We start from the raw sequence: 163,899 nt of genomic DNA, 5'->3' as shown, positions 1-163,899 counted from the left end.
AGACCCCGGTCGGAGGAGAGCGGCAGCGCGGGGAGCGCGAGTGTCGCCGTCGTCGCCGAGGCCATGCCGGAGAACCACGCGGCAGGGCCCCGGGCCGCGTCACCCGCCGTCAGTTTGCGGCCAGGGTGGTGGCGGACTCCGGCCGGTCGCCGCGAGCCTGTGCGGCCGCTGACAGCAAGGATTGTGTCCAGGGGTGTTGGGGTGCCGTCAGGAGGTCGCGCACCGGTCCCTGCTCGCAGGTGCGCCCCTCGTGGAGGACGAGCGCACGGTCCGCGGCGGAGGCGAGAACCCCCAGATCGTGGGTGATCAGCACGACACCGAGGCCCAGTTCCCGGCGTAGTCCCGCGAGGAGTTCGAGAATGGCCGCCTGGACCCGTACATCGAGGCTCGACGTCATCTCGTCGCAGATCAGTACCTCGGGGTTCACGGTGAGCGCGCGGGCGATCGACACCCGTTGTCGCTGTCCGCCGGACAGCTCGTGCGGGTAGCGCCCGGCGAGTGCCGGATCGAGTTCCACCTGGGTGAGCAGGCCCGTCATCCGTTCGGTGGCCGCCGACGGCGCCATGCCGAGCTGGCGACGCAGCGGACGAAGGAGCGTACTTCCCACCGTACGGCGGGGGTTGAGCGAACCGCTGGAGTCCTGGGGCACCAGCTGGATACGCCGGCGCAACTCGGGCGAGCGGTCCCGCAGCGCCGTCGGCAGCAGGTCCCCTTCCAGCGACACCGTGCCCGCATCGGGGACGTGGGCGCCGGTGAGGCAGCGTGCGATGGTGCTTTTGCCGCTGCCGGACACCCCGAGCAGCGCCACGGATTCGCCGCGGTGGACCTCGAAGGAGACGCCGGACACCACCTGGCGCCGCTGCTTGCCGCGCCCGTGCCCCGCGCTCAGAGTGGCCACCCGCAGCAGTGGCGTCGGGGATGCCGGGGCAGGGGGTGCGGCCGCCGCACGAGCGCGGGCGGCGCTGTCCGTGGCCGGGGTCGCCCGGATCAGTTCGCGGGTGTAGTCGGCTGCCGGGTGGTCCAGGGTGTCGGGCAGGGGGCCCTGTTCGACGATCCGGCCGCGGCGCATCACGACGAGACGATCTGCGGTACCGGCCACCGACAAGTCATGCGTGATGAGGACGAGCGCCAGGTCGCGCGCGCGGGTCAGATGGTCGATCTGTTCCATGACGGCGCGTTGGGCATGGACGTCGAGCCCCGTGGTCGGTTCGTCGAAGACCAGGACGTCGGGCATCGAGGAGGTACTGCGTGCCAGGGCGAGCCGCTGTTGCTGTCCGCCCGACAGCTGGTGCGGGAACCGGCGTTGGAACGCCGCGTCGCCGGGCAGCGCGACCTCGGCGAGGCGGCGTGACACCTCGGCCGTCGACGCGGTGGCGGACAGCTCGGTGAGCTGTCCGCGCACCCGCAGCGTGGCGGTGAGCGCGGTGGCCGGGTCCTGCGGGAGGTAGGAGACGACCCGGCGGCGGTGCCGGCGCAGGGCGGAGCCGCGCAGGGCGAGCACGTCCTGGCCGTCGACCATGACGCTCCCGGCGGTGACCCGCAGGCCCGGTCGCAGGGCGCCGAGCAGGGCGAGCGCGAGGGTGGTCTTGCCGGATCCGGACTCGCCGACGATGCACACCCGTTCCCCTCGGCGTACGGAGAGGGAGACGGCGTCGAGGACGGGCGGCCCGCCGGGAGCGGCGATGGTGAGCCCGGAGACTTCGATCAGCCCGGAGACCTCGATCGGTCCGGAGACTTCGATCAGTCCGGAGCTGTCGATCGGTCCGGAGCCGTCGGACGGCTCGGTCGGCGGTTCGGTCGGCGGTTCGGCCGACTCGACGGATGGCTCGGCATGCGGCTCGACCGACGGCACGGCGGCCGCTTCGACAGGCGGCACAAGGTGGGGCCGCGTGGTCTTGTTCACTGTCCGATCCTTGCTGAGAGGCGGTCCAGAAGACGGTTGGCAGAGACGGTCAGCACACTCAGGAGCACAGCGGGGGCCAGCACACCCCAGGGGTTGAGCGAGATCCCCTGCATGTTCTGGCTGATCATGGCCCCCCAGTGGGGAGCCGCACTGCCGAACCCGAGAAAGCCCGCCGACGCGGTCAGGGTGATGGCGATCGCGAGACGGGTACCGGCGTCGGCGAGAACGGGTCGCACGATGTTGGGCAGCACATCCCGCAGCAGCACGGACGCGGTGCTCTCGCCGAGCCCGGCGGCCTGTTCGACGTAGGAGTTCTCTCTGACCTGGGCAGTCGAGGCAGCCGCCACCCGGGCCACGAACGGAACGCCGACCACGGCCACGACCGCGATCAGAGTGAGCGGCGAATTGCCCCAGCCATTGAGGAGCACAAGGAGTACGAGAACCGGAGGAAGCGCCAGGAACAGGGCGTTGAGCTGCCCGATCGCCGTATTCAGACGGCCTCCGAGATACCCCGCGAGCATGCCGAGCAGGGTGCCGAGCACAGCGGTGAGCAGGGTCGCGATCACCGGTACGAGGACCAGTTCCCGGCCGCCCGCGAGCAGCCGGGCCGCCACGTCACGGCCGGACTCGTCGGCGCCGAGCAGCAGTCCGGCCCGCGCGGCAGCGTACGGTTCGGCGCTGATCCACTCGGGGTCGGGCCCCACGACCCACGGCCCGACCACCGCCACCAGGCCGACGGCGAGGCCCGGCAGCACGCCGACCGCGCCGAGGATCCGGCGCAGCGGCCTACGGGGAGGCGGAGTTGAGCCGGCGTCGGGTGTACGGGACCGGGTCTCGGGGTTCTCTTCGGGTGTACGGGTTCGTGTCCCGGGGCTGTCGTGCGGGGAAGCCTTCATACCGCGGCCGTCCTCAGTCTCGGAGTGGCGAGCAGAGCGATGACGTCGGCCGTGGCCAGCGCGAGGATGATCACGCAGGCGAGGAGCAGCCCCACCCCTTCGAGCACCGGTGTGTCGTGCTGGCGCACCGCACCCACGAGTACCCCGGAGAGTCCGGGGTACGAGAACACCTGCTCCACCACGGCCGTACCGCCGAACAGGCCGCTGATCAGCCAGGCGAACGCATGGGCGCACGGCGGCACCACCGCCGGCAGCAGATGCCTGCGCAGGACGATGCCCTCCGGCAGCCCGGCCAGGCGCGCCGCTTCCACCGAGGGCAGGGAGTTGGCGTCCATCACGGTCGAGCGCACCAGGCGGGCGGCCCACGCGACAGCGAACGCCGAGAGCGCCGCGACGGGCAGGACCAGGGCTTCGGGGCGGTCCCAGACCCGGCCGCCGATCGGCGGCATCGCCACCGCCGGCAGCAGGCCGAGCATGGAGCTGAAGACCAGGGCGAGCAGGCTGGCGGTGACGAACTGCGGGATGGACACCAACGTCACCGAGGTGCCCGAGAGCATCCGGTCGGTCCGAGAGCCGGGACGGAGCCCGGACAGCGTGCCGAGGACGAGCGCCAGCGGCACGGCCACCGCCGCCGCGAGGAGGACGAGCAGGGCCGTCTCCATGAACGGTTCGGACACCAGGTCGGTGACCGGCTGCCGGCTGAACATGCTGGTACCCAGGTCCCCCTGGACGGCGGCAAGAAGCCACTCGGCCCACCGCAGCGCCCAGGGCCGGTCGAGGCCCCACTCGGCACGCAGGGCCTCGACCTGGTCAGGGGTCGCGTTGGTGCCGAGCGACGCGGCGGCCGCATCGCCCGGCAGCACCTCCGAACCGGCGAAGAGCAGGAACGAGACGGCGAGGAACAACGCGCAGGCCGCGAGCAGCCGCCGCGCCACGAACAGGGCGACGGTCATGAGGACGTGGCGCGGTCGAACATGGTCGCCGACTGGTTGACGTACACACCCTCAATGCCCTTGCGCGCGGCATCCGGCTGCTCCTGGAAGCCCCACAGGACGTCGCCGCCGTTGTCGTAGAACTCCTGCTGCAGAGCGGCGAACGCCTTCGCGCGGGCGTTGTCGTCGATGGTGGTCTGGGCGATCGCGAGCCGGCGCCACCAGTCCTTGCCGGTGCCGGTGACATTGAACGGGGCCTTCTGGTGGGTGACCGTCGCCAGGTGCACCGAGGCGGGCCGGTTGATGTAGTAGAAGGCCTGGAAGGGGTGGGTGGCCAGGGACTTGAGGTCCGCGTAGTACGAGTCGGCCGGCACCTCGTCGAGGGTCAACTTCACGCCTGCCTCGGCGAGCTGCTGGGCGAACAGCCGGCTCGCGCTGAGCATCCCCGGCACGATCTCGGACGTACGCAGCGTCAGTTCGCTCACCCCTGCTGCCTTGAACAGGCGGCGCGCCTGGGCCACATCGCGCTTGCGCGGCGCGAGGCCGGCCGCGTATCCCGGCAGGCCCTTGCCGATGACGTCGTCGGCAGGGGTGCCGAGCCCGAGCAGCGACTTGGCGACCAGCGCCTCACGGTCCACACAGAGCCGCACCGCGCGCCGTACCTGCGGGTCGTCGAAGGGGGCGAGTCGCTGGTTCATGGCGAAGGACAGGCCGTTGGCGTTGGCCACGCCGCTGCGTACGATGCTCAGCGCCTGGTTGGCGCGTTCGGCGCGCGCCGAGGCGGCACCGATGCCCACGGCGTAGTCGACCTGGCCGCTCTTGACCGCGTTGAGCCGGGCCGTGGGGTCGGCGATCCGGGTGATCTCCAGAGTCTGGACGGCGGGCTTCGTGCCCCAGTAGTCCTTGTTGGCGACCAGCCGCACTGTGCGCGCGTCGCTGGTGCCCAGCTTGTACGGGCCCGAGCCGATCGCCTTGGCGAAGTCCTTGGTCCCGTCCGGGAAGACCACCGAGAACACCACGAGCGAGCTCTCCTTGAAGTCGCCACGGGGACGCTTGAGGGGGATCTCCACGGTGTGCTCGCCGAGCACCTTGATGGCGGCGATGTCGACATCGGCGTAGACCGACGCACGGTTGCTCGGCGGGGTGGCGAGGGTCTTGATGCTGTACGCGACGTCGGCGGCCCGTACGGGGCGGCCGTCGTGGAACGTGACGTTCTTGCGCAGCCGTATCGTCCAGCGGGTGGCGTCGCGGTTCGGCTCGGCGGACTCGGCGAGGCCGTAGGCGTAGCGGCCGTCCTTGAGCACCATGAGCGAGTCGTAGACATGGCGCAGGGCTATGAGGCTGGCGCCGATGCTGGTGGTGCGTGGGTCGAGCCCGCTGCTGTTGGTGGCGTCCGCCGCGGCGATGCGCAGCAGGGAGGCGGCCCTCGCGCTGCTGCCCGTCGCGTCGGCCGCCGGGCCGCAGCTCACCAGCGCACCGGTGCCCACGACGGCACCGGCCGCGGCGCCGAACTGCAGGATGCGGCGGCGGTCGAACTCTGGTTTTCTGTTCATGAGTTGAGTTCCTCCGTAGGGGATCGGCGGTCCGTCGGGGCGCCGGCTCAGGCTTGTGGGGTGAACACCACGGGCAGGGCGGTGAGGCCGCGCATGATGCGGGTCGGGCGCCAGCTCAACTCCTCGGTGGCGCAGCCGAGTGCGATGTCCGGCAGCCGGCGCAGCAGAGCGCCCACGGCGACCTGGCCTTCGAGGCGGGCGAGCGGCGCACCGACGCAATGGTGGATGCCGTGGCCGAAGGCCAGGTGGGGGTTGTGGGTGCGTGCCACATCGAGCTCGTCGGGCCGGTCGAACTCCGCGCCGTCACGGTGCGCCGAGGCGATGGCCGCGGTGACCACGGAGCCCGCGGGCACGAGGGTTCCGGCGATCTCGATGTCCTCGACCGCGACGCGCATCGTGGACAGTTCCACCGGCGGGTCGAAGCGCAGGAACTCGTCGACGGCCGTCGCAAGGAGCTCCGGCTTGTTCTTGAGCAGCTCCATCTGATCCGGATGCGTGAACAGGGCGAGCATCCCGTTGTTGATCAGGTTGACGGTGGGCTCCTGGCCGGCGCTGAGCAGCAGCATCGCGGTGGAGATCAGTTCGGTCTCGGAAAGCCGGTCCTCGGCGTCACGGGCCGCGATCAGTCCGCTGAGCACGTCCGGCTGGGCCGCGGCGCCGTCCACATCGCCGAGTGCGGCGCGCTTCTCGGCGAGCAGATCGGTGAAGAACTGCCGCATCAGGGCGTAGCCCTCCTGCGGCCCCATGGTGTTCTCGTCCACCTGGTCGGGTGCGGTCAGCATCGCGGTGGCCCACCTCCGGAAGTCGCTGCGGCGCTCCGGCGGGACCCCGAGCATCTCGCAGATGACCGCGACGGACAGTGGATGGGAGAAGTCCTCCACGAGGTCCGCCTCGCCCCGTGACGCGATGCTGTCGATGAGCCCGTCGGCGATCTCCTCGACCCGCGGCCGCAGTTCCTCCACCCGGCGCATGGTGAAGGCCTTGCCGACCAGACGGCGCAGCCGGGTGTGGTCCGGCGGGTCGGTGTTGAGCAGGTGGTAGAGGTAATCGGCCTTGTCGTCCTTGTCGCTGGTGACGTACCCGGCGCTGCGGAGCTTCTCGTAGGCCCGCTTGGGGTCCTTGGAGAGCCGTTCGTCGTTGAACGCGTCGCGCGCCTGCTCATAGGTGAGGATCAACCAGCGCTCCAGGCCGTTGGGCTCCTTGACCTGCTGCACCACGGTCCGCTCACGCATTTCGGCGTACATCGGATACGGATCGACCCGGGAGCCCGTGGGCAGGACGGGCGGATCTTCGGCGCTCTGCGGGGACTGCGTCATCTGTCTCTCCAATCGGGCGGCAGACCCGTCGGGCCGGTGCACGGGCCGTGCTCGGTGGCGGGCCGGGCGGTGGCGCCGGCCTGCGGCGCACAACCGGTTTCAGGCGCGATGAAAGTTCGAGCGCCGCTCGGCTGCTCGATGGTCCGGGTTTCCACGCGCATGCGTCTGCTCCGAATTGAGCACCGCCCGGCAGTGACGTACGGCAGTGACGCACGGAAGCGGCGTACGGCGGCGGGCGGGGACGTGCGGCTGTGGCGTACGGCGCCGGGCGGGGACGTACGGCAGTGGCGTACGGCGGCGGGCGGGGCGGTCAGGGGCGGATGCGCTGCTCACTTTTGGCTAGGCCGTGGGCCGCACGGCAGGACATGCTCCGCTCGCCCTTGCCCACCGCTCGCCTTCGCCCCACGCGAGGGCCGCGGGTGTCAGAACGGGAGAAGAGACAGCCATGAGCCTTGCGTTCGCCGCCCCACCTCCTCTGAGCTCCCCTCAACTGCTGCTGTTCCTCGTACAGATCACGCTGCTCCTGGCAACCGCACTGGCGCTGGGGCGCCTCGCGCTGCGCTGCGGTCTGCCGACCGTGGTCGGTGAGCTGCTCACCGGTGTCCTGCTCGGCCCCACGGTCCTCGGCGCTCTCGCGCCCTCCGTGGCGGGGGCGCTGCTGCCCGTCGAAGCGGAACAGATGCATCTCCTGGACGCAGTAGGTCAGTTGGGTGTCCTTCTCCTGGTCGCCGTCGCCGGCGCCCACCTGGATACAGGGCTGCTGCGGCGACGCCGGGCCCGTGTCGCGCGCATCGGCCTCACCGGCCTCCTTGTGCCGCTCGGACTCGGCGTGGGCATCGGATTCCTGATGCCGCAGGAACTCCTGACCGGCCGGGTCGACCGTGTCACCTTCGCCCTCTTCGTGGGTGTCGCCCTGTCCGTGAGCGCCATCCCCGTCATCGCGAAGACGCTCTCCGACATGAAGCTGCTCCACCGGGACGTCGGGCAACTCACCCTGGCCTCCGCCGCGTTCGACGACTGCGCCGCCTGGTTCATGCTGTCGGTGGTCTCCGCCATGTCGGTCGGCGGTCTGCGGGCCGGCTCCGTGGCCATTTCCCTCGTCTCCCTCGTCGGTTTCACGCTGGTGCTGCTGACCGTCGGCCGGCCGGTGACCTCCGCGCTGCTGCGCCGCGCCGCACGCTCACCGGAAGCCGCGCCGACCGTGGCCGTGGTGGTCGTCCTCGTCCTGGGGTGTGCCGCGGCCAGCCAGGCGCTCGAACTGGAGCCGCTGCTCGGTGCGTTTCTCGTGGGCGTCCTGATCGGCAGACCCGGCGTGGTGGACCCGGCCCGCCTCGCGCCGCTGCGCACCCTCGTGCTCGGGGTGCTCGCACCGCTCTTCCTCGCCCTCGCCGGACTACGGATCGACCTGACCGCCCTGGTGGACCGGCAGGTGCTCCTTTTCGGCGGGGTGACCCTCTTGGTCGCGGTGGTGGGCAAGTTCGCGGGCGCCTATCTGGGTGCGCGGCTGAGCCGGATGTCGCACTGGGAGGGGTTCGCCATCGGGGCGGGCATGAACGCCCGCGGGGTGGTCGAAGTGGTCGTTGCCACCGCGGGGGTGCGGCTCGGTGTCCTGAGCAACGCCATGTACACGATCGTCGTCCTCATCGCGGTCTGCACCTCGGTCATGGCGCCTCCCCTGCTGCGCTGGTCCATGCGGCGGGTGGAACAGGGGGCCGAGGAGCGTCTGCGTGAGGAACGGCTGATGACCTGGTCCCCGGGGGCCGACGCGGTCGAGGGGATGCCCGCCGCGAACGGCGGGCCGGGCGCGGACCGGCGGGCCGGGGCCGTACAGAAATGAGCAGAAGCGGCAGCCGCCCGCCTTTAGCGTGACCCATTCGAACTCCGAGACTGGGGAGAAGACATGTCCGTATCTCTGGAAACCGAAATACCGGAAAAGGGAGGCCTCCCTCTTGCCTTCCGGCCGCCCCGGGACCAGACCTCCGTTCCGGAGGAGCAACTCCTGAACTCGGCGAACGCGGGGTTCCTGATCCACCGTGTGGGGCAGCTGAAATACGAATTCCGCGACGAGGGCCTCGATTTCTCGTCGGAGCTCGTCGAGCTGATCAACTCCAAGCAGGCCGGCCGCATCTCCATCTTCCACTTCGAGGAGCTCTTCGGCACCCACAACCGCCTGCACTGGCTGCTCCACCTCAAGCGTCCCGACGACTACGCCCGCATGCTCGACATGGTCGACCACAGCGACACCTGGCGCGATGTCTCGCAGCGCAACCGGCTGCCGCGCAAGGGCGGCGGCAACTGGGAGCGGATGTTCGTCGAGGGCAGCATGTCGGAGACGATCATCTGTCCCCAGCACGGACTGAGCGCCCACGACGACGCACCTCACGACGACGCACCTCACGAGGAAGCTCACCACGACGCTCACCACGGCGAAGGCCACGAGCACTCCGGCGACACCTTCCAGCCCGCCGCCCTGCACCAGACGACCCTTCCCCCCGAGCGGCTCCTCCACTCGGTCAACTCCGCACTGACCGTGCACCGCACCTTCCGTGTGCCGTACGCGCTCCGCGAGGAGGCCCGGGTCTTCGCCTTCGAGTGGTGCGGCTATGTCAACCAGGCCCTGGAAGGCCGGCTGACGGCCTTTCTGTACGAGGAGATGTGGGGCCACCAGGACACCCTGCACCTCCTCCTGCACGCCACGTCGCTCGACTCGTACCACCGGCTGCTCGAACTGGAGCGCACCGATGGGGGACTGCGCGCCCTGCGCGACTCGCAGCGGCTGCCGGAGCACTCGGGCGGCGCCGTCTGGCACAGCACCCTCATCGAGGGCAGCCAGCGCGACACCCTGTGGGTGCCGGTGCACCGGACCGCGAAGGCCGAGGGGACCGCGCCGTGAGCGCCGGCATCGAGGCCATCAACATCTACACCGGGCGGGCGGTGCTCGAAGCACGCACGCTGTTCGAGGAACGCGGCCTCGACACCGCCAGATTCGCCAACCTGATGATGCGCCAGAAGTCGGTGAACCTGCCCTGCGAGGACCCTGTCACCAACGCCGTCAACGCGGCCAAACCGCTGGTGGACGCGCTCACACCACAGGAGCGCGACAGCATCGAGGCGGTCGTGGTGGGCACGGAGTCCGGCCTCGACTTCGGCAAGCCGCTCAGCGCGTATGTGCACGACCGGCTCGGCCTGTCCAAGCGCTGCCGGTCCTTCGAGGTCAAGCACGCGTGCTACGGCGGCACCGCGGCCCTGCGCACCGGGCTCGGTCTGCTCGCGTCCTCGGCCGAGCCCGGTGCCAAGGCGCTGGTGATCGCCGCCGACGCAGGTGGCGAGGTCACGGACATGCCGTACTGGGAGCCCTCGCACGGAGCGGGGGCCGTGGCCATGCTCCTGGGTGACGATCCCGCCGTTCTCGCCCTCGACCACGGCGCGGTGGGTCTGCACAGCTTCGAGGTGATGGACACCTGCCGCCCGCGCGCCGATCTCGCCGCCGGCGACTCGGACGTGTCGCTGCTCGCCTATCTGGAGTGCCTGGAGTCGACGTTCGCCGACTACCGGGAGCGGGTCGAGGGCGCGGACCTGCTGACCACCTTCGACTTCCTGGCCTTCCACACCCCGTTCGCGGGCATGGTCAAGGGAGCCCACCGCCAACTCCTGCGCAAGGTCGCGGGGTCGGGTCCGGCCGAGATCGAGGAGGACTTCACACGCCGGCTCGCGCCCTCGCTCGAGTGGTGCGCCCGCATGGGCAACACCTATTCCGCCGGTCTCTACGTCGCGTTGTGCTCGCTCATCGAGAACGGCGACTTCACCGTGCCACGCAGGGTCGGTCTCTTCTCGTACGGTTCCGGCTGCACCTCCGAGTTCTTCAGCGGCGTCGTCACCCACCGGGCGCAGCAGCAGCTCGCCGAGGCGAAGACCGGAGCGGCCCTCGACGCACGGCTGCCGCTCACCTTCGCGCAGTACGAGACCCTCGCCGGCCACACCCGGCTCGCCATGGCGGGGGTCCGCGACCAGGTCTTCGACCACGCCCCGTACCGGGAGGTCTACGACACGGCCCTCGACGGCCAGGGCCTCCTCGTACTCGACCGGATCGAAGGCTTCCACCGCAGCTACCGATGGAGTTGACCATGTCACCGAGCGGTCAGGGCCCGCGGGCCGTCGAATTCCGGGCGCTGCGGCTCTCGCACGAACCGGCGATCCTGCGGGTCGCGCTGCACCGGCCGGAGCGCAGCAACAGCATCGACCCGACGATGATCGCCGAGCTCCACGAGGCGCTCGACATCGCCGAGGCGAGCGACGACTGCCGGCTCGTCGTCATCGAGGGCAGCGGCGGTGTGTTCTCGACCGGGATGGACCTCGTCGACGCAGGCGGCTCCGAACTCCCCGACGAAGCGTCGGCGCGCGAGGGTGCCGAGCGGTTCCTCGGGCTGCTCAAACGGTTCACGACCATCCCGCGGATCGTGGTGGCAAGCGTCGACGGGCAGGCCGCGGGCGGCGGGGTGGGCCTCGTCGCGGCCGCCGACTTCGTCTACGCGACCGAGCGCAGCCGGTTCAGTCTGCCGGAAGCGCTGTGGGGGCTGCTGCCGTGCTGCGTGGCACCGTTCCTCATCCGCAGGACCGGATTCCAGAAGGCGTACTCCATGACGCTGAGCACGCAGCCGGTGGACGCGCGACGTGCGGCCTCCTTCCACCTGGTCGACGAAGTGGCCGACGATCCCAAGGCGTTGGTGCGCCGGCTGGCCTTCCGCGCCTCAAAGCTCGACGGCCGCACGCTCGGCGACCTCAAGCGGTACTACCGGCAGCAGTGGTTCCTCACCGAGGAGCACGAGCGGGTCGCGGTCGGTGAGTTCGCCCGGCTGATCACCTCGGACGGTGTACGCGGCCGCCTCGAGGACTTCGCGCAGCACCAGCGACTGCCCTGGGAGGCCCGGCGATGACCGCAGGACTGCAGGAGGCGGCCGTCACCGGAGTCGTCAGAGCCGACGGCGCGTGGGTGTTCCCGGGCCAGGGCGCACAGCGCAAGGGGATGGGCGCGGAGCTCTTCGAGCGCCATGCGGGACTGCTTGCGGAGGCCGACGAGATCCTGGGCTTCTCCGTACGGGAACTCTGCCTGACCGACCCGCACCGGCAACTGGGCCTCACCCGCTACCTCCAGCCCGCGCTGTACGTGGTCAACGCCCTGGCTTGGCTCGACGCCCGCGAGGCGGGCTCCGCTCCCGGTCATCTCGCGGGGCACAGCCTCGGCGAGTACAACGCCCTGCTCGCCGCGGGCTGTTTCGACTTCGCCACCGGTCTGCGGCTGGTCGCCAGGCGTGGTGAGCTGATGGGCCGGGCCGAGGGCGGTGGCATGAGCGCCGTGGTCGGGCCGGGGGTGGGTGAGGTGCCGCGGCTGCTCGCCGAGGTGGGCGCCGACGACATCGACGTCGCGAACTACAACGGCCCCGAGCAGCTGGTGCTTTCGGGGCCCCTCGATTCGCTGAGCGCCTTCGCGAAGGTCGTGAAGGCGCGCAAGGCCGGCCGGTGCGTGCCGCTCGGTGTCAGCGCCGCCTTCCACTCACGCCATATGGCGCCGGCGGCCGAGGAGTTCGCCCGTTTCCTGCGCGACGTGGACTTCGCCGCACCGGGCATCCCCGTCATCGCCAACGTGACGGCCCGCCCGTACCCCGCCGACGGCGATGCGGTACGCGACCTGCTGTCCGCCCAGATCCGCAGCTCGGTCCGGTGGCGCGAGGTCATGGGATACCTGCGCGCCCACGGAGTGCGGGAGGTGACGGAACTGGGTCCGGGCACGGTCCTCACCGGCCTGTGGACCTCGTCCCGCGACGACCGGGGTGCTTGGCCTGGGGGCGGGGGACAGCTGGCGGCCGCGGGTCCGGGCACGGTGGCCGACTCCGCACCCGCACCCCCGGACGCACCCGCGCCCGCGGACTCGATTCGCACGCGCACGCTCGTACCCCCCACCCCGAATCTCACCCTGCGCATCACCCCTGAGCGGCTCGGATCCGTGGCCTTCAGGGAGGAGTACGGTGTGCGGTTCGCCTACGTCGCCGGCTCCATGTACAAGGGCGTGGGCTCCGCCGAGCTGGTGGCGCGGATGGGCAGGGCAGGGCTGCTCGGCTGCTTCGGGGCAGGCGGGCTGCGGCTCGAGCGGGTGGCCGAGGCGGTGCGGCTGCTGCGGCGCGAGCTCGGGCCCGAGGGCCGGTTCGGTATGAATCTGCTGCACGCGCTGGACGACCCGGCGCTGGAGGACGCGACCGTACGCCTCTACCTCGACCACGACGTCCGCCTCGTGGAGGCCGCCGGATTCACTCAGCTCACCCCCGCGTTGGTGCGCTACCGACTGTCCGGAGCACACCGGGACCGGCAGGGGCGCGCGGTGACCCCGCGACGGCTGATCGCCAAGGTCTCACGTCCCGAGGTGGCCGAGGCGTTCCTGCGCCCCGCGCCCGAGCCTCTGCTCCGCAGACTTGTCGAGGAGGGCGCGCTGACGCCGGCGGAGGCCGAAGTGGGGCGGGACCTTTCGATGGCCGGTGACCTGTGCGTCGAGGCCGACTCGGGCGGCCACACCGACGGCGGGGTCGCCCAGGTGCTGCTGCCCGCGATGCTCAGCCTGCGCCGCACGGTCGCCGCGCGGCACCCGGCCGCCCGGGACGTGCGGGTGGGCGCCGCGGGCGGGCTGGGCAGTCCGGAGAGCGTCGCCGCCGCGTTCGTACTCGGCGCGGACTTCGTGCTCACCGGCTCGGTCAACCAGTGCACCGTCCAGGCGGGCACCTCCGACCTGGTGAAGGACATGCTCGCCGGGGCGGACGTCCAGGATGTCGCCTACGCGCCCGCGGGTGACATGTTCGAGCTGGGTGCGCAGGTTCAAGTACTGCGCAAGGGAACGTTGTTCGCCGCAAGGGGCAACAAACTCCGCAAGCTGTACCGGCAGTTCGAAAGCCTGGACGCGCTCGATCCGGCAGTACGGCGCACCCTCGAGGAGTCCTGCTTCCGGCGCGGCCTCGACGAGGTGTGGGAGCTGACCCGGCGGCACTACCTCGATTCGGGCCGTCCGCATCTGGTCGAACAGGCCGAACGCGGCCCCAAGCAGCGCATGGCGCTGGTCTTCCGCTGGTACTTCGCCCACTCCACGCGAGCCGCCCTGGCCGGCGACGCCGCCGAGCGCGTCAACTTCCAGATCCACACCGGGCCCGCGATCGGCGCCTTCAACCGCTCCGTCAAGGGCACTGCCCTGGAGGACTGGCGCAATCGCGATGTCGACGCCATCGCCGCGTACTTGATGAAGGGCGCCGCCGAAACTTTGAGCGAACGCCTTTCCTTGCTCGCTCAATAGTGAGCTGCTGTCGTGCTCGCGGCGGAGTTGAATCCTGTTTGTCACCAGAGCGCTTATGCAATGCACCCACTGGTGAGTCCTGAGCGGGAATCCTTTACATCGAAAGAGATCGGAGTGCCGTGATGCCTGAATCCCCTGACCCGTTCGTGCTGCCCGTCGCACAACAGCAAACCTCCCTGCCGGGCACGGAAATCCTGCACTCCGGAAACTCCGGACTCATCGTCGAACGCACGGGTCAACTGCGGGCCGAATTCCGCAACGAGGGCCGGCAGTTCGCCCGTGATCTGTCCGAGTACATCAACACGAAGTACGTCGGTATCGCCTCGGTCTTCGTCTACGAGGAAACCTTCGGCACCAAGGACCGGCTGCACTGGCTCCTGCACATGGCCTCCCTCGACGCCTACGAAACCCTCGTCCAGATGGGCACGCAGGACGAGGGCTGGCGCGAAGTCATGTTCCGCAACCGCATCTCCGAGGAGAAGGGCGGCGGCTCCTGGGACCGGATGTTCCTCGACGGCGCCCTGCAGGAGACCGTGCTCATTCCGCAGAGCTTTGGTATGTACGGCACCTCGGACCAGGTGCCCGACACGCTGGTGGAGGGCGGCGAGGGCGAGCTCGCGAGGCTCGCGGTGCCCACCGCTCAGCACCAGGCGCCCGGGGAGACCCTCAACTCGACCACCTGTGGCCTCCTCATGCACCGCACGGGGGAGCTCAAGTACGCATTCCGCGCCGAGGGCAGGCAGTTCGCCCGCGCGCTCACCGAGAACTGGAACCGCACGCTCGGCGAGCACGGCTCGATCTTCCTCTACGAGGAGGCGTTCGGCCTGTCCGACCGCATCCACTGGTTCATCCACCTCAAGTCCCCGGCCTCGTACTACCACCTCATGGGCCTGCGCGCCCGCACGGACGACGCCGCCCGCGAGGTCTTCACCAAGCAGTGGATTCCCGCGGAGAAGGGCGGCGGCGGCTGGGAGCGCATGTTCGTCCAGAGCACCCTCCAGGACTTGGCCCTCACCCCGCAGCACTGGGGGATGTACGCGACCAAGGCCCGCGCCCAGGAAACCGACTGACACCGTCCGCGACCCACCGGTACCCGAGGGAGGCCTCATGCACTCCGGCAGGACTCTGCACGAGATATTCGAAGAGCGGGCGGCCCGGTTCCCCGACCGCACCGCCGTCAGCTGCGGCACCGAGCACCTGGACTACGCGACACTCGACGCCCGCGCCGATCGGCTCGCCCGCCGGATCGCCGGCACCCGGCAGGGTTCCGGCTCACTGATCGGGCTCTGCGCCGACCGCGGCATCGAGCTGATCGTCGGCCTGCTCGCGATCCTCAAGGCCGGGGCGGGCTATGTGCCCCTCGACCCCGGCTACCCCGCCGAGCGCCTCGACCACCTTCTTGCCGACACCCAGGTCGACCTGGTGCTCGCCCTGGACCGTACGGCATCGGCGGTGGCGTCGGCCGACGTCCCCGTGCTCCTGATCGACGGCCCGGACAGCGACACCGCACCGGACACCGCGCAGCCCTCCGTCGGGGCGGAGAGCCTCGCCTACGTCATCCACACCTCAGGCTCCACGGGCCTGCCCAAGGGCACCCTCGTCGAGCACCGCAACGTCGTCGCGCTCATGGAACAGGGCCGCGAGCTCTTCGGGTTCGACGAGAACGACGTGTGGACGCTTCTCCACTCCGTCAGCTTCGACTTCTCCGTCTGGGAGATCTGGGGCGCCCTGCTGCACGGCGGACGGCTTGTCGTGGTCCCCGCCGAGACCGCGCGTTCGCCGCGGCTGCTGCGCGAACTCCTGGTGGACAACGGTGTGACCGTCCTCAACCAGACCCCGTCGGCCTTCCGTGGCCTCGCCGCCGTCGAGGCCGAGCACGGTGGCGCCGAACTGCCGCTGCGTCTGGTCATGTTCGGCGGTGAACGGCTCGACGTGAAGCAACTTGGGCCCTGGCTCGCCGCCTACGGGGACGACCGGCCGCAGCTGGTGAACATGTACGGCATCACCGAGACGACCGTGCACGTCACCCACCGCCGTATCCGCACCGCCGACCTCGACGAACCCGACGCCTCGCCCATCGGGGTCCCGCTGCCCGGCGTACGGATCAAGCTCCTCGACGCGTCGGGCGAGCCGGTGGCGGACGGTGTGCAGGGGGAGATGTGGGTCGGCGGCACCGGCGTCGCCCGCGGCTATCTGCTCCGCCCGGAGCTGACCGAGGAGCGCTTTTGCACCCTGGACGACGGGGAGCGCTGGTACCGCTCGGGCGACCTCGCCAAGCGCACCGCCGACGGCGGGTACTGCTACCTGGGGCGCACGGACGATCAGGTCAAGATCCGCGGCTACCGGATCGAACCGGGAGAGATCGAGCGGCTCCTGAGCACTCACGCCGGCGTGACCACGGCCATCGTCACCCCCGAGGACCACGGTGAGGGCGATGTACGCATCCTCGCCTACCTGGTCCCGCCGCCGGGCACCGAGGTCTCGGCCGAGGCCGCCCGAACGCTGGCCGCGGAGCTGTCCGAGCTGGCCGCCCGCGCGCTGCCCGCGTACATGCACCCCTCCGCGTACCGCCTCGTGCCCGAGGTGCCGCTGACCCCGCAGGGCAAGGCCGACCGCCGCGCCCTCGATCTGCTCCCGTACGCAGAGGCTTTCCCGGCCGGCGGCCGGGGCGGCGAACTCACCGGCACGGGAGTCGAGATCATGCGCCTGGTGACCGAAGTGCTCGGCGGGAGCGACTGCCTGGGAAGCGACGACGACCTGTTCTCGGCCGGAGTCACCTCGCTGGCCTTCACCCGCATCATCGTGCTGGTGAACCGGCGCTACGGACTGACCCTGACCGGGGCCGAGCTGGAAGAAGCGACCGTGAACGGCCTGGCCGACTGCGTCGACGCGCAGACCGCCGGCCGGAAGTAGGAGGAGGACCATGACCACTCAGGACGACGTCAGCACCCGCACCGGCTTCTCGCTGACCCCACAGGAACTGGCCGATTTCCAGGAGCGCGGCTTCCACGGCCCGTTCAAGGTGTACGAGATCGAGGAGATGAAGGCGATATGGCGCCGTGAGCGCCTGCGCCTGATGGACCGCACCCATGCCGTCTACCAGGACGAGGCGGCCACCTCCGGCAACACCAACATCTCCAACTACGACCGCCACCTGGACAACGCCTTCCTGGCCGACCACATCGGCCGGTCCGAGATCACCCAGCGCGTCAACAGCGTGCTCGGACCCGATGTGCTCTGCTGGCGCAGCGAGTTCTTCCCCAAGTACCCCGGCGACGAGGGCACCGACTGGCATCAGGCGGACACTTTCGCCAACGCCTCCGGCAAACCGCAGATCGTCTGGCCCGACGAGGTCAAGGAGTTCGGCGGCACCATCACCGTGTGGACGGCCTTCACCGAGGCCAACGAGGAGACGGGCTGTCTGCAGTTCATCCCCGGCACCCACGAGCGGATGCGCTACGACGAGAACAAGCGCATGGAGTACCGCCCGGAGACCATCAACCAGGAGGCCAAGGAAGGCGTCCGCCGGGGGTTCTTCGGCTATGACTACCGGGAACTGCAGATCGACCCGGACTGGAAGCCGCAGGAGTCGGACGCGGTCTCGATGGTGATGCGTCCGGGCGAGGCGATCATGTTCTGGTCCACGCTCATGCACGCCTCGCTGCCGCATGCGGGACGCACCCAGGAGATGCGGCTCGGCTTCGCGGGCCGCTATGTCCCGACCGCCGTCCAGGTGTACCCCGGCACGGACGTGATCGACGAGTACGGCGGTGCCGTCTCCCTGGAGCGGTACGGGTCCGTGCTGGTGTCCGGTACCGCCGCGCCCCACAACCGCCTGGCCACCGAGACCACGACGGGACATCCCTTCCGTACGCCCTGACCGGCTCTGCCGCCCGCCCGACGAAGAGAGTGAGGACCGCGGGACATGCTCAGTGACGAGGCGCGAAGGGCGGTGACGGACGTCGCCCGCGCGATGCTGTCCGTCCGTCCCCTGGCACAGGCGCGCGGAGCCGTCTCCCGGCTCCCCACCGGACTGGAACCCGGCGAATCCGCAGCATGCGCCGAGGCCGTGCTCACTGCGGTCGCCGCGGAACTGGAGGTACCAGGACTGGAGTTCGGCCCACGCGGCGACGGCGCGGAGCAAAGCGTCTTCGAGCTGGTGATGGCCGAGCACCTCGACCTCGCGGCCCGTCTCGTGGTCCTCGGCCCCCTCACGGCCGGGGACCTGGCGGCCGCGGTGGCCGAGGCCCGCAAGGTGGCGGCGAAGGTGGCGGCCGAGAGCTTCGGCCGCCACCGCCGCCCCACCGACGCCGTCAGCGCCGACGGGGCGCGGCTGCAGGTGTACGAGGCCGGCGAGCCGGGCCGTCCCGCCGTGGTGCTCGCCTCCGCGTGCGGGATGCCCGCGGAACTGTGCGAGCCCTGGATCGAGCTCCTGGCGCGCGACCACCACGTGCTCACGTGGGAGAGCCGTGGACTCTTCGGCGCCGTAACGCAGTTCGACACCCTGGGCCACGACACCGCGGTGCAGGCCGCGGACGTGTTCGCGGTGATGGACCACTGCGGTGTCGAGCGGGCCCACGTGATGGGCTTCTGCGGGGGCAGCGTCATCGCCCTGGCCGCGGCCGCCGCCCGGCCGGAGCGGGTCACCTCGCTCAGCCTCTGGCACGGCGCGTACGAACTGGGCGGGGACTGCCCCAAGGCCGACCACCACCGCAACATGCAGGCGCTGATGGAGATGGCGGCGGGGGACCGGGACACGGCCGCCGGTGTGCAGTCCGTCTTCGTCCAAACGATGCTGGCCGGCCTGCCGCCCGGCACGGCGCACCTCGTGCTCTACCCGTACGCGACACCCGAACTGTTCTACCGCTACTGCCGGGTCAACGGCCCGATCACCGACATCGACGTACGCGGCATGCTCGCCGGTGTCCGTCAGCCCGTGCTCGTGGTCACCAGCGAGGACGACAGCACGGCCGATCCGGCGGGATCCCGCTGGGTCGCGGACCGGCTGCCCGGAGCGGAGCTCAGGGTCGAGCCGCACGGCGACCACATGTCCCTGTTCACCATGAGCGGCGCGGTCGGCGCGCTCGCCGTGGACTTTCTGGCCCGGGTGGAGAGCCCGCTCCAGGCAGCCGGCTGATCCCACGCCCGACAGGATCCGAGCCGCTCCCGTGCGGCCGTTCCCCTCACTTCCCCACCACAGAACAGGTGAAAGGCGATGAGCGAGACCTTGGAACGACCCACGGAGCCGGCCGACCGGATCGACGGCGACACCGGGATGACTCTGCGGCGCATCCTGACGGAGATCGTTCCGGATCTCACCGAGGACAAACTTGCCTCCTCGCTGCGGGACATCGGCTTCGGTTCCCTGCAGACCACCCGCCTCTGGGTCGAGTTGAAGCGCACCTTCGGCGTCGATCTGCCGCCGCGGTGGCTGGGTGGCGCCTCGCTCGGCGAACTCACCGCGCGGGTGACGGCCGAACGGACCGGCGACGCGCCGTCCCGGGCCGCGACCGCGGATCCGGGTGCGGAATCGACCACGACAGCGACCGCGGCCCCCAGCATGAATGCGCCGGCGACCGCGGCCCCCAGCATGAGTGCGTCGGCGACCGCGGCCGCCGAGCGCCATCAGCCGTTCCCGCTGACCCCGCTCCAGCAGGCCTACCTCGTCGCCAAGGACGAGGAGACGTCCGCCGATCCCGGCGGCTGCCACCTGTACCGGGAGCTGGCGGTCGCCGACCTCGACGCCGCACGGCTCGTCGCGGCCTGGCAGCGGCTCGTGGACCACCACGACATGCTGCGCACCGTCATCGACGAGGACGGCACCCAGCGCACACGCCGCGGGAACACACCCTGCGAGGTCGTCGTCCACGAGCTCACCGACGCCGACGAGGCGGCGTACCAGGAGCATGTTCTGGCGGTCCGCGCCCGTATGTCCCACCGCAACCACCTGCCGGGCACCTGGCCCCTGGCCACCGTGGAGGTGACCAGGGGACCGGGCGGTGACGGACTCGTGCACTTCGGCCTCGACACCCTCCTGACCGACGCACACGGCTACGCCCTGCTGCTGCAGCAGTGGCATCAGCTGTACGAGCACCCGGACCGTCCTCTGCCCGAGGCCGCCGCCACGGTCAGCGACTGCGTACGCGAACTCGCGGCCCTGCGTACCGGTTCCGCCCACCGGGCGGACCTCGACCACTGGGGTGCGAAGCTGGCGGAGCTGCCGCCCGGCCCCGCCCTCGTCATCGACCCCGCGACACCTCTTCGCGCGCCGCGCCGCCGCCCGCTGGACGGCAGCATCGACGCCGCCCAGTGGGCGGAACTCACCGCTCTGGCCGGACAGTGGGAGGTGTCGCCCACCTCCCTGGTCCTCGCCGTGTTCACCGAGACGCTGGCCCGGTGCGGGGCGCAGGACCCCTTCTCGTTCGCCGTCACCACCAGCGACCGCCCCCGGCTCGGTGCCGAAGCCGACCTCGTGGTCGGACCCTTCACGTCCACGGCCCTGCTGGTGGCCGACCCCACCACGGGGCAGCCGCTCGACGAGACGGCACAGGATCTGCACGAGCAGCTGTGGGACGCGCTGCGCCACGGCGGGGTCTCGGGCATCGAGGTACTGCGCGAGCTGCGGACCCGCTCGGGTGCACAACCACCCTCCCCGGCCGTGGTGTTCACCAGCCTGCTCGGCGTCGGTCCGGGCGACGGGGTGGCCGGCGGATTCGGCGCGGACATCACGTACGGCGTGAGCCAGACCTCCGGGATCGCTCTCGACCACCAGATGTGGGAGCAGGACGGCGCGCTGCGTTTCCGCTGGGACGTGGTCGACGGCCGGTTCGCGCCCGGCGCCGTGGACACCGCCTTCGCGGCCTTCACCAACCAGCTCGCCGTCTGCGCGACGGAGCCTGCCGGGCGACGGTCCCCGGGCGAGCTGCAGCAGGCCTACATCGTGTCCCGCTACGGTGCGTCGGCCGACCCCGCGACCGCACAGGGCTGTCAGTGCTACCAGAGCTTCCACGTCGACGACCTCGACCCGGACCGGCTCGCCACCGCCCTGCTGCGCCTGGCCGACGGCTACGAGGTGCTGCGTACCGGCATCGGACACGACGGCCTCCTGGAGATACGCGACCGGCTGCCCGCGCGCTGGCACATCCCGGTCATCGACCTGCGCGGGAACCGGGACGCGGAGGCGGTACGGGAGTCGCTGCGCGACGAGATGGCCGGCCGGCCCTTCCCGATCGGCCGCTGGCCGCACTTCGACCTGCGGGTCACCCGCGACACGGACCGCGCCTTCACCGTCCACTGCGCCTTCGACCTGGTGCTCGCCGACGCACCCAGCATCCATCGCCTCTTCCGTGAACTCCTGCGCCTGTACGCCGACCCCGCCGCCACCGCACACCCCGTGGCGGTCCACGCCTACACCGAGGCGGAAACCGCCGCCGCGTCCGCGTACTGGAAGCAGCGCCTCGCGTCCGTCCCCGCGGGTCCCGTGCTGCCGGCGGGGCCCGGCGGCGAGCGGCGCGTGGTACGCCGCTCCGGGACGCTCGGCGGCTGGCGCCGGCTCTCCGCGCTCGCCGCGCGCGAGGGCCTTGACGCCGACCATCTGCTGCTCGCCTGCCTCGACGAGGCGCTGGCCGAGGACTGCCCCGACCCCTACGCGCTGGCCGTCGTGCTCTGGCCGCAGGAGCCGGAGGCGGCGCGGCCCGGAGAGCACTCCCTGCTCAGCTGGCTGCCCGCCGCCGACTCCGCGCTGCCGCGCCTGCGCCGCGCCGTCCACTACCGCGATCTCGCCCGCCGCGACCTCTGCGCGTCAGCGTCCGGAGCCCTGGTCGAGCTGCGCCGCCGAGGGCCCGGGAGCGGCAGCACCGAACTGCCGTACCCGGTCGTCTACACGGGCGCCGTCGACATGACGGCGTACCCGCTGCCCGACGGCGTACGCCGGGGACCCTGGCTGACCAGCACACCGGGCTGCTCCGTCGACTGCATCTCGGTGATCGAGGACGACGAGCTGCGGTACTGCTGGGACGTCGTCACCGCTGATCTCTCCGAGGAACTCCTCGACCGCCTCTTCGGGCGCTTCGAGCGCGCGGTCGCGGCCGTCGCCGAGGACCTCGGGGCCTCTCGTGGTGACGAACTGTCCGCAGAGGAAAGGGAGTTGGTTCTCCGTACGTGGAACGACACCGAGGTTCCGTCGGCCGGGGCCGACCCGCTGCACCTGCTCCTCGAGGATCAGGCGCGCCTCAACCCCCAGGCGGTGGCGCTGCGTTGGAGCGGCGGCACGATGACGTTCGGGGAGCTCGACCGGTACGCGGACAGGATCGCGCACCATGTGCGGGCACACGGGCACGCGGGCCCCGGGAGCGCCGTGGGCGTGCGGATCCGCCGCGGCCCGGACATGGTGGCCGCCGTGTACGGGGTGCTCAAGGCCCGCGCGGCGTATGTGCCCGTGGAGCCCTGGCTGCCCGCCGCACGCGCGTCCGAGATCCTCGGCCTCGCCGGCACGTCGCTCGTGCTGACCACCTCGCACACCGAAGGGTGGGAGGCTCCGGACGGCGTGGCTTTCCTGGAGGTCGACGGGCTCGACGAGTACGACGGGCGCGAAGGCGAGGCCCGGCCGGTGGCTTCCGTGGACGGGGCGGACACCGCGTACGTCCTGTTCACCTCCGGCAGCACCGGAACCCCCAAGGGGGTGGCCGTACCGCACCGGGCCGTACGCAATCTGCTCGCCTGGGCCCACCGCACCTTCGACTTCGGCCCGCACGACGTCGGCCTGGCCGTCACCTCCCTCGGCTTCGACCTCTCCGTGTTCGACCTGTTCGGCGTGCTCGGCCGGGGCGGGAGCCTCTACATCGCCGACGAGGAACAGCAGCGCGACCCCGAGCTGCTCCTGGACGTGCTGCTCGACGAACCGATCACGTTCTGGAACTCCGCACCCACCACCCTCGCCCAGGTCGCCGAGGGCTTCGGCCGATGTCCCGGCCATCCGGGAGCGGGCCGACTGCGACGGGTGTTCCTCAGCGGGGACTTCATCCCGCTCTCGCTGCCCGACCGGGTGCGTACGGCCTTCCCCGGCGCCGAGGTCGTCAGCCTCGGCGGCCCCACCGAAACCACCGTCTGGTCGGTCTGGCACCGCATCGGGGAGGTGGACAAGGACTGGCGCAGCATCCCGTACGGCAAACCCATCGACAACACCCGGCACTACGTCCTGGACGACGCGCTCCAGCCCTGTCCGGTCGGCCGCGAAGGGGAGCTCCATACGGCGGGTGCCTGTCTGGCCAACGGATTTGTGGGCAGCCCCTGGCTGACCGGGGAGCGCTTCCTGCCCGACCCGTTCGCCACGCAACCCGGTGAACGGATGTACCGCACAGGCGACCGGGCCGCCTGGCAGCCGGACGGCACGCTGCGCATCATCGGGCGCACCGACCATCAGGTCAAAGTCCGCGGGTTCCGGGTTGAACTCGGCGAGATCGAGCACCAGTTGCGCGGGCACGAGGGAGTGCGGGACGCAGTGGTGATCGCCCGGCCGGACGGCGACGACCGCAAACTCGTCGCGTACGTCGTGGCGGACCGTGAGCACCCGCCCACCGCCGTCGACCTGCGCCGCCACGCGAGCGAGACCCTGGCGCCGTACATGGTCCCCAACGCCGTCGTCTTCCTCGCGGCGTTCCCGGCCACCTCCCACGGCAAGCTCGACCGCGACGCCCTGCCGTGGCCGCCGCCCGCAGGCTCCGGGGAGCCGCCCGAGACACCCGAGCCGGCGGTCTCCGTGGCTCCTGGGGCGCCCGTCGTGGACGCGGTGGAGATCGCGGGGATCGTGGCCGAAGTGCTCGCTCTCGCGTCTCTCGACCCCGAGGCGGACGTGTGGGACGCCGGCGCGACCTCCTTCACCATGGTGCAGCTGTCGGTCGCGCTCAAGCGGCGCTTCGGGCGGCGGGTCCCGGTCGCCGCGCTGGTCTCGGCACCCACTCCCGCGGGCATCGCCAAGTTCCTCTCCGGTGGTACGGATCAGGCGACTGAGCCACGTCGTGGGAGCAGCGGACCGGACGCCGTCCCCAGCGCCGAGCCGCAGGGCCAGGAGCCGTCCGCCCAAGGGTCCGTTGCCTCCGTACGGACCATGAACACCCCCGGCCCCGTCGACCTGTTCTCTCCGGAAGAACGTGACGCCTTCAAGCAGGGCGCCTGGAACCTGCGTGCGACCGGTCCGGGGGAGCAGACAGTGCCCCTGCCCCGTACCGGGATCGCGCAGGAGTACTACACACGCCGCTCCAGCCGGCGCGAGTTCCTCGACCGCCCGGTCGACCGTGCCTCGCTGTCCCGGCTTCTCGAACTGCTCGCCGAGGCCCACGCCGGAGGCCGCGAGGTGTTCCTGTACCCCTCGGCAGGAGAGACGTACGCCGTCCAGACCTACCTCCACGTCAAGCCAGGGGCCGTGGACGGACTCGCCGAGGGCGTCTACTACTACCAGCCGCGTGAGCACGCCCTGCACCTCGTCAACGCCACGCCGACGATCGACCGATCGATCCACTTCTACTACAACCGCCCGGTGTTCGACCGGGCCGGACTCGGTCTCTACCTGATCGGTCAGCGGCACGGGATCGCCCCGCTCTACGAGGACGTCGCCGATCACTTCCTGACCCTGGAAGCCGGCTACATGGGGCAGTTGCTCCTGACGGGGCAGGCTGCGTCCGGGATCGGCATCTGCCCGATCGGCACCCTCACCTTCGACGACATCCGCGACCAGTTCGGCCTCGACGAGGGGCACGTGTTCCTGCACTCCTTCCTCGCGGGCGCCGTCGCGCCGGTGGCGGAGGGGCCGAACGCGCCCTCGCTGCAGTACGCGTCGCCCGGACCACGTACAGAGGTGCCGGCAGCACCCGACGCCTCGTTCGCCCCCGCGGCCCGGACCACCCAGGACGCTTCACCTGCGCCGGCTGCGACAGGCGCCGCCGTGGTGGGTGTCGGCTGCCGGCTGCCCGGGGCCGAAAGCCCCGAGCAGCTGTGGCACAACCTGCGTGCGGGACACACCGCCATCGGGCCCGTGCCCACGCACCGCGGGGCCGAGCTGGGCGACGCCCCACCCGGTGGCTACCTCGACGACACGACGTCCTTCGACAGCCTCCGTTTCGGGATCTCGCCCGCCGAGGCGGAGCTTCTCGACCCGCAACTGCGGCTACTGCTGCACTCCGTGGCCGACTGCCTCGACGACGCGGGGCACACCCCGCAGTCGCTGCACCGTGAGGCCGGCCGGGTCGGTGTGTTCGTCGGCGTGATGTGGCAGGACCACCAGATCGCCGGCAGCGACGAGTGGTCGGCCGGTGGCGAGGCCCGCATTTCGGCGCTCGCCGCGGACATCCCCAACCGCATCTCCCACGTCTTCGACTTCGACGGCCCCAGCCTGGCCGTCAACACGTCCTGCTCCTCCTCCCTCACGGCACTGCACCTGGCCACCGAGAGCCTGCTGCGGGGCGAGTGCGACGCGGCGGTGGTCGCCGCGGTGAACCTTGTCTCGCACCCGTACCATCTGCGCCTGCTCACCGAAGCCGGACTGCTCGCCGCGGACGGCGACCCGCGGATCCTCGGCGAGGACGCGGCCGGATGGGCGCCCGGTGAGGGTGCGGCCGCGGTCCTGCTGCGGCGTGCGGACGGCGCGCACCGCGACCGGGTCCGCGGTGTGGTGGAGACGACCGCGCTCGGGCACCCGGGCCGCACCCCGCGCTTCGGGACGCCCGACGCCGACCGGCTCGCGGACTCCCTGCGGCGCCTGCTGCACACCGCGGGCCTCCAGGCGGCCGACATCGGGTACGCCGAGTGCGCGAGCGCCGGAGCCGCACTCTCCGACGCGGCCGAACTCGACGCGCTGGGCGCGGTGTTCGCGCACGGCGGGCTGCGGGCCGGCACCGTCAAGCCCAATCTCGGGCACCTGGAGGCGGCCTCCGGGCTGTCCCAGCTCATCAAGGTGCTGCTGCAGCTGGAACACGAGGAGTTCGCTCCCACACGGGTCGCGGCCCGGCGCTCCCCGCTCATCGACTGGGACGACCTGCCCATCGAGTTCGTGGACCGCGCACAGGCCTGGCCCGCCCCCGAGGGGGGAGGGCCGCGCAGGGCCCTGGTCAACGCGGTCGGTGCCGGCGGCTCGTACGCCCATGCGGTGATCCGCGCCGCCGAGCCGGCCCCACCCTGCGGCCGCCCCCACCCCAAGCCCCTTCAGCAGGCGGTGGTCCTCTCCGGTGCGACCAGGCAGGAACTCGCCGATTCCGCGGCCGCGTTGCGTGCGTGCACGGCGCGGTGGGCCACGGGGCAGACACCGCCGCGCCTGGCACACGTGGCGTTCACGCTGCAGACCGGACGCCGCACCCTCGCACACCGGCTGGCCGTGCTGTGCCGCGATTACGGTGAACTCACCGACGCGCTCGACGCGTTCCTCGCGGGGCAGCCGCACCCGGCGCTCACCGTGGGCACGGCGGCGGAGCGCGGCGGCCCCGCCTGTGCACCGCAACCCCTCGACGCCGCCGTCACGTTGTGGACCGCGGGGCACTGTGTGGACTGGCACGAGGCCTGGGGGCCGCAGGCCCGCCGGATCGCTCTGCCGCTTCCCCCGCGTGCGGGACATCCGGTGGCACGCCCCGTCACGTCCGGCCGGCGACCGGCCGCGCCCGACGGGCCTGGTGGGCGGGAGACGCCGTACGGGCCTGCGGGACAGGAGACGCCGGACGGCCGCGCACAGGAGGCCGGCGGGGGCCGACCGGCCGCAGTGGACTATGTCCGCGCCGCCTACGCGGAGGCTTCCGGGATCGCCCGCGCGGACCTGGACGCCCACACGCCGCTGGAACGGTACGGGCTCAGCTCCTACGTGGTGGCACGCCTGAACAGCCGCCTGGAGCAGGACTTCGCCGCCCCTGTGTCACGGACGCTGTGCTACGCGCACGGCGACCTCGCCTCGATCGCGGCCGAACTGGAGAACCGGCCGGACGCCCCCTGGGCGGGCGGCGCGAGGGGCCCGCTCACCGGTACGGGGCCCGCACAGCCGTTGTCGGCCGACGAGGTGACGCAGCCCGTCGGGGAGGATTCCCCCGCCGCCAGCACCCGCCACGCCAGCACCCACCACACAAGCACCCACCACACAAGCACCCACCACACAGGTGACGCCGACGCCATCGCCGTCATCGGAGTCGCGGGACGGTACCCGCAGGCCCGGAACGTCGAGGAGTTCTGGCGGAACCTGGAACAGGGCCGCGACTGCGTGACCGAGCTCCCGGCGGTGCGACGGTTGCCGGGCTGGCCCGACGGGCTGATGTGGGGCGGCTTCCTCGACGACGTCGACCGCTTCGACCCGCTCCTGTTCCGGATCACCCCGCGCGACGCGACCCTGATGGACCCTCAGGAGCGGCAGTTCCTCGAAGTCGCCTGGGAGACCTTGGAGGACGCGGGGTACTCCCGCAGCAGGCTGCAACGTCAACATGACGCCCAGGTAGGCGTGTTCGTCGGCTGCATGTACAACGAATACCCCTATCTGGCGGTGGAGCGCGCGGCGCTCACCGGCGGCACGGACGACGCGGGCGCCTGCCCCGCGGGGATCGCCAACCGGGTCTCGTACGTCTTCGGCCTGCAGGGCCCCAGCATGGCCGTGGACACCATGTGCTCCTCATCCCTGACCGCGGTCCACCTGGCGGTGGAGAGCCTGCGGCGTGAGGAGTGCGAGGTGGCGCTGGCGGGCGGCGTGAACCTTTCCCTGCACCCGCACAAGTACCGCCAGCAGGCCCGCCTGCAGATGGCGTCGAAGGACCACCGCTGCCGCAGCTTCGGTGCGGGGGGCGACGGGTTCGTACCCGGCGAGGGTGTGGGTGCGGTGCTGCTCAAGCCGCTGGCCCGGGCACTCGCCGACGGGGACCGCATCCACGCGGTGATCCGCTCCACAGCCGTCAATCACGGCGGCCGCAGCAACGGCTACATGGTGCCGAGTCCCGTCTCCCAGGGAGATCTTGTCTCGGCCGCGCTGCGCCGCGCGGGTGTGGCGCAGCAGACGATCGGATACCTCGAAGCACACGGTACGGGAACGGAGTTGGGCGACCCGGTAGAGATCGACGGCCTGAGCCGGGCGTTCGGCGACCTGCCGCAGGGCTCCTGCGCCCTGGGAAGTGTGAAGTCCCAGATCGGCCACCTGGAGGGCGCGGCCGGTATCGCGGGCCTGACCAAGGTGCTGCTGCAGCTGAGGCACCGCAGGTTCGCACCCTCGCTGCACGCGGAGCGGCTCAACCCGAATATCGACTGGGCGCGCAGCCCCTTCACCGTGCAGCGCGAGTCGGCAACCTGGCCGGCCCCGCCGGGCGGCGGCCCGCGCCGGGCCGGGATCAGCTCGTTCGGGGCGGGAGGCGCCGGGGCTCATGTGGTCCTGGAGGAGTTCGTGCCCGGGGAAGCCCCGGCGGCCGAGGCCGCAGGCCCACGGCTTGTGGTGCTCTCGGCCCATGACGAGCAGCGGCTGACGGAGCTGGCAGGCCGCCTTGCCGGCCGGCTCACGGACGACGCGGTGCTCGCCGACGTCGCGTACACCCTGCAAGTGGGCCGTGAGGAGCAGCGCGAGCGGTTCGCCGTGGTGGTGTCCACCGTGGGTGAGCTGCGCGCTGTGCTGGCGGACTTCGCCGGGGGGGTACGGGGCCGAGTGCTGAGCGGCCGGGCCTCGGCCGGTGCGGCGGGCCCTGAACTCCCGTTCCCTGGCGGGTCTTCTCTGGAGGAGCTCGGCCGGCACTGGGTGACGGGCGGTCGGGTCGACTGGGACCTGCTCGCCCGCACCTGCCCGGGCCGGCTCACCTCGCTGCCGTCCTATCCGTTCGCGGCGGGCCGCTATTGGCTGCCCACGGGGACGCCCGCTGGTCCTTCCGGGCCCGTCGCACCCGCCCCCGCCAAGCCCGGCGCCGGACCCGTACAGGCACTGGACGCCGGACCCGCGCAGGCCCTGGACGCAGCACCCGCGCAGGCACCGGACGCAGCACCCGCGCAGGCACCGGACGCCGGACCCGCGCAGGCGCCCGGCGCCGGGCCCACCCCCCATGTCGTCCTCCACCACAAGACCTGGGTGCCCGTGCCGGAGCCACAGGAACGGAGCACGGGTGGAGCGATTGTCTGCCTGTACCGGGCCGAAGCCGTGGATGCCGCAAGGGCGTTGGCGGAGCGGCTCGGCGCCGGGAACGTCCACCTCGTACTGGAAGGCGGAGCCCCGGAAGGGCGTACGCCCGGCTTCTACGACGAACAGTCCGCCGCGGAAGTGCTCGACCGGCTCCTCGACCGGCACGAGGACCTGCGCGGCCTGGTCGACCTGTGCGATCTGGCCGCACCGGGCGCGGACCCGGTGCCGTGGCCGGCCCGCATCGTGGCCCTGCAGCGCCTGATCGCCCGGCGTCCGGGCACGGAGCTGCGGATCCTCCTCGCCACCCGCGGCCTCATCGGGCCCACCACCGACGACAGCACCCTCTTCGGAGCCGAACAGGCCGCTTTCGTACGGATGCTGAGTGCCGAGCATCGCAAAGTCCACGCGACCGTCCTCGACCTCCCTCTCGGGGCCGACCGGCCGCGCGCCGCCGCGGACTCGATCGCCAAGGAGTACGCGAGCCAGGACGGCCACACCGAACTCGCCCTGCGCGACGGCGTGCGGCTGCGCCCCCGCCTCGAACCCCTCGCCGCGCCGAGCGACGCACCGCTGCGGCTCGACCCGCGCGGGGTCTACGTGGTCAGCGGAGGCACCGGCGCCATCGGGGCTCTGACGGCCCAGCGCCTGGTGGAGCGCGGTGCGCGCAAACTCGCACTCCTCGGGACCCGTGAGCTTCCCGCGCGCCACCTGTGGACGCGGCGGGACGAGGCAACCGCGGGTCTTGTCGACCAGGTCCGTGCGCTGGAGCGCGCCGGAGCCCAAGTCATGGTGTACGGCGGTTCGTTGACGGATCGTACGGCTCTGGACCGCTTCCTCGATTCCGTACGCAAAGGGCTTGGCGACCTGCGCGGCGTCATCCACTGCGCGGGAGTGCCCTCGGTGGGCCGGCCGCCCTTCGTCCACAAGACCCCCGAGGAGCTGCGTGCGGCCTTCGGGCCCAAGGCGGACGGAGCGCGGGCGCTCGCCGAGGCCTGCGCGCACGACCCGCTCTCCTTCTTCGTTCTGGCGTCCTCGGCGTCCGGCCTCGTACCGCGGCTCGGTGCCGGAGTGAGTGACTACGCGGCCGCCAACGCCTACCTCGATCTCTTTGCCGGGCATCACGTGCGCACCGGGCACACCGGGTTCTGCTCGGTGAACTGGCCCAGTTGGCGCGAGGCGGGCATGGGGGTGCGTCTTGCGGACGCCTGCGCTCCAGCCGGACTCGGCTCCCTGGACAACGCGCAGGCACTGCACGTCCTCGAACAGGTCCTGCTCCTGGCGCAGCGCCCCGGCAACGAGATCGCCCAGGTCGTGCCCGTAGCACCGCTGCCCGGATTCAACCCCGACCACATCTTCGCCCCGGCACAGCACCGGACTCCCCAACAGCCCCCACAGCCCCCACAGCCCCAACGGGCCCAGCCGACCCACGGGTCGAACGCGGCCCAAGTGGCCCGCGGGCCGGAAGCACCAGCCTCCGCAACCAAGGAGAATGAGCCCTTGCACGCCTCGACTTCCGGCCCCTCGCCCTGGCTGATGGGGCTGTTCTCCGCGGAGCTCGGCATTGCGCCCGCCGACCTGGACCCGACCGCCCTCTTCGGCGAACTCGGCGTCGAGTCGGTCATGCTGGGCGAACTGGTGCAGCGCATCGAGCAGGTGACCGGCCGCGATCTGGACCCCTCGTTGCTTCTGCGCCACCCGACGATCGAGCAGTTGGACGCCGAACTCGCCGGGTGGGCTCCGCAGGCCGCGGCGGAGAACGTCCCGCAGCCCACCGAAGGGCCGGCGCCGGCCGAGTCACGCCCGCCCGCGACGGACGGCCGTATCGCCGTCATCGGTCTGGAGTGCGCCTTCCCCGGCGCCCCTGACGCGGCCGCCTTCTGGAGCGCTCTGGCCGCCGGTGACTGCGCGGTCACCGAGGTGCCGCGGTCACGCTGGGACCACCGCGGCCTGTACGACCCGGTGCACCGCCCGGGACGTACCGTCAGCAAGTGGGGTGGCTTCCTCGAAGACATCGAGGACTTCGACGCCACGTACTTCGGGCTCACGGACGAGGAGGCGGACTGCCTCGACCCGGCGGTACGGCTGGTTCTGGAGACCTCGGTGCGCTGCATACGCGACGCCGGATACCAGGACGCCGAACTGCGCGGCCGCGATGTGGGTGTCTTCGTCGGGGCCCGGATGTCGCACTACTCCGCGCGCGCCGGAGTGCGCTCCGGCCCGGCCGGCCTCGGCGGTGACCAGAACTTCGTGGCCGCCCGGGTGGCCCACCACTTCGACTTCCACGGACCCAACGTGGTGCTCGACAGCGCCTGCTCCTCGGCGCTGCTCGCCGTACAGGCGGCCTGCCGCAGCCTGCTCGCGGGCGAGTCGGAGTACGCGCTGGCAGGCGGCGTCGACGTACTGCTCGACGAACAGCCGTACCTCGAGTTCAGCGCGGCCCGCGCTCTGTCGCCCTCCGGCCGGTGCGCCACCTTCGACCACGCCGCCGACGGGTTCGTGCCCGGCGAAGGCTGCGGCCTGATCCTGCTCAAGCCGCTGGCGCGGGCCCTTGCCGACGGCGACCGGATCCGCGCGGTCGTGGACGCGGTCGCCGTGAACAACGACGGCCGCACCATGGGCCTCACCACACCGAACCCCGATGCCCAGTCCCGCGTGATCCGCAGTGCCCTGCGCATGAGCGGACGCACGGCCGACGACATCGGCCTGGTGGAGGCGCACGGCACCGGCACGATGATCGGTGACCCGATGGAACTGCGTGCCCTGACCGACGTGTTCAGGGAGAGCACCGTACGCAGCGGCTACTGCGCCATCGGGAGCGTCAAGACGAACATCGGGCATCTGCTCAGCGCGGCCGGCATCTCGGGGCTCATCAAGGCCGTCCTCGCGATCGAGAACCGAACGATCCCGGCGACCCTGTTCTGCGAACGCCCCAACCCGCGCTTCGACTTCGCCGCTTCCCCCTTCTTCCCCTGCACCGAGGCACGCCCCTGGGAAACGGATGGCCGCCCACGGGTCGCGGGAGTGAGCGCCTTCGGGCTCGGCGGCACCAACGCACACGCCGTCGTCAGCGAACTCGACGCCCGGCTGCGTACGGTGCGGCCGACCCGGGCCCCGCTGCCGCCACCGCAGTTCAGCCGCCGCCGCCACTGGCTGGAACGCACCGCCGGCGAAGGCTCCGACTCCCCGGAACACTCCGCCCCGGCCGCGCGCTCCGTCGTCCCGCAGCCCACGGCGCGCCGTGCCCCTTCCACCTCATTGCTCGCACTCGACTTCCGCCCAGTCCGCTGAACGCAGCGCGCCCGGCCCGCGTACGGAGGAGACGAACCACCGTGAACGAATCAGAGATCGACTGTCGCATCGTCCTGCGGCACGACGACTTCGTCATGCAGAACCATCGGGTCCACGGAACCTCGGTGATGCCCGGGGTCACTTTCCTGGACATCGTCTACCGCATCCTCGCCGACCGGGGTGCGGACATCGAACGGGTGGTCCTGCGCAACATCCTCTTCACCGAGGCCGTCGCCACCGCCGAAGGCCAGGACCGGGAGATCCGCGTCAGGATCGGCGCGGACACGGGCCCCCACCGCCCGGTGACCGCGCACAGCCGACGGCTCTCTGCGGACGGGACCACCGGGGACTGGAAGGAGAACCTGCGCGCAGAGCTTCACTTCGAGGACCTGCCGTGGCCCGCCGCCCTGGATGTGGACGCCGAGCGCCGCGGCGCCCGGGAGCACCGGGACATGGCGGAGATGTACGCACTCACCCGGTCCCGTGACATCCGGCACGGCGCTGCCATGAAGTGCTTCGGCACCCTGCACACCGGTGGCGGCCGGCTGCTCGCCGAACTGGACACCGACCCGGACGACGGCGTCGGCGACGAACCGTTCCACCTCCACCCGGCCAAACTGGACGCGGCCACGATCGTGGCGTACGGCCAGTCCCGAGTGGCGGTCGACCGGCCGTTCATCCCCATGTTCATCGAGAGCTTCCGCGCGCCACGCCCGCTGTCGGGCCGCCTCGTGGTGCATGTGCCAAGGCCGGAGGAGCTCTCGGACTCGGGTGAACTCTTCGACAGCGACCTGGTGTTGTACGACGCCCAGGGCCGCTTCGCGGCGGAGTTCCGCCGGCTCACCTGCAAGCGCATCCGCCACCCCGAGCTGATCCAGCGCCTGGTCTCCGGGGCGGACGCCGTCGCCACGGACGGACTCGGAGCGGGCCCGCTCGCCGAGCCCGGATCCCAGGACAAGGCCGAGACGGCACAAGCGACGGCCCAGGACCATGCCACCGGTCCGCAGGAAGACAGTGCGGCCGGGCTCTACACGGGCTGGCTGCGCACCCGGATCGGCGATCTGCTCGGCCGGCCCGCCGATCGCGTCGCGACGTCAACAGGGTTCTACGAGCTGGGGCTCGACTCCGTATCCCTTCTGAAGGTCGGTCAGGAGCTGGAAGACCTCGTGGGCAGCACGCTGTACCCCACCCTGCTCTTCGAGTACACGGACATCGACAGCGTCGCCCAGTACCTGGCGGCCACCTTCGGGGCGCCCGAACTGCCCGAACAGCCGGCCGGCGCCGAGCCGCAGCGGCCGCCCGCGCCCGCCTCACCCGAAGCCGCGTCCGTCGTGCTGGCCCGCCACCCGGTGTGGGTGCCGTCCGGGCACGGTCAGGGCGCCGCGGTGGCGGACCTGGTGCTGATCGGCGCGGAACCCGACCTGACGCAGGCCGTGCGTGCCGCGGCCGGGGGCCGGCGGGTGGTCACCCTGCCGGACGGCCCGGCGTTCGCCGCCGGCCCGGCGGGCGCGCCCGGGACAGCCCCTGGCCCCGACCCCGACCGGATCGGGCGGGAGCTCGCCGGGCTCGGACTGGGCGAAGGCTCCTTCGTCCTGGTGGACGCCCGCGGCCTGAGGGCCGGTGCCGGAATGGACGACGGCGGCACCAGCCCCGTGGTCGACGTCTGGGCGCTTGCCACCGCACTCGTACAGACCGCGCCCACCCACCCCGTCGCGCTCTTGCGGCTGCACGCCGTACGCGGCGACGCGGCGGTCACGGAGGAGGCGGCCATCGGGGCCTTCGCCCGTACGGTCACCGCCGAGACCCCGGTGGTCCGGGTCCGTGCCGTGGGCATCGGGGCCGAGGACGCACCCGTGTCCATCGCCGCGGCGATCGTCGCCGAAGCAGGCCTCGCCTGCGCCCCCTTGACGCAGAACGGGCCGCGTGCGAGCGCGGCGCCCGACACCGAGGCCGAGGCGCGGTGGATCGCGGGACAGCGCCTCGTACGCCGGTGGACCGCGTCCCCGCAGCGCCCCGCCGGCACCGGATCGCCGTACCGGGAAAGCGGTGTCTACGTGATCACCGGAGGGTCCGGCGGAATCGCCGCCCTGCTCGCCGACCGCCTTGCGACGCAAGCGCGGGCCCGTATCGTGCTCTGCTCGCGCACCCCCGCGGACGCCGCGCTGCGTGCCCGGATGGCCGCATGGCAGGAGACCGGTGCCGAGGTGCACCATGTGGCGGCCGATGTGTCCTCACGCTCCGACACCGAGCGTCTGCTGCGGTTCACCCGTGAGCTCTTCGGCCGTGTCGACGGTGTGCTGCACTGCGCGGGACTCGTACGCGACGGCCTGTACTTCCGCAAGCGGCCCGCGGACTTTGCTTCCGTCCTCGCCCCCAAACTCCTGGGCGCACGCCACCTCGACGAGGCCACCGCCCAGGACGACCTGGACTTCTTCGCGCTCTTCTCCTCGCTGTCGGCGGTCGTCGCCAACCCCGGCCAGAGCGACTACGCGTACGCCAACGCCTGCCTCGACCACTTCGCCGAGTGGCGGGCCGCCCGCGCCGACCGGGCCGGCCGCACCGTCTCGGTGGCCTGGCCGCTGTGGGCGGAGGGCGGAATGCGGATCTCCGAGTCCGCCCTTGACAGGGCCCGGCGCGAGAGCGGCACGATGCCGTTGCCGACGGCGGACGGCATCGCGGCCTTCGAACGGAGCCTTACCGGCGACCGGGTCCGCACGTCGATCGCGTACGGGGACGCGGACCGCCTCGACGCACTGTTCCCGCCCGCCGAGGCGGGGGCCGTGTCCCCCGCACTCCCCTCCGCCGTGCGGGAGACCGCTGCCACAGGGGAGACCGCTGCCACGGGGAAGACCGCTGCCACGGGGGAGACCGCAGCCTTGACCGGGGGCGCCGCCGAGACCCGGCGTACCGCGGCTCCCGCGCCTGTGGCAGAGGACGGCATCGCGATCATCGGTGTCGCCGGGGAGTACCCGGGCGCCGGCGACCTCGACACCTTCTGGCGCAACCTCGCCGAGGGACGGGACTGTGTCACCGAAGTGCCGCGGGAGCGCTGGGACCATGACGCGGTGTACGCCGCCGACCCTGACAACCCCGGTACGACATACGGCCGTTGGGGAGGCTTCCTGGACGGCGCGGACCGCTTCGACCACGCGTTCTTCGGGATCTCGCGGCGCGAGGCCGAACGCATGGACCCCCAGGAACGGCTCTTCCTCAGGACCTGCTGGCGCACCCTTGAAGACTCCGGATACTCCCCGTCCGCACTCTCCAAGCAGACTGTCGGCGTCTTCGCCGGAGTGATGTGGAACCACTACCAGCTGGTACGGGACGCACCGGACGGGGTGGCGCCGACGGCCATGCACGCGGCCGTGGCGAACCGCGTCTCCTACGTCCTGGACCTGCACGGCCCCAGCATGGCCGTCGACACCGCCTGTTCCTCCTCGCTCACCGCAGTCCAGCTCGCGATGGAGAGCCTGCGCCGCGGCGAGTGCGACCTCGCGCTGGCCGGCGGCGTCAACGTCGCGGCCCATCCGCAGAAGTATCTGCAGCTCGCGCAGGGCAGGTTCCTCTCCACCGACGGCCGCTGCCGTAGCTTCGGAGAGGGCGGCGACGGCTATGTGCCGGGCGAAGGCGTGGGAGCCGTACTCCTGAAGCCGCTGTCCCGTGCCCGTGCCGACGGCGACCGCATTCTCGCGGTGCTGCGCGCCGGCTTCCTCAACCACACCGGCCGCACAAGCGGGTTCACCGTCCCCAGCCCCACTGCGCAGGCCGCGGTCGTGCGGGGCGCCCTGGAGCGCGCGGGAGTGCCCCCGCACTCCGTCGGCTATGTCGAGGCGCACGGCACGGGGACCTCGCTCGGCGACCCGATCGAGGTCGAAGGGCTGCGAAGGGTCTTCGCTCCGGACGGACCCGGTGAGCCGGGCAGTTGCCGGATCGGCTCGGTCAAGTCCGGCATCGGACATCTGGAGAGCGCCGCCGGGATTGCCGGGCTGACCAAGGTGGTGCTGCAGCTGCGGTTCCGCACCCTGGTTCCTTCGCTGCACGCCGGGACGACCAACTCCAAGATCGACTTTTCTCGTACGCCGTTCTCCGTACAGCGCGAGCTGGAAGCCTGGCCCGCGCCCGACGGTGGCGGACCGCGAAGGGCCGGCGTGAGCGCCTTCGGCGCGGGCGGCGCGAACGCCCATCTGGTGGTCGAGGAGTGGACCGAGGAGCCGGCCCGAACGCCCGCCGCGGACTGTCCCGAACTCGTGCTGCTCTCCGCACGCGACGCCGACGCGCTGCGGGCGAGCGCCCGCGCATTGCGAGATGCCCTCAAGCCCGCTCGCGCCGCCGCAGGACCGCTGCGCGACGCGCTCCTCAAAGAGGCCGCCGACTGCCTCGGGATTCCGCTCGCGGCCGTCGACCCCACCGAACCGCTCGCCGACCTCGGCTTCGACCGCGCCGATCTGCTGAGCCTGCGGGAGCGGGCGGCGAGCCTGCGCCCCGGCCACCCGGGCGTGGCGGCGGTGACGCCCGAGGACAGCATCGAAGACGTCGTCGCGCGCCTGTCTGCGTCTGCGGACGCGGACGCAGCGGCGGGTGCGGGTGCGGATGGGCATGGGTACGGGGACGGCAGCCCGCCTCGTCTGGACGATGTGGCGCACACCTTGCGGGTCGGACGGTCCGCGATGCCCGAACGGCTGGCCGTGGTGGCCTCATCGGTCCCCGCGCTGTGCGCCGCGCTCGACAGCTACCTCGACGACCGCGGCCTGCCGCACCCGGACATCTTCCTTACGGGTGACGGCATTTCGGCCCCGGCCAAGGGGTGCGCCGCGGCCTTCCGTGCCGGACGGCTGCACGACGCCGCCGCGGCCTGGGCCGCGGGCGAGGACGTGGACTGGCCCGCCCTCGCGACCGCCGGGACGCACCGGCGGATCGCGCTGCCCGGTCACCCGTTCCGTGAGGAGCGGTGCTGGCTCGGCAACTGGCAGGCAGGGAGCGTGAGTCAGCCCCGCGAGGACCACAGCGTGGCCCCTGCTTGCCCGGCGAGCGAGCCTGCGGCCCCCGCCCCCGTCGCCCCGTACACCGGTTCCGAAGTGGACCTGCAGGTGCTCGACCACGGCATCGCCCTGGTCACCATGGCCGCGGCTGATCAGCAGAACATGTTCACCGATGGTCTGATGCACGGCCTCAAGTGGGCCTTCGCGCAGATCGCCGAACGCCCCGACGTCAGCGCGGTCGTGCTTGCCGGATCCGGCAAGGTCTTCAGCATGGGCGGCACGCCCGAAGCGCTCGCCGACCTCTCCGCGCGGCGCACGCGGTTCACCGACACACCGTTCGTGTACGAGGGGTTGCTGCGCTGCGACCGGCCGGTGATCGCGGCGGTCTCGGGCCATGCGTCCGGCGGCGGCCTCGCGTTCGGCCTGTACGCGGACATGGTGGTGATGTCACGGGACGCCGTGTACAGCAGCAACTTCCTCAAGTACGGGTTCACGCCTGGCATGGGCGCGACCTACATCCTCGAACAGCGGCTCGGGAAGTCCCTGGCCACCGAGATGCTTCTGACCGGACGGCCGTACGCCGGTGCCGAGCTGGAACGGCGCGGCGCCACGGTCGTCTTCCGGGACGCGACCGAGGTGCTGCCCGCGGCCCTCGACCTCGCCCGCTCCGTCGCCGACCTCTCGCCGCAGGCCGTGGCCGCGCTCAAGAGCGAGCTGGCCGGGCGGATGCTCCGCGAGCTGCCGGCGGTCATCGAACGTGAGGTGCGGATGCACGAGCAGGTCCTCGGCGAGGGGTCGGCCGCTCTGGTACGGGAGCACTTCGGGAAGGTCGCGGATTACGGCAGGACCGGCCAGGACCGGCCGACGGAGTCGCCCGCCACGCAGTCTCCTGCCGCTGCGGGGCCGCCCGCCGCTCTCGCCCCGCCGGCGTCGGTGCCGGCAACGACGCCGGCCGAGCGTGTGCCCGAGGCCGCGGAGGGGCAGCTCTCCGCAAACGGACCGGACGTGGCGGAAGCGGAAGAGGTCATCGCCACCACGCTGACCGAGGTCCTGTACCTGGACGCCGGTGAACTCGACCGCAGGCTCAGCTTCAACGAGATGGGCGTCGACTCCATTGGCGCCGTGGAACTGGCCAAGGACCTCAACCGCGTCTTCGGCCTGGCCCTCGACTCCGTCGCCGTATACGACTATCCGACGCTGCCGGCCCTGGCCGAGCACGTGACGTCGATCCGCGCGCAGAACCAGTCCCTGCACCGGGCGGCAGCCCGGGAGGTGCAGCCGCCTGCGGGCGCGTCTGCCGCTGCCCCCCTTGCCGCACCTGTCGCCGCACCGGCACCAACTCCCCTACCGGTTCGGGCCGATGAGCACCGGGCCGTATCGCAGGAGTCCGCGGGAGGCGGGCAACCGGCCCCACAGGCGGCGGCTTCCGGGGCCACGGGACGCGTCCGTCTCGCCCCGCTGCCCGGACCCGCCATGCCGTCGGCACCCGTGCCCGCCGCACCCGGGCCACGCCTCGTCGCGCTCTCCACCCCGGATCCGGCGACCACCACGAATCCGGCGACCACCACGGACGCGGAGAGCACCACCGCCTCACCCGCCGCCCACGCGGCTACGGCCGCCTGGACCACCGTCCACGCAGCCGCCCCGGGCCGCCCCGACCTCCAGGAGGCCATCGCCGTCATCGGAGCCGCCGGACGCTTCCCCGGTGCCCCCGACCTCGACACCTTCTGGGAGAACCTCGTCAAAGGCCGCTCCCAGATCCGTGAAGTGCCGCCGGAGCGCTGGCGTGCTGCGGACTTCTACCACCCCGACCGCCGTGTGCCCGGGCGCTCGTACAGCAAATGGGCTGCCCTGATCGACGACGTGGACAAGTTCGACGCACGCTTCTTCCAGGTCTCGCCTCTTGAGGCCGAGGCCATGGACCCGCAGCAGCGCCTGTTCCTCGAAGAGGCGTGGACGGCCCTCGCGGACGCCGGGCTCACCGACGCCGCACGGAAGCAGAAGTGCGGTGTGTTCGTCGGCTGCGGCACAGGCGACTACCAGTCTCTGCTCGAAGAAGCCGGAGCTGCCGAGACCGGCCAGGCCTTCCTCGGCAGCAGCAGCTCGATCCTCGCTGCCCGGATCGCGTATCTGCTCGATCTGACCGGCCCCACCCTCGCGGTGGACACCGCGTGTTCGTCCTCCCTCGTGGCCGTGCATCTGGCCTGCGAGAGCATCCGCAACGGGGACTGCGAGACCGCGGTCGCCGGTGGTGTGGCGCTGATGACGACCCCGCGGATGCATGTGTGGACCAGCAAGACCGGCATGCTCTCGCCGACCGGGCGATCGCTCCCGTTCGACGCGGACGCCGACGGCATCGTGCTCGGAGAAGCCGTGGGCGTGGTCGTCCTCAAGAGTCTGCGCAAGGCGCTGGAGGACGGGGACCGCATCCACGGCGTGATCCGCGGCACCGGAGTCAACGGGGACGGCAGGACCAACGGAATCACCGCACCCAGCGCCCACTCTCAGTCGGAGCTCCTGCGTGCGGTGCATCGCAGGGCCGGCGTCACCGGCGCCGACCTCGGATACCTGGAGGCGCATGGCACCGGCACGCATCTCGGCGACCCCATCGAGGTCAAGGCACTCAACGAGGTGCTGCGCGAGTCGGGCGCCACGGACTGCGTCCTCGGTTCGGTGAAGGCCGCGATCGGTCACACCACCACCGCCGCCGGGATCTCAGGGCTGCTCGCGCTGCTCATGGCCCTGCGCGCCCGCCGGATCCCGCCGGCCGCCCATTTCACCCGGCTCAACCCGGAGATCGACCTGACGGACAGCCCGCTCCGGCTGACCCCGGTCGCCGAGGAGTGGCGCCCCGGGTCCTGCGGGGTCCGGGTGGGGGCGGTCAGCAGCTTCGGCTTCAGTGGTACGAACGCGCATGTGGTGCTCGCCGAGGCCCCGTCCCCGGCCGATCCGGCCATCGCCGCAAGGGAGCACCGGGAGCCCGAGCCCCTGACGGCCCATCCCTTCACCAGGACCCGCCACTGGGTCACGGCGCCGGCGGGCGAGGCCCCCGTATCGGACTCCTCCGTATCGGGCTCCTCCGTGCCGGGCTCCTCCGTGCCGGATGTGGCCGGGCCGCCGCAGGCTCCCGCCGCGTACACGGGCAGCGGCAGCCGCACCGCCCTACTCGCGCGGCCGCCGGCCGATGCCACCATCTGGACCCTGGATCCGCAGCACCGCGTGGTCGCCCACCATCACGTGGCGGGGCGACCGCTCCTGCCGGGCACCGCGACCCTGTCCCTCGCCCTCGACTACGCCCGCGCCGCGGGCGTGAGCGGACCGGTCGTGATCTCAGGGGTGCGCTGGCTGCGCCCCCTGCACGCCGACGAGACACGCCTGGTGCGGGCGGCCACGGTGACAGCGGAAGGGGAGAAGCACGCCCTGGAGTTCACCGCCGACGACGACGAGGCGGCTGCTCCCTTCGCCCGCGCCCAGGTCAGCGCACTGAACGGCGACGTGGACGATCGGATGGACGTCGAGGCCCTTGGCCGGGCGCTCCCCGAACTGCGGACCGGCGCCGCGCTGTACGGCGAGTTCGCGGCCGGAGGGCTCGGCTACGGTCCGGCCTTCCGGCTCATCCAGGAGGTCCGCCACGGCGCCGACGAGGCGCTCGCCGTACTGAGTGCGCCGGCCGCCGAGCACGCTGCGGGCCACTGGCCCGCGAACGGCACCGATGCCGCACTGCTTGACGCGGCGCTGCAGGTCACCGCCGTCCTGCAAGCGGGTTCGGAACAAGGCCCGCTGGTGCCCTTCGCCTTGGAGCGCGCCGAACTTCTCGGCCCCCTGTCCACACCGGCGTACGTCCACGCCGTACGCACCGGAGCACACACCTTCGCCATCCGGCTTGCCGATGAGCAGGGCGGGATCGTCGCCCGCCTGGACGGGCTGATGCTGCGCCCCCTGCCCACCGGCCCGGCAGCCGGCCTCCCGGTGTACGTGCCGGTGTGGCAGGAGGCCGACGCGGTGAGCGCCGGTCCGGTGGAAGCGCCGGGCAGGGTCATGGTGGTCCACGGCCCCGGCGTCAGCGCGCTGGCCGTCGGCCTGACGGAGCTGCACTCCGGTGCCGAGGTGCTCGCGGTGGACTGGGACGAGGCGGCCGAAGCCATTGGCCGAGCTCCTCAACTTCCGGACCGCATCTACCTGTTGGCGGATCCTGCCTGGGTGGACGCGCGTGCCGCGCGCGATGCCGTCACCGCGCTGCACCGTCTGGTCCTGGCCGTCCTTGACCGCGACGGTGCCCACCACGGCCTCGACCTGCGGGCGGTTCTGCCCGGCGCCGTCGATGCCCCGGTCGACGAGGGCGCGGTCCGTGACCGGTCCGCGGACACGGACGTGGACGAGGACGTGGACGACATCGTGCCGGGCGCCGCGGCCCTGCTCGGGTACTGCTCGGCACTCGACGCCGAGTTCCCGCGCTGGACCGTCGGCTGCGTCGACCCGGGTACCGCCGCTGTCGCAGACCGGGCGGTCGAGACGGCCCGGCGCGTCCACGCCGAACGGCCCACCGGCAGCCGCCCGGTGGCGTTGCGCGCGGACCGCCGTCTCGTACGGTCCTTCGCGCCGTGGACCGCTCCGGCGGCCGACGGCTCCGCTTCCCCGTTCCGTACCGGCGGCGTCTATGTCGTGCTCGGCGGTGCGGGAGGCCTCGGCAGCGTGGTCTGCCGCGCACTCGCACGCACCGCGCGGGCCCGCCTCGTCCTTGTCGGCAGGAGTCCGCTCGACGCCAGGATCGAGGCGCTGCTCGCCGACCTCACCAGGCTCGGCGCCACCGCCGAGTACCAGCAGGCCGACGCCGCCGACCCGGAGGCGATGCGCCAGGTCGTCGCGCGGGCCAGGGCGAGGTTCGGCCCGGTCAACGGTGCTGTGCACGCCGCGTTCGTCCTGCACGACAAGACCGTGGCCCAGCTGACCGAATCGGTGTTGGACGAGGTGCTCGGCCCGAAGATGGCGGGCGCCGAGGCGTTCTGCGCGGCCCTGCGGGACGAGCCGCTCGACTTCCTCACCCTGTTCTCGTCCGCGATCTCCTTCGTCGACGCACCCGGCCAGGCCGCCTACGCGGCGGCCAGCACCTTCGAGGACGCCCTGGCGCTGCGTCTGCGACGCCGGTTCGGTATCCCCGCGCAGGTCGTGAACTGGGGCTACTGGGGCAGCGTCGGCGCGGTGTCCGACGCGCGCTACCGGGAGCGGATGGCCGGCTTCGGGGTGGGTTCCATCGAGCCCGCCGAGGGCATGGCCGCGCTGAGCCGCATCCTCACCCACCGGCTGCCCCAGGCACTGGCGATGAAGGCGGACCCGGCCGGGCTCACCCGCTTCGGGATCGAGGGCGCAGCCGAGCGGCCCGTACGGACCGTGCAGTCGGCACGGACCGCAGGCCCGCAGGCCCCGCCCTCCGCAGCCGCCGTACGGGACTACGTCCGGGGCGTCTTCGCGGAAGTACTGAAGTACGAGGCGGCCGAACTCGACGACCGCACCACCTTCGAGCACTACGGCGTGGACTCGCTGGTCGGCCAGAACGTGGTCCAGCGGTTCGAGGAGGACCTGGGCGATCTCCCGGCCACACTGCTCTTCGAAAACCTGACGATCACTCAACTCACGGCGTACTTCCAGGAGAAGTGTGCCGACCGCCTCGCGGCGCTCACCGGCGCGAGTGCCGGTGCGGTGGGGCGTGTGGACACGGAGCCCGCATCCGAGGATTTGGCGACACCGACACCGACACCGACACCGACGCCCGTCGAACCCATGGCCATTGGCCCCGTGGCCATTGACCCCATGGACATCGCCGTCGTGGGCGTCAGCGGACGCTTTCCGCAGTCTCCCGACATCGAGGCGTTCTGGCGCAACCTCTCCGCCGGCACCCACTGCGTCACGGAGGTCCCCGCCGAACGCTGGGACTGGCGCACCCACTTCGACCCCAAGCGGGGCAAGCCGCAGCACAGCTACGGCCGGTGGGGCGGATTCCTCGACGGTATCGACCGGTTCGACCCGGCGTTCTTCGGCATCCTGCCGAAGGAAGCGGCCGACATCGACCCGCAGGAACGTCTCTTCCTGGAGACCTGCTGGGACCTTCTGGAGCAGACGGGCCAGCTCGGCGACCGGACCGATTCGCCGCGCAGCACCGGCGTGTTCGTCGGCGTCATGTACGGCTCGTACGGGCGGCTCGCGGCGGCGCAGTGGGCCGACGGCAGGCTCGCCGGAGCGCACTCGGCGTACTGGTCGGTGGCCAACCGGGTCTCGTACACCTTCGATCTCCAAGGGCCGAGCTTCGCCGTCGACTCGGCCTGCTCCTCATCCCTGACCGCAGTCCATCTGGCGGTGCAGAGCCTGCGCCGCGGCGAGTGCCGCACCGCCATCGCCGGCGGCGTCAACTTGATCCTGCACCCCGCGCACCTGGTGGCGCTCTCCTCCCTGAACATGCTGGCCGCCGACGGCGCCTGCAAGGTGTTCGACGAGCAGGCCGACGGCTACGTGCCCGGCGAAGGCATCGGTGCGGTACTGCTCAAGCCGCTCGCCGACGCGGTCGCCGACGGCGATGACATCTGGGCCGTCATCAAGGGAAGTGCGGTCAACTCCGGGGGCAGGACCGGTGGTTACACCGTTCCTAACCCCCTCGCGCAGGCCCGGCTCGTCGCGGACGTGGTCCGTGACTGCGGTGTCGACCCGCAGACGCTCGGCTACATCGAGGCGCACGGAACCGGGACCGCACTCGGTGACCCCATCGAGATCGCCGGCCTGCGCCGCGCCTTCGGTGACCGTCCGCCGCGCGACTGCGCCATCGGCTCTGTCAAGGCGAACATCGGACATCTGGAAGGCGCCGCCGGGATCGCCGGCCTCACCAAGGTCCTGCTGCAGCTCCGGCACGGCTCGATCGCGCCGTGTGTGAACCTCCAGGAGCTCAACTCCCGTATTGATACGGATGGTTGGTCCTTCAGCATGCCGCGCACGCTCACCCCTTGGATGAGTCCCGTGGATGCCGAGGGGCGGACTCTGCCGCGCAGGGCCGGAGTGAGCTCGTTCGGTGCGGGCGGTGCCAACGCCCATGTCGTATTGGAGGAGTACCTGCCGGACCCGGCCCGCCCGTGGCGCGTCCCCGCGCCGGACGGGGGCGGCGAACAGCTCTTTCTGCTCTCGGCGCGCACCGAGGCGCAACTGCGCGCCCAAGCAGGCCGGATCGCCGATCAATTGGCCGGGGATCCCGCGGATCCCGCGGATCCCGCGGCGACCCTGGCGGAGCTGGCGTTCACCAGCCAGGTCGGCCGTCACGAGCACTCCGTACGCATGGCGGTACATGCCACAAGCGCCGCACAGCTCGAACAGCGGCTGCGTGCCCACTCCCTTGGTGAGAACGGGCCGCACGTGTTCGCCGGCCAGGTCGGCACCCGCCGCCCCGGGAGTGGCGCCGCCCCCGGGGCCGCGCAGGAACCCGTGGAGAAGACGGACCCACAACTGCTCCTCAACAACCGCGACTTGCCTGCTCTTGCCCGGTTGTGGACCGGCGGCACCAGGGTCGAGTGGGCCCGCCTGTGGCCGGCCCCGCGGCCGCGACGCATTCCCCTTCCCTCGTATCCATACGACAAGACCCGGCACTGGCTGCCGGTTGAACCGGAGGTGAAACCGGTGACACCGATCGCATCCGACGGCACGGTGCCCGACGCCGGGCCGTCCGCGGAAGTCCGCTATCTGCGGCCCACCTGGGAACCGGCCGCCCGGCCGGCTGCGGGCAGCGCGCCGCGCACCCTCGCCCTGATGTCCGACGACGTCGGCCTCGGCCGCGCCGTCACGGCCGCCGCGCGGCGCATGGGCAGTAACTGTGTGGTGCTCGGCCACGGCGGTCAGCTGGCCGAGACAGCCGACGGCTGGACCCTCGACCTCACGGACCGCGAGCAGCACCGCCGCCTGGCCGACACCCTCGCCGAGCGAGGGCTGCTGCCCGACGCGGTGCTACGAATCGGCGGTTCTCTCACGGCCTCCAGCACTTCCGCCGCTGCTCCCGCAGTCTGCGACTCTTCCGCCGAACCTCTGTCAATCACCGCGCTGGAAGAGGGAGTTCTGCCCTTCCTGTGGTGTACTGCCGAGCTCCTGTCGCGGCGTGGTGACGGCGCCGTACGTGGTCTGTACACCCATCTGTCACCGTCCGGCGCGACCCAGCCGCAGCACGCGGCGGCCGCGGGCGTCATCCGTACGCTCGCCGTGGAGCATCCCCGTTTCCGCGGCAGCCGGGTGGTCGTCGAGGAGGCCTGGCCGGCCGACGTGCTGGCCGAGCAGCTGCTCGCCGAGCTCGCCTCGGCCGGCGACGAGCCCGCTGAGATCGCCCTGCGGCCCGGCGGCCGCAGGAAGTTGCACCTGACGGAGTTCCAGCCCCGCACCGCGGGCCTGCCGCAGGAGCTGCCACTGCGTCCGGGCGGCACCTATCTGGTGACCGGCGGCACGGGCGCCCTGGGGCTGCGGATCGCCGAGTATCTGGCGGAGCACGGCCGTCCGCTGCACCTCGTTCTCGCGTCGCGCTCCGCACCCGACGCCGCTGTACGCGCCCGGATCGAAGCGATGAGCAAGGACGGCGTGAAGGTGCGCTGGGCGCAGGCCGATGTCTCGCGCGGTGACGACGTCCAGCGGCTCGTCGAGGAGATCCGTGGCAACCACGGTGCCCTGCACGGCATCGTCCACGCGGCGGGTGTCACGCGCGACGGACTCGCCGTCCGCAAGACCCGCGCCGACTTCGACGCGGTGTGGGGGGCCAAGGCCGCGGCCGCGGTTCATCTCGACGCGGCCGTCGGGGACGGCCCGCTCGACTTCTTCGTCCTCTTCTCCTCCCTTGCCGGACGTACGGGCAATCTGGGCCAGGCCGACTATGCCTGCGCCAACGCCTACCTCGACGCGTTCGCCGAACTGCGCGCTGCGCGCGTCCTCGCAGGGGAGCGCTCCGGCATCACGGTCTCGGTCTGCTGGCCCCTGTGGGAGGACGGCGGCATGACCGTGGACGAGTCGACGCGTGCCCGGTTCGCCCGCAGGTGGAACATGGTGCCGCTGAGCACCGAGGCGGGCCTCAGGGCGTTCTGCCGCGCGCTGGCGGGGGAAGGCCCGTGCTTCGCCGTCCTGGAGAGCCCGGCTTCCGCGATGCACGAGAACTCCGCGTCGTACGCGCCAAGTGCGCCTGAAGGCAAGGTAGGTGAACAGATTCTCCCGACGAAGGCCCCCGAGCCGGCCGAGGCCGCCGACGATCTCGCGGCGCAGATCGAGCTGGGGCTGCGCCGCACAGCGTCCGGCTTCCTGCTCGTCGATCCCTCGGAGGTCCCCGTCGACGAGGAACTCCTGGACGTCGGCTTCGACTCCATCACCCTCACGCAACTCGTCAACGAGGTGAACGAGGAGTACGGCATCGACCTGCTGCCGACCGCGCTCTTCGAGGCCCCGACCCTACGGGAGTTCGCACGGCACCTGGAGCGGGAGAACGCGGCGGACGTCCGCCGCGTCCTGACCGCGCGCGCCCGGCAGACGGCAGCGGACACCCGGCCGGTCACCCCTGAGCAGGCCGTGACTCAGCCGGCCGGATCCGACGCCAGGGCCGGATCGGACGCTCACGCCGGATCCCACGCCCAGGCCGGATCCGATGCTCACGCCGGATCCCACGCCCAGGCCGGATCCGATGCTCACGCCGGATCCGACGCCCAGGCCGCGGCCCGACGACCGCAGAGCACCCTCGCACCACAACCCGGCCCGTCCGCACCGCGGACCCGGGCCGAGGACGGCCGTTCACGCCCGATCGCCGTGATCGGCATGGCGGGTCTGCTGCCGGGCTGCGACGACCTGGAGAGCTTCTGGCAGCACCTGGCCGCAGGGGACGATCTCGTACGTCCAGTGCCGGAGGACCGCCCGTTCCTGCTCGGGCACCCTGGCCTGGAGGGCCTTCGCGGCGGATTCCTCGACCGCGTCGCCGACTTCGACGCTCCGTTCTACCGGATCTCCCCGGCCGAGGCCGCTCTGATGGACCCCCAGCAGAGGCTGTTCCTCGAAGTGGTCTGGCAGCTCCTGGAGAACGCCGGCTACCGTCCGGCCGGCCTCGCGGGCACCTCGACGGGGCTGTTCGTCGGCGTCTCCACCTCGGACTACGCGGAACTGATGCGTGCAGCGGGCGGAGAGGTCCAGGCTCATGCGGCCACCGGCCTGGCACACGCGATCATCGCCAACCGGGTCTCCCGCCATCTCGATCTGCGCGGACCGAGCGAGGCTGTGGACACGGCCTGCTCGAGCGCCCTGGTGGCGCTGCACCGTGCCGCGCGCGCCGTGGCCGACGGCGAGTGCGAACTCGCCGTCGCAGGCGGCGTCAACCTGACGCTGAGCCCAGGGCTGTTCAGCGCCTTCACCAAGTCGGGCATGCTCAGCCCGGACGGCCGCTGCAAGACGTTCGACAAGGACGCCGACGGCTACGTACGCGGAGAAGGCGCCGGGGCGGTGCTGCTCAAGCCGCTCGACCGGGCCGAGGCGGACGGTGACCGGGTGCTCGCCGTGCTGCGCGGCAGTGCCGTCAACCACGGTGGCCGCTCCACCTCCCTGACGGCCCCCAACCCCGAGGCGCAGGCCCGCGTCGTGGCGGACGCGTATCGGCGGGCGGGCGTCGACCCGGCCACCGTCAGCTATGTCGAGACCCACGGCACAGGCACCCGCCTCGGCGACCCGGTGGAACTCGAAGGTCTGAAGAAGGCGTTCACCCGGCTGTACGAGGACACGGGACGCCCGCTGCCCACCGAACCGTCGGTGGCCCTCGGGTCGGTCAAGACCAACATCGGTCACCTGGAGTCCGCCGCGGGCATAGCCGGCGTCCTGAAGGTGCTGCTCAGCCTGCAGCACGCGGAGCTGCCGCCGACGCTGCACGTCAACGAGTTGAACCCCTATCTGCGGCTCAAGGACACCCCGTTCTACGTCAACGACCGGGGCCGGCGCTGGGAGGGGGTCCCGGACGAGAGCGGTGCCCTCGTCCGTCGCGCGGGCATCAGCTCCTTCGGCTTCGGCGGTACGAACGCGCATATCGTCCTCGAAGGCCACCGGGCTCCCGCACGGCCGGCCGTGCCGGTACCGCCCGGTGCGCAGGTCGCGGTGGTCTCGGCGCCCGACGGTGAGGCGCTCGCGGACTATGCCCTGCGGCTTGCCGGACATCTCAAGGACGAGCGGGAGGTGGATCTGGCGGCCTTCCTGTGGACTCTGCAGACCGGCCGCGAGGAGTACCCGGAGCGGCTGGCCGTGGTCGGCGTGGACCGCGAGCAGTTGGTGGAGCGTCTGACGGCCGCCGCCGCCGGCGAGTTCGCCATGCCGGGCATCCACCAGGGCACCGCCGGTCCCGCGAAGAGCCACGCATGGAGCACCGACGCCGAGGAGAACGCGCGGGCCTGGGTGGCCGGCGCCCCCGGCACCTGGTCCGCACTGTGGCAGCACGCCCACCCGGTCCGGCTCACGCTCCCTTCGTTCCGCCGCACCGGCACGCCGCACTGGTTCACCACCACCCGGCACACGACGCAGTCAACGACTGCCGCTGCCGCCGCCGCACAGGCGCAGGCACCGGCTGCGGCATCGCCTGAGGCACCGGCTGCGGCACCGGCACAAGTGCCGGCCGCGACGCAGGCGCCGTCCTTCGTCGGGCTCCACCGAGCCCCCGTGACGCGTGGGCGAGGCGCCCCGCTGCGGCTCTCCCCGGTCAACGCGCCACCGAGGCAGGCGCTTTCCGCGCTCACGGCACCACCGCGGGACGAGGCTCCGGTACGGACCGAAGCGGCGGAGGCACACCTCCCCGCACTGTCCCCCGACACCTCGGTGCCGGGGGAGCCGCCGGCCGGTGAACTCCTGGCCGATCGGAGCGCGGTCGCCGAGAGGATCCGTGACTCGCTCGCCGACATCCTCGACGTGCCCGGCCGGCAGATCGCCGACGGTGACTCCTTCACCGACCTCGGCCTCGATTCGATCTTCCGTATGCAGTTGGTCAGGGAGCTCAACGAGGCCTACGGGCTCGACCTGAAGGCTGCCGAGCTCTACGAATGCGACTCCGTCGCGGCGCTCTCCGCCCGTACCTGGGAGGAGATGCTCAACACCGCGGGACCCGGCGCCGACTGCGTCTCCGAGCCCCAGCCCCAGCCCCAGCCTCAGCCCGAGCCCGAGCCCGAGCCCGAGCCGCAGACGGCACGGTTCTCGCAGCAGGCTCCGCAGCCGGCTCCGCACCCGACCTCCACACCTGCGGACCCAGCCGCCCTCACCACCGACGCCTCCGCGCTCCTCACCACCGTCATCACCCGTCTCGTCGGCCGAGCCCCGAGCGCCGGGGAGAGCTTCACCGAGGCGGGATTCACCTCCTTCGACATGCTGCGCACCATCAGTGCCCTGGAGCGCAGATTCGGCGCCCTGCGGAAGACCTTGATGTTCGACCGCCCGACGACGGCCGCGCTCACCGAGCAGCTGATCGCCGACCACGGCCCGCGCGTCATCACCCTGCTGTCCGAGACCGCCACGGCCCTCGACGAAGCCCCGCAGACCTCCGCCCCGGCCACCGGTCACCCGGCCCCCGAACCGACCGCATCCGTCGAAGGACCGCTCATCGTCCGTAAGCGAAACCTCCCCCAACTCCCGGAGCTGGCAGCCGTATTCACCGAGCTTGACCGCAGCTACGCGAAGGAGGGCGGACTCGCAGGCCGTGACATCGCCCCGCTCGCCTTCCTGGGCAAGGACCGTGCCGGCTACTTCAACTTCTCGCGGCGCGACACTGTCCTCTTCGCCTGGAGCTACGTCGGCTCGGCCGAATACCTCCCCATCCTCGCGGCCGAGTACCTGGCCTATGCCGAACGGGAAAGCCTGAAGCCCAACTTCCTGTCGGTGCTGCGCCTGGACGAGGTCGCGGGGCGCCGGCTCACGGCCACCCCGTTCGGCGCGATCCAGCGCCTGGAGAACCTGGACACGTTCACAGTGTCCGGTGGACGGATGCAACGACTGCGCTACCTCATCGGCAAGTTCACCAAGAACAGCACCTGCCGCACCGAGGAGTACGAGGTCGGCTCGGACCAGGCCACCGACGCGGGCATCGTCGACCTCATCGACCAGTGGGCCTCCGTCAAGCAGATGACCAACCCGTATGTCGACGTGGTCCGCCGCGAACTGGGCGCGGGCCGCCTCGACGGGCGGCACCGGATGTTCCTGACGTACCGCGACGACGTACTCGCCAACGCGGTGATCGTCACCAAGCTGCCCTCCGAGCCCACCTACCTGCTCGACCTCGAGTTCTACGCGAAGGGCCTGCCGCCGGGCGGCATCGAGCACGCGATCGTGCAGATCGTGCAGACCCTGCGCACCGAAGGCATCAGCTGCTTCAGCTTCGGCGCCAGTTTCGGTGTCCGCCTCGGCGACTCGCCCAATGCCTCGGCCGAGGTGGCCGACGGCATGGAGGAGCTGCGGTCGGTCGGCATCTTCAACGAGGGCAACTACCAGTTCAAGAACAAGTTCCGGCCCGTCAACACCCCCGTCTACCTCTGCCAGCCGGACGACGCGAGCCGCACCGGGGTCTCCGACGTGATCCTCATGATCGCCAACCCGGACCTCGACGCCACGGCCCCCGGCGAACTCACCCCCACAAGCCGCACACCACAGCCGGCCCCGAAGCCGGCCCTGAAGGACGCCCCGAAGCCGGCCCTGAAGGACGCCCCGGAGCCGGCCCTGAAGGACGCCCCGCGTCCGCTGCCCGCCACCCGTCCCGCCCCCGCTCCCGCTCCCACTCCGTCCGTTTCCACGGCGGACCGTGACCGTCTGCTCGCGGCGCACGGCCACAACCCGCTGAGCCTGCCCACCGAGGCCGTCGAACACGATCTGGTGACGGATTCCTGGGCGGAACTCGACCTGCCCGCCGCCACGGCACGGCTGAGCGCTCTCGCCGCCGCAGTGGTCACCGTGCCGGGCTCGTCCGCCGACGAACTCCGCCTGCCCTGGCTGCCGTTCGACTGCGTGGTCCCCACCCAGTCGGGGCGGGCCGCCGAGGCACTCCTGTGCCGCAGCCGGCCGGGCGCTCCCGGCGCTGTCGTACACAACAGCCTGTTCCCGACCTGGACCCTGACCCTTCTGGAGCAGGGCTTCGAACCCGTCCCCGCCGGGGGCCCCGCGTCCAGTGAAGGACCGGCGCTGCGCGGCGGCCTCGACCCGACCGCCCTGGACCTGACACTGACGCAGTGGCACGGACGTACCGCATTCGTCTGTGTCGAAATCGGCAACAACGCACGCGGCGGATACGCGGCGGCCCTGGACGAACTGCGCGCCGTCCGGCGGACCGCGAAGGCGCACCAAGTCCCCCTCGTCCTGGACGCATCCCGGGTACTGGACGCCGCGTATCTGCTCATCGAGCACGATCCGGAGCAACACGGCCGTGACGTCTGGGAGGTGGTACGGGACATCCTGGGCACGGCCGACGCCGTCACTCTCAGCCTGTCCAAGGACTTCGGCCTCGACTTCGGCGGACTTGTCGCCACCAGCGACCCCGCACTCGCCGAGCGGCTGCGTGAGTCGGTGGCCATGCGCGGGCACCAGATCGGCCGCACCGCGCGCAAGACGGTCGTGGCCGCACTCTCCGACCAGGACTGGGCCGCCGAGCAGGTACGTCTTCGGATGACGGCCGTACGCACGCTGTGGCAGCGCCTGGCCGCGGCGGGTGCACCGCTGGTCGCCCCCGTCGCCGGTCATGCCGTGGTGCTCGACGTGGCGGCGCTGCCGGCCTTCGCGGATCACGAGGACCCAGTGGCCTCCTGCCTCGCGTGGATCTTCCGGCACACCGGGGTGCGCGGGGCGCCGCAACTCCTCGCCGGGGACGAGACCGCAGCCCGGCCGTGGATCAGGCTCGCCGTGCCCGTGGGGGTGGACGAGGCCCGGATCGAGGAGATTGCCGAACGGCTCGCCACACTGCTGCGCAACGCGCCGGAGCCACTGCGTCTGGTGCGCGTCGGCGGACAGGAGCGCGGAAGTTCCGGCGCCGTGGCCGCCTACCACCCGGCGGACACCCTGCCGCAGGATGTCCGAGCCGCCCTGCAGGACGGTTCCCGCGCGGCCGACGACAACCCGGGCGTCCTGCGTGATCTGGGCGCCGACGTCACCCACCGGGTGCTCACGCTGCCCGAGGGCGACGTGGAGACATTCGAGGCGGGCCGGGGGCCCGCACTGCTCCTGATCCACCCGTTCAACATCGGGGCCGGCCTCTTCGCGCACCAGTTCCGCGCCCTTGCCGAGCGGCACCGGGTGATCGTGATGCACGCACCCGGCGTCGGCCGCACCACCGCCGTGCCCGAACTGACCCTCAGCGGCCTCGCCGGACTGCACCACGCGGCGCTGCGGGCCCTCGGTGTGCAGGGGCCGGTGCATGTGGCCGGCGCCAGCTTCGGCGGCCTCACCGCGCAGCGGTTCGCGCTCGACCATCCACAGGACACGGCCTCGCTCACCCTGCTGTGCAGCTCGTACAAGTGCGGCAACCGCGTCGGTGAGGTCAACCGGCTCTCCGTCGTGGTCGGCGAGGACTTCGACGCGGTGGGGGACCGGGTGAGCCCGGGCGACCGGCGCCGTTTCGAACAACTCCTGCTGCGCTGCGAAAGCATGGACCCGCAGACCGGGCTTCGCTACCTGGACGTCTTCGCCCAGGAGCCCAACCTGCTCGCCGTCCTGCCGGAGATCTCCGTACCGACCCTGATCGTCCAGGGGGCACACGACTCCGTGATCCCGCTCAAGACGGCCCATCTGCTGCACGGCGCCATCCCCGACGCCCAGTACGTACAGATCGAGGGGGCCGGCCACTTCCCCACGCTCACGCACCCCGACGAACTGCACGGTGCTCTGCGGAAGTTCCTCGCCGCACACGAGTCCGCGCGCACCGAACGAAAGGGATCCTGACCATGACCGAGACACTCACCGCCGCCCCGGGTTCGCGGACCCAGGTGCGGGGCTTCACACGGACCGAGCGCACCGGCCCCGCCACCGTGCGCCGCGAGGTGACCGTGCAGCCCGGGATGTGCGGACCCAACGCACTCCTCATCGGCCGGATCGGTGACTGGACCTGGGAGACCGTCAGCGAGATCTGCGGCACCGATGTCTTCAACGCCCGTGACGCCAAGGGCCGCGCCACCTATCTGTCCTTCTACTACTACCGTGTACGCAGCGGCGGAGAGCTCCTGCACCCGCGGGCCATCTCCTTCGGCGACCGCCTGGAAGTGATCTCCCGGGTGTTCGGCTACGGCAGCGAGTCGGTGCTGACCCTGCACCGCATCCGCAGGATCGGCTCCGGGCCGGGCAGCCTCGATGCCGAGGTGTTCGCGGAGGATTCGTTCGAGCCCGAGGAGTTCTACGAGAGGCCGCGGCCCGACTGTCTGTACGTCGAGAACTTCAACCGCTGGGTGGCCCGCGGCCGTGCGGACAGCAACGTAGGTCTTGTCCGGGCCTCACCCGCCGACTTCCGCCACGATCACCTGCCGCGGCTTCCCGACGCCTACTCCCCGCGCCTGGCCTGCAACGGCGCGCGGAGCGGGCACCGCTTCCTCGACCCGTCGGCCGGCGGATATGTGCCGCTCGGCGAGGAGTTCACCACCGAACACCGCGTGGATGTCAGCAGCGACGTCAACGGAGTCGGACTGCTCTACTTCGCCTCGTACTTCGCGATCGCCGATGGCGCGCTGCTGCGGCTGTGGCGCGCCCTCGGCCGCAGTGACCGCTCGTTCCTCGACCGGACACTGCTCGACTCCCGGGTCTGCTACCTCGGCAACGCCGACGTCGGCTCGACCCTGCGGCTGCGCGCACGACCCTGGCACCGCGTCGGCGATTCCTCCGACGAACTGGTCGAGCTGGTCGTCGAGGACCTCGCGACCGACCGCACCCTGGCCGTGTGCAGCTTCGAGATCCGCCGGGAGGACAGCCGTGCCGACGCGCAGTGAACTCGGCCGCGAGGACGTCGGCCGCGAGGACATCGAAAAGCTCGTGCACGACACGATCGCCTCGATCCTGCCCGGACTGCCTGCCGGGGCGATCGACAGCGGGCGGCACCTGAAGGAACTCGGCGCCGACTCGGTCGACCGGGTGGAGATCATCATGGCCCTGATCGATCACCTGGGCATCGAGGCCGACATGTCCCGGTTCAGCGAGATCCCGTCCGTCGACGGCCTGGTCCAGTTCCTGTGGGAGGAGAAGCGCTCATGACCGCACAACCCACCGAAGCCACCGAGGCCGTCGGGGGCTTCGGCATCGAGGCCCTCAACGTCTACGCCGGCGCCGCCCACCTGCCCGTGCGGACACTCTTCGAAGGCCGCGGCCTCGACCTGTCACGCATCGGCCATCTGATGATGGAGACCCGCTCCGTCAGCCTGCCGTGCGAGGACCCGGTCACCCACGCGGTCAACGCGGCCAAGCCCGTGGTCGACGCCCTCAGCACCGAGGACAAGGACCGCATCGAACTCCTCATCGTCTCCAGCGAATCCGGCATCGACTACAGCAAGTCCATCGCGAGCTATGTGCACCACCACCTCGGCCTGAGCAGGCACTGCCGGGTGATCGAGGTGAAACAGGCCTGCTACGCCGCCACCGCGGCCCTGCAACTCGCGGTCGCCTACGCGGCCTCCGGCGTGTCACCGGGCGCCAAGGCCCTGGTCATCGCCACCGACGTGGCGATGGTCGACGAGAACGCGCACTACGCCGAGCCCGCCACCGGCGCCGGGGCCGTGGCGCTCCTCATCGGCGACCGTCCGCAGGTCCTCGCCCTCGACGTCGGCGCCTTCGGCACGTACAGCTACGAAACCCTGGACTCCGCGCGCCCGGGTCCCGACTTCGACATCGCCGACGTCGACCGCTCGCTCTTCGCCTACCTCGACTGCCTCTCGCACGCCTTCGCCGACTACCGTACGAAGGTGCCGGACGTCGATCTGCGGGCGGACTTCGCCCAGTTCGCCCTGCACACCCCGTTCGCCGGCCTGGTGAAGGCGGGACACCGCAAGCTGATGCGGGACGTCCTGCGGGCCTCCACCGAAGAGATCGACGCGGACTTCAGCGCCCGGGTCACGCCCTCGCTCGCGTATCCGCGGATCGTCGGGAACCTCTGCTCGGGTTCGGTGTACCTGGCGCTGAGCAGCATCATCGATCATGTCCCGTACGAAGGGCAGTTGAGGATCGGCCTCTTCTCCTACGGTTCGGGGTGTGCCTCGGAGTTCTTCAGCGGGGTCGTCGGACCGCAGTCGCGGACGGCGCTCGCGCGGATGCGGATCGGTGAACGCCTTGCGGCCCGCACCGAGTTGTCCTTCGAGGATTACGAGGACCTCCTTGCCGAGAACATGCGCTGCCTCGTCCCCGTGCGCAGCCGTGAGGTCGATGTGGCCCGCTGCAAGCCGCTGCTGCACGGTGTGATCCGCGACGGCGGACACCTGGTCCTGCGGGGCGTCGAGGAATACCACCGCGTCTACGAGTGGGTGTGAGGCCGGCCATGACGACCCACCCGCCGACCCACGCACCCGACCGGACCGCGAGCCGCTGGCTGGGCAGCGTGCCGCCCGGCACCGACGCCCCCGTGCGACTGTTCTGTTTCCCGCACGCGGGCGGCGGCAGCAGCGCCTTCAAGGGCTGGCACCAGGCACTCGCGCCACTGACCGAAGCCCGCGCGGTCGTACTGCCCGGACGCGAACGCCGGCTCAGAGAACTGCCGTACGTGGCGATGGAGCAGCTGGTCGACCCGCTGTACGAGGCTCTCGCGCCCTTCCTGGACCGGCCCTTCGCCCTCTTCGGGCACAGCATGGGAGCGGCCGTCGCCTATGAGGTCGCCCGCCGCTGCACCGCACAGGGACGGCCGCCGGTCCACCTGTTCGTGTCCGGCCGGCGCGCCCCGCACATGCCCGCCCGGCGCCGTTCCTACGCCGAACTCCCGGACGACGCCTTTCTCGAGACGGTCGGTGCGATGAACGGCACACCCGCCGACGTGGTGCGACAGCCCGAACTCTTCCGGCTCTTCCTGCCGTGTCTGCGTGCCGACTTCGAGCTCAACGACACCTATCGGCCGCTGCCGGGCCGGCGGCTCGACTGCCCGGTCACGGCGCTCGCGGGCCGCGGCGACCCCGAGGCGAACGCGGACGAGCTGCGAGCCTGGTCCCAGGTGACCTCGGGCGCCGCGGAGGTGTGCACGCTGCCGGGCGACCACTTCTATCTCAAGGACGCGCCGCCCTCGCTGCTCGACCTGGTCCGGGCCCGGATCGAGCGTGCGATGACGCCCGCCGGCTGAACGCGCAGCTGCGGGCCGCCTTCAGGGACGGCCCGCAGCTCTCCAGGCCCGCAGCTCCCGGCCCGCAGCTTTCCAGACCCGCAGCTTCCCGGGCGCTGTCGACAGCCCTGCTCAGCCGCCGATCTCGTACTCGAGCGTGAACAGCCGCTCGTCGCCCCGGTGCAGCCAGACGCACGTGCCGGTGAGCCCACTCAGCGCACCCCGGCCCGAGCCCGGAACCACATAGCCGTCCGCGGGCTTGGGCGGGGCGTCGCCGCCCATGATGTTGGAGTGGTGCAGCACGAAGCTGCCCTCGCGCCCACCGAGGGACCCCTCGAACCGTTCGCTGGCCACATACCCGGCGGAGCCGTCCTCGGACTGGCTCATCAGGAGCGTCGCGGTACTCCTCCCTTCCAGGTCGCCCCGCCACACCCGGCTGACCTCGCCGCGCACCATGCGTGGACCGTCTTCGGGCTCCAGGTACGGATGTTCATCCCAGGAGACGCTGTCGAACTCGGCCTTCGCGGTCTGACTCATACCCAACTCCCTTGTGCTACGACGAAACAACGGCACCACTGAGCGCGCACAGAGGCCCCGGCCGCCGAAACTACCCGAGCGCCGTGCGGGTCACGCGCAACTTTGAGCAGACGGCGTGGATCACGCTGCCTAGCTTCTGGTTTGCTGCCGCGCCGACTTGGCATGCGGCAGCCCGTCCTGTGGCCGGCCGGGCGTGTGGTGTCCGGCCGCCGTGGTTCTCCGAGGAGCCCCCGTGACCGACTCAGACCAACTCGTCGTCCCCGACCTGCTGCGGATCCGCTCGTCCAACGCCCCGGACCAGTCGGCTCTGATCATCGACGGCGTCCAGAGCCTCAACTACGGGGACTGGGAACGCCGTTCCAACGCGGTGGCGCACCACCTTGCCGACCGCGGTGCCGGCCGTGGCACCCGGATCGCGCTGCTCTTCACCGGGATGGACTGGATCCCCTACGCGATCAGCTATCTGGGCGTGCTCAAGACCGGTGCGACCGCGGTCCATCTCACCGACCGGCTGGGCGCGGCCGAGCAGACCCGCCGCCTCGAACAGACCGAAGCGGCCGGCATCCTGCACAGCGCCGACGCCGAACTGCCGACCGGATTCACCGGCTGGACCTCCACCGGTGCGGCCCTCGAAACAGGAGACGAGTCGCCGCTCGACGTCTCCATCGCCATCGAGGACCTCGCCGACATCCTCTACACCTCCGGGACCACAGGCCCCGCCAAGGCCTTCGGCAACCCGCACGGCGTTCTGACCTTCGGCCGCGGCCCCGAGGGGCTGCGGAACTTCGACGAGCGTTCCCCGCTGATGGCGCCCATGCCGCTCGGCACCACATCCAGCGCGACCACCTGCGCAGTGGTGGCCCTCACAGCCCCGGGCCCCACCGTCGTGGTCGACCCGGAGGACGTGGAGCGGATGGCCGCACTCGTGGCGCAGCTCGGCGCCGGATCCCTCATGCTTCAGCCCTGGACAGCGATCCAGCTGGTCACGTCCCGGGCCCACGAACGCCACGACCTCAGCAGCGTCACTCGCGTCGGTTCGGCCTCCGCGCCGCTGCCGCCCCGGATCGCCGGCGAACTCCTCGCGATGATGCCGGGCGCCCAGCTGAACAGCGCCTACGCCCAGGGCGAGGCCGTACCCGCCGTGATCCTGGGAACCGTCGACCCCAAGCGCCCGATGGTGATGGGAAGGCCCGCGCCCGGGACCGAGGTGCGCATCGCCGGCGCGGACGACGAGCCCCTGGCTGCGGGAGAGCTGGGGGAGATCTGGCTGCGGTGCCCGGCACCCAAGCGTCGCTACCTGGACGAGTCGCTCAGCCGGAACAAGTGGCAGGACGGCTGGGTGCGCACCGGCGACCTTGGCCGGCTCACCGAGGACGGCGAGGTACGCCTCTTCGACCGTCGTGAGGACGTCATCCACACAGACGCGGGCCAGGTCTCCAGCATCGAGATCGAGGAGGCGGTGTACGACCACCCGGCCGTTCTGGAAGCCGCGGTGATCGGCCTGCCCGAGGCCGAAGGCGGGTACCACGCCGTCACCGCTGTCGTCGTTCTGAACGGCCCCCAGGAGCCGGAGCTGAAGTCCTTCCTCGCCGACCGCCTCGCACCTCACCAGAGGCCCACCGTGTGCCACTTCGTCGACTCGCTGCCCCGCGGTGTGACGGGCAAGGTACTCAAACCCCTGCTGCGGCGACGCTTCGCCACCACGACTGCGTGAGCGCGCCAACAAACGCCCGTGCACGCTCAGTTCTGAGCATCGCGCGGCACCTGCGCAAACCTACGCTGGGCGGGCTCCAGGGGCGCGCCGGCGTCGTGGCCGGGGGCCAATTCCACCTGCGACGATCGGGGACAACGGCATGTACGACGTGATTGTGGTGGGGGCGCGCTGCGCCGGATCGACCACAGCACTCCTGTACGCCCGCGCGGGCCTGCGGGTGCTGCTGCTCGACCGGGCCCGCTTCCCCTCCGACACCCTGTCCACCCTCTACATCCAGCAGCCAGGTGTGGCCCGGCTGGCGCGCTGGGGCGTGCTCGACGACATCACCGCCACCGGCTGCCCCACGCTCAACCATGTCGTCTACCAGCTCGACGAGGTACGCGTCGAAGGCTGCGCGGCCCCGTACCAGGGCATCGCCGGGGCCATCGCCCCGCGCCGGCACACGCTCGACCGGATCCTGGCCGAGCACGCGGTCGCGGCCGGAGCGGAACTGCGTACCGGCTGCCAGGTCACCGGCCTGGTGGAGGAGGACGGCCGGGTCGTCGGCGTCACCTGCAAGGAGGGCGGCCGTTCCGTTACCGAGCGGGCCCCGCTGGTGGTCGGAGCCGACGGTATGCGCTCCACGGTCGCCCGGCTCACGCGAGCCGCGGAGTACCACGAAGCCCCGCGCCTGACCTGCGCGTACTACACCTTCTGGGCCGGACCGCAGACCGACTTCGAACTGTACGAGGGCAAGTCGGGCTGGGTCTCGGCCGTGCCGACCCACGACGGTGCCGTGCTCGTCTCCGCGTACTTCCCGCAGGACCGCTTCGACGAGGTACGTGCCGACGCACTCGGCGCGTACATGGAAGGCGTGCGGATCAACGCCCCGGGGATATATGAGCAGTTGCAGTCGGCCGACAGGCTTGAACGGCTGCGCGGTACAGGGGAGCAGCGCAACTACTTCCGTCGCGCGGCCGGCCCCGGCTGGGCTCTTGTCGGCGACGCGGGCCACCACAAGGACTCCCTGACGGCACGCGGCATCGGGGACGCCTTCCTCCAGTCCGAGCTGCTGGTCGAGCTCACCGCGAGCGTGCTGCACGACCCGGAGCGCCTCACGAGCGCGCTCGGCACGTTCGGCACGCGGCGCGACGAGCAGCTCATGGAGGCCTACCAGGGCGCCCTGATGGTGGCGAGCGCCGACGGCAAGGACAAGCGGCGCGCACTGCTTTCCGCCATCCGCACCAGCCCGGATCTCACTCAGCGGTACTTCGACACGGTGGCGGGCCTGCGCCCGGTCTCCGACCTCTACACCCCGGAGCTGCTGACCCTGATGTCCGCCCGATGACCCTCTCGTACAAGAGATGACCCCCCCGTACAAGAGATGACCCCCCGTACAAGAGATGACCCCCCGTACAAGAAAGGACGCCACATGCCCGCGCTCGCACAACTCAAGGGTGTCACCCTCGACTGCCCGGATCCGGCGGCCCTGGCCGAGTTCTACCACCGCTTCACCGGATTCGATCTCGCCTTCAGCTCCGCGGAGTTCGCCGGTCTGACCGTGCCGGACGGCCCCGGCATCGGCTTTCAGCGGGTCCCGGACTACCGGAAGCCGCGCTGGCCCGGCCAGGACGTACCGCAGCAGCTCCATCTGGACTTCGCCGTCGACGACATGGCCGTGGCCGAGAAGCTGGCCGTGGAACTCGGCGCTTCCGCAGCGGCCGAGCAGCCCGGCGGCGATCGGTGGCGCGTGCTGCTCGACCCGGCGGGTCACTCCTTCTGCATCTCGGCTTCGAGCTGACCCCCCAACCCCCGGAAGGTTCACCAAGATGTCCGCAACTGTTTCAGATACCGGCACCGGAAAGGCGCCCGGTCCATCGAGGAGCGGCGGCCTGGCCCTGGCCGTCATCGCCGTCGCCCAGCTGATGGTGATGCTGGACGCGACGATCGTGAACGTCGCGCTCCCCGAGGTTCAGAAGGACCTCGGCCTGCACACCACCGATCTGTCATGGGTGGTCAACTCCTACACGCTGGCCTTCGGTGGCCTGCTGCTGCTCGGCGGGCGCATCGGGGACATCCTGGGCCGTCGGCGGGTGTTCCTCGGCGGCATCGCCGTGTTCACCCTCGCCTCCCTGGCCGGCGGCTTCGCCCAGTCCGCGGTCTGGCTGATGACGTGCAGGGCGCTGCAGGGCGTGGGCGCCGCCGTGATCGCGCCGTCCATCCTCGCCCTGATCGTCACGACCTTCCTCGACGAGGGCGTACGCAACAAGGCGTTCGGTGTCTACGCGGCCGTCTCGGGCTCCGGCGCGGCCATCGGCCTGCTCGCGGGCGGCGCCCTCACTCAGGCGCTGTCGTGGCGCTGGGTGCTCTTCGTGAACGTGCCGATCGGCATCGCCCTGTTCTTCGTCATCCCGAAGGTGCTGCGCGAGACGGACCGTCAGCCCGGCCGCTTCGACGTCTACGGCGCCCTGACCTCAACTCTCGGCATGGGCGCTCTCGTCTACGCGTTCATCCGTGCCGCTGACAAGGGCTGGAGCGACGGACCGGCGCTTGCCACCTTCGCGACGGCGGTGGTGCTCCTTGTCGCGTTCGTGGTCATCGAGTCCCGCACTTCGACCCCGATCATCCCGTTGCGGATGTTCCGCGACCGCAACCGCGCGGGGATCTACGTCATCGGCCTGTGTCTGACCGGCTCGGTGATGGGGCTGTTCTTCTTCCTGACGTTGCTGATGCAGAACGTCTTCTCCTACGACCCGTTCCAGGCGGGCCTCGCCTTCCTTCCCGTGAGCGTCTCGATCGTGTTCACGGCGGCGGTGGCGTCCAAGCAGTTGCCCAGGCTCGGCCTGAAACTGCCGCTGGTCCTCGGCGTATCCCTCAACACGGCCGCGCTGCTCTGGCTGTCGAACGTGAGCACCTCGACCGGGTATCTGACCGGTCTGCTCGGCCCGATGCTGCTGTTCGGCGTCGGCACGGGGCTGCTGTTCGTGCCCCTGTCGCAGCTCGGTGTGGCGGGCGTCCCCATGGAGGACTCGGGTGCGGCCTCCAGCCTGCTCAACGCCACCCAGCAGGTGGGCGGTTCGCTGGGCCTTGCCGTCCTCATGACGGTGTTCGGCGCGACCACCCGCTCAAGCACCGGTGCCGACCCGGCCACCGTCCTCACCGACAGCACCTCGGCCGCCTTCCTGACCTCGGCGGGCTTCGCGGCGCTGGCGCTTCTGATCGCCGCGGTCGGTGTGAAGGTGCCCGGCAAGGAGCCCGCGGTGGTGCCGGGCCAGGAACCGGGCGCGACGCCCGCGCAGTCGCCGGCCTGAGCGAGGGCGCCACGCTGTCAGGCGGTACGCACAGGGGCCGGGTCTTCGTTGCGAAGACCCGGCCCTTCGGCGTATGCGATCACGCGTCGGCGTATGCGATCACGCGTCGGCGTATGCGATCACGCGTCGGCGTACTCGGTCATGCTCCGGGCAGCCAGCCCAGTTCCCGTTCGTACTGCTGCCGGCGTCCCAGCCGTGCCACGGCGGCGGGCAGCGAGGCCAACAGGCTGGCCACCGTGTGGTCGAATGCGGGCATGGGCTGTTCGGCAGGGCGGCAGTCGGTCCGCTCTGCGCCCCGCTCCTCGGCGACGCCCACGTCCGCGCCGGTCACCCGCCAGATCATCCCGTCCCGCAGCACATAGCTGCCGAACGTGACCACCTTCTCGCCGTGTACCGCCATGATGCAGCGCGCCATGATCGTGTCGTCGCTGTGGACGTACTCGTTCATACCCACGAAGTCCAGACCGCCTTCCCAGTCCCGGGCGATGCGCGCGCGGATCGCCTCGCGGCCCTTGAACACGCCCTGGAATCGGACCCATTCCGCGTCGGGGTGGTAGACCTCCATCAGAGCGTCGAGGTCGTGCTTCGCCAGGGCGTCCAGCTGCTTCACGAAGACGGGATGGAGCTCCGGCCGTGCCGTTCCATGTAGGGCCATATCCGGCATGTCATCTCCTGTGTGCCAGGTGTGCTCATGGCTGATGTGCACCCATCGTCCGAACGATTCCAGCCGTTGTCCGCTCACAGTTGAGCGGTTCGGATCCAACCCGGTGACGAGGGGGTTATAGTTCCGCCCGATACGGCGCGAGCCGTCATGGGGGATGGCGGGGGATTGATGGTCAGGGTTCTGCTGGCTGAAGACATGCCGATGCTGCGCCGGGCGCTGGTGGCACTGCTCGAACTGCAGGAAGACATCACCGTCGTCGCCGAGGTCGGCTCAGGCGACGGGATCCTGCCGAAAGCGCTTGAGGTCCGGCCCGATGTGGCGGTCCTCGACATCGACCTGCCGGGGATGGACGGGATCTCCGCGGCGGCGTTGCTGCGCGACGCGTTGCCGCAGTGCCGCACGGTGATCCTCACCAGCCTGGGACGGCCGGGCAATCTGCGCCGTGCCCTGCTTGCAGGCGCCTGCGGATTCCTCCTGAAGGACGCCGACCCCGACCAACTCGCCTGCGCCATCAGGGATGTGGCGGCGGGACGTCAGGTCATCGACCCGCAGCTCGCGGTGGCCACACTGCAGGCCGGCGAAGGTCCGCTGACCGTCAGGGAGGCCGAGGTGCTGCGCAGGGCCGCCGATGGCGAGGAGGTCCCGGAGATCGCCAGAGCGCTGTTCCTGTCATCCGGAACCGTACGCAACTACCTGGCGACCGCCGTCACCAAGCTCGGTGCGCGCAACCGCATGGACGCCGTCAGAATCGCCCGGGAGGCCGGCTGGATGTGAGCCGCGGCCCGTCGTCCTCGGTGCCCCAGGCGGCATCGCGGGGCAGCGCCGCGGTCAGTTCGAACCATCCGTCGTCGCTGCGCACGCCGGCGCTGAGCCGCCCGCCGAGGGCCTCCACCCGGGCGGTGAGGCTTACCAGGCCGCTGCCGCTGCCACCGGCGTCGGGGCCCTCGGAGTCCAGGTGCGAGTAGGCCGTCCCCACCCCGTCGTTGGCCAAGGTGATCTCGACCGTACTGTCGTCGAGGTCGCGTGCTTCGATCCGGCACTGTTCCGCCTTGCTGTGCCGCAGCAGATTGGTGACACCCTCGCGCAGCACCGTGGCGAGCACGGTGTCCGCCGCGGTCGACAGTGGGCCCACAGCCGTACGTTCCGTGGTCCGGATGCCCATCGCGTTGAGCAGCGACTCGGCCGCGCTGACCTCGGAGGACAGGCACAGCTCACGGTAGCTGCTGGCCACGGACCGCATGTCGGCGAGGGCCTGATTGCTCAGGGCGAGGATTTCCCGCATTTCTTCCTCGGCCCGGTCCGGACGCAACGCGATGAGGCGGCAGGCGAGTTCACTCTTCAGCTTGACGGTGGCGAGGCTGTAGCCGAGCAGATCGTGCAGGTCGCGGGAGAAGCGGATCCGCTCCCGGTCGACCGCCAGCCGGATCAGCTCGCCGCGTGCGGTCTGCACCTCGCGCATCAGGGTCGCGAGCCGGCTGAGTCCGTACACCACCAAGGCCGTGAGCAGGGTGGCCACAGTGTTGTAGCCCACCTCGTCCCGCCCGAAACCGACGGCGAACTGGATGGCGACCACCGAGGCCAGGACCGCCGCACAGACCAGCGCGCTGGTCAGGCCGCGCAGCAGCAGCAGGACCGAGCCGGCGAGGAACCCCGGCATCCCCATCCACGCGGCACCGAACACGGTGAACGGCGCGTAGGTCAGCACCGCCTGGACCCCCAGGGTCCGCCAGCCCAGGTACGGGGCGGCCCACGGCACGAGCGCGGGAAACGAATGGTTCAACTGGAGGCCGAACAGTGCAAGCAGCAGCACACAACAGCCGATCAGGTCCCACATGGTGTGCGGCGCGCGCAGTACATAGGTGACGGCGACCGCGAAGACGCAGGTGATCACGACGATGGTGATGGTGGCCGCGACGCGGGGTGCGAGATCCGACTCGTGGACGGGACTGCGACCAGAGGGTCGCGGGATGGAACCGGACATACGTCTACACCCCATGGACATCGCCTCGCCAGCTCAGGTCAAGTGCGCAGAGTCTAAAGCCAGTTGGCGTATATCAGGAGGTAGTCGATCGAATGTCGCGGTGTGGTTGGGTGTGAGCGCTCCACAGGCCCAGAATGCGACAACAACGCTCCTGCCAGTCGGCCCCGTTGACCGGAGTGCTGCTCTCGTCCGGCGGTGTGGACTGCGCATCCGTATGCGGCGGCAGCGTGCCGAGAGCGAACTCGCCGATGCTGGACTCGGTGGACCAGTCGAGCCCGAGCGCGCGCGCCGACAAGTCACTGTCACCGACGGCCAGTGCGCACGGCGCGAGCCCCATTGCCGTGCACACCAGGTACAGGGTCTGCTGCAGGACCCCCACGTCCTTGAGCAGCCCGCTGTACGCCAGGCCGCCGAACCGTCCCATGACGCGGTGGAAACGTGCCGTCATCACGACGAGGACAGGGGGATCGGCTGCGAGAGCGCCGGTTTCCCGCGCCTGGCCGACCAGTTCACCGGAAAGCGCCGGATCGGCGTCCACGGGCCTGAGCGCATGTGCGACGGGATCGTAGTGGTAGGCGCCAGGCGCGAGGCCTTCGCAGTTGCTCACCAGCAGGTAGAGCTCAAGTGCGTAGGTACGGCCGACACTTGGATACGGTCGGCTGCTCCCCGGATCCTTCGCGCCGGCGGTGGCCATCGTACGCACCCGGGCCGACCGGTACAGCAGCTCGGCCAGCTGAGCCAGCGTCACCGGGCGCGCGCCGTACGAGCGCAGGGACCTGCGGGCTTCCAGGGCGGCGGTGAGCGGCGGATCCTTGTTGAGGATCACGTCGAGTGCCGGGTGCGGCAGCGCGATCGACTCGTGCTCCGAAACGGCGGGCGACGTCAAGGTGGCGAAATCCTTCGGCTGTTCGCCCGTCGCTCCCACCAGCCCGTCGTCACGGCCGAGCCGACTGCGCGCGTGCATCATCAGATCGGCCGGCGACCACGAGGCAAGAGCAGGATCGTGGTCCTCCGCGAACGAGCAGGTGTCGTCGCCGGGGGACACGTCGCCGCGCACGACCACCCCGGCCCCCTCCAAGTAGCCCACCACGGCGCCCACCACGTCCGCGCGCAACTCCAGGCGCGTGGCCAGCTGGGCGACCGTCGCGGGCTGGGTCAGCGAGCACAGCAGCGAGGCGGACTCCAAACGGTGCAGCACCACGCGCTGTTTGCACAGCGGGGACTCGACACAGAGATCCCCGGTGTCGCTGCGCACCACTGCGTAACGGGAGAGCCGCAGCACCGAGTCCGCCCGCGGACGCGTCGGCTGGAAGCGGGCGTCCGACGCGAGCGGCACCACCGACAGGAGAGGGCTGCTGCCACCGGCCGACAGGGAACGCACCGTCACGTTCCGCAGCTCTTCCAGCGCCCCGTCGAGCAGGGCGCGTTCTTGGCGCGCGTCCTGCGTGGCGGCAGCGGGCACCAGGTTCCGCAGCACCACGGGGCCGTACGACATGCGCTCCAAGGCGGAGCACAGGATCGGTGTCGCCGCGGGCAACAGGACCTCGCCCCATCGGGTGGTCAGCGCCAAGGTGCCTTCGTTCGCGTCGGGCAGCTCGACCAGCGTGTCCTCGCGCAACGACCACAGCTCTACTACGTCCGATGAGGGCTGTGCGATCGATACTGCGGGAGACGTGTCCACGAGGGGCCCTTCTGCGGGGTTCACCACAACGGCTTGCGCCGGAACTGCGGGGTCGGTGTCACAGGAACAGCGGGATCGGATTCAACTCCTCGTAGCGGATGGGTTTTTCGCGTCTTCCGAGCCGGACCGGAACGTCGTGGAGGCGGCCGGGCCCGAAGCGCGCCCAGAAGGTGCGCAGGCCCGGAACGATCACCCTCACCACCGGGACGCCGATGTCCGGCCGGGTCTGGTCGAGTACCAGGAGCTCCATGCCGTGCCGGCGCACCAGCGCCTCGATGTACCTCAGGTCGTCGAGCAGATCAGGACGTCGCTCGTACGAGAAGTCGCTGACGGTACGGGCCGGTTGACGGCCGTCGGGCGCGAGGTAGGGCTGTCCCGCCGTGGTGGCCTCGCGCCACCAGCGCAACGTCGCGGGCTCGTCGCACCCGTAGCCCGAGCCGTCGGCCCGCGCGTTCACCACCGGCGGGAGCATCTGGTTGAGCTCGGACAGGGCCCTGCGCAGCGCGGTCCGCGGGTCGAAGTGGGCGCCGAATCCGAGTGTGATGTCCTCGGCGGGCTTGTCGGTGCGGCGGGACACCGCGGCGAACACGGGGATACCGAGATCGCTGGTGACGTCGAGGACCCAGACCTCACGCCCGAGCCCGCGGTGCGCCGAACGTACCCCGGCCACCCAGGAGTCGTCGAAAGCATCAAGATCGATGGACGGCTGCCGGGTGCGGTTGTACCACCACAGGCCGACCGCGTCGCGCTCGACGAGCTCCAGGAATCCCTGCACCGTGGCGTCCTCCACGCAGGTCCCCGCGGCCGAACCGTTGGAGTGCGCGACACAGGAGCCGCCGCCGGGCGACGGGGGTGCGTTGTAGTAGAGCAGGGAGGTCGGCAGCAACCGTTGCCTGTGCTCGCTCAGGGACCACACCGGGGTCCAGTCCAGCGGCGCGCTCTCGTCGAAGCGCTGGGGGATGTGGTGCGCGGGGGAGTGCTCGGCATTCCAGCGCTCCCGCCCCGCGTACTGCCGCGGATGGAACAACTGGACGAGATCAGGGTGTACGGCGGTGTCCGCGACCTGTGCGTAGGTGGCCCGCACCGTCGGCTCGTCGCCCTGGAAGTAGCCGCTGTGCCGCTCGATCGCCTCGCACAGCGCACTGACCCGGGCGTGCTGCTCCGTGGTGCCCTTGCCGGAGCTGTGGCTGCGCAGTCCGCGGCGTACCGAGCGCAGTCCTGAGGGGTTCGTCACCGGATTGTGGCCGGCGTGAAAGCAGTTGAGGAAGCGCGGCCCCCGGGAGTCCCGGCGGATCTCCTTGACCACCCCCGTCAGCGGATCGACGAGATGCCCGTACCGCTGCTCCATCTCCGACGGCGTCAGCCAGCGGTCGCCGTCGCTGCCCTGCGCCGCCTTGGGCCGACTCTGGACGTTCAGCGGCGAGCTCACCCGCCGGGCCGCAAGGCCGGGGTCGCCGCAGGTGGGGCACTGCGGGCGGCGGCGCACCGCATGGTGCTGCCCGGCGAGCTGCAGACTGTCGAATGTCCAGATCGCGTCCTGTCCCGGATACCGGTAGCCGGCCAGCCACTTGGCGGCCTCCAGCGCGGCCAGCCGCAGTCCCGTGTGGTGACCCGAGGTGAGGCAGGAACGCGGGGCGGACACCGGACGGCCGAGAACGCGGCCGACGTACGTCTCGGCCTGGCGGTTGCGGTGCAGTTGGTCCGCGAGACACTGCCAGCACGAACCGTCGTCCGGCTGCAGGAACGGCCCGATCCAGGGCTGGTTGCCGTGCAGCCGTACCAGCAGCAAGGGCCGTCCCGCAGCTCGGTGCTCCGCGTCGATCTCGCGCAGAGCGGGGTCGAGGTAGTCCTCGCAGAGGACGACGGTGAGTGCCGCCTCCTGCGCCGCCTCGCCGGGCGCTTCGCTCATCCGCAGGCCCGCCTCACACAGCGCCGTGCGCAGCCCCTGGCCGTCGGCCAGGCCGACGGCCAGGGCGGCGACACGGCTCTCGCAAATCCGGCGTACGGCCAAGTCCCCGTCCAGGCCGGCGAGTTCCCAGAACGCCCGGTCGGTCGCTTCCCCCTCCGCCGGAGCACCGGGTGCGCGCAGCAGACCGGCGTCGCTCAGCAGCGAGACCAGTCGGCCCGCCTGATCGCCGGGGACCGCGGGGGCGGCATCCCGCTTCAGCTGCTCCAGGTCACGTGTGCCGTCGAGGAGCGGTACGAGCGTGGCAACGCCAGTACCGTGCAAGGCGGTCACCCCCTGCTCGGACACCAGATAGGCGCCCTGACCGGGAGCCGTCTCGGGCTTGAGATGCGGTTTGAACGCCAGTCCGTGAGCAGTGTTCCGCGAGCTGTCCAAGGGTTCATTCCTTTGTTCATCTCTGGCGGATGACGCGTTCGCGGTGCGTCGTGGAGGCCGTACGCGAGGGGAGGGCGGGACGCGGAGGTCAGGCGGCCGGCCCGTCCGGCAGCGGCGCCCAGCAGATACACGTACCGGGCTGGAACTCTTCGGCGGAGAGCTGAGTGAGGTTCTCGATGACCAGATCGTCGGCAGTCGCGGCCGGAGCGGTGAGCGCGACGAGAGCGGTGGAACCAGCGCTGAGATTCATGGCGGGGTCCTGTCTGGTGGGTGGGCGTTGGCGGAAGCCTTCCGCCGACCGGCTCGCGGGACCAGTGCCTGCCGCATACGGAGCATGTGCATTCTTCACATGTTTTGAGTGCGCCTTGAGCGGCATTTGAGGAGGGCTGCACTGGTACCGGAGGTCCGCCCGGTGAGAACTTCGATGCAGCTCGGTTCCAGGGCGTGACAGCTCACCCTACGTAGGAGGTCGTCCATGGAGATCAGGATGCTCGGACCGCTGAGTGCTCGGACCGAACAGGCGCCGTTCGCCCCGACGGCCGGCAAGCCCCGGCAGATTCTGGCGATGCTCGCGATGTGCCCGAACCAGGTCGTTCCCGTAGGCACATTGATGGAGGAGCTGTGGGGCACGCGGGTCACCCGCGGTGCGCAGACCACCCTGCAGACGTACATCGTGCAGCTGCGCAGGCTGCTCGCCGCGGCGCTCGGCGACGAGGCCCGCGACCCGAAGGAGATCCTGGTGACCCGGCAGGGCGGCTATCTCCTCCAGGTGCCGCGCAGCGCCGTGGACGTGCAGGTCTTCGAGGACCTGGCCGTGCAGGGGCGGGCCGCCTTCAGCCGGGGCGAGGACGTGCGCGCCGCGGAGCTGCTCAACCGTGCCGTCAGGATGTGGCGCGGACCCGCCCTTGTCGATGTGCCGCGCGGGGCGGTCCTGGAGATCGAGGCGATGCGGCTCGCGGAGAGCAGGCTCGGCACACTGGAGCTGCGGATCGACGCCGACCTGCGCCTGGGCCTGGAGGCGCAACTCCTCACCGAACTCACGGCATTGACGGCACATCACCCGCTGCACGAAGGGCTGCACTCGCAGGCGATGGTCGCGCTGTATCGCTGCGGTCGCCAGGCCCAGGCCACCGATGTCTACCGTGCCCTGCGTGTCCGCCTCGTCGGTGAACTCGGCGTGGAGCCGTCGGCGCGAATGCAGCGCCTCCACCAGGCAGTGCTCCGCGCCGACCCGGCACTCGACGCGCCCAGCGGTCACGGCCCGAGGTCCACCTACCATCTCTTCGCGGCCTGACAAGTGACGTAACAGACAGGGCAGTTCAGCGAGCACCAGCAGATCCTGTCCGTTATGCGGTGGGCGTGGTCCCCGCTTTGCGGCATGGTGGGCAGCACTCCGCATGCCGGACGCCGGTGATCGCTGACATGGGGTGGCGGCGGTGGCCGGGGTCGGGTCGGGGTGCGCCGTGGTGTTTGCAGTTGGGCCGTGGGCCGGGCTCGTTCTGCTCGCGTGTTCTTGCGACTTCGGCCGTGTGGTGGGGGTGAACGCGCGCTGCTATGAAGGCCGGAATGTGCTTCCGCGAAGAGTGGGTCAGGTGTGGAGGGTCACCTGGTAATACTCTTCGTCTCACATATTGAGAAGATCGATAATCTGTGATGACACGCCGAGCGCCTCGTTCTAGCGTTTTACCACCCCGGCAATGGCCAACATCGAGCCGTCGCGGGGGGTTTCGTCACATGTTTGACCAAGGGGGAAGTATGTCCAGTGCAGCTGTCGAGGAGAGCCTGACCGAGTATCCAGCCGGGCCGGGCTGTCGCCCGTAGTCGGCTCGGTCTCGTCGGCGGCATGCGGATCGCCCCGGACCTCGGTCCGTCCGCAGCCGCTCGGATCGCCCGGCCGCCGGGCGTCCACTGGACATCAGCAAGTTCATGAGAGCAACGCCTTTACTGGCCCCTCATGGATGAAAGAGGAGTGACCGCCCCATGGGGCCGATATCTGCAAGGCCTTCCCCACCCCCGGCGTCCCGGGCCCGGCCCCGCCTGCGTACGGGAGTTCGGCCATGAGACCGACAGTCCGGACGGAGGACCGGCTTCCTGCGGAACTGCTGGATCTGCCCTGCCGGTACAGCTCGGTGAGCCTGGCGCCCCGACGGCTGCTTTCCGTGGCGGACGACGCCCGTTGGTCCACCCGCTGGACTGTTGCCCGGCTCGACGGCCGAGCCGTGGGAGCGATCACCAGCCACCGGCCGGCCACCGCCCGGTTCAAGGGCGGCCCCTATGACCTGACTCGGCTGGATGCGTCGTTCGACCGGCCCGTCCCCGAGGATCCCCGGCAATGGGTGTTCGTCGGCGGCTGTCGCGATCTGTCCGCGGGCGCGGTGACCGCCGCGACGCTGACCGAGCAGGAGACGGAGCGTGTCCGCGGCGCCCTCGCGGAGCATGTGTTCGCGGAAGCGGACACCGCGGGTGACTTCCCGGTCGCCCTGCACGTACGGGCGGACGAGGCGGCGGCCTTCGCGGCGGGACTGGGCGGGCGGGCCGTGGCCCGTGAACTCGGCCAGACGGCCGATCTGCCCCTCACGGGGGACGACGTCGAGGAGCACGTGGCCGCGCTGAGCTCCTCGCAGCGCGAACGCTGCCGCCGGGACAGGCGCCGGTTCGCGGCCCTCGGCTACGCGGCGGCCCGGGTGCCCGCCGCGACCGTGCTGGCCGAGGCGGCACCGCTGGTCTGCGCCGTCAAGGCCAAGTACGGAGTGGCCGACCACCCCCGGCTCTGTCTGTTCCGACTCCAGGAATGGGTACGGGCCTTCGGCGCCGACGACTGCTACGCCAGCGTCGTGCGCGACCCCGAGGGGCAGCTGCTCGCGGTGTCCTTCTTCGCCGTACAGGGCGAGGTGCTGGAGGGGTACGAGATCGGCCTCGCCGACGATCTGCCGGGCAGGGAGTACGCGTACCTCCAGGCCATGATCCACGGACCGGTCCAGTACGCCTTCGAACTGGGCTGCCGACGTATCGACCTGGGTCTCGACTCCAGTGTCGTCAAGCAGCGGCGCGGTGCCGTGATCAGCGGCGTCTGGGCGATCTCCCTCGCCCCCGCGGCGGCCGGCGCACCTTCCTGAGACCGACCGCTCCGGCGGCGGCGGCCCGCGCAGCAGCTTCTCGCCGGCCCCCACTTGCCCGGCCCAGGCCCCCCACTTGCCCGGCCCAGCCCCCCACTCGCCCGGCCACCTATCGGATGGACTTGGACATGCAGGCCCTTCGGCGTCGCATCATGCTCGACGTACCAGGATTCACGCCCTACCTCGCCTCCCGGGTGCTCACCATGTTCGGTGCCACCATGGCGCCGGTGGCACTCGCCTTCGCGGTGCTGGGGGCCGGGAAGAGCGCCTCCTTCCTCGGGTTGGTGCTCGCCGCGCAGACGGCACCGCAGCTGCTGTTCATCCTGGTGGGCGGTGCGCTGGGAGACCGTGCGTCGCGGAAGCTGATCCTGGTGTGCACCAACCTGGTCATGGCGCTCAGCCAGGCCGGTACCGCCGTCCTGATCGTGACCGGCCACGTCAACCTGCCGCTGCTGATGGGGCTCCAGGCCCTCTGGGGCACCGCGCGCGCCTTCTTCACCCCCGCCAACACCGGTGTCGTGCCCGACCTCGTACGGTCCGAACGCATCCAGGACGCCACGGCCCTGGTGACGCTGAGCAGGAGCATCGCCTCGATCGGCGGTCCGGCGGCGGCCGGCGGGCTGCTCCTGGTCTGGGACGCCGGATACATCGTGCTCGTCGACACCTTCCTCTTCCTCATCAGTGCGGTGCTGCTCACCCGCCTCCCCCTCGCCCGCCCGGTCAACCGGCCGGACGAAACGCTTCGGCAGTCCCTGGTGAGCGGCTGGCGGGAGTTCGCCTCACGCAGCTGGGTCTGGTCCACCGTGGCCAGCTTCGGCTTCTACCAGGGCCTGATCCTCCCCGCCATCTTCCTGATCGGGCCGGTGCTGGCGGCCACCGAGGGCGGCATGGGGCCGTCCGGATGGGCCGTCGTCCTGGTCGCCCAGGGCGTGGGGGCCGTGCTGGGCGGGCTGGTGCTGATGTGGTGGCGGCCCGCCAGGCCCCTGCTGGTCTGCAACCTGCTGGTCGGCCTGGAGTCCCTGTTCCTGTTCGCCCTGGTCGGCACCTCGCAGATGGAACTGGTGGCGCTGCTCGCGCTGATCGGCTCCGCCGGAGTGACCATGTCGGACACCTTGTGGCTCAGCACGCTGCAACGCGAGATCCCCTCCGAGGCGCTGTCCCGGGTCAGTTCGTACGAGTGGCTGGGCTCGCTTGCCCTCAACCCGATGGGCATGGCGCTCACCGGACTGCTCGTCGCGGCGGTCAGCCCGGTGGCGATCGTGGCTGCCGTGGCCGTCCTCAACCTCGCGGTGCGCGCCGCCGTGCTGCTCGCCCCGGGGGTACGGCAGATCCGCAACGCCCCCGAGGCCGCCGCGCAGCCGCCGGTGGTGGTGGAGCCGGCCGCGAAGTAGGCCGGCGTTCGGTTGCCCGCCCCGCCCCGACCGGCCCCCTCCCTTCTCTGTCCCTGTTTCCCCCTGTGTTCCCCCTCTGTTCTGTGAGTCTGGAGATTCCTGTGTCTGCTTCCCTCGTCGTCGAGTCCCACTGGTGTGCCGTTCTCGGTGTCACCGAGTCCGCCCCCCAGGACCGCTTCTTCGAGCTGGGCGGTGACTCGCTCCTCGCGATCGAGCTCATCCAGAAGATCGAGACCGACCTCGGCGTGGAGATCCCCGTCGACGTGCTGTTCCTGGACGGCACCCTGGGCGCCCTCACCGAGGCTTCCGTGAAGGCAGCGCAGGGATGAGGCCACAGGATCTTGGCCCGGCGCCGTCGCCCGCCGAACAGCAGGCCAGGCCCAGGGTGGGCGTGCTGCTTTCGCCGCGCGGTGCGGCCGGCGTGCGCGACCTGCTCGTCGCCGCACGGGACGACGTCCAGGTCGTCCCGCTGCTGCGCAGGTCAGTGGCCGGGCAGTGGCCCGGTCTGGCCGTCCTCGCCACCCGCCTCTTCGGCGCTCTCGTGGAGGTCGACGCGGACCACCTCGAGGTGCCGGGGCCGCCGCTCGCCGGGGTCGTCACGTTCGGCGACTCGGAGCTGGAACTGGCCGCCGAGATCGGCCGCAGGCTCGGCGTACGTCACCGCGACGCGACGCCCGCCGACAAGTACGTACAGCGCACCACCCTGGCCGGTGCCGGACTGACCGGCATGGCGACCCGCCTGCTGACCGGCCCCGACGACCTCGCCTCGGCGGGAGCGGAACTCGGCCTGCCGCTGGTGGTCAAGCCGCGGCGCGGGGCCGGTGGCGAGGACGTCACCGTGGTCCGTACCGAGGAGCAGCTCAAGCAGCTCGGGCGGACCTGGCCGGAAGGTGCCCTGCGCTACGCCGAGCAGTTCATCCCGGACGCACCGCCGGTACCCGGAAGGTGGCAGGCGGACTACGTGTCGGTCGAGGTGCAGAGCGTCGCCGGCCGCCACGACGTCATCGCCGTGTATGCCAAGTTCCCCGTCTACACCCGTAACGGGGCCGTCGGGCAGGTCGCCACGACCGGAGACATCCTGCCGGACGGACTCCCGCCGGACGTCCGGCACCGTGTGACCGAGCTGGTGCTCGGCGCGCACCGCGCGCTCGACATGGGCGACGGCATCTCGCACACCGAGGTCAAACTCGGGGCCACCGGACCGGAGATCATCGAGATCAACTGCCGGGTGGGCGGCCATCTGAGCCGGCTGCTGCACCGCAGGAGCGGCTTCGACCTGGTACGCCAGGCGCTGCTGTGCACGGCGGGGCTGCCCGGACAGCCGCTGCCCGCCACGGGCGGCGAGCGCGCCGTCGCCGGCCTGTTCGTGCCCTTCGCGAGTACGGACGGCGAAGTCAGGTCCCGGGTGTCCCCCGCGGACCTCAGGGAGGCGGGCGCCACCGCCGTGGACGAGGTGGCCAGGGCCGGCGCCCCGCGCTCCGACAGCGACGGGATCGCCTGCAACGTCGTCTTCGACTGCGCCGACGAAGCCGAACTCCGCCGGAGCGTCGGCGCGTTCCTTCTCCGGGTACGGGAGCTGTTCGCCCCGGACGGCGTGGGCCACGGGGACTGGACCGAAGCCATGATCACCCAGCTGGGTGCCGAGCCGGTCGCAGCGGGGGCTTGACATGGGCTACCTGTACACGCTGTACGCCGAGGCGGCCGACGCGGCGGGGGAGGCTCTCGCCGTCGACGGCGGCCGGGGCGCCTGGACGTACGCGGAACTGCTGGAGCGGGTCCGGGAGTTCACCGGACGGCTGAAGCGGGCCGGTGCGGGCGCGGGCCTGCGCATCGGCGTCGCCGACGACCTGGGCGCCGACCTGTACCCGGCCGTACTCGCGGTCTCCGCACTGGACTGCTCCCTGGTGCCCTATGTGGCGGACGGCCCGCAGGGCGAGCGGAAGCGACTGGAAAGGCTCGGCATCTGGGGGACCGTCTCTGCCGGTGCCTCGGCCGTGGACATCACCGCGCACGGCGCGGCGGCGCGCGACCTGCACCGGCACGCACAGAGCGAGGCGTACGTCCTGTCCACGTCGGGCTCGACCAGCGCGCCGAAGGACGTCGCCATCGGCGACCGGAACCTTGAAAGCTACGCGGGCCACTTGCGCACCGTCGCCCGCAGCGGACCCGGCGACCGGATCAGCCAGAACTACCAGCCGCAGTTCGACGCGTTCTACGAAGTGCTGATGATGGCCGCGCTCGGCCGCAGCGCCCTGGTGGTGCCTGACGGACGGGAACACCTTCTCGTGCAGCGCTTCTGCGAGCGCTGGGGCGTCACCGTGTGGAACTCCGTACCCTCCCAGGTGACGATGGCCCACCGGCTGCGGCAGCTGAACCCGGGCTCGCTGCCCGGCATCAAACTGGCGGTGTTCGGCGGGGAGGCGCTCTCCGAGCACAGCCTGGCGCTGTGGCGGGCGGCGGCACCCGCCTCGACCGTGATCAACAGCTACGGCCCCAGCGAGACGACCGTCGCCTGCACCGAATACGTGCTCGGCCCCGAAACCGAGCACGCGGGAAGCGACGTACCCATCGGCCGGGTGCTGCCGCACCTGGAGGGCCGCCTGGTCGAACCGGCCGTCGCGCCGGGAGAACTCGAACTGTGCGTGCGCGGCCCGCAGATCTTCGACGGGTACCTGGACCCCCGGCACAACGCGGGCCGGTTCTACACCGAGACCGACGGCCGGTTGACCCCGCTCCAGCACGGGAGTCCCACTCGCGGCGACTGGTACCGCACCGGCGACATCGTCGTGGAGACCGAGCGGGGACTGGTCTTCCGGCGCCGCGCCGACCACGAGACCAAGGTCCGGGGCAAGCGCGTCGACCTCACCGCGGTGGAGGACGAACTGCGGCGTCAGCCAGGGGTGACCGAGGCCCGGGTCCTGGTACTCGACGACGCCGTGCACGCGGTCGTCGAAACACTGGCCCGCGGCGACGACGCACCGGACCTGGACCTGACCGGGCTGCGGGACTACGCACGCCCGCGCACCGTCGTACGGGTCGCCTCCCTGCCCCGGCTGCCCAACGGCAAGACCGATCTGCGCGCCGTCGAACAGCTGGTGCGGCAAGCCCTCCGCGCGCCCGCCGCGCCCCTCACGACCACAACGGGTGGACAAGAATGAGCACTGACCGACTCCGCGCGGCGATGGCTGCCGCCCTGCTGGAACCGCTGGACCGCAAGGCCCCGCCGGGACAGCCCGCCGACCTCCAGCGGTCCTGGGTCCAGAACGGCGGCACCTCGCTGGAGGCGTATGCCGCGGTGATGGGGATCGAGCAGGAGCTGGGAGCCGTGATCCCGGTGGCCAGGCTGCTGGGCCCCGCACCGCTCGCCGAACTGCTCGAAGCGGCCGGACCGGCAGAGCCGGCGCCCCGACGGGACTGGGCGGGCGGCGACGCCGTGCCCGCCACCGCGTCCCAGCGCCGGCACTGGCGGCACGCGCAGGGAGCGGGCTCGGCCGCCTTCCTCAACATGGGCCACGCCGTGCGCTGCACCCGCGGCTTCGACGCGGACCGGGCCGAAGCCGCCTTCCGGACCCTGATCACCCGTCACGAGTCGCTGCGCAACCGCTACCTGACCGGCCCCGACGGCCGGCTGATGCTCCAGGACGTGGCCCAGTGGCCGACCCTGGCCGTGTTCGAGCGGCACGCCGGGGTGGCAACGGCCGAGGAAGCCACCGTGGTGATCCGTACTGCCGTCGGCCGGCCCTTCTCGCTCGGCGAGGAGCCTCCCGTACGGGGCGGTTGCGTGCCGCTGCCCGACGGGGAGGCCGTGGTGTACTTCGGCATCCACCACATCGCCGCCGACGGCTGGTCCACCGACCTGCTCGCCAGCGAGTTCCTCGCCCTCTACACCGACCCGGGCACCGACCTCGCCGCCGCCACCCCGTTCAGCAGCTACGCGGGGATGCTGGACGCCCGCGCCGGCGAGGGGCACTACGCGCAGGACATCGCCTACTGGCGCAAGAAGTTCGGCCGGGTCTCGCCCGACTTCACCATCGCCAGGCGCAGCGGCGAAGCGGGCGGGCAGCGGGCCGGCTCGCTCAAGCTCAGCTGGGACGCCCCGGAGCAGGCCCGCGCGGTGCGAACTGCGGCCAGGGAGTACGGCGTCACGACGTACAGCCTGCTCCTCGCCTCGCTGCTGGCCTCGGCGCACGTACTGTCGGGCGAGGACGACGTCGTGGTGATGAGCGGAGTCGCCAACCGCAACTCGGCGCGAGTCCGCGACACCATCGGGCTGTTCACCAACCAGATCTTCTTCGTCGGGAACTTCGCCACCACCGCCGCCACGCGCGACTACGTGGCCGACGTGCACGGCGACGTGGTGGAGAGCCTGGGGCGCAGCGAACTGCCCGTCGAAGTCGTGCTCGACGAACTCGACGCGTACACCACGGCCCGCACCCTCGCCCCGTACGCGAACATCCTCTTCCAGGCGGCCGACGCACCTCTCGACCCGCCCGCGATCCGGGACGGCAGCTGGCGCAACCACTCCCTGGGCACCGGCAGCATCAAGCGCCACTGCAACATCCACCTCGTCGACACGTCCGAAGAACTCACCCTGGAACTGGACTACAGCCTCGCGCTGGTCGGCGAGAAGGACGCGCAGCGACTGCTCGACGCCGTCCGCGCCGGGGTGGAGCACCTGGTGAACTCCCCGGACTCCTCGGTGGCCGAACTGCTGGCCCCGGTCCGGCAGGCGGCCGGCGAAAGGGAGCCGCAGCTCACCGTGTTCGCCGTCGACTACCCCGGGGCGCGCACCGAACCCGCGCTCGCGGCGTTCGTCCGCGAGGCCTTCCCGGAGAACCACGTCGTCGAACTGCCGGTGCCCCGCAGCCTGGACCCCCAGGAGGCCGAGGACCGGCTGCGCGAGTGCCTGGCGGCGGTGCGCGGCGCCGAGGGCCCCAAGGTCGTGCTGTCGTACTGCTCCGCCTCGGCCTGGGCGCGGCACCTGGTGGCCGCACTGCCGGAGGAGGAAATACGCCTGGTCACCGTGGGCGGCAACGTCGTGACGGAGGACGACTGGACGGCGGAGCTCGCCGAGCTCGTCCACCGGCTCGACCCGTCGGCCGACCTGTCGGCGGCGGCGGGCCTGCGGATCGACAGCACCGGCGGACCCGCCGAGGCCTGGGCGTCCGCCCGGACCGTGCTCGCCGAGATGGGCGTCCTGCTGGAGGCCGCGTACACGGCCCGCTTCGGCACGCCGCTGGGACGGGTCGCCCGCGAGACCATGGCCGTCCAGCTGGCGTGGCTGTCCTACCTGGGCACCTGCACGGTCCTGGGCACCCTCGCCGCACCGGGGAGCGCGTGGGGACCGGCGCTGGCCGGCGACCTCCTGGACGGCCGCGCCGACCTGGAGGCACGGCTGACGCCCGAGCTGACGCTGCCCGGCGCGGCCGCCGACAGAGAGCCGGCGAGGTGACGGGCGACGAGTTCACCCGGCGGGCCCTGGCCGCGTACGACCGGCAGCGCCGCCGGTGCAGCGAGCCCCAGGAGGCGGTCCGGGAAGTCTTCGCCGACCTGCTGGACCAGGCCACGGACACCGCCTTCGGCAGGGACCACGGCCTGCGTCCGGTGCGCACCCGGGCGGACTTCGCGGCGGCGGTGCCGGTCCGCGGCTACGAGTCGTTCCGCGGCTACGTGGAGCGCATCCGCGCCGGCGAGGACCGGGTGCTCACGGTGAGCGACCCGTACGCCCTGCACACCACCTCCGGCACCACGGGACGGCCGAAGTACGTACCCACCACCCGGCACTGGCGGGACCGCTACCGCGGACCCGCGCTGTACGCCCAGTGGGGGCTCTACGTGCACCGATTGGGGCTGACCCGGTACCGGCCGGGCAACGTACTCGACCTGTCCTGGGAGCGTACGGAGGCGAGCAGTGCCTGGGCGTCGGACGACGCGCTGCCGGTCTACAGCATCACCAAGCGGCCGGCCGCGGTCGGGCCCGACGACTGGGCCCCGCCGTGGTACTCCGAACGCTGGTTCGCGGGCGACCTGGGGAGCACGCCGCTCTACACCCGGATGCGGCTGCTGGCCGGATCGGACGTCCGTCTCGTGGTGGCGGTCAACCCGTCCCGGATCACCGCGCTCGGGGAGACCCTCAACCAGGAACTTCCGTACCTGCTGAAGGACCTGCGGGACGGCACGGTCCGCGGTCTGCCCGACGCGCGGTCGGCGCCCGACCCGGTCACCGCCGCGCGTCTTGAGACCGCCCACGCCTTCAGCGGGCGGGTCACCCTGACCGACCTGTGGCCGGGGCTGTCGCTGCTCGTGTGCTGGAACTCGGCGTCCGCCCGCTACTACCGCGGCTGGCTGGACCAGATAGCACCGGGCGTACCGCTCATCCCGTTCAGCACCACCGGGACCGAAGGCATCGTCACGCTGCCGGTGGACTCGCACACCTCGGCGGGGCCGCTCGCGATCGACCAGGGGCTCTTCGAGTTCGCCCCGTGCGACGCCGCCGACCCGGGCGCCCCGCTCGCCGAGGACGTGGCCACGCTCGGCCCCGAGGAACTGGCGCACGGCGAGACGTACCGGCTGGTCATGAGCCAGGCCAACGGCCTCTACCGGTACGACACCGGTGACATCTACCGCGTGGTCGGCCGGGTCGGGCGGCTGCCGCGCCTCGACTTCGAGGGCCGGGGCGGTTCCGTCACGTCGTTCACGGGGGAGAAGCTGACCGAGTCCGACGTCCACGCGGCGATCCGCTCGGCCGTCGGCCACGCCTCTGTCAGCGGCGGCTATTCGGTGGTCCCGGTGTGGGGCCGTCCCCCCGGCTACGTGCTGGTGATGGAGCGGCCCGAGGCGGCGGACGCCGAGCGGTTCTGCCTGCGCGTCGACGCCGCACTCGCCCGGCTCAACACCGAGTACGCCGAGAAGCGCGACTCCGGACGGCTGTCCCCGCTGCGGGCCCGGGTGATCGCACCGGGCACCTACCGGGCGCTGGCCGACCGCAAGGTGGCCTCCGGGGCCTCGGCGGCACAGGTCAAACACCGCTGGCTGCACACCGACGACGCGCTGCTGCGGGACCTCGACACCCACCGCCCCGCCCTTCTGTGAGCACGCCCCTTCCCGCCCCACCCCTGTCTGTGACTCAGCCCAACCCTTGTCTGTGACTCAGCCCAACCCTTGTCCCTGACTCAAGCGACAAGAGAACAACAGGAGCCTGTCATGTCTGTTTCACCCACACTGGCCGAGGACTTCATGCGCGACGGCTACGCCGTGGTCCGCGGCGTGCTGCAGCCGGAGGACTTCACGGCCGTACGGGAGGAGTACGCCCGGCTGATCGAGCGGCGTGCGGCCGAGTGGCGGCGCGACGGCCTGCTCGCCCCCGAGGCCCCCGGCGAGGAGGGGGCCCTGGCGGGCAAGCCGTTCGACGAGCAGCTGATCGCGCTCGCGTCGGTGCCCGGCTTCGACCCGGCGCTGCTCAGCGAGCTGGACATCACGCTGCCGCACATGCCGTTCACCTCGCTCCAGCCGGGCAGCAAGGTGCACACCGGGCCCGGCGTCCTGGGCCTGCTGCGCAATCCCAAGGTGCTCGACGTGGTCGCGCGGCTCGTCGGTGACGAGATATCGGCGAGCCCCAACCAGCACGTCCGGCTCAAGCTCCCGGCGCCCGGCGCCACGGGCAGGTTCGGCGCACGTCGGGGCGAGACACTGCACGCCCCCACCATGTGGCACCAGGACGCGATGACTCAGATCCCGCAGTCCGACGACACCACCATGCTGACCTGCTGGATTCCGCTGATGGACGTCACCGAGGAGCACGGCTGCCTGCTCGTCGTCCCGCGCCGGCACCAGGAGGAGCACCTCCTGCCCTGGCCGATGGACGCGGACACGGTGAAGAGCCTGGAAGCCGAGGCGGTGCCCCTGCCTGTGCAGCAGGGCGACCTCGTACTGCTCCACAAGCGCACCCCGCACGGCTCGACGGTCAACCGCTCCGAGCGACTGCGATGGAGCTTCGACTTCCGCTTCTTCCCCACCCACGAGCCCTCCGACCGGCCGTGGTTCCCGTCCGTGGTGGCCCGCAGCGTCGCCGCGCCCGAGCGGGCGGCCACGGACGCCGACCAGTGGCGCCGCCAGTGGGAAGAGGCCCGCGACCTCTTCGTCAGGACCGGTCAGATGGTCCCCGGGCGGCGGGAGTTCTCCCAGCTGGTCGCGGACTCGCTGATCGCCCGTTGGGAGTCGGGCGACTTCCCGACCCTCGACGCTGCGGCCACCCATGCCTGAGGTGCTTTCCGGCGCCGACCCTTTGCTCCGGTCCCTGGAGCGCGGCGATGCGACCCTCGCCGTGCACACCTGGGGGCACGGGCCGGCCGAACTCCTTTACGTACACGGCCTCCAGAGCCACGCCGGGTGGCTCTCCGAGGCCGGACCCGAGCTGGCCGCACGCGGGGTCCGGCTGTCGGTGCTCGACCGGCGCGGCTCGGGCCGCAGCACCGGGCAGCGCGGTCATCTGGCGGACGCCGCCTCGGTGCTCGACGACTACGCCGCCTTCCTGGCAGAGGCGGACGCCGGGGCCACCGGGCCGCTCACGGTGGTCGGGCAGAGCTTCGGGGGGAGCATCCTCGCGGCGCTGCTCGCCACCGGCCGGGTTCCGGCGGGAGCGCGGATCGTGCTGTGCGCACCGGCACTCGGCCAGCAGCGGGCCCGGCTGGACGAAGCCGCGCGCGCTCAGGCGCGGCAACGCACCGGAACGTCCTACTCCGCGATCCGCCTGCACGACGAGCAGTACACCGACCTGCCCCGCTATCTGCGGACCATGGCCAACGACGGGCTGATGGTACGGATGCTGACGGACTCCTTCCGGGCCGCGATGATCGAGATCGAGGATCTGTACATGACAGCCGGCAGCGGCCCCTGGGCCGCCTTCCCGGTGCACGTGGCACTGCCGCAGTGCGACGCGATCATCGACCTCGACGCGTCCCGGGACGCGGTCGCCCGACTTGCCCCGCACGCGCACACCGAGCGGTTCGCCACCACGTCCCACTACCTGGAGTTCACGGACGTGCGCCGCGCGTACTGGGACTGGCTGGCAGAGGTGGCCCGTGCCGGAGATTGAGCTGTACGAGGCGCGCGTGCCGATGCGACGGCCGTTCCGTCACGCGGCGAAGGCCAGGACCGCTTCCGCGTCCGTGCTGGTCGCGGTCCGCGAGGACGGCGTGACGGGCTGGGGGGAGTCGGCGCCGCGGGAATACGTCACCGGGGAGTCCGTCGAGTCCGTGCTGGCCTCGCTGGGCCGCCCGGAGGTGCTGCGGTCGGCGGTGGAGATCCTCGGGCTGCCCTTCGACGAGGCCCTTTCGGCGCTGGCCGGGTACGCCCCGGGGCTTGCGCCCGCCGCTGCCGCCGGACTGGAGACCGCGCTCTTCGACCACCTGTGCCGGCGCGCCGGTGTGTCCGGGCTCGAGGCCCTGCACCGGGCCGGTTTCGGCGACGTGCTGGCCGCCCGGCCGGCCCCGGCGCCGGTCGCGACGGTGCTCGACCTGGGCCGTGACCCCGTCGGTCACCTGACGGCGCTCTCCGACGCGGCGCGGGCGGCGATCCCGCACCTGAAGCTGAAGGCAGGTCCGGAACCGCAGGCCGCGGCCGAATCGGTGGCCCGGGTGCGCGGCCTGCTGCCGGCCGGCACGACCGTTTCGGTGGACGCCAACTGCGCCTGGGAGGCGCCCGAGGTCCTGCGCCGTGCGGACGCGCTGCTGGCCGCCGGAGTCTCCTGGCTGGAGGAGCCGCTCGCCCCGCGCAGCTGGCCTGAGCTCGCGGCCCTGCGCCGCGCCGGCCTGCGGGTGATGCTCGACGAATCCTTCGTGTCCACGGAGGACCTGGCGGACTGCGTGACCCACCGGGCGGCCGACCTGGTCAACCTGCGGGTGTCCAAGTGCGGGGGCCCGCTGCGCCTGCTGACCGCGCTCAGGGTCGCCCGGCGGGCCGGGCTCGGCGTGCAACTCGGCGTGCAGGTGGGTGAGGTCGGTCCGCTCTGGGCGACCGGTCGGCTCATCGCGACGGCTCTGCCGTACGCGGAGGCCGTCGAGGCCGGACGGCAGGACGAATGGTTCCCGCCGGAGCTCACCGCTCCCGCCTACGAGGTGGACCGCGGCACGTCCAGGGCCCCGGCCCTCACCGGTCCCGGCATCGGGCTGAAGGTCACCCCCGAGCTGCTCGGCCTGTGCGAGCCACGCGGAAAACAGTCGGCAGACATCCACCAGCCGACAGACACCCACCAGTCGGCACGTACCCCCCAGCCGGCAGACACCCATCGGCCGGAAACCACGCACCAGCCGGAAGACACCCGTCGGCCGGAAAACCCCACGAGGAGCACTGCATGAACGGACGACGGGCGTGGATCACCGGAGGCGCCTCGGGCATCGGGGCCGAAGTGGCCAGAAGGCTGGCGGAGAACGGCGCCACCGTGCTGCTGATCGACCGTGACGCACAGGCCCTGGAGGCAACGGCGCGCACCATGCCGTCCGGGACGCGCACCCTCGAACTGGACGTGACGGCCACCGCCCGGGTGACCGAGGTGGTGGCCGGGCTCGATCCGGCCGAGCTGCCGGACATCCTGGTGAACTCCGTGGGCGGCGACACCCGCCGCATCGCCCTCACCGACCTGCGCGAGCAGGACCTCATGAACGCCGTGAGGGAGAACCTGCTCGGCTGCTTCACCCTGACCAGGCTGTGCGTACCGGCCATGACCGACCGGGGCCACGGGCGGATCGTCAACCTCGCCTCCATCGCCGGGCGCAGCTACTCGATCTTCTCCAACGCCGCGTACGTCGCCGCCAAGGCCGCGGTCATCGGCTACACGAAGCAGTGCGCGTACGAACTGGCCGCCACCGGTGTGGTGGTGAACGCCGTCGCCCACGGACCCATCGCCACCGAGCGGCTGCTGCTCGCACAGCAGGAGATGCCCCCGGAGCGCCTGCGCGAGGTGCTCGACCGGCTTCCCATGGGCCGGTACGGCACGCCCGACGAGGCCGTCGGCGCGGTCGTCCACCTGTGCGGCAACGACGCGGGCTACACGACGGGCTGCGTGGTCGACGTCAACGGCGGCCTGCACATCTAGCAACACACCCTCAGCACCACCCTCAGCACCACCCTCCGCACCACCAAGAACCTCAGGAGAATCACCGTGCAGGAAACCCCCGCCCCCGTCGTGGACCTGGGTCTCGCTGGCAAGATCGTCATGATCACCGGGGCCGGCAGCGGCATCGGCCGGGCCGCCGTGGCCGCGTTCGCCGCTGCCGGGGCCACCGTGGTGGCCGCCGGGCGGCGTCCGGAACCGCTGCGCGAATCGCTGAAGCTCGCCGGGCTCGACGAATCCCGCGGCCTGGCGGTCCGCTGCGACGTCACCGACGAGGCCAGCGTCGAGGCCGCAGTTGAGACGGCCGTCTCACGATTCGGTCACCTTGATGCGGCGGTCAACACCGCTGGTACTTTCGGCGCCATAGGCCCGATCGCCACGGCGCGGTACGAAGACGCGGCCGAAGTCGTCTCGGTCAACCTCATGGGCATGTGGCTGTGCGTCAAACACCAAGCGCGTGCGATGAGCGGCACGGGAGGGGGAGCCATCGTCACCACCGGCTCGGTCGCCTCGTTCCTCGGACACTCGGGCAGCCCCATGTACGCGGCCACCAAGCACGGGGTGGTCGGGCTCACCAAGGCGGCGGCACTCCAGCTGGCCCCCCAGGGCATCCGGGTGAACGCGGTCTGCCCCGGTTCCACCGACACTCCCATGCTGCGCGAGCTGTACCCCGACGCGGACCAGCTGCAGGCGCGTGCCGGCCGTGCACCGCTGGGGCGAGTGGGAGAACCGGCGGAGGTCGCGGCGGCGGCGCTCTGGCTGGCCAGTCCTGCGTCCAGCTATGTGACCGGCCAGGCCCTGGCGGTCGACGGCGGCGTGACCGCGGGAAGTCCGGCCCCGGTCCGTACGACCAAGCAGTGAATGTCCGGCACAAGGAAGCACGAAGGAGAAGCATGAGCGCCACGCTGTACGACAAGGTCTTCGACCTGCACACCGTGCACGACTACGGGGACGGCCGGGCACAGCTGTTCATCGGTCTGCACCTGGTCCACGAGGCCACCAGCCCGCAGGCGTTCGCGATGCTGCGCGAGCGCGGTCTGTCCGTGGCCATGCCGGAGCGCAACGTCGCCACGGCCGACCACGTCATCCCCACCGACACCGTGACCCGCCCGTTCCTCGACCAGCTCGGCGAGGACATGCTGAGCGCGCTGGAGAACAACACCCAGGACTTCGGGCTGCGCTTCCTGGCGCCCGACGGCGGCGAGTACGGCATCGTCCACGTCATCGGCCCCGAGCAGGGCCTCACCCAGCCCGGCATGACCATCGCCTGCGGCGACTCGCACACCTCCACCCACGGAGCGTTCGGCGCGGTCGCCCTGGGCATCGGCACCTCCCAGGTCCGTGACGTACTGGCCACCCAGACCGTCACGATGAACCGCCTCAAGGTCCGCCGCATCCAGATCGACGGCAAGCTCTCCGCGGGCGTGACCGCCAAGGACGTCATCCTGCACGTCATCCACGAGCTCAGCGTGGTCGGCGGAGTCGGTTACGCGTACGAGTTCGCGGGCGAGGTCATCGACAACATGTCGATGGACGAGCGCATGACCGTGTGCAACATGGCGGTCGAGGGCGGCGCCAGGTGCGGCTACGTCAACCCGGACGACACGACCTTCGAATTCCTCAAGGGCCGTGCCTCCGCCCCCACCGGCGAGGCGTGGGACCGGGCCGTGTCCTGGTGGCGTTCCATCGCCTCCGACGCGGACGCCGTGTACGACGACGTGGTCCTCATGCAGGGCTCGGACATCCGCACCATGGTCACCTGGGGCATCAACCCCGGCCAGTCCGTCTCCGTCGACGGCCTGCTGCCCGAGCCCTCGGAGCAGGACGCCGAGACGGCCTCCTCGTACGCCGAGGCGTACGACTACATGGGGATGAAGCCCGGCACCACGCTCGGGGACTACCCGATCGACGTCGCGTTCATCGGCTCGTGCACCAACGGCCGCCTCTCCGACTTCCTGGAGGTCGCCGAAGCCCTCAAGCGGACCGGCAAGCACGTGGCACCCGGCGTGCGCGCGCTGGCGGTCCCCGGATCCAACGCGGTCCGCGAGGAGCTCGTCGCCCTCGGAGTGGACCGGATCCTCGAAGAGGCCGGCTTCGAATTCCGGCTGGCCGGCTGCTCGATGTGCCTGGCCATGAACACGGACAAGCTGGTGGGCCGCGAGCTGGCGGCGTCGTCCTCGAACCGGAACTTCAAGGGGCGGCAGGGGTCTCCCACCGGCCGCACGATGATCATGTCGCCGATCGCCGTGGCCGCGGCGGCCGTGCACGGGTCCGCCATCGACCCGGCCGAGGTCTTCGGTTCCGCCACCTCCTCCCTCGTCTCCTAAGGATCCCTCCCCGTGAGCACAGTTGACACGCGTGTCAGGACCGTCACCGGCACCACGGTCGTCATCGACGGCCATGACATCGACACCGACCGCATCATCCCGGCGCGCTTCCTGAAGCACCTGACCTTCGACGCACTCGGGAACCACGTCTTCGAGGACGACCGCAAGCAGAACCACGCCCAGGGCGTCGTCCACCCGTTCGACGACCCGGCGCGCGCTGGTGCCTCGATCCTGCTGACCTCGAAGAACTTCGGCTGCGGTTCCTCGCGTGAACACGCCGCACAGGCCCTGTACCGCTGGGGCGTGCGCGCCGTGGTCGGCGAGACCTTCGGTGAGATCTTCCGCGGCAACTGCGGGACCATCGGCCTGCCCTGCCTGAGCCTGTCCCCCCAGGACGCGCAGGACGCCCGGACCATCGCCGCCGCGGACCCGCAGGCCGAGACCGAGGTCGACCTGGAGAAGGGCACCTTCAGCATCGGCGGCCGGACGTTCGCCGCGGAGATCTCCCCCTCGCTGCGGGACGCCTTCCTCTCCGGCACCTGGGACACCCTCACCGAACTGCTCAAGTCCACCGGCGAGGTAAAGGCCGCCACTGCCCGGCTGCCCTACCTGAACGGGTTTCGGTCGGCATGATCCAAAAGACGGCGGAGGTGCGGGACGGCCACCGGGCCAGGGTGTGCGTGGGCACCGACCGGGTGCTGGACGAGCTGCTCGACGAAGCGGCCGAAGAGCTCCGGCGGGCCGGCCACGACGTGGTCCGCGCGGACGACCCCCGCACGGTGACGGGGCCGCTGGACGCCCTGCTGGTGACGTCCCGCACCCCCGTCGGCCCTGATCTGCTCGACCGCCACCCGGAGTTGCTCGGCGTGGCATTCGCCTCCAGCGGCGTCAACTCCATCGACGTCGCCGACGCGACGCGGCGCGGCATCATGGTCGCCAACGGAGCCACCCCGCAGAACCACGGCAGCATGGCCGAGGCGACCGTCATGCTGGCCCTGGCCCTGCGCCTCAGGCTGCCGGACCGGATCGACGCGCTGGCCGAGGGCCGGGCGAGGCCCCGCCCGGCCGAGCTGGACAGCCACTCCCTGCGCGGCGCCACCCTCGGCCTGATCGGCTTCGGCCGGATCGCCCGCGAGGTGTGCATCCGGCTGGAAGGCTGGGGCGTCGGCAAGATCCTGTGCCACACCCGCACGCCGCGTCCCGACGCCTGGCCGCAGGTGGAGTTCTGCGGGCTCGACCAACTGCTGGACGAGTCCCACGTCGTCAGCGTCCACCTGCCGCTGAACGGCGTCACCCGCGGACTGCTCGGGCCGGAGCAACTCGCCCGGATGCGCCCGGACTCCGTACTGATCAACACGTCCCGGGGCGGCATCGTGGAGGAGGACGCGCTCGCCCGTGCGCTGCACCGGGGGGCGATCGCGGGGGCCGCGATCGACACCTTCGCCGTCGAACCCCTGCCGTCCGACAGCCCGTTGCGGGGCGCTCCCGGTGCGCTGCTCACCGACCACGTGGTCGGACACACCGTGGAGATGTACCGCTCGTTGGTGCCCGCCGCGGTGGACAACATCGAGCGAATACTGCAAGGCGAAAAGCCGCCGTTCCTCGTCAACCCCGAGGTGCTGATCGCCCACGGTCCCACCAGCGACAACTGATCCGCATTCCTCCAGGAGGTCCCCGCCGTGACCGTGCTCTTCGAGTGCTCGTACGACCATCAGCGGTACGTCGGCTTCGGTGTCCCGCAGGACGGGGCGCCACTGCGGCTGCACCCCCTGGGCGGAGCCGACCTGCGCGTCCTGCTGCACAGGTCCGGAGGTGACGAGTCGGCTCTCCGCGACGCGCTCGCCGCGGCGGGGCCCGCGCTGGACGTGCCCGCCGCGGACCTCCCTCTGGTACGTATGAGGCCGCCGCTGCTGCCGGATCACGTGGGGGACGCGCTGGTCAGCGGCTTCATGATGACCCACCACGTCAAGGCCGGACCCGAGGTGCCCGACCAGCCCAACTGGTTCTTCAAGGGCCTCGGGAACGTGCTGAGGGTGCCAGGCCTGCCGCTGTCGGTACCCGGCGACGCCGTGGCCGTCACCGAGGAGGCGGAGGTCGTCCTCGTGTACGTGGATGACGAAGAGGGCGAATCCCACTACGCCGGCTACACGTTCGGCAACGACCTCACCGACATCGGCCGCTTCAAGCAGCATGCCGGGCATCTCTCGTACGCCAAGCTCTGCGACACGGCTGTCGCGCCCTGGCTCCACCTCGGCGCACCGCCCCGCTCGGTGACCGGCGCGGTCACCGTCGAGCGGGACGGGGCACCGGCCTGGAAGGGTTCCTTCACCACCGGCACGGACGCGCTCCACTACGACCTCGACACGATGATGCGCCGCCTGTTCGCCTACGAGTCCCTGCACCACCCGGGCCGGACGCACTACGTGTACATAGGCGCCGACCGGAGCAGCTTCCACGGCGGATTCCGCCTCGAAGACGGTGACCGGGTCACCCTCGACTTCGCGAGCCACGGCGTGACGGTGTCCAATCCGCTGGTGTGGAAGGGCACTCAGTAGTCGGCAAAGCCGAGGCCGAGCGGCACCGAGGTCGCCCCGCGGCACCTCCGCAGGAACTCCGGCACGCCCACCGAGAGATCCGTCTTCCGCCCGGTCACACCCTTGCGCGCGGCGCAGTAGACGAAGCCCGACGCCTGGCCGCCGATCTCGGCCAGGCGGGCCGGCGGGTTCGTCGGGGTCATGATCGGGATCGGGGAGAGCTCGCCCGGCCCGTATCCGCCACGGTCGGCTCGCGGCTGTTCCGGGAGTGCCGCGCTCGGCGCTGAAGCCCGCCGATGAGGCGGTGCTGCAGAGGCTGGACATGGAACGCGGCGGGGCCGGCCCCCTCTGCGACACCCCGGACGTCACCGTGGTCTTCGACGCCGCGGTGCCTCGGACGGGCAGTGTGCTGTGCGGGAGCGGCCGGTCGGACCGCACCGTGGAGGCGCAGGCGACGGACCTCGTACGGCTTCCGTTGAACGCCGTGGTTGCCGGCATCATTGCCGTGAAGCGGCATTCCGGCTGGAGACACTGCAGGTCGAGGGCGAGGGTCATTCGCCCTTGAGGTGCTCCATCAGCCGTGCGAAGTCCTGCCAGCCCGAAAGGTCGCCGGGGGCGCCCCGGAAGGGGTAGTAGAGACCGTGGCGGGTCGCCGGTCCCAATGGGACGGGGATGGCGGCAAGGGGTGTACGGCGTGCCCGGTCTCCGGGCATCGCGCGGACCTCGTCGGGGCCGAGGGCGAAACCGGCCGGGGCCCCGGGCGGTTCGAAGCGGGGGCGTACGGCCAGGTCGCGGGGGGCCTTGCGGATCTGCGCGAGCATCGAGACGAGGTGGTGGCGGGTGGCCAGGACTTCGGCGGCCGCGGGCAGGGCGTCCAGCGGGGGGTTTTCCTGCGCGCCGTAGCCGAAGGTGACGGTCATCTCCTGTTCGACGCCCGCGGTGGTGCGGTGGACGCGCAGGGTGGCCAGAGCGGGCCGGTCCGGAGTGCCGGTCACCACGAACCAGGTCGGCTCGGGAGCCCGCTCGCGAGCCAGATCCGTCAACTGCCGCAGTGACCAAGGGGAGTTGGCGGGTTCGGCGGTTCCCCAGCCTGCCGGGGCCCGGCCGGTGAGCTCGTGGAAGACCGCTTCCAGGGGGCCGCCGAGGACGAGACGTTCGTCGGCGGGGTGGACCGTCCGGAAGGAGAGCGTGAGCTGGCGTTCGCAGGTTTCGGTGACCTGTCGGAAGGTGTCCGCCACCGGCGTCGAGTGCTCGTCCTCGCCGGGTACTGGCCGGAACATGCCCTTACGCCAGCTCAGCACCGTCCCGGTCAGACCGTCGTAGTACCCGCACTCCTCGTCCTGGACCACCCAGCGTGACGGCGCGCGGCCCACGGACGGGCGGACCGTCGCGGAGAGGGTGGTGCCCGGCGGCGTGACGATCTGCAGGCCGAGGCCTCCGGCGGCGGTGGCGGCCAGGGCACTGGAGAGCCAGGCGGTCATGGCGATGACCGGGCGGTCCTGGATGACGACGGCCACCTGATCGGTCAGTACGTCGACGGCGGGCTGGGCGTCGGCCGGAGCCAGCGCCGGTCCGGCGTCCTCGGTCCCGGCAGGTTCGGTGGGTTCGACCACGTCGAGGGAGCGGGCGGCCCCCGGAGGCCAGACGCTGCCCTGGTTGAGGGCGGCGACACGGGAGGCGAAGGTTCCGGCGAGGTCCTCGGCCTCGGGGAGCCCGGTGGTGGCGCGGGCCTCGGTCCACCAGAACGGCACGGGCGGTGCGTCGGCGCCCAGCAGGCGTTCGGCCTCGCCCTCGACCTGGATGAGCAGCGGCGCCTCGACGGCGAGGAGAGGTCGGCCCTGCTCGTCGCAGAGCTGGATGACCGCCCCGTCCCCGGCAGGCCGCACCCGCCGGTCCGGGCCGCCGGAGAGCAGCCCCGCGAGCACGCTCCAGGGGTCGGGCATCTTCGGGGTGAGGGCGACGACGTCCGTGGTCATGTGCGAGGGGGTCCTTGTCGTGCGAGTGCGGGGGTTCGTGCCGGGTGGCAGTTACGGGCGTACGCCGCCCAGCGCTTCGTACGGCCGCTCAGCCACCCGCCCGTACCGTCTGAATCAGCCGCTGGGGCTCCCCGCGCCGCACGAACACGCCACGCCCCGCGGGCTGTTGGGATGCGTAGACACCGGAGAACAGCTGCCCCTCGCTGCGGTCGCCGGACATCACCAGGGCGGCGGCGCCGCTCTCGCGCAGGCTCTGCACCACCGGTTCGTACAGGCCCCGGGACGCACCCGCGACCCGGCGGGTGAGGACGAAGTGCAGGCCGATGTCGGCGGCGGAGGGGAGGTAGGGCAGGAAGGGGCCGAGCGGCTGCTGGCCGGCCGTGGTGAGGATGTCGTAATCGTCGACGAGGACGACGATTCGCGGACCCGAACCCCAATTGCCGGGCTCCGCCTCCTCGTTGCCGGTGGCCTCGTCGGGCATCCGCTTGGCGAGTTCGATGGCGATGCCGGTGGACAGGGCGGTGCAGAGCTTGGTGTTGTAGGCGTAGCCGCCCCGGTACTCCTCGGGGATCGTCCCGCGCAGCGAGCGCCGCGGGTCCATCACGGCGAAGACCAGGTCGTCCTCGCCGTACCGCTCGATCAGTCCTTCGGCGACGACGCGCAGCAGATTGGTCTTGCCGCATTCGCTGTCACCCATGATCAGCAGGTGCTGGTCGCGGCCGAACAGGTCGAGGTGGACGGGAGAGAGTGCGCTCTGGTCCAGGGCGAACGGCACCCGCTTCGGCTCGGCGGCGGGCCCCGGCAGCAGATGCGGCTCCAGCAGGTGCGGCAACACCCTTACCTGACGGGCGACTTCACCGGCCCAGGTGGCCCGCAGGGTGTGGGTGGTGCGTTCCAGTACGGCGCCCAGGCCGGCGGTGTCGGCAGTGGTGTCCGTGCGGGGCAGGGCGGTCTGGGCGAAGAGCTTGTTGTCGGTGAGGATGCGGCCGGGCTCGTCGGGGGAGAGGGTCTCGGCGAGCTTGCGGTCGACGCTGGACTCGGAGGGGTCGTTGAGCCGGAGCTCCAGGCGGGTGCCGAAGGTGGACTGGGTGGCGATCCGTACGTCGTTCCAGCGGAGCATCCCGGCCACCACGTGGATGCCGTAACCGCTGCCGCGCTTGAGGAGGTCGGTGACCGCGTCGTCGAGTGCCTCGAAGTCGTCGCGCAGCGCGCCGAAGCCGTCGATGAGCAGCACCACATCGGTGCAGGGCAGCTCCGGGTGACGGCCGGCCGCGCGCAGGTCGCGCAGTTGCTCGACGGAGTCGATGCCGTGCTCCCGGAAGAGTTCCTCGCGCTCGGCCAGCATGGTGCGGACCTCTTCGACCGTACGGGCGGCCCGCTCACGGTCCGCGCGGCCCGCGATGCCGCCGACGTGCGGCAGCCCGCCCAGCGCGGTCAGTCCGCCGCCGACCAGGTCGAGGCCGTAGATGCCGACCTCCTGCGGGGTGTGGGTCAGTGCCAGGGACAGGGCGAGGGTGCGCAGCCAGGTGGTCTTGCCGGACTGGGGGCCGCCGATGAGCGCGGCATGGCCGCCCGCGACGGTGAGGTCCACGTACCACGGCCCCTGCCACTGCTTGGCCGGGTCGTCGAGGAGTCCCATCGGGACTTGGAGCGGTCCGCGGCGCTGTGCGAGCTGGGTGCCGCGGGCGCCGACCTGGAGGGGACCCGCGATCCGGTCCAGGGTGATCGCCTCGGGCAGCGGGGGCAGCCAGATACGGCGCACCGGATCGGCGGCGTCCGTCAACTGGCCGACCATGACGGCCAGTTCGGTGGGTCCGCTCTCCCGGCGACGTACCGAAGGCTCCTGTGACGTGGCGCCCGTGTCGGGCTCGGCGAGCGTGTTGAACGCCTCGTAACCCAGGGCGAGCGGTCCCGTCTCCTCGCTCTCCCGCAGCACCGGGCCCCGGTAGGCGCCCGACACGTAGCCGGCCTTGAAGCGCTCGTACGCCGAGGTGTCGACCTTGAGGTAGCCGAAGCCGGGCAGCGGCGGCAGGTGAAAGGCGTCGGTGGTGTCCAGCACGGTGCGCGACTCCTCGGCGGAGAAGGTGCGCAGCCCGAGCCGGTAGGAGAGGTAGGTGTCAAGTCCCTTGAGCTTGCCGCCCTCGATGCGCTGGCTGGAGAGCAGCAGATGGACGCCGATGGAGCGGCCGATCCGTCCGATGGAAAGGAAGAGGTCGATGAAGTCGGGCTTGGCGGTGAGGAGTTCACCGAACTCGTCGATCACCACGAAGAGGTGCGGCAGCGGATCCAGGTCCGGGCGCTCGCCCGCGCGCAGCGCCGCGTAGTCACCGATGTCGGCGACATTGCCCGCGTCCTTGAGGACCTGCTGACGGCGCTTGACCTCACCGGCGAGCGAGGCGTGCACCCGCTCCACCAGACCGACCTGGTTCTCCAGGTTGGTGATCACTCCGGCCACGTGCGGCAGTTCGGCGAACGGGGCGAAAGTGGCACCGCCCTTGTAGTCGATCAGGACGAGCGCCAGGTCCTCCGGCGGATGCGTGGCGGCCAGCGCCAGGACCAGGGTGCGCAGCAGCTCCGACTTGCCGGAGCCGGTGGCGCCGACGCACAGACCGTGCGGGCCCATGCCCAGCTCGGAGGACTCCTTCAAGTCGAGCAGCACCGGCTCGTGGGAGTCGCTGACGCCGATCGGCACCCGCAGGAACGCGCGTTCGCCACGCGGCGCCCACAGCCGGTGAAGGTCCAGATCCGCCACGTCGTCCACGCCCAGCAGCCCGGCGAAGTCCACCGGACCCGACAGCGGCGCGTCCGCCAGCGACTCGGCGGACAGCCGCATCGGGGCGAGCATCCGGGCCAGCCCCTCGGCGCCGGGCAGGCTCACCTCGTCGACGGTGCCGTACGCGAGGACCGGCTCGGGTCCGCGCAGGTCCTCCACGGTCACCCGGTCGCCGTCCACGGTGATCCGTACCGACACCTGGCCCGGCTCCTGCACCCGCTCCGCCAGCAGATGCAGCACACTCACGCCCATCTCGCGCAGCCCCACCGCCTCGTCGGGGCGCGGCAGTTCCACCGCGTCCTCGCCGTACCCGTCGCACACCACCAGCATCCGCGAGGTCATGGCCAGGGCGTCCTTGCCCGACAGGCCACGGCGCACCTCGGCCGCGTACGACGCACGGCGGCGCAGCGCATGGCCGATCAGCCGGGCCAGCCGCTGCGGGGACGACGCGATCCGGCGGGCGGCGACCGGACCGTCCCAGCTCTCCGCGTCGAGCACGTGCGGCAGCCACTTGACCCACTCCCAGTCCGCCACCCGCTCCTCGGGTACGGACAGGGCGAGCATCACGTCGTCGGGCGCATGGGTGACTGCGGTCTGCACGAGCAGGGCGCGCACCACCCGCAGACAGTCCCCGCGCGGGCCGATCACGCTGATGTTGCCGGCCCGGTCCAGCGGGGCGGTGAGCGGGAGCTCGCTGCCGGAGGAGAAGCGGCCCATCAGCGCCGAGGCTTCGTTCAGCATGAAGCGGTCGGGCGGGGTGAGCACCGAAGAACCCTGCTCGGCCAGGGTGAGATCCCGTACCGGCATCTCACCCGTACCCAGACGCACCTGGAGGAAGTCGCTGTCGACCCGCCGCCGCTCCCACAGCCGGGCCGGATCGCGCACCAGGTCGTAGAGGGCGTCCGGCGGTGGGTTCAGCACCCGGGCCCGCTCCCGCCGCTCGCGCTCCTCGCCCGCCAGCTCCTCGCGCAGCTCCTCCAGATACTCCAGATACGCCTCGCGCTGGGTGCGCCGGGTGCGCTGCGCCTTGCCCTTCTGCGAGAAGACCAGGGCTACCGAGCCGATCACCGTGACGACCAGGATCAGGGCCCCGATTGCCGCGAACTGGCTGTTGCGCAGCACCGTCATCATCACCACGGACGACATCACGCCCGCCACCGGCAGCAGCGAGGTGGCAATGTTGCCCATCTTGCCCTCGGGCAGGTTGGGCGGGGCCTCGATGCTGCGGGCCGGGGTGGCGACGGGCGGGCGGGTGGTCCTGGCGGGGCGGTGGATCAGTCGGGTGGTCATCGTGGTCCGGTCCTGGTCGTCGTCATCGGAGGGCGGTCCGGTCCCGGGTCAGCGTCGGCTCTGGGAGAGCTGGAGGGCATCGGCGGCGATCTGGGTGGCGGCCTCGCGGGTGGAGCGGGCGAGCAACTCGGTGCGGATCGCGCCGCCGCTCGCCAAGTGCCGGTCGTGGGGGAGGAGTTGTACGCGCACTCCGAGCTGCTCCAGTTCCTTGGCGGCCCGGTCGGGGTCGACGCCGGCGTGCGGCGTGGGCTCGGTGAGTACGACGACCGTGTTCGCCACCACGTGCGGGGGCAGCGTCGCCATCCACTGCAGCACGGAGTGGGTGCTGGCGACGCCTTCGAGGGTGGCGGGCGCCACCACGACCCGCGCCTGGGCGGCGGAGAGCGCGGTACGGGCCACCTCGGCGGGCAGCGTCTCGCAGTCCACCACCGTCACCCCGAAGTATCGCCGCAGCGAGACCATGACCTTCTCGTACGTAGGGGTGTCCAGCATCGCCCCGACCTGCCCCCGGCTGCCCGGCAGCAGCCAGGCGTTGTCCGGCAGCTGCACCAGATAACCGGTCACGTCCAGCAGCGACATCTGCGGCTGCACGATCCGGGCCATGTCCCCAGCGGTCCAGCGCAGCGACTCCACCCCGAGCCGCAACGGCAGCGTGCCGAGCGCCGGATCGGCCTCCAGGAGCAGCACCGGGTCCTGCCGGTAGTGCGCGTACGCCGTCCCCAGCAGCGCCGCCACGGTGGTCTTGCCCGCGCCGCCGCGGATCGAGGTCACCACGATCTGCCTCCCGGTGATCACCGGCTGCTGCAACGCCTGTGCCGTCCGCGCGGCCGAGGCGACCTCGGCCGCCGCGGAGGACGCCACGGTCCGTCGCAGGGCCCGCAACGCGCGCCCGAGCACCGGCTCACCATGCCGGGGCTTGCGCCCGGCGGCGGCCAGCGCCTTCTCCACGGCGGGCCGGGACTCGGGGGTCGGCGGGTGCGGCTGCGGTACGAACCGGGTGGCCTGGTTCTGGGCGTGGGCCAGGGGGCTCTGGGCGGGGGTGTCTTGCGGCGGGGGGCCGCCCTGCGTGGCCTGGAGGGAGGGGCTCGGAGCCGTCCCGCTCAGGGCTGAAGGGCTGTGGCCGTACGTCGCTGAAGCTGCAGGCCCGTCCACGGCGGACGCGGCGTCCGTGTGGGTAGGGGCCGTCCGGCCGGAAGCGGGGTATCCGGAGCCGAGCTGGCCCCGCGGCGCGGGACTCCGCGCGTGCTCGCCGTCCTGCGAGGCGGCGGTCTGCGCGGACTCCGGGACCCGGGGGGTGTCGGCCCGTGTGGCCGCCCGGACCGGGGGAGTGGCAGCTTGTGCGTGCGCCCGGTCCTGCAGGGCGGCGGCCCGTGCGGTCGCCTGGGGCGTGGCGGGCTGCGCGTGCGCGCGCTCCTGGGGGGCCGCTCCCGGTGCCCGTTCCGGGGCGGGCGGGTAGGTGTCTCCCGTACCCGCGCCTCTCAGGTCGCGCAGCACATCGCCCTGCCAGTTCTTGCCGTTCGGCATGTCTGTCCCTCTCCCCGCTGCCGCTGGTGCCCTGCTGCCGATATGGCGTCCGAAGCCGGTTTCAGACGAAGCCAGTTCTGGACGAAGCCAGCTCTGGACGAAGCCAGCTCTGGACGAAGCCAGCTCTGAACGGAGCCGGTGTCAAAACCTGTCGAGCAGTTGCCCGTAGATCCCGAAGACGCCGACGGCCAGCGGGAAGAGCGCCACCACGCCGATCGACTCGACCAGATCGGCGCCTCTGCGCAGCCGTACCCGCACATGCTCCGGCGGCTGCACCGTCAGCACGAGCAGCGGCAGCACCGCGCCCGCGCACAGGACGAGCAGCGGGCCGAGACCCTGCGCGTGCTGCATCCAGAGCATCACCAGCCGCACGGCCAGCACCCCGGCGGCCACGAAGAGCGCCACCACCTCGGCGACCAGCGGGAAGGCCCGCGCCCTGGAGAGCAGCACCACCGTGGTGCACACCGCCAGGAGCACCGTCCAGTACGAGGGCCCGGCGGCCAGCGTGAGCAGCCAGCCGGCCCCGGCGGCCGAACACGCCAGCACCACGGTCGCCAGCGCCAGACCGCGATGAGTGGCGGCCAGCGCACCGGCCACCTGATGACGGCTGACCGAACTGCCCGCCGAACGCCGGTCGTCCAGACCGGTCAGCCCCGAGGCCATCAGCGCCAGGCGCGGCAGCATCCCGAGCAGCACCACGGACATCACGGCCATGACCGCGCCGAGCTTCGCAGGGTCGCCCTGCACGGCGGCGACGGCCTCCCAGAGACCGGTCGTCACCGCGGCCGCCCCGGCTCCGACGAGCCCGCCACGCCCCAGCGGGGAGAACATCCCGAGCAGCAACATCGCGAGAATCAGCGCGGCGGCAACCACCGCGAGCCTGGCCGACCCGCCCCAGGCGTACGCGTCCGCCGCCGTCCAGGCCGCCAGCACCCCGAGCACGCCGGACGTGACGAGCAGCGCCGTCACCAGCCCCTTGCCGCCCTTGCCCGTCCTGCCGACGAGCGCACCCACCGCGGCGAACACCACGGCGGCGCCGACCAGCGCACGGGCCACCGACCCGGGAGCGAACTCACCTCGTGCGAGCAGCGCCGCGATCACCGCGAAGACGACCGTGGCCACCCCGGCACTGAACCGCCGTGCCGCGGGCCTCCAGCGCCAGGCCCGCAGATCCAGATCGTCGGCGACCTCGTCGGTGACGTCGTGCACGATTGGCGCCGGCGGCGCGGCATGCGCACGCACCAGACGCAGCACGGCGCCGTCCGCGATCCGGGCCGAGGCCAGGGTGCTGTCCGGCGGCAGCACACCGCCGTCGGCGGTGACCAGCTGCCGGGTCATCGGCCGGGAAGCGGCCCGGTCGTCGAGCAGTTGGAGGATGTCGGGCAGCAGCTGCCCGATCGGAGTGTCCGAGGGCAGGACGGTGTCCGCCCGCCGCCGCTCGCCCACCAGGGTCACCCGGCTCAGCTGCGCGCGGGAGGTCATTGCCGTGTTCGTCACCTGAACTGCTGCTCCTGCCGCTGCTGTTGCTTCTGCTGCTCGGCCTTCTGCTGGGCGAGGGTGTGCTGGATGAAGGACCAGCCGATGCAGCCCGCGCACAGCACGGCCGCGATGGCGATCCCGGCGAACACCTTGCCGAGCCGCTCGTCCGCACTGCGCCGGGCCCGCTGCGCACCGAAGAGGAGCGCGTCCCGCAACCGGCGCCTGCGTACCGACACGGACTCCAGCAGCTGACTGTCGTAATCCCTGGCCATGCAGCCGCCCCGCCCCGTTGCAGAATCCCTTCACTTCGCCTCTGCAACATAAATCATTCGTGAGGGTGGCGTACAACGCGGGTTCGGTGGATCACACAAGGCCTCGTACAGGCAGTACATTTCAGGCCACCGGGGTTCTCCCGCGCCTCCGCCGGGCGGCCACGCTCGCGTGACACGCATCACCAACTTCCGTTCTGCAAGGCATTTGCGCATGCCGCCGACGGCATGCAAGCGTGATCATTGACCATGTGGCATGAGTGATGTGTGTGCAATACGTGGCAGGTGTGGGGCTGCAGTGGATTCTGCAGTGATCCGGACGACCGACGAGTGCACGGGGGTAGATTTCGGATGAAGTTCGACATGGGATCGACGGTCCTCTCGGGACTGACGACCGGCTCGCAGGGATCGAGTGGTGAACTCGGCGGTCTGATCCAGCAGTTGATTGCTGCCGCGGAGCCGCTGGAGGGCAGGTTCAACGGCGCGGGCAAGGCCGCCTTCGACCGGTTCAAGGCCCACTCGGACGAGATCACGGCGGCGCTGAACAGTTCACTCTCCTCGATCCTGGGCGGCCAGTCCGGCATGGACAACGCCTTCACCTCGGGTCAGGGCGAGGCCGCGGACAACGCGCGCTCGACCATGGCCGCCGCCAACTTCGACGCCGCCCGCTTCGGCGGCCGCTGACCGACGGGGAGAGAAGACTCAGCATGGCCGGCAACACAGACCGCAACAGTTACGACACCACCGCCTCCTCGGACGCGCAGCTCAACATCCAGGCCGTCATCGGCCGCCTGGAACAGGTCATCAGAGACCGTGACCTGCAGGTGAAGGCGGCGATGTCCGACTTCCAGGCCGACGGCGTCTCGGACGAGTACCACGGCAAAGAACTCCGCTGGAACCGCGCCTCGAACGAGGTCCGCTCCATCATCCGGCTGCTGAAGTCGACGCTGGAGAAGAACGACGGCACCGCCCAGCAGACCCTGGCCAGGGCGAAGGCGGCCGTCGACAACATCGGCTGAGGTGCCACCGGACGGCCACCGCCACGGCCTTCGTCACCGTTTACGGGGCGAGGGCCTCGCGGTGCCGGGGCGCGCAGAAACGTACAGGCAGAGCGGGTGGCGGGGTGCCGCTGCCGCGGGGGGTTGTGGGGCAATGACGGCGTGGGACATCAAGGCCTCGGGCGTGCGGAAGGTGCTGGAGAACACCGGCAAGACCGCCGAGACGATGGGGAAGACCGGCGAGGAGATCGCCAACTCGGCGGAATGGGCCGGCAAGACCGCCGGCACGGTCAAGGAGGGCGGCGTCCCGGGTGACCTCACCCCGGGCCTGGTGGCTGCCGCCATCAACGAATTCATGGCCAAACGCCAGAAGGACTTCCTCTACCTCGCCCTGCGCACCCGCGCCTCCATCAGCGGCGCGGTCCAAGCCACCGATGAGTACAACAACGGGCAGCTGGAGATGGCTGCGAAGAAGCAGCGCCAGGCCTTCGACGACCCGGACGTACAGGCCGTACTGGACAAGGCCAGGAAGGACGCCGCCAAGTGAGCGACTTCACTCCCGTCCCCCCGTCCGGTGTCCCGCAGTTCACCGGATACCTGCCCTCCCTGGAACAGCAGGCCATCTCCCTGCGCAAGGGCGGCACCAAGCTGGCCGCCCAGGGCAAGAGCACCCACACCACTTTCCAGGGGCTGTCCGCCTTCTACCAGGCCCCCGAAGCGGACCGGCTGTTCGCCACCACCGTGCCGATCTCCACCAAGGCCCACGACCTCGGCGCCGACCTGGGCACCGTCGCGGACGCCCTCGACACCTACGCCACCGAGGTACGTCCACTGGCCGCGCGCTTGGCGGAACTCAAGGATGCCGCCCAGACCTTCGCCAACGAGGCCGCAGCCGACGACACCTGGCGCGAGGACGGCGACAAGGTCGACGAGAACAACAACCGGCGCAACGAGATCTCCCGCACCCTCGAAGCGTTCTGGACCGCCGAGATCGAATGCCACTCCAAGATCGTCAAGCTGGTCGGCGGCAAGACCTACTCCCTCAACGACGGCTCCAAGAGCGACCACCTGTACGGCTACAAGGCCGACGACCTGAAGGGCGCCAAGGGCCTTCCCTGGGGCGACCCGGTCGTCGAGTCCGTCCGCTGGTACCAGTCCTACGAATACGTTGCGGACTTCGCCACAGGCGTCGCCGTCGACGGCGTCTGGGGCACCATCAAGGGCCTGGGCACCCTGGTCGGCGTGGACGGCTGGGACAAGGCGGGCGAAGCCTGGACCGGTCTGGCCAAGCTCGCCACCGGTATCGCCATGGTGGTGGCCCCGGCCGGTGCGATCCTCCCGGCCCTTGTCGGTGGTGACAAGACCCGCCGCTGGCTGGCGGACTCCCAGACCGCCCTGAAGGAGACCGGCAAGGCCCTGGTGGCCTGGGACCAGTGGGGCTCCAACCCCGGCCGCGCCGCGGGCGCGGTCACCTTCAACGTCCTCACCACCGTCTTCACCGGCGGCGCCGGTGCCGGCGTCAGCGGTGCGGGCAAAGCGGGCGCCGTCGCCAAGGCCCTCTCCGTCGCGGGCAAGGCCGGCCGCATCATCGACCCCACCACCTACGTCTTCAAGGCCGGCCTCTACACCGGAACCAAGATCCGCGACTTCTTCTTCGGCTTCAAGAACCTGGGCCACGTCGACGTCACCCTCCCGCCCGGCACCGTCGAACTCCCCGAGGGCACCCTCCGCAACACCGACGGCACCGTCACCATCCCTGCCGACGCCACCCCTCCCAAGGGCGCCGTCGAACAACCCAACGGCACCTACACCCTCACGGACGACGCGGTCCCGGCGGGCTCCATGCAGGCCCCCGACGGCTCCGACGCCTTCCTGACCCCCAGAGGTGACGTCGTCAACGCCAAGGGCGAAGTCCTCGCACGCGTCGAGGAAGCCCCGGTCGACCGCGTCGACAACCCTGCGAGTCATGCCGACGCCCCGGCGACACGAGCCGACGCTCCCCACACCACGTCCCGCGCCGAAGCACCCGCACCCGAGCGGACACTCGTCTCGGTCGGCGCGGACACTGCCCGCCCGACCCCCGGCGGCAACGCCCCGCTCGGCGACGTGGCACGTCTGGGCGACGACGTCTCTGGCCAAGCACCTCGGATGGGCCACGAAACCCAGGGCGGACCCGGAGGCACTGGAGGAACCACACCCGGCGACACCCCCACCGGAGGCGGCGCTCGCGATCTTCCCGGCAACGGGGCGGACGGCGTGTCCCGTGGCGGGCCCGCCGGACCCGATGCCCCGGGTGGGCCTCGTGGTGACGGTCCGGGGGCAGGCGGCCCGGAGGGCGGTGGCCTGGACGACGTGGGGCGTGCGGGCGACGACGCGGACCTGCCCGGAGGCCAGGGGGACGAGGCTCTCAACGACGCCGATGGCTCGGGCCAGGGTAGTGGTGGGGACCAGGGCACTGCTGGTGCGCCCGGGGCGTCACCGCACGGCGACGGCCAGCCCATGCTTCGCGGAGGTGACGCGGAGCAGGGTGTTCGCGACGGCGTCAAGTCGATTCCTGGCAAACTCCGCCCGAAACCAGACGTCCTTGAACGGGCGCTGGAGCGGCTCGCTTCGGAACCGAACGGCGCGCAGGTTGCGGAGGTCATTTCCTCTGGACGCTTCAGCCAGAGCGACAAGTTCGGCGAGGTCGTGTCAGCTCTGGGGGCTCGGAAAACACAGATGTTCCAGCCGAGTGCCGACCAGATCCTCTTTGCGGACGAGCTCGTCAGGAGTGGTGTACCGGCTCACTCCATTGACTTTGAGCAGAAGGTCCCGGTCGGTGCAGATATGGACATCCGCATCAAGGCCGAGGACGGCTTGACGTACGGGTATCAGATGAAGCACCTCAATGACCCCATGAATCCGGTCAGCGAAATCACTCGCGGCAAGTACCTTCTTCAATTGGCGCGAGCCGAGGCCGACCACCACGTACTGCTCGTGGACGGTGGTCGAGGAACTCGGGCAGACTGGTTGTCCAACGGTTCCTACGACGAGCTCATGGAGATCCATGGCGGCGCGCGCGGACCCAAGGGACAAGGGATTACGTTCGTTATACGGCTGGACGATGGAACGCTTGTGATCCCACCAGGCAGCAAGACCGACCCCAAGGACATTCTGTGATTACCTCCTCAGACCCCATCGGTGACTGGACTTGGGAGATCACCTCGAACGGGGAGCGGGTCCACCCGAGTCGCACCGTGGAAATCGCGGATTCGGTGTGGAGGATTCTGGCTGCACGCGAACTTGCCGTCCCTACAGGTAAAGCCAGCTTCTCGGCGCATTCCGTCGGTGATATGCGGAATGCTCGAATCAAGGTGAACGGCCTTCCCTTCGATGGGAGCCCCCTGGCAGTTGAGGGGGAGTTGGCGCGTGCCGTGGCCCAAGCGGAAGCCATCTCGGAAGAGTCCCTGGTGGCTCTTCGAGTGGATTGTCCGGGCCTTTGGTCGGAGTCCGGGACCAAGCATCGGGCCGACAAGCTGTTCGCGATCCAGGTCGATGTCTGGAAGGGGCAGCTCATTGTGGTGACTTTGGAGACCTATTCCGATGCCTGGCTCGTGATGGATACGCGTGAGCGTGTGCAGACCGAGGTGTTCGCGGAGAATGCGCCGAGACTATCGGCTGCCCTGGAAGAAATTTCAGACCTGCTCGGTGTCTCGATCGAACCCGGAGATCCCAACCGTCACGCGACTCCGACGGAAACAGGATTCGAAGACATCCTGGCCGAAGGGCCTGCCTACAGTGATTCGTGGGGAACTTTCGAAGTTCCTGCGCGCTCTCGCCGCCTCCTCGCCGGTCTCGACCGGACCGGCGAGGAGTACGCGGACATCACTGATTATCCAGTCCGCTACTGCGCTGTCGTAAAGGAGCGAACGCTGGGATACGTATGGGCCTCGCTCGGAGATGACGCTGCAGGGTACGAGCCGCGAACCGCTGCCGGCGAAGAGGCCTTCGAGGTGGGCCGCGGATGGCTGCAACAGCTTCGTAGGGCCCATGAGCAAGGACTCGGCGGGCTGGATGCACTTGACTGGCTCCGAAGCCTGCCGGTGCGATCGGATCTTGGATCGCTCTCGGAAGGAATGCTCGAAGAAGTCACGTCGCTCGATGCCTTGGAAGAATTGTCCGGAAGGTACTGAGGGCCTGGACCGGTCTGGCCAAGCTCGCCACCGGTATCGCCATGGTGGTGGCCCCGGCCGGTGCGATCCTCCCGGCCCTTGTCGGTGGTGACAAGACCCGCCGCTGGCTGGCGGACTCCCAGACCGCCCTGAAGGAGACCGGCAAGGCCCTGGTGGCCTGGGACCAGTGGGGCTCCAACCCCGGCCGCGCCGCGGGCGCGGTCACCTTCAACGTCCTCACCACCGTCTTCACCGGCGGCGCCGGTGCCGGCGTCAGCGGTGCGGGCAAAGCGGGCGCCGTCGCCAAGGCCCTCTCCGTCGCGGGCAAGGCCGGCCGCATCATCGACCCCACCACCTACGTCTTCAAGGCCGGCCTCTACACCGGAACCAAGATCCGCGACTTCTTCTTCGGCTTCAAGAACCTGGGCCACGTCGACGTCACCCTCCCGCCCGGCACCGTCGAACTCCCCGAGGGCACCCTCCGCAACACCGACGGCACCGTCACCATCCCTGCCGACGCCACCCCTCCCAAGGGCGCCGTCGAACAACCCAACGGCACCTACACCCTCACCGACGACGCGGTCCCCGGCGGCTCCCTCCGGGCCCCCGACGGCTCCGACGCCTACCTGACCCCCAGGGGCGACGTCGTCAACGGCAAGGGCGAGGTGCTTGCCGAAGCCAAGAACGCTCCCACCGATATCGTCGACAACGCGGCCACCCGCGCGGAGACCCCCACTTCCCAAGCAGAAACCCCCGACACCCCGGCCCGCGCCGATGTCCCTGCACCCGAACGCGAACTCGTCTCGGTGGGCGCGGACACCATGCGCGCCGGCGACAACCTGCCCGGCGGTGGAGCCCAACTCGGCGACTCCGCACGTGCGGGCAGCCAAGTCCCCGACTACTCACCCCGCATGGGCCACAACGCCCCGGGCGGTCCCGACAACGCTCCGGGCCGCAATCCGGGCGATGCCGGAGTCGGCGGTGCTGCTCGAGACGTCACAGGGGGTGGCGCGGACGATCTGTCGCGCGGAAGCTCCACCGGTCCCGAAGGCCCGGGTGGTTCCCGCGGTGACGGTTCCGGCGGTGGTACCGGGGGCGGTGGCACGGACGACATGGGGCGTGCGGGCGACGATTCCGCGAGAGGCGGTTCGGGCGACACGGCCAGGCCCGACAGCGACGTTCCGGTACCTCACCCGGAGGTCGAGCGCCCGAGCTTCATGCGTGAGGGCCCGAACCCCTACGGGCCCCGTGGGTCGCTCAGTGAGAAACAGATCCATGAAATCCAGGTTTACCGGGCCAACAATGAGCCCGGATACCGGGAGCATTTCTACCGTAAAGACGGCACGCGCAGGGACGTCGAGCTCTTTGATGAGAGTGGAGAGACGCCTCCTCAGCTCACCCGGCTGACGGAGAGCAGCCCGTGGATCCCCGCTCACGAGGTTCCTCCGCCGCCCAAGCCTCATTACCTCGACGCGGACTACATCTCCATGGGTGAAAGTACCGTGACGAACCCCGCCCGGTACAAGGTGCTGGACGAGGCCGCACAGTCACGTCACTTTGCCATCCAGTGGGACAACATCGTCGCGGACTGGAAAGCCGATGCTGGGAAATCCCACGACGCTCTGGCAACCCCCGAATCGGCCGCGATGTGGGGAGAGGCCAAGGGGACATACAAGGAATCCCATGCCCAGATGGGGGATCTGACCGAAGCATTTGGGGAAAAGGCGGCCGAGCATCATTACATCGCCGAACGATACCCGGACTTCGAGCCAGAACCCCTTATCGGCCCGAAGAATGGGAATGACCAGTTCGACCAGATGTGGGTACACAAAGACGGCCGGGTTGTCGTCATCGAGGCGAAGAGCAATGTGCGTACGGAGCTTGGGGCGCGAACTCTGTCGGACGGTAGGCGGGCCTCTCAGGGAAGTCAGGAGTATTTCTTCGACATCATGGAGCGCATGAGGGAGCGCGGAGAATTTAAGGCTCTGCGAACTCTGGATGCGGCGATCAAGGAAGGCAAGCTGGAGTACACAGTTATCAAGGGCGAGAAGAATGCAGGGACGTACACTGGCCTCCGGTATCGGCGGTTCGACATCAGCAAGGGGACACTTCCGTGACCACAGTGATTGCCCGACACGATCTGCCGACAGGGCCCGAGGTCCACGAGTACGTGAAGCAACTGGACGAACACATGGCCTGGGAGATCAATGGTCTTGAGGAGTCAACGCGTGTAATCGCTTCGACGTTCAGTGGCGCTGTCCTGGCCCTGTACGCCCACGGCGCCGTCGACCCCCGTGCAGCGAAGGTGGAGACGTGGGAGGCGGCGGTCACCGCGATGCAGGTCGGGTCTGCGTTCTTCGCCGTGACCGGCGTGAGCGAGGACTCCGTCGAGTGCCGAATCAACCGAAAGCTGCGGACCCTCCCGGCCCTTGGGCCGCAGTCGACCGCCAGTGCCGGGAATTGGCTGACCGCGTTCTGGTTGGCGGTCATCTGCCGTGAGCAGGACCGGATGACGCAGCTGTGCGAGATTCCGCTGGAGCGGTTGCGTGCTCCGGAGGGGGAGTACGACGAGTACATCTACCACTGGGTGGACGTCCTGCAGACCTACTGGCTACGCAGGCCGGGTCTTGTGGAGAAGCTCACCGCCACTCTCCGGATGTCGGACCCGTCGGTGGCCCAGATCGCTCCGCGGGATCTGTTGCAGGGAATTCTCTATCCGCCGATCAATCTCTTCTACCACTTCGTCCGCAGGGACGTGGAGGGTTTCAGCCCGGCGCTGGAAGAGGCGCTGAAGCTGCACAAGCTGTACTGGACCCTCAACGAGGACCGGGAAACAGACCGGCGGGGCAGCATCGCCCTGGGCTCGTTGGCCATCGCCTGCCTGGCTTACGACGGAGGGCTCCCGGTCGACGTCGAGTCCGCATACCTGCCCAAGCACCTCCTTCAGAGGACCTGGCTCGGCGAGTTCCCCACCTGAGTGCGCTTCTGACACAGACATGCCGGCCGAGATCGACGTTCGTCGAGGGCTGTGGGCGGAGATCCCGAAGAAGGAGACAGTCCCCGGCGGACAGTTCGGCCCGGCCGGGGTGAAATGAGCCGGCGGCCGGGGTTGCCGCACCGGCGTCCGTACGCCCCTCGCTGGTGCGCCGCGCGCTGACCGATGGGCGGGCCCGGGGGTGTCGACGTCAAGGTCGGGCCGACGTACGCATCGTGCTGACGGCCTTCATCGGCAATCGCCCACCCGGCGAAGAGCCCCACGAAGGAGTACCTGGAGACGGGCATCCGCAACATCCTCAACCCCTCCGGTACCTCCAGGCCCATTCAGCTCACCGCCTGCCGCTTCCGACGACCGGATCCCGCCCGTCTGCAGGGGCAGCGCGAATCACTCCCGCATGGAGCGGTCGGACGACTCGACGCTGCGGATCACGGGCAGCAATGCGCACAGCACCTGCCGTGACAGGACTCTGCCGGGCGCCCGGCAGTGTCCGGCCCGGACTGCCGGACTGCCCGGACGGCGGTGGTCTCAGAGGCGCGGTCGGCGGCTCAGGGCGATGCCGGCGAAGAGGAAGGCGGCGCCGATGATGCCGGCGACGACCGCCGCCGTCGTCCGGGTGGGCTGCTGGCTGGCGTTGAGTACGGCGGTGACCACTCCCATCACGCCGCTGATGTAGCAGAAGATGGTGATGAAGATCTTGATGTTGGGGTTCATGGCGGGCGGTCCGATCAGTGAGTGGCGGGTGCGGTGCCTGCGGCGGTGAAGCCGAGGAGCATGACGTAGGCGTCGGGGTCGTTGCGGAAGCGGTTCCAGCGGTCGGCCGCGAGGGCGAACTCGCTCAGTGAGAGGACGCCGGAGGCCACCAGGGGCTGGAGACGGCCGGGGCCCAGGTGCGGGGCGAAGTCGGCGGTGGGGCGGTCGTCGTTGGTGGTGGCGAACGGGCGCAGGACGACGTCCGTGCAGCCTGCGGTACGGAGCAACCGGGTGAGGCGGCGGCCGATGGTGCGGTCGCCGCCGGCCGACTGCTGGGCTGCCGCCAACTTGCCGTGGATGGAGGCCAGTTCGGGGTAGGCCGGGTCGGCCAGGCCCCAGCACGCGGCGTCCACCTCGGTGATGATCAGCCTGCCGCCGGGGCGCAGGATGCGCAGGGCCTCGGTCAGGGCGGGCAGCGGGTCGGACAGGTGCTGGAGTACGTACCGCAGGAGTACGTAGCCTGCGCAGGCGTCCGGGAGGGGGAGGGCGGTGGCGTCGGCCACCAGGAGTTCGGCTCCGCAGCCCGCCGCGTGGGAGAGGAGGTCGCCGTCGATGTCCACGGCGGTGAGGGGGAGTTCGGGGTGGGCGCTGCGGAGGCGGCGGGTGACGGCGCCCGAACCGGCGCCGACCTCGACCAGGGGGCCGTCGGCGGGGTCCAGGCCCAGGTCGTGCAGGATGCGGAGCTCTTCGGGGAAGGACAGGTCGGCCTGGGCTTCGAGGCGGGCCAGCTCGCCCCGTAGGCCGCCGGAGGTGGTGGCGGCGGGGTCGTAGGAGCCCGCGAGTGGCTGCGGGGAAATGGTGGTCATCGGGGGGTCACCGTCATTCGCATTCCGTGTTTCGGGCGGAGGGTCACCAGGGCTTCGGGTTCCACCGGGAAGCCGGGTTCGAGGGTGAGGTGGACCGACTGGAGCAGGGTGGCCAGCACCAGCGTGGCCTCGACCAGGGCGAAGTGGCGGCCGATGCAGGTGCGTTCGCCGCCGCCGAAGGGGAGGTAGAGGTGGCTGGGCAGCTCCGGGTCGGCGAAGCGGGCCGGTACGTAGTCGTCGGGGCGCTCCCAGTGGTCCGGGTGGCGGTGCAGGACCCACTGGCTCACGCAGACCAGGGCTCCGGCCGGGATCTCGTAACCGCCGATCACGTCGGGCCGGGTGGCCCGCCGGGAGATCAGCCACACCGGCGGGTAGAGCCGCATGGCCTCCTCGATGGCGCGGCGGCAGTGGACGAGGGCGGGGAGGTCGGCGGCGGTGGGGGTGCGGCCCGCCAGTACCTCGTCGAGCTCCGCGTGGATCAGGGCGGCTTCGGCGGGATGCTGGTCGAGGAGGTAGAGCGTCCAGGTCAGCGCCTTGGCGGTGGTTTCGTGACCGGCCATGATCAGGGTGAGGACCTGGTCGCGCAGGTCGATGTCGTCGAGTTCGCCGATCATCGTGTCCATGAGCGTGTCCTGGCCCGCCGCGGCCGGGCCGGTGGTCCGGCGGGAGGCGATCACCGTACGGGCGACGAGCTGGAGGAAGGACCGCGCCTGTACGTATCCCTTGCGGCGCAGGACGGTGTCCTGCGGGTCGGGGTCCGGATCGGGTACGTAGTGGCCCATGAAGCGGTTGGCCGCGTCCACCGCCCGGCCGAAGCCCTCACCCGCCGCCCCCAGGTCCACGCCGAGCACGGCCCGGGTGAGGATCGCCAGGGTGAGGGAGGTGAGGTGGTGGTCCACGGGGAGGGGTGAGCCCGGCTCGGCCGACCGCCAGCGGTCCAGGAGGGCGTGGGTCTCCTCGGTGATGATGCCGTCGAAGGCGGTGACGGCGGTGCGGCGGAACGCCGGTGCGCAGAGCCTGCGTTGGCGCGCCCATTCGGCCCCGTCGCTGGTGAGCAGGCCATTGCCGAGCAGCGGGCGCAGCATCGCGTCGTCCGGGGTGTTCGCCTTGGTGTAGTGGGCGAAGTTGTCCTTGAGGACGTGCTTGGCCAGGTCGGGGCGGTGCAGCAGGTAGATGCGCTCGCCGTCGCCGACGTGGCTGGTGAGGTCGCCGTACTCGCGGTTCATCCGGGTCACGAAGGCCAGCGGGTCGGCGCGCATCGCTGCCATGTCCACGGGGTCTGCGGGCCCCGGCGGCACGGTGGCCGCCGGGGCGGTGGTGGGTGTCATGTGAACCTCCGTGAAGTGCGGGAGCGGTGGGGGCCGCGGCGGCGGAAGCCCGATACGTAGGGCCCCGTACGTAGTCCCGAATCCGCATTGCGTATGCGGCGTAAGTAATTCCGTAATCGTCGGAGAATTGCCGCAACCGCCGTCCAGGCACGTGCCCGGAAGGCGTGTGGCGTGCGAGTATGCCTTTCCCGGCGGGCGTCAACCCGCCAGTAAGTAAAGGTAGTTGGTTCACCGTAACGCTGCTCGGTGTTCTGCTCAATGCTTATTCGGTACGGTCCGGGGCGACGCACAATACGTCAGGCCGGAAGGTTCGGGGATTACGTCTCTTTGCGTCTTGGCCGGGGCGGCGAATTCGTGTGAATCTTTGGTCGTCGCCGGCACAACGACCGAATCGCCATAACCAAGAAACGCCAGACAAGGGAGAGTTCGCATGTCTCTGGACCCCCAGCAGCGGGCAGAATTCGTCAACGCATACACCCGTGTGCTCATCAGCTCCTGGTCCGACGAGGCGTTCGCCGCCCGGCTCCAGTCCGACCCGAAGGCCGCGCTGGCCGAGGCAGGACTTGAGGTTCCCGAGGGCAGTGAGGTCGTCATCGTCACCCAGGCCCCCGAGGGCCACCAGGAGGGCAACCTGGATGTTCAGGTCGGCCTGTGGGAGATCGGTGTGGCCACCGGCCGCTACGAGTTCCACATCCCCGAGACGCCGACCGTCGACGCCGCCGAGCTGAGCGAGGGCGACCTCTCGGACGTCGCCGCAGGCTGCAACTACTGCTGCTGCCCCTGCTGCTGCTGCACCTGAGCAACACCGCAGGCGCACCACATTCCCACTTCGCTGGAGTGATCCATGCCCACTGCGCAGAAGGCGCATCCGGTTTCCGTCCGCGGTCTCGCCAAGCGTTACGGCGACACCTACGCGGTCCGCGATCTCAGTCTCGACATTCACCGGGGTGAGGTATTCGCACTGCTCGGGCCGAACGGCGCGGGCAAGACCACGACCGTCGACATATTGACGGGCGTAAGACGGCGCACCGGCGGAGAAGTGCGGGTCCTCGGCCGTGATCCGGCCGAGGACCGGCGGGAATGGCGGGCGAAAATCGGCGTGGTACCCCAATCGACGGGCGCCTACGTGGATTTGAACGTCCGCGAAGTCGTCGCACATTTCGCGGCGATGTATCCGGCGCCGCTCCCGGTGGGGCAGGTGCTGGACATGGTCGGCCTCGGCCGGCACCACTCCACACCCGCCCTGTCGCTCTCGGGCGGCCAGCAGCGCCGGCTCGACGTGGCCGTCGGCGTGATCGGCGACCCCGAACTGATCTTCCTGGACGAGCCCACCACCGGGCTCGACCCGGTGGCCAGGCGCGAAGCCTGGGACCTGGTCCGCTGGTTCGCCGACCGGGGCCGTACCACCGTCCTCACCACCCACTACCTCGACGAGGCCGAGGAGCTCGCCCAGCGGGCCGGCGTCATCGTCGGCGGGCGGCTCGTCGAATGCGGTACGCCCGCGGAGCTCGGCGGGCGGGACACCACCCCGGCGAGCATTGCCTTCCGCCGCTGCCACCGGCTGGAGGGCCGGGCGCTGCCCGGTGAACTGCCCGCCGGTACCGGGGTGGAGGAGAAGGGCAGCGTCGTGACCCTCCGAACTTCCCTTCCCATGCGGGTACTTGAAGTCCTGCTGCCCTGGGCGCGGGAGGCGGGGGTGGCCGAGCTCGCCGAACTGAGGGTGCACCGGCCCACCCTCGAAGAGATCTACCTCGACCTCATCGCGCGGGAGGCAGCCGTATGTCCCTGACCAGAGCCGACCGGCTGCGCGAGACCTCCAGGGCTCCCGCGGCGGTCGCACCATCACCTGCCGGCCTTGGCCCGGCGCCCGGACTGCTGCGGGCGAGCGCGGCCCGTTCCTCGGTCGAGCTCAAGGCGTTCTTCCGCAACAAACAGTCGCTGGTCTTCACCCTCTTCTTCCCGGTGATCCTGCTGGTCGTGTTCGGTTCGATCTTCTCCGGGAAGGTCGAGGGCACCGACACCGACTTCCGGCAGGTGTTCATGGCCGGGGTGGTCGCGGCGGGCGTGATGAGCACCGCGTTCTCCGGGCTCGCCATCAGCGTCGCCATCGAGCGGGACAACGGCACCGTCCGGCGTCTCGCCCTCACCCCCATGCCCAAGGCCGCGTACTTCCTCGGCAAGCTGGCGCGGGTGGTGGTGACCACCGTGCTGGAGACCGTGCTGCTCATCGGGATCGCGGTGCTGGCCTTCGACCTGCCGCTGCCTTCGACCCCGGGGCGCTGGTTCACGCTCGCCTGGTGCCTCACCCTCGGCACCGCCGCTTGTGCGCTGGCGGGGGTCGCCTACAGCGCGGTGATTCCCAACAGCCGGTCGGCGTCCGCGATCGTGACGCCGGTCTTCATGGTCCTGCAGTTCATCTCCGGGGTGTTCTTCCCGTTCCACCAGCTGCCGCTGTGGATGCAGAACACCGCCGCCCTGTTCCCCGTGAAGTGGATGGCGCAGGGCTTCCGTTCGGTGTTCCTGCCCGACTCCTTCACCGCGGTGGAGCCCGCCGGTTCCTGGGAGCTGGGGCGCATCGCCCTGATCCTCGCCCTGTGGGCGGCCGGCGGTCTCGTCGCGACCGTACTCACCTTCGGCTGGCGCGGCCCGCGCGTGCGGTGAGGGGATCTTCGGGCCGGTGCGCGTCGTGCGGGTGCGTCGCGGCCGGCGTTGTGCGCAGTTCCCCGCGCCCCTGAAAGGGCACGTTCACCGGCCCCAGGAAAGGACCGTAAACCGTGACCACCGCTGCCCGGCTGCCCGCCGGCATCGCCCACCCGTTCTCCCCGGCCGGACGCGTCGACCCCTACCCAGCGTACACCTGGCTGCGTACGCACGATCCCGTGCACCGGGATCCGATGACCGGCATGTGGCTGGTCACCGGGTACGCCGACTGCGTCGCGCTGCTGAAGGACCCGGCGTTCTCGGCCGCCGCGGGGCAGCGCGAGCGTGCCAGGGACGACGATCTGCCGGTCTCGATGCTCACCTCGGACGGCGCCGATCACGCCCGGCTGCGGGCCCCCGGTGCCCGGCTCCTCGGACCCGCGGCCATGGCGTCGATCGCCGGCGGTCTCGCCCGCGACGCGGACGCCCTGCTGGAGCGGGCCGGTGAGCGGGGCGTACTCACCGATGCGGTGGAGCAGCTCGGAACTCCCCTTGCCACGGCGGTACTTGCCCGGCTGTTCGGGCTGCGGGAGGAACAGCGCGCACCGTTCCAGGAGCTCGCGCGCGCGGTGGCGGTCAACCTCGACCCGCTCGCCCCGCCGCCGCTCGCCCGGCTCGGACGGGCCGCGATGGGGGAGCTGACCCGGTACCTGGACGCCCACGTGGACCAGGCGCTGCCCAGCCCGCTGCGGGACTTCGCGGCCGACGGGCGGCTCAGCAGGCAGGAGATGCTCGGCGTGCTCGGGCTCTCCGTCGTCGGCGGCTGGCAGCCGCTCGCGGAGTCCATTGGCAACGCCCTGTACTGGCTGCTGCCCCGCCCCGAGGCGCGCGAAGCGCTGCGTACGGCAGGCGGGGAAGCCGGGGCCGGTGAAGCTACGGCCGACGAGGCGGCGGCCGGCGAAGCGGCGGAGACGGCCATGGACGAACTCCTCCGGCTCGAAGCGCCCATCCCGTTCACCGCCCGCGTCACCGTCCGCGACGCGGATCTGCCCGGCGGGCGGATACCCGCCGGGTCACGCGTGCTGGCCGTGCTCGCCGCCGCCAACCGCGACCCCGCCGTCTTCACCGACCCCGACCGACTGGTCTGGGACCGCAGTCCCAACCCGCACCTGGCCTTCGGCGGCGGCCCGCACTTCTGCCTCGCCGCCCGCCTGGTGCGGCAGTCGGGCGCGGTGCTGCTCACCCGTCTCGTACGGAGGTTCCCGGCGGCGGCACTGTCCGATCCGGAGCCGCGCTGGGCCGCGACCCTGATCCCCCGGCGGCTGACCTCGCTCGGGGTCGAACTGCACGGCGCCGGTTCGGAGTCCCACGAGCCTGCGGAGGCCGCCCGTGCCTGAGGTGATCGTGGTCGGCGCCGGGGTCGCCGGGCTCGCCTGCGCGGCCGACCTGGACCGGGCCGGTGTCGACGTACTCGTCCTGGAGGCCCGCGAGAGGATCGGCGGGCGCGTCCTCACCCACCGGCCCGCCGACGGCGGCCCCGCCGTCGAGCTCGGCGCGCAGATCGTGCACGGCGACCGCAATCCGGTCCACACCCTTCTCGGCCCCCTGCCCGCCGCACCCCGCCCGCAGTCCGCGTCCGTGATCCGGGGCCGCATCGCCCGCCCCATGGCGACGCTGGCCCGGGGACCGCACGCCCCCTGGCTGCTTGAGGCGGGCCTCGTACGGTACGAGGGCGAGGAGTCCGGCGGGATCACGGTCGCCGACTGGCTGACCCGCAGCGGTGCGGGTGACGCCGAGCGGGCGACGGCGGGGGAGTGGCTGCGCCAGACGTGGGCCGCCGACCCGGCACGGCTCGACGCGGCGGCAGTCTCGCTGGCGATGCGTCAGGACGGCGCAGGCCGGGGCGAGTTCATCGTGCCCGGCGGACTCGACCGGATCCCCGGCGCACTGGCGGACGGGCTCGAGGTGCGTACCGGCACAGCCGTACACCGCGTCGACGTGGACGCGGGGGAAGTGCGCCTGGCCACCGGGGACGGCACGGCCGCTGCCCGGCAGGTCGTCCTCGCCGTGCCACCGGCCGTGGTGGACAGCGGACTGCTGGAGATCGGCGGACTGGAAGCGGACCGGCGGGAGGCGGCGCGCACCCTGCGCCCCGGCGACGGCTTCGTGGCCGTCGTCACCCTGTCGGCGTCCGCGCCCATGAGCGCCTCGGTGTTCGACGCCGACGGTGTGGGTGGCTTCCTGTCCTGCGTACAGGGGCGTCCCGAGGTGCTGGTGGTCGCCAAGGACACCGCCGCGCAGTACGCACGTACCGCCGCGTCGGGCGGGCAGCTGGCCGGGCTGCTCGCGGTGGCGCTGCCGTGGGCCCGTACCGCACAAGTGACCGCGGTCGAGACCGCCGACTGGGGCGCCGACCCCTTCTCCGGCGGCGCCTTCTGCGCACCGGGGCCCGGTACGGCCGCGGCGGCCCGGTGCTGGGCGCGGCCGACGGACGACGGGCGGCTGTTCTTCACCGGGGAAGCCGCCGTGGCCGGCCGTGCACTGCCCTGGATGCAGGGGGCGATCGCCGACGGTCGGCGAGCCGCCGACGACGTGATGGAGGCAAGAAAGCAGTGGCTGTGAACGTGCACTCGGGCTGGTACCTGGCGGCCTTCACCTCCGAACTCACCGGCGACGTGAGCCCGTTGGACATCGGCACACGACGGCTGACGGCGGTCCTTACCGAGGGTGCCGTGCGTGTCTTCGACGCCGACTGCCCGCACCGGGGCGCCCACCTCGGCCACGGCGGACGCCTGGACGGCGACTGCCTGGTCTGCCCCTTCCACGGGCGGCGCGTGCTGCTCGGCCGGCCCGAGCGGGAGGGGCCGCGGCCCTGGGTGCGCGAGCACGAGGCCGTCGTCTGCGGCCAGGCCCTGTTCGTGCGGCTCACCGACGGGCCCGAGGACGACCGGGGGATGCGTACCGTACTGAAGGAACTGGCGGACAGCCACTCGCTGGTGGCCGCCGTGCACCGGCCGGTCGCCGCCCCCGCCGCGCTCATCGTCGAGAACGCCTTCGACACCGACCACTTCACCGCGCTGCACAAGGTCCACCAGGTGCGGAAGATGCACCACCGGGCGGGCGCCGAGGGGGAGTTGGTGATGGACGGGGAGTTCCCGATGCCCGCCTCGCCGTGGCGCGGTCCTGGGGCGGCGACGCCGGGGCGTGAACCCTATGTGCCGCGCTTCTACGCCAGGGCCTTCAGCCCGGGGGTGGTGATCACCGAGTTCGGGCCGCCGGACGAGGTGCACGTCATCGTCACCGCGGCCGTGCCCACCGCGGACGGCGGGTGCGTCGCGCGGGTCGCCATCGGCGTACGGGAGGGCCGCGAGCGTGCGCTGCCGATGCTGATCAGCGGGAGTGAGCGGGCGCTGGCCGAGGACATCGCGGTGTGGGAACACCTCGCCCCCGGCTCGGAGTTCGGGCCGCTGGGCCCTGACGCTTCGGATGCGGCGGTCGTCGCCTACCGGGAGTTCTGTACGGGCTTCGCGGACCTGGGCGGCCCGGCTACGGCGGCTCCCGCCCGTCCGGCGGCTCCCACCTGTCCGGAGGCGTGATGAGCGGCGACCGGTTCGAGCTCCCGCTGCCCGGCGAGCTCGCCCACATGCGCGACGGGCTGCACATCCGTAGCCACGGCAGCGGCCCGACCGTGCTGTGGGTGCACGGCTACACCATGGACTCCACCCTCTGGCGCCCGCTGTGGGAACTGCTGCCGGGGCTGCACCACGTCGGGGTGGACCTCCCGGGGCACGGCGGCTCGGAGCCCCTGGAGCCGGGGACGACCCTGCCCGCACTCGCCGCACGCGTCCTGGACGTCGCACGCGCCGAGGGCGCCGCACGGCTGGCCGGTCTCTCCTTCGGCTCCACCGTCGTCCTCCAGATGGCCCTGGACGCACCGGACTTGGTGCACAGCATGGTCCTCGGAGCGCCGTCCCCGGCCGGCGGGCCGCCCGACCCCGCGGCCCGCAAGCGCTACATCGAGATGATGATGCTGCGCCGGATGCGCGGAGCCGAGGCGGCCGGGGGGCTGGCCGACCTGTGGATGTCCGCGCCGCCCGACATCTTCCGCGGCACCGAGCGGCATCCGCTGCTGCGGGCCCGTATCCGGTCCGTCGTCGCCCGGCACTCCTGGGCCGAACTGGACAACGGGGCGATGGTCGCACTCAGCGGTCATGTGCACTCTCCCGGCGACCTCGCCCGGATCCGCGCCGACACCTTGGCCCTGACGGGCAGCGCCGACATGCCGGTCTTCCACGCCAACGCCGCACTGCTCGGCGGGGCGGTGCCGCGCTGCCGGACCGGAGTCGTGCCGGACAGCGGACATCTGCCGTTCCTGGAGCGTCCCGAGGAGGTGGCCGGGCCGCTGGCGGCCCAACTCACCAACACGGTAAGGCACTCGGCGTAAAGAATGCACAAAGAATTAACTGACCCACCCTCAAGAACCTTTTCCGTGAAGAACGTTCAGGGCTGTCCGCACACTTGTGCCGATAGGGTGAGGGCCGGTCGATTCGGGGGAGTTGGGGGACGATGCCGATATTCATGCTGGATTTCTTCGGGGTGCTGCTCAATGTGATGGGCGCGGTGGACCTGGCGGATCTGTCCTTCCTCTTCGGACCGCACCTCCGCGAGGAGGCGGGTGTACTCGGCCAGGCCGAACTGACCGTCCGTCTTGCGGCAATCGAAGGGGTGGGCTCGGAAGTGCGGGTCCACGGCGGCGACGGCAGACTGCTGCGGCGGCACGCCTTCCACGGACTCGGCGGGGTTCCGCCACTGCTGCCGCCGTTCGCGGTCCTCGGTGACCGGTTCGGCGTCCTCCAGGCCGTCGTCATGGCCAAGGGGGGCGTGGTCGTCGCCCTTGTCGGGGGCGTGGAGTCACCGCGCAGCGCACTCGCGCTCGCACTGGGCGTGCGGGGCTGGGGCATGGTCTCCGGACAGCGCCTGGTCGTCGACCGCTGCACCGGAGAGACCCTGCCCTTCCAGGTGCCGCTGGAACTGCGCGGCGCCGCCCTGGAATCGGCCCATGCCTCCGGCCTCCAGGAACAGGACCTGCGCACCGTCACCTCGCCGCTGACCGGCTCCTACCTGCAGGTCCGCCCGGAGAGCCTGCTGGAGACCGTCCCGGTCGGAGCGCGGCTCGAACCGGCCAGGATCGTCCGTCTCTGTACCGCAGGAGGCCACCGGGCGAGCCTGGAGGACTGGGGCCGCGCCCCGTCGGTGTGGCCCGCCGACGCCGTCGGGCTCCTCGACGGCAACCCCCGGATGCGGCTGCTGCTGCCCCCGGCCGGAGGGGTCGAGGAAGCCGCCGACCTGCTCGACGTACGCCTGTGTCCGCCGCTCGGCCCACCGCTCGGCCCACCGCTCGGTCAGCCGATCCGTCAGCCGATCCGTCAGCCGCTCCGGAAGGGAACCGCCCCATGCCCCGCAGACTCTCCTACGACGAAGGAACGGCCTGCTGGGTCGACCACGCCGGTGTCGATCCGACGGGAGCCAAGGAGTTCTACGGCCCTCTCCTCGACTGGGAGTTCCGCAGTGAGGGCGGGCGCGGGTACCACCTGATCCTGCGCGGCGGCGAGATCGTCGGCGGCCTCGGACCCAGCCCGATGGGCCCCGGTTACGGGTCCTCGTGGACGGTCTACCTGGCCGCGAAGGACCTCGCGCACACCCAGCGCCGCGCCGAGGAGCACGGCGCCCGCTTCACGGTCAGCGGCGTACCGGCCGGCGCCAACGGGAGGTTCAGCCTCGGCATCGACCCGCGGGGCGCCGCCTTCGGTCTCTGGGAGGGGCGCCACGACGAAGGAGTGGTGCTCGTCGACGAACCGGGCGCCCTCGTCGACGCGGTGCTGCACAGCGCGCAGCCCCGTACCCAGGAGGCCTTCTACCAGGGCGTGTTCGGCACGCCGGTCAGTGGCGAGGTGGCGCACCCGGTCACCAGTGAGGCGCACCCGGTCACCCGGTGGGTGCCCTGCTTCGGGGTCGCCGACCGCCCCGCGTTCGAGGCACGCGCGCGGGCGGCCGGCGGCGAGGTGCTGGCGCCGGGGCTGCTGAGCGACCCGTGGGGCTCGGTCTTCGGCGTACGCAATGCCGCCGCCGATTCCCCCGGTACGTAATCCGCAGTCTGCGTATCTTCCGCTGTTCTCTCCCATTCCCTTTCCGTGGAAGGGTTTCCACCGGACGACCCGAACTCGGAAGAAATGGGAATGCCATGGGGCCCAAGGTAGTCGTGATTGGTGGCGGACCGGCGGGATCGATCGCCGCGGCATTGCTGGCCCGGCAGGGAGCGCGCGTCAAGGTTCTGGAACGCGCGCATTTCCCGCGCTATCACATCGGTGAATCCGTGGCGACGTCCTGCCGGTCCATCATCGAACTCGCCGGGGCCCTGGAGAAGGTCTCCGAGCGCGGGTACCAGGTGAAGGAAGGGCTGCTGCTGCGCTGGGGCGGCGAGCAGGACTGGGTGGTCGACTGGCCGGAGATATTCGGCACCGGCGCCCAGACCTCCTGGCAGGTGGACCGTGCCGACTTTGACGACGTACTGCTCAAGCACGCCGCGTCGCAGGGGGCCGAGGTGGTCGAAGGTGCCCAGGTGCGCAAGGTGCTCTTCGAGGACGGGCGTGCGGTCGGCGTCGAATGGGACCGGCAGGGCACCACCCTCACCGAGCACGCCGACTACGTCATCGACGCCTCGGGCCGGGCCGGGCTGCTCTCCGCCAAGCACTTCCACGACCGCGTCCCGCACGACGTGTTCCGCAACGTCGCCGTATGGGGCTATTACCAGGGAGGTTCGCTCCTCCCACGGACTCCGCGCGGCGGCATCAACGTCATTTCCTCGCCCGAGGGCTGGTACTGGGTGATTCCGCTGAAGGACGACGAATTCAGCGTCGGCTTCGTCACCCACCAGGACCATTTCCTGCGCCGCAAGCAGAAGTACCCCGACATGGAACAGCTCTTCCTGGAAACGGTGCAGGAATCCGAGACGGTACGTGACCTGGTCGCGCCGGGCACGTACCGGCCGGGGGTGCGGGTCGAGCAGGACTTCAGTTACGCGGCCGAGAGCTTCTGCGGCCCCGGCTACTTCCTGACCGGCGACTCCGCCTGCTTCCTCGACCCGCTGCTGTCGACCGGCGTCCACCTCGCCATGTACAGCGGGATGCTCGCCGCCGCGTCGATCCTCTCCGTGCACGACGGGGACGTGGAGGAGACGGAGGCCCGCGCCTTCTTCGAGTCGCTGTACCGCAACGCGTACGGCCGGATGTTCTCGATGGTCGCCGGGTTCTACGAGCAGTACCGCGGCAAGGCCACCTACTTCTGGCTCGCCCAGCGCCTCGCCCGCGGGCGCTACCCGGAGCTGGTCCGCCGCCACGACACCGAGACCCCGTTCCGTTCGGCACCCGACAGCTTGGCCTTCGCGGCGATCACCTCGGGGGCCGCCGACATGGACGACGCGAGCCGGGCCGGCGGCAGCCGCCCGATCAGCGGGCAGGTCCTCGCCGCGCAGGTCGCCCAGCGGGCGATGGAGGGCGACCAGTACGACACCACCACCGGTCTGCATCTGGTGACCGAACCCCGGCTCGGCGTACGCCGCACCCCCCAGCCGGCCGAGAACGCGCCTGCCTGATCCCCCCTCGCGGGCGCACGCGCCGGAGGGCGGACCTTGTCAAAGGTCCGCCCTCCGAGTGCGACTGCCCCTCGCGCGGCTACGCCGTGAGCTCCGTACCCAGCGCCGCGATCAGCTCGTGTCTGCTGCGGATCTTGAGCTTGCGGTAGATGCGGCCCAGGTGGGTGTCGACCGTGCGCTTGCTGAGGAAGAGGTTCTCGGCCACCTCCAGGCTGGAGTGCCCGCGCACCACCAGCTCGACGACCCTGAGCTCCGCCGGGGTGAGCAGGGTCCGGCCGCGCACCGGTCCGCCCGCCGCCTGCGGGGACGGCTGCCCGGCGCCCACGCCGGCGTCGCCGGGGGCGCCGCTCAGGATGGTCACCGCCGCCGCGTGCTCGCCGAGCGCGGCGTACGACTGCGCGGCGTGCGCCCGCCACAGCAGACAGGCCGGGTTGGTGATGCCGCGCAGCGCGAGCCGGTGCCCGCAGTCGAGGAAGAGGCCGACCGCCGCGGCATGGTCGCCGCGGGCCGCGGCCACCATGCCCTGCGCGTGCAGGACCAGCGCCCGGACGAACGGATGGGTGCCGGCGGCCGTCGGCACCCGGCCCAGCGCGGCGCCCGCCTCCTCGGTCCGGTCGAGCTCGATGAGCGCACGGGCCGTACAGGCGAGGGCGGCCGCGGTGAGCGCGGCGGAGTTCAGATCGCGGGCGCGCCGCTCCGCCGCCCGGGAATCGGTCAGCGCGGCGGCGAACTCCCCTTGCCGGTAGGCGGTTTCGGCCCGGACGAGCAGTGCCAGCGGGGCCAGCGCGAAGTCGTCCGAGGCCCGTGCGGTGTCCACGACGCGGTGCGCCAGGGCGCTCGCCCGGTCGAGGTCACCCGTCCAGGCCAGGGCGAGGGCGGCACCGATCAACGCGCCCGTCGAGTGGGTCGCCCGCCGGTCCGCGTCCGGCCGGGCGGCCGCCTCGGCCCGAGCCGCCAGGCGGCGCGCGGTGTCGTGCCGGCCGGTGGCCGCGGCCGCCGCGGCGAGCGCCCCGGCGAAGACGCGGGCCGCCGGGTCTTCGGGGCGGCGGGCCGCCACCCGGGCCGCCTGCCGCAGCCGGGGCCGGTGTCCGGCGAGCAGCGCCTGTGCCGTCAGCCGCAGCAGGTGGTCGGGGGAGACGGCGGGCAGGGCCGCGAGCTCGCCGCAGGCCCGCAGGAAGGGCTGCGCCCCCTCGACCGAGGCGACGAGCGCGGGCGAGGCCAGCGCGACCAGGACGCCGGCCCGCCGGGCGGCGTCCGGCGCGGTGTCGGCGGCGGCCGCGACCTGGCGGGCTGCCCCGTCGAGATCGCAGTGCAGCTCGACCGCCGCCAGCTGGGCCGTCAACTCATGGAACGTTTCCGCAAGATCGGCCTCACCGTCGGGCCGCTCCCGCTCGGGCCGCTCCCGCTCGGGCCGCCCTTCGCCGTGCGCCCCCGCGTCCGCGTCCGACGGCCCCCCGCCCGACGCCCCCGACGCCCCCGCGCCCGACGCCCCCGCCCACGACGCGTCGAGCAGGGCCAGCGCCCGACGGAGGTACCGGGCGGCCGACCGGTGGTCCCCGTCCGCCGCCGCCTGGCCGCCCGCGCTGCGCAGGACGTCAAGACCCCAGTCGCTGCCCGCCTTGAGCAGATGTTCGGCGGTCTGCCGGGCCGGAGCCCCCGCCCGGCACAGCACGGTGGCCGCCCGCGCGTGCAGTTCCAGCCGAGTACGGGCCGGTACGCGCGCGAGCACGGCCGGACGTACGGCAGGGTGCACGAACTCGGCGGCGCCCGCATCCGACCGCAGCAGCCCCGCCCGTACGAGAGAGTCGCGGGCCTGCTGCACATGCGCCTCGCCCCGGTCGGACAGCGCGCCGCACAGCGGGACGTCGGTGCCGGGGCCGAGCACCGCCAGCTGGGTCAGCAGCTCACCGGCCGCCGGATCGTCCTCGTCGAGCCAGGTCAGCGTCGTCGCCGACAGGGCCTGCGCGGCGATCGTCAGCACCTGCTCCGGGTCGGGCGCCCCCGGCTGTACGTGCGCCCGTCTGAGCCGGGACACCAACTCCTGGAGCACCAGCGGGTTTCCGTACGACACGGCATGGCACAGCGCGGCCAGATCCCGGTCCACCGGGGCGTCGAAGGCCTGGTCGACCACGTCCGCGGTGCAGGTCGCGCAGAGCGGCTCGGGCCACAGCCGGTGCAGATAGGGCAGGGATCCCAGCTCCTCGACGACCCGGGGTGCGGCGGTCGGCAGGGTGGCCACCACCAGGACCGGGAGGTCGTCGAGCCGGCGGGCGATGTAGGCGAACCAGCGCAGCGAGGGCGCGTCGGCGTGCACGAGGTCGTCGATGAGGAGGGCGAGCGGCCGGTCCGCGGCCAGGGAGCGGGTGGTGTGCAGCAGGTGAAGGAGGGCCTCCTGGGTGGGCCGGCCCCGGGCGCCGGGAGCCGGCTGCTGTTCCCCGTCCTCGCCGTGCGGGGCCCGGCCGTCCCGGTCCCGGAGCGTCCGGTCGTCGTCGAGCGCCTGGTCGCCGCGGCGCACCGCGCCGTCGAGCACCGGGTCGAAGAGCTGGCGGACCATGCCGTACTCGAAGCCCTGCTCGCTGGGGTGGCAGCGGGCGCGCAGTACCAGGGTGTGGGGCGGCAGCAGGTGGGGCACGGCGCGCAGCAGTGCCGACCGGCCGGTGCCGCGGGCCCCGTGGACCAGGGCGACGGTGGGTCGGCCCGCGGCGAGTTCGGCCATGGATTCACGCAGCTGGGCGGTATCGCGTTCGCGGTGGTGCAGTTCCCCGTTCGGTTCATGCATTGCGCCAATGTGGCAGCAGTGCGGGGGGAGTTCAAGGCTGAAAATGATCCCCGGGGGATTTGCCGGGTGAATCCTTGGACATGGATCACCGTGGGACTACTGCGAATGGAATTGGAATTCCAAATTCCGTTTACCGGTGGGAAGTTGCGGGTCCTGCGCCCCCTCCGATACGTACGTGACCAGCGCGCCGGCGTACGTATCGCACGCCTCCGTACGTACCCGTTGAAGCATTTACCCCAAGACTTCGCCATGTTTGAGTTGCCGCCAAGGTGCCGCTGTCAGCGCGGGACCGGTGAACTGCGGGCCGGAGAACTGGGGGAGTCGATGGAAAAGCCGCGTCTCAAGGCGCATTTCCACGTCGAGGTGACGGAAGGGGAGCGGGTCTTCCTTTATGCGGAGGGCCAGGATTTCCTGGTTCCCGGAAAGGCGGCCGCGGCCGTCGTGCCGTATCTCGACGGACGGCGGACGGTTCTGGAGATCGTCCAGGAACTCGCCGGCACACTGCCCATTCCGGCCGTCTTCGCCGCGATCACCCGCTTCGGGGCCGCCGGACACCTCGCGGACGGCCGCCCGGACCTTCCCGAGGAGACCCTCGCCTACTGGGACGCCCTCGGCATCGACCCCGCGCGCACCCTCGACACCGCGCCGGTCACCGTCTGCGCGGCCGACGGCACCGACCCCAAACCCGTGCTCGACGCCCTGCGCGCGCTCGGCCTGACGGCCCGTACCGGAGCGATGGACACCGTGCCGGAGGAGGGCCTGTCCGTCGTCCTCGTCACGGACTACCTCGACCCGGTCCTGGAGCAGCGCAACGCCGCCCAACTCGCCGCCGGGCAGCCCTGGTTGCTGGCCAGGCTCAGCGGACTCGCCCCGTGGATCGGCCCGTTCCTCAAGCCCGACCACACCGGCTGCTGGTCCTGCCTCGCCCAGCGCCTCACCGGCAACCGCCAGCTGGAGCGCTATCTCGCCACCCGGCGCGGCGAGAGCGTCCCCCGCCACCCGGCCCGCGCGGCACTCGCCTCGGGCGCACTGGCCGCCGCCGGAATCCTGGCCACCGAGGCCGCCATGATCTCCGCCACCGGTGAACCCGCCGCGCTGTGCGGGCAGATGGTGACCCTGGAACTGCCGACCCTGCGCACCGAGACCCACGCGGTCGTACGCCAGCCGCAGTGCCCGTCCTGCGGCGACCCCAAGCTGGTGAGCGAGCGCAGCCCGAAGATCGTGCTGTCCGCGCAGGAGGCGCAGCACACCGGCGACGGCGGCTACCGGGTCGACCGTCCCGAGGACACCCTGGCCCGCCTGGACAAGCACATCAGCCCGTACTTCGGCGCCATCACCCGGCTCGTCTCGCACACCCCCGAGTCCAACACCCTGACCTACAGCTACTCGGCCGGCCACAACTTCGCCATGGTCAACGACAGCATGGATCTGCTGCGCCGCAACCTGCGCGGCCAGAGCGGCGGCAAGGGCCGCAGCGAGATCCAGGCCAAGGTCAGCGCCGTCTGCGAGGCCATCGAGCGCTACTCGGGCGTGTGGCGCGGCGACGAGGCCGTACGCCGGGCCGCCTACCGCGACCTGGACCCGGCGCTCGCGGTCCACCCGCGCAGCCTGCTGCACTTCTCCGACGGCCAGCTGGCCGGCCGCGAGACCTGGAACCAGGACCCCGCCAACCGGCTGCACAAGGTGCCCGACCCCTTCGACGAGAGCGCCCCGGTCGACTGGGCGCGGGGCTGGTCCCTCACCCACGACGAGGAGCGGCTCCTTCCGGCCGCGTACTCCTGGTACGGACACCCCGACCTCGACGACCACTTCTTCTGCATCTCCGACTCCAACGGCAGCGCCGCCGGCAACACCCTGGAAGAAGCGATCCTGCAGGGCCTGTGCGAGCTGACCGAGCGCGACGCGGTCGCCCTCTGGTGGTACAACCGGCTACGCCGCCCGGCCTTCGACATGGACTCCCTCGACGACCCGTACGTGGACCAACTGCGGTCGTACTACGACGCGATGGACCGCGACCTGTGGATGATCGACATCAGCTTCGACCTGGGAATGCCGGTGTACGTCGCCGCGTCCCGACGCCGGCACAGCGTCGAGGACATCATGGTCGGCTTCGGCGCGCACCCCGATCCCCGGATCGCGGCCTTCCGGGCGCTCACCGAGCTCAACCAGTTCCTGCCGATGATCGAACAGCGCGACGAGAACGGCGACACCGCCTATCTGGTCGACGACCTGGAGACCCTGACCTGGCTCAAGAAGGCCACGGTCGCGCAGGAGCCGTGGCTGCTGCCCGACCCGGATCAGCCCGCGACCGTGGTCGGCCCGCAGGCAGGCTTCGACCTCTCGGCGCGGATCCGCGACCAGGTGGACCGGATCCGGGAGGCCGGTTCCGAGGTGATCGTCCTCGACCAGACGCGCCCCGACCTGGAGCTGAACGTGGTCAAGGTGATCGCCCCCGGCCTGCGGCACTTCTGGCGGCGGCTGGGCGAGGGACGGCTGTACGACGCTCCCGTACGCCTCGGTCTGCTCGAACAGCCCACCGCGGAAGCCGACTTGAACAGCTGGAACGTCTTCTTCTGACCGTCGCCTCCGCATTTCGTCTCGTCGCGTCGCACGGGCGGGCCACGGCACTGCCGCGGCCCGCCTCCTCTCAGGGCGGGGAAGCCATGACCACCACAGCACCAGCACAGACGACCGCGACCTGCCTCGCGACGTACCGGCTGATCCCCGGTACGACTCTCGACGAGCAGGTCCTCACCACCCGCTTCGGCGAACTGCGCCTCAAAGGCCTGACGCCGGGCGCACTGGCCGCACTGCGCGCACTCGCCGGGGGAGACCTCACCGAGGCGCGGACCAGCGCACTGGTCGTCGCACAGGACGGCGAAATGGGCCTGCTGCGCTGGCAGATGCTGCGGGCGAGGCTCGACTCGATGGGCCTGTTCGAGCATGCGGTGTACGGGGTTCAGGGGGGCGAGCACGCGGTGTACGGGACACCGGGGGGCGAGCCCGCGGCCGGGGCCGAGCACGCGCGGTACGAGGGTCCCGCAGGTGTCCCGCACGGCCCCGAGGGTCCCGCAGACGCCCCGCCCGGCGGACCCCTCCTCGCCCGCCTCACCTCCGTCGGCCGGGGCAGCACCGCCCTCAAGCCCACCCCCACCGGCCCGGCCCGCCTCACCCGTCACGCGGTGATCCGCCCCGCCGAAGGCGGCCTCGCCCTCCAGGCCCCGGCCAGCCCCCTCTCCGTACAACTCACCGACGAAGCAGCCCCGTTCCTCGCCCGGCTGAGCAGCTGGACCGACCGCGTCCCCACCCCCGTACTGCGCCTCCTGGCCACCGCGGGGGCCCTCGCACCGGGCGGCCCCGACGACGACCCGGAGTCCGAGTCGCGCGGCAGCCTCCAGTGGGACCCGGTCGACCTCGCCTTCCACACCCGTACGAGAATTCCGGCCTCGGCCCCCGGATACGGCGGCACGTACCGGCACGCCGACCGCTTCGAGCCGCTGCCCGTCGCCGTACCGCCTGGCGAAGGGCGGCGGGTGCCCCTGCCGGTGCCCGACCTCGACGTGATCGCGGCCAAGGACCCGTCCCTCACCCAGGTGCTGGAGGAACGCTCCTCGATACGGGAGCACGACGCCGACGCCCCGCTGACCCTCGCCCGGCTCGGCGAACTCCTCTACCGCACCGTGCGCATCCGCTCCACGTTCACCGGCAGCGACGGCCAGGAGCTGGCCGACCGGCCGGTGCCCGCCGGGGGTTCGCTGCACGAGCTGGACGTCTATCCGCTGGTGTCGCACGTCGACGGCCTGGAGCCGGGCCTCTACCGCTACGCGTCCGACCGGCACGAGCTCGAACTGGTCGCCGCCGCAGGGCCGTTGACCGCGCCCCTGGTCAAGGAGGCCAGGGACGCCGCCATGATGGCCGCCGACCCCCAGGTCGTCCTGCTGGTCGCGGCCCGCTTCGGCCGGGTGATGTGGAAGTACGAGACGGTCGCCTACCCCCTGATCCTCAAGCACGTCGGCGTGCTCTACCAGACGTTCTACCTGGTGGGCACGGCGATGGGGCTGGCCGTGTGCGGTCTTGGCGGCGGGGACACGTCCGCGTTCGCCGCCGCCACCGGACACGACCCGCTCATGGAGGGCACCGTCGGCGAACTCGTGGTGGGCAGCCGTCCGCAGAGCCCCGCCGCAGGCGACTGAGCCGACACCGAACGATTCGTGGGGGGAGAGACCATCGTGCAGTTCCGCTACCAGGCCTTGCAGCGCAAGAGGGAACCCGACGAGCTGGACGCACCGGTCCTGCTCGCCGCACCCCGCGGCTGGATCGCCGTCTTCGTCGTCATGATCGTGATGGCCGGGGCCTGCGTCTGGGCCGCCTTCGCACGCATCGACGTCACCGTCGACGCACCGGGCGTCCTCAGCCACCCCGGCGGCACCAGCCAGGTGCAGAGCCCCTACACGGGGATGGCCCGCGAGCTGCTCGTCCGGCCGGCCCAGCAGGTACGGGCAGGTCAGGCGGTGGCCCGGCTGACCGACGGCGCGGGACGCGTCCGTACCGTCACCAGCCCGTTCGCCGGAAAGGTCATCAGCGCGACGATGACCAGCGGCCAGATCGTCCGGGTCGGCTCCACCCTCGCCACCGTGGAACGCACCGACCTGCCCGGCGACCGCCTGGTCGCCCTGGTCTTCGTCCCCGCCGACCAGGCCGCCAGGCTGGTCCCGGGCCGTCCCGTCGCGCTGTCGGTGTCGACCGCGCCCCCGGCCGCGTACGGGCTGCTGCGCGGCACGGTCGCACGGATCGACCCGTACCCCCTCACCCGGGAGGCCCTCGCCTCACTGGTCGGCGGCGATCTCGCCGCGGACGGCTACCACAAGGGCCAGGCCCCGCGCCTGGTCACCGTGGACCTGCTGCCCGACCCTCAATCGGCGTCCGGATACGCCTGGTCGACCACCCACACCCCGCCCGTCGCGCTCGGTTCACAGACGTCGGTGTCGGCCTCCATCGAGCTGCGCACCCAGTCGCCGCTCGATCTGGTCCTGGGCCGTTGAGTTGAGGAGACTCCCATGACCGACACCAAGACCCCTGCGACGGCACCCGCGCCACCTCCTGCCGTACGGCGTCCCCGCCGCGCCGCCTCCCGGTCACGGCGCCGGGCCAGGCGCCGGGCCCACCGCGTGCCCACCGTCCTCCAGATGGAGTCCGTGGAGTGCGGTGCGGCCAGCCTGGCCATGGTCCTGGCCCACTACGGGCGCCACGTACCCCTGGAGGAACTGCGGGCCCTGTGCGGTGTCTCCAGGGACGGCGCGAAGGCCAGCTCGCTGATCGCCGCCGCCCGCTCCTTCGGGATGGTCGCCCGCGGTTTCCAGGCCGAGGCGGACCTGCTGCGCGCGCAGCAGGGCCCGGTGATCATCTTCTGGGCGTTCCAGCACTTCATGGTGGTCGAGGGCATCTCGACCCGGTTCGGCCGGACCCTGGTGGCCGTCAACGACCCGGCCGGCGGGCCGCGGTTGATGGAGTGGTCGGAGTTCGACTCGGGCTTCACCGGGATCATGCTCACCTTTGAGCCGGGACCCGACTTCCGCACCGGTGGACGCCGCACATCCACCGCCGCAGCCCTGCTCGGCCGCCGGCTGCCCTCCGGGCGCGCGCTCCCGCTGGTCCTCCTGGCCAGCCTCCTCCTGGTGATCCCCGGCATCATCGGCGCCGCCTACCAGCGTGTCTTCATCGACCGCATCCTCGGCGCCGGGTCCACCGGCGCGGTGCTGCCCCTGGTGGGGGCGATGGCGGGCACCGCCCTGATGATCTTCGTACTCACCTCCGTCCAGCAGCACTACCTGCTCCGGATGGAGATCCGCGCGGGCCTGATCGGCTCGGCGCGCTTCTTCCGCCATCTGCTGCGCCTGCCCATCGAGTTCTTCCTCCAGCGCAGGCCCGCCGAGGTCGCCAAGCGGGTCGCGGGCAACGACACCGTCGCGATGATCCTCTCCCGCGACCTCGCCGCCACGGTCATCAACCTCGTCCTGGTGGTCTTCTACGGCGGCCTGATGCTGCGCTACGACGCGATCCTCGGCGCCATCGGCCTGCTCAGCGTCGCGCTCAACATGATCGTGCTGCAACTGGTCGCCCGCTCCCGCAAGGACGCGGTCGGCGCACTGCGCACGGACCGCGGCAGCCTGGTCGGCACCACCTTCGCCACCCTCTCGACGATCGAGTCGGTCAAGGCGACCGGCGCCGAACCCGACGCCTTCACCCGCTGGGCGGGCTTCCTCGCCAAGGTCACCTCCGCCCAGCAACGCCTGGGCCAGGCCACCGCCGTACTCATCGTCATCCCCCCGCTCCTCGCGGTCGTCAACATCGGCGTCCTCCTCCTGGTGGGCGGCCTGCGCGTGGTCGACGGCGCCCTCAGCGTCGGCATCCTCGTCACCTTCCAGACCCTGCTTGCCGCCCTCAGCCGCCCGGTCACCCAGCTCACCAACCTGGGCAGCCGCCTCCAGGACCTGGACGCCGACCTCAAACGCATCCACGACGTGGAGAAATACCCCCAGGCCCGCTGCTTCGACCCGACCGCCCCGGGCAACGGCGAGGCCCCGGGGGCCGGTGGCACCCCGGTCAACCGCCTCGACGGCGAACTCACCCTCCGCGACGTCACCTTCGGCTACGGCCCCCTCGCCCCACCGGTCGTCACCGGCCTCAGCCTCACCGTCGCCCCCGGCTCCCGCACCGCCGTAGTCGGCGGCTCGGGCAGCGGAAAGTCCACCGTCGGCCGCCTCCTGACCGGCCTCTACGAACCCCGCTCCGGCCAGATCCTGCTCAGCGGCCGCCCCCGCGAGGAGATCGGCCGCACGGTCCTCGCCGCTTCGATGGCGTACGTCGACCAGGACATCGCCCTCTTCGCCGGCACGGTCCGCGACAACCTGACCCTCTGGGACGACACCGTCCCCGACGAGGTCGTCCTGGACGCACTGCACGACGCGGCGGTCTTCGACGAGGTGATGGCCCGGCCCGGCGGCCTCAACGCCACCGTGTGGGAACACGGCGGCAACTTCAGCGGCGGCCAGCGCCAACGCCTCGAACTGGCCCGCGCACTGGCCGCCCGCCCCACGCTCCTGGTCCTCGACGAAGCGACCAGCGCACTGGACCCCGCCACCGAACGGACCGTCATGGACAACCTGCGCCGCCGGGGCTGCGCCTGCCTGATCATCGCCCACCGCCTGTCCACGGTGCGCGACGCCGACGAAATAGTCGTACTCGACCGGGGCCAGGTCGCCGAACGAGGCACCCACGACGAACTCGTCGCGGCAGGCGGCAGCTACGCGGCCCTGTTCGAGTCCAGCACCGCGGAGGAGCGTGACGCCCTGTGAACACCCCGTTCCCCGAGAACACTCCCACCCCCGACAGCACCCCCACCCACCCCACTCCGCCCTCCGACAACACGCCGACCAAGGCCCCCCCGACACCCGCTGCCGCACCGACCGAGGGTGCCTCGGCTCCTGGCCTCCCGCCCACCGAGGACGCCCCCACTCCCGCCCGCACCCCCACCCCTCACGCTCCGCCCTCCGGCATCGCGCCTGCCAGGGGCGGCGCCCCAGCCCCTGACCTCCCGCCCACCGAAGTCTCCCCGAGCCCCGGCACCACCCTCACCGCCGCGCCCGCGATCGCGCCCGCCCGAACCCTCTGCCTCGATGCCCCCGGGCAGCTCCTCTACATCGAGTCCGGTGCGGCCGACCTCTTCGCCGTCGACCGCGGTACCGATACCGCCCGTGCCGGTCGCCGGCATTTCCTCTGTCGGGCCGGGGCCGGGGCCCTGTTGCTGTGCGGGACCTCCGACGAGCGGCGGCACACCGTGATCGCCCGGCCCGTGCTGGACTCGCGGCTCACCCGGCTTCCGCTCTCCGTCCTCGACGACATCCGGGCGGGCCGCGCCACCCTCCCGCAGCCGGCCGGTGCCCGGCCCGTCGAGCTCGACCACGCCCGTCTCCTCGACGGGCTCACCCTCGGCCTCACCACCCTCGCCGAGGTCTTTCCCGGCTCCCTGCCGCCACGGCAGTTCACCTCGCTCAGCCCCTCCGGGATCACCGAGCTCGCGGAGCACGACGTGACCCGGTCCGTCGACGGACTGCGCTTCGTACGGGTGGAGTCCGGGCTGGTCGACCTCGGCGACCCGGCCACCGAGAACGGCACCCCCGGCGACCTGGGCACCGAAACCGACGAACTCCCCCTGGAATCCGCGGGTCCTGGAGCCGTGGTCTGCCTCACCGAGCGCGACTGGCTGCGCGCTCGCACCCCCGCCCGGCTGACCACGGGATCCCTCCTCGACGTGTACCGGCAGGGCCGGCTCATCGCCGTGCTCACCGGGCACGCCGCCCGGCTGCGCACCACCGTCGACCACCGCATCGCCGTCCTGCGCAGCAGCGAACGCGCCGAACTCGCCGCGCGCGCCGCCAAGGACGAAGCCGTCCTGTCCACCACCGTGCGCAGTTTCGACGCCGTCCTGCACGACACCGAGGCCCGCGTCCGGCTCGCCGACGTCGCGACCGACCCGCCCCTGCTCGCCGCCGTACGGCTCGTCGCGTCCCGGCAGGGCTTCTCCGTACGTCCTCCCGTGCAAGGCAGCGGCCGGCGCAGGTCCGACGGTGACGACCTGCGTGCGATCGCTCTCGCCTCGGGCGTCCGCACCCGGGGCGTCCGGCTCGACGGCCGCTGGTGGACGACCGACCTCGGCCCGATGGTCGGCTACCGCACCGCGGGCCGGCCCGTCGCCCTCCTCCCGCTCGGCCGCGGGTACGTCATGGTCGACGACGGCCGCGTCACCCCCGTCACCGACCAGGCCGCGGTCCTCCTGCGCAACCAGGCCGTGGTCCTCTACCGCCCCCTCCCCGAAGCCGTGCGCGACGTCCCGAGCCTGCTGCGCTTCGGCCTCTCACCGTCCCTGGGACACGGCCGCGACCTGAGCCGGTTCGCCGTGACCGCCGTCCTGGTCGCGGTGATCGGGCTGGTCATCCCGGTGATGACCGGCAAGGTGCTCGGCACCTTCGTCGCCGCCGCCGAACGCGACCTGATCGTGCAGGGCGCCCTGGTCGTGATGGCCTCGGGGCTGGTGACCGCCATGCTCTCGGTCGTCCAGAACCTCGCCGTACTGAGGATGGAGAGCCGGGCCGGCGCAGCCATGCAGGCCGGCCTCTGGAACCGGCTGCTCTCCCTGCCCGCCGCCTTCTTCACCCGCTACTCCACCGGCGAACTCGGCACCACCGTCCTCGGCGTCACCGCCGCCCAGGAACTCCTGTCCGGCATGCTCACCACCGCCGTACTCGCCCTGATGACCGGCCTGGCCAACCTGGCACTGGTCTTCGCCTACGACGTACGCCTGGCCCTGCTCGCCGTCGCCCTCACCGGCTTCGGCGTCCTCGTCGCCGCCGTCGCCGGACGACTCCAACTGCGCTGGGCCCGCCGCGAGTACCAGCACGAACAGGCCATGTCCGCCATGGTCTTCCAGTTGCTCACCGCCATGCCCAAGCTGCGGGTCGCCGCCGCCGAGGAGCGGGCCTTCGCCGAGTGGACCCGGCTCGCCGCGCACGGCCACACCCTCTCCGCCCGGGTCCGCCGCATTCAGAACGCGGTCACCACCTTCAACGCGGGTTTCCCGCTGGTGTGTTCGGCGATCGTTTTCGCCGTGACTGCGGGGGCGCTGCACGGGCAGATTCCGCTCGCCACCTTCCTGCCGTTCTACGCCGCCTTCAATCTGCTGCTGTCGGCGGGACTGCAGTTCACGGCCGCCGCAGTCACTGCCGTAGGCACCGTACCGATGCTGGAAAAGCTCGCGCCGATCCTCGAAGCGACCCCGGAGAACGACGGCACCAAGGCCGATCCGGGCGACCTCTCCGGCCGGGTCTCGGTCTCCCACCTGTCCTTCAGGTACGGGCAGGACGGCCCGCTCGTCCTCGACGACATCAGCCTCACCGCGCAGCCGGGGGAATTCATCGCCGTGGTCGGCGCGTCGGGCAGCGGCAAGTCGACCCTGCTGCGGCTGCTGCTCGGCTTCGAGACACCGCTGTCGGGCAGTGTGCTGTACGACGGCCAGGACCTCGCCGAGCTCGACATCTCGGCGGTACGCCGCCAGTGCGGAGTCGTCCTCCAGAACGGCGCGCTCCAACCGGGCGGGATCCAGGCCAACATCGTCGGCTCCGCCGGGCACACCCTCGACGACGCCTGGACGGCCGCGGAGATGGCGGGCCTCGCCGACGACATCCGGGCCATGCCGATGGGCATGGACACCGTACTGTCCGAGGGCACCAACACCCTCTCCGGCGGCCAGCGCCAACGCCTCATGATCGCAAGGGCGTTGGTGGCCCGCCCCCGGCTGGTCTTCTTCGACGAGGCGACCAGCGCCCTGGACAACCCCACCCAGAGCCTCGTCGCCGAGAGCACCCGCCGGCTGAACGCCACCCGGCTGGTCATCGCCCACCGGCTGTCCACCGTGATCGACGCGGACCGCATCGTCGTCATGGCGGGCGGCCGGATCGTCCAGCAGGGCACCTACGAGCAGCTGCTCGCGGAGACCGACGGGCTGTTCGCCCGGCTGGCCGGACCCCAACTGTCGTGAACGCAAGGCCCGTTGCCCTCCGCCGTACCATGACAAGTGCTCTGTGCAAGGAGATCGCAAAACGGCCCACGCCCCACAGGCCCCGGTGTCACGATCACCCGAGTTTCACCACCCCCGCACGCCGCCCCCGCACCGCGCACGGCGTACCGAAAAATGAGCAGAGGACACCGCCATGAGCGAGCGACCGCAGACCGCAGTCACCAACCCGAACGTGATCTTCCCCGTCCTCTACGCGCTGGTCGTCATCGTGGTCGGCGCACTGGCCGACGGTAAGGTCACGGCCATCGTCGCCGTGGTGGGCGCCGTACTGCTGGGTCTCTACTTCGCGTTCGGCCGCCGGGGCCGCACCCGCAACTGACGTACGAGCGGGGCCCGTTCAGCAGAACGGACCCCGCTCGCGGCGACCACCGCAGGCACCCCTCAGGCGGCCTCGGGCTCCTGCTGCTGCGCGGCGGCGGCCATCCTGGCCCGCCCCTTCTTCCCGGTCTGGATCGTGTACGTCATGAGTCCGGCCAGCACCACGAACGGCAACACGTTCGACACCCCGACCATGGTCTTGGTGTCGAGCGCGAACGTGAGCGCCACGCGCACCGCGGACTCGACGAGGAACGCCACGCCCCAGATGACGGTCAGCCGCCGCTGGCTGCTCCGGAACCCGGGATACGCCTCCCAGAGGCCGTTCCAGCGCGCGATGGACTCCTCGCTCCCGTCGGTCGCGAACTTCCGCCCGAAGTAGAACATCACCGGGCGCGCCAGCAGCAGGGTTCCCAGGAACGCCAGCCCCAGCAGGCCGGTCAGGGCGGAGTCCTTGATGAAGACGAGCTTCTCGCTCCTGAAGGCGAACGCGCCCACGGCACTCAGCAGCAGCAGGAGCAGGATCATCACTCCGAACTCGTCGACGCGCCGGTTGATCGCGAAGAAGATGCCCACCTCCACCAACGGCCACCCGGCGATGAGGAAGAGCGCCGTCACCGGCTGTACGCCGTGGTCGGTGAGCATCCCGTACGTCACCCAGGGCAGCACCACGCTGAACAGGATGGTCGGGCCCCAGTTGAGCAGGACGGATTTGGGCATGGAGGATCCCCCAGGTCGCGATCACGAGAAAGGCCGAGCGGCAGCACGCGAGAGAAAGACCTCCGGAGTACGAGCCCCTCGGATCCTAGAAGATCAACTTCCTGGCGGACCCGGCTTTGCCCACGCTTTGCAGCCTCCCCGCCCAACCATGACGCAAGAGGCCTCCCCGACCCCGACCGCGGCCCTGACCGCGGCCCTGACCGCGGCCCCGGCCCCGACCGCGCCGCCGTTCAGCGCCGCGACCGCACGATCGTGAACACCGCGCCCTCCGGGTCCGCGACCACCGCGAGTCGGCCGTACGCGCCCTCGCGCGGTGGCTGCAGGACGTGGCCACCGAGATCCGAGACCAGCCGGGCCGACTCGTCGGTGTCCTCGACCTCGAAGTACGTCATCCAGTGCGCGCCCCGGTCGCGGGGCAGCGCGTGGCCCACGCCGTGCAGCGAGGCCACCGGGTGCTTGTCGACCAGCAGCGTCGTGAAGTCGAAGTCGGCCGAGACGACCGCCTCCGCGTCGTAGCCGAACACCGCCTGGTAGAACTTCACGATGCCGGCCGTCTCGCGCGTCACCAGCTCGTTCCAGACCGGCGTCCCCGGCGCCCCGGCGACGGCCGTGCCCCGGTGGTTCGCCGCCTGCCAGAGACCGAACACCGCGCCCGCCGGGTCGGCCGCGAGCACCATCCGCCCCGCGTCGCCCGCGTCCAGCGGGCCGACCGCGACGGTGCCGCCGCTGCTGGTGATCGCCTGCGCGGTCGCCCCGGCGTCGTCGGTCGCCATGTAGGGCGTCCAGGCGGTGGGCAGATGCCGGTCGGCGGGCAGCTGCCCGATGCCGGCGACCTCGTGCCCGTCGAGCACGGCCCGGACGTACGGGCCGAGCTGCACGGGGCCCGGCAGGAACTCCCAGCCGAACAGGGCGCCGTAGAACTCCTGGGTGCCGGCCAGTCGGTGCACCATCAGGCTCACCCAGCACGGGGTGCCGGGCGTGTGCCGTGCGGCAGCCTCGGTCATCGTCTTGTCTCCTCGGACCATTCGTGGTGGCCGTAACAGGATGACGACCGGTGCACGAGTGCGCACCAAGTCGTTACGGGGCGTGCACGCCGTTGTGCGGTACGGATTCGTGCCCCGTGCAGATGCTTGCACCACCCGGCGTGCGGCGCGCCCCAACCGCGCCGCGCGTCCCGTTTCGACCTCGTTACGAGACGGTCGGCCCCGAGAGGCGTTCCGGGCGGGCCGGGTGCTGCGCGAGGATGGCCCCCATGAACGCCATCATCTCCGCAGCCGACCTCGCGAGCGAGTCGGCAGGCCCCCGTCCGCCCGTCCTCCTCGACGTCCGCTGGCAGCTCGGCGGCCCGAATCTGCGCCCCGACTACGAGGCCGGCCACCTGCCCGGCGCGGTCTTCGTCGACCTGGACGCGGAGCTTGCCTCAGCCCCTGGTTCCGGCGGCCGGCACCCGCTGCCCGACCCGGCGGACTTCGGTGCGGTGATGCGCGGGGCCGGAGTCCGCGCGGGGACGCCGGTGGTCGTGTACGACGGCGGGCTCGGCTGGGCGGCGGCGCGCGCCTGGTGGCTGCTGCGCTGGACCGGGCATAAGGACGTACGCGTACTGGACGGCGGGCTCGCGGCCTGGCAGGGCGAGCTCTCCACGCAGACCCCGGCCCCCGACGAGGGTGATTTCCAGCCAGTTCCGGGCGGCGTGGGACTGCTGGACGCCGACGCCGCGGCGGAACTCGCGGACAAGGGGCTGCTGCTCGACGCCCGCGCCGCCGAGCGCTACCGGGGCGACGTCGAGCCCATCGACCGGATCGGCGGCCACATCCCCGGCGCGGTCTCCGCCCCCACCAGCGAGAACACCGCTGCGGACGGCCGCTTCCTGCCCGCGGCGGAACTCAAGGACCGCTTCGGGGCCCTGGGCGCCTCCCGGGTGCCGGCCGTCGGCGTGTACTGCGGGTCCGGGGTCTCCGGCGCCCACCAGGTGCTGGCCCTGGAGCTCGCGGGCATCCCGGCGGCGCTGTACGCGGGCTCCTGGTCCGAGTGGTCATCGGACGCGTCCCGCCCGGTGGCCACCGGACCCGAACCGCGCTAGCCGTACGCATGACGAGGGGCCCGTACGCCGGACGTACGGGCCCCTCGTCACGACGGCGTACCCGCCGTCTACTCCTGCTTCTTGCGGCGCGTACCGAAGACGATCTCGTCCCAGCTGGGCACCGCGGCCCGGCGGCCCGGACGCACTCCGTCAGCCTCGGCCTGCCGGTCCGTCGTCCCGACCAGGCGGTCCCGGTGCCCGGCCACGGCACGGGGCATCAGTACATCCGCGTACGCCGATCCCGCACCCGCGGAGGCCGCGGGCGGCTCCTCCGGCACGGACTCCTGCTCGTCCAGATCGATCGGGGACGGGGGCTCGGGAGGCGCCGGCGGAGCAGGCCGCTCCGGTACGACCATGTCGCCCCGGAAGCTGGGCACCGCCTCAAGAAGGCTGGTCAGCGAGTCGCGGTCGTTGCCGCCCTCGTCGGCGTCCAGTGCGGCCGGGGGCGCAGGGCGCTCCAGCTGCCGGTCCAGGGCGCGGTCGAGCGGCCGGTCCAGGGAACGGTCGAGGGCGCGGTCCAGCGGCCGCTCCAGAGAACGGTCCAGGGCGCGGTCCAGCGGCCGGTCGCGCGGCAGCCGCGCGATCCGGGGCACGAACGGGAAGCTCGGCTCGGGAGCCGCCGGAATGTCGTCGCTCTCGCCGATCAGCGAGCGCGCCTCGTCGTCCACGGCCGCGACCAGCCTGCGCGGCGGGTCGTACGTCCAGCTCGCCGAGTGCGGTTCGCCCGCGACCCGGTAGACGAGGAGGACCTCCCAGGTGCCGTCGTCGCGGCGCCAGGAGTCCCACAGCACGGTCTCCTTGTCGGCGCCGCGCAGCAGCAGACGCTCCTGCACCGCCTCGCCGAGCTGGGGTCCCGCGTTCTCGCCGGGCCGGCGGACCGGGGTCTTGCGGGCTCGCTCGGCCATGAAGGCGCGCTCGGCGAGCACGGGGCCCTCGAAGCGGCGCACCCGGTCGACCGGGATACCGGCCATCTGGGCGACCTCTTCGGCCGAGGCTCCGGCTCGTATCCGCGCCTGGATGTCGCGAGGGCGGAGGTGACTCTCCACCTCGATCTCGATCTGGCCGAGGCGGGCGCGGTCGTTGCGGACGGCGGCACGCAGTCGCTCGTCGATCGGAAGCGTGTACTCCGTGCTGTCCGCAGCCTTCAAAACCAGCCGTGTGCCGTCGTTGCTGACGGCCACGACACGCAGTTCGGGCATGGGGACCTCCCGGGTGGTGCCTGCCGACGTCACGTGCGTCGCTGCTTCCGCTAGTCGAGTGTGGCCTGCCCGGGTGCAGCCTGCCACTACCTTGCCGTGTTGCCCGGCGTGTCGGGCATTGCGCCCTGGTTCGCCGTTATGGCACGGTGACCTGTTGTCGACGCAAAGTAACCATTGGTCACCCTGTGTAGCAGGTACCCGTTCGATGCCGTGGCGCCGCCGGTGCGAGTGCCGTTCGGCCCCCTCCCGAAGGGTCCGGACGCCCATGGGGGAGACCGGATCCAGGGCTCGCCACAGTACTCCATTCGGGCCACATGGGTGGACCGGCGCGCCACCGAAGTTCTCCCCGCGCACGGGAGTTGCTGCGCCTCCTGGGGGTCAACCTCATGAGGCCCCTCATGCCCCCACTGACGGGGCATGACGCCGTCAAGTGTCCTGATTCACAGAAAGACCAGAAGCGGAACTATTCACTTCGCCCAAATGTCTATTCCAGTAGCAAGGTGGAACGGATGGGCAAACAGGGGCTGTAGATGGACAAGAAGCTTGATACCGGTGAAGAACCGGTCAAGCGCCGCATCGACCTGAGCGTGGCGCAGGTCGCGGGCAGTGCCGTGGCCGCCGTGGTCGCGGCCGTGCTGGCATCCCAGCTGGGTGTGTACGGAACGGTCATCGGCGCCGGTGTGGTCAGCGTGGTCGCGACCAGCGGCGGAACGATTTTCCAGCACTTCTTCCGGCGCACCGGGGAGCAGCTGCGCGAGGTCACCGTCCACGCGAAGCCGAAGGGCCGGCAGCCGTACGTCGACGACGCCACACGGGTGCTGCGGTCGGTCGAGGTGCCGACGGGCCTGGGGAAGGGGCAACCCTCGGAACCCTCGGGGCTTCCCGGGGCCCTTCCCGAGGACGGGGAGTTCACCGAGGCCACCGTGCACGGCACGCGCGTGCGTGGCTGGAAGCGGTCGGCGATCGGGGCGGCGGTGGTGTTCGCGGTCGCGATGGGCGGGATCACGACGTACGAGCTTCTCTCGGGCCACGACCTCAGCGACGGCAAGGGCACCAGCGTCGTGAACTTCGTCCGCGGCGGCGGCGAGAAGAAGGACCCGCCCGCCGAAACGCCCACCACCACCGGCCCCGGCAGCAGCACCCCGGACACGGACCGGACCCCCGGCAAGGACACCGGCGGCCGGACCCCCGGTCCCGGCACCAGCGCGAGCACGGGCACCGGCACGAACGGCACCGGCGGCCAGGAGACGCCCGACCCCGGCGCCACCACTCCCGCCCCGGACCCGAGCAAGGACGCCGCGAGCGGTGGCGGCGAGAGCCCGCCGCCCACCTCGCCCGCGAAGGAGACGCCGAAGGGCAACGCGGACAGCGGCGACGGCAAGGGGACGGACGGCACTGATGCCGCCCGGAGCGCCGCCGGCGGCGCCGAGCGCGCCCCCGCCTCCGCCGGGAGCACCCAGGCCCCGTAACGGCCCGTCGGGCACCCGGCGGCGGAGCTCCGTCAGTCGCCCAGCACCCGCCGCAGGTAGTCGTTGCCGAACAGCCGGTCCGGGTCGAGCCGGTCGCGCACCGCGGTGAACTCCGCGAAGCGGGGGTACGCGGCCGACAGGTACTCGGCGTCGCGGGTGTGCATCTTGCCCCAGTGCGGACGGCCGCCGTGCGCCGTCATGATGCGCTCGACAGCGGTGAAGTAGCCCTGGTAGGGCGTGCCCTTGTACATGTGCACCGCGATGTAGGCGCTCTCCCGGCCGAAGGCGGTCGAGAGCGGGATGTCGTCGGCGGGGGCGGTGCGCACCTCCACCGGGAAGCTGATCCGCAGCGGCGAGCGCTCGACCATCGCCCGTACCTCGCGCAGCGCCTCCACCGCCGCCTCGCGCGGAACGGCGTACTCCATCTCCACGAAGCGGACGCGGCGCGGGCTCGTGTAGACCTTGTACGGAATATCCGTGTATGTACGGGCGGACAGGGCGCGGCTGGAGAGCTTGGCGATCGCGGGGACGGTGCGCGGCACGGCCCGGCCCAGCGAACAGACCACCTGGAAGAGCCCGTTGGACAGGAACTCGTCCTCGATCCAGCCGGCCACCTTTCCGGGCGGGGCGGCGGGGCCCAGGCTGCGGTTGTTGCGCTTGGTGCTGCAGTTGCCGGTGTGCGGGAACCAGTAGAACTCGAAGTGCTCGTTCTCGGCCACGAGCGCGTCGAACTCCGAGGTGACCTTGTCGAAGGCCATCGGCTCCTCGCGGGCGGTCAGGAAGAAGACCGGCTCCACGGCGAAGGTGAGCGCGGTGATGATGCCGAGCGCGCCGAGGCCCAGCCGGGCGACCGCGAAGACCTCCGGATTCTCCTTCTCCGAGCAGGTGAGGATCCGGCCGTCGGCGGTGAGCAGCTCAAGTGCCTTGATCTGGGCGGCGAGCGAGGCCGAATCACGGCCGGTGCCGTGGGTTCCGGTGCTGGTGGCACCGGCCACCGTCTGCTCCATGATGTCGCCCATGTTCGTCAGCGACAGGCCCTCGCGGGCCAGCGCGACATTGAGCCGCTTGAGCCCGGTGCCCGCCTCCACCGTGACCGTGCCGGCCTCGCGGTCGATGTGCCGGATGCCGGTGAGCAGGTCGGGGCGGATGTGCACGCCGTCGGTGGCGGCGACGGCGGTGAAGGAGTGGCCCGTGCCGACCGGCTTCACCTTCAGTCCTTCGGCGGCCGCCCTGCGTACCGTCTCGGCGAGTTCCTCGACCGAGGAGGGGGTCACCGCCCGCGCGGGGCGGGCGGTGACGTTGCCCGCCCAGTTATGCCACGCGCTGTTCGTCCTTGTGGTGTCGCTCATCGGCGCCGTGCCCTCCCCGAGTCGGTGCCGGCCTGCCGAGCCGGCGGTACCCCAGGAACGCCACCGCGGCCGCGAGAGCCCCCGACACGACGGGCACCACGTACGCCGCGTCCGCCCCCATCCCGTCGACCGCCCACCCTGCGGCGGACGAACCGAGCGAGACGCCGACGGCGAGACCCGTACTGGTCCAGGTCATGCCCTCGGTCAGCTTGGTGCGGGGTACGTGCTGTTCGACGAGGGCCATCGTGGTCACCATCGTCGGTGCGACGGCCAGGCCCGCGACAAAGAGCGCCACGGCCAGAAACGGCAGGTTCCCGGCCAGTTGGAGGGGGATCATACTCACGGCCATCGCACACACACCCAGCAGCCACCTCTTTGTGGCTGCGCCCTTGAAGTGCAGCAGCCCGAACACCGCGCCCGCCAGGCACGATCCGAGCGCGTACGCGGCCAGCACCAGGCTCGCCGCAGCCTTGTGGCCCTGCTCCTCGGCGAACGCCACGGTGACCACGTCGATCGACCCGAAGACGGCGCCGATGGCGGCGAAGGTGGCCACCAGGACCTGGAGCCCGGCGGACTTCAGCGCCGAGCCGCCGTTGCCGCCGGGCCCACGCGGATGAGGAACCGGCTCGGTGGCGCGCTGGGAGGTCAGCCAGAAGACGCCCACCAGCAGGAAGACGCCCGCGATCAGCGGCCCCGCCTCCGGGAACCAGGCCGTGGACAGACCGATCGAGGCGATCGGCCCGAAGATGAAGCACACCTCGTCGGCGATCGACTCCCAGGAGTACGCGGTGTGCAGCTCGCGCGGCGAGCCCCGGTAGATCGCCGCCCAGCGGGCCCGGACCATCGACCCGACGCTGGGCACCGTGCCCGCGCCCGCCGCGAACACGAACAGCGTCCAGTCGGGGGCGCCCTGCTGGGCGCAGACCAGCAGCCCGGCGACCGCGACGGCGGAGATCAGCGTCGCCGGGCGCAGTACCCGGCTCTGCCCGTGCCGGTCGACCAGCCGGGAGATCTGCGGGCCGAACACGGCGGCGGACATCGCGAGCGTCGCGGAGAGCGCGCCCGCCAGCCCGTAACGGCCGGTGAGCTGGGAAATCATGGTGACGATGCCGATGCCCATCATGGACAGGGGCATCCGGCCGAGCAGGCCGGCCGCCGAGAACCCCTTGGAGCCGGGGGCGGCGAATATGGCGCGGTAGGGACTGGACAACTGAGGTTTCCGCCGATCAGGCGCGCACGGGGGGCGGGCGCCGACAACACGTGTAAATGGTTCGTACAGATATCCGTACAGGTTACGTACCGAATCGGCGCTCCGACAGTGTGATCTGTGTCGGGTGCAGGCGCTCCCGAGGCGGGTGGCAGGATCGGGGGCATGCCTGATCAGCCCGACGCAGTCCTCGAAACGGCGCCCGACGCAGCGCCCGACCCGGCCCCTTACGACGCCCTGCTGCTGCTCTCCTTCGGCGGCCCCGAGGGCCCGGACGACGTGGTTCCGTTCCTGCAGAACGTGACTCGCGGCCGGGGCATCCCCGAGGAGCGCCTCAAAGAGGTGGGGCAGCACTACTTCCTGTTCGACGGGATCAGCCCGATCAACGAACAGAACCGCAAGCTGCTCGACGCCCTCCGCGAGGACTTCGCCGCGCACGACCTGGCAGGCCTCCCGGTCTACTGGGGCAACCGCAACTGGGCCCCGTACCTGACCGACACCCTGCGCGAGATCACCCGTGAAGGACACCGCCGCATCGCCGTCCTCGCCACCAGCGCGTACGCCTCGTACTCGGGCTGCCGCCAGTACCGCGAGAACCTCGCCGAGTCCATCGCCCTCCTCAAGGAGGAGGGCCTGGAGCCGCCGCGCGTCGACAAGCTGCGGCACTACTTCAACCATCCCGGCTTCGTACGCCCGATGGCGGACGGCGTCCTGAGGTCCCTGGCGGAACTCCCCGAGGCCGTGCGCGCGGGCGCCCACCTCGCCTTCACCACCCACTCCATCCCGACCGCCGCCGCGGACACCTCGGGGCCGGCCGAGGCGCACGGCGAGGGCGGCGCGTACGTCGCCCAGCACCTGGACGTCGCCCGGCTGATCGCCGAGGCCGTGCAGGAGGCGACCGGCGTCGCGGACCGCCCCTGGGAGCTGGTCTACCAGTCGCGCTCCGGCGCCCCGCACATCCCGTGGCTGGAGCCGGACATCTGCGACCACCTGGAGGCCCTGCACGAAGCGGGCGCCCCGGCCGCAGTCATGGTCCCCATCGGCTTCGTCTCCGACCACATGGAAGTCCTGTACGACCTGGACACCGAGGCCACCGCGAAGGCCGCCGAACTGGGTCTGCCCGTCGCCAGGTCCGCGACCGTCGGCGCCGACCCGCGGTTCGCCGCCGCCGTGCGCGAACTGGTGCTGGAACGCGCTGCGGGCGAGCGCGGCGTCACCGTCCGGCCCTGCGCGCTGGGCGCGCTCGGCCCGAGCCACGACCTGTGCCCGGTCGGCTGCTGCCCGGCGCGGGCCCCGAAGCCCGCCGCCGCGGGCGCCGACAGCCCGTACGCCTGATCCGTACCGCCGGGAGACCTGATCCGTACCTCTGGGAGAGCCGTGACCGACGCCCTGCAGAACGAACTGCTCGCCATCGCCCTGGAAGCCGCCCGCCGGGCCGGTGCACTGCTGCGCGACGGCCGCCCCGACGACCTCGGGGTGGCCGCCACCAAAACCAGCTCCGTCGACGTCGTCACCGAGATGGACATCGCCGCCGAGAAACTGATCACCGGCTTCCTCGCCGAGAGGCGCCCCGACGACGGGGTGCTCGGCGAGGAGGGTGCCTCCTCCGAGGGCAGCAGCGGCGTCCGCTGGGTGGTCGACCCGCTCGACGGAACCGTGAACTACCTCTACGGACTGCCCACTTGGGCCGTCTCGATCGCCGCAGAGTATGAGGGAGAGACGCTGGTCGGCGTCGTCGAGGCCCCGCTGCGGCGCGAGACGTACCGCGCGGTGCGAGGCGGCGGCGCGTACTGCGACAGCCCCTCGGGCACCGGCCGGAAGCTGAGCGTCCGCCCGGCCCCGCCGCTCGACCGGGCACTCATCGGCACCGGTTTCGGGTACCTCGCCGAGCGGCGGAAGCGGCAGGCCGAGATCGCCGGACGGCTGATCCCTGGCTTCCGCGACATCCGGCGCGGCGGGTCGGCGGCCATCGACCTGTGCGACGTGGCGGCCGGGCGGCTCGACGGGTACTACGAGCGTGGGCTCAACCCCTGGGACCTGGCGGCCGGCGACCTGATCGCCCGCGAGGCGGGCGCCCTGACCGGCGGCAGGCCGGGAGAGCGCCCCTCGGGGGAGCTGGCCCTCGCGGCCCCGCCCGGCGTCTTCGAGCCGCTCCAGAGGCTCCTCGACGAGCTGGGCGCCTGGCACGACTGATGCGGCGCCAGACATGCGGAGGGCCCCGATCCGGACGTACCGGAAACGGGGCCCTCCGTACAAGCGTGGGACGCCTCAGGCGGCCACATTGACCGCCACGCCGTGCTCGGCGGCGATCCGGTGCAGGTCGTTGAGCTCCTCCTGCTCGACGTCGACCAGGAAGTCGTCGCCGGCGTCACGGGCCCGGGAGAGGTCCGACTCGGTGTCCTTTATGCGGTTCAGGAGACTGGTGGTGAAGGCGTCCATGTGTGTGCCCCCTCGTCATGGGTCGGTGGCACGGGGGTGTGCCGAGGGTAGTGCGATCACGGGCACTCCCTGTGGCGTAGCGCATTCCCTCCGGTGGACATTCCCTCGGGAACGTCCCTCGGGGAACAGAGCGGGCTGTGGCGCGCCAAATACGGGGCGTGATCGCGGGGTGTTCTGACGTCCTCCCCGCGCCGCACCTCAGGGAAACCTCAACTGCCCCGAGAATCATGGAAGTCGTACTTCCGCACCGGGCCCGCAGCGCCCCCTGAGAGCTGGTACAGGCCGTCTTACAGCCGGTTTACGGCCGAAACGGGCAGGATGGGGGTCCACACACCCCTGCCCACGAGGGCACCAGAGGAAGGACCCGACGTGCGCGTACTCGTCGTCGAGGACGAGCAGCTGCTCGCCGATGCGGTGGCCACCGGACTGCGCCGGGAGGCCATGGCCGTCGACGTCGTGTACGACGGCGCCGCCGCCCTGGAACGGATCGGGGTCAACGACTACGACGTCGTGGTTCTGGACCGCGACCTCCCCCTTGTGCACGGCGACGACGTCTGCCGCAAGATCGTCGAGCTGGGCATGCCCACCCGCGTCCTGATGCTCACCGCGTCCGGCGACGTCAGCGACCGGGTGGAGGGCCTGGAGATCGGGGCGGACGACTACCTCCCCAAGCCCTTCGCCTTCACCGAGCTGACCGCCCGGGTGCGCGCCCTGGGCCGCCGTACCACCGTGGCGCTGCCGCCCGTGCTGGAGCGCTCCGGCATCAAGCTCGACCCCAACCGGCGCGAGGTCTTCCGCGAGGGCCGGGAGATCCAGCTCGCGCCGAAGGAGTTCGCGGTACTGGAGGTGCTGATGCGCAGCGAGGGCGCCGTGGTCTCCGCCGAGCAGCTCCTCGAAAAGGCCTGGGACGAGAACACCGACCCGTTCACCAACGTCGTGCGGGTCACCGTGATGACCCTGCGCCGCAAGCTCGGCGAGCCGCCGGTCATCGTCACGGTGCCCGGCTCCGGCTACCGGATCTGAGGCGCGGGTGAAGACCGTACCGGCACCACCGGCAGCCCCGCCGAAACCCTCCTGGGACCCCCGCCAGCCCGAGCAGGCCTTCCCCTGGATCCGCTCGACGATCCGGATAAGGCTCACGCTGCTCTACGGCGGCATGTTCCTGATCGCGGGCATCCTGCTGCTGTCGATCATCTACCTGCTGACCGCGCAGGCCCTGCGGGACGGCACCCAGCAGGCCGACTTCCAGGTCACCGGGCAGAACATCCACCTCTCCAGCTCCACCTGCCCCGCCCTGAACCAGGCGCAGAACGACGAGCAGCTGAACGCGATGCTGCGCTCCTGCCTCGGCAGTCAGCGCCAGGAGGCCCTCAACGACCTCCTGAACCGCTCCCTGCTGGCGCTGGTCGGCCTCAGCGTCATCGCCTTCGCCTTCGGGTACGCGATGGCCGGCCGGGTCCTTTCGCCGCTGGGCCGGATCACCCGTACCGCCCGCCGGGTGGCCGGTACGGACCTGTCCCGGCGCATCGAGATGGACGGCCCGGACGACGAGCTGAAGGAGCTCGCCGACACCTTCGACGAGATGCTCGACCGGCTGGAGCGGGCCTTCACCGCCCAGCAGCGCTTCGTCGCCAACGCCTCGCACGAGCTCAGGACGCCCCTCGCCATCAACCGGACCCTGCTGGAGGTCCATCTCTCGGACCCGGGGGCCCCGGTGGAGCTCCAGCAGCTCGGCAGGACGCTGCTGGCCACCAACGAGCGCAGCGAGCAGCTCGTGGAGGGCCTGCTGCTGCTCGCCCGCAGCGACAACCAGATCGTCGAGCGCAAGCCCGTGGACATGGCCGAGGTCGCCACCCGCGCCCTCGACCAGACCCGTGGCGAGGCCCAGGACAAGGGCGTGGAGCTGCGCGGGGAGCAGGAGCCCGCGGTCGTACAGGGCAATGGGGTCCTGCTGGAGCGGATCGCGCTCAACCTGGTTCAGAACGCGGTGCGGTACAACGTGGCGGACAATGGGTGGGTCGAAGTCACCACCGGGATCGAGCACGGGCAAGCGGTACTGGTGGTGTCGAACACGGGTCCAGTGGTTCCCGCGTACGAGATCGACAACCTCTTCGAGCCGTTCAGACGGCTGCGTACGGAGCGAACGGGCAGTGACAAGGGCGTCGGCCTGGGGCTGTCCATCGCGCGCAGCGTCGCGAGGGCTCACGGAGGCCGTATCATCGCGGAGCCCCGCGAGGGCGGCGGCCTTGTCATGCGCGTCATGCTGCCGGTGTGACACCCGGCCGAGGTGCTTGGCGAAGCCGTCAATGTGTTCGCTTTAAGCGGAATTTTCGGGACGGAAACCCGATGACTCCGTGTGTGATCGATCACAGGTCGCACTTTCCGCCCACCTACTCTCCGTGATCACCAACCCTCCGCAAATCCGGGAAAACTCCGGGTTTCCAGGGGGTGAGATCACGGGAAGTACACGGGGTGGCGCACGGACGGTGCGACATTCGGACCGTGTACGGTCCCGATCGCCATCCAAGACGATCACCCCGAGGGGTGCGTCTCAGGTGTCGATTGAGTAACAGACCTTGATGTGAGGCAAAATCTCCGCCTCAGGTCGGGCACAAGTCCGGCCTCTCACGCGTTACTGCGCTGGAGACACCGCAACCACCCAGAGGGGGAGAGCGACATGGCAACGGATTACGACACCCCACGTAAGACCGATGACGACCTCAACGAGGACAGCATCGAAGAACTCAAGGCACGGCGGAACGACAAGTCGAACACGACCGTCGACGTCGATGAGTTCGAGCAGGCTGAAGGCCTGGAGCTGCCCGGCGCGGACCTTTCCAACGAGGAACTGTCCGTCCGTGTGCTGCCCCGGCAGGCCGACGAGTTCACCTGCATGAGCTGCTTCCTGGTCCACCACCGCAGCCAGCTGGCCCGCGAGAAGAACGGCCAGCCGATCTGCCGCGACTGCGACTAGGACGGGGTCGGCCGTGACTGGCGCGACACCGTTCAGGAAGCGGCCTTTCCGGCGCAAGAAGGCGTCGGAGGCACAAGAGGCACAACCGGGCGGCAGTGGCCCGACGGACGCCGCACAGGCGTCCGCCGAGTCCACCGCGCTCGTGCCGTCCTCCCACCGGGAAGCCCCTCAGGGGGAACCCTCCCAGCGGGAAGACGGCGACTTGAGTGACGCCGCCGGCGCACATGACGCCGAGCAGGGCCTCCCGGCCCGGCTCGGCGACGAGAAGGGGCCCGTGACCGGGGCCCGGCGTCTGGCGGCCCTCAGGCGGGGCGTACCCGCCCTCAAACAAGGTGTACCTGCTCTCAAGAAGGGCGTTCCCGCTCTCAGGCAGGGCGTACGGAAGGGCGGGGAGGGCGCGAAAGCGGCTCTCGTCCATCTCACCGACCGGGTCATCGAGAACGCACCGCGCGTTCCCGTCCGGGACCTGGCGACCCTGCGCAGGCAGTTCCCCGGGCTCGGCCCGGAGCAGCTCGCCGACAAACTCGTGGCGGGCGCCTCCAACGGCACGTCCACCGTGGGCGCGGGCGTCGGCGCGGCCGCGATGCTGCCCGTACCGCCGGCCATGCCGGCCGAGCTGGCCGCCGAAATCACCGGCGTCGCCGCGATCGAGCTCAAGCTCATCGCGGAGCTGCACGAGGTCTACGGACAGCGGCCGCCGGGCAACCTCAAGCAGCGCACCATCGCCTACCTGGGCTCCTGGGCCGAGGAGCGCGGCGTCGACATCACCAAGCCGACCACGCTCAACGTGGCCCTCGGCGGGCAGATGAAGCGCGAGCTGCGCCAGCAGATCATGAAGCGGATGGTGCGGAACCTGCCGAACCTGATGCCGTTCATGGTGGGGGCGGCGGTGGGGGCGGTGATGAACCGGCGCGACACCAGGAAGCTTGCCGAGCGCATTCGGGGGGATCTGCGTACGCGGCAGGTTCCGTGGGATGCGTTGGAGCTGCCGGCGCTGGACCATGCGCGAGAGCTCAAGGAGTTGGAGGGGTAGCTCCCGCAGGCGGGTCTGTGGTCGGCCGGCCGCGCCCCTGAAAGCCCCCTACGGGGCTTCGGTCCGTGCGGCGGTGAGTACGTCTGCCAGGGCCTGGGGGTGGCGGGTGGAGAGGTAGGCGTACGGGGTCGGGTCGGTCGGGTCCGTGATCTGTACCCGCAGTGCGGTGGGGATGTAGCTGCGCAGCAGCATGAAGGCGCGCAGATCGGCCTTGTGGGTCCGCCAGGCGCGTGCCTCCTCGGCGTCCAGCACCTCGGCGTCGCCGAGTGCGGCCACCGGGATCCTGGCGTCGCCGGCGACCAGCGAACCGGCCACCACCCTGATCCGCACCGAGCCGTAACTGCTGACCAGCGCACCCGTGAGGAGGATCCCGCCGATCACCCCGCCCAGCATCGGCAGGGGGCCCACCGGCAGCAGGATCAGCCCGCACGCGATCCCCGCCAGCACGGTGACGAGCCACCAGGAACGGGGTGCGGTCAGGCGTTCTTCGTAGGACTGCATAACGCTTAGCTTGGCACGGCGCGACCTGCGCATCCCTACGCGGGGCTGGACAGGTGGGGCACAGGGGTGGACCGAATGACTTCCGTGCGGCAAACCGAAGTAAGGTCTGCGCCTGTGAGTACTGAGAACCCCCGGGGGGCGACCGGCGGACGCCCGGCCGGCTCCACGGCCCTGACGCCCCCGGCCGATGCCATAGCCCCGGTCCGGCACCCCGACGCCCCGGCCCCGGGAGAGCTTCTCGGCGCGCACTACGAGCACTGTTTCGGGTGCGGCGAGGGCGAGCCGCACGGGCTGCACCTCCAGGCGCGGGCCGGCGAGGGACCCGGTGTGCGGGTCTCGGCGGAGTTCACCGTCCAGCCCGCCCACCAGGGCGCTCCGGGCCTCGCCCACGGCGGCGTACTGGCAACGGCGCTGGACGAGACGCTGGGCGCGCTGCAGTGGCTGCTGCGGGTGATCGCGGTGACGGGACGGCTGGAGACCGATTTCGTACGCCCCGTACCCGTCGGCACCGTGCTGCACCTCGACGCCGAGGTGACCGCCGTGCACGGCCGCAAGATCTACTCCACGGCGACCGGACGGATCGGCGGCCCGGACGGGCCCGTTGCGGTCCGTGCGGACGCCCTCTTCATCGAAGTCAAGGTCGACCACTTCATCGACAACGGCCGCCCGGAGGAGATCCGCGCGGCCATGGCCGACCCCGATCAGGTCAGGCGCGCCCGCGCCTTCGAGGTGAACCCATGAGCCGTAACCCCGTAGACGTACTGATCCGCAGGGTCGACCCCGACGTACCCCTGCCGTCGTACGGGCATCCCGGCGACGCCGGGGCCGACCTGGTCACCACCGAGGCGTGCGAACTCGCCCCCGGTGAGCGGACGGTGCTGCCCACCGGTGTCTCGATCGCGCTGCCCGACGGGTACGCCGCCTTCGTGCACCCGCGTTCGGGGCTGGCCGCCCGCTGCGGTCTGGCCCTCGTGAATGCCCCCGGGACGGTGGATGCCGGGTACCGTGGGGAGATCAAGGTGATCGTGGTCAATCTGGACCCGCGCGAGAGCGTGCGGTTCGAGCGTTTCGACCGGATTGCCCAACTGGTCGTCCAGCAGGTCGAGAAGGTGCGCTTCCACGAGGTCGCGGAACTTCCCGGTTCGGCGCGGGCCGCAGGGGGTTTCGGGTCGACCGGCGGTCATGCCGCGGTGGGTGGACCCGCTGCCGGCGGACCGGTGGGCGGCTCGGTGAAGGGCACCACGGACGACTCAACGGGTGGGAACTCATACGCTTCGGTCGTTAACGACCGGGAAGGACAGTGACGTGTTCGGACGTCGCAAGAAGAGCGAATCCGCCGAGGACGAGGCGGGCGTGACCGAGCAGGTCGCCGTCGAGGCCGAAGAAGGCGCGGAGGGTGAGGTGCGCAGGTCCAACCTGCCGCCGGCGCCCCGCCCCGACGGCCCCTGGGACGTCTCCGAGGTCTCCGAGCCCGGCGAGGGCCGGGTCGACCTGGGCGGCATCTTCGTGCCCGGGGTCGAGGGCATGGAGCTTCGGGTGGAGGTCGCGGGCGACGCGATCGTGGCCGCGACGGTCGTACTGCGCGACAGCGCGGTCCAGTTGCAGGCCTTCGCCGCGCCCAAGAAGGAAGGCATCTGGGGCGAGGTCCGCGAGGAGATCGCCACCGGCATCACCTCGCAGGGCGGAGTCATCGACGAGGTCGAGGGCCCGCTGGGCTGGGAGCTGCGCGCCCAGGTCCCCGTACAGCTGCCGGACGGCAACAGCGGTGTGCAGATGGTGCGCTTCGTCGGCGTCGACGGCCCCCGCTGGTTCCTGCGCGGAGTGATCTCCGGGCAGGGCGCGGTGCAGCCCGAGGCCGCGGGCGTACTGGAGCAGATCTTCCTGGACACCGTGGTGGTACGGGGCGAGGGGCCGATGGCGCCGCGCGACCCGATCGTCCTGAAGCTCCCGGACGACGCGCAGATGGTCGCCGAGGGCGTTCAGCAGGAGGAGCAGGCGGAGTCCCGCTTCTCCGGCGGTATGGGGCAGTTGCAGCGCGGCCCCGAGATCACCGAGGTGCGCTGAGGCGCTTCAGGACCTGAGGCGCTTCAGGACCTGAGTCGCTTCAGGACCTGAGCCGCTTCAGGGCTGAGGTGCTGGGGGTTCGTACGGCCGGTGGCCCGCATACCCGCAAGGGGTGCGGGCCACCGGCCGTTTTGCCGTAACTCCTTTGGGGCAGGCCGGAGTTGACGACCCCGGGCCATTGCGTGACGCACGGTCCGCCTCCCATACTGTGGCGGATCGTACGGGGGAGGAACGGGGCTGTGAGCACACTGTGCAGACCCTGGCGCGGGTGGGGCGGCCGGGGTGCCTGAGGATGTCGCGGACCGGCCAGGAGCCGGTGCTGCTGGGGGTGCTGGGGCCGCTGGGAGCGCTCCCAAGGGGGCCCGCAGGAGGACGCCCGTCGTGGTGCGCTGGGGGCGGCACCACGCCCTGGTGCTCTGCGCCGCGGCGCTCGCCGTGCTGCTCGCCGCGACCGTGCTCGCCGCCCTCGCCGCCCTCACCGAGAACGCCGTCGAGGGCGGCATCCAGCGCCGGCTCGCCGCCGACCGGACGGCGGCGCTCCGGATCCTGGGGGACCACCCCCAGGCGGGCGGGGCCGCCGAATACGCCCGTACGGACACCGCGGTACGGGCGGCGGCCGAGCGGACCTTCGGCGGTGTGCCGCACCGCACCAGGTCGGTCCTGCGGGCCCCTTCGGCGTTCGCCGCGGAGTTCGGCGTGGTCGACGCGAGCGGCCGGGAGCGGGACGACGTCACGGTCGCGGTGGTTTCGGTGGAAGGGGCGGGAGCGGACGGCGGGCCGGCCGCGGGCAGCGAGGCGCGGCTGGTGGAAGGGCGGTGGCCGGGCAATGGAGACGCCGGAGGGCGGCTGGAGGGCGCGCTTCCCGTGGAACTCGCCGCACGGCTCGCTCTGAGTCCGGGCGACGCCTTCGCGTTCGCACTGGACGAAGGGCGCCGCGTGCAGGCCAGGATGACCGGCACGTACGACAGCAGCGGCGGCAACCCGGCGCTGTGGCGCGGAGCGGCCGGCTCCTTCGGCGACACCGGCCACCTGGTCCTCGTACCGCGCAAGGCGTTCCTCGCCGAACCCCGGTTCACCCGCAACGCCAAGGACCTCTGGCTGGCCGTGCCCCGCGCCGACCGGGTGCGGCTCGGTGACATCGCCCCGCTCAGCCGGAGGGTGTACGGCTTCGCGGGGAGCGACACCGCCCTCTCCGTCTTCCAGGGCGCCAAACCGCCCGAAGGCGTGAAGATCACCGTCGACGGGGGGCTGGGAAACTCGCTGGACCTGCTGGAGACGCCCATCGCGGTCTCCCGGGCCGGCCTCTACATCCCGGCGAGCCTGCTCGCCGCACTGGCCGCCGCCGCCCTCGTCCTCACCGCCCGCCAACTCGCCGAACACCGGCGGCCCGAACTGGCCCTGCTCGCCGCGCGCGGCGCGGGAACACCCCGGATCGCCGGCTCCGCCGTGGCCCACTGGGTCGCCGTGGCCGTGCCCGCCGCGCTCGCCGCACCGTTCCTGGCCGGGCCGCTGCTCGGGGCGCTGGCCAGGACCGGGCTGCTCCCTGGCGACGTACCGGAATCGGCCCTGCTCGCCCTCGGCTGGTCGATGGCGCTGCTGGCGGTACTGGTGCACGGGGCGGCGATGCTCGCTCCCGCCGTACGGGCGGCGGGCGACCGGGAGGCGATCGCCAAACTCCGGCGCAGAATGGGCCGGTGGGCGGGGGCACAGCGGGCCGGCACCGACCTGGCGCTGGCCGTCGTCGCCGTCCTGGGCTGGCTCCAGCTGCGCCAGTACCGCACCCCCGTGGGCGACAGCGGGGTGGACCCCGTACTGGTCCTCGCCCCCGTCACCATGACCTGCGCCTCGGCGCTGCTCGTGCTGCGGCTGCTGCCGCTCGTCGCCCGCGTCACCGAACCGCTCGCCGGGCGCGGCCGCGGACTCGTCCTGCCGCTCGGCGGCTGGCAGATCGGCCGCCGGGCGTCCGGGCACGCGGGCCCCACCCTGGTGGTGGCGCTCGCCCTGGCGGTCGGGGCGCTCAGCAGCACCTCGCTGGCCATGCTGGACCGGGGCGACCACGACCAGGCTGTGTTCGCCGTCGGCGCGGACCTGCGGATCGCGCCGGACCACTCCGGCGGGCCGCCGTCCGGCGAGCGGCGCGCCGCATACGAGGCGCTGCCCGGCGCGAGCGCCGTCACGCCTGTCTTCGAGACCGAGGGCACCGTCAACGAACAGTTGACCGGCATCACCTCCTTCCACACCGGCACGGGCCCCGTGCCCACGCTCCGGGGCGACCTCGCCGACCGGCCCCTGGCCGACCTGCTCGCCCCCCTGGGGAATTACGTGCCCGAGCACGGGGCGACGCTGGATCCGAAGGCGCACCGGGCGGAGCCGGGCCGGCTGCCGCTGCGGGTACGGCTGTCGGCGGACGGGCCCGGGACGGCGGGGCCCGTACGGCTCACGGTCGACTTCGAGGACGGCGACGGTCTCACACACCGGAGCACGACCCTTTTGCAGGTCAACGGCGGGCGCGCCCGGACGGTTCCCCTGCCGCTGCCCGTCCTGCCGGAACGAGGCGGTCCGGTCCGCCTCGTCCAGGTCGGCCTGAGCATGAAGGGCGAAACCCTGCAGCGCACCTACCGGCTGACCGTCGATCAGGTGCCGGGACTCGGTGAACGGCCCGACTGGCGGGACGTCGAACGGGTCACGCCCGCCGCGCTCGCCGCCGCGGGCTGTCCCGGTGCCGGCACACCCCCACCCGGCGTCCGGCAACCGGCGGGCCCGGTCCTGTGCACCGACACCAAGCGCGCCGGAACCCTGCTGGACTCGGTGGTGCGCGGTCCGCAGCTGCCCGCCCAGTTCCCCAAGTGGGGCGTCACGCTCGTGCCCCAGCCGCCGGCCGGCACCGCGCCGCCCGTCCCCGCGCTCGCCACCGACGCCCTTCTGGACGCCGCGCACCTCGCCGTGGGCGGCACCGTCAAGGTGTCCGTGGCCGGGCGCGCCCTGAACTTCCGGATCACCGGCCGGATCGCGGCCGTGCCGGGCACCGACCGCGCGGCCCCGCGCCTGCTCGCCGACTCCCGGGTGGTCGCCGCCCATCTCGTACGGGCCGGGATGCTGCCGGAACGCGAGCAGGCGTGGTGGGTGTCGGTGCGCGGCGGCGACTCCTCGCCCGCGCTGCACGCCGCACAGCAGAAGCGGTACGGCACCGTCGTCGACGTACCGCGGACACAGCGCGAGCTGGCCGCGGACCCGCTGCGGGAGGGGGCGCGCGGGGCGCTCACCCTGTGCCTGATGCTCGCCCCGGCCTTCGCGGTCGTCGCGTTCACCCTGCACACCGCGCTCTCCGCACGCGCCCGCCAGCGCGAGTTCGCCCTCTTGAGGGCGCTGGGCGTACGGCGCGGACAGCTCGCCGCCTACCTGTGGACCGAGCAACTGTGCATCGCCGCCGTCGCGGCCGTCCTCGGCACGGTCCTCGGCACGGTCCTCGCCTCCGCGATCATGCCGCTGGTCACCGTCGACGCGGAGGGCAGCACCGTCTTCCCGTGGCTGCTGACCGAGGTTCCCTGGGGGAGGGTCGGGCTCACCGTCGCCGCGACGACCGCACTGATCTGCGTGGTGGTCACCGTGGCGGCGCGATTCCTGGCGCGTACCGACCTGGCACGGGTGCTGCGCGCGGGGGAGGACCGATGAGTACCGACAGCTGCCTGAGGGCGGCGGCAGGGCACCCCGCCGTGCGCCATGCCCGCGCCGAACTGCCCCTGCGGCTCTGCCTCACCGTCCTCACCGCCCTGCTCGCCCTCGTCGCCTCCGCAGGCCCCGCCGTCCTCGACAGGCTCGCCGGGAACGCGCTGGCCTCCCGCCTGGCAGGGGCCCAACGTGCCGCGCCGGGACTCGAGTTCTTCGCCACCTTCCACCCGGCGGACAGTGACGTGCCGCCCACCGGGGGACTCGCGGGCGACCTGGCGGCGACCCGCGACCGGATCGTGGGTGCCGCGGGCCCGCCCCTGGAGGGCAACCTCATCCCCGACTCCACCCGGGTCGAGATCCCGGCGGGCACCGCCCCTGCGCCCGGAGGTGCGGCCGCCTTCACCCTGCTCCTGCCCGACGACGCGCCGCCCCCGAACACGTACGCCCAGGGCCGTCCCCCCTCCGCCACAAGCGGTGCGCTGGAGGTCGCCGTCTCCACCCGCACCCGCGACGCTCTCGGACTGCGCCTGGGCCAACAGCTCGTCCTGACCTCCCCGCCGGGGTTCAAGCGGGCGGAGGGCACCGCGCGCGTGGTCGGCTTCTTCGCCCCGAAGGACAGCAGGCTGCTGCGTGAAGTGCCGCTGCTCGCCACCCCGTTGCCGACCTCCGCGCCGGGCGCCTCCCCGACCTGGCAGGCCTTCGCGGTCGTCGGCCCGGCCGCCGTCGAACAGATCCAGGAGCAGCAGGTCTTCGACCTGCTCGCCGTCTGGCGGCTTCGGCTGGCGTTCGGCGCCACCGCCGCCACCCCCCTGGCGACCGGCGAAGGGAGTACCGCGCTGCGGCAGGCACTCGACAGCTACCGGGAGGACGCGGGGGTGCAGTTCTGCACCCAGGTCTACGCCTGCGAGATCGGACAGCACCCGGCGGAAGTGCTCCAGAGCACCAGCCCCCTGGTGAAGGCCCTCGACCGGTTCGATCAGGACTGGGCCCGCGTCAGGGTGCTCATCGCCTTCGCACCCGCCTCGCTGTTCTGCGTGGGCCTCGCCGCCTGCGCCGTCGCCGCACTGCTCGCACTGCGCCGCCGCCTCCCCGAGCTCCGGCTGCGCCGGGCCCGCGGCGCGTCCGCGTCCGGCCTCGCGGGCGCCGCCGCGGCCGGGACCGCACCGCTGGTACTGCTCGGGTGGGCCGCAGGGGTCCTCCTCGCGCGCCTGTACGCACCCGAAGGCACACCGCCCCCGGGCTTCCTGACCGCCCTGTACCTCGCCGTCGCCGTATGGCTCCTGCTGCCCGCGCTCACCTGGTACGCGCTGCGCGACGGCGCCCTGCACGCCCCGATCGGCACCCGCGCCCGCCGCACCCGCAGCGCCGCCCTGCGCCGCCTCACCGTGGAAGCGGGGCTGCTGCTGCTCACCGGGATCGGCGTGTACACCCTGCGCTCACGCCCCACCGCCGCCGAACCGGACCTCCCACTCGCCCTCGTACCGGCCCTGCTGGGGGTCGCGGCGGTCATCGTCCTGGTGCGCTGCTACCCGCCCCCGGTACGGGCCGCGGCCCGCTGGTCGGCTCGCAGAAGGGGCACCGTGCCGCTCGTCGCGCTGTCCCGGGCCGCCCAGGACGCCCCGGCCCGCGCACTGGCCCTGCTCGTCCTCGTCACGACCCTGGCCACCGCGGTCTTCGGCGGCCTGGTCGCGCAGACCCTCACCGAGGGGCGCCGCGACGCCGCCCGTTGGCACACCGGAGCCGACGCTTCGTACACCGCCGAACGTCTCGACGCGGGTACCGTCCGACGCCTTTCGGCGACGCCCGGAGTACGGCACCGGGTCGCCGCGAGCCTCCGTACGGCCGACCTGAAGAACGACCGCGACGGGTCCAGCACCGGCACCGTCGACCTGGTGTCCCTGGACGGCGCCGCACTGCGCAGGGCGGTCCCCGGCTCCGCGGCGGGCCGCGCCCTGGCGGCCGTCCGTCCGGGCGGCGGCCGGGAGATCCCGGTGCTCGCGGGCCCCGAACTGCTCCAGGGCGGTGTCTACCGGGCCTGGGTGCGCGGCACCGACGCCTCCATCAAAGTGGTGGGAGCGCTGCCGCCCGACGCCGTCCGGGACGACGTACTGGGACCGCTGCGCCAGGGGTCGGACGCGCCGCTGCTGCTGGCCGACGAGGCGGCACTCGCCGCCCTGGGCCCGCCCACCGTGCACAGGGCGGCACTGCTGCTGTACGGGCCGCGCATCGACGCCCGAGCGCTGCGCTACCTGGTGCCCCGCGCGGAGACCTCCGCCGTCGGCACCCTGCGCATCCTCGCGGACGAGGAGGCCGCGGTCGGCGGCGACGGGGTGCTGTCCGCGGTGACGACGGCGTACCGCCTGTGCACCGCCGTCACCGTGCTGCTGGCCCTGTTCGCCCTCGTGCTCGACCTGCTGCTGTCCGCACCCGAACGGGGGCGCACGGCCGCCCGGTTGCGCACCATGGGGCTCGGCGACCGCGCCACGGGCGCCCTGCACCTGCTGCAGCTGCTGCCGATGGTGCTGGCCGCCGCGGTCGGCGGCGGCGCCCTCGGGCTGCTGCTGCCCGGACTGCTGGGCCCCGCACTGGACCTGCGCAGCTTCGCCGGGGGCCCCTTCGCGCCCGCGCTGCGCACCGACTACGCCGCGTTCGCGGCGCTGGGCGGCGGGTTCCTGCTGCTGGTCGCGGCCGCCGTGGCGGTGGAGACCGCGATGGCCCGGCGCCGCAGGCTCACCGCCGTACTGCGACTGGGGGAACAGACATGACCGGCACCGGGCCGACCGAGGACCCGAGCACTTCCCAAGACACTTCCAAAGACCCGAGCGCTTCCACGGCCCGGAGCACCTCTTCGGAACTGAGTGCTCTTGAGGAGCGCGCCAGGGCGGGCGCGGTGCCCGTCGTCGAGGAGGGGCTGATCGTCTGCGACAACGTCGTGCGCGTCTACCGCACCGAGGACGTCGAGGTGCAGGCCCTCCAGGGACTCGACCTGGCCGTCGACGAGGGCGAGTGCGTCGCCCTGGTGGGCGCGTCCGGGTCCGGCAAGTCGACGCTCCTTTCGATCCTCTCCGGTCTCGACCTGCCCACCGCCGGGCGGGCCAGGGTCGCAGGACACGACCTGCTCACCATGGGCCGCGCCGAGCGGCTCGGCTACCGCCGCAAGACCGTCGGCTTCGTCTGGCAGCAGACCGGCCGCAACCTGCTGCCGTACCTGACCGCCCTGGAGAACGTCACGCTGCCGATGAGGTACGCACGCGTGCCGCGCCGCAAGCGGGCCGGGCAGGCGCGCGAACTGCTGGACGCGCTCGGCGTGGGGTACTGCCAGGACCGCCGCCCGCAGGAGATGTCCGGCGGTGAGCAGCAGCGCGTCGCCGTCGCCGTGGCGGGCGCCAACAGCCCGCGCGTGCTGTTCGCCGACGAGCCGACCGGTGAACTCGACACCGCCAGCGGCGAGGAGGTCTTCGCCGCGCTGCGCCGGGCCAACGAGGAACTCGGCATGACCGTCCTGGTGGTGACCCACGATCCGCTGGTCTCCGAGCAGGTCAGGCGCACCGTGCGGATCAGGGACGGCCGGACCGCCACCGAGACCCTGCGGGCCGCGGGATCGGCGGACGGCGAGGAGTTCGCCGTACTCGACCGGGTCGGCCGGCTCCAGCTGCCGCGCGAGCACATCGAGCGGTACGGGCTGCGCGGCAGGGTGCGGCTGACCACTGAGAGCGATCATGTCGGGGTGTGGCCGGGCACCTCGAAACCGCCCCGGAAACAGGGAACTTGAGCGGTGGGACGTCCGTTGTCGGACACAGGGGCAACATTTGCCGCACGGATGTGCGGTACGAGCGCGGGAGCCGACGATGACCGAGAGCACGAGCAGCAGCACGGGCACTGCCACGCTGGTGGACGACCCGGCCGGTGCGCCCATGGTGCGGGTGGAGGACCTGCACCGTTCCTTCGGCACCGGGGCCGCGGCCGTGCACGCGCTGCGGGGCGTCTCCTTCACCCTCCCGCGCGGCGAACTGGTCGCGCTCAAGGGCCGGTCGGGCTCCGGCAAGACCACCCTGCTCAACCTCGTGGGCGGCCTCGACAAGGCGGACGGGGGCAGCGTCGTCGTCGACGGCACCGACGTGGGCGCACTCGGGGAGAGCGGGCTGCTGGAGATGCGCCGGGACCGCATCGGCTTCGTCTTTCAGTCCTTCGGCCTGATACCGATCCTGAGCGCCGCGGAGAACGTCGGGGTGCCGCTGCGGCTGCGCAAGACCGACCCCAAGGAGCGCGAGGAGCGCGTCGCCCTGCTGCTCTCCCTGGTCGGCCTCGCCGACCATGCGACGCAGCGCCCCGGCGAGCTCTCCGGCGGCCAGCAGCAGCGAGTCGCCATCGCCCGCGCGCTGGCCAACCGGCCCGCCCTGCTGATCGCCGACGAGCCGACCGGGCAGCTCGACGCGGAGACCGGTCTCGCCGTCATGGAGCTGCTCCGCGCGGTCGTCCGCAGCGAGGGCGTGACCGCCCTGGTCGCGACGCACGACGCCCAGCTGCTCGGCCTCGCCGACCGGGTGCTCGAACTGCGCGACGGCCGGATAACCGACGGCGGCGGGGCGACCGACGGCGCCTGAGCGCGCGGGCCGGGCCCGGGGGCCGCGTACGAGGGCCGGGTACGAGGCCTGGCGGGGGCCGCGTACGAGGGCCGGGCCCGGACAGGACGCATCAGAATCGCGTCAAGGCGCCCCCTTGGCCTGCGACCTGTCCGATAAGTCCCCTTCGCTGGCCTTAAGGTCGAGAGCAGTGCACGCTGCATCTTTCGAAAGGCAGCTGCTTTCGAAAGACAATGGGGCCATGGGACGCGGGACGCGCGGAAGACTCAGGATCTACCTCGGGGCGGCACCGGGCGTCGGCAAGACGTACGCGATGCTCTCCGAGGCCCACCGCCGGGTGGAGCGCGGCACCGACTGTGTCGTCGCCTTCGTCGAGCACCACGGCCGGCCGCGCACCGAGGTGATGCTGCACGGCCTCGAAGAGGTGCCCCGCCGCACGATCGAGTACCGCGGCACGACCTTCACCGAGATGGACGTCGAAGCGGTCCTGGAGCGCGACCCCGCCGTCGCCCTCGTCGACGAGCTCCCGCACACCAACGTCCCCGGCTCCCGGCACGCCAAGCGCTGGCAGGACGTCGAGGCGCTGCTCCAGGCCGGCATCGACGTCATCTCCACGGTCAACATCCAGCACCTGGAGTCGCTGGGCGACGTCGTCGAGTCGATAACCGGGGTGCGCCAGCGCGAGACCGTCCCCGACGAGGTGGTCCGCCGCGCCGACCAGCTCGAACTGGTCGACATGTCCCCCCAGGCGCTGCGCCGCCGGATGGCGCACGGCAACATCTACCAGCACGACAAGATCGACGCGTCGCTCTCGAACTACTTCCGCCCCGGCAACCTCACCGCCCTGCGCGAACTGGCGCTCCTGTGGGTCGCCGACCGGGTCGACGAATATCTCCAGCAGTACCGCGGCGAGCACAACATCCGCTCCACCTGGCAGGCCCGCGAGCGCATAGTCGTCGGCCTCACCGGCGGCCCCGAGGGCCGCACCCTCATACGCCGCGCCTCCCGGATGGCGGCCAAGGGCTCCGGCAGTGAAATCCTCGCCGTGTACGTCGCCCGCAGCGACGGCCTCACCGCGGCCTCGCCCAAGGAACTCGCCGTTCAGCGGACCCTCGTCGAGGACCTGGGCGGCACCTTCCACCACGTCATAGGCGACGACGCCCCGAGCTCCCTGCTGGAGTTCGCCCGCGGCGTCAACGCCACCCAGATCGTGCTCGGCTCCAGCCGCCGCAAGACCTGGCAGTACGTCTTCGGCCCCGGCGTCGGCCAGACCGTCGCCCGCGACTCGGGGCCGGACCTGGACGTCCACATCGTCACCCACGACGAGGTCGCCAAGGGCCGCGGCCTCCCGGTCGCCAGGGGGGCCAGGCTCGGCAGCTCCCGCATCCTGGCCGGCTGGCTGGTCGGCGTCGCGGGACCGGTCCTGATGACCCTCCTGCTCACCAGCCTCAACAACGGTCCCGGCCTGGCCAACGACGTTCTGCTCTACCTCTTCCTGACCGTCGTCGCCGCCCTCCTCGGCGGCCTGCTGCCCGCCCTCGCCGCCGCGGCCGCCGGCTCCCTCCTCCTCAACTACTTCTTCACCCCGCCCACCCGCACCCTCACGATCGACGACCCCAAGAACATCGTCGCCATCGTGATCTTCTTCGCGGTCGGCGTCTCCGTCGCCTCCGTCGTCGACCTCGCCGCCCGGCGCACCCACCAGGCGGCCCGGCTGCGCGCCGAGTCCGAGATCCTGTCCTTCCTCGCGGGCAGCGTGCTGCGCGGCGAGACCTCCCTGGACGCCCTCCTGGAGCGCGTCCGGGAGACCTTCGCCATGGAGTCCGTGGCCCTGCTCGAACGCGAGAGCGACGTCGAGCCGTGGACCTGCGCGGGCAGCGTCGGCCCCAAGCCGTCCGAACGCCCCGAGGACGCCGACGTGGACATGCCCGTCGGCGACCACATGGCGCTCGCCCTCTCCGGCCGGCCGCTGCCCGCCGAGGACCGCCGGGTGCTCGCCGCGTTCGCCGCCCAGGCCGCCGTCGTACTGGACCGCCAGCGCCTCGTCGGTCAGGCAGAGGAGGCGCGCAGGCTGGCCGAGGGCAACCGGATACGCACCGCGCTCCTCGCCGCCGTCAGCCACGACCTCCGTACGCCACTGGCCTCCATCAAGGCCGCCGTCACCTCTTTGAGGAGCGACGACGTGTCCTGGTCCGACGCGGACGAGGCGGAGCTGCTCGCCGGCATCGAGGAGGGCGCCGACCGCCTCGACCACCTGGTGGGCAACCTCCTCGACATGTCACGCCTCCAGACCGGCACCGTCACCCCGCTCATCCGCGAGACGGACCTCGACGAGGTCATTCCGATGGCGCTCGTCGGCGTCCCCGACGACAGCGTGGAGCTGGACATTCCGGAAACCCTGCCGATGGTCGCCGTCGACCGGGGCCTGCTGGAGCGGGCCGCCGCCAACATCGTCGAGAACGCCGTCAAGTACAGCCCGGACGGCGTCCCCGTCGCCGTCGCCGCCAGCGCGCTCGGCGACCGGGTGGAGGTCCGCGTCACCGACCGGGGACCCGGCGTGCCCGACGACAACAAGGGGCGCATCTTCGAGCCCTTCCAGCGGTACGGAGACGCCCCGCGCGGCGCCGGGGTCGGCCTCGGCCTCGCGGTCGCCAGGGGCTTCGTCGAGGCGATGGGCGGCACGCTCACCGCCGAGGACACCCCCGGCGGCGGCATGACGATGGTCCTCACCCTCAAGGTGGCGGCGGGCCAGACGCTCGTACGCCCCGACTTCCCGGCCCAGGTCGTCTCATGACCGCACCAGCCCGTACGGCCCCGACACAAACGACAGCAGTGAGGAAGGTCCCCATGACCAGGGTGCTCGTGGTCGAGGACGAGCCGCAGATCGTGCGCGCCCTCGTGATCAACCTGAAGGCGCGCAAGTACGAGGTGGACGCGGCCCCCGACGGGGCCACCGCCCTGCAGCTCGCCGCCGCCCGCCACCCCGATGTGGTGCTGCTCGACCTGGGCCTGCCCGACATGGACGGCGTGGACGTCATCAAGGGGCTGCGCGGCTGGACCCGGGTGCCCATCCTGGTGCTGTCCGCCCGGCACACCTCCGACGAGAAGGTCGAGGCGCTCGACGCGGGCGCCGACGACTACGTCACCAAGCCCTTCGGCATGGACGAACTCCTCGCCCGGCTGCGCGCCGCCGTCCGCAGGGCCGAACCGGTCGGCACGGCGGAGGAGGGCGACGTCCTCATAGAGACGGCGGGGTTCGCCGTCGACCTCGCCGCGAAGAAGGTGCACCGGGAGGGCCGCGACGTCCGGCTCACCCCCACGGAGTGGCACCTCCTGGAGGTGCTCGTACGCAACACCGGCCGGCTGGTCAGCCAGAAGCAGCTCCTCCAGGAGGTCTGGGGCCCGTCGTACGGCACCGAGACCAACTACCTGCGGGTCTACATGGCCCAGCTCCGCCGCAAACTGGAGGCGGACCCGGCCCACCCGCGGCACTTCATCACGGAACCGGGGATGGGGTACCGCTTCGAGCGGTGAGTTTCGAGCGGTAGGCGGGTGGCCTCCGCTGCGAGTGGTGATCGTGACTACGGCGGGTGACCCCATTGGTCCCGTCCCCGGTACGCTTCCCATATGAGTGCCGTACCTCGTCCCGAGAAGTCGACCGGGCGGTTCCGCCGGATGCTAGACCGTCTGTCCACCTCCCAGGAGGACCTGCACTGCACGGAGCTCCAGGAGGACACCCACTCCGTCGGCTGCACCCCCATATCCGCCTGCGACGACCGACAGATCGTCAAGGTGACTGGTACGTTGCGCACGGTCACCCTGCGCCCGCGGGCCGGAGTGCCGGCCCTGGAGGCCGAGCTGTTCGACGGCACGGCCCCCCTGGACGTCGTCTGGCTGGGCCGCCGCTCCATCGCGGGCATAGAGCCCGGCCGCAAGCTCATCGCCTCCGGCCGGATCTCCATGAGCCACGGCCGCCGGGTGCTCTTCAACCCCAAATACGAACTCCGACCGCTCGGACAGGAGTAGCCGGTGACGTCATTCGACAAGCCGACCACGACCCCCCACGGCGACGACGCCGCGCAGTCCTATGACGCCGCGCAGCCGTACGTCGTCCCGCAGGACGCGCCCCCGCAGGACCCCGCCACGAAGGCGGCCACCGAGGCCGCCCTCTTCGAGGCGTTCGGCGGCGTCCGCGGCATGGTGGAGACGGTGCTGCCGGGCCTGCTGTTCGTGACGGTCTTCACGATCAACAAGGACCTGCACATCTCGGCCATCGCGGCCCTCGGCGTCTCGCTCCTGATGGTCGTGGCCCGGCTGGTCCGCAAGGACTCCATGAAGCACGCCTTCAGCGGCGTCTTCGGAGTCGCCTTCGGTGTGGTCTTCGCGATGATGACGGGCAACGCGAAGGACTTCATGCTGCCCGGCATGCTCTACACGCTGGGCCTCTCCGTCGCGTACCTGGTCACGGCGCTCGCAGGGGTGCCGCTGATCGGCCTGATCCTCGGCCCGGTCTTCAAGGAGAACCTCTCCTGGCGGACCCGCAACCCCGGCCGCAAGAAGGCGTACACCAAGGCGAGCTACGCCTGGGGTCTGATCCTGCTGACCAAGTGCGCGATCCTCTTCCCGCTGTACTGGTGGGCCGACACGACCAAGTTCGGCTGGGTGGTCGTCGCACTCAAGATCCCGCCGTTCCTGCTGGCCGTCTGGCTGACCTGGGTCTTCCTGGCGAAGGCACCCGCCCCCATCGACGTCTTCGCGGAGATGGAGGCCGAGGAAAAGGCCGAGAAGGCCGAGAAGGAGCGCAAGGCGGCCGCCGCGCAGCAGCGCGAGCTCTGACAGGCACGAGGCCGCCCGATCCGACCGGCGTACGAGGAGGGGCCCGCACCGTTTCCATACGGACGCTGTTGGCGAATGTGGGCCCTGTGTTTCGCCCCACCGGATTTATCCGGTGGGGCGAAGTGCTGCCAGAGGGCTGGTTCGGGTGCGGGCC

General features: G+C 71.5%; 107 protein-coding genes. 79 read left to right on the top strand and 28 right to left on the bottom strand.

Annotated elements, in window-relative coordinates:
• Window positions 1-109 precede the first annotated feature (109 nt).
• The 5 genes from AB0D18_RS29390 to AB0D18_RS29370 are packed head-to-tail and all read right to left on the bottom strand — an operon-like array spanning window position 110 to window position 6,600.
• Window positions 110-1,903: an ABC transporter ATP-binding protein gene (locus AB0D18_RS29390; RefSeq protein WP_362425027.1), complete on the bottom strand. Its 1,794-nt coding sequence runs from the start codon at window positions 1,901-1,903 to the stop codon at window positions 110-112.
• Window positions 1,900-2,799 (bottom strand): ABC transporter permease subunit, encoded by a 900-nt coding sequence (locus AB0D18_RS29385; RefSeq protein WP_362425024.1) that lies wholly within the window; start codon window positions 2,797-2,799, stop codon window positions 1,900-1,902. The genes AB0D18_RS29390 and AB0D18_RS29385 overlap by 4 nt, the downstream gene beginning before the upstream one ends.
• Complete coding sequence (locus AB0D18_RS29380; protein ID WP_362425022.1) at window positions 2,796-3,752, bottom strand: ABC transporter permease; 957 nt, start codon at window positions 3,750-3,752, stop codon at window positions 2,796-2,798. Before AB0D18_RS29380 ends, AB0D18_RS29385 begins: the two co-directional genes overlap by 4 nt.
• Window positions 3,749-5,284, bottom strand: a complete 1,536-nt coding sequence (locus AB0D18_RS29375; RefSeq protein WP_362425019.1) for an ABC transporter substrate-binding protein — start codon at window positions 5,282-5,284, stop codon at window positions 3,749-3,751. The genes AB0D18_RS29380 and AB0D18_RS29375 overlap by 4 nt, the downstream gene beginning before the upstream one ends.
• 47 nt (window positions 5,285-5,331) lie before the next feature.
• The gene (locus AB0D18_RS29370) at window positions 5,332-6,600 is read right to left on the bottom strand and encodes a cytochrome P450 (RefSeq protein ID WP_362425016.1); all 1,269 of its coding nucleotides are present in this window, start codon (window positions 6,598-6,600) and stop codon (window positions 5,332-5,334) included.
• A 445-nt stretch (window positions 6,601-7,045) separates the two neighbouring features.
• Here AB0D18_RS29370 and AB0D18_RS29365 point away from each other — a divergent pair, with 445 nt between their 5' ends.
• The 15 genes from AB0D18_RS29365 to AB0D18_RS29295 all read left to right on the top strand — a co-directional run bounded on the left by AB0D18_RS29365 (window position 7,046) and on the right by AB0D18_RS29295 (window position 56,597).
• On the top strand, window positions 7,046-8,437 hold the full coding sequence (locus tag AB0D18_RS29365) for a cation:proton antiporter (RefSeq protein WP_362425014.1): 1,392 nt from the start codon (window positions 7,046-7,048) through the stop codon (window positions 8,435-8,437).
• A 63-nt stretch (window positions 8,438-8,500) separates the two neighbouring features.
• On the top strand, window positions 8,501-9,493 hold the full coding sequence (locus tag AB0D18_RS29360; protein ID WP_362425012.1) for a DUF6039 family protein: 993 nt from the start codon (window positions 8,501-8,503) through the stop codon (window positions 9,491-9,493).
• Window positions 9,490-10,722 carry a hydroxymethylglutaryl-CoA synthase gene (locus tag AB0D18_RS29355; protein WP_362425009.1) on the top strand — a complete coding sequence of 411 codons (1,233 nt, stop codon included), beginning with the start codon at window positions 9,490-9,492 and terminating at the stop codon, window positions 10,720-10,722. The genes AB0D18_RS29360 and AB0D18_RS29355 overlap by 4 nt, the downstream gene beginning before the upstream one ends.
• Before the next feature lie 2 nt (window positions 10,723-10,724).
• On the top strand, window positions 10,725-11,534 hold the full coding sequence (locus AB0D18_RS29350) for an enoyl-CoA hydratase-related protein (RefSeq protein WP_362425006.1): 810 nt from the start codon (window positions 10,725-10,727) through the stop codon (window positions 11,532-11,534).
• Window positions 11,531-13,930 (top strand): ACP S-malonyltransferase, encoded by a 2,400-nt coding sequence (gene fabD / locus AB0D18_RS29345; protein ID WP_362425003.1) that lies wholly within the window; start codon window positions 11,531-11,533, stop codon window positions 13,928-13,930. The genes AB0D18_RS29350 and fabD overlap by 4 nt, the downstream gene beginning before the upstream one ends.
• A 122-nt stretch (window positions 13,931-14,052) precedes the next feature.
• Window positions 14,053-15,000: a DUF6039 family protein gene (locus tag AB0D18_RS29340; RefSeq protein ID WP_362425000.1), complete on the top strand. Its 948-nt coding sequence runs from the start codon at window positions 14,053-14,055 to the stop codon at window positions 14,998-15,000.
• 37 nt (window positions 15,001-15,037) lie between these two features.
• Window positions 15,038-16,843, top strand: a complete 1,806-nt coding sequence (locus AB0D18_RS29335; RefSeq protein ID WP_362424997.1) for an amino acid adenylation domain-containing protein — start codon at window positions 15,038-15,040, stop codon at window positions 16,841-16,843.
• A gap of 10 nt (window positions 16,844-16,853) precedes the next feature.
• Entirely contained in the window at window positions 16,854-17,810 is a 957-nt protein-coding gene (locus AB0D18_RS29330) for a chlorinating enzyme (RefSeq protein ID WP_362424995.1), read from the top strand.
• Between the two features lie 45 nt (window positions 17,811-17,855).
• Window positions 17,856-19,067: an alpha/beta hydrolase gene (locus AB0D18_RS29325; protein WP_362424992.1), complete on the top strand. Its 1,212-nt coding sequence runs from the start codon at window positions 17,856-17,858 to the stop codon at window positions 19,065-19,067.
• A 78-nt stretch (window positions 19,068-19,145) separates the two neighbouring features.
• Window positions 19,146-32,330, top strand: a complete 13,185-nt coding sequence (locus tag AB0D18_RS29320; RefSeq protein WP_362424989.1) for an amino acid adenylation domain-containing protein — start codon at window positions 19,146-19,148, stop codon at window positions 32,328-32,330.
• A gap of 41 nt (window positions 32,331-32,371) precedes the next feature.
• Entirely contained in the window at window positions 32,372-53,239 is a 20,868-nt protein-coding gene (locus tag AB0D18_RS29315; RefSeq protein ID WP_362424987.1) for an SDR family NAD(P)-dependent oxidoreductase, read from the top strand.
• A gap of 2 nt (window positions 53,240-53,241) precedes the next feature.
• A complete protein-coding gene (locus AB0D18_RS29310; RefSeq protein ID WP_362424984.1) occupies window positions 53,242-54,273 on the top strand; it encodes an LnmK family bifunctional acyltransferase/decarboxylase in 1,032 nt (343 codons plus the stop codon).
• A complete protein-coding gene (locus tag AB0D18_RS29305; protein ID WP_362424981.1) occupies window positions 54,257-54,535 on the top strand; it encodes an acyl carrier protein in 279 nt (92 codons plus the stop codon). Before AB0D18_RS29310 ends, AB0D18_RS29305 begins: the two co-directional genes overlap by 17 nt.
• Entirely contained in the window at window positions 54,532-55,800 is a 1,269-nt protein-coding gene (locus AB0D18_RS29300; RefSeq protein ID WP_362424979.1) for a hydroxymethylglutaryl-CoA synthase, read from the top strand. Before AB0D18_RS29305 ends, AB0D18_RS29300 begins: the two co-directional genes overlap by 4 nt.
• 8 nt (window positions 55,801-55,808) lie before the next feature.
• The gene (locus tag AB0D18_RS29295; protein WP_362424976.1) at window positions 55,809-56,597 is read left to right on the top strand and encodes an alpha/beta fold hydrolase; all 789 of its coding nucleotides are present in this window, start codon (window positions 55,809-55,811) and stop codon (window positions 56,595-56,597) included.
• Between the two features lie 111 nt (window positions 56,598-56,708).
• On the opposite strand, the gene AB0D18_RS29290 is transcribed toward AB0D18_RS29295, so the two are convergent.
• On the bottom strand, window positions 56,709-57,113 hold the full coding sequence (locus tag AB0D18_RS29290; RefSeq protein WP_362424973.1) for a DUF3224 domain-containing protein: 405 nt from the start codon (window positions 57,111-57,113) through the stop codon (window positions 56,709-56,711).
• A gap of 232 nt (window positions 57,114-57,345) precedes the next feature.
• Between AB0D18_RS29290 and AB0D18_RS29285 the strand changes: the two genes are divergently transcribed.
• The 4 genes from AB0D18_RS29285 (at window position 57,346) to AB0D18_RS29270 (ending at window position 62,117) form a co-directional block, all read left to right on the top strand.
• A complete protein-coding gene (locus tag AB0D18_RS29285; RefSeq protein WP_362424970.1) occupies window positions 57,346-58,827 on the top strand; it encodes a class I adenylate-forming enzyme family protein in 1,482 nt (493 codons plus the stop codon).
• 139 nt (window positions 58,828-58,966) lie between these two features.
• Window positions 58,967-60,154, top strand: coding sequence for an NAD(P)/FAD-dependent oxidoreductase (locus tag AB0D18_RS29280; protein WP_362424967.1), 1,188 nt, complete (start codon window positions 58,967-58,969; stop codon window positions 60,152-60,154).
• Window positions 60,155-60,238: 84 nt separating this feature from the next.
• A complete protein-coding gene (locus AB0D18_RS29275) occupies window positions 60,239-60,607 on the top strand; it encodes a VOC family protein (RefSeq protein ID WP_362424964.1) in 369 nt (122 codons plus the stop codon).
• A 28-nt stretch (window positions 60,608-60,635) separates the two neighbouring features.
• Window positions 60,636-62,117, top strand: a complete 1,482-nt coding sequence (locus AB0D18_RS29270) for an MFS transporter (protein ID WP_362424961.1) — start codon at window positions 60,636-60,638, stop codon at window positions 62,115-62,117.
• A gap of 139 nt (window positions 62,118-62,256) precedes the next feature.
• Here AB0D18_RS29270 and AB0D18_RS29265 read toward each other — a convergent pair whose 3' ends face one another.
• The gene (locus AB0D18_RS29265) at window positions 62,257-62,781 is read right to left on the bottom strand and encodes a nuclear transport factor 2 family protein (RefSeq protein WP_362424958.1); all 525 of its coding nucleotides are present in this window, start codon (window positions 62,779-62,781) and stop codon (window positions 62,257-62,259) included.
• Window positions 62,782-62,949: 168 nt separating this feature from the next.
• Here AB0D18_RS29265 and AB0D18_RS29260 point away from each other — a divergent pair, with 168 nt between their 5' ends.
• Complete coding sequence (locus AB0D18_RS29260; protein WP_362425038.1) at window positions 62,950-63,555, top strand: response regulator transcription factor; 606 nt, start codon at window positions 62,950-62,952, stop codon at window positions 63,553-63,555.
• Here the strand turns inward: AB0D18_RS29260 and AB0D18_RS29255 are convergent.
• The 4 genes from AB0D18_RS29255 to AB0D18_RS29240 all read right to left on the bottom strand — a co-directional run bounded on the left by AB0D18_RS29255 (window position 63,524) and on the right by AB0D18_RS29240 (window position 69,034).
• Window positions 63,524-64,762 (bottom strand): histidine kinase, encoded by a 1,239-nt coding sequence (locus tag AB0D18_RS29255; RefSeq protein WP_362424955.1) that lies wholly within the window; start codon window positions 64,760-64,762, stop codon window positions 63,524-63,526. The genes AB0D18_RS29260 and AB0D18_RS29255 overlap by 32 nt on opposite strands.
• Before the next feature lie 73 nt (window positions 64,763-64,835).
• On the bottom strand, window positions 64,836-66,443 hold the full coding sequence (locus AB0D18_RS29250) for a SagB family peptide dehydrogenase (protein WP_362424952.1): 1,608 nt from the start codon (window positions 66,441-66,443) through the stop codon (window positions 64,836-64,838).
• 58 nt (window positions 66,444-66,501) lie between these two features.
• Window positions 66,502-68,784 carry a TOMM precursor leader peptide-binding protein gene (locus AB0D18_RS29245; protein WP_362424949.1) on the bottom strand — a complete coding sequence of 761 codons (2,283 nt, stop codon included), beginning with the start codon at window positions 68,782-68,784 and terminating at the stop codon, window positions 66,502-66,504.
• Between the two features lie 88 nt (window positions 68,785-68,872).
• Window positions 68,873-69,034 (bottom strand): hypothetical protein, encoded by a 162-nt coding sequence (locus AB0D18_RS29240; RefSeq protein ID WP_362424946.1) that lies wholly within the window; start codon window positions 69,032-69,034, stop codon window positions 68,873-68,875.
• A gap of 225 nt (window positions 69,035-69,259) precedes the next feature.
• Here AB0D18_RS29240 and AB0D18_RS29235 point away from each other — a divergent pair, with 225 nt between their 5' ends.
• From AB0D18_RS29235 to AB0D18_RS29155, 17 genes are all read left to right on the top strand, one after another.
• Window positions 69,260-70,078 (top strand): AfsR/SARP family transcriptional regulator, encoded by an 819-nt coding sequence (locus tag AB0D18_RS29235; protein ID WP_362424943.1) that lies wholly within the window; start codon window positions 69,260-69,262, stop codon window positions 70,076-70,078.
• 763 nt (window positions 70,079-70,841) lie between these two features.
• Window positions 70,842-71,900, top strand: a complete 1,059-nt coding sequence (locus AB0D18_RS29230; RefSeq protein ID WP_362424940.1) for a GNAT family N-acetyltransferase — start codon at window positions 70,842-70,844, stop codon at window positions 71,898-71,900.
• A 128-nt stretch (window positions 71,901-72,028) separates the two neighbouring features.
• Window positions 72,029-73,291 (top strand): MFS transporter, encoded by a 1,263-nt coding sequence (locus tag AB0D18_RS29225; RefSeq protein ID WP_362424937.1) that lies wholly within the window; start codon window positions 72,029-72,031, stop codon window positions 73,289-73,291.
• A 101-nt stretch (window positions 73,292-73,392) separates the two neighbouring features.
• Complete coding sequence (locus tag AB0D18_RS29220; RefSeq protein ID WP_362424934.1) at window positions 73,393-73,620, top strand: phosphopantetheine-binding protein; 228 nt, start codon at window positions 73,393-73,395, stop codon at window positions 73,618-73,620.
• The gene (locus tag AB0D18_RS29215; RefSeq protein WP_362424931.1) at window positions 73,617-74,957 is read left to right on the top strand and encodes a hypothetical protein; all 1,341 of its coding nucleotides are present in this window, start codon (window positions 73,617-73,619) and stop codon (window positions 74,955-74,957) included. Before AB0D18_RS29220 ends, AB0D18_RS29215 begins: the two co-directional genes overlap by 4 nt.
• Window position 74,958: 1 nt before the next feature.
• The gene (locus AB0D18_RS29210) at window positions 74,959-76,449 is read left to right on the top strand and encodes an AMP-binding protein (protein ID WP_362424928.1); all 1,491 of its coding nucleotides are present in this window, start codon (window positions 74,959-74,961) and stop codon (window positions 76,447-76,449) included.
• Complete coding sequence (locus AB0D18_RS29205) at window positions 76,446-78,743, top strand: condensation domain-containing protein (RefSeq protein ID WP_362424925.1); 2,298 nt, start codon at window positions 76,446-76,448, stop codon at window positions 78,741-78,743. The genes AB0D18_RS29210 and AB0D18_RS29205 overlap by 4 nt, the downstream gene beginning before the upstream one ends.
• Window positions 78,740-80,383, top strand: a complete 1,644-nt coding sequence (locus tag AB0D18_RS29200; RefSeq protein ID WP_362424922.1) for a GH3 auxin-responsive promoter family protein — start codon at window positions 78,740-78,742, stop codon at window positions 80,381-80,383. The genes AB0D18_RS29205 and AB0D18_RS29200 overlap by 4 nt, the downstream gene beginning before the upstream one ends.
• A 111-nt stretch (window positions 80,384-80,494) precedes the next feature.
• Entirely contained in the window at window positions 80,495-81,553 is a 1,059-nt protein-coding gene (locus AB0D18_RS29195; RefSeq protein ID WP_362424919.1) for a phytanoyl-CoA dioxygenase family protein, read from the top strand.
• Complete coding sequence (locus AB0D18_RS29190; protein ID WP_362424916.1) at window positions 81,546-82,385, top strand: alpha/beta fold hydrolase; 840 nt, start codon at window positions 81,546-81,548, stop codon at window positions 82,383-82,385. Before AB0D18_RS29195 ends, AB0D18_RS29190 begins: the two co-directional genes overlap by 8 nt.
• The gene (locus AB0D18_RS29185) at window positions 82,372-83,646 is read left to right on the top strand and encodes an enolase C-terminal domain-like protein (protein ID WP_362424913.1); all 1,275 of its coding nucleotides are present in this window, start codon (window positions 82,372-82,374) and stop codon (window positions 83,644-83,646) included. The genes AB0D18_RS29190 and AB0D18_RS29185 overlap by 14 nt, the downstream gene beginning before the upstream one ends.
• Window positions 83,643-84,383 carry an SDR family oxidoreductase gene (locus AB0D18_RS29180; RefSeq protein ID WP_362424910.1) on the top strand — a complete coding sequence of 247 codons (741 nt, stop codon included), beginning with the start codon at window positions 83,643-83,645 and terminating at the stop codon, window positions 84,381-84,383. Before AB0D18_RS29185 ends, AB0D18_RS29180 begins: the two co-directional genes overlap by 4 nt.
• Window positions 84,384-84,449: 66 nt before the next feature.
• The gene (locus AB0D18_RS29175; protein ID WP_362424907.1) at window positions 84,450-85,262 is read left to right on the top strand and encodes a glucose 1-dehydrogenase; all 813 of its coding nucleotides are present in this window, start codon (window positions 84,450-84,452) and stop codon (window positions 85,260-85,262) included.
• Window positions 85,263-85,294: 32 nt separating this feature from the next.
• Entirely contained in the window at window positions 85,295-86,728 is a 1,434-nt protein-coding gene (leuC, locus tag AB0D18_RS29170) for a 3-isopropylmalate dehydratase large subunit (protein WP_362424904.1), read from the top strand.
• 12 nt (window positions 86,729-86,740) lie between these two features.
• Window positions 86,741-87,361, top strand: coding sequence for a 3-isopropylmalate dehydratase small subunit (locus AB0D18_RS29165; protein WP_362424901.1), 621 nt, complete (start codon window positions 86,741-86,743; stop codon window positions 87,359-87,361).
• Complete coding sequence (locus AB0D18_RS29160; RefSeq protein WP_362424898.1) at window positions 87,358-88,380, top strand: NAD(P)-dependent oxidoreductase; 1,023 nt, start codon at window positions 87,358-87,360, stop codon at window positions 88,378-88,380. Before AB0D18_RS29165 ends, AB0D18_RS29160 begins: the two co-directional genes overlap by 4 nt.
• A 27-nt stretch (window positions 88,381-88,407) precedes the next feature.
• The gene (locus AB0D18_RS29155; RefSeq protein ID WP_362424895.1) at window positions 88,408-89,283 is read left to right on the top strand and encodes an FAH family protein; all 876 of its coding nucleotides are present in this window, start codon (window positions 88,408-88,410) and stop codon (window positions 89,281-89,283) included.
• Here AB0D18_RS29155 and AB0D18_RS29150 read toward each other — a convergent pair.
• Entirely contained in the window at window positions 89,277-89,474 is a 198-nt protein-coding gene (locus AB0D18_RS29150; protein WP_362425035.1) for a tryptophan synthase subunit alpha, read from the bottom strand. The two genes, AB0D18_RS29155 and AB0D18_RS29150, sit on opposite strands and share 7 nt — an antisense overlap.
• 23 nt (window positions 89,475-89,497) lie before the next feature.
• On the opposite strand from AB0D18_RS29150, the gene AB0D18_RS29145 reads away from it, so the two are divergent.
• Window positions 89,498-89,827: a YbaK/EbsC family protein gene (locus AB0D18_RS29145; protein WP_362425032.1), complete on the top strand. Its 330-nt coding sequence runs from the start codon at window positions 89,498-89,500 to the stop codon at window positions 89,825-89,827.
• On the opposite strand, the gene AB0D18_RS29140 is transcribed toward AB0D18_RS29145, so the two are convergent.
• The 5 genes from AB0D18_RS29140 to AB0D18_RS29120 all read right to left on the bottom strand — a co-directional run bounded on the left by AB0D18_RS29140 (window position 89,814) and on the right by AB0D18_RS29120 (window position 98,576).
• Window positions 89,814-91,238, bottom strand: coding sequence for a DUF6177 family protein (locus AB0D18_RS29140; protein ID WP_362424893.1), 1,425 nt, complete (start codon window positions 91,236-91,238; stop codon window positions 89,814-89,816). The two genes, AB0D18_RS29145 and AB0D18_RS29140, sit on opposite strands and share 14 nt — an antisense overlap.
• Window positions 91,239-91,326: 88 nt before the next feature.
• A complete protein-coding gene (gene eccCb / locus AB0D18_RS29135) occupies window positions 91,327-95,301 on the bottom strand; it encodes a type VII secretion protein EccCb (RefSeq protein WP_362424890.1) in 3,975 nt (1,324 codons plus the stop codon).
• A 48-nt stretch (window positions 95,302-95,349) separates the two neighbouring features.
• Window positions 95,350-96,825 carry a hypothetical protein gene (locus AB0D18_RS29130; RefSeq protein ID WP_362424887.1) on the bottom strand — a complete coding sequence of 492 codons (1,476 nt, stop codon included), beginning with the start codon at window positions 96,823-96,825 and terminating at the stop codon, window positions 95,350-95,352.
• Between the two features lie 141 nt (window positions 96,826-96,966).
• A complete protein-coding gene (gene eccD, locus AB0D18_RS29125) occupies window positions 96,967-98,307 on the bottom strand; it encodes a type VII secretion integral membrane protein EccD (protein WP_362425030.1) in 1,341 nt (446 codons plus the stop codon).
• Between the two features lie 11 nt (window positions 98,308-98,318).
• Complete coding sequence (locus tag AB0D18_RS29120) at window positions 98,319-98,576, bottom strand: hypothetical protein (protein ID WP_362424884.1); 258 nt, start codon at window positions 98,574-98,576, stop codon at window positions 98,319-98,321.
• Between the two features lie 348 nt (window positions 98,577-98,924).
• Here AB0D18_RS29120 and AB0D18_RS29115 point away from each other — a divergent pair, with 348 nt between their 5' ends.
• The 7 genes from AB0D18_RS29115 (at window position 98,925) to AB0D18_RS29085 (ending at window position 106,699) form a co-directional block, all read left to right on the top strand.
• Window positions 98,925-99,257, top strand: a complete 333-nt coding sequence (locus AB0D18_RS29115; RefSeq protein ID WP_362424881.1) for a hypothetical protein — start codon at window positions 98,925-98,927, stop codon at window positions 99,255-99,257.
• 23 nt (window positions 99,258-99,280) lie between these two features.
• Window positions 99,281-99,592 carry a pore-forming ESAT-6 family protein gene (locus AB0D18_RS29110; protein ID WP_362424879.1) on the top strand — a complete coding sequence of 104 codons (312 nt, stop codon included), beginning with the start codon at window positions 99,281-99,283 and terminating at the stop codon, window positions 99,590-99,592.
• Between the two features lie 133 nt (window positions 99,593-99,725).
• Window positions 99,726-100,118: a DUF6507 family protein gene (locus AB0D18_RS29105; protein ID WP_362424876.1), complete on the top strand. Its 393-nt coding sequence runs from the start codon at window positions 99,726-99,728 to the stop codon at window positions 100,116-100,118.
• Window positions 100,115-102,730 carry a hypothetical protein gene (locus AB0D18_RS29100; protein WP_362424873.1) on the top strand — a complete coding sequence of 872 codons (2,616 nt, stop codon included), beginning with the start codon at window positions 100,115-100,117 and terminating at the stop codon, window positions 102,728-102,730. Before AB0D18_RS29105 ends, AB0D18_RS29100 begins: the two co-directional genes overlap by 4 nt.
• A 77-nt stretch (window positions 102,731-102,807) precedes the next feature.
• A complete protein-coding gene (locus AB0D18_RS29095) occupies window positions 102,808-103,743 on the top strand; it encodes a hypothetical protein (RefSeq protein WP_362424870.1) in 936 nt (311 codons plus the stop codon).
• Between the two features lie 152 nt (window positions 103,744-103,895).
• Window positions 103,896-105,839, top strand: coding sequence for a hypothetical protein (locus AB0D18_RS29090; RefSeq protein WP_362424868.1), 1,944 nt, complete (start codon window positions 103,896-103,898; stop codon window positions 105,837-105,839).
• The gene (locus AB0D18_RS29085; protein WP_362424865.1) at window positions 105,836-106,699 is read left to right on the top strand and encodes an immunity 49 family protein; all 864 of its coding nucleotides are present in this window, start codon (window positions 105,836-105,838) and stop codon (window positions 106,697-106,699) included. Before AB0D18_RS29090 ends, AB0D18_RS29085 begins: the two co-directional genes overlap by 4 nt.
• A 546-nt stretch (window positions 106,700-107,245) precedes the next feature.
• Here AB0D18_RS29085 and AB0D18_RS29080 read toward each other — a convergent pair.
• Genes AB0D18_RS29080 through AB0D18_RS29070 form a run of 3 tightly spaced genes read right to left on the bottom strand, consistent with a single transcriptional unit; the run spans window position 107,246 to window position 109,604 of the window.
• Window positions 107,246-107,431: a hypothetical protein gene (locus tag AB0D18_RS29080; protein WP_362424862.1), complete on the bottom strand. Its 186-nt coding sequence runs from the start codon at window positions 107,429-107,431 to the stop codon at window positions 107,246-107,248.
• Between the two features lie 14 nt (window positions 107,432-107,445).
• Window positions 107,446-108,276, bottom strand: coding sequence for a methyltransferase domain-containing protein (locus tag AB0D18_RS29075; protein WP_362424859.1), 831 nt, complete (start codon window positions 108,274-108,276; stop codon window positions 107,446-107,448).
• Window positions 108,273-109,604, bottom strand: a complete 1,332-nt coding sequence (locus tag AB0D18_RS29070; protein WP_362424856.1) for a cytochrome P450 — start codon at window positions 109,602-109,604, stop codon at window positions 108,273-108,275. The genes AB0D18_RS29075 and AB0D18_RS29070 overlap by 4 nt, the downstream gene beginning before the upstream one ends.
• Before the next feature lie 430 nt (window positions 109,605-110,034).
• Between AB0D18_RS29070 and AB0D18_RS29065 the strand changes: the two genes are divergently transcribed.
• The 9 genes from AB0D18_RS29065 (at window position 110,035) to AB0D18_RS29025 (ending at window position 119,895) form a co-directional block, all read left to right on the top strand.
• On the top strand, window positions 110,035-110,403 hold the full coding sequence (locus tag AB0D18_RS29065) for a hypothetical protein (protein ID WP_362424853.1): 369 nt from the start codon (window positions 110,035-110,037) through the stop codon (window positions 110,401-110,403).
• Window positions 110,404-110,448: 45 nt separating this feature from the next.
• Window positions 110,449-111,393: an ABC transporter ATP-binding protein gene (locus tag AB0D18_RS29060; protein ID WP_362424850.1), complete on the top strand. Its 945-nt coding sequence runs from the start codon at window positions 110,449-110,451 to the stop codon at window positions 111,391-111,393.
• Window positions 111,384-112,265 (top strand): ABC transporter permease, encoded by an 882-nt coding sequence (locus AB0D18_RS29055; protein ID WP_362424847.1) that lies wholly within the window; start codon window positions 111,384-111,386, stop codon window positions 112,263-112,265. The genes AB0D18_RS29060 and AB0D18_RS29055 overlap by 10 nt, the downstream gene beginning before the upstream one ends.
• A 113-nt stretch (window positions 112,266-112,378) precedes the next feature.
• Window positions 112,379-113,641 carry a cytochrome P450 gene (locus AB0D18_RS29050; protein WP_362424844.1) on the top strand — a complete coding sequence of 421 codons (1,263 nt, stop codon included), beginning with the start codon at window positions 112,379-112,381 and terminating at the stop codon, window positions 113,639-113,641.
• Window positions 113,634-114,866 (top strand): FAD-dependent oxidoreductase, encoded by a 1,233-nt coding sequence (locus AB0D18_RS29045; protein ID WP_362424841.1) that lies wholly within the window; start codon window positions 113,634-113,636, stop codon window positions 114,864-114,866. Before AB0D18_RS29050 ends, AB0D18_RS29045 begins: the two co-directional genes overlap by 8 nt.
• Entirely contained in the window at window positions 114,857-115,840 is a 984-nt protein-coding gene (locus tag AB0D18_RS29040; RefSeq protein ID WP_362424838.1) for a Rieske 2Fe-2S domain-containing protein, read from the top strand. Before AB0D18_RS29045 ends, AB0D18_RS29040 begins: the two co-directional genes overlap by 10 nt.
• Window positions 115,840-116,688, top strand: coding sequence for an alpha/beta hydrolase (locus tag AB0D18_RS29035; RefSeq protein ID WP_362424835.1), 849 nt, complete (start codon window positions 115,840-115,842; stop codon window positions 116,686-116,688). Before AB0D18_RS29040 ends, AB0D18_RS29035 begins: the two co-directional genes overlap by 1 nt.
• A gap of 122 nt (window positions 116,689-116,810) precedes the next feature.
• On the top strand, window positions 116,811-117,839 hold the full coding sequence (locus AB0D18_RS29030; protein ID WP_362424832.1) for a hypothetical protein: 1,029 nt from the start codon (window positions 116,811-116,813) through the stop codon (window positions 117,837-117,839).
• 646 nt (window positions 117,840-118,485) lie between these two features.
• Entirely contained in the window at window positions 118,486-119,895 is a 1,410-nt protein-coding gene (locus AB0D18_RS29025; RefSeq protein WP_362424829.1) for an NAD(P)/FAD-dependent oxidoreductase, read from the top strand.
• Window positions 119,896-119,974: 79 nt separating this feature from the next.
• Here the strand turns inward: AB0D18_RS29025 and AB0D18_RS29020 are convergent, their stop codons facing one another.
• On the bottom strand, window positions 119,975-122,674 hold the full coding sequence (locus tag AB0D18_RS29020; protein WP_362424826.1) for an AAA family ATPase: 2,700 nt from the start codon (window positions 122,672-122,674) through the stop codon (window positions 119,975-119,977).
• A gap of 324 nt (window positions 122,675-122,998) precedes the next feature.
• Here AB0D18_RS29020 and AB0D18_RS29015 point away from each other — a divergent pair, with 324 nt between their 5' ends.
• The 6 genes from AB0D18_RS29015 (at window position 122,999) to AB0D18_RS28990 (ending at window position 133,626) form a co-directional block, all read left to right on the top strand.
• Window positions 122,999-125,251, top strand: a complete 2,253-nt coding sequence (locus AB0D18_RS29015; RefSeq protein WP_362424823.1) for a TOMM precursor leader peptide-binding protein — start codon at window positions 122,999-123,001, stop codon at window positions 125,249-125,251.
• Between the two features lie 86 nt (window positions 125,252-125,337).
• Entirely contained in the window at window positions 125,338-126,867 is a 1,530-nt protein-coding gene (locus tag AB0D18_RS29010) for a SagB family peptide dehydrogenase (protein ID WP_362424820.1), read from the top strand.
• An 18-nt stretch (window positions 126,868-126,885) separates the two neighbouring features.
• Window positions 126,886-127,716 (top strand): HlyD family efflux transporter periplasmic adaptor subunit, encoded by an 831-nt coding sequence (locus tag AB0D18_RS29005; RefSeq protein ID WP_362424817.1) that lies wholly within the window; start codon window positions 126,886-126,888, stop codon window positions 127,714-127,716.
• Window positions 127,717-127,731: 15 nt separating this feature from the next.
• The gene (locus AB0D18_RS29000; RefSeq protein ID WP_362424814.1) at window positions 127,732-130,029 is read left to right on the top strand and encodes an NHLP family bacteriocin export ABC transporter peptidase/permease/ATPase subunit; all 2,298 of its coding nucleotides are present in this window, start codon (window positions 127,732-127,734) and stop codon (window positions 130,027-130,029) included.
• Window positions 130,026-133,268, top strand: coding sequence for an NHLP bacteriocin export ABC transporter permease/ATPase subunit (locus AB0D18_RS28995; protein ID WP_362424811.1), 3,243 nt, complete (start codon window positions 130,026-130,028; stop codon window positions 133,266-133,268). The genes AB0D18_RS29000 and AB0D18_RS28995 overlap by 4 nt, the downstream gene beginning before the upstream one ends.
• Window positions 133,269-133,440: 172 nt before the next feature.
• Window positions 133,441-133,626 (top strand): hypothetical protein, encoded by a 186-nt coding sequence (locus AB0D18_RS28990; protein ID WP_362424808.1) that lies wholly within the window; start codon window positions 133,441-133,443, stop codon window positions 133,624-133,626.
• A 62-nt stretch (window positions 133,627-133,688) separates the two neighbouring features.
• Here the strand turns inward: AB0D18_RS28990 and AB0D18_RS28985 are convergent, their stop codons facing one another.
• A complete protein-coding gene (locus AB0D18_RS28985) occupies window positions 133,689-134,342 on the bottom strand; it encodes a VC0807 family protein (RefSeq protein ID WP_362424805.1) in 654 nt (217 codons plus the stop codon).
• A 230-nt stretch (window positions 134,343-134,572) separates the two neighbouring features.
• Entirely contained in the window at window positions 134,573-135,346 is a 774-nt protein-coding gene (locus tag AB0D18_RS28980; protein ID WP_362424803.1) for a VOC family protein, read from the bottom strand.
• A 248-nt stretch (window positions 135,347-135,594) separates the two neighbouring features.
• Here AB0D18_RS28980 and AB0D18_RS28975 point away from each other — a divergent pair, with 248 nt between their 5' ends.
• A complete protein-coding gene (locus AB0D18_RS28975; protein WP_362424800.1) occupies window positions 135,595-136,422 on the top strand; it encodes a sulfurtransferase in 828 nt (275 codons plus the stop codon).
• A 68-nt stretch (window positions 136,423-136,490) separates the two neighbouring features.
• On the opposite strand, the gene sepH is transcribed toward AB0D18_RS28975, so the two are convergent.
• Window positions 136,491-137,621, bottom strand: coding sequence for a septation protein SepH (gene sepH, locus AB0D18_RS28970; protein WP_362424798.1), 1,131 nt, complete (start codon window positions 137,619-137,621; stop codon window positions 136,491-136,493).
• 530 nt (window positions 137,622-138,151) lie between these two features.
• Here sepH and AB0D18_RS28965 point away from each other — a divergent pair.
• Window positions 138,152-139,090: a hypothetical protein gene (locus tag AB0D18_RS28965; RefSeq protein WP_362424795.1), complete on the top strand. Its 939-nt coding sequence runs from the start codon at window positions 138,152-138,154 to the stop codon at window positions 139,088-139,090.
• A gap of 32 nt (window positions 139,091-139,122) precedes the next feature.
• On the opposite strand, the gene AB0D18_RS28960 is transcribed toward AB0D18_RS28965, so the two are convergent.
• Both AB0D18_RS28960 and AB0D18_RS28955 read right to left on the bottom strand, forming a co-directional pair.
• Window positions 139,123-140,439 carry a D-arabinono-1,4-lactone oxidase gene (locus tag AB0D18_RS28960; RefSeq protein ID WP_362424793.1) on the bottom strand — a complete coding sequence of 439 codons (1,317 nt, stop codon included), beginning with the start codon at window positions 140,437-140,439 and terminating at the stop codon, window positions 139,123-139,125.
• Window positions 140,402-141,649, bottom strand: a complete 1,248-nt coding sequence (locus tag AB0D18_RS28955; protein ID WP_362424791.1) for an MFS transporter — start codon at window positions 141,647-141,649, stop codon at window positions 140,402-140,404. The genes AB0D18_RS28960 and AB0D18_RS28955 overlap by 38 nt, the downstream gene beginning before the upstream one ends.
• A gap of 162 nt (window positions 141,650-141,811) precedes the next feature.
• Between AB0D18_RS28955 and AB0D18_RS28950 the strand changes: the two genes are divergently transcribed.
• The gene (locus AB0D18_RS28950; RefSeq protein WP_362424788.1) at window positions 141,812-142,981 is read left to right on the top strand and encodes a ferrochelatase; all 1,170 of its coding nucleotides are present in this window, start codon (window positions 141,812-141,814) and stop codon (window positions 142,979-142,981) included.
• 42 nt (window positions 142,982-143,023) lie between these two features.
• On the top strand, window positions 143,024-143,839 hold the full coding sequence (locus AB0D18_RS28945; RefSeq protein ID WP_362424785.1) for an inositol monophosphatase family protein: 816 nt from the start codon (window positions 143,024-143,026) through the stop codon (window positions 143,837-143,839).
• A 75-nt stretch (window positions 143,840-143,914) separates the two neighbouring features.
• Here AB0D18_RS28945 and AB0D18_RS28940 read toward each other — a convergent pair whose 3' ends face one another.
• Window positions 143,915-144,085, bottom strand: coding sequence for a hypothetical protein (locus AB0D18_RS28940; RefSeq protein ID WP_362424782.1), 171 nt, complete (start codon window positions 144,083-144,085; stop codon window positions 143,915-143,917).
• A gap of 369 nt (window positions 144,086-144,454) precedes the next feature.
• Between AB0D18_RS28940 and AB0D18_RS28935 the strand changes: the two genes are divergently transcribed.
• The 4 genes from AB0D18_RS28935 (at window position 144,455) to AB0D18_RS28920 (ending at window position 148,092) form a co-directional block, all read left to right on the top strand.
• On the top strand, window positions 144,455-145,108 hold the full coding sequence (locus AB0D18_RS28935) for a response regulator transcription factor (RefSeq protein WP_362424780.1): 654 nt from the start codon (window positions 144,455-144,457) through the stop codon (window positions 145,106-145,108).
• A gap of 7 nt (window positions 145,109-145,115) precedes the next feature.
• Window positions 145,116-146,360, top strand: coding sequence for an ATP-binding protein (locus AB0D18_RS28930; protein WP_362424778.1), 1,245 nt, complete (start codon window positions 145,116-145,118; stop codon window positions 146,358-146,360).
• 402 nt (window positions 146,361-146,762) lie between these two features.
• Window positions 146,763-147,059, top strand: a complete 297-nt coding sequence (locus AB0D18_RS28925) for a DUF4193 domain-containing protein (RefSeq protein ID WP_185026814.1) — start codon at window positions 146,763-146,765, stop codon at window positions 147,057-147,059.
• Window positions 147,060-147,072: 13 nt separating this feature from the next.
• Entirely contained in the window at window positions 147,073-148,092 is a 1,020-nt protein-coding gene (locus AB0D18_RS28920; RefSeq protein WP_362424776.1) for a hypothetical protein, read from the top strand.
• 48 nt (window positions 148,093-148,140) lie between these two features.
• Here the strand turns inward: AB0D18_RS28920 and AB0D18_RS28915 are convergent, their stop codons facing one another.
• Window positions 148,141-148,593: a DUF3093 domain-containing protein gene (locus tag AB0D18_RS28915; RefSeq protein WP_362424774.1), complete on the bottom strand. Its 453-nt coding sequence runs from the start codon at window positions 148,591-148,593 to the stop codon at window positions 148,141-148,143.
• Between the two features lie 114 nt (window positions 148,594-148,707).
• On the opposite strand from AB0D18_RS28915, the gene AB0D18_RS28910 reads away from it, so the two are divergent.
• The 11 genes from AB0D18_RS28910 to AB0D18_RS28860 all read left to right on the top strand — a co-directional run bounded on the left by AB0D18_RS28910 (window position 148,708) and on the right by AB0D18_RS28860 (window position 163,745).
• On the top strand, window positions 148,708-149,334 hold the full coding sequence (locus AB0D18_RS28910) for a PaaI family thioesterase (RefSeq protein WP_362424771.1): 627 nt from the start codon (window positions 148,708-148,710) through the stop codon (window positions 149,332-149,334).
• Window positions 149,331-149,897 (top strand): dUTP diphosphatase, encoded by a 567-nt coding sequence (gene dut, locus AB0D18_RS28905; RefSeq protein WP_362424768.1) that lies wholly within the window; start codon window positions 149,331-149,333, stop codon window positions 149,895-149,897. The genes AB0D18_RS28910 and dut overlap by 4 nt, the downstream gene beginning before the upstream one ends.
• A gap of 1 nt (window position 149,898) precedes the next feature.
• Window positions 149,899-150,657 (top strand): DUF3710 domain-containing protein, encoded by a 759-nt coding sequence (locus AB0D18_RS28900; RefSeq protein WP_362424766.1) that lies wholly within the window; start codon window positions 149,899-149,901, stop codon window positions 150,655-150,657.
• Window positions 150,658-151,038: 381 nt separating this feature from the next.
• On the top strand, window positions 151,039-154,329 hold the full coding sequence (locus AB0D18_RS28895) for an ABC transporter permease (RefSeq protein ID WP_362424763.1): 3,291 nt from the start codon (window positions 151,039-151,041) through the stop codon (window positions 154,327-154,329).
• Complete coding sequence (locus AB0D18_RS28890) at window positions 154,326-157,091, top strand: FtsX-like permease family protein (RefSeq protein ID WP_362424760.1); 2,766 nt, start codon at window positions 154,326-154,328, stop codon at window positions 157,089-157,091. The genes AB0D18_RS28895 and AB0D18_RS28890 overlap by 4 nt, the downstream gene beginning before the upstream one ends.
• Window positions 157,088-158,098 (top strand): ABC transporter ATP-binding protein, encoded by a 1,011-nt coding sequence (locus AB0D18_RS28885; RefSeq protein ID WP_362424758.1) that lies wholly within the window; start codon window positions 157,088-157,090, stop codon window positions 158,096-158,098. Before AB0D18_RS28890 ends, AB0D18_RS28885 begins: the two co-directional genes overlap by 4 nt.
• A 76-nt stretch (window positions 158,099-158,174) precedes the next feature.
• Complete coding sequence (locus AB0D18_RS28880; RefSeq protein WP_362424755.1) at window positions 158,175-158,930, top strand: ABC transporter ATP-binding protein; 756 nt, start codon at window positions 158,175-158,177, stop codon at window positions 158,928-158,930.
• A 220-nt stretch (window positions 158,931-159,150) separates the two neighbouring features.
• Window positions 159,151-161,703 (top strand): DUF4118 domain-containing protein, encoded by a 2,553-nt coding sequence (locus AB0D18_RS28875; protein ID WP_362424752.1) that lies wholly within the window; start codon window positions 159,151-159,153, stop codon window positions 161,701-161,703.
• A 53-nt stretch (window positions 161,704-161,756) separates the two neighbouring features.
• A complete protein-coding gene (locus AB0D18_RS28870; RefSeq protein ID WP_362424749.1) occupies window positions 161,757-162,443 on the top strand; it encodes a response regulator in 687 nt (228 codons plus the stop codon).
• 93 nt (window positions 162,444-162,536) lie between these two features.
• Complete coding sequence (locus tag AB0D18_RS28865; RefSeq protein WP_362424746.1) at window positions 162,537-162,935, top strand: OB-fold nucleic acid binding domain-containing protein; 399 nt, start codon at window positions 162,537-162,539, stop codon at window positions 162,933-162,935.
• 3 nt (window positions 162,936-162,938) lie between these two features.
• A complete protein-coding gene (locus tag AB0D18_RS28860; protein ID WP_362424744.1) occupies window positions 162,939-163,745 on the top strand; it encodes a DUF3159 domain-containing protein in 807 nt (268 codons plus the stop codon).
• Window positions 163,746-163,899: the final 154 nt, after the last annotated feature.

This window comes from Streptomyces sp. NPDC048442 (genome assembly GCF_040651475.1).
In the GTDB taxonomy this organism is placed as follows: domain Bacteria; phylum Actinomycetota; class Actinomycetes; order Streptomycetales; family Streptomycetaceae; genus Streptomyces.
This window is presented reverse-complemented; position numbering and strand designations above follow the sequence as displayed.

Bases quoted from the DNA above. Each gene is read 5' to 3' on its own strand.
- AB0D18_RS29385 (WP_362425024.1), bottom strand. From the start codon at position 2,799: ATGAAGGCTTCCCCGCACGACAGCCCCGGGACACGAACCCGTACACCC.
- AB0D18_RS29380 (WP_362425022.1), bottom strand. From the start codon at position 3,752: ATGACCGTCGCCCTGTTCGTGGCGCGGCGGCTGCTCGCGGCCTGCGCG.
- AB0D18_RS29375 (WP_362425019.1), bottom strand. From the start codon at position 5,284: ATGAACAGAAAACCAGAGTTCGACCGCCGCCGCATCCTGCAGTTCGGC.
- AB0D18_RS29370 (WP_362425016.1), bottom strand. From the start codon at position 6,600: ATGACGCAGTCCCCGCAGAGCGCCGAAGATCCGCCCGTCCTGCCCACG.
- AB0D18_RS29365 (WP_362425014.1), top strand. From the start codon at position 7,046: ATGAGCCTTGCGTTCGCCGCCCCACCTCCTCTGAGCTCCCCTCAACTG.
- AB0D18_RS29360 (WP_362425012.1), top strand. From the start codon at position 8,501: ATGTCCGTATCTCTGGAAACCGAAATACCGGAAAAGGGAGGCCTCCCT.
- AB0D18_RS29350 (WP_362425006.1), top strand. From the start codon at position 10,725: ATGTCACCGAGCGGTCAGGGCCCGCGGGCCGTCGAATTCCGGGCGCTG.
- fabD (WP_362425003.1), top strand. From the start codon at position 11,531: ATGACCGCAGGACTGCAGGAGGCGGCCGTCACCGGAGTCGTCAGAGCC.
- AB0D18_RS29340 (WP_362425000.1), top strand. From the start codon at position 14,053: ATGCCTGAATCCCCTGACCCGTTCGTGCTGCCCGTCGCACAACAGCAA.
- AB0D18_RS29335 (WP_362424997.1), top strand. From the start codon at position 15,038: ATGCACTCCGGCAGGACTCTGCACGAGATATTCGAAGAGCGGGCGGCC.
- AB0D18_RS29330 (WP_362424995.1), top strand. From the start codon at position 16,854: ATGACCACTCAGGACGACGTCAGCACCCGCACCGGCTTCTCGCTGACC.
- AB0D18_RS29325 (WP_362424992.1), top strand. From the start codon at position 17,856: ATGCTCAGTGACGAGGCGCGAAGGGCGGTGACGGACGTCGCCCGCGCG.
- AB0D18_RS29320 (WP_362424989.1), top strand. From the start codon at position 19,146: ATGAGCGAGACCTTGGAACGACCCACGGAGCCGGCCGACCGGATCGAC.
- AB0D18_RS29310 (WP_362424984.1), top strand. From the start codon at position 53,242: ATGACCGAGACACTCACCGCCGCCCCGGGTTCGCGGACCCAGGTGCGG.
- AB0D18_RS29300 (WP_362424979.1), top strand. From the start codon at position 54,532: ATGACCGCACAACCCACCGAAGCCACCGAGGCCGTCGGGGGCTTCGGC.
- AB0D18_RS29295 (WP_362424976.1), top strand. From the start codon at position 55,809: ATGACGACCCACCCGCCGACCCACGCACCCGACCGGACCGCGAGCCGC.
- AB0D18_RS29290 (WP_362424973.1), bottom strand. From the start codon at position 57,113: ATGAGTCAGACCGCGAAGGCCGAGTTCGACAGCGTCTCCTGGGATGAA.
- AB0D18_RS29280 (WP_362424967.1), top strand. From the start codon at position 58,967: ATGTACGACGTGATTGTGGTGGGGGCGCGCTGCGCCGGATCGACCACA.
- AB0D18_RS29275 (WP_362424964.1), top strand. From the start codon at position 60,239: ATGCCCGCGCTCGCACAACTCAAGGGTGTCACCCTCGACTGCCCGGAT.
- AB0D18_RS29270 (WP_362424961.1), top strand. From the start codon at position 60,636: ATGTCCGCAACTGTTTCAGATACCGGCACCGGAAAGGCGCCCGGTCCA.
- AB0D18_RS29265 (WP_362424958.1), bottom strand. From the start codon at position 62,781: ATGCCGGATATGGCCCTACATGGAACGGCACGGCCGGAGCTCCATCCC.
- AB0D18_RS29260 (WP_362425038.1), top strand. From the start codon at position 62,950: ATGGTCAGGGTTCTGCTGGCTGAAGACATGCCGATGCTGCGCCGGGCG.
- AB0D18_RS29255 (WP_362424955.1), bottom strand. From the start codon at position 64,762: ATGTCCGGTTCCATCCCGCGACCCTCTGGTCGCAGTCCCGTCCACGAG.
- AB0D18_RS29240 (WP_362424946.1), bottom strand. From the start codon at position 69,034: ATGAATCTCAGCGCTGGTTCCACCGCTCTCGTCGCGCTCACCGCTCCG.
- AB0D18_RS29235 (WP_362424943.1), top strand. From the start codon at position 69,260: ATGGAGATCAGGATGCTCGGACCGCTGAGTGCTCGGACCGAACAGGCG.
- AB0D18_RS29230 (WP_362424940.1), top strand. From the start codon at position 70,842: ATGAGACCGACAGTCCGGACGGAGGACCGGCTTCCTGCGGAACTGCTG.
- AB0D18_RS29225 (WP_362424937.1), top strand. From the start codon at position 72,029: ATGCAGGCCCTTCGGCGTCGCATCATGCTCGACGTACCAGGATTCACG.
- AB0D18_RS29215 (WP_362424931.1), top strand. From the start codon at position 73,617: ATGAGGCCACAGGATCTTGGCCCGGCGCCGTCGCCCGCCGAACAGCAG.
- AB0D18_RS29210 (WP_362424928.1), top strand. From the start codon at position 74,959: ATGGGCTACCTGTACACGCTGTACGCCGAGGCGGCCGACGCGGCGGGG.
- AB0D18_RS29205 (WP_362424925.1), top strand. From the start codon at position 76,446: ATGAGCACTGACCGACTCCGCGCGGCGATGGCTGCCGCCCTGCTGGAA.
- AB0D18_RS29195 (WP_362424919.1), top strand. From the start codon at position 80,495: ATGTCTGTTTCACCCACACTGGCCGAGGACTTCATGCGCGACGGCTAC.
- AB0D18_RS29190 (WP_362424916.1), top strand. From the start codon at position 81,546: ATGCCTGAGGTGCTTTCCGGCGCCGACCCTTTGCTCCGGTCCCTGGAG.
- AB0D18_RS29180 (WP_362424910.1), top strand. From the start codon at position 83,643: ATGAACGGACGACGGGCGTGGATCACCGGAGGCGCCTCGGGCATCGGG.
- leuC (WP_362424904.1), top strand. From the start codon at position 85,295: ATGAGCGCCACGCTGTACGACAAGGTCTTCGACCTGCACACCGTGCAC.
- AB0D18_RS29160 (WP_362424898.1), top strand. From the start codon at position 87,358: ATGATCCAAAAGACGGCGGAGGTGCGGGACGGCCACCGGGCCAGGGTG.
- AB0D18_RS29140 (WP_362424893.1), bottom strand. From the start codon at position 91,238: ATGACCACGGACGTCGTCGCCCTCACCCCGAAGATGCCCGACCCCTGG.
- eccCb (WP_362424890.1), bottom strand. From the start codon at position 95,301: ATGACCACCCGACTGATCCACCGCCCCGCCAGGACCACCCGCCCGCCC.
- AB0D18_RS29130 (WP_362424887.1), bottom strand. From the start codon at position 96,825: ATGCCGAACGGCAAGAACTGGCAGGGCGATGTGCTGCGCGACCTGAGA.
- eccD (WP_362425030.1), bottom strand. From the start codon at position 98,307: ATGACCTCCCGCGCGCAGCTGAGCCGGGTGACCCTGGTGGGCGAGCGG.
- AB0D18_RS29120 (WP_362424884.1), bottom strand. From the start codon at position 98,576: ATGGCCAGGGATTACGACAGTCAGCTGCTGGAGTCCGTGTCGGTACGC.
- AB0D18_RS29115 (WP_362424881.1), top strand. From the start codon at position 98,925: ATGAAGTTCGACATGGGATCGACGGTCCTCTCGGGACTGACGACCGGC.
- AB0D18_RS29110 (WP_362424879.1), top strand. From the start codon at position 99,281: ATGGCCGGCAACACAGACCGCAACAGTTACGACACCACCGCCTCCTCG.
- AB0D18_RS29105 (WP_362424876.1), top strand. From the start codon at position 99,726: ATGACGGCGTGGGACATCAAGGCCTCGGGCGTGCGGAAGGTGCTGGAG.
- AB0D18_RS29080 (WP_362424862.1), bottom strand. From the start codon at position 107,431: ATGAACCCCAACATCAAGATCTTCATCACCATCTTCTGCTACATCAGC.
- AB0D18_RS29075 (WP_362424859.1), bottom strand. From the start codon at position 108,276: ATGACCACCATTTCCCCGCAGCCACTCGCGGGCTCCTACGACCCCGCC.
- AB0D18_RS29070 (WP_362424856.1), bottom strand. From the start codon at position 109,604: ATGACACCCACCACCGCCCCGGCGGCCACCGTGCCGCCGGGGCCCGCA.
- AB0D18_RS29065 (WP_362424853.1), top strand. From the start codon at position 110,035: ATGTCTCTGGACCCCCAGCAGCGGGCAGAATTCGTCAACGCATACACC.
- AB0D18_RS29060 (WP_362424850.1), top strand. From the start codon at position 110,449: ATGCCCACTGCGCAGAAGGCGCATCCGGTTTCCGTCCGCGGTCTCGCC.
- AB0D18_RS29055 (WP_362424847.1), top strand. From the start codon at position 111,384: ATGTCCCTGACCAGAGCCGACCGGCTGCGCGAGACCTCCAGGGCTCCC.
- AB0D18_RS29035 (WP_362424835.1), top strand. From the start codon at position 115,840: ATGAGCGGCGACCGGTTCGAGCTCCCGCTGCCCGGCGAGCTCGCCCAC.
- AB0D18_RS29030 (WP_362424832.1), top strand. From the start codon at position 116,811: ATGCCGATATTCATGCTGGATTTCTTCGGGGTGCTGCTCAATGTGATG.
- AB0D18_RS29025 (WP_362424829.1), top strand. From the start codon at position 118,486: ATGGGGCCCAAGGTAGTCGTGATTGGTGGCGGACCGGCGGGATCGATC.
- AB0D18_RS29020 (WP_362424826.1), bottom strand. From the start codon at position 122,674: ATGCATGAACCGAACGGGGAACTGCACCACCGCGAACGCGATACCGCC.
- AB0D18_RS29015 (WP_362424823.1), top strand. From the start codon at position 122,999: ATGGAAAAGCCGCGTCTCAAGGCGCATTTCCACGTCGAGGTGACGGAA.
- AB0D18_RS29010 (WP_362424820.1), top strand. From the start codon at position 125,338: ATGACCACCACAGCACCAGCACAGACGACCGCGACCTGCCTCGCGACG.
- AB0D18_RS29000 (WP_362424814.1), top strand. From the start codon at position 127,732: ATGACCGACACCAAGACCCCTGCGACGGCACCCGCGCCACCTCCTGCC.
- AB0D18_RS28990 (WP_362424808.1), top strand. From the start codon at position 133,441: ATGAGCGAGCGACCGCAGACCGCAGTCACCAACCCGAACGTGATCTTC.
- AB0D18_RS28985 (WP_362424805.1), bottom strand. From the start codon at position 134,342: ATGCCCAAATCCGTCCTGCTCAACTGGGGCCCGACCATCCTGTTCAGC.
- AB0D18_RS28980 (WP_362424803.1), bottom strand. From the start codon at position 135,346: ATGACCGAGGCTGCCGCACGGCACACGCCCGGCACCCCGTGCTGGGTG.
- AB0D18_RS28975 (WP_362424800.1), top strand. From the start codon at position 135,595: ATGAACGCCATCATCTCCGCAGCCGACCTCGCGAGCGAGTCGGCAGGC.
- sepH (WP_362424798.1), bottom strand. From the start codon at position 137,621: ATGCCCGAACTGCGTGTCGTGGCCGTCAGCAACGACGGCACACGGCTG.
- AB0D18_RS28965 (WP_362424795.1), top strand. From the start codon at position 138,152: ATGGACAAGAAGCTTGATACCGGTGAAGAACCGGTCAAGCGCCGCATC.
- AB0D18_RS28960 (WP_362424793.1), bottom strand. From the start codon at position 140,439: ATGAGCGACACCACAAGGACGAACAGCGCGTGGCATAACTGGGCGGGC.
- AB0D18_RS28950 (WP_362424788.1), top strand. From the start codon at position 141,812: ATGCCTGATCAGCCCGACGCAGTCCTCGAAACGGCGCCCGACGCAGCG.
- AB0D18_RS28940 (WP_362424782.1), bottom strand. From the start codon at position 144,085: ATGGACGCCTTCACCACCAGTCTCCTGAACCGCATAAAGGACACCGAG.
- AB0D18_RS28925 (WP_185026814.1), top strand. From the start codon at position 146,763: ATGGCAACGGATTACGACACCCCACGTAAGACCGATGACGACCTCAAC.
- AB0D18_RS28915 (WP_362424774.1), bottom strand. From the start codon at position 148,593: ATGCAGTCCTACGAAGAACGCCTGACCGCACCCCGTTCCTGGTGGCTC.
- dut (WP_362424768.1), top strand. From the start codon at position 149,331: ATGAGCCGTAACCCCGTAGACGTACTGATCCGCAGGGTCGACCCCGAC.
- AB0D18_RS28890 (WP_362424760.1), top strand. From the start codon at position 154,326: ATGAGTACCGACAGCTGCCTGAGGGCGGCGGCAGGGCACCCCGCCGTG.
- AB0D18_RS28885 (WP_362424758.1), top strand. From the start codon at position 157,088: ATGACCGGCACCGGGCCGACCGAGGACCCGAGCACTTCCCAAGACACT.
- AB0D18_RS28880 (WP_362424755.1), top strand. From the start codon at position 158,175: ATGACCGAGAGCACGAGCAGCAGCACGGGCACTGCCACGCTGGTGGAC.
- AB0D18_RS28875 (WP_362424752.1), top strand. From the start codon at position 159,151: ATGGGACGCGGGACGCGCGGAAGACTCAGGATCTACCTCGGGGCGGCA.
- AB0D18_RS28870 (WP_362424749.1), top strand. From the start codon at position 161,757: ATGACCAGGGTGCTCGTGGTCGAGGACGAGCCGCAGATCGTGCGCGCC.
- AB0D18_RS28865 (WP_362424746.1), top strand. From the start codon at position 162,537: ATGAGTGCCGTACCTCGTCCCGAGAAGTCGACCGGGCGGTTCCGCCGG.